The sequence below is a fragment of the Nocardia sp. NBC_00511 genome (genome assembly GCF_045161165.1).
Taxonomy (GTDB): domain Bacteria; phylum Actinomycetota; class Actinomycetes; order Mycobacteriales; family Mycobacteriaceae; genus Nocardia.
In genome coordinates this window covers 5,511,774-5,736,076 of the sequence record NZ_CP107849.1, presented here as the reverse complement: position 1 = coordinate 5,736,076, position 224,303 = coordinate 5,511,774, and the positions used below count along the sequence as shown (strand labels likewise).

At 67.7% G+C, this 224,303-nt stretch carries 220 protein-coding genes, 4 tRNA genes, 3 pseudogenes and 1 riboswitch (1 of these 228 only partly in view); of the genes and pseudogenes, 108 read left to right on the top strand and 119 right to left on the bottom strand.

Going from position 1 to position 224,303, the window contains the following annotated elements; genetic code table 11:
- The 4 genes and pseudogenes from OG300_RS26975 to OG300_RS26960 all read right to left on the bottom strand — a co-directional run.
- Positions 1-752 (bottom strand): annotated as a pseudogene (locus OG300_RS26975) (PLP-dependent cysteine synthase family protein) (its annotated part extends 286 nt beyond the left edge of the window); the annotation flags it as partial.
- 59 nt (positions 753-811) lie between these two features.
- Positions 812-2,170, bottom strand: a complete 1,359-nt coding sequence (locus tag OG300_RS26970; RefSeq protein WP_405485831.1) for a Y4yA family PLP-dependent enzyme — start codon at positions 2,168-2,170, stop codon at positions 812-814.
- A 46-nt stretch (positions 2,171-2,216) separates the two neighbouring features.
- On the bottom strand, positions 2,217-3,179 hold the full coding sequence (locus OG300_RS26965) for an ornithine cyclodeaminase family protein (protein WP_405498691.1): 963 nt from the start codon (positions 3,177-3,179) through the stop codon (positions 2,217-2,219).
- 23 nt (positions 3,180-3,202) lie between these two features.
- Positions 3,203-4,189 carry a TauD/TfdA family dioxygenase gene (locus OG300_RS26960; protein ID WP_405485830.1) on the bottom strand — a complete coding sequence of 329 codons (987 nt, stop codon included), beginning with the start codon at positions 4,187-4,189 and terminating at the stop codon, positions 3,203-3,205.
- Between the two features lie 336 nt (positions 4,190-4,525).
- Between OG300_RS26960 and OG300_RS26955 the strand changes: the two genes are divergently transcribed.
- From OG300_RS26955 to OG300_RS26920, 8 genes are all read left to right on the top strand, one after another.
- The gene (locus OG300_RS26955; protein ID WP_405485829.1) at positions 4,526-5,314 is read left to right on the top strand and encodes a lytic transglycosylase domain-containing protein; all 789 of its coding nucleotides are present in this window, start codon (positions 4,526-4,528) and stop codon (positions 5,312-5,314) included.
- A gap of 175 nt (positions 5,315-5,489) precedes the next feature.
- Positions 5,490-6,776, top strand: a complete 1,287-nt coding sequence (gene eno, locus OG300_RS26950; protein ID WP_405485828.1) for a phosphopyruvate hydratase — start codon at positions 5,490-5,492, stop codon at positions 6,774-6,776.
- 53 nt (positions 6,777-6,829) lie between these two features.
- Positions 6,830-7,495 (top strand): septum formation initiator family protein, encoded by a 666-nt coding sequence (locus OG300_RS26945; RefSeq protein WP_405485827.1) that lies wholly within the window; start codon positions 6,830-6,832, stop codon positions 7,493-7,495.
- Entirely contained in the window at positions 7,492-8,031 is a 540-nt protein-coding gene (locus OG300_RS26940; protein ID WP_405485826.1) for a DUF501 domain-containing protein, read from the top strand. Before OG300_RS26945 ends, OG300_RS26940 begins: the two co-directional genes overlap by 4 nt.
- A 58-nt stretch (positions 8,032-8,089) precedes the next feature.
- Positions 8,090-9,100, top strand: a complete 1,011-nt coding sequence (locus OG300_RS26935) for an exopolyphosphatase (RefSeq protein ID WP_405485825.1) — start codon at positions 8,090-8,092, stop codon at positions 9,098-9,100.
- 177 nt (positions 9,101-9,277) lie between these two features.
- Positions 9,278-10,744: a peptide MFS transporter gene (locus OG300_RS26930; RefSeq protein ID WP_405485824.1), complete on the top strand. Its 1,467-nt coding sequence runs from the start codon at positions 9,278-9,280 to the stop codon at positions 10,742-10,744.
- A gap of 81 nt (positions 10,745-10,825) precedes the next feature.
- On the top strand, positions 10,826-11,227 hold the full coding sequence (locus OG300_RS26925; protein WP_405485823.1) for an SRPBCC family protein: 402 nt from the start codon (positions 10,826-10,828) through the stop codon (positions 11,225-11,227).
- A gap of 272 nt (positions 11,228-11,499) precedes the next feature.
- Positions 11,500-12,993, top strand: a complete 1,494-nt coding sequence (locus tag OG300_RS26920) for an MDR family MFS transporter (RefSeq protein ID WP_405485822.1) — start codon at positions 11,500-11,502, stop codon at positions 12,991-12,993.
- Between the two features lie 22 nt (positions 12,994-13,015).
- Here the strand turns inward: OG300_RS26920 and cynR are convergent, their stop codons facing one another.
- Complete coding sequence (gene cynR / locus OG300_RS26915) at positions 13,016-13,939, bottom strand: transcriptional regulator CynR (protein WP_405485821.1); 924 nt, start codon at positions 13,937-13,939, stop codon at positions 13,016-13,018.
- A gap of 106 nt (positions 13,940-14,045) precedes the next feature.
- Between cynR and OG300_RS26910 the strand changes: the two genes are divergently transcribed.
- Together OG300_RS26910 and cynS are read left to right on the top strand one after the other, a co-directional pair.
- Complete coding sequence (locus OG300_RS26910) at positions 14,046-14,621, top strand: carbonic anhydrase (RefSeq protein WP_405485820.1); 576 nt, start codon at positions 14,046-14,048, stop codon at positions 14,619-14,621.
- Between the two features lie 28 nt (positions 14,622-14,649).
- A complete protein-coding gene (cynS, locus tag OG300_RS26905; protein ID WP_405485819.1) occupies positions 14,650-15,120 on the top strand; it encodes a cyanase in 471 nt (156 codons plus the stop codon).
- 8 nt (positions 15,121-15,128) lie between these two features.
- Here the strand turns inward: cynS and OG300_RS26900 are convergent, their stop codons facing one another.
- The 9 genes from OG300_RS26900 to OG300_RS26860 all read right to left on the bottom strand — a co-directional run bounded on the left by OG300_RS26900 (position 15,129) and on the right by OG300_RS26860 (position 22,689).
- The gene (locus OG300_RS26900; protein ID WP_405485818.1) at positions 15,129-15,884 is read right to left on the bottom strand and encodes a sulfite exporter TauE/SafE family protein; all 756 of its coding nucleotides are present in this window, start codon (positions 15,882-15,884) and stop codon (positions 15,129-15,131) included.
- Between the two features lie 43 nt (positions 15,885-15,927).
- Complete coding sequence (locus tag OG300_RS26895; protein ID WP_405485817.1) at positions 15,928-16,578, bottom strand: hypothetical protein; 651 nt, start codon at positions 16,576-16,578, stop codon at positions 15,928-15,930.
- Positions 16,579-16,587: 9 nt separating this feature from the next.
- On the bottom strand, positions 16,588-17,637 hold the full coding sequence (locus tag OG300_RS26890) for an AsnC family transcriptional regulator (protein WP_405485816.1): 1,050 nt from the start codon (positions 17,635-17,637) through the stop codon (positions 16,588-16,590).
- 20 nt (positions 17,638-17,657) lie between these two features.
- On the bottom strand, positions 17,658-18,530 hold the full coding sequence (locus tag OG300_RS26885; protein ID WP_405485815.1) for an alpha/beta hydrolase: 873 nt from the start codon (positions 18,528-18,530) through the stop codon (positions 17,658-17,660).
- A gap of 113 nt (positions 18,531-18,643) precedes the next feature.
- Positions 18,644-18,982, bottom strand: coding sequence for a winged helix-turn-helix transcriptional regulator (locus tag OG300_RS26880; protein WP_405485814.1), 339 nt, complete (start codon positions 18,980-18,982; stop codon positions 18,644-18,646).
- Positions 18,983-19,306: 324 nt separating this feature from the next.
- Positions 19,307-21,043, bottom strand: a complete 1,737-nt coding sequence (locus OG300_RS26875) for a DUF222 domain-containing protein (protein ID WP_405485813.1) — start codon at positions 21,041-21,043, stop codon at positions 19,307-19,309.
- Positions 21,044-21,343: 300 nt separating this feature from the next.
- Entirely contained in the window at positions 21,344-21,535 is a 192-nt protein-coding gene (locus OG300_RS26870) for a DUF397 domain-containing protein (RefSeq protein ID WP_405485812.1), read from the bottom strand.
- Between the two features lie 69 nt (positions 21,536-21,604).
- Positions 21,605-21,796 (bottom strand): DUF397 domain-containing protein, encoded by a 192-nt coding sequence (locus OG300_RS26865; RefSeq protein WP_405485811.1) that lies wholly within the window; start codon positions 21,794-21,796, stop codon positions 21,605-21,607.
- Positions 21,793-22,689 (bottom strand): helix-turn-helix domain-containing protein, encoded by an 897-nt coding sequence (locus OG300_RS26860; RefSeq protein ID WP_405485810.1) that lies wholly within the window; start codon positions 22,687-22,689, stop codon positions 21,793-21,795. Before OG300_RS26860 ends, OG300_RS26865 begins: the two co-directional genes overlap by 4 nt.
- 471 nt (positions 22,690-23,160) lie before the next feature.
- Between OG300_RS26860 and OG300_RS26855 the strand changes: the two genes are divergently transcribed.
- Positions 23,161-23,391 carry a hypothetical protein gene (locus OG300_RS26855; protein ID WP_405485809.1) on the top strand — a complete coding sequence of 77 codons (231 nt, stop codon included), beginning with the start codon at positions 23,161-23,163 and terminating at the stop codon, positions 23,389-23,391.
- A gap of 95 nt (positions 23,392-23,486) precedes the next feature.
- On the opposite strand, the gene OG300_RS26850 is transcribed toward OG300_RS26855, so the two are convergent.
- Positions 23,487-25,034 (bottom strand): flavin-containing monooxygenase, encoded by a 1,548-nt coding sequence (locus tag OG300_RS26850; protein WP_405485808.1) that lies wholly within the window; start codon positions 25,032-25,034, stop codon positions 23,487-23,489.
- Positions 25,035-25,172: 138 nt separating this feature from the next.
- On the opposite strand from OG300_RS26850, the gene OG300_RS26845 reads away from it, so the two are divergent.
- The gene (locus OG300_RS26845) at positions 25,173-25,922 is read left to right on the top strand and encodes an enoyl-CoA hydratase-related protein (RefSeq protein WP_405485807.1); all 750 of its coding nucleotides are present in this window, start codon (positions 25,173-25,175) and stop codon (positions 25,920-25,922) included.
- An 80-nt stretch (positions 25,923-26,002) separates the two neighbouring features.
- Here OG300_RS26845 and OG300_RS26840 read toward each other — a convergent pair whose 3' ends face one another.
- A complete protein-coding gene (locus tag OG300_RS26840) occupies positions 26,003-26,848 on the bottom strand; it encodes a 3-hydroxybutyryl-CoA dehydrogenase (protein WP_405498690.1) in 846 nt (281 codons plus the stop codon).
- Between the two features lie 153 nt (positions 26,849-27,001).
- Between OG300_RS26840 and OG300_RS26835 the strand changes: the two genes are divergently transcribed.
- Positions 27,002-27,427 carry an AraC family transcriptional regulator ligand-binding domain-containing protein gene (locus tag OG300_RS26835; protein ID WP_405485806.1) on the top strand — a complete coding sequence of 142 codons (426 nt, stop codon included), beginning with the start codon at positions 27,002-27,004 and terminating at the stop codon, positions 27,425-27,427.
- On the top strand, positions 27,418-28,005 hold the full coding sequence (locus tag OG300_RS26830) for an AraC family transcriptional regulator ligand-binding domain-containing protein (protein WP_405485805.1): 588 nt from the start codon (positions 27,418-27,420) through the stop codon (positions 28,003-28,005). The genes OG300_RS26835 and OG300_RS26830 overlap by 10 nt, the downstream gene beginning before the upstream one ends.
- On the opposite strand, the gene OG300_RS26825 is transcribed toward OG300_RS26830, so the two are convergent.
- A complete protein-coding gene (locus OG300_RS26825; RefSeq protein WP_405485804.1) occupies positions 28,002-28,160 on the bottom strand; it encodes a hypothetical protein in 159 nt (52 codons plus the stop codon). The genes OG300_RS26830 and OG300_RS26825 overlap by 4 nt on opposite strands.
- 477 nt (positions 28,161-28,637) lie before the next feature.
- On the opposite strand from OG300_RS26825, the gene OG300_RS26820 reads away from it, so the two are divergent.
- The 3 genes from OG300_RS26820 to OG300_RS26810 are packed head-to-tail and all read left to right on the top strand — an operon-like array spanning position 28,638 to position 29,956.
- Positions 28,638-29,300 (top strand): type IV toxin-antitoxin system AbiEi family antitoxin, encoded by a 663-nt coding sequence (locus OG300_RS26820; protein ID WP_405498689.1) that lies wholly within the window; start codon positions 28,638-28,640, stop codon positions 29,298-29,300.
- Entirely contained in the window at positions 29,281-29,499 is a 219-nt protein-coding gene (locus OG300_RS26815; RefSeq protein ID WP_405485803.1) for a hypothetical protein, read from the top strand. The genes OG300_RS26820 and OG300_RS26815 overlap by 20 nt, the downstream gene beginning before the upstream one ends.
- A gap of 43 nt (positions 29,500-29,542) precedes the next feature.
- Positions 29,543-29,956, top strand: coding sequence for a nucleotidyl transferase AbiEii/AbiGii toxin family protein (locus OG300_RS26810; protein WP_405485802.1), 414 nt, complete (start codon positions 29,543-29,545; stop codon positions 29,954-29,956).
- Positions 29,957-30,147: 191 nt separating this feature from the next.
- Here the strand turns inward: OG300_RS26810 and OG300_RS26805 are convergent.
- The 3 genes from OG300_RS26805 to OG300_RS26795 form a co-directional block, all read right to left on the bottom strand.
- Positions 30,148-30,221: transfer RNA gene (locus tag OG300_RS26805), tRNA-Gln, on the bottom strand.
- Positions 30,222-30,232: 11 nt separating this feature from the next.
- Positions 30,233-30,305 (bottom strand) — tRNA-Arg (locus tag OG300_RS26800).
- A gap of 1,180 nt (positions 30,306-31,485) precedes the next feature.
- The gene (locus OG300_RS26795) at positions 31,486-32,100 is read right to left on the bottom strand and encodes a TetR/AcrR family transcriptional regulator (RefSeq protein ID WP_405485801.1); all 615 of its coding nucleotides are present in this window, start codon (positions 32,098-32,100) and stop codon (positions 31,486-31,488) included.
- A 67-nt stretch (positions 32,101-32,167) separates the two neighbouring features.
- Here OG300_RS26795 and OG300_RS26790 point away from each other — a divergent pair, with 67 nt between their 5' ends.
- Positions 32,168-33,499, top strand: a complete 1,332-nt coding sequence (locus OG300_RS26790) for an alpha/beta hydrolase (RefSeq protein ID WP_405485800.1) — start codon at positions 32,168-32,170, stop codon at positions 33,497-33,499.
- An 80-nt stretch (positions 33,500-33,579) separates the two neighbouring features.
- Here OG300_RS26790 and OG300_RS26785 read toward each other — a convergent pair.
- Positions 33,580-33,652: transfer RNA gene (locus OG300_RS26785), tRNA-Leu, on the bottom strand.
- Between the two features lie 272 nt (positions 33,653-33,924).
- On the opposite strand from OG300_RS26785, the gene OG300_RS26780 reads away from it, so the two are divergent.
- Positions 33,925-34,323 (top strand): NUDIX domain-containing protein, encoded by a 399-nt coding sequence (locus OG300_RS26780; protein WP_405485799.1) that lies wholly within the window; start codon positions 33,925-33,927, stop codon positions 34,321-34,323.
- Between the two features lie 43 nt (positions 34,324-34,366).
- On the opposite strand, the gene OG300_RS26775 is transcribed toward OG300_RS26780, so the two are convergent.
- The gene (locus tag OG300_RS26775; RefSeq protein WP_405485798.1) at positions 34,367-34,972 is read right to left on the bottom strand and encodes a TetR/AcrR family transcriptional regulator; all 606 of its coding nucleotides are present in this window, start codon (positions 34,970-34,972) and stop codon (positions 34,367-34,369) included.
- 186 nt (positions 34,973-35,158) lie between these two features.
- Between OG300_RS26775 and OG300_RS26770 the strand changes: the two genes are divergently transcribed.
- The gene (locus tag OG300_RS26770; protein ID WP_405485797.1) at positions 35,159-36,631 is read left to right on the top strand and encodes a DHA2 family efflux MFS transporter permease subunit; all 1,473 of its coding nucleotides are present in this window, start codon (positions 35,159-35,161) and stop codon (positions 36,629-36,631) included.
- 38 nt (positions 36,632-36,669) lie between these two features.
- Here the strand turns inward: OG300_RS26770 and OG300_RS26765 are convergent, their stop codons facing one another.
- From OG300_RS26765 to OG300_RS26755, 3 genes are read right to left on the bottom strand one after another with little or no spacing between them, the layout of a single operon-like run.
- The gene (locus tag OG300_RS26765) at positions 36,670-38,316 is read right to left on the bottom strand and encodes an AMP-binding protein (protein ID WP_405485796.1); all 1,647 of its coding nucleotides are present in this window, start codon (positions 38,314-38,316) and stop codon (positions 36,670-36,672) included.
- Positions 38,306-39,250 carry an SDR family NAD(P)-dependent oxidoreductase gene (locus OG300_RS26760; protein WP_405485795.1) on the bottom strand — a complete coding sequence of 315 codons (945 nt, stop codon included), beginning with the start codon at positions 39,248-39,250 and terminating at the stop codon, positions 38,306-38,308. The genes OG300_RS26765 and OG300_RS26760 overlap by 11 nt, the downstream gene beginning before the upstream one ends.
- Positions 39,247-40,542 carry a TetR/AcrR family transcriptional regulator gene (locus OG300_RS26755; RefSeq protein ID WP_405485794.1) on the bottom strand — a complete coding sequence of 432 codons (1,296 nt, stop codon included), beginning with the start codon at positions 40,540-40,542 and terminating at the stop codon, positions 39,247-39,249. Before OG300_RS26755 ends, OG300_RS26760 begins: the two co-directional genes overlap by 4 nt.
- A gap of 363 nt (positions 40,543-40,905) precedes the next feature.
- Here OG300_RS26755 and OG300_RS26750 point away from each other — a divergent pair, with 363 nt between their 5' ends.
- Entirely contained in the window at positions 40,906-41,826 is a 921-nt protein-coding gene (locus OG300_RS26750) for a methylenetetrahydrofolate reductase (protein ID WP_405485793.1), read from the top strand.
- A 17-nt stretch (positions 41,827-41,843) separates the two neighbouring features.
- Here the strand turns inward: OG300_RS26750 and OG300_RS26745 are convergent, their stop codons facing one another.
- On the bottom strand, positions 41,844-42,611 hold the full coding sequence (locus OG300_RS26745) for an FAD-dependent oxidoreductase (RefSeq protein WP_405498688.1): 768 nt from the start codon (positions 42,609-42,611) through the stop codon (positions 41,844-41,846).
- Positions 42,612-42,693: 82 nt separating this feature from the next.
- Here OG300_RS26745 and OG300_RS26740 point away from each other — a divergent pair, with 82 nt between their 5' ends.
- Both OG300_RS26740 and OG300_RS26735 read left to right on the top strand, forming a co-directional pair.
- The gene (locus tag OG300_RS26740; RefSeq protein ID WP_405485792.1) at positions 42,694-42,870 is read left to right on the top strand and encodes a helix-turn-helix domain-containing protein; all 177 of its coding nucleotides are present in this window, start codon (positions 42,694-42,696) and stop codon (positions 42,868-42,870) included.
- Between the two features lie 111 nt (positions 42,871-42,981).
- Positions 42,982-43,518, top strand: a complete 537-nt coding sequence (locus tag OG300_RS26735; protein ID WP_405485791.1) for a GtrA family protein — start codon at positions 42,982-42,984, stop codon at positions 43,516-43,518.
- Positions 43,519-43,577: 59 nt separating this feature from the next.
- Here OG300_RS26735 and OG300_RS26730 read toward each other — a convergent pair whose 3' ends face one another.
- Together OG300_RS26730 and OG300_RS26725 are read right to left on the bottom strand one after the other, a co-directional pair.
- Positions 43,578-44,693, bottom strand: a complete 1,116-nt coding sequence (locus OG300_RS26730) for an alpha/beta hydrolase family protein (protein ID WP_405485790.1) — start codon at positions 44,691-44,693, stop codon at positions 43,578-43,580.
- 356 nt (positions 44,694-45,049) lie between these two features.
- A complete protein-coding gene (locus OG300_RS26725) occupies positions 45,050-45,967 on the bottom strand; it encodes a LysR family transcriptional regulator (protein ID WP_405485789.1) in 918 nt (305 codons plus the stop codon).
- 86 nt (positions 45,968-46,053) lie between these two features.
- On the opposite strand from OG300_RS26725, the gene OG300_RS26720 reads away from it, so the two are divergent.
- Together OG300_RS26720 and OG300_RS26715 are read left to right on the top strand one after the other, a co-directional pair.
- Positions 46,054-46,899 (top strand): class I SAM-dependent methyltransferase, encoded by an 846-nt coding sequence (locus OG300_RS26720; RefSeq protein ID WP_405485788.1) that lies wholly within the window; start codon positions 46,054-46,056, stop codon positions 46,897-46,899.
- Between the two features lie 28 nt (positions 46,900-46,927).
- The gene (locus tag OG300_RS26715; protein WP_405485787.1) at positions 46,928-47,290 is read left to right on the top strand and encodes a nuclear transport factor 2 family protein; all 363 of its coding nucleotides are present in this window, start codon (positions 46,928-46,930) and stop codon (positions 47,288-47,290) included.
- Here OG300_RS26715 and OG300_RS26710 read toward each other — a convergent pair.
- Together OG300_RS26710 and OG300_RS26705 are read right to left on the bottom strand one after the other, a co-directional pair.
- Complete coding sequence (locus OG300_RS26710) at positions 47,269-48,408, bottom strand: fatty acid desaturase family protein (RefSeq protein WP_405485786.1); 1,140 nt, start codon at positions 48,406-48,408, stop codon at positions 47,269-47,271. The two genes, OG300_RS26715 and OG300_RS26710, sit on opposite strands and share 22 nt — an antisense overlap.
- Before the next feature lie 125 nt (positions 48,409-48,533).
- Positions 48,534-48,773, bottom strand: a complete 240-nt coding sequence (locus OG300_RS26705; protein ID WP_405485785.1) for a hypothetical protein — start codon at positions 48,771-48,773, stop codon at positions 48,534-48,536.
- 152 nt (positions 48,774-48,925) lie between these two features.
- Between OG300_RS26705 and OG300_RS26700 the strand changes: the two genes are divergently transcribed.
- The 4 genes from OG300_RS26700 to OG300_RS26685 all read left to right on the top strand — a co-directional run bounded on the left by OG300_RS26700 (position 48,926) and on the right by OG300_RS26685 (position 51,210).
- On the top strand, positions 48,926-49,066 hold the full coding sequence (locus OG300_RS26700; protein ID WP_405485784.1) for a DUF6307 family protein: 141 nt from the start codon (positions 48,926-48,928) through the stop codon (positions 49,064-49,066).
- A gap of 104 nt (positions 49,067-49,170) precedes the next feature.
- Positions 49,171-49,986 (top strand): SPFH domain-containing protein, encoded by an 816-nt coding sequence (locus OG300_RS26695; protein ID WP_405485783.1) that lies wholly within the window; start codon positions 49,171-49,173, stop codon positions 49,984-49,986.
- Entirely contained in the window at positions 49,983-50,390 is a 408-nt protein-coding gene (locus OG300_RS26690; RefSeq protein ID WP_405485782.1) for a DUF5994 family protein, read from the top strand. Before OG300_RS26695 ends, OG300_RS26690 begins: the two co-directional genes overlap by 4 nt.
- 85 nt (positions 50,391-50,475) lie before the next feature.
- The gene (locus OG300_RS26685; RefSeq protein WP_405485781.1) at positions 50,476-51,210 is read left to right on the top strand and encodes a TetR/AcrR family transcriptional regulator C-terminal domain-containing protein; all 735 of its coding nucleotides are present in this window, start codon (positions 50,476-50,478) and stop codon (positions 51,208-51,210) included.
- On the opposite strand, the gene OG300_RS26680 is transcribed toward OG300_RS26685, so the two are convergent.
- Together OG300_RS26680 and OG300_RS26675 are read right to left on the bottom strand one after the other, a co-directional pair.
- Complete coding sequence (locus OG300_RS26680; RefSeq protein WP_405485780.1) at positions 51,179-51,631, bottom strand: DUF5994 family protein; 453 nt, start codon at positions 51,629-51,631, stop codon at positions 51,179-51,181. The two genes, OG300_RS26685 and OG300_RS26680, sit on opposite strands and share 32 nt — an antisense overlap.
- Complete coding sequence (locus tag OG300_RS26675; protein WP_405485779.1) at positions 51,628-52,368, bottom strand: TetR/AcrR family transcriptional regulator; 741 nt, start codon at positions 52,366-52,368, stop codon at positions 51,628-51,630. Before OG300_RS26675 ends, OG300_RS26680 begins: the two co-directional genes overlap by 4 nt.
- A gap of 160 nt (positions 52,369-52,528) precedes the next feature.
- Here OG300_RS26675 and OG300_RS26670 point away from each other — a divergent pair, with 160 nt between their 5' ends.
- Both OG300_RS26670 and OG300_RS26665 read left to right on the top strand, forming a co-directional pair.
- The gene (locus OG300_RS26670; RefSeq protein ID WP_405485778.1) at positions 52,529-53,725 is read left to right on the top strand and encodes a fatty acid desaturase family protein; all 1,197 of its coding nucleotides are present in this window, start codon (positions 52,529-52,531) and stop codon (positions 53,723-53,725) included.
- 485 nt (positions 53,726-54,210) lie between these two features.
- Positions 54,211-55,704 carry a serine/threonine-protein kinase gene (locus OG300_RS26665; protein WP_405485777.1) on the top strand — a complete coding sequence of 498 codons (1,494 nt, stop codon included), beginning with the start codon at positions 54,211-54,213 and terminating at the stop codon, positions 55,702-55,704.
- Positions 55,705-55,756: 52 nt separating this feature from the next.
- On the opposite strand, the gene OG300_RS26660 is transcribed toward OG300_RS26665, so the two are convergent.
- Complete coding sequence (locus OG300_RS26660) at positions 55,757-56,104, bottom strand: YbaB/EbfC family nucleoid-associated protein (protein ID WP_405485776.1); 348 nt, start codon at positions 56,102-56,104, stop codon at positions 55,757-55,759.
- Positions 56,105-56,253: 149 nt separating this feature from the next.
- Here OG300_RS26660 and OG300_RS26655 point away from each other — a divergent pair, with 149 nt between their 5' ends.
- Genes OG300_RS26655 through OG300_RS26645 form a run of 3 tightly spaced genes read left to right on the top strand, consistent with a single transcriptional unit; the run spans position 56,254 to position 58,291 of the window.
- The gene (locus OG300_RS26655) at positions 56,254-56,547 is read left to right on the top strand and encodes a hypothetical protein (RefSeq protein ID WP_405485775.1); all 294 of its coding nucleotides are present in this window, start codon (positions 56,254-56,256) and stop codon (positions 56,545-56,547) included.
- Positions 56,544-57,776, top strand: coding sequence for a DUF6973 domain-containing protein (locus OG300_RS26650; RefSeq protein WP_405485774.1), 1,233 nt, complete (start codon positions 56,544-56,546; stop codon positions 57,774-57,776). The genes OG300_RS26655 and OG300_RS26650 overlap by 4 nt, the downstream gene beginning before the upstream one ends.
- Before the next feature lie 23 nt (positions 57,777-57,799).
- The gene (locus tag OG300_RS26645; RefSeq protein ID WP_405485773.1) at positions 57,800-58,291 is read left to right on the top strand and encodes a hypothetical protein; all 492 of its coding nucleotides are present in this window, start codon (positions 57,800-57,802) and stop codon (positions 58,289-58,291) included.
- A gap of 28 nt (positions 58,292-58,319) precedes the next feature.
- On the opposite strand, the gene OG300_RS26640 is transcribed toward OG300_RS26645, so the two are convergent.
- From OG300_RS26640 to OG300_RS26620, 5 genes are read right to left on the bottom strand one after another with little or no spacing between them, the layout of a single operon-like run.
- Positions 58,320-58,526: a helix-turn-helix domain-containing protein gene (locus OG300_RS26640; protein WP_405485772.1), complete on the bottom strand. Its 207-nt coding sequence runs from the start codon at positions 58,524-58,526 to the stop codon at positions 58,320-58,322.
- 30 nt (positions 58,527-58,556) lie between these two features.
- Complete coding sequence (locus tag OG300_RS26635; protein WP_405485771.1) at positions 58,557-59,279, bottom strand: class I SAM-dependent methyltransferase; 723 nt, start codon at positions 59,277-59,279, stop codon at positions 58,557-58,559.
- Positions 59,280-59,331: 52 nt separating this feature from the next.
- Complete coding sequence (locus tag OG300_RS26630) at positions 59,332-60,231, bottom strand: SAM-dependent methyltransferase (RefSeq protein ID WP_405485770.1); 900 nt, start codon at positions 60,229-60,231, stop codon at positions 59,332-59,334.
- 28 nt (positions 60,232-60,259) lie between these two features.
- Positions 60,260-60,610, bottom strand: a complete 351-nt coding sequence (locus tag OG300_RS26625; protein WP_405485769.1) for a hypothetical protein — start codon at positions 60,608-60,610, stop codon at positions 60,260-60,262.
- Positions 60,607-62,085 (bottom strand): MDR family MFS transporter, encoded by a 1,479-nt coding sequence (locus OG300_RS26620; RefSeq protein WP_405485768.1) that lies wholly within the window; start codon positions 62,083-62,085, stop codon positions 60,607-60,609. The genes OG300_RS26625 and OG300_RS26620 overlap by 4 nt, the downstream gene beginning before the upstream one ends.
- Positions 62,086-62,239: 154 nt before the next feature.
- Between OG300_RS26620 and OG300_RS26615 the strand changes: the two genes are divergently transcribed.
- Positions 62,240-62,836 (top strand): TetR/AcrR family transcriptional regulator, encoded by a 597-nt coding sequence (locus OG300_RS26615; protein WP_405485767.1) that lies wholly within the window; start codon positions 62,240-62,242, stop codon positions 62,834-62,836.
- A gap of 162 nt (positions 62,837-62,998) precedes the next feature.
- Here OG300_RS26615 and OG300_RS26610 read toward each other — a convergent pair.
- The 3 genes from OG300_RS26610 to OG300_RS26600 form a co-directional block, all read right to left on the bottom strand.
- A tRNA-Leu gene (locus OG300_RS26610) sits at positions 62,999-63,072 on the bottom strand.
- 61 nt (positions 63,073-63,133) lie between these two features.
- Positions 63,134-63,979, bottom strand: coding sequence for a universal stress protein (locus OG300_RS26605; protein ID WP_405485766.1), 846 nt, complete (start codon positions 63,977-63,979; stop codon positions 63,134-63,136).
- 111 nt (positions 63,980-64,090) lie between these two features.
- The gene (locus tag OG300_RS26600; RefSeq protein ID WP_405485765.1) at positions 64,091-65,107 is read right to left on the bottom strand and encodes a hypothetical protein; all 1,017 of its coding nucleotides are present in this window, start codon (positions 65,105-65,107) and stop codon (positions 64,091-64,093) included.
- 461 nt (positions 65,108-65,568) lie between these two features.
- Here OG300_RS26600 and OG300_RS26595 point away from each other — a divergent pair, with 461 nt between their 5' ends.
- Entirely contained in the window at positions 65,569-65,859 is a 291-nt protein-coding gene (locus tag OG300_RS26595; protein WP_405485764.1) for a hypothetical protein, read from the top strand.
- Between the two features lie 49 nt (positions 65,860-65,908).
- Here OG300_RS26595 and OG300_RS26590 read toward each other — a convergent pair whose 3' ends face one another.
- Positions 65,909-67,228 (bottom strand): NtaA/DmoA family FMN-dependent monooxygenase, encoded by a 1,320-nt coding sequence (locus tag OG300_RS26590; RefSeq protein ID WP_405485763.1) that lies wholly within the window; start codon positions 67,226-67,228, stop codon positions 65,909-65,911.
- Entirely contained in the window at positions 67,225-68,325 is a 1,101-nt protein-coding gene (locus tag OG300_RS26585; RefSeq protein ID WP_405485762.1) for an LLM class flavin-dependent oxidoreductase, read from the bottom strand. The genes OG300_RS26590 and OG300_RS26585 overlap by 4 nt, the downstream gene beginning before the upstream one ends.
- Positions 68,326-68,488: 163 nt before the next feature.
- Here OG300_RS26585 and OG300_RS26580 point away from each other — a divergent pair, with 163 nt between their 5' ends.
- From OG300_RS26580 to OG300_RS26555, 6 genes are all read left to right on the top strand, one after another.
- The gene (locus OG300_RS26580) at positions 68,489-69,418 is read left to right on the top strand and encodes a hypothetical protein (RefSeq protein ID WP_405485761.1); all 930 of its coding nucleotides are present in this window, start codon (positions 68,489-68,491) and stop codon (positions 69,416-69,418) included.
- A 344-nt stretch (positions 69,419-69,762) separates the two neighbouring features.
- Complete coding sequence (locus tag OG300_RS26575; RefSeq protein ID WP_405485760.1) at positions 69,763-71,772, top strand: ArnT family glycosyltransferase; 2,010 nt, start codon at positions 69,763-69,765, stop codon at positions 71,770-71,772.
- A 113-nt stretch (positions 71,773-71,885) separates the two neighbouring features.
- Positions 71,886-73,022 (top strand): BTAD domain-containing putative transcriptional regulator, encoded by a 1,137-nt coding sequence (locus OG300_RS26570; RefSeq protein WP_405485759.1) that lies wholly within the window; start codon positions 71,886-71,888, stop codon positions 73,020-73,022.
- A 150-nt stretch (positions 73,023-73,172) separates the two neighbouring features.
- Positions 73,173-75,863: an alkaline phosphatase family protein gene (locus tag OG300_RS26565; RefSeq protein WP_405485758.1), complete on the top strand. Its 2,691-nt coding sequence runs from the start codon at positions 73,173-73,175 to the stop codon at positions 75,861-75,863.
- Positions 75,864-75,931: 68 nt separating this feature from the next.
- Positions 75,932-77,167: a cytochrome P450 gene (locus tag OG300_RS26560; protein ID WP_405485757.1), complete on the top strand. Its 1,236-nt coding sequence runs from the start codon at positions 75,932-75,934 to the stop codon at positions 77,165-77,167.
- Positions 77,168-77,372: 205 nt separating this feature from the next.
- The gene (locus tag OG300_RS26555; protein WP_405485756.1) at positions 77,373-77,942 is read left to right on the top strand and encodes a TetR/AcrR family transcriptional regulator; all 570 of its coding nucleotides are present in this window, start codon (positions 77,373-77,375) and stop codon (positions 77,940-77,942) included.
- A gap of 6 nt (positions 77,943-77,948) precedes the next feature.
- Here the strand turns inward: OG300_RS26555 and OG300_RS26550 are convergent, their stop codons facing one another.
- On the bottom strand, positions 77,949-78,878 hold the full coding sequence (locus OG300_RS26550; RefSeq protein ID WP_405485755.1) for an alpha/beta hydrolase: 930 nt from the start codon (positions 78,876-78,878) through the stop codon (positions 77,949-77,951).
- A complete protein-coding gene (locus tag OG300_RS26545) occupies positions 78,875-80,338 on the bottom strand; it encodes a flavin-containing monooxygenase (protein WP_405485754.1) in 1,464 nt (487 codons plus the stop codon). Before OG300_RS26545 ends, OG300_RS26550 begins: the two co-directional genes overlap by 4 nt.
- Positions 80,339-80,477: 139 nt before the next feature.
- Here OG300_RS26545 and OG300_RS26540 point away from each other — a divergent pair, with 139 nt between their 5' ends.
- Positions 80,478-81,518 carry an NAD(P)-dependent alcohol dehydrogenase gene (locus tag OG300_RS26540; protein WP_405485753.1) on the top strand — a complete coding sequence of 347 codons (1,041 nt, stop codon included), beginning with the start codon at positions 80,478-80,480 and terminating at the stop codon, positions 81,516-81,518.
- A gap of 14 nt (positions 81,519-81,532) precedes the next feature.
- Here OG300_RS26540 and OG300_RS26535 read toward each other — a convergent pair whose 3' ends face one another.
- The gene (locus OG300_RS26535; protein WP_405485752.1) at positions 81,533-82,465 is read right to left on the bottom strand and encodes an alpha/beta fold hydrolase; all 933 of its coding nucleotides are present in this window, start codon (positions 82,463-82,465) and stop codon (positions 81,533-81,535) included.
- A gap of 107 nt (positions 82,466-82,572) precedes the next feature.
- Here OG300_RS26535 and OG300_RS26530 point away from each other — a divergent pair, with 107 nt between their 5' ends.
- Positions 82,573-83,415: a hypothetical protein gene (locus OG300_RS26530; protein WP_405485751.1), complete on the top strand. Its 843-nt coding sequence runs from the start codon at positions 82,573-82,575 to the stop codon at positions 83,413-83,415.
- Positions 83,416-83,427: 12 nt separating this feature from the next.
- Here OG300_RS26530 and OG300_RS26525 read toward each other — a convergent pair whose 3' ends face one another.
- A complete protein-coding gene (locus tag OG300_RS26525; protein WP_405485750.1) occupies positions 83,428-84,300 on the bottom strand; it encodes a hypothetical protein in 873 nt (290 codons plus the stop codon).
- A gap of 297 nt (positions 84,301-84,597) precedes the next feature.
- Here OG300_RS26525 and OG300_RS26520 point away from each other — a divergent pair, with 297 nt between their 5' ends.
- Together OG300_RS26520 and OG300_RS26515 are read left to right on the top strand one after the other, a co-directional pair.
- A complete protein-coding gene (locus OG300_RS26520; protein WP_405485749.1) occupies positions 84,598-86,076 on the top strand; it encodes an APC family permease in 1,479 nt (492 codons plus the stop codon).
- A 145-nt stretch (positions 86,077-86,221) separates the two neighbouring features.
- Complete coding sequence (locus OG300_RS26515; protein WP_405498687.1) at positions 86,222-86,509, top strand: hypothetical protein; 288 nt, start codon at positions 86,222-86,224, stop codon at positions 86,507-86,509.
- Between the two features lie 92 nt (positions 86,510-86,601).
- On the opposite strand, the gene OG300_RS26510 is transcribed toward OG300_RS26515, so the two are convergent.
- Positions 86,602-87,237 carry a DUF305 domain-containing protein gene (locus OG300_RS26510; protein WP_405485748.1) on the bottom strand — a complete coding sequence of 212 codons (636 nt, stop codon included), beginning with the start codon at positions 87,235-87,237 and terminating at the stop codon, positions 86,602-86,604.
- 90 nt (positions 87,238-87,327) lie between these two features.
- On the bottom strand, positions 87,328-87,819 hold the full coding sequence (locus OG300_RS26505) for a DUF6153 family protein (RefSeq protein WP_405485747.1): 492 nt from the start codon (positions 87,817-87,819) through the stop codon (positions 87,328-87,330).
- Between the two features lie 119 nt (positions 87,820-87,938).
- Between OG300_RS26505 and OG300_RS26500 the strand changes: the two genes are divergently transcribed.
- On the top strand, positions 87,939-88,856 hold the full coding sequence (locus OG300_RS26500) for a ribonuclease Z (protein WP_405485746.1): 918 nt from the start codon (positions 87,939-87,941) through the stop codon (positions 88,854-88,856).
- 257 nt (positions 88,857-89,113) lie between these two features.
- Here the strand turns inward: OG300_RS26500 and OG300_RS26495 are convergent, their stop codons facing one another.
- Complete coding sequence (locus OG300_RS26495) at positions 89,114-89,974, bottom strand: hypothetical protein (RefSeq protein WP_405485745.1); 861 nt, start codon at positions 89,972-89,974, stop codon at positions 89,114-89,116.
- Between the two features lie 211 nt (positions 89,975-90,185).
- On the opposite strand from OG300_RS26495, the gene OG300_RS26490 reads away from it, so the two are divergent.
- From OG300_RS26490 to OG300_RS26470, 5 genes are all read left to right on the top strand, one after another.
- The gene (locus OG300_RS26490) at positions 90,186-91,862 is read left to right on the top strand and encodes a DUF885 domain-containing protein (protein WP_405485744.1); all 1,677 of its coding nucleotides are present in this window, start codon (positions 90,186-90,188) and stop codon (positions 91,860-91,862) included.
- Positions 91,863-91,957: 95 nt separating this feature from the next.
- Entirely contained in the window at positions 91,958-93,352 is a 1,395-nt protein-coding gene (locus OG300_RS26485) for an MDR family MFS transporter (RefSeq protein WP_405485743.1), read from the top strand.
- Between the two features lie 182 nt (positions 93,353-93,534).
- Positions 93,535-94,707: a class I SAM-dependent methyltransferase gene (locus tag OG300_RS26480; RefSeq protein WP_405485742.1), complete on the top strand. Its 1,173-nt coding sequence runs from the start codon at positions 93,535-93,537 to the stop codon at positions 94,705-94,707.
- A gap of 35 nt (positions 94,708-94,742) precedes the next feature.
- Positions 94,743-95,669, top strand: coding sequence for an LLM class F420-dependent oxidoreductase (locus tag OG300_RS26475; protein WP_405498686.1), 927 nt, complete (start codon positions 94,743-94,745; stop codon positions 95,667-95,669).
- Positions 95,670-95,858: 189 nt separating this feature from the next.
- Entirely contained in the window at positions 95,859-96,719 is an 861-nt protein-coding gene (locus OG300_RS26470) for a Bax inhibitor-1/YccA family protein (RefSeq protein ID WP_405485741.1), read from the top strand.
- A gap of 85 nt (positions 96,720-96,804) precedes the next feature.
- Here OG300_RS26470 and OG300_RS26465 read toward each other — a convergent pair whose 3' ends face one another.
- The 6 genes and pseudogenes from OG300_RS26465 to OG300_RS26440 form a co-directional block, all read right to left on the bottom strand.
- Entirely contained in the window at positions 96,805-97,143 is a 339-nt protein-coding gene (locus OG300_RS26465) for a DUF1330 domain-containing protein (protein ID WP_405485740.1), read from the bottom strand.
- A 66-nt stretch (positions 97,144-97,209) separates the two neighbouring features.
- Positions 97,210-98,004 carry a succinate dehydrogenase/fumarate reductase iron-sulfur subunit gene (locus OG300_RS26460; RefSeq protein ID WP_405485739.1) on the bottom strand — a complete coding sequence of 265 codons (795 nt, stop codon included), beginning with the start codon at positions 98,002-98,004 and terminating at the stop codon, positions 97,210-97,212.
- Positions 98,001-99,932, bottom strand: coding sequence for a fumarate reductase/succinate dehydrogenase flavoprotein subunit (locus OG300_RS26455; RefSeq protein WP_405485738.1), 1,932 nt, complete (start codon positions 99,930-99,932; stop codon positions 98,001-98,003). Before OG300_RS26455 ends, OG300_RS26460 begins: the two co-directional genes overlap by 4 nt.
- A complete protein-coding gene (locus OG300_RS26450; RefSeq protein WP_405485737.1) occupies positions 99,913-100,698 on the bottom strand; it encodes a hypothetical protein in 786 nt (261 codons plus the stop codon). The genes OG300_RS26455 and OG300_RS26450 overlap by 20 nt, the downstream gene beginning before the upstream one ends.
- A complete protein-coding gene (locus tag OG300_RS26445; RefSeq protein WP_405498685.1) occupies positions 100,695-102,101 on the bottom strand; it encodes an aspartate ammonia-lyase in 1,407 nt (468 codons plus the stop codon). Before OG300_RS26445 ends, OG300_RS26450 begins: the two co-directional genes overlap by 4 nt.
- Positions 102,102-102,224: 123 nt before the next feature.
- A pseudogene (locus OG300_RS26440) lies at positions 102,225-102,473 on the bottom strand (cyclic nucleotide-binding domain-containing protein); the annotation flags it as partial.
- Between the two features lie 256 nt (positions 102,474-102,729).
- Between OG300_RS26440 and OG300_RS26435 the strand changes: the two are divergent.
- The gene (locus OG300_RS26435; RefSeq protein WP_405485736.1) at positions 102,730-104,037 is read left to right on the top strand and encodes an anaerobic C4-dicarboxylate transporter family protein; all 1,308 of its coding nucleotides are present in this window, start codon (positions 102,730-102,732) and stop codon (positions 104,035-104,037) included.
- A gap of 131 nt (positions 104,038-104,168) precedes the next feature.
- On the opposite strand, the gene OG300_RS26430 is transcribed toward OG300_RS26435, so the two are convergent.
- On the bottom strand, positions 104,169-105,386 hold the full coding sequence (locus tag OG300_RS26430; RefSeq protein WP_405485735.1) for an acetyl-CoA C-acetyltransferase: 1,218 nt from the start codon (positions 105,384-105,386) through the stop codon (positions 104,169-104,171).
- 211 nt (positions 105,387-105,597) lie between these two features.
- Entirely contained in the window at positions 105,598-106,062 is a 465-nt protein-coding gene (locus tag OG300_RS26425) for a hypothetical protein (RefSeq protein WP_405485734.1), read from the bottom strand.
- A gap of 81 nt (positions 106,063-106,143) precedes the next feature.
- Between OG300_RS26425 and OG300_RS26420 the strand changes: the two genes are divergently transcribed.
- Entirely contained in the window at positions 106,144-107,532 is a 1,389-nt protein-coding gene (locus OG300_RS26420) for a cystathionine beta-synthase (protein WP_405485733.1), read from the top strand.
- A gap of 189 nt (positions 107,533-107,721) precedes the next feature.
- On the top strand, positions 107,722-108,855 hold the full coding sequence (locus OG300_RS26415; RefSeq protein WP_405485732.1) for an AbrB family transcriptional regulator: 1,134 nt from the start codon (positions 107,722-107,724) through the stop codon (positions 108,853-108,855).
- Here the strand turns inward: OG300_RS26415 and OG300_RS26410 are convergent.
- Positions 108,785-109,345: a DUF6529 family protein gene (locus OG300_RS26410; protein ID WP_405485731.1), complete on the bottom strand. Its 561-nt coding sequence runs from the start codon at positions 109,343-109,345 to the stop codon at positions 108,785-108,787. The two genes, OG300_RS26415 and OG300_RS26410, sit on opposite strands and share 71 nt — an antisense overlap.
- A 725-nt stretch (positions 109,346-110,070) precedes the next feature.
- Here OG300_RS26410 and OG300_RS26405 point away from each other — a divergent pair.
- Positions 110,071-110,697 carry a transglycosylase SLT domain-containing protein gene (locus tag OG300_RS26405; protein ID WP_405485730.1) on the top strand — a complete coding sequence of 209 codons (627 nt, stop codon included), beginning with the start codon at positions 110,071-110,073 and terminating at the stop codon, positions 110,695-110,697.
- 217 nt (positions 110,698-110,914) lie between these two features.
- On the top strand, positions 110,915-111,490 hold the full coding sequence (locus OG300_RS26400; protein ID WP_405485729.1) for a hypothetical protein: 576 nt from the start codon (positions 110,915-110,917) through the stop codon (positions 111,488-111,490).
- 18 nt (positions 111,491-111,508) lie between these two features.
- Here OG300_RS26400 and OG300_RS26395 read toward each other — a convergent pair whose 3' ends face one another.
- Together OG300_RS26395 and OG300_RS26390 are read right to left on the bottom strand one after the other, a co-directional pair.
- Complete coding sequence (locus OG300_RS26395) at positions 111,509-111,853, bottom strand: DUF6401 family natural product biosynthesis protein (RefSeq protein WP_405485728.1); 345 nt, start codon at positions 111,851-111,853, stop codon at positions 111,509-111,511.
- A gap of 81 nt (positions 111,854-111,934) precedes the next feature.
- A complete protein-coding gene (locus tag OG300_RS26390; protein WP_405485727.1) occupies positions 111,935-113,110 on the bottom strand; it encodes an acyl-CoA dehydrogenase family protein in 1,176 nt (391 codons plus the stop codon).
- Positions 113,111-113,269: 159 nt separating this feature from the next.
- On the opposite strand from OG300_RS26390, the gene OG300_RS26385 reads away from it, so the two are divergent.
- Positions 113,270-114,415 (top strand): cystathionine gamma-synthase, encoded by a 1,146-nt coding sequence (locus OG300_RS26385; protein WP_405485726.1) that lies wholly within the window; start codon positions 113,270-113,272, stop codon positions 114,413-114,415.
- 95 nt (positions 114,416-114,510) lie between these two features.
- On the opposite strand, the gene greA is transcribed toward OG300_RS26385, so the two are convergent.
- On the bottom strand, positions 114,511-115,002 hold the full coding sequence (gene greA, locus OG300_RS26380; protein WP_405485725.1) for a transcription elongation factor GreA: 492 nt from the start codon (positions 115,000-115,002) through the stop codon (positions 114,511-114,513).
- Between the two features lie 244 nt (positions 115,003-115,246).
- The gene (locus tag OG300_RS26375; protein WP_405485724.1) at positions 115,247-115,663 is read right to left on the bottom strand and encodes a DUF4307 domain-containing protein; all 417 of its coding nucleotides are present in this window, start codon (positions 115,661-115,663) and stop codon (positions 115,247-115,249) included.
- Positions 115,664-115,818: 155 nt separating this feature from the next.
- Here OG300_RS26375 and mca point away from each other — a divergent pair, with 155 nt between their 5' ends.
- Together mca and OG300_RS26365 are read left to right on the top strand one after the other, a co-directional pair.
- Positions 115,819-116,715 (top strand): mycothiol conjugate amidase Mca, encoded by an 897-nt coding sequence (gene mca, locus OG300_RS26370; RefSeq protein ID WP_405498684.1) that lies wholly within the window; start codon positions 115,819-115,821, stop codon positions 116,713-116,715.
- Positions 116,715-117,005 (top strand): hypothetical protein, encoded by a 291-nt coding sequence (locus tag OG300_RS26365; protein ID WP_405498683.1) that lies wholly within the window; start codon positions 116,715-116,717, stop codon positions 117,003-117,005. Before mca ends, OG300_RS26365 begins: the two co-directional genes overlap by 1 nt.
- A gap of 60 nt (positions 117,006-117,065) precedes the next feature.
- On the opposite strand, the gene OG300_RS26360 is transcribed toward OG300_RS26365, so the two are convergent.
- Positions 117,066-117,776, bottom strand: coding sequence for a hypothetical protein (locus OG300_RS26360; RefSeq protein ID WP_405485723.1), 711 nt, complete (start codon positions 117,774-117,776; stop codon positions 117,066-117,068).
- Positions 117,777-117,923: 147 nt separating this feature from the next.
- Here OG300_RS26360 and OG300_RS26355 point away from each other — a divergent pair, with 147 nt between their 5' ends.
- On the top strand, positions 117,924-118,745 hold the full coding sequence (locus OG300_RS26355; protein ID WP_405498682.1) for an aldo/keto reductase: 822 nt from the start codon (positions 117,924-117,926) through the stop codon (positions 118,743-118,745).
- A gap of 4 nt (positions 118,746-118,749) precedes the next feature.
- Here the strand turns inward: OG300_RS26355 and OG300_RS26350 are convergent, their stop codons facing one another.
- Positions 118,750-120,354 (bottom strand): FAD-binding protein, encoded by a 1,605-nt coding sequence (locus OG300_RS26350; protein ID WP_405485722.1) that lies wholly within the window; start codon positions 120,352-120,354, stop codon positions 118,750-118,752.
- A 99-nt stretch (positions 120,355-120,453) separates the two neighbouring features.
- On the opposite strand from OG300_RS26350, the gene OG300_RS26345 reads away from it, so the two are divergent.
- Positions 120,454-121,071, top strand: a complete 618-nt coding sequence (locus tag OG300_RS26345; protein ID WP_405485721.1) for a TetR/AcrR family transcriptional regulator — start codon at positions 120,454-120,456, stop codon at positions 121,069-121,071.
- Positions 121,072-121,087: 16 nt separating this feature from the next.
- Here the strand turns inward: OG300_RS26345 and OG300_RS26340 are convergent, their stop codons facing one another.
- Positions 121,088-121,897, bottom strand: coding sequence for an alpha/beta fold hydrolase (locus OG300_RS26340; protein ID WP_405485720.1), 810 nt, complete (start codon positions 121,895-121,897; stop codon positions 121,088-121,090).
- Positions 121,894-123,684, bottom strand: coding sequence for an AMP-dependent synthetase/ligase (locus OG300_RS26335; protein WP_405485719.1), 1,791 nt, complete (start codon positions 123,682-123,684; stop codon positions 121,894-121,896). The genes OG300_RS26340 and OG300_RS26335 overlap by 4 nt, the downstream gene beginning before the upstream one ends.
- 165 nt (positions 123,685-123,849) lie before the next feature.
- Here OG300_RS26335 and OG300_RS26330 point away from each other — a divergent pair, with 165 nt between their 5' ends.
- The gene (locus OG300_RS26330; RefSeq protein ID WP_405485718.1) at positions 123,850-125,019 is read left to right on the top strand and encodes a PucR family transcriptional regulator; all 1,170 of its coding nucleotides are present in this window, start codon (positions 123,850-123,852) and stop codon (positions 125,017-125,019) included.
- Between the two features lie 3 nt (positions 125,020-125,022).
- Here OG300_RS26330 and OG300_RS26325 read toward each other — a convergent pair whose 3' ends face one another.
- Positions 125,023-125,622 (bottom strand): NADPH-dependent FMN reductase, encoded by a 600-nt coding sequence (locus OG300_RS26325; protein ID WP_405485717.1) that lies wholly within the window; start codon positions 125,620-125,622, stop codon positions 125,023-125,025.
- Between the two features lie 116 nt (positions 125,623-125,738).
- Here OG300_RS26325 and OG300_RS26320 point away from each other — a divergent pair, with 116 nt between their 5' ends.
- From OG300_RS26320 to OG300_RS26305, 4 genes are all read left to right on the top strand, one after another.
- On the top strand, positions 125,739-126,776 hold the full coding sequence (locus OG300_RS26320; protein WP_405485716.1) for a helix-turn-helix domain-containing protein: 1,038 nt from the start codon (positions 125,739-125,741) through the stop codon (positions 126,774-126,776).
- Positions 126,777-126,836: 60 nt separating this feature from the next.
- A complete protein-coding gene (locus OG300_RS26315) occupies positions 126,837-127,949 on the top strand; it encodes an AraC family transcriptional regulator ligand-binding domain-containing protein (protein WP_405485715.1) in 1,113 nt (370 codons plus the stop codon).
- A 113-nt stretch (positions 127,950-128,062) separates the two neighbouring features.
- Positions 128,063-129,277, top strand: coding sequence for an FAD-dependent monooxygenase (locus OG300_RS26310; RefSeq protein WP_405485714.1), 1,215 nt, complete (start codon positions 128,063-128,065; stop codon positions 129,275-129,277).
- Between the two features lie 113 nt (positions 129,278-129,390).
- Positions 129,391-129,882, top strand: coding sequence for an FAD-binding protein (locus OG300_RS26305; RefSeq protein ID WP_405485713.1), 492 nt, complete (start codon positions 129,391-129,393; stop codon positions 129,880-129,882).
- Here the strand turns inward: OG300_RS26305 and OG300_RS26300 are convergent.
- Positions 129,851-130,474: a TetR/AcrR family transcriptional regulator gene (locus OG300_RS26300; RefSeq protein ID WP_405485712.1), complete on the bottom strand. Its 624-nt coding sequence runs from the start codon at positions 130,472-130,474 to the stop codon at positions 129,851-129,853. The two genes, OG300_RS26305 and OG300_RS26300, sit on opposite strands and share 32 nt — an antisense overlap.
- Before the next feature lie 180 nt (positions 130,475-130,654).
- Here OG300_RS26300 and OG300_RS26295 point away from each other — a divergent pair, with 180 nt between their 5' ends.
- Both OG300_RS26295 and OG300_RS26290 read left to right on the top strand, forming a co-directional pair.
- Complete coding sequence (locus OG300_RS26295) at positions 130,655-131,671, top strand: DUF6670 family protein (RefSeq protein ID WP_405485711.1); 1,017 nt, start codon at positions 130,655-130,657, stop codon at positions 131,669-131,671.
- Between the two features lie 80 nt (positions 131,672-131,751).
- Positions 131,752-132,987, top strand: a complete 1,236-nt coding sequence (locus OG300_RS26290) for an amidohydrolase (RefSeq protein ID WP_405485710.1) — start codon at positions 131,752-131,754, stop codon at positions 132,985-132,987.
- Here the strand turns inward: OG300_RS26290 and OG300_RS26285 are convergent.
- From OG300_RS26285 to OG300_RS26255, 7 genes are all read right to left on the bottom strand, one after another.
- Positions 132,980-133,951, bottom strand: coding sequence for a glycine betaine ABC transporter substrate-binding protein (locus OG300_RS26285; protein ID WP_405485709.1), 972 nt, complete (start codon positions 133,949-133,951; stop codon positions 132,980-132,982). The genes OG300_RS26290 and OG300_RS26285 overlap by 8 nt on opposite strands.
- Positions 133,948-134,685, bottom strand: a complete 738-nt coding sequence (locus OG300_RS26280; protein WP_405485708.1) for an ABC transporter permease — start codon at positions 134,683-134,685, stop codon at positions 133,948-133,950. The genes OG300_RS26285 and OG300_RS26280 overlap by 4 nt, the downstream gene beginning before the upstream one ends.
- Positions 134,682-136,007 (bottom strand): ATP-binding cassette domain-containing protein, encoded by a 1,326-nt coding sequence (locus tag OG300_RS26275; protein WP_405485707.1) that lies wholly within the window; start codon positions 136,005-136,007, stop codon positions 134,682-134,684. Before OG300_RS26275 ends, OG300_RS26280 begins: the two co-directional genes overlap by 4 nt.
- Entirely contained in the window at positions 136,004-136,648 is a 645-nt protein-coding gene (locus OG300_RS26270) for an ABC transporter permease (protein WP_405485706.1), read from the bottom strand. Before OG300_RS26270 ends, OG300_RS26275 begins: the two co-directional genes overlap by 4 nt.
- A 137-nt stretch (positions 136,649-136,785) precedes the next feature.
- Positions 136,786-137,718, bottom strand: coding sequence for a TauD/TfdA dioxygenase family protein (locus OG300_RS26265; RefSeq protein ID WP_405485705.1), 933 nt, complete (start codon positions 137,716-137,718; stop codon positions 136,786-136,788).
- Between the two features lie 147 nt (positions 137,719-137,865).
- Positions 137,866-138,060, bottom strand: a complete 195-nt coding sequence (locus OG300_RS26260; RefSeq protein ID WP_405485704.1) for a hypothetical protein — start codon at positions 138,058-138,060, stop codon at positions 137,866-137,868.
- A 288-nt stretch (positions 138,061-138,348) separates the two neighbouring features.
- Positions 138,349-139,194, bottom strand: coding sequence for an acyl-CoA thioesterase (locus OG300_RS26255; protein WP_405485703.1), 846 nt, complete (start codon positions 139,192-139,194; stop codon positions 138,349-138,351).
- Positions 139,195-139,249: 55 nt separating this feature from the next.
- Here OG300_RS26255 and OG300_RS26250 point away from each other — a divergent pair, with 55 nt between their 5' ends.
- Positions 139,250-139,519, top strand: a complete 270-nt coding sequence (locus tag OG300_RS26250; RefSeq protein WP_405485702.1) for a hypothetical protein — start codon at positions 139,250-139,252, stop codon at positions 139,517-139,519.
- A 126-nt stretch (positions 139,520-139,645) separates the two neighbouring features.
- Positions 139,646-140,632 carry a hypothetical protein gene (locus OG300_RS26245; RefSeq protein WP_405485701.1) on the top strand — a complete coding sequence of 329 codons (987 nt, stop codon included), beginning with the start codon at positions 139,646-139,648 and terminating at the stop codon, positions 140,630-140,632.
- 38 nt (positions 140,633-140,670) lie between these two features.
- On the opposite strand, the gene OG300_RS26240 is transcribed toward OG300_RS26245, so the two are convergent.
- Positions 140,671-141,981: a class I SAM-dependent methyltransferase gene (locus tag OG300_RS26240; RefSeq protein WP_405485700.1), complete on the bottom strand. Its 1,311-nt coding sequence runs from the start codon at positions 141,979-141,981 to the stop codon at positions 140,671-140,673.
- Between the two features lie 95 nt (positions 141,982-142,076).
- Entirely contained in the window at positions 142,077-142,505 is a 429-nt protein-coding gene (locus tag OG300_RS26235; RefSeq protein ID WP_405485699.1) for an ester cyclase, read from the bottom strand.
- Positions 142,506-142,592: 87 nt separating this feature from the next.
- Here OG300_RS26235 and OG300_RS26230 point away from each other — a divergent pair, with 87 nt between their 5' ends.
- The 4 genes from OG300_RS26230 (at position 142,593) to OG300_RS26215 (ending at position 147,462) form a co-directional block, all read left to right on the top strand.
- A complete protein-coding gene (locus OG300_RS26230; protein ID WP_405485698.1) occupies positions 142,593-143,672 on the top strand; it encodes a LuxR C-terminal-related transcriptional regulator in 1,080 nt (359 codons plus the stop codon).
- A gap of 95 nt (positions 143,673-143,767) precedes the next feature.
- Positions 143,768-144,229, top strand: coding sequence for a phage tail protein (locus OG300_RS26225; RefSeq protein ID WP_405485697.1), 462 nt, complete (start codon positions 143,768-143,770; stop codon positions 144,227-144,229).
- 31 nt (positions 144,230-144,260) lie between these two features.
- The gene (locus tag OG300_RS26220) at positions 144,261-144,881 is read left to right on the top strand and encodes an alpha/beta fold hydrolase (RefSeq protein ID WP_405485696.1); all 621 of its coding nucleotides are present in this window, start codon (positions 144,261-144,263) and stop codon (positions 144,879-144,881) included.
- Between the two features lie 502 nt (positions 144,882-145,383).
- Positions 145,384-147,462 carry a thioredoxin domain-containing protein gene (locus tag OG300_RS26215; RefSeq protein ID WP_405485695.1) on the top strand — a complete coding sequence of 693 codons (2,079 nt, stop codon included), beginning with the start codon at positions 145,384-145,386 and terminating at the stop codon, positions 147,460-147,462.
- On the opposite strand, the gene OG300_RS26210 is transcribed toward OG300_RS26215, so the two are convergent.
- The 3 genes from OG300_RS26210 to OG300_RS26200 all read right to left on the bottom strand — a co-directional run bounded on the left by OG300_RS26210 (position 147,375) and on the right by OG300_RS26200 (position 150,419).
- Positions 147,375-147,938, bottom strand: a complete 564-nt coding sequence (locus OG300_RS26210) for a hypothetical protein (RefSeq protein ID WP_405485694.1) — start codon at positions 147,936-147,938, stop codon at positions 147,375-147,377. The two genes, OG300_RS26215 and OG300_RS26210, sit on opposite strands and share 88 nt — an antisense overlap.
- A gap of 221 nt (positions 147,939-148,159) precedes the next feature.
- The gene (locus OG300_RS26205; RefSeq protein WP_405485693.1) at positions 148,160-149,737 is read right to left on the bottom strand and encodes an adenylate/guanylate cyclase domain-containing protein; all 1,578 of its coding nucleotides are present in this window, start codon (positions 149,735-149,737) and stop codon (positions 148,160-148,162) included.
- Between the two features lie 58 nt (positions 149,738-149,795).
- Positions 149,796-150,419 carry a hemolysin III family protein gene (locus tag OG300_RS26200; protein WP_405498681.1) on the bottom strand — a complete coding sequence of 208 codons (624 nt, stop codon included), beginning with the start codon at positions 150,417-150,419 and terminating at the stop codon, positions 149,796-149,798.
- 225 nt (positions 150,420-150,644) lie between these two features.
- On the opposite strand from OG300_RS26200, the gene OG300_RS26195 reads away from it, so the two are divergent.
- On the top strand, positions 150,645-151,424 hold the full coding sequence (locus OG300_RS26195; protein WP_405485692.1) for an isoprenyl transferase: 780 nt from the start codon (positions 150,645-150,647) through the stop codon (positions 151,422-151,424).
- A gap of 116 nt (positions 151,425-151,540) precedes the next feature.
- A complete protein-coding gene (locus tag OG300_RS26190; RefSeq protein ID WP_405485691.1) occupies positions 151,541-152,146 on the top strand; it encodes a hypothetical protein in 606 nt (201 codons plus the stop codon).
- Between the two features lie 3 nt (positions 152,147-152,149).
- Here the strand turns inward: OG300_RS26190 and coaA are convergent, their stop codons facing one another.
- On the bottom strand, positions 152,150-153,082 hold the full coding sequence (coaA, locus tag OG300_RS26185) for a type I pantothenate kinase (RefSeq protein WP_405485690.1): 933 nt from the start codon (positions 153,080-153,082) through the stop codon (positions 152,150-152,152).
- A 267-nt stretch (positions 153,083-153,349) separates the two neighbouring features.
- Between coaA and OG300_RS26180 the strand changes: the two genes are divergently transcribed.
- From OG300_RS26180 to OG300_RS26170, 3 genes are all read left to right on the top strand, one after another.
- The gene (locus OG300_RS26180; protein ID WP_405485689.1) at positions 153,350-154,546 is read left to right on the top strand and encodes a DUF885 domain-containing protein; all 1,197 of its coding nucleotides are present in this window, start codon (positions 153,350-153,352) and stop codon (positions 154,544-154,546) included.
- 60 nt (positions 154,547-154,606) lie between these two features.
- Positions 154,607-154,691: riboswitch (ZMP/ZTP riboswitch) on the top strand.
- A gap of 147 nt (positions 154,692-154,838) precedes the next feature.
- Entirely contained in the window at positions 154,839-156,134 is a 1,296-nt protein-coding gene (gene glyA, locus OG300_RS26175) for a serine hydroxymethyltransferase (protein WP_405485688.1), read from the top strand.
- Between the two features lie 132 nt (positions 156,135-156,266).
- The gene (locus OG300_RS26170; protein WP_405485687.1) at positions 156,267-157,187 is read left to right on the top strand and encodes an NADP-dependent oxidoreductase; all 921 of its coding nucleotides are present in this window, start codon (positions 156,267-156,269) and stop codon (positions 157,185-157,187) included.
- A gap of 88 nt (positions 157,188-157,275) precedes the next feature.
- Here the strand turns inward: OG300_RS26170 and OG300_RS26165 are convergent, their stop codons facing one another.
- Positions 157,276-157,584 carry a glutaredoxin family protein gene (locus tag OG300_RS26165; protein ID WP_405485686.1) on the bottom strand — a complete coding sequence of 103 codons (309 nt, stop codon included), beginning with the start codon at positions 157,582-157,584 and terminating at the stop codon, positions 157,276-157,278.
- A gap of 97 nt (positions 157,585-157,681) precedes the next feature.
- Positions 157,682-157,960 carry a hypothetical protein gene (locus OG300_RS26160; protein ID WP_405485685.1) on the bottom strand — a complete coding sequence of 93 codons (279 nt, stop codon included), beginning with the start codon at positions 157,958-157,960 and terminating at the stop codon, positions 157,682-157,684.
- Between the two features lie 22 nt (positions 157,961-157,982).
- On the opposite strand from OG300_RS26160, the gene OG300_RS26155 reads away from it, so the two are divergent.
- The 4 genes from OG300_RS26155 (at position 157,983) to OG300_RS26140 (ending at position 161,748) form a co-directional block, all read left to right on the top strand.
- Positions 157,983-158,369, top strand: a complete 387-nt coding sequence (locus OG300_RS26155; RefSeq protein WP_405485684.1) for a DUF488 domain-containing protein — start codon at positions 157,983-157,985, stop codon at positions 158,367-158,369.
- A gap of 228 nt (positions 158,370-158,597) precedes the next feature.
- Positions 158,598-159,998 (top strand): PhoH family protein, encoded by a 1,401-nt coding sequence (locus tag OG300_RS26150; protein WP_405485683.1) that lies wholly within the window; start codon positions 158,598-158,600, stop codon positions 159,996-159,998.
- Between the two features lie 192 nt (positions 159,999-160,190).
- Positions 160,191-160,718, top strand: coding sequence for an LGFP repeat-containing protein (locus OG300_RS26145; protein WP_405485682.1), 528 nt, complete (start codon positions 160,191-160,193; stop codon positions 160,716-160,718).
- Positions 160,719-160,890: 172 nt separating this feature from the next.
- On the top strand, positions 160,891-161,748 hold the full coding sequence (locus OG300_RS26140) for an acyl-ACP desaturase (protein ID WP_405485681.1): 858 nt from the start codon (positions 160,891-160,893) through the stop codon (positions 161,746-161,748).
- A gap of 273 nt (positions 161,749-162,021) precedes the next feature.
- Here the strand turns inward: OG300_RS26140 and OG300_RS26135 are convergent, their stop codons facing one another.
- The gene (locus OG300_RS26135) at positions 162,022-162,447 is read right to left on the bottom strand and encodes a limonene-1,2-epoxide hydrolase family protein (protein ID WP_405485680.1); all 426 of its coding nucleotides are present in this window, start codon (positions 162,445-162,447) and stop codon (positions 162,022-162,024) included.
- 86 nt (positions 162,448-162,533) lie between these two features.
- Positions 162,534-163,259: a TetR/AcrR family transcriptional regulator gene (locus OG300_RS26130; protein WP_405485679.1), complete on the bottom strand. Its 726-nt coding sequence runs from the start codon at positions 163,257-163,259 to the stop codon at positions 162,534-162,536.
- A gap of 104 nt (positions 163,260-163,363) precedes the next feature.
- Between OG300_RS26130 and OG300_RS26125 the strand changes: the two genes are divergently transcribed.
- Positions 163,364-164,551, top strand: coding sequence for an FAD-dependent monooxygenase (locus OG300_RS26125; protein WP_405485678.1), 1,188 nt, complete (start codon positions 163,364-163,366; stop codon positions 164,549-164,551).
- A 306-nt stretch (positions 164,552-164,857) separates the two neighbouring features.
- On the opposite strand, the gene OG300_RS26120 is transcribed toward OG300_RS26125, so the two are convergent.
- The 3 genes from OG300_RS26120 to glpX all read right to left on the bottom strand — a co-directional run bounded on the left by OG300_RS26120 (position 164,858) and on the right by glpX (position 168,359).
- On the bottom strand, positions 164,858-165,694 hold the full coding sequence (locus OG300_RS26120; RefSeq protein WP_405485677.1) for a PASTA domain-containing protein: 837 nt from the start codon (positions 165,692-165,694) through the stop codon (positions 164,858-164,860).
- A gap of 79 nt (positions 165,695-165,773) precedes the next feature.
- Positions 165,774-167,174: a class II fumarate hydratase gene (locus OG300_RS26115; protein WP_405485676.1), complete on the bottom strand. Its 1,401-nt coding sequence runs from the start codon at positions 167,172-167,174 to the stop codon at positions 165,774-165,776.
- A gap of 141 nt (positions 167,175-167,315) precedes the next feature.
- Positions 167,316-168,359 (bottom strand): class II fructose-bisphosphatase, encoded by a 1,044-nt coding sequence (glpX, locus tag OG300_RS26110; RefSeq protein WP_405485675.1) that lies wholly within the window; start codon positions 168,357-168,359, stop codon positions 167,316-167,318.
- A 196-nt stretch (positions 168,360-168,555) separates the two neighbouring features.
- On the opposite strand from glpX, the gene OG300_RS26105 reads away from it, so the two are divergent.
- Positions 168,556-169,137, top strand: a complete 582-nt coding sequence (locus tag OG300_RS26105) for a DUF4245 domain-containing protein (protein ID WP_405485674.1) — start codon at positions 168,556-168,558, stop codon at positions 169,135-169,137.
- 111 nt (positions 169,138-169,248) lie between these two features.
- Here the strand turns inward: OG300_RS26105 and OG300_RS26100 are convergent, their stop codons facing one another.
- From OG300_RS26100 to OG300_RS26090, 3 genes are all read right to left on the bottom strand, one after another.
- Positions 169,249-169,473 carry an exodeoxyribonuclease VII small subunit gene (locus OG300_RS26100; protein ID WP_405485673.1) on the bottom strand — a complete coding sequence of 75 codons (225 nt, stop codon included), beginning with the start codon at positions 169,471-169,473 and terminating at the stop codon, positions 169,249-169,251.
- Positions 169,470-170,699 carry an exodeoxyribonuclease VII large subunit gene (gene xseA / locus OG300_RS26095; RefSeq protein ID WP_405498680.1) on the bottom strand — a complete coding sequence of 410 codons (1,230 nt, stop codon included), beginning with the start codon at positions 170,697-170,699 and terminating at the stop codon, positions 169,470-169,472. The genes OG300_RS26100 and xseA overlap by 4 nt, the downstream gene beginning before the upstream one ends.
- Before the next feature lie 200 nt (positions 170,700-170,899).
- On the bottom strand, positions 170,900-171,649 hold the full coding sequence (locus OG300_RS26090) for a lipid droplet-associated protein (protein ID WP_405485672.1): 750 nt from the start codon (positions 171,647-171,649) through the stop codon (positions 170,900-170,902).
- A gap of 114 nt (positions 171,650-171,763) precedes the next feature.
- On the opposite strand from OG300_RS26090, the gene OG300_RS26085 reads away from it, so the two are divergent.
- Complete coding sequence (locus tag OG300_RS26085) at positions 171,764-172,777, top strand: 4-hydroxy-3-methylbut-2-enyl diphosphate reductase (protein WP_405485671.1); 1,014 nt, start codon at positions 171,764-171,766, stop codon at positions 172,775-172,777.
- A 78-nt stretch (positions 172,778-172,855) separates the two neighbouring features.
- Here the strand turns inward: OG300_RS26085 and OG300_RS26080 are convergent, their stop codons facing one another.
- Entirely contained in the window at positions 172,856-174,025 is a 1,170-nt protein-coding gene (locus OG300_RS26080) for a DUF6542 domain-containing protein (RefSeq protein WP_405485670.1), read from the bottom strand.
- A 138-nt stretch (positions 174,026-174,163) separates the two neighbouring features.
- The gene (locus OG300_RS26075; protein ID WP_405485669.1) at positions 174,164-175,375 is read right to left on the bottom strand and encodes a DNA recombination protein RmuC; all 1,212 of its coding nucleotides are present in this window, start codon (positions 175,373-175,375) and stop codon (positions 174,164-174,166) included.
- 166 nt (positions 175,376-175,541) lie between these two features.
- Between OG300_RS26075 and OG300_RS26070 the strand changes: the two are divergent.
- Positions 175,542-176,675, top strand: a pseudogene (locus tag OG300_RS26070) (exonuclease SbcCD subunit D); the annotation flags it as partial.
- Positions 176,676-177,367: 692 nt separating this feature from the next.
- The gene (locus OG300_RS26065) at positions 177,368-180,826 is read left to right on the top strand and encodes an AAA family ATPase (protein ID WP_405485668.1); all 3,459 of its coding nucleotides are present in this window, start codon (positions 177,368-177,370) and stop codon (positions 180,824-180,826) included.
- A 55-nt stretch (positions 180,827-180,881) separates the two neighbouring features.
- On the opposite strand, the gene OG300_RS26060 is transcribed toward OG300_RS26065, so the two are convergent.
- The 5 genes from OG300_RS26060 to OG300_RS26040 all read right to left on the bottom strand — a co-directional run bounded on the left by OG300_RS26060 (position 180,882) and on the right by OG300_RS26040 (position 185,951).
- Positions 180,882-181,151, bottom strand: a complete 270-nt coding sequence (locus OG300_RS26060; RefSeq protein WP_405485667.1) for a DUF2277 domain-containing protein — start codon at positions 181,149-181,151, stop codon at positions 180,882-180,884.
- A gap of 60 nt (positions 181,152-181,211) precedes the next feature.
- Positions 181,212-181,724: a methylated-DNA--[protein]-cysteine S-methyltransferase gene (locus tag OG300_RS26055; protein ID WP_405498679.1), complete on the bottom strand. Its 513-nt coding sequence runs from the start codon at positions 181,722-181,724 to the stop codon at positions 181,212-181,214.
- A gap of 2 nt (positions 181,725-181,726) precedes the next feature.
- Entirely contained in the window at positions 181,727-183,259 is a 1,533-nt protein-coding gene (locus OG300_RS26050; protein WP_405485666.1) for an Ada metal-binding domain-containing protein, read from the bottom strand.
- Between the two features lie 77 nt (positions 183,260-183,336).
- On the bottom strand, positions 183,337-183,576 hold the full coding sequence (locus OG300_RS26045) for a YbdD/YjiX family protein (RefSeq protein WP_405485665.1): 240 nt from the start codon (positions 183,574-183,576) through the stop codon (positions 183,337-183,339).
- A gap of 5 nt (positions 183,577-183,581) precedes the next feature.
- Positions 183,582-185,951: a carbon starvation CstA family protein gene (locus tag OG300_RS26040; RefSeq protein WP_405485664.1), complete on the bottom strand. Its 2,370-nt coding sequence runs from the start codon at positions 185,949-185,951 to the stop codon at positions 183,582-183,584.
- Positions 185,952-186,266: 315 nt separating this feature from the next.
- Between OG300_RS26040 and OG300_RS26035 the strand changes: the two genes are divergently transcribed.
- From OG300_RS26035 to OG300_RS26025, 3 genes are all read left to right on the top strand, one after another.
- A complete protein-coding gene (locus OG300_RS26035; protein WP_405485663.1) occupies positions 186,267-187,571 on the top strand; it encodes an ABC transporter substrate-binding protein in 1,305 nt (434 codons plus the stop codon).
- A gap of 205 nt (positions 187,572-187,776) precedes the next feature.
- Complete coding sequence (locus OG300_RS26030; protein WP_405498678.1) at positions 187,777-188,655, top strand: carbohydrate ABC transporter permease; 879 nt, start codon at positions 187,777-187,779, stop codon at positions 188,653-188,655.
- On the top strand, positions 188,652-189,482 hold the full coding sequence (locus OG300_RS26025) for a carbohydrate ABC transporter permease (RefSeq protein ID WP_405485662.1): 831 nt from the start codon (positions 188,652-188,654) through the stop codon (positions 189,480-189,482). The genes OG300_RS26030 and OG300_RS26025 overlap by 4 nt, the downstream gene beginning before the upstream one ends.
- Before the next feature lie 30 nt (positions 189,483-189,512).
- Here the strand turns inward: OG300_RS26025 and OG300_RS26020 are convergent, their stop codons facing one another.
- On the bottom strand, positions 189,513-190,469 hold the full coding sequence (locus OG300_RS26020; protein WP_405485661.1) for a helix-turn-helix transcriptional regulator: 957 nt from the start codon (positions 190,467-190,469) through the stop codon (positions 189,513-189,515).
- A 100-nt stretch (positions 190,470-190,569) separates the two neighbouring features.
- Between OG300_RS26020 and OG300_RS26015 the strand changes: the two genes are divergently transcribed.
- The 3 genes from OG300_RS26015 (at position 190,570) to OG300_RS26005 (ending at position 193,720) form a co-directional block, all read left to right on the top strand.
- Positions 190,570-191,190 carry a TIGR03086 family metal-binding protein gene (locus tag OG300_RS26015; protein ID WP_405485660.1) on the top strand — a complete coding sequence of 207 codons (621 nt, stop codon included), beginning with the start codon at positions 190,570-190,572 and terminating at the stop codon, positions 191,188-191,190.
- A 100-nt stretch (positions 191,191-191,290) separates the two neighbouring features.
- Positions 191,291-192,370 carry a redox-regulated ATPase YchF gene (gene ychF, locus OG300_RS26010; protein WP_405485659.1) on the top strand — a complete coding sequence of 360 codons (1,080 nt, stop codon included), beginning with the start codon at positions 191,291-191,293 and terminating at the stop codon, positions 192,368-192,370.
- 204 nt (positions 192,371-192,574) lie between these two features.
- Complete coding sequence (locus OG300_RS26005; RefSeq protein ID WP_405485658.1) at positions 192,575-193,720, top strand: DegT/DnrJ/EryC1/StrS family aminotransferase; 1,146 nt, start codon at positions 192,575-192,577, stop codon at positions 193,718-193,720.
- On the opposite strand, the gene OG300_RS26000 is transcribed toward OG300_RS26005, so the two are convergent.
- Positions 193,717-194,694, bottom strand: a complete 978-nt coding sequence (locus OG300_RS26000) for an Lrp/AsnC family transcriptional regulator (protein ID WP_405485657.1) — start codon at positions 194,692-194,694, stop codon at positions 193,717-193,719. The genes OG300_RS26005 and OG300_RS26000 overlap by 4 nt on opposite strands.
- Positions 194,695-194,826: 132 nt before the next feature.
- On the opposite strand from OG300_RS26000, the gene OG300_RS25995 reads away from it, so the two are divergent.
- Complete coding sequence (locus tag OG300_RS25995; protein WP_405485656.1) at positions 194,827-196,254, top strand: MFS transporter; 1,428 nt, start codon at positions 194,827-194,829, stop codon at positions 196,252-196,254.
- A 6-nt stretch (positions 196,255-196,260) separates the two neighbouring features.
- Here the strand turns inward: OG300_RS25995 and OG300_RS25990 are convergent, their stop codons facing one another.
- Positions 196,261-196,770: a hypothetical protein gene (locus OG300_RS25990; protein WP_405485655.1), complete on the bottom strand. Its 510-nt coding sequence runs from the start codon at positions 196,768-196,770 to the stop codon at positions 196,261-196,263.
- 123 nt (positions 196,771-196,893) lie between these two features.
- Entirely contained in the window at positions 196,894-198,363 is a 1,470-nt protein-coding gene (locus OG300_RS25985) for an MFS transporter (RefSeq protein WP_405485654.1), read from the bottom strand.
- A gap of 95 nt (positions 198,364-198,458) precedes the next feature.
- Between OG300_RS25985 and OG300_RS25980 the strand changes: the two genes are divergently transcribed.
- Positions 198,459-198,980 (top strand): MarR family winged helix-turn-helix transcriptional regulator, encoded by a 522-nt coding sequence (locus tag OG300_RS25980; RefSeq protein WP_405485653.1) that lies wholly within the window; start codon positions 198,459-198,461, stop codon positions 198,978-198,980.
- 25 nt (positions 198,981-199,005) lie between these two features.
- Positions 199,006-199,920 (top strand): NADP-dependent oxidoreductase, encoded by a 915-nt coding sequence (locus OG300_RS25975; RefSeq protein ID WP_405485652.1) that lies wholly within the window; start codon positions 199,006-199,008, stop codon positions 199,918-199,920.
- Between the two features lie 6 nt (positions 199,921-199,926).
- Here OG300_RS25975 and OG300_RS25970 read toward each other — a convergent pair whose 3' ends face one another.
- On the bottom strand, positions 199,927-201,123 hold the full coding sequence (locus OG300_RS25970; RefSeq protein ID WP_405485651.1) for an erythromycin esterase family protein: 1,197 nt from the start codon (positions 201,121-201,123) through the stop codon (positions 199,927-199,929).
- A 113-nt stretch (positions 201,124-201,236) separates the two neighbouring features.
- On the opposite strand from OG300_RS25970, the gene OG300_RS25965 reads away from it, so the two are divergent.
- The 3 genes from OG300_RS25965 (at position 201,237) to OG300_RS25955 (ending at position 203,746) form a co-directional block, all read left to right on the top strand.
- Positions 201,237-201,932 (top strand): MerR family transcriptional regulator, encoded by a 696-nt coding sequence (locus OG300_RS25965; RefSeq protein ID WP_405485650.1) that lies wholly within the window; start codon positions 201,237-201,239, stop codon positions 201,930-201,932.
- 93 nt (positions 201,933-202,025) lie between these two features.
- The gene (locus OG300_RS25960; protein ID WP_405485649.1) at positions 202,026-202,970 is read left to right on the top strand and encodes an ATP-binding cassette domain-containing protein; all 945 of its coding nucleotides are present in this window, start codon (positions 202,026-202,028) and stop codon (positions 202,968-202,970) included.
- The gene (locus OG300_RS25955; RefSeq protein ID WP_405485648.1) at positions 202,967-203,746 is read left to right on the top strand and encodes an ABC transporter permease; all 780 of its coding nucleotides are present in this window, start codon (positions 202,967-202,969) and stop codon (positions 203,744-203,746) included. The genes OG300_RS25960 and OG300_RS25955 overlap by 4 nt, the downstream gene beginning before the upstream one ends.
- On the opposite strand, the gene OG300_RS25950 is transcribed toward OG300_RS25955, so the two are convergent.
- Positions 203,730-206,858 carry a BTAD domain-containing putative transcriptional regulator gene (locus OG300_RS25950; RefSeq protein ID WP_405485647.1) on the bottom strand — a complete coding sequence of 1,043 codons (3,129 nt, stop codon included), beginning with the start codon at positions 206,856-206,858 and terminating at the stop codon, positions 203,730-203,732. The genes OG300_RS25955 and OG300_RS25950 overlap by 17 nt on opposite strands.
- Positions 206,859-207,108: 250 nt before the next feature.
- On the opposite strand from OG300_RS25950, the gene OG300_RS25945 reads away from it, so the two are divergent.
- Positions 207,109-207,744 carry a hypothetical protein gene (locus tag OG300_RS25945; protein WP_405485646.1) on the top strand — a complete coding sequence of 212 codons (636 nt, stop codon included), beginning with the start codon at positions 207,109-207,111 and terminating at the stop codon, positions 207,742-207,744.
- 86 nt (positions 207,745-207,830) lie between these two features.
- On the opposite strand, the gene OG300_RS25940 is transcribed toward OG300_RS25945, so the two are convergent.
- The 3 genes from OG300_RS25940 to OG300_RS25930 all read right to left on the bottom strand — a co-directional run bounded on the left by OG300_RS25940 (position 207,831) and on the right by OG300_RS25930 (position 208,807).
- Complete coding sequence (locus OG300_RS25940; RefSeq protein ID WP_405485645.1) at positions 207,831-208,322, bottom strand: DUF1214 domain-containing protein; 492 nt, start codon at positions 208,320-208,322, stop codon at positions 207,831-207,833.
- Complete coding sequence (locus OG300_RS25935) at positions 208,241-208,444, bottom strand: DUF1254 domain-containing protein (protein ID WP_405485644.1); 204 nt, start codon at positions 208,442-208,444, stop codon at positions 208,241-208,243. The genes OG300_RS25940 and OG300_RS25935 overlap by 82 nt, the downstream gene beginning before the upstream one ends.
- Before the next feature lie 78 nt (positions 208,445-208,522).
- Positions 208,523-208,807, bottom strand: coding sequence for a hypothetical protein (locus OG300_RS25930; protein WP_405485643.1), 285 nt, complete (start codon positions 208,805-208,807; stop codon positions 208,523-208,525).
- Between the two features lie 290 nt (positions 208,808-209,097).
- On the opposite strand from OG300_RS25930, the gene OG300_RS25925 reads away from it, so the two are divergent.
- On the top strand, positions 209,098-209,352 hold the full coding sequence (locus OG300_RS25925) for a hexameric tyrosine-coordinated heme protein (RefSeq protein WP_405485642.1): 255 nt from the start codon (positions 209,098-209,100) through the stop codon (positions 209,350-209,352).
- On the opposite strand, the gene OG300_RS25920 is transcribed toward OG300_RS25925, so the two are convergent.
- The 4 genes from OG300_RS25920 to OG300_RS25905 form a co-directional block, all read right to left on the bottom strand.
- Entirely contained in the window at positions 209,337-209,594 is a 258-nt protein-coding gene (locus OG300_RS25920; protein ID WP_405485641.1) for a hypothetical protein, read from the bottom strand. The genes OG300_RS25925 and OG300_RS25920 overlap by 16 nt on opposite strands.
- Positions 209,595-209,604: 10 nt before the next feature.
- Positions 209,605-210,942: a S8 family peptidase gene (locus OG300_RS25915; protein ID WP_405485640.1), complete on the bottom strand. Its 1,338-nt coding sequence runs from the start codon at positions 210,940-210,942 to the stop codon at positions 209,605-209,607.
- 111 nt (positions 210,943-211,053) lie between these two features.
- Positions 211,054-212,364 (bottom strand): DUF6882 domain-containing protein, encoded by a 1,311-nt coding sequence (locus tag OG300_RS25910; RefSeq protein WP_405485639.1) that lies wholly within the window; start codon positions 212,362-212,364, stop codon positions 211,054-211,056.
- A gap of 89 nt (positions 212,365-212,453) precedes the next feature.
- A complete protein-coding gene (locus OG300_RS25905) occupies positions 212,454-212,858 on the bottom strand; it encodes a MerR family transcriptional regulator (protein ID WP_405485638.1) in 405 nt (134 codons plus the stop codon).
- A 32-nt stretch (positions 212,859-212,890) separates the two neighbouring features.
- Here OG300_RS25905 and OG300_RS25900 point away from each other — a divergent pair, with 32 nt between their 5' ends.
- Positions 212,891-213,676, top strand: a complete 786-nt coding sequence (locus OG300_RS25900) for an amidohydrolase family protein (RefSeq protein WP_405485637.1) — start codon at positions 212,891-212,893, stop codon at positions 213,674-213,676.
- Between the two features lies 1 nt (position 213,677).
- Here OG300_RS25900 and OG300_RS25895 read toward each other — a convergent pair whose 3' ends face one another.
- From OG300_RS25895 to OG300_RS25870, 6 genes are all read right to left on the bottom strand, one after another.
- Positions 213,678-214,055, bottom strand: a complete 378-nt coding sequence (locus tag OG300_RS25895; protein WP_405485636.1) for a YybH family protein — start codon at positions 214,053-214,055, stop codon at positions 213,678-213,680.
- An 80-nt stretch (positions 214,056-214,135) separates the two neighbouring features.
- Positions 214,136-214,912, bottom strand: a complete 777-nt coding sequence (locus OG300_RS25890; protein WP_405485635.1) for a siderophore-interacting protein — start codon at positions 214,910-214,912, stop codon at positions 214,136-214,138.
- Positions 214,913-214,939: 27 nt separating this feature from the next.
- A complete protein-coding gene (locus OG300_RS25885) occupies positions 214,940-215,500 on the bottom strand; it encodes a PadR family transcriptional regulator (RefSeq protein WP_405485634.1) in 561 nt (186 codons plus the stop codon).
- Positions 215,501-215,564: 64 nt separating this feature from the next.
- On the bottom strand, positions 215,565-216,302 hold the full coding sequence (locus OG300_RS25880; protein ID WP_405485633.1) for an esterase/lipase family protein: 738 nt from the start codon (positions 216,300-216,302) through the stop codon (positions 215,565-215,567).
- 16 nt (positions 216,303-216,318) lie between these two features.
- Positions 216,319-216,729, bottom strand: coding sequence for a VOC family protein (locus tag OG300_RS25875; RefSeq protein WP_405485632.1), 411 nt, complete (start codon positions 216,727-216,729; stop codon positions 216,319-216,321).
- Between the two features lie 31 nt (positions 216,730-216,760).
- Positions 216,761-217,180, bottom strand: a complete 420-nt coding sequence (locus tag OG300_RS25870) for a helix-turn-helix transcriptional regulator (RefSeq protein ID WP_405485631.1) — start codon at positions 217,178-217,180, stop codon at positions 216,761-216,763.
- A gap of 438 nt (positions 217,181-217,618) precedes the next feature.
- Here OG300_RS25870 and OG300_RS25865 point away from each other — a divergent pair, with 438 nt between their 5' ends.
- Together OG300_RS25865 and OG300_RS25860 are read left to right on the top strand one after the other, a co-directional pair.
- The gene (locus OG300_RS25865; protein ID WP_405485630.1) at positions 217,619-218,299 is read left to right on the top strand and encodes a GNAT family N-acetyltransferase; all 681 of its coding nucleotides are present in this window, start codon (positions 217,619-217,621) and stop codon (positions 218,297-218,299) included.
- 133 nt (positions 218,300-218,432) lie between these two features.
- On the top strand, positions 218,433-218,957 hold the full coding sequence (locus tag OG300_RS25860) for a hypothetical protein (RefSeq protein WP_405485629.1): 525 nt from the start codon (positions 218,433-218,435) through the stop codon (positions 218,955-218,957).
- Between the two features lie 4 nt (positions 218,958-218,961).
- Here the strand turns inward: OG300_RS25860 and OG300_RS25855 are convergent, their stop codons facing one another.
- Positions 218,962-219,438 (bottom strand): hypothetical protein, encoded by a 477-nt coding sequence (locus tag OG300_RS25855; RefSeq protein ID WP_405485628.1) that lies wholly within the window; start codon positions 219,436-219,438, stop codon positions 218,962-218,964.
- A 147-nt stretch (positions 219,439-219,585) separates the two neighbouring features.
- Here OG300_RS25855 and OG300_RS25850 point away from each other — a divergent pair, with 147 nt between their 5' ends.
- Together OG300_RS25850 and OG300_RS25845 are read left to right on the top strand one after the other, a co-directional pair.
- Positions 219,586-223,449 (top strand): BTAD domain-containing putative transcriptional regulator, encoded by a 3,864-nt coding sequence (locus OG300_RS25850; RefSeq protein WP_405485627.1) that lies wholly within the window; start codon positions 219,586-219,588, stop codon positions 223,447-223,449.
- A gap of 133 nt (positions 223,450-223,582) precedes the next feature.
- A complete protein-coding gene (locus OG300_RS25845; protein ID WP_405485626.1) occupies positions 223,583-224,194 on the top strand; it encodes a CHAP domain-containing protein in 612 nt (203 codons plus the stop codon).
- Positions 224,195-224,303: the final 109 nt, after the last annotated feature.

The following is a 224,303-nucleotide window of genomic DNA, read 5'->3' as shown; positions in this document are numbered from 1 at the left end:
TTCAGCCGGTCGTTCTCCTCGATCAGATGCAGGTCCTGATCGACGTGCGCGCCCGGTTCCGCGCCCAGCGGGGTGCCGGTGCCGGACTGCCAATAGTCGTGGGCGGGACCGCCGAACGCGATCGACCCCTCGGGTTCGACGCCGACCAGGCGCGGGTCGCAGCCGTGGTCGCGCAGCCCGCGCGCGGTGCCGAACAGCGAACCACCGGTCCCCACCGCCCCGAGAAGAATGTCTATTTTGTCGAGATCCTCGAGCAGTTCTTCGGCCAGTGCGTAATAGCCGACGCCATTGGCCAGATTGTCGTGCTGCGCAGGGAAATACGCGCCCGGCCCCTCCTGACTCGCCAGCTCCGCCGCACGTTCCTCGCGCGCCGAGGTGGCCAGCCCGTCCTCGCCCTCATCGGAGACGAATTCCAGCCGCGCGCCCATCGCCTTCATGGCATTGAGTTTCGCCGCGCAGGCGTGGTGATCGACGACGGCGGTGAATCGATATCCGCGTTCGCGCGCCACCACCGCCAGCCCCAAACCGGTGTTCCCCGAAGTCGATTCGATAATGTGCCCGCCCGGCGCCAGCAGCTGCCGCCGTTCGGCGTCGAGCACCATGGCGCGCGCCATCCGAATCTTGGCCGCCCCGGTGGGGTTCATGGTCTCGAGCTTGAGGAATAGCCGCGTTCCGGTCGTTGGGCTGACGGCCAGTTCGAACAGTGGAGTCTGTCCGATCAGCTCCGACACACGCCTGGCGATAACCGGCATCGAGGTGCTTCTCCTTGAAAAGTGATGGAGCTCGGGTGAGGGCGATGAAACGCGGATGTTCAGATTTCGGGGTCCTCGGACGCCCACTGGAATTGTCGTCCGTCCGCCGAATTTCGCAACACGACTTTGGGCGGTATGGGCAACTCGTGAAATTTCGATTCGTTGCTGTCCATCTGATACCCCGCCGTGTTCGGGTAAATCAGCAGATCGTCGGTTGTCGCGGCACGCGGCAGCGGAATGCGACGCCACGAGAGCATATCCTCTTCCAGGCACGTCGAACCGCCCACACAGGTCGGCGTGACGGCGCCCGGATACTCCGGCCACAATGCCGGGTCGGGCAGGAATTCACTGTCGAACCACTGCTCCGAGAGGCTCAGGCTGCTCCCGTTCACGGTCAGGATCGCGTACGGAATCCCGTGCGCGCGGCGGACTTTCACGCCCTGCACCCGGAACACGCTGCATCCGGCCTGATCCAGCAGCGCGCGCCCGGGCTCGATGGCCAGCCGAATCCCGGCCTCCCGCAGGCGATATCCCAGATTCTCGTGCGACAGCACCGCGGCCAGCATGGCCGGACCGGGCACGGGGCAGTGATAGGGGTAGTACCGCTCCGGATGGGGCGCGCGATCGCCGTGGAACCAGCGCGGGTTCACGCCGTCGAGGAAGGTCTCCCAGGCGTCGGCGGGCAGATAGTCGACCCCGAACCCGCCGCCGATCGAGATGGTGGTGATCGGATGCCCGAGCCCGCGCGCCTCCCGGCACCGGTCGATGAGCGCGCCCGCCAGCTCCGCGCGCGGCTCCGCGGCATAGCCGGAGAGGTGGAAGCTGAAGCCCTCCAGGCGAATCGCGTCCGGATCCGCGAGGGTCAGGGCCAGATCCAGCTCGTCGACGGTCATGCCGAAGCGGCTCGGCGACTCCGGCGGCAGCACCCGCAGCAGCACGCGCGAGCGGATCCCCAGCCCGGTCAGTCGCGCCAGCTCGTCGAGATCGTCGACGGCGATCAGCGCGCCGTAGGTGGTCGAGAGTTCCAGCAGCCGATCGTCTTTGGCCGGGCCGGTCACCACCAGATCGGTGCCGCACACCCCGCCGCGCAGCGCGGACAGCAGTTCCCCGCTGCTGGAGACGTCGACGCCCGCACCGGCTTTCGCGCAGGCGCGCACCACGCTGGGGGACTTGTTGGCCTTCTTGCCGTAGTAGATCGCGCCCACCACGCCGCTGCGATCGAACACGCGCTGGAAGGCGCGGATATTGTGCTCGACCCGTTCGGGATACATCAGGTGGAAGGGGCCGCCGATCCGATCGGCGATGTCGCGCAACAGGTTCGGGTCTCGCAGCAGTCGCCGCTCCCAGTCGTCGCGGTGCGCGGGCATCGGCGTGGCCGTGATGTCGGAGATGCCGGGCGGCACGGTCAGGGTCTTCACGGTGTCGGTCAGCGTGCTCTCCCGTCGCCGAATGGCCGAATTCGCCTCAGTCCCACAGCGAAACCTCGGTTCCGCGGCCCTCGGCGATGGCCCGGTTGGCGAGCGCGTGCGCGACGGCGATATCGGTCAGGACCAGGCCGGAGTTGTAGACGAAGATGCGCTCGTCGTCGGTGAGGCGGCCGACGGCGCGATGATCGAGGATCTGGGGTAGCTCGGCGTCGACCCGGCGTAGTCGGCCGTCGGGTCCGGCCATATCGGTGCCGGTCAGCGTCATCTGCTCGGCGCTGGTGGCGACCACCCGGTCGGCCTCGACCAGGGTGGAGGGGGCCAGCCCGTAGCCGACCAGCACCACGGTCGAGCCGGGCGCGAGATCCTTGGCCTCGAGGGCCACCCGGGTGCCGGGACCGGCCGCGGCCAGCACCACGTCCGCACTCCGCGCCGCCTCGATCGGATCACTGACGATCTCCAGCTCGGCCTGCGGATTGTGTTGCAGCAGTTGCCGATACACCGCTTCCAGGCCCTCGGGGTGGGTGCCGTAGAGCATCAGCCGGTTCAGGTGCGGGTTGGCGGCCAGCAGGTGCGGCAGCGCGTTGCGGCCCTGGGTGCCGGTGCCGATCAGCAGCACGCTGCGCGCCCCGGGCCGGGCGGTCTCGCGCACCAGCAGCGCCGACACCGCGGGGGTGCGCAGCGCGCCGACCCGCGCGCAGTCCATCATCGCGATCGGCATGCCGGTGGCGTCGTCGTAGAGCGTGATGGTGGTGTAGTACCGCTTGGTGGAGCGGTCGTGGTGCGGGTCGAACTTGTAGCTGGTCTTCATCGCCACCACCCGGCGGCGGCCGTCGCGGCCGAGCATGGCGTAGGCGACCGACCAGCCGTCGGGATGGGCGACGCTGAGCTTGCGCGGATTGTCCGACGCGCCACCGGCGAAGGCGACGTACGCGTCCTCGACGGCGCGCACCACCTCCGCCGGGCTGATCGGGACGTCGGCTAGGTCGCTGCGGCTGAGTATCCGCAGCGGAGTTGGTCTGGCATTCACGGATTCGGTCCTCGGCTCGTCTGGAACGGTGCCACCACGTGCTGGCCGTACCCGTCCTCGGCGGCTTCGGCCGCGGCCCGGCGTCGCTGGGGCAGCCGGATGTTCACTCGCTTGAGCCAGCGATCGGTGCCGTCGTAGCGGGGGGTGAACGGCACCCGCCCGTGCACCACCACGTCATTGTCCACCAGCAGCAGTTCTCCGGGGGTCAAAGCGGTGGTGATGCACACCCTTTCGAGCTCGTCCGCCAAATGCCGGTAGGCGGAGCGGAATTCGGGGTCGGCGTCGTCGAGGGGGGTGTACGCCGGATCGAAACGCAGTGTCGGCCCGCCCTCGTCGCTGCCGAGGGTGGTCACCGGCGGTGCGGGCGCGTCGGTGAAGGCGCTGCCGTAGGAGACGTCCGGGTGGATCGGCAACTGCGCCCGGCTCAGCGTGTCGCGTTGTGCCGCACTGAGTTCCACCCGCCGCACCGAGGACACCGTGGTGCCGACCAGGTCCGGGTTGCGCAGACAGCCCAGCATCAGCAGGTTGGCGCGGCGCGGGTGGAAGGCGTCCTCGGTGTGCGGGCTCAGCAGCGTGGTGCTGCTCGCGCCGGACTGCTCGTGCTCGTGGCCGGGGGTCGGCACGATGTTGTTGACCAGGCGTCCGCCCTGCTGACCCTCCCAGCCGAACGGCTCACCGGCGCAACGGGCCAGCAACAGCATGGCCACGTCCAGCTCGAACGAGGACGCGCACCGCGCGCGGTCCCCGGCCCAGGCGCAGGCCTGGCCCCAATCGTGCGGCGTCGGACCGAGTTCGGCGTCGCCGACCGGAAACTTGCTGATCACGGTGACGCCGGACGCGGTGGCGGGCGGCCGCATGGCCTCGTGCAGCGCGTCGGGAAGCCGTCCGTACTTGGCGTCGATGTGACGCAGCAGGACCGGGTGCGAGAGCGTGGTGGCTATCTCCGGGCTGGCACCGACTGTGACGGCGATCTCAGCTGCCATGTGCCGCAGCGCCCGGGCCGCGGATTCGGGGAGGTCGCGTCGTTCGATGTCCGAGGGGTGAAGCGTCTGACGTTCGGAGAGAACGCTTTTCACCAAGTGGAAGGCCTTCCTGGCTCGGGCGGGGACAGGGCTCGGGCAACCGTATGCGCCCCAAATTAATTTGGCAAGGCTTACCTAAGGGCGTGTTAAAAAGATAGCTGATAGGTATCAAATGCTAGCCGGGAGGGTAACCGAACTCGTTCAGGGTTCGCGACTCTCGCGAACTGGGCAGCCGTCCGGCGCGCGTCGGAGCAACGTCGCTGGTCGGGGACCCGATGAATCTGGATGATGAGTGGAGTGCGTACCCAGCCTGTGCCGCTGCGCGAACGAGCAGCCGTGCACCTACGAAAACGACCGACCCGCGCCCGCGTCCGGACGACCCGGGCCGGGCTGCTGGGTGCCGCGGTTGCCCTCGCGGTGCTGACCGCTTGCGGCACAGAGCATCTCGTGCCGGTGCCCGACGACATGCCGCCCGGGGCGGGCGCGCCGCTGCCCGCCATCGATCTGGATGCGCCGGGGCGCAGCGCGATTCAGCTGCACGACTGGGCGGCCGAGCAGTCGTCCTCGACCGGTATTCAGATCACCGCGCTCGAGGCGTACGGGTACGCGGCGGCGGTGATGGGCCGGTCCAAGCCCGAATGTGGCATCCGCTGGACCACTCTCGCCGGGATCGCCAGCGTGGAGAGCCAGCACGGTTCGCACGGTGGTTCGCATCTGGCCGACGACGGCACCGTGTCGCCGCCGATTCGTGGTCTGGCACTGGACGGTTCGCCCGGGCGCGCCCGCATCCTCGATGCCGGGTCCACCGACGCCGATCCGATCTACGTGCGGGCGATGGGCCCGTTCCAGTTCATCCCGGAGACCTGGCAGCGCTGGGGCGTCGACGCCAACGGCGACGGCAAGAGCGATCCCGACAATATCGACGACGCCTCGCTGACCGCCGCCCGCTACCTGTGCGCGATGGGTGGCGACCTCACCGCCGCTCCCGGATGGCAGCAGGCGCTGATGACCTACAACCAATCCACCAGCTACATGAACACCGTCCGCTATCGCGCCGCCGCGTACAGCGTGGGCCGCCGAGTCTGACGCTTCACGTGCCGGTTACGGCCGCTTCACCGGCGTCACGACCCATTGCCGGGTGCGTATATCTTGCGGGCTCGCCGATGGGGGGATGTGTCCGCGTGAGATCGGCACGTTAGGCTTTTGGCGCACGGGATCCCCGTGCGACCTGCCGAGTCAGCAGCCGAAGGAGTGTCGTTTCGTGGCCATCATCGAACAGGTCGGAGCTCGCGAGATCCTGGATTCTCGGGGCAATCCCACTGTCGAGGTCGAGATCGCTCTCGACGACGGCACCCTCACTCGTGCGGCCGTGCCCTCCGGTGCGTCCACCGGTGAGCACGAGGCCGTCGAGCTGCGTGACGGTGGCGATCGCTACCAGGGCAAGGGTGTGCAGAAGGCCGTCGAGGGTGTCCTCGACGAGATCGCCCCGGCCGTGATCGGTCTCGACGCCGTCGAGCAGCGCACCGTCGACCAGACCCTGCTGGACCTGGACGGCACGCCGGACAAGTCGCGCCTGGGCGCCAACGCCCTGCTGGGTGTGTCGCTGGCCGTGGCCCGCGCCGCCGCCGAATCCTCGGGCCTGGAACTGTTCCGCTACGTCGGCGGCCCGAACGCCCACGTGCTGCCCGTCCCCATGATGAACATCCTCAACGGTGGCGCACACGCCGACACCGGTGTGGACGTGCAGGAATTCATGATCGCCCCGATCGGCGCGCCCACCTTCAAGGAGGCGCTGCGCTGGGGTGCCGAGGTCTACCACACGCTGAAGTCGGTGCTGAAGGCTCAGGGCCTGGCCACCGGTCTGGGTGACGAGGGCGGCTTCGCGCCGGACGTCGCCGGGACCAAGGCCGCGCTGGACCTGATCTCCTCCGCGATCGAGAAGGCCGGCTACAAGCTGGGCACCGATATCGCGCTGGCTCTGGACGTCGCGGCCACCGAGTTCTACACCACCGGACAGGGTTACAAGTTCGAGGGCGCGGTGCGTTCCGCCGAGGAGATGAGCCAGTTCTACGCCGAGCTGCTCGGCCAGTACCCGCTGGTCTCCATCGAGGACCCGCTGTCGGAGGACGACTGGGACGGCTGGGTCTCGCTCACCGACCTGGTCGGCGAGAAGGTGCAGCTGGTCGGCGACGACCTGTTCGTCACCAACCCGGACCGCCTGGAGGAGGGCATCGCCAAGGGCGCGGCCAACGCACTCCTGGTGAAGGTCAACCAGATCGGCACCCTGACCGAGACCCTGGACGCGGTCGACCTGGCCCACCGCAACGGCTACAAGACGATGATGAGCCACCGGTCCGGCGAGACCGAGGACACCACCATCGCCGACCTGGCCGTGGCCGTCGGCTCCGGTCAGATCAAGACCGGCGCGCCCGCTCGCTCCGAGCGCGTGGCCAAGTACAACCAGCTGCTGCGTATCGAGGACGCCCTCGGCGACTCGGCGCGCTACGCCGGTGACGCCGCCTTCCAGCGATTCACGTTCGAAGGCTGAATAATCGGTGCCTCGCGGAGTTGAGAACCATCGGCTGAATTTCGGGGTGTGAGATGACGGAGCGACGGGCACGCGGCACCAGTCCGGCCGGACGCGGTGACCGCCGCCCGTCGCGCTCGACTCGCGCGCGCGGCGGCAAGAGCACTGCCGCCTCGAAATCCACCAGGGCCGAGCAGTCGACTCGCTCCGCGAGTACCGGTGTCGGCGCGGTCAAACGGCGCATCAGCGCCAGGTCCGCGCCGAAATCCGAACGGCACGAACGCAAGATCCTCGGCCTGTCCACCGGCCGCGCGATCCTGCTGGCCGCGGTGCTGTGCGGGCTCGCGCTCACCCTGGCCGTCCCGCTGCGCACCTATTTCACGCAGCGCGCCGAGGCCGCCTCGCTGGCCGCCCAGCATCGCCAGCTCGAGGACGAGGTGTCGGGTCTGCGCGATCGCCGTGCCCAGCAACAGGATCCGAACTACATCAAGTCCGAGGCCAAGGACCGGCTGCGCCTGGTGATGCCGGGCGAGACGCCCTATATCGTGCAGATCCCCGAGATCGAGCAGCCCGCCATCCCGACCCCGGCCGCCAAGCCGCGGGCCCCGGATCCCTGGTACACGCAGCTGTGGCACAGCATTTCGGCCCCGCAGCCGGTGGCAGCGCCCACCACCGCGGCACCCGCCCCGCCGCCGCCTCCGCCGCCCCCCGCCCCCACTGACGAAGGACAACCCAGGTGACCGCACCCGAACCCAGCGAGCGCGATCTCGCGATCGTCGCCGACCAACTGGGCCGGTTGCCGCGCGGCGTGCTCGCCATCGCCTATCACACCCCCGACGGCCTGCCCGCGGTCGTGAAGACCGCCCCCAAGCTGCCCGACGGCACCCCCTTTCCGACCCTGTTCTATCTCACCGACCCGCGCCTGACCGCCGAGGCCAGTCGGCTGGAGACCACGGGCCTGATGCGTGACATGAGCGAACGCCTCACCCACGACACCGAATTGGCGGCCGCCTACCGCGCCGCCTACGACGGCTACCTCGCCGAGCGCAATGCCATCGAGGACCTCGGCACCGACTTCGCCGGCGGCGGCATGCCGGACCGCGTCAAATGCCTGCACGTGCTGATCGCCCACTCCCTGGCCAAGGGTCCCGGCGTGAACCCGCTCGGCGACGAAGCGGTGGCCCTGGCCGCCGACCACGGCCTGCGCGGCAAGGCCATCCCCGCCGACTGGCCCAAGAGCTCCGAATACCCGGCGCTGGGAGTCGATTCCGAATGACCCGGCGCTCTCGCTGTGCCGATATGTATTCAGTGCCAATGGAATTCAGAGGTCAGTGATGGGTAGTGCAGAGTTCGCGCAGAGTTCGGCAGTACGTGCCCCGGGTAGTGGGCAGGAGCGGATCGCGGGGATCGACTGCGGTACCAACTCGATTCGCCTGCTGATCGCCGATGTGTCGCGGGACGAGCAGGGTGCGGTGCGGCTCACCGATGTGCATCGGGAGATGCGGATCGTGCGGCTCGGGCAGGGGGTGGACGCGACCGGTGCGTTCAATCCCGAGGCGATCGAGCGGACCCGGATCGCGTTGCACGACTACGTGGATCTGATGATCGAGCACAAGGTCGAGCGGGTGCGGATGGTCGCCACCTCGGCTACCCGGGATGCGTCCAATCGCGAGGACTTCTTCGCCATGACCGCCGACGAGTTGGGCCGCGCGGTCGCGGGTGCGCAGGCCGAGGTGATCACCGGTGACGAGGAGGCGCGGCTCTCGTTCGCCGGTGCCGTCGGTGAATTGTCCAGTGCGGCGGGGCCTTTCGTGGTGGTCGATCTCGGTGGCGGGTCCACCGAGGTGGTGCTGGGTGACAGCGATGGTGTGACCGCGGCGTATTCGGCCGATATCGGATGCGTGCGCATCACCGAGCGTTGCCTGCGCGGCAATCCGCCGACCCGCGAGGAGGTGGCGTCGGCGCGGTTCTTCGCGTCCGAGCGGCTGGCGCAGGCCTTCGGCGTGGTGCCGGTGGAGCGGGCGCACACCTGGGTGGGTGTGGCCGGGACCATGACCACGATCGCCGCCGTCGCCCTGGATCTGCCCGAATACGATTCGGAGAAGGTGCATCTCACCCGTTTGCCGCTCTCGGAGTTGCGGGCGGTCTGCGATCGGCTGATCGGCATGAGCCACGACGAGCGGGCGGCGCTGGGCCCCATGCATCCGGGTCGGGTCGACGTCATCGGCGGTGGCGCGGTGATTGCCGAGGTGCTGGCCGACGAGCTGGCTCGGCGGGCCGGTATCGACGGGTTGATCGTCAGCGAACACGACATCCTGGATGGGATCGCGCTCTCCATCGCCTGAGTGGACGGTGGAATGCGCTGTTCAAGCGCGCTTTACGGCGGGTAGGTCAGAGCTGCCGTCGTGAACTGGGGACATACGTCCCACACCCAGCTCATCCTGAGCTTTCCTCACTGGAATGTGACGTAGGTTAATACCTCAGGTTGCTGTCAGATTGCCCAATATGGGAGGGTCTGATCCATGTCAGGAGTAGCACACCAGGCGAAACCGGGCACCGAACGAACCCTGTTCGGGCACCCCATCGGTATCGCGAATCTGTTCGGCGTCGAGTTGTGGGAACGGTTCTCGTTCTACGGCATGCTCACGATTCTCGGCTACTACCTGTACTACTCGGCCACCGACGGCGGCCTCGGCCTCTCGAAGGCCACCGGCACCGGCATCGTCGGCGCGTACGGCGGTCTGGTCTATCTGTCCACCGTGCTCGGCGCGTGGGTCGCCGACCGGATCCTGGGCTCCGAGCGCACCGTGTTCTTCGGCGGCGTGATCGTGATGGCCGGGCATATCGCGCTGGCCGTGCTGCCGGGTCTGACCGGTGTCGGCGCGGGTCTGGTGCTGGTCGCGCTGGGCTCGGGCGGGTTGAAGGCGAACGCCTCCTCGCTGCTGGGCACCCTCTACGACAAGGACGATCCGCGCGCGGACGGCGGCTTCACCCTCTTCTATCTGGGCATCAACCTGGGCGCGTTCGCCGGTCCGCTGATCACCGGTCTGCTGCAGTCGCACGTCGGCTTCCACTACGGTTTCGGCGCGGCCGCGATCGGTATGGCGGTCGGCCTGGCCCAGTACGTGATCTTCCGCCGCAATCTGGGCGAGCACGGTCGCGATGTGCCGAATCCGCTGCCGCGCACCGCGATTCCCAAGGTGATCGCCGCGTTCGTCGCGATTCTGGCGGTGATCGCCATCGCGTGGGCGACCGGTCTGGTGACCCTGTCGAATCTGCCCGACGCCACCACCGTGGTGATCGTGGCGGCCTCGATCGCCTACTTCGCGATCATGCTGACCAGCGCCAAGGTCGACGCCGTCGAACGCACCCGAGTGCGCGCCTACATTCCGCTGTTCATCGCGAACGCGGTGTTCTGGTCGCTGTTCCAGCAGATCTTCACCGTGCTCGCGGTGTACTCCGACGAGCGGATGAACTGGTCCATCTTCGGCTGGACCGCGCCCTCGAACTGGATCGGTTCGATGGAGCCGGTCTGGGTCATCACCCTGTCATCGGTGTTCGCGATCATGTGGACCCGGCTGGGTCGGCGCGCCCCGAGCACCCCGCGCAAGTTCGCGCTGGGCGTGGTCGGCATGGGTGCGGCCTTCCTGCTGTTCACCCTGTTCTCCGGGACCAGCGGCAAGTCGGTGTCGTTCGTGGCGGTGTTCTTCATCCTGGGCGCGTTCGCGGTGTCGGAGCTGATGCTCTCGCCGATCGGACTGTCGGTCACCACGAAGCTGGCGCCCAACGCTTTCCGCGCGCAGATGATGGCGCTGTACTTCTTCTCCGTCGGTATCGGCACCTCGATGTCGGGCGTACTGTCGAAGTTCTACGACCCGTCGCACGAGCTCGCCTACTTCGGCATCACCGGTCTGGTGGCGATCGTGGTCGGCATCGTGGTCTGGGGTGTGTCCCCGTGGATCAGCCGTCATATGGAGGGCGTGCACTGATCGAAGTTTCCGATGGCGCGGGTCTTGCGGTGGATCCCTTGACATGATCGGGTCGGGATTCCACCACGGAAAGGTAGTGCCATGGCTTCGATCGTGACCGAGATCGTCATAGATGTTGCGCCGGAACAGGTTTGGGCGGTGGTCTCGGATTTCGCGGGCGGTCCGCTGCGGATGGCCCCCGGCCTGGTCACCGCGAGCGCCTCGACCGGCGAGGGCACCCGCGAGGTGACCTTCACCGGCGGCACCGTGGTGCGCGAGCGGCTGGTCACCCTCGACCACGAGATCCGGCGCTTCGTCTACTCGGTCTACGACGGCAGCACGCCGCCGGTGCACGACAACGCGGTCATCGAGGTGTCCGCGCACGGGGACGGCGCGGCACGGGTGGTCTGGTCGCGGGATCTGCTGCCGGAGCAGCTGGCCGGGCCCTACACCGCCACCATGCAGCAGGGGCTCAGCCTGTTCAAGAAGACCCTGGAAGGCTGAGTCCCGGCGTCCGGGACCCGGGGTGACCTGGCTCACGTAGCGAATTTTCCGCTACGAAAACCGCTGGTGGACGCGATGTTTCGGGCTGTCCGCGGCGTTCCGCACGGCGTAATCGGCGTGATTTCTGTCGGTGTCAGCGGGAATACTGACGCGCGACCGATGAGTTGTGGGCCCTGTACCCGTCTGTTCCTGTGTGGCCCCAGCGCCGCTGCGGGAGCCGATCCGCCATCGGACCGCAGACCAGCTAGTGACGAACACCCGGAGGTAAACCGATGTCCGCCGATCTATCCGATATCAAGAAGGGGCAGCGGACACCTACCGTCATCCGATTATTGGTGCTCGCCACCTTCGTGGTGATTCTGAACGAGACCATCATGATCAACGCGATTCCGCGGCTGATGGTCGATCTGCACGTCTCCGATCGCAGCGCGCAGTGGGTGTCCACCGCGTTCATGCTGACCATGGCGGCGACCATCCCGGTGACGGGTTGGTTCCTGCAGCGGGTCACCACTCGTCGCGCCTACACGATCGCCATGTGCGTGTTCCTGCTCGGCACCGCCATCGCGGCGGTCGCGCCGTCGTTCGCGGTGCTGCTGGTCGGGCGTGTGGTGCAGGCGGGCGGCACCGCGGTGATGATGCCGCTGCTGATGACCACCCTGATGACCGTGGTGCCGGAGCAGGACCGCGGCCGGGTGATGGGCAATGTCACGCTGGCCATCTCGGTGGCCCCGGCCATGGGCCCGGTCATTTCGGGTCTGGTGCTGCAGATCGGTTCCTGGCGTTGGCTTTTCGCGCTGGTGCTGCCGATCGCCGCTGCGGTCACCGCGTTCGGCCTGCGTCATCTCGAGGACATCGGGGAACCTCAGACCGGTGCCATCGACTGGTTCAGCGTGGTGTTCGCGGGCTTCGGTTTCGGCAGCCTGGTGTACGGCCTGAGCAAGTTCGGTTCCGGCAATGCGGCGGTTCCGGCCGTGATCGTGGCCGCCGGTGTCGCGCTGATCGCCATCTTCGTGTTCCGTCAGCTGAACTTGCAGCGCTCCGGTACGCCGCTGCTGGATCTGCGAATCCTGTTGGCGCCCACCTACACCAAGGCGCTGGTGCTGATGGCCGTGGCCTTCCTGGCCATGATGGGTTCGATGATCCTGCTGCCGCTGTACCTGCAGAACCTGCGCGGTCTGAGCCCGCTGCAGACCGGTCTGCTGGTGATGCCCGGTGGTCTGGCCATGGGTCTGCTGGGCCCGACGGTCGGCAAGGTGTTCGACCGTCTCGGCGGCCGAATCCTGGTGATTCCCGGCGCGATCGGCATCACCGCGGCGCTGGCCGGTTTCACCCAGATCTCGCTGAGCATTCCCTACTGGGTGCTGATCGCCCTGCACGTGCTGCTGATGGTGTCGCTGGCCGCGACCTTCACGCCGGTCTTCACCCTCGGCCTGGGCGCGCTGCCGCCGCACCTGTACTCGCACGGCAGCTCCATGCTGGGCACGCTGCAGCAGGTGGCCGCGGCGTTCGGCACCGCCCTGGTGGTGACGATCATGTCCTCGCGGGCGACCACGCTGACCGGCCGCGGTGAGAACCCGCTCAACGCGCATCTCGACGGTATGCGGCTGGCGTTCGGCGTCTCCGCGGCCCTCGCGGTGGTTCTCATCGTGATGGCGGTGCTGCTGCCCAACCGGGATTCCTCCCCGCACGGTCACGGTGGTGGCGCGGAGTCCCCGCTGGATGCCGAGGCCGCCGACCTGGCCGCCGTGGAGCTGGTCAAGGACTGACCCGAGGCTGATCGAACACCGATCAGCGCCCAGTCTCGAATTCGAATGGCCCCGCGATTGCCGCGGGGCCATTCGCGTTCAGCCGCCGGGTGAGTTCGGCGAAGGCGGTGGCGGCGGCGGAGCGGTAGGCGCCCGCGCGACTCAGCAGTACGACGGCGCGGGTGGGGATCGGCGGCGTGAGCGCGACGGCCGTGAGTCCGGGATGTTCGCGGGCCACGGCCCCGGGCAGGATCGTGACGAGCGTGGTGCGGGTGACGGCTTCGACGACGGCCTGAACGGAGTTGGCGTCCAGCATGATTCGTGGTGTCACGCCCTGTTCGACGAGGTACGCGTCGATGTGGCCCCGGGTGGCGAAGTCCGCGTTGAGCAGTGCGAGATCGAGCCGGGCCAATTCGTGAACGGGCAAGGGGGAGTGCGGTTCCCGGTCGACCGCGGTGACCAGGCTCAGTGTCTCGGTGAACAGGGGAGCGGCTTCGATCCCGGGCGAATGCGGCCCGGCGAAGGCGATGCCGAGGTCGAATTCATCGTCCAGCAGCCCGGATTCGATGGTGTCCTGACTGCTCTCCCGCACGTCCACGCTGATGCCCGGATAGCGCTCGCGCATGGCGGTGAGCAGTGGGCCGAGCAGGTACGCGGTGAAACTCGGCGTCAGCGCGATGCGGAGGTGACCGCGCGAGAGGTCCTCCACATCGTGGACGGCGCGTTCGGCCGCCGCGAGTTCGGCGAGCGCGGCGCGGGCGTGGCGGGCGTAGACCGTCCCCGCGTCGGTCAGCCGCACCGTGCGCCCGGTGCGATCGAGCAGCGGCATCCCGGCCATCCGTTCGAGTTGCCGAATCTGCTGCGAGAGCGTGGGCTGGGACAGGTGCAGATCCGCCGCCGCGCGGGTGAAGTTGCCGTGCTCGGCCACGGCGAGCAGGTACCGCAGGTGCCGCAGTTCGGGGGCCATCCCAGAACTATAGACACCGACGATCGAACCTATCGATAGCAAGTCTTGGACTCTATACACAGTGCTCAGGCAGGGTGGAGTTACAGCACAGCAGGAAAGGAAAACCATGCGGAACCTCACCGACGGTGTCCAGCACTTCCAGCGTGACGTCTTCCCGGGCAAGGCCGAGTTGTTCACCCGCCTCGCGGGCGACCACCGTCCCGGGGCGCTGTTCATCGGCTGTTCGGACGCGCGGGTCGTGCCCGAACTCATCACCTCGGCGGAGGCGGGTGAGCTGTTCGTCATCCGGACCGCGGGCAATCTCGTCCCGGCCTATTCGCCCGCGTCGGTCGGGGGAGTGACCGCGAGCATCGAGTACGCGGTCGCGGTGCTGGGCGTGACCGACATCGTGGTGTGCGGTCATTCCGCGTGCGGTGCGATGACCGCCCTGGCCGACGGACACGACCTGAGCGGCGTGCCCGCCGTCGCCGAGTGGCTGCGGCACGCGGACGCGGCGGTCGCGCTGGCCACCGCCCGCGGGCCGATGACGGTGCCGGAGCTGGTGCGGCACAACGTCTCCGCGCAGCTCGCGAATCTGGCCACCCATCCGTCAGTGGCCGCGGCGCGTGCCGAGCGCGGACTCACCCTGCACGGCTGGGTGTTCGACATTCCCACCGGCGCGGTCGCCTCGATCGCCGCCTGATCCCTCATCCCCGAAAGGAACCCATCTGATGATCCACGCGCACTTCGACCCCACCGCCCGCCTCGCCCTGGCGGAGACCGCCGTCGCCGCCAAGATCACCAAAGACCTGTCATGGCAGCAGATCGCGGATGTCTCCGGCCTGTCGGTCGCCTTCACCACCGCCGCACTGCTCGGCCAGCACGCCCTGCCCAAGCCCGCCGCCGAGGCGGTGGCGGAGCTGCTCGGCCTCGGCGCCGAGGCCGCCGCGCTGTTGCAGGTGATTCCCAGCCGCGGCTCGATTCCCGGCGGCATCCCCACTGACCCGACCATCTACCGCTTCTACGAAATGCTCCAGGTGTACGGCACGACGTTGAAGGCGTTGGTACACGAGCAGTTCGGTGACGGCATCATCAGCGCGATCAATTTCCGGCTGAAGGTGGAGAAGGTCGACGACCCGGAGGGTGGCGAGCGCGCCGTGATCACCCTGGACGGCAAGTATCTGCCGACCAAGCCCTTCTGATCCGGTTCTCACACAGCGAATTTCACGGCCAGTGCCAGCCCGCAACTCGCGGCGATCACCCGCAGCGTGTTGTCGGGCAGCCGCCGCGCCAGCTGCGGGCCCACCCGCCCGCCGAGCAGGAATCCGAGCGCCAGCGGGAACACGAACCCCCAGTGCACGGGCCCGTAGAACGCGAATCCGATGGCGGCGGAACCGTTCGCGCACATGGACGTCACGCTCTTGACCGCGTTCGCCCGCTGCGGCGTCCACTCCGGGAACATGGCCGACACGATGGCGAAGATCAGAATCCCGCCTGCCGCACCGAAATACCCCGCGTAGACGGCCGCCACGAACAGCAGCACCCCCAAAACCCTGGCCCGCCGCACCGAGTGCGCGTTCCCCGCCCGCTCCCACCGCCGCGCCAGATACGGCTGCGCCAGCAGGAACACCGACGCCCCACCGATCAGGAACGGCACCACCACCTGAAACGTGGCCGCCGGAGCGATCAACAGCAGCACCGCCCCGATGGCCCCGCCCACCGCCGCGATCGCCCCCAACCGCAGCAGCACCGACCGCGTCCCCCGCAATTCGGGCCGCGACCCCGCCGCCGCCCCCACCCCCGTGAAGATCAACGCCACCGTATTGGTCACATTGGCCGCCACCGGCCCCAACCCGAGCTCGAGCAATGCCGGATACGAAACCAGCGAAGCCAAGCTCACCAGCACACTGACCACGCCCGCGAGAAACCCGGCCGCCACCAGCTCGACCACAGTCTCCACACTCACGCAGACATCCTACGAATTGGAATTCGCGGTGCCCGCCCGGGTCTCAGCAGAAGGTGATGAGGGTGTTGTTGGCGACCGAGACGCGGGCGGCTTCGTGTAGGAGCAGCCAGGTTACGAGTTCTCGGTACAGGGGGTGCTCGTCGTCGGCGGTCTCGGCGTGGATGCGGGCGATCTCGGTGTCGGGGAGTTCGCCGTCGGTGAGGGTGATGCCGAGGAAGGGGGCGAGGTAGTGGAGTTCGCGTAGGAGGGCCTGGCTGGAGCCGACCATGCCGCCCGGCAGGCCGAGGTCGTCTTCGGGGAAGAGGATGTCGGGGAAGTCGACGGGGACGTAGTAGCCCTCGCAGTCCGAGTGGCACAGCAGGTGGGATTCGAACATGTAGGTGAGGGTGTCGACGGCCTTGTCGGCGGCGGGGTCCTCGCCCGGTTCGGTGGGAGTCACCGGCTCCGTGGGGTTTTCGTGCGCGTGGGCGTAGGCGCGGCGCAGGTAGTGCACGAAGCTGTAGGGGACGCTGCCGAGGTGGTTGCGGGCTGTCGCCGGACCACGGGTGGTCGCTTCCTGGTGGGGCGGAAAGTTTTCCGCGATCAGTAGTTCGTTGAGGGCGCGCAGTTGGCTCCGATGATCCTCGAGTTCGTCCGGATATTCACCACTTTCGAGCGCATCCGCGTACACGTGCGTCGCAACCGCCAGCCCCATGGGGTGAGGCTAGCGCGGGTCCGGCCCGGCTTCCACCGGGGCGGATGATTCCCACACCGACATGGGGACGAATCCGATGCTGCGGCCGTCGGGGTCCAGCAGTCGCCCGGCGCGTTTGATCCAGCGCAGGGTGACCGCGCGCTCGCGGACCCGCAGGGTGGGTTCCGCTGTGGCCAAACGGCTCTCGTATTCGGCGACGCCGTCGAGGCCGCGGAACAGGGCGACGCTGATCAGGTCGGCGTCGGAGACGGTGGTGGCGCACATGCGGGTCTCGCGCTGTCTGCCGATCGCGGACGCGGCCGCGGCGCGGGTGTGCGGTGGCGCGGTGAGCCAGAGCGTCGCGGTGGTGCGCCAGCCGGTGTAGGGGAGCGCGGCCTCGCAGCGCAGCGCCGCGCGGCCGCTGTGCAGCAGTGCCGAAAGCTGGCGTCGCACAGAGGATTCCGGCCGATCCAGCTGCTGGGCCAGCTCGATCACCGGGCGTCGTCCGTCCGGTCCCAGTGCCAGCATGAGTTGTTGTTCCTCGGGGCCTAGTGGCCCGGTGCGGAATACGCCGCCCGGTGCTGCCGCGGCCACCTCGCGGTGCTGCTCGGGTGAGAGCGAGTCGGCCCGCCAGTTGCTGCCCTCCTGGTAAAGGTGTTGCACCAGATGGGTTTTCATCGAGCGAATGGCGGGGATGCGTCCGAGTCGCAGCACGTACTCGGTCAGCGCGTCCAGGCCGGTCGCGATCACCGTGAGCAACAGATTGTGTGAGCCCGCGACCAGTTCGACGGCCGAAGCGTGCGGGTGCGTCGCGATGGCCGCCGCGGTCTCCTCCAGATCCATTGGCGTGCAGTCGATCTGAACGAATGCCATGATCCCGTGCTCGGCAAGCGCCTGCCCGGGGTAGCAGCTGACCCAGGCCACCCCGGCGTCCTGCATGCGTCGCCAGCGCCGTGACAGGGTGGCGGCGTCGACACCCAGCGGCCCCGCGAGCGCGGACCAGGGCGCTCGCGGCGAGAGTTGGAGCGCGTTGATCAACGCCAGATCGAGCTCGTCGAGCCGAGTATCGATCACTGCCATCGCCGCGCTCCTTCCTTCGTTCAGCCCGCTACGCCCCGGAACAGTTCGGCCGCGGCGTCGGCGGCTTGCCCGATGAGGCGCGGATCGTCGTAGAAGTCGATCTGCCCCACCGATTCCAGCCACAGTTCGGACTTCGGCGAGGTCACGGTGGCGTAGAACTTGCGGGCCCACGGCGGGACCAGCGCGTTCTCGGAATGCACCAGCAGGAACGGCACGGCCAGCCGGGCCGCGGCCTCCTGCGCGTCGAAAACCGGTGTGTGCTCGTAGGATTCGACCGCGAACCCATTGGTGTAGTTGGGCACCGCGCCGCGCGAGGTGCCGTAGTACTCGAAGGCCTCGGTCAACGGCATGGCGACGTCACCGTTGTCGGCGGCCACCGCCGGGATGGTCTCCACCACTCCGGTCTCTAGCCGGCGCTCGCGGGCCAGGCGACCACGCTCGAGGACGGCCGGATCCGCCGGGTTGGCGGCGGCATCGGGGTAGACCCCGGCGACGCCGGCGAAGGCCCGGACGCGCGGATCGTCGGCGACTGCGCGCGACATGTACCCGCCGCCCGCGCACACGCCCAGCGCGACGACCGGCTTGTCGATGAAGCGCGGGTCCGCGAGCAGCGCGGTGATCGCCGCGCCGATGTCGGCGGCCTTGCCGACCGGATCCTCCAGCTGCCTGGGCACGCCTTCGCTCTCACCGAAGGTGCGGTGGTCGAAGGCCAGCGCCGCGAAACCGCGCTCGGCCAGCGCCGCCGCGTACACGCCTGCGGCCTGCTCCTTGACGGAGGTCAGCGGCCCGGTCGTGACCGCCACGGCCGTCGGGTCGCCCGACGGCAGGTAGAGGGTGCCCACCAGCTGGTCATCGGCTCGGGCGAAGGTGAACGGAACTGTGCTGACTGTCATCTCGTTCTCTCGTCGATCTCTGGTAGTGCCAGGTTATCGGCACGGAATCGACGATAGATCCGGCCCTGCGCCGCCGACAGAAGGCACTTCGAAGTGCCCTTCCGTACGATCGCTCAGCCCTCCTGCGCGGCGTTCGCCACCGCCCAGTCGCAGATCGCCGCGAGCGGCTGCTGCAACGATTTGCCCAGCTCGGTCAGCCCGTATTCGACGTGCTGCGGCGCGGTCTGTTTGTACACGTGCCGCTCCACCAGCCCGTCGTCGATCATCCCGCGCAGCGTCTCGGTCAGCATCTTCTGAGTGATCCCGGGCAGCCGCCGCCGCAGATCGGCGGGCCGATGCGGCCCGTCCAGCAACGCGTAAATCAGCAGAATCCGCCATTTCGCGGCCAGCCGCTCCAACACCTGCCGGGTCGTACACGATTCAGTGAGCACATCGGGGATCACCAGTGCCATCGCTCCTCCAAGAACTCGGTTCCACCGTAGTGCAGGAGGCCGCGACCGTGGTCCCGACGGCCGTCTAACCGCTGGTCGGGTGCCTGCCGGTGGCCGTGTACCGGCAGTCGTCGAGTGGGAAGCGCTTGTTGCCCCGCCACATTCCGAGGTAGGTGGCGGGACGGATGGGGCGAAGCCGTGGTGGGCGTCGATGTAGTAGGTGCGTCGGAGGATTCGCAGGTGTTGTTGAGCCAGAGCGGGTTGCGGTGGCGCTCCCGGCTCTTGTGCCACAAGCGGTCGTGCGGCTGTCCCGGATCTCGACGGAGATTCATCGGGAGACAAGACCTAGAACGGTGGCGGGTCGGCGTATTGCGGTGTGAGCGTGCCGATAGCCGTCGCGTGTTCCGCCGCCCCGGATTCCCGCGCGATGCGGGATTCTCGTGCGGCCCAGGATTCCCGCGCGGCCCGAGATTCCGGTGCGACCGGAGATACTCGTGCGGCCCGGGACTCTCGTGCGATGCGGGATTCTCGTGTGGTGCGGGCGGTCCGTGCGTGTCGGCGTTGTGCGGGTGGGTGGTAGACGTGGAGGAGTTCGGTGAGTTCGTTGACCGCCCCACCCGGATTCAACAGCGGCTCAACCTGTTCCGGCTCCGGAAGGCCCGCGCCGGTGACCGGCGGTACGGGTGTGTTGGGGAACAGGAATTTCGCTCCCTCGGGTGTGGTGGTGATCGATCCGCCCGAGGGGCTGCGCCATTCGACGCGTCGGTCCGGGTGGTGGATGACTTTCCATCCGTTGAGTCCGTTGTCGGCGAGGGTTTTGGTGCGGTGGTGTCGTCGGCAGCGGCAGCCGAGGTTGGATTCGATTGTGCGGCCACCGGATTCGGGCGAGCGGTGGTCGAATCGGTCTTGGTGGTCGATGTCGGTGGCCGCGGCGGGGATCGCGCAGCCGGGCGCGCGGCAGCCACCATCGAGGGCGCGGATCCGGTTGGCGAGGCGGGTGCTTGGCCGGTAGCGCGTCTCGCACGCGGCAGCCGGGTTTGCGGGGTCGTCGGTGCTGGTCGGTGCGGCAACCACTGGGAGCACCCGGTGCTCGGGTGTGGCCTGCGTGGCGTGGCTGATACATGTCCGACGCGCCCGGCCGTCGACGGCGGCCTGCTCGGTGTGGTCGATGCCGACGGGGTGTTCGGGGATGATCTCGAAGCGGGCGTGGCGGGCCAACTGGCGTGCCAGGTCGGCGTCGATCGCACCGAAACCGGCCAGCAGAGCGGGATTGTCAGCCAAACCCGCCAAGGTCTCAGCCGAAACACCCACCTGCACAAGCGCTTTACGTCCCGGTGCGACCATGGCCCCGGCACGTGGGCAGTCGGGCTGCCCACAGCCGCAGCTCAATCGACCGGCCCTGGTGGTGAGAGCGATGAGAGCGTCGGCGCGGCGCTGGTTGCTGGTGCGGGGATCGGCAGCACAGCAGTGGGTTTGCGCCATCTCGCGCAAGCGTTCGTAGAGAGCGACACCGTCGGCAGCGGGCAGCACGGCATCGAGGACGGCGGTGCCGTTGTCGGCGGCCGTGACGTTGACATACCGGTCGGCCTCGGCGCTCTTGCGGCGTTCGGCTTGTCCGGCGGGGTCGGTTTCCAGCAACCAACGTCGCAGGGTGCGCTTGACCCGTGACGGGTCGGCGTTCTCGGCGTAGGCGACGATGCGTGGTTCGAGCGCCGCGACGAGCTCGGTGTCGATGTTACGGAACACCTCGTGCAAGGCCCGCACTCGCGGCAGGTCGATACGCCCGTCATCGAATGCTTCACGCGTGCAGGGCAACTGGTGCTCGAGGCTCAGTCCGAGGGCGATGAGGTTGTCGGCTGTTCGTTGCGGAACATGCAGGGCAACACCGATTTCGGTGGCCGCGTCCTCGCCTGCGTAGACGGCACGAACGCCCCGCTCGAGCTGCTGTCCGCGGCGCATCCGGTAGAGGGCGGTCATCAACGCGACCTCTTCGGCTTGGGCGACAGCGATCGTCGAGTGCACCGCGCGCAGCCGCGCCACCAGCTCGGTGGCGGTAGGGCTGTCAGCAGCGGTTTCGTTCACGCGTTCGATTCTATTCGGGTGTGATCAGACACGCCAGAAGGCTTTCAGTGACACGCTGAGCGAATTCCCAGCTGTCACAACAAATGTCGTGCTCGCCGCGATACTTCACGGAGGCAGCGAGCCGAGCTGTCTACCGAAGCGGCAGTGACCGTCCGGCGGGATCCTGCACCCGAAGTTGGAAGGCGACATGGTGCCGCTGTCGTACGCCGAACTCCAGAAGCTCTTGTGCGAGTAGGTGTCTGGCGCGGGATCGCCACCCTCGAAACCGCCACGGGCGTGGGGTCCCCGCCTTCGGGGGTGTCAGCACTCCCAGGCGCGGCTCTCGACGAACTTCGCCCAGTCGCTCGCGGGGAACGTCAGGATCGGTCCCCGGCCACCGTCTTTGGTGTCCCGCACCAACGTCGTATCGTCAGCGTGGAAGATCTCAACGCATTGATTGCCAGTGTTGGACCGGCTCGATTTGTACCACTCGCCCTTGACCGGCTTGCTCACGCCGCGTACTCCTTCGCGATCGTCAGCACCATGTCCCTGGTGTCTTGTGTCAGCCGATGTGCAGACGGGCTAGCGCTTCCAGATCCCGCTGTCCAGGAAGCTATCCCACTGCTCACCGGTGAAGGACAGCTCCGGTCCGCCGGGCGCCTTCGAATCGCGCACGCCGACCACCTCATCGTCCAGGCAGACCTCGACGCACGCCCTCGAACCTTCGGACCGACTGGACTTGAACCACGTTCCTTTGGGCCGCTGGTTGATCACGTCGCATACTCCTTAGCCGTCCGCAAAACCATGTCTAGCGTGTCCTCTTCGGTCAACGCTACCGCTTCAAGAGCCGAGATCGCGTGCCGATATCCGTCGATCACGTCGTCGCGCTCGTGGTATCCCGCGCCGTACGCGCCCTCGAAGTACACCACTGGTGGTTCAACCAGGCCACGGCTCAGCTGGGGGAATTCCAGCAGGGTGAACGACTGGATGGTCAGCCCTCTGTGCGCCTTGGCAGAGAACGGGACGACTCGGATGCTCACATTCTCGCGCTGGCCAATGCTCGCCAGCCATTGCATCTGATCGAACATCACTGGGCCATCGGCGGGTTGGTGTCGGAGCGCTGCCTCGGAGATGAAGGCGTCCATCCTGAACCCGGCGTCATGCAAACGGGTTTGGCGACGCTCGACGAGTTCAACCCGTCGTTCGAGGTTCACTGCGGACAGGTCAGGTTCGTCGATTCTCACGATCGCTCGCTTGTAATCCGGCGTCTGGAGCAGTCCAGGGATGAGGACGAGCTGGTGAGTCGTCAGGTGGTGGGTGTCTCCCTCGAGCCGGAGGTAGTGCGGAAAGTGTGAATCGAACTGGTCTGCATACTCTTTCCACGACCCCGAATTGCCTTGCAGACGCGCAGCTTTCGCCTGCTCTTGCACTTCCCTCCACAGGGTGAGGGCCTCGGCCCTGGTCTCGCTGGACACCTCGTAGAACTCCAGTAGGCGTTCCAGGCTGGGTGTCGTGATCCTCGTTGGCACGCCGTTCTCGAGGCGGTGCAAGGTCATCTTGGACACTTCGATCGATAGCGCGGAAGCAAGCGGTGCCTTGCCCGCGTTGCTTCGCAGTTCGGCGAGGAACTTTCCGAATGCCCTTCTGGAGACAGTGCTTCCAGCCATTGTTGCTTAGCCTCGCTAATCCGGAGTGGCTCAAACAGTGACGGTTCGGACTGTGACGCATCAATCTGTTGCAGCTCAGACTGTGATCCCAGTGTATTTACTGAGCGTCACAGTGTGGTGATAACAATCCAAATGTTTTGGGTGTGTACTTATCTCACAGCACCTGGCGACGACAACGGGGAAGGTCGGCGCTCGGGTATTCATCCGAAAATCGCTAGGAGTCGTAATGACCTGGGATGTTTGGGTTTTGACAATTTTGATCTTGGTCTCGACTGTCATCGTCGTGGGTGCCCTCATTGAGGACATCAGGGCGAACGCGAGTTACGACCGGGAGCTGCGCGCCAATCGCGAAGCGGGGCGGCTGGTCTCTGGCCACGGGCGGCATCGGAGGGCCTCGTGACCAATTGTCCGAATCACACCCATTAGTACGGAGGACTAGGAGACGGGGCGATGGAAATCTATGGCCCTCGATTGGACAGACTGGAAGACTGCCACATTCGTGACAATGACATCGAGATGACCCCGGCCGAGGCGTTGGAAGCCATGGTGATTCACCGGGACTGCTTCCCGGACCAGTGCGCCAGGCAGGCCGAGGCGTCACGCATCATCACCGTCGAGGAAGACAAGTACGAGCCACGGCAGCGCTCGAACGTCATCCGGTTCCCGATGCGGCCCCCGCGGGATGTCGCGTGCGACCCGTGACCGGCATTCGGTGCACACGCCGAAGGGCGACGCATAAGACTAGGAGTACCGCGACAACCACGGCCAAGTCTCGCGTCGCCCCAGGCGGCAGTCGTCTAACCGCGGGTCGCGTGCACTCCGGTGTACCGGTAGTCATCAAGTGGGAAGTGCTTGTTGCCCCACCACATTCCGAAGTGCGTGCTCGGGCGGATGGCGGCGACGTCGTGGTGGGTGTTGATGTAGTAGGTGTTCGAGGATTCGCAGTCGTTGTTCAGCCAGAGGGCTTGGCGGTGGCGTTCCAGGCTTTTGCGCCAGTAGCGGTCGTGGGGCTGCTGCCGGATTTCGACGGCGGTGGCTCCGCGATCGTGGGCGGCGGTGATGGCGCGGCGGGCATGCCGGGCCGTGCATTCGATCATGGCGAGGTAGGAGGCGGCGGCGAAGCCGTATGGGCCGGTGATCAGGAAGAAGTTGGGGAAGCCGGGGACCGAGACGCCCTGGTAGGCCTGGAAGCGATGCTGCTGCCAGAACTCTCCGAGCTCGATTCCGTCGCGGCCGTGGATCGGGAAGGGCGGGGTCGCGCCGGACTCCATCACCTTGAAACCGGTGGCGCACACCAGGACGTCGATCTCGTGTTCGGTGCCGTCGCCGGTGACGACGGCGCTCGCGGTGATCTTCTCGATGGGATCGGTGACCAGGTCGACGTGTGACCGGGTGAAGGCCCGCAGGTACCGGTTGGACACCGACGGACGCTTGCAACCCAGCGCGTAATCGGGTGTCAGCTTCGCGCGCAACTCCGGATCGCGGACCTGGGTTCCATACCAGCGCTTGATCATTCGGCCGCTCAGCCCGATCACCGGACTGGTGGTTCGGTAGAACACGCCCGCGGTCGATACTCCGGCGTCGAAGGTCGCCATCACGCCGAGCCGGACCAGTCGGCGCAGTCCGGGCACCAGGTCGAGTGCCTGCTTCACCCCACGATCGATGCGGAAGTCGGGCTTCGGCATGACCCAGATCGGCGTGCGCTGGAACACCGTCAGCCACGCCGCCTGCTCGGCAAGTTCCGGAATCAGTTGCAGCGCAGTGGCTCCGGTGCCGATCACGGCGATGCGCTTGCCGTGGTAGTCGTAGTCATGATCCCAGCGGGCGGTGTGCACGACCTTGCCCGCGAACTCGTCCACGCCGGGAATATCGGGCATGCGCGGCACTTCGAGCCCGCCGACCGCCCCGATCACGAATCGCGCGGTGAACGAGTCGTGTTCGGTGTCGATCCGCCACCGGTGGCTGTGCTGATCCCAGCTCGCGCCGTTGACCCGGGTATTCAGGCGCAGATGTGACCGCAGCCGGTAGGTGTCGGCGAGCTGATCGGCGTAGGACTTGACCTCGCCGCCGGGCGCGAACAGCCGCGACCAGGTGCGCGGGGCCGCGTAGGAGAAGCTGTAGTACACCGACGGAATGTCCACGGCCACACCGGGATAGGTGTTGGCGTGCCAGGTCCCGCCGATATCGCTGTTCTTGTCCAGAATGACGAAGGAGTCGATCCCGGCGCGCCGCAGTTCGATGGCCGCGCCGAGCCCGCCGAATCCCGCGCCGATGATGGCGACCTCGAAATCGGGCTCGGAGGATTCGGGTTCGGATGCTGAGGGGGTGGTGGAAGGCGACGTCATCGCGGCCGTGGTCCTTTCGACGGTCTCGTTATGGAACCTATGTCGCACCCGTCCCGAACGGACTCTCCGAGCAGGCCAATTGATTGACCGCCGCCGCCACCCGGCCGCGAACGCCGTCCGCTGCGCCATGATCGACGGATGACCGTGGAACGAGAACGCGACGGCCGGACCCTGGTGATCCGGATGAACCGCCCGCACAAGCGCAATGCCATCGACGCGGAGATGACCGCGGGCCTGGACGCGGCGCTCAACGAGTTCGAGGACGACCCGGAACTGTGGGTCGCGGTGCTGACCGGCACCGAGGCGCTGTTCTCGGCGGGCACCGACCTGGCGGCGGGCTCGGGTGGAAAGACCGAGCGCGGCGGCGAATACGGTGTCATTCGCCGTCGGGCGGGCAAACCGCTGATCGCCGCGGTCGAGGGTCACGCCCTCGGCGGTGGCATGGAGCTGGTGCTGGCCTGCGATCTGGTGGTGGCCGGGCGGACCGCGACCTTCGGGCTGCCCGAATCCCGGCGCGGGGTGATCGCCACCTGCGGCGGCCTGTTCCGGGCCCGGCGGGCGCTGCCGTTGAACGTGGCCAAGGAGCTGCTGCTGACCGGCGACCCGCTGCCCGCCGAACGCGCGTACCAGCTCGGCTTCGTCAATGCCCTGGCGGAGGCGGGTGCTGCGGAGAAGTCCGCTCGTGAACTGGCGCAACGCATCTCACGCAATGCGCCGGTCTCGGTGCGCGAGAGCCTGACCGCGCTGGAGCGGATCAACTCCGCCGACGATGAGGAGGCCTGGCGGATCACCGAGGCCGCCATGGCCGCGACGCTGTCCTCGGCGGACACCGCCGAGGGTGTCGCGGCCTTCCTGGAGCGTCGCGAACCACGCTGGCAGGGAAAGTGATTCGCGGCTCGGATAATTCGGATCCCGCACGGTGGTCAGCACCGGACACCCGGTGCGCCGCAGCGCCCGGGTGTCAGCGATCAGTAGGTGTAGAAGCCGCGACCGGTCTTGCGGCCCAGGTACCCGGCATCGACCATGCGGCGCAACAGCACCGGGGGCGCGTACTGGGGTTCGCCGAATTCGGCGTAGAGGGATTCGGCGACGGCGAGGGTGACGTCGAGGCCTACGGTGTCGGTCAGGCGCAGCGGGCCCATCGGGTGGGCGCAGCCGCTGACCATGCCCTCGTCGATGTCCTCGGCGCTGGCGAAGCCGGTCTCGAACATGCGAATCGCGTTGCACAGGTAGGGGATCAGCAGCGCGTTGACGATGAACCCGGCCTGGTCCTTGGATTCGATGGTGCGCTTGCCCAGCACGTCGCGGGCGTAGGCGGTCACCTTGTCGACGACCTCGCGGTCGGTCTTGAGCGTCACCACGACCTCGACCAGCGGCAGCACCGGCACCGGGTTGAAGAAGTGCACGCCGACCACGCGGCCCGGGTTGGCGGTGGCGTTGGCCAGCCGGATCACCGGGATCGAGGAGGTGTTGGTGGCCAGGATGGCATCGGCGGCGACGATGCCGTCGAGCTTGGTGAAGAAGTCGGTCTTGAGCGACTCGATCTCGGGAGCCGCCTCGATCACCAGCTCGCGATCGGCGAAGTCGTCGATCGAGGTGGTCACGGTGATCCGCGCCAGCGCCGCGTCGGCGGCGTCCTGCTCGACCCGGCCCGACTTCACCGCGCGCGCCAGCGACTTCTCGATCCGGGTGACGGCGGCCGCGGCCGCCTCGCTGTCGCGTTCCAGCACCAGCACCGAACCGCCGGCCCGAGCCGCCACTTCGGCGATACCGGCACCCATGGTGCCTCCACCGATCACACCGATACGTTCCACAGCCATCTTCTCCTCGCGTCTACGACCCGTATGTCCGGTCGTGCACATTACTGTGCGCGGATTACCGCAGCCCTCGTCGATGACCGTTCCCAGGTGGCGACCGCGGTATAGCCTTTTGCCCATCGGGGTGGACGGCGAGGCGCAGGAGGGACGTTGGGCACCGATCAGACTCTGCTGCACCGGTTCGTGATCTCCCAGCTGACGGCGATGGGTTTGGATCGCGCCGCGCTGGTTCGTGAATGCCGGGTGCCCGACTGGGCGTTGACCGGCAATGGCGTGCACGTGGCCAGCGAGACCTTCTCGCGGCTGTGGGAGGTCGGGGCGCGCTGGCTCGACGATCCGGATGTGGCGCTGCATGTCGCGAGCCGGTACCAGCTCAAGGCGACCGGGCTCTACGACTACCTGTTCTGCAGCGCTCCCACCCTCGGCGCCGGATTGGCGACGTGTGGTCCGTACGTCAGCGCGGTGACCACCAACCATCGCTTCGATCTGGTCGACGGTGGCAGCGGGCCGATGCTGCGGCTCGACATGGTCGACGGCGGCGACGTGACCCGCGACTACACCCAGCTGTGGGGTTGATCGCGGTGCTGACGCGGGCGCGGCGCGTGGTCGCCGCACCGCTGTCACCGGTCCGGGTCTCGCTGCGCCGGTCCGCACCGCGTCGGCTCGACACCTACCGGGAAGTGTTCGGGGACGCCCCGATCGAATTCGGCGCCGACCTCGACGCGATGACCTTCCTCCCGTCGGATCTGGACCGCCCGCTCATCACCGCCGACCCGGTGCTCGCCGCGGTGCTGCGCCCGCTGGCCGACGCGCTGCCGCCGCCCCCGCCGCTGGAGGCCGCGTGGCCGGAGCGGGTCGCGGTGGCGATCGCCGAGGCGCTCGACGACGGTGAGGTGTCACTGGATCGGGTGGCGCGCAGATTCGCCACCAGCCCCCGCACCCTGCAGCGCCGCCTCGCGGAGGCGGGCACGACCTGGCGTCGCGAACTCGACCGGGCGCGTTCGGCACGCCTCATGGCGGCGGCCACCGGTGGCCCGGTCAGCCGCAGCCGTCAGGCTCAACTACTCGGCTACGCGGACGCCGCGTCCATGCGTCGGGCCGCCTTCCGCTGGGCCGTGGTGGCCCACACCCATCCGCCCGCGCCCCCGCACTAGACCCGCAGGTGGCTGGCCGCGATACCCCAGAACATGGACTGCTCCATCTTGGCGAAGTCCCAATCCTCGGTTATCGCATGGGAAGTGGCGACGATTCCGTGCACGTCGAAGTCATCCCGGGTGGCCGCGCCCTTGGCTTCCACTGCAGCGATCACATAGGCAACAGCTCGTTCTCGGGAATGTTGCACGTGATCTCCTCGCAAACAACTCGTCTCGAATGCCCGTCCAACACAAGATCAGCCGACCCTCGCCAACCGATGCCGACGGCCCACACCACGCAGCGCGGTGCGGACATTCAGTGTTGCCTCGCAGTCGCTACCAGGCCAGTACGGAATGCGTCAGCGTGGGGCAAACACGTCAACCACCCCGGAACCGAGGATCTCTCACGATCAGCGTACGAGCCCTGGTCGGCCGCATCGGAGCGGTGGCGCTGCGCGCGGTCTCCCCGTTCACGCATCCGGAAGCACGGGAGTACCTGCTGGTTCGCGATGACGAGTGGTAGTCGACCGGTGCGGCGTGCGTCACCGATCCCGTTGCCGTGGATCGCCGATTGGCAGGGTTCACGGCCAGAGATCCATTAGTATGCATTTCGTTGGCTGTGAGCCAACTATTTGCATAGTCGCTGAGAGGTGATGCTGGTGGATAGACGTCTCAAGACCTTGCTGCCCACTGAGCTATGGCGGGCACCGCTCCGGACAGTGCGGCCGCAGGACTTGGCCGGCATCTACGCTCAACCGCGGCCCGAGGTCGCGCGGCTTGTCGATCAAGGTGTGCTGCACCGTGTTGCTCACGGTTACTACATCATCGTCCCGCCGGATCACGTAGGCCGGACCTGGCTGCCTGGGCTCGAAGCAGCCGCTGCGGGCATCGCATCGTCGATCTACGGGCCAGATCAGGTGATTGTTATGGGCGTCAGCGCAGCACGGGTTCTGGGAGCCGTACCTCGCGCGCTGGCGACGGCGGTGGTCGCGGTTCCAAGCCAACACCGGCCGATCACGCTGACAGACCGCTCGGCGCAGGTTCGTTTCGTCCGTCGTGATACCGACACGCTCGATGCTGAGCGCGTCGAAACGCCATTGGGCCCAGCGCTGGTCACTACCCCTGAACAGACCGTGCTCGATCTTGCCCGTCGCCCGGGGCTGGGAAATGCCGAGGCGGAGGTTCGTTCGGCGATCGCAACGCTCTACCGCAGAAGCGATTCGTCGAGACTTGCACAGCTCGCAGCGGATCAAGGTTCGGCTGCGGCACTTCGACGTGTGGAAGGTTGGGTCGGGCATGAGTTTCGACGAACATGACAGTGTCGCAGTGCAATTCGGCGTTGCCTCGGAGCAGGTCGAACGTGACCACCTGATCTCCCATCTGCTGGCGGCAATCAGTCGCGGGTTTGGTGATCGGGTGTACTTCATCGGTGGAACTGCCCTACTGGACGCTGCCTTGCCGCGATCGGTCGCCCGTAGCTACCGGCCGGTTGGAATGGGCACCGCGGCTGAGTGACGTCCCGGATACCGGGGCCGCCAATCTTCGCTCCGCATCCGGTGTGTTCGTCAAGATCCAGTTGCTGTCGGCCCAGGGGAGATCGGTGTGGCCGACCGAACTCCGTGGTCTCGAGCAGCGATACAGCGACGTGCCACCAGCCGAGCTGCTGGTGCCAACTTTGCCGGCCTTCGCGGCGGGCAAGACCGCGACCTGGCACGATCGGCGGGCATCACGCGACCTCTGGGATCTTTGGGCGCTGAGCGATATCGGGGCGATCGACGGCGCTGCGGGAGCGCTGTACCGCAGGTACGGTCCGACCAACCGGCTCCCCGCCCCGCAATTGTTCGATCATGCGCCGGATGAAGATGACTGGAACGCGCAACTGGCCGGGCAGACAAGGTTGGTGATCAGTGCCGAGAAAGCGCGGACCACAGTTCGGGATGCTTGGGAGCGCGTTGTGCGGGGACTGGCCTAGCTCGCAGCGGGCCGAGGACGTTGAGACCGGGCTCACGTTGGGCCGCAACATGATTCGGTGCCAGGACGGTGCCTTCACGGGTTATGAGCACCGGGCACATGGCCCTGACGGGCCGCCGTGGTGAGAGGCCAGCTCAACTCAGGATGCTTGTCCGTGGTCGCCCTTGCCCCGTCCGCCGCTGAAGAAGCCTGTGGCTGAAGCGCCAGGATTCGAACCTGAACTGACAGAATCAGAATCTGCCGTGCTGCCGTTACACCACGCTTCATCGAAAGTACGTGTGCCCGAGAGGATTCGAACCTCCGACCTCCTGCTTCGTAGGCAGGCGCTCTCTCCGCTGAGCTACGGGCACTCGACCCCGCGCTGATGTCTTCGTCGACATCGCCTCGTCATCGAGGTGCGCGGGGTGTGGGTGGGTTGGTTCTCTCGGGGTGGGGCGTACAGCGCCCACAACAGCGCGTACCCGTGTTGAACTGCGAATTTCCGCTGATCTCAACGTGGTTCGGCGGACAGTTCGCAGGTCCGGTAGTAGTTCGCGATGAAAGGTGCGGCCTGCGCGTGCGTGCGTCGACGGTGACGCCTACTCGTCGTTGAGGTGCGCGATACCTGCCGTGCTGTATCAGGAATGCGAGAGGGCCGCTTCTGCGAATGCGGGGGAGCGGCCCTGGTTGGTCTGCGGTAGTCGAGACCTCAGCGACAGCTCCGCGCACCGGCGCGTGCTCGGAGGCGGCGCTGGCCGCGGGTGATCTGGTGCTGGTTCAGCATTGTCGTGGGGCCGCCTTCCGGTTGTCGTGGCCGTGGTGTTGGAGTCAAGATAGCAACGGGTTCTGAAGTGGTAAAGCGATTTTCAGACGGCGACGAAGACCTTCACACCTCGGGCGATCGTCAGACGCAGCGATTCATTCACTACAGGTTCGACATTTCCGAGAGTGGGCTATAGGACAGACAGTTCCCCGAACGCTTTTTGCCGCCGCAGATCGTGCTGGCACGGACGCGCTGACGCGTAGCCAGCGGAACGTCCGCACATGCCGAGTTCCGTGCGACTGGCAGAATCCCGCAATATCCACTGGCCAAGTGTCCTATTTCGCGAATTTCAAAGCAGGAGTGCGGGATTCTGCCAGTCGGCGCGTGAACGCGACGTATCGCGGGACTGCACGCCATTGCCGCGACCCGGGCGGGCATCGGCTTTGACTGACCTGCAAACCCGCGCAACCACCTTCGACTCCAGCCCTCCACCCTGAACCGACCGACCGACTGCGCGCTCTTGCATCCTCCGAGTTCGAACTGTCGAGTTCGGGGTGGCTTTCAGCATCTCGGGCTCACACTGAACTGCGATCTTGTGGAATGTCGAAAAACACCCCCACTCGCGCAACTGATGAGGGGGAGCTTTGCAGGTTGTTCCATCGGGGTGGCGCGGACAGCATCCACAACAATGCGAACCCGCCGTGAACTGCGGATTTCTGCCGATATGGCGGTAGTTCGGCGGGTTTATCGACGACCGCCGTGGTGATCCGGCCGCGCGGTTCCGGGAGCTATCGGCCCAACTCACCGGACTCGATACGGCTGGAAGCTGGTGCGTGCCAGCCGATGACCAATGACTTCACGGCCGCCGACATCACCCCGTCGATGTACGCGGAGGGCAGGGTCCCGTCGAGTTCCAATGTGACGAATCCGTGCAGGGTCGCCCAGACCGCGACCGCTATGCGGTTGACCTCTGTGGTCGGGTACCGGGAAGCGTGTACGCGGCTGATCGCATCGACGAGCGGTGCTGCCGGGTCTTGATCGCTCGGGGTGCCACTGGGCGTGTAGGTCGTGCCGCCGCCGAAGATCACCGCGTAGAAGTGCCGCTCGTCGAGGGCCCACCGCCGATAGGCCGATGCGATCGCGAGCAGGTCGGCGAGTGGGTCGTCACCCGCGGGGACCGCGGCCAGAACCTCGAACAGCTGCGCCGACACGTGTCCGCGCACGGCGGCGAGCAGACCGTCTCGGCTTCCGAACAACGTGTAGATCGAAGTAGTCGAAGCTGCTGCGGCAGTGGCGACTTCGCGCATCGACAAGCGACCCGGCGAGCGGTCGCGCAGCTGATCGGTCGCAGCGCTGATCAGGCGGTCGCGCGTCGCGTCATCGTTGGTTGGCGGACGTCCCATGGAGACGCAGCCTACCTCGACATGTAACACTGTTTCAGAACACTGTTCTGAAATCGAGGAGATCATCGTGACGTTCGTTCGACGCAGCTTGCGAGCGGTACGGACCAGCGCCATATACGTCATGGCCGTACTGGCATTGGTTGTGGTGTTCCTGGCTGTCGTCGTGCTGACGGGAGGGGTCGGGCGCGGATGGGCGGCATGGACCGTCACCGCCGTGATCGGCACGGCCGCTGCCGGACTGCTGGCGACCCGTCACCGTCGACGCTCCGCCGTGCACGCGCTGATTCAGACGAGTCTGGCCTGCGCGGTCACCGCCAGCGCCTGCGTACCAACCGTTCCGACGAGCTGGCACTACCCTCCGGACCTCCCCGGGGTTTCGAGCGAGCGCTGGACACTGGCGACGGGCAGCCGTGTCGCCGTGTATCACTACGCACCGTCGGCGGGCGTCGTGCATCGTGGTGTTCCGCTGCTCTATCTCAACGGCGGTCCCGTCCGCAGCATCGCCCTGATCGATCACACGTTTCTGCGGCGGCTGGCGGATGAGGGTTTCGATGTTTACGCCTATGAGCAGGCCGGCGGCGGGCGAAGCGATCCAATGCTCATGCACGACTACACCATCGACCGCTCGGTGCGCGACCTCATGGCAGTGCTGGAGCACGTCCCCGGCCGACGCTCGGACGTGATCGGGTTCTCTTCCGGGGCGGTGACTCTCACGCGGGCTCTGGCCGACGCCGCGAGCGCGGCCTTCATCCATCGGGCAGTGATCGTAGAGCCGGGACCGATGGACGGACCCACAACGCAGCTGGACGGCTGGACAGGAAGCGCTACAGCCGCCGGGATTGCTCCCCTACCCGGCGGCCCGCGCTCAATCTCCCTGCCGCGCTACGCGGTTGCGTTCGGGCTGCTGCGGCTGGGGCTACTGTCCCCGCAAGACGAGATGGTCGGCCAGGCCGAAGCGGTCAATGCCTTCCGGGCCGCCGATCTCGGCAGCGACACGGCGAACAGCTACTGCGCCAAGGACGCCCAGCGCATCCCGGTCGAGGACAGTGCCGCGAACTTCTCGTTCAACCCGGCCGCCAGCCTCCGCGTCCAGGACACGATCACCCACTCGCCCTCGATCGCTCCGCAACTGCGCGCATCCGAGGTACCGGCGATGCTGGTGATGGCCCAATGCTCGCACCAATTGCGGCAATGGGCGACAGCCATCCTGGCGTCCGATCCCGCGATCACCCGTACCCAATTCCTCACCGGTGTCGGCCATCACATCTGGAACGGCCTCGACGACAACAACGACCGCGCAGCATCGGTGATCACCGCGTTCCTCGACGACGAGCCGGCGCCGCTTCCCGACTACCCCACGGCCGCAGACATTCCAAGCTTCCTCGGCGAACACCGGTAGGACCGGCCCGGTGCCAACGCACTGGCCGAACTCCTTCGGCGACCCGGGGATCCGCTCACTGCTGGGAGCGTTGTCGGTTGTTCCCCCGGTGAGATTCGAACTCACACTGGACGGCATCTGAGACCGTTGCCTCTCCCGTTGGGCTACGAGGGAATGGATACGAAAAAGGGCCGTTCCGTGGCGTATTGCCCGGGACGGCCCTGAGGTCGAGGGGGGACCTCAGGGGCCGCTGCGGATCTGGCGAAGATCCGCCGCGGGAAGGATGCACAGGGCGCGGACGAGTCGGCGGTTACGCTGGTTCGTCAGCTGCTGCCCGGTCATGGTGCTTCCTTCCTTCGATGGTTCCGGTGGTCGTTGCAACGACGGTAGCACCGGGTATTCGGTTGGGAAACCGAATAATTCGCCGCATGGCGGATGATCGTCGGATGGATGAGAAGCACCTGGCGTACTGCCGAATCGAACGTGACGGCGCGATCTTGCTGATCCGCCGCGCACCCGGCGTCTTCCTGACCGGTCGCTGGGAGTTGCCGGGCGGCGGGGTGGAACCGGGTGAGCAACCCGAGCAGGCCGCGGTCCGCGAGGCCGCGGAGGAGACCGGCCTGGCCGTCACGATCACCGCCGAACGCGCCGTGCACTCCTGGATGGATGTCGCCGGTCGCGCCCTGCGGATCCACGCTCGCATCTACGACACCTCCGAAAACGACCGTCGCACCGTGACTCTCGACCCCGCCGAACACGACGACCACGTGTGGGCCACCCCGGACCAGGCGGCAGCGCTGGACCTGGCCGAGCACTTCCGGCGGGCATTCGTTGTCCAGCAATAGAATTGGTGCGACAGCCGGAGCGGTGTGAGCCACTCCGAGCCGGCTAGCTCGACCCGGCCAGCGCATCCCATGCGGACATGGCGGCTGTCGCGATGGCATCCAGTGCGGCGTGCGATGCGCCGTCGTGGGCTTGGATCGACATGCCCTGGTGCACGGTGATGTAGAACGCGGCGATGGTGGCGAGGTTCGCCGTGGCGGGGAGGTCGCCTTCGTCGACCGCCCGTCGCAGTCTGGTGCGGAGGGCAGCGAGGGTGTCGGCGCGGCGTTCGGTCAGGAAAGCTTTGATGTCAGCGCTTTTGATGTTCCCGGCGGCGGCGAGGGTGATCATGCAGCCGGGTGGTGTCGCGGAGTCGGTGAACCATTCGGCGCTGGTGGCGAGCATGTCGTGCACGGCCGCGCGGGCGGTGGGGGCCGCTTCGAGCGCGCGCCGGAAGGGTGCGCCCGCGAACAGGTCGTAGAGGTCGACCGCCTGGCGGAACAGCTGCTCCTTGGAGCCGAAGCAGGCGTAGATGCTGGGGGAGGCGATCCCCATCTCGGTGGTGAGATCGGACATCGAGGTGCCCTCGTATCCGTTGCGCCAGAACGTGATCATCGCCTGCCGCAGCACCGCATCGCGGTCGAAGCCGCGGGGGCGGCCGCGCTCACCCATGCCTCACCTGCCTTCCGGCTCAAATCTGTGCTGTCCGTCAAAGATATCCCTTGACGCTGTCGCCGACGCCCTGATACCTATTTATGTGTCGATCGGCACAGAAATCGAGGGGAGTGTGTCGGTCGGCGAAAACTGCACTCGCGCAAGATATCTCCCGTCTCAGGTCTTCGAAAGACAAGGACGCCAGTGTCCGCTGTACGTAATCCCTGGGCCGTGCTCGGCGCGCTGTGCGTCGGCTTCTTCATGATCCTGCTGGACATGACCATCGTCGCGGTCGCCAACCCGGCGATCATGATCGGCCTGCACACCGATCTGTCGAAGGTCATCTGGGTGACCAGCGCCTACCTGCTCACCTACGCGGTACCGCTGCTCATCACCGGACGCCTGGGTGACCGCTTCGGACCCAAGCGCCTGTACCTGGCCGGTCTGGTGGTCTTCACCCTCGCCTCACTGTGGTGCGGCCTGGCGGGCGGCATCGGCGCATTGATCGCCGCCCGCGCCGTGCAGGGCCTGGGCGCGGCGTTGATCGCACCGCAGACGATGGCGGTGATCGGCCGAATCTTCCCGGCCGACAGGCGCGGAGCGGCCATGGGCGCGTGGGGCGCGATCGCGGGCGTCGCCACCCTGGTCGGCCCGATCCTGGGTGGCGTCCTGATCGACAACGGCGGCTGGCAGTGGATCTTCTACGTCAATCTGCCGATCGGCGTGATCGCCTTCGCGCTCGGTGTCTGGTTGATCCCGTCGCTGCCGACCAGCACCCACCGCTTCGACATCCCGGGTGTACTGCTGGTGGCAATCGGTATGTCGGCGTTGGTATTCGGCCTGCAGCAGGGCAACACCTACCACTGGGCGGGCTGGGTGTGGGCATCGATCATCGGCGGTCTACTGGTCCTCGTGGCGTTCGTCGCGTACCAGGCCCGCACCGCAATCGAACCGCTGATGCCGCTGTCGCTGTTCAAGAACCGCAACTTCGCGCTCGGCAATGTGGCGACGGCTGCGCTGGGCGCGGCCATGACCGCGCAGATGGTGCCGTCGTACTTCTATCTGCAAGCGGTGCGCGAGCTTTCACCCACGCGAGCGGCCCTGGTCTTCGCGCCGATGGCGGTCGTCACCATGGTCGCGTCCCCGCTGGTCGGCAAGCTTTCCGACCGCTGGCCCCCGCGCTACCTGCCGACCTTCGGCTTCGCCCTGTTCACCGCCGCCATCCTGTGGTTCTCCCGCTTGGCCACCCCGCACGGATCCCTGGCGCTGATCGGCGTGATGGCGGCGGTCTGCGGCGTTGCCAGCTCCTGCATCTGGGCCCCGCTGACCGCCACCTCCCTGCGCACACTGCCCTGGCAGCAGCTGGGCGCGGCCTCGGGCGTCTACAACAACAACCGTCAGCTCGGCGCGGTACTCGGCAGCGCGAGCATCGGCGCGCTGCTGGCCGCCCGGTTCGCTGCGCATCAGCTGCCCGCCGGAGCATCCGAAGGCATTGCGGCGGGCCACCTTCCGGACTCGATGAAAGCCCCGTACGCGGCGGCACTCACCGACTCGCTCTACTTCACGGTGATCTGCCTGGCGGTCTGCGCGGTCGCGTCGGCCTTCTTCATCGCGCGAAAACCGGCCGAATCCGTCGCCCCGACCGTGCCTGTCGAGTCGGTTGACTCGTACCGGTAGTCGTTGCGCGATTCGGTGCGCGAGACGCTCCCGGTCGGCTAGCCCATGGTGCGGTGAGGTTGATCGATCAGTTTGGCGCGCAGGATCTTTCCGCTCGGATTGCGGGGGAGTTGGTCGAGAACGATGAACTCCTTGGGGACCTTGTAGCGTTCGAGGTGTCCTCGGATATGGGCCTTGAGATCTTCGGGCGCCGGGTCGGGGGAGCCGGGTGTGGGGACGAGATAGGCGCGCAGGGACTGACCGAATTCCTCACTGGGGACGCCGATTACGACCACTTCGCTGATGGCGGGGTGGTCGGCGAGGACGTCTTCGACTTCCTTGGGATAGATGTTCTCGCCGCCGGAGACGATCATGTCGTCGTCGCGGCCGTCCACGTAGAGCCGGCCGGTGGCGTCCAAGTGGCCCATGTCGCCGGTGTTGACGTAGCCGTCGACCACCTCTTTCCGGGGGGTCGGTGAATTCGCCTCGGCCACATAGCCGTTGTAGCCGAGACCGCCGCGGACGAAGATGGTTCCGGTCTCACCGGCCGGGGCCGGGGCGCGATCGGGGCGCAGGATGCGGACCGAAACGCCGATCGCGGGACGGCCCGCGGTCTTCGGCGAGAACGCCAGATCCTCCGGGGTGGCGATGGAGATGACGCCCGCCTCGGTGGAGCCGTAGCCGTTGAGCAGGATCGGGCCGAAGACGCTCAGGAAGCGGCTGATCGTCGCGGGAGTGATCGGGGCAGCGCCGGTGACCGCCAAACGCAGTGAGCCGGTGTGGAATTCGCGACGCTGGTGCTCGGGGACGGCCAGTAGACGTTGCAGCATGATGGGGACCCCGACGAACACGGTGGCGCGATGGCGCTGGATGTCGGCGAGCGCGTCGAGTGGGTCGAAGCGCTTACGGGTGATCACCGTCGCGCCGAGGGCCAGCCCGCCGGTGAGTACGGCCAGGCCGAAGCCGTGGAAGAACGGCGGGGACAGCACCAGCACGTCGCGAGAGGTGAAGCGGGTCGCCGACATCGAGGTGGCGACCATCTCGAGCAGTACCCGCTGGCTGATCGGGCGGGAGACGCCCTTGGCCAGGCCGGTGGTGCCGGAGGTCAGCAGGGTGATCTTGACCGACTTGCGTACGCGCGGCGGTGTCGGATTGGATTGCTGTGCAAGCGAATCCAGTGACGGTGTGCCGGGTGTGGCCTCGTCCGTCCAGGCGTGTACGCGGGTGCCGGAGTATCCGGACGCGATGACCGCGGCGTCATATTCCCGGTCGTGGATCAGGATGTCGGGCTCATGCCGATGCAGGATCTGGGCGAGCTGCGCGGCGGGTAGGTCGGTATTGAGAAACACCAGCTCGCAACCGAGTTGAGCCCCGGCGACCGCCGCCTCGACGAAGCCGCGATGGTTACGGCACAGCACCGCGACGGTTTCCGCGCCCGGCCGGGTGGCGTGCAGCGCCGCCGCGATCGCCTCGGTGCGGCGCTGGAGGGTCGCGTAGCTGACCGCGCCCCGTTCATCGACGAGGGCCGTTCGATCACCGTGGCGGATCGCCGAAATCGCAAGAACGGTAGCCAGTGACGGCCCGTATTGCCATAGGGCCGAGGCGATTCGGGCTGCGGACCCGATCCCGACCGGCCGCAGTACGCCCGAGGCGGCGACCGGGATCACCGAGTCGCGCCAGCGGAATCCATTGGTGCTACGCGACATCGCCGGCCCCCTTCGCGACACCGGCCAGCGACGCCCGGGTATCGCCGAGCCGCCGATAGAGGAGGCCGGCGCCGATCTCGAGCGGATTCTGTAGCAGCGCCGCCAGCACGGCCGACGGCCGACCGTAGGCGGGGGTGAGCGTGCGCGGCTTCTTCACGATCGCGCGGGCGATGATGTACCCGGCCTCGCGCGCGGAATGCCCGGGCATGGCGGAGATCCAGCCGCTGGGCGCGCTCATCCGGGTGAACATGGCCCCGGCGTAGAAGGTGGTCAGCGTGACACCGTCGGCGCGCGCCTCCATGCCGACCGCCCGCATCCAGATATCGAACGCGGCCTTCGACGACAGGTAGAAACCCCATTTCGGGGCGACCGGGAACAGCACCCCGACGGTCGAGACGTTCACGATGTGGCCGGATCCGCGCTCGCGCATGCTCGGCAGCAACGCCAGCGTCAGCCGCATCGGCCCGATGTAGTTCGCGGCGGTGGAGGCGTTGAGATCCTTGGGCCGGTCGTAGGACAGGTGGATCGAGCGCCGCAGCGACTTGCCCGCGTTGTGCACCAGGTAGTCGACCCGGCCGAACTGGGTGAGGATCTGCTCGGCGAAGGACTCGATGGAATCCTCCGAGGCCAGGTCCAGTGGGATGGCGACCGCGCTGCCGCCCGCCTGTTTGATCTCCGCGACAACGACTTCCAGCTGGTCGATCGAGCGCGCGCCCAGCACCACGGTCGCGCCCGCGTCGGCGAGCATGCGCGCGGTGGCCTCGCCGAGGCCGTAGGACGCGCCGGTCACCACCGCGACCTTGCCGTCCACCTCACGGTGCAACCGCTGCGAATCACGCAGTCCGCGTGGGCCGATCAGCCAGGTGATGCCGCGGCCGAGCGGTCCGGCCGCGAGTCTGTTGCTCGGTCCGGTATCCAGGGAGTTGGTGGTCATCGGTCGTGCTCCGTTTTCTCGTCATCGAGTGGTGGGACATGGTCGAAGAGTGCGTTGATCGCGCGGGAGGACAGTGGCGTGCCCGGATCCAGCGCCAGTACCGCCTGGGCGGCGGCGAAGAAGTTGGCCAGCAACAACTCTCGGACCTGCACGCGGCTCAGCTCCCGGGTGCGCAGCCAATCCGCCACCGCGCCTTCGGCGAAGGCCAGCCAGCCCGCCACCGAGGTGCGGATCAGCGCGGTGCTGGGTCCGCCCGAGACCTCCTGCAGCATGGCGGCGACGAGCTGGTCGAAGTGGCGTTCGTGGATGGCCTGCAGTTCCGGGTCGGTGGCGCGGGTGCTCAGTGCCAGCGGCGAACCCTGGAATCGTTCGGCGTGCGCGAAATACAGATCGAGGCCCTGGATCAGGCGGGACACCGCCGGACCGCGCAGCGCCTGCAGGCTGTCCCAGAAGTCGGTGTGCACCGCGTCGGCGGCGGCAAGATATATCCCGCGCTTGCCGCCGAAGTGGTAGTTGACCAACCCGATCGCGACGCCCGCCCGGCGTGCGATCTCGGTGGTGGACACCTCGTCGAAGCGTTTGACCGCGAAGATCGCGATCGCCGCGTCCAGCAGTGCGGTCCGCGAAGCACCGCTGCGATCGGTGCGTTTGGCCTTGGTTGAAAACCGTTCAAGATTGGGATTGTCGAGTTTGATTTGAATATCGTTCAACTTCTCCGGGGAACCGGCCGCCAGCAGCTTCGGGAGTATCGACGCCACCTGGTCGGCGGACACCCTCGGGTCGATCGTGCGCTGCGCGGCCAACCCCGTGACCATGCTGAACACCGCCGCCGCGGTCGCTGCCAGTGCGTCCCGGTCGCCGCTCGCGCCCAGTGTGCCCAGGAGCCCGGCGACCGCCGAACGTGTGGCGGCGAGCTTGGCGGCCAACTGATCTCGCAGTCGTGGGTCGTCACGCCCGGCCAGGGCGAGTTCGAAGGCGAGTCGGGTGAGCGCCACATCCGCGACCCGCGTCCGTGCCCAGTTCGCCATGGCGGTGAGGCGCTCGCCGATCGGTCCGGCGGAAGTGCGCAGACCGTCCAGCTCGGCGAGCGTCTCGGCATGGATGAGTTCGAGAACCTCCAGGCAGAGCTCGTTCTTGCTCTGGAAATTGGAGTACACCGCGCCCTTGGAGTAACCGGCCGCCTCGGCCACCCGGGCCAGCGAGGTGTTCGCCAATCCCTCGGTGACGAACAGGTCGCGCGCCGCGCGGACCAGGGCGGCGCGGGTGTGCGCCTGACTCTCGGGTCGGGTCATTCGGGCCATGAAAATCAAGATACCAACGGAATTTGAATACTGGAAGGGGGTTCGAGGCGGTGCTGGTCTGCCCGCACGACTGTGGATAAGATCGTCGGTCGCAGCTGGTTTTGCCGGGATGGGTATGAGGAGCCCCTGACCCATCCGACGGCCCGCTGTGCCGGATACGCCGTATCCGGCGGTCGTCGCCCCGTGAATCGGGCGCACGCCCAGACAGATGCTTACAGGGCTCCGTCGGCGCGTACGTCCGTGATCGAGGACGACCATCGGCTGCCGACCAGGAGTTCATCGAAGTTGAACTGTGACAGCATCTTTCCCGGCGCAGGGGCCCGGAAATCACCTATCGTCCCCGGCGTCTCGTCGGTGGTGGACAGCCTGCGCACGCACTCCGCGACGCGGGTGCCGTTCTCCGTGGAGTTCAATCCGCCGCGGGACGCCGCCGGTGAGGCGCGGCTGTGGCGCACGGTGCGCGAATTCGAGCGCATGCACCCGGCTTTCGTCTCGATGACCTACGGTGCGGGCGGTTCCACCAAGGACCGCACCGCCCGGATCACCGGGCAGCTGGCCCAGCACACCACCGTGCTGCCGGTCGCGCACCTGACGGCGGTCGGGCACAGCATCGCCGAGCTGCGGGCCTTGATCGGCTCCTACGCCGACTGCGGGATCCGCAATGTGCTCGTGCTGCGCGGAGATCCGCCGGGCGACCCGCTCGGGGAATGGACCCGGCACCCCGACGGTGTCGAATACGCGGACGAGCTGGTGCGAATCGTGCGCGATCTCGGCGACTTCCACGTCGGAGTGGCGTCGTTCCCGCAGGGGCATCATCGATCCCCGGACCTCGCCACCGACACCGCGCGGCTGGCCGCGAAACTCCGTGCCGGAGCGGATTATTCGATCACCCAGATGTTCTTCGACGTCGAACACTATCTGCGGCTGCGTGATCGGCTCGTCGCACACGACCCGATCGAGGGCGCGAAGCCGATCATTCCCGAGCTGATGCCGATCACCTCGATGCGGACCGTGCAGCGCGCGGTCGAACTCTCCGGGCGCGAACTGCCCCCCGCGGTGCTCGAGCGGCTGCGCAAGGCCGCGGGCGACGGCCCGGAGGAGGACCGCGCCGCCGTGCGCGCCGCCGGGATCGAGATCGCCACCGAGATGGCACAGCGACTCATCGACGAGGGCGCCCCCTGCCTGCACTTCATCACCCTCAATTTCGCGAAGGCGACGAGCGAGGTGCTGACCAACCTCGGCTACGCCGTCACCGCCGCGCCGCTGAGCGCCTGATCGAGGTCGGCCACGGGTCAGGCTCGTGAGGTGAGCATCGCCGTGCCCGCCGTCGAGGCGGTCACGGCATCCCTTGCGTAGCAGCGCATTCGGTTCGCGTAGGCGGCGAGGGCGACGGCGGGGGAGTGGCCGCCGGTCAGTTCCTCCGCCAGGACCGCGGCATCGCGCAGGGCGGTGTTCGCGCCGAGACCTGCCGCCGGGCTCATCGGGTGGACGGCGTCGCCGAGCAGGGTGATACGCGTCGCGGACCAGGTCGGGAGGGTGTCGGCGGTGCGAAACACGTTGGCCGCCAGGGTATTCGGGTTCGCGGCGGCGAAGGCGGCGCGCAACCCGGGATGCCAGTTCGCGGTGGATTCGTCGATCATGGCGAGTATTTCGGGGCCGGTGTGCCGGAGGGTGTCGGCGGGACCGAAGAAGGCGAAGTAGAGGTAGTCGGGAACCGGGGTCAGGTGCGCGGCGGACTCGAAAGCGCTGGGGCGGAACAGCATCGCGTCGAGGATGACGGCGTGGTCGGCGGCGAAGACCACCGAGGTTCCGGTCAACAGGGATGCGGGGAGCGCCGCTCGGGTGGCCTGGGTGAGTGTGGTTCTGCCGTAGGTGCAGATCGCGCCGGTGTCGAGCGGGTCAGGTAGCGACAATAGCTGCCGCACTGTGGAATTCACGCCATCGGCCGCGACCAGGACATCCGCCTCGGCCGTGGTGCCGTCCGCGAATTCCACGATCACGTGATCCTCGGCCTCGCTCGTGCGGACCAGTTCCCTGCCGAAATGGACTCGGTCCGCGATCCCGGTCAGGAGGATCTCGCGCAGGGTCGAACGGTTGACGCTGAGTCCGAACCGTCAGCCGCCTGTTGCTCGCCGAGACCGGATGACCTTCGCGGAGTGGCGCACCCACATCCGCATGCGCGCGGCCCTCACCCTGCTGGCCCGGGGAACATCGGTCGGGGCCACCGCTCGCGCCGTCGGATACCGCAAACCCAGCGCCTTCGCCGCGACCTTTCACCGCGTCACCGGACAGCAGCCGAGCATCTACCGATCCAGCTGAGCGACCCACTGAGCAGGGAAAATGCGCCCCTGACAGCGGTCTGTCGCCGTGTCAGTCCGATGACAGCTCCGCGACAGCCCGGTGTCAGCGGCCCCGGCGACAGTGGTTTCCATGAACAGCACAGCCTTCGCCGCCCCCGGTCTGCGGAACACGTACGGGGACGCCACCGTCCTCGACGGCATCGACCTCGGTGCCGCGCTGCCGCTGCTGCGCACCCACACCACCGCCCGCCTGACCCAGCTGAAGCGGTACCTGCGCGGCGACCACGTCGTCGCCCAGCTGATCCGCTTCGCCCTGGTGGGCGGCGCCAGCAATATCGCCTACGTCCTGCTGTTCACCACCATGACCGCAGTCGGGCCGCTGATCGCCAATATCGCGGGCTCGATCGTCAGCACCGCGATAGCGAACGAACTGCACCGCCAACTCACCTTCCGCGCCACCGACCAGGTCAGCTGGTTCGCCGCCCAGTGGGAAGGCGGCGGCCTGGCCCTGATCGGCCTGGCCATCAGCACCGCGGCCCTGGCCGCCCTCGAATTCTGGGCCCCCGGCCTGACCGAAACCGCCGAAGCCGCCGCGGTGATCGCAGTCATGGCCGCAGTCGGCGGCCTGCGCTTCCTGGCCCTGCGCGGCTTCGTCTTCGGAGGCTGACGACCGCGCTCGGTGCGATCGAGTGTGATTGTCCCGCTGGCGCTTTCGATGCTCGGGTGTCAGGCGCCGAAGGTGATCTCGGGGAACCCTGGGTCCGGGTTGTCGAGGAGTGGTTCGGGGCGCCCGCGCAGGAAGTGATCGAACATCGCTGTGAGATAGGCGTTCACCACGGCGTGGGCGCGTTCGGGAGCAATGGCGCCGACCTGGTCGGACAGCAGTGGCGCGGACATCACCGACCGGGGCAGGTAGTCGAGATCGGTGAAGTCCCAGTGCCGAGTTCCGGCGAGGACGAGTTCGCGGGTCCATCCGGTCCGGCCGGCACACATCCGGTCCAGGATCTGACGGCGGGTCGCGGGGTCGGCTGCGGGGCGGAGCAGGAACAGCAGGGGTCGCTCGGGATCGGCCGCCAATCCCGGTGTCAGCTCTCCCGGTTGCGCCGGATCGGCCCAACCATCGAGGCTGACACCGGCGCGAACCCGAGGGTCGGAGTAGAAGGTCATAATCCCGCCGAGCGAGTGGCCGTACATTCCGATCTTGCTCATATCCAGCGCGGTTCCCAGTCCGGCGGGAAGCGCCGCTCCGTCGGCATCGGGATCGCTTCCGTGGGTCAGCGCCGACAATTCGTCGAGCACGAAGTGGATATCGCCGACCCGCGCCGCTGAAGCAGTTACGAAGTCCTCTCCAGCACTGCCTTCGAACGGCTCGATGTGGCCGTCCGGGAAGGCGGTGCCGGGAAACGACCCGTGCGTATCGTCGATCGACACCACCGCGTAGCCGTGGCCCGCGAGATTCTCGGCCATCGAGGTTCCCGTCTGCACAGGCAGATTGGCCCCCGGTTGGAACAGCAGCACCGGCAACGCCCCTGCGGCACCGTCGACCGGTGCGTTGAGGTGTGACTGTGACGGCAGCACGGTATTCGGCGACCAGGGGACCACGGTGTCGGCCAACGGGTAGGAGTCGGCGTTGGCGGTGGGGTAGTGGATGGTGACGTTGAGTTCACGCCGCGCGGACGGCTTCCAGGGATCGGCCCTGTCGGAGTCCACCAGACGCAGCGTCGTGACGCCGATCTGCTCGGTGGCTGGATACGAATCCGGTTCCGCTACAGCGACACTGGCCTGACACATCATGGCGAGCGAAACAATCGCCGAGCCCAAAACCCCACCCCGGTACAGCATTCGGCAACGATACCTGTTGTGGTATTCCGGCGTCGCGCTGACCGGACCGGGTGCGTCAGCGGTTCGAGTCGTCGGTCACCAGGCGGTAGGCAACGTATCCGATGAACCATGCCGACAGGGCAATCGCGGTATAAAAGAGAATTTCGATCATGAGGACCATGCCGGGGTAGTTCCTTTCGTGTGCCGCGCTCCCGAATTCTGGAGAGTGGCAAGAGAGATCGTGAGTCGACGCTCGACTCGAAACCGGTTGAAAGTCAATCAGTTTCAGGACCCGGGGGCAATGCGCACCGGTATATGAATCGGCGATGGCGCCGATCTCGAATCCATATGGGAGAGGTCTCGTCGGAGGGGAATCCTCAGGCTAGATTGGTGACCGGCGTCCCGCTCTTGCGGCGCACCATACCGATGAACTCGTGTGCGGCGATGGTGAGCCGTTCCCTGCGATAGACCAGGCTTTCGCGAAAGCATGGCATTCCAGCTACCGGAATCCAGCGAAGGTCGTGCTGGCTGAACGTTTCCGGATCGATCATCTCGTGGGGCAGCAGCGCGATTCCGAGTCCCTGGAGGATGAATTGAACGGAATGAACAGGATTGGATACCTCGAATTGCACTCGACGGTCGATACCGGCTTGCTGGAAGACGTGGTCGGCGAGGATCCGCATACCGGATCCCGGTGCGCCCTCGATGAATTCGCCGTCGGCGAGTTGATCGATTGTCAGCGAGTGGGCATCGGCCAGCGCGTGTTGCGGCGGTACGACGAGACCCACCTGGTTCTCGGCGACGACGATATGGTCGAGCGCGGTCAGCGAAATGCCGCTGCTGAGCCCGACGACGGCGACATCGAGTTCACCCCGCTCCACCAGATGTATGAGTCCGTCCGTAAGACCGTCTCGCAGTGTGATTTCCACCGCGGGGTGGCGCGCATGGAACTCGGCGACCCAGATGGCGGGCACCGGGCTGCTGCGTTGGGGGATGACTCCAACCGTCAGCTTGCCGCTCACCAGCCGTCCATGGCTGGCGGCCGCGAGCGACGCCTGTTCGGCGGAGCGGAGCGTGTCCTCGGCCAAGGGGACGAACGCCCGCCCGGCCGCGGTCAGTGTCACACCTCGGCTGCTGCGCTCGAACAGCTTGGCGCCCAACTCTTTCTCGAGCCGACCGATCTGCTGGCTCAGCGCCGACTGCGCGATCAGGGCCTGCTCCGCAGCTGCGCTGAAGCTACCCGCCTCGGCGATCGTCAGAACATAACGCAACTGCCGTAGCTCCACGTCCGGCATGATCCCACGATTTTCCGTCCCACATCACCATGCTCTACAGATGTAGAGTCGCCTTGTTGGCGCAAGGCAGAGCGAAAGGCGAACCAATGTCGTCACAACCGTTGGTATCCAACGTTTCCGACACCGCACGCTGGGTGGCCGCGCATCGGGCCATCGAGTCCACGCGACCGGACGCGTTGTTCCGCGACCCGCTGGCCGATCGGCTGGCCGGGCAGCAGGGGCGAGTCATCGCAGAGGTCGCCGGGCAGGCGATGGCCGATGACTGGTTCCTGGTGACCCGCACCAAACTGATCGACGATCAGGTGGCCGAGGCGGTCGCTGCCGGATGTGATCTGGTGCTGAATCTCGGTGCCGGCCTTGATGCCCGGCCGTACCGGATGGACTTGCCGGCGGACCTCGCATGGATCGAAGTCGATCTGCCCGGCTTGGTCGCCGAGAAGACCGCTCTGCTCGCCGATGAGGCGCCCCGCTGCCGCCTGACGCGAACCGCAATCGATGTCACCGATTCCGTCACTGTCACCACCTATCTCGACTCGGTGCTGACGGATGTGTCTGCGGCGCTTGTGATTTCCGAAGGCTTAGTGATGTACCTGGACGAGGCCGACGTGGCGGTTTTGTCCTCGGCATTGCTGCGCCCCGAGATCGCCGGGTGGTGCCTCGATTTCAGCGCGGCCGGGGTGGCGCGCCTGATGGCCGACCGCAACGAGGGCCTACTGCGGCGTGCGCCGTGGACCTTCCTGCCCGCCAACGGAGTCGCCCACTTCGAAGACCTCGGATGGGACGTGGCATACCTCGAATCGATCGTCACCGGGGCCGGGCGCTTCGACCGGCTTTCACCGCCGATAGCACCCGAAGTCCTCGCGGCACAGCAGCCGGATCCCCGCGCGCCGGGAGATCAGCCGTACAGCGCCGTAGTCCGTTTGAGCCACTGATAAACACCGAATCGAAAGGGTCAGAAAAATGGAGAAGGACTTGCGGGAAGCGGAACTGCGACTCCAGGCTGCGCAGTTGGCCGGGGACGTCCAGGCGCTGGACGAGTTGCTCGATGATCGGCTGATCTTCACCTTCGGCCCCGGCACCTTCACCAAGGCCGATGATCTCGAGCTGCACCGCACCAAAGCTCAGGTCATGAGCAAGCTCGTGGAAGAAGAGTTGGCGATCCTGGTCGAAGGAACGACCGGGGTGACTTGGTTCCTCGGTGTTGTCGAAGGAACCGTTCACGGGTCACCGTTCGCGGCCCGGATGCGCTACACCCGCACGTGGACACACGACGCCGCACGCGGGTGGCGGGTAATCGCCGCTCACGCTTCGACGGTCGAGTAATCGGCTGGTGTGGCGGCGGACTGCGGGGTGCGCGCTGCCAGGACGGGTGGCAGGGCCAGTCGGAAGAGCTTCCACCACACCGAACCGATCTGCTTGCTCAGCGAACCGGTGTTGTAGGGCAGTCCGTATTGCTCGCACAGGGCACGTACCTCAGGTGCGATCTCCTGATATCGGTTCGCGGGCAGATCGGGGAACAGGTGATGCTCGATCTGATGGGAGAGGTTGCCGGAGAGGATGTGGAACAGCTTGCCGCCGGTGATGTTCGAGGACCCGAGCATCTGCTGCACATACCACCCGCCCCGGGTCTCGTCGGCGGTCTGTTCCTCGGTGAAAGTCTGTACCCCCGAGGGGAAGTGGCCGCAGAAGATGATCGTGTACGCCCAGACATTGCGGACGATATTGGCGGTCGCGTTGCCGGTCAGCGTGGGCAGGAACAGCGGGCCGGTCAACAGCGGGAACGCCACATAGTCCTTGACCACCTGGCTGCGGGCCTTGCGCCACTGTCCGGTGAGCAGTCGCCGAAGATCCGACCAGCTGCGCCTACCCCGCAGGATGTTCTCGAACTCCAGGTCGTGCAGCATCAGGCCCCACTCGACCAGCAGCATCAGCATGAACGCGTACGCCGGGTTGCCCAGGTAGTACGGATTCCATTGCTGCTCTTCCTCGATGCGCAGGAAGCCGTAGCCGAGGTCGCGGTCGCGCCCGCGAATATTGGTGTACGTGTGGTGCAGGTAGTTGTGCGAGTGTTTCCACTGGTCGGCCGGGCAGACCGAATCCCATTCGAATTCCCGGGAATTCAGCCCCGGTTCGCGCATCCAGTCCCACTGGCCGTGCATGACGTTGTGGCCGATCTCCATGTTGTCGAGAATCTTGGACAGGCTCAGCGCGGTCACCGCGGCCAGCCAGCAGGGCGGCAGGAAACCCAGGTACATCAGGGTGCGGCCGCCCACCTCGAAACCCCGCTGCGCCTTGATGATCGAGTAGATGTAGTCGCGATCGCGCTGGCCCAGATCGGCGGTGATACGCGCGCGCACCGCGTCCAGCCGCCGGCCGATCTCTTCGATCTCCGGGGGACTCAGTGCTATCGGACCGGACGCGGAATCGGTGGGTGCGGACATGCGGTTCCCCTGTTTCGGATATCGATATCGACAGGGCCGGCCGCGACGCTGATGCTCGGCTGAATACGGTCAGCTGCCTATTCTACGGCCGTATTCCGTTGGGATTCAGCTGCTTTCGACAAGAATCAGGCCCGGTGTGGTCCCGGTCGCGGTCGCGGTCGCTCGATCCGGTCGCGCCAGCTCGGATAGGTGCGGATATGCCGCGAGCCGCCGGCATTCTCGTCGATATCGCGGCTGGCCGCGGTGTCCTCGGGGCGTCGGCCGAGCAGACGCCGGATCGCGGTATCGGGGCCGAGGCGGTGCAGTGCCGCGACGGCGATCGCACCGCTGAGTGCTCCGGCGGCGAAGGCGATGAAGATGATCATCGAGACTCCTGACTGGGATGCCGAATCGCGCGGCGATCCTCCGAGCTTGCGCTCGAATCGTCGTCCCCCAAGTACACGCCTGGCTCCAACCGATGTCAACGGTGTAGAACTACATTAAAGGACTACATCCACGACAGGAGTGCGAAATGATCATGAATACGCCCTATGAACGGCGCGTGACCCGGGTGCGGGACGTTGTGCGAGAGCACTCCGGGCTCGACGACGTGGCCGCGACCGAACTGGCGGTATGGGTGCTGCACGCGCTGGACACGATCCCGGAAACGGTGCGCTGACCGGCAGTGGCAGCGTCGGAAAAGCCCATGCGTCTACACTGTAGATATAGGTTGTAGATACGGCCTGCGCTGGGATGCGAGACTCACGAATGTGAGGAGGAGCTATGAACGTGCTCGGGGTGGCGATCGCCGTACTCGTGGTCGTGCTGATCGTGCTGGCACTGTCGATCCGGGTGGTGACGCAGTACGAGCGGGGTGTGCTGTTTCGGCTCGGGCGGGTGATCGCGGTCCGGGAGCCGGGGCTCAACTTCATCATTCCGGTCGTCGATCGGCTGCGGCGAGTATCGCTGCGCATAGTCACCATGCCGATCCAGTCGCAGGGCATCATCACCCGCGACAACGTCAGCGTCGACATCTCGGCCGTTGCCTACTTCCGGGTGGTCGACGCCGAGAAGTCGGTCGTCGCGATCGAGAACGTCTACGCGGCAATCGATCAGATCGCGCAGACCACGTTGCGCAAGGTGGTCGGTCAGCACACGCTCGATCAGGCGCTGGCCGACACCGACAGCATCAATGTCGACATCCGCCGCATTCTCGACCTGACCACCCTGGAATGGGGTGTCGAAGTCACCCTGGTGGAACTCAAGGACATCCAGCTGCCCGACAGCATGAAGCGGGCGATGGCCCGCCAGGCCGAGGCGGAACGCGAGAAGCGCGCGAAAATCATTGCCGCCGAAGGGGAATCGCTGGCCGCCGCGGCACTGGGTGACGCCGCGGACATCATGATGGCGCATCCGATCGCGCTACAGCTGCGCAATCTGCAGACGCTGATCGAGCTGGGCGTCGACAAGAACACCACCGTGGTGTTCCCCGCGCCGCTGATGAGCGCGATCGGTGAGATCAGCGCCTTCCTGGCGCGCGAAAACGCCTCGGCGGCACCGTATGCCGCACCTACTCCGGAAGCAGGCAGCATCTCATGATCATTTTCGACGGAGCCCGCCGCAGGCGGGGGCGCGACCGGCCGGTGCGGCATCGGGATTCGCCTGTCGACCGGCCCAGCCTGTGGCTGAAGCCGCGCGAGGAGGACGACTCGTATCTCGACGGCGTGTGGTGGCCACGTTCCGATGACCTCGCCGCGGAATTGCCGGATCTGCTGGCGCTGCTGACACCTCGGCTGGGTCCCGCCCGGCGAGTGGTCTACGACCACGCCAGCTGGTCGCGTCCCCGCACCGAGTTGATCGTCGGCGATCGCGTGGTGCAGATCGACGCCTACCGCTTCGAGCTGGGCAACACCCTGTATGTCTTCGGCGTCGCCGGTGGCATGGTGGTTTTGCGCGTCGTCACCTCGGCCGACGATCGCGATGCCGCCTGCGCGTCCCTGTGATCGTCGCGCGTCCCGGCATGATGTCAACGCCGTATGTCTACGATCGGTTCGTCAGATGTTCCGATGGGAATGGAGGATCTCCCGGATGGTCGAACGCCCTGCCGGTCGCAAGCCCGCTCGATCCGCGAACCGGCGGTCCGACCCCGGTGCCGTCGCGCGCGCCGAAGGTCCGATCACCCGGGCCGTGGTACTGGACGCGGCCCTCGAGCTGATCGATCGCGACGGTGTCGACGGATTGTCGATGCGGCGGCTGGCCGAGGTGGTCGGGCGCGATCCGATGGTCATCTACCGGCATGTGGCGAACAAGGCCGCAGTGCTCGACGGTGTCGCGGAGATCGTGTTCGCGCAGCTGTCCGTCGATGTCACCGACACCGACTGGCGCGGCCAATTACGTTCGATCGCAAGGGATTTCCGCCACCTTGCCTGGGCTCATCCGCGCGTGGTGTCGCTGCTGGTGACCCGGCCGCTGGCGACGCCGCTGGGACTGCGCGCCCCGGCCGTGGTGCGCCCGCTGGAGGATATTCTCGAATTGCTCACCCGCGCCGGGTTTTCCGGTGCGGACGCGCTGCACGTCTACCGCGCGCTGTTCGGATTCCTCTACGGACATGTGCTCAACGAGCAGCAGGAACTGGTGGAACGCCCCGAGGAGACCGACGAGGTGCTGCGGCTCGGGCTCTACCGGCTACCCCTCGACGAGTTTCCGCGCGTGCGGGAACTCGCGCCGGTGCTGGCCGGCTACGATGGCGCCGCCGAGCTGGAACGCGGCCTCGACATTCTGCTGACCGGTCTCACCGCGACACTGACCGACCCCGGCCGATAACCCCCGCCCGTGCGGCCGCGCCGCCCTCGGAGTCCCAGAGCTGCCGTGCGGCAACGGTTTCGGCGTCCTCGCCCGGCGTGATGATGCGCAGCACGAGCCGGGCGCCGATGTCGACACCGTGGACCTCGAGCAGTCGGGCCGGGAGGTTTCGATAGCCGTCCAGCCGCACCCGCCGCCCGGCGAATTCCAGCTTTCGCGGTGCGGGTTCCCATTCGTCGAGGTGATAGATCACTCGCTGGATGGGGCCCAGCCTGGGCGTGAGCGAGGTGAGCAGATCCGGCAGTTCGGTGGTGAGATCTCGGCTGTGCGGCCACCAGAATCCGTCGCCGTCGCTGGTTCCCGCGGTGTCGAGCTCGAGCCGTAGCCGGTGACCCGGCGTCGTCTGTCGGTGCGCGGTGGTCGGATTGTGCTGTGGTGTCATGATCGTCGCCTCTTTCTCGGTCTGGTCGGGCTGGTGGACAGGGTGGTGGTGAGGCCGGTCAGCAGGATGTCCATGCCGTGTTCGAGCTCGATCGCGCCGTCGTAGCCGGCCAGGTCCGAGGCCAGGCCGCGCAGCAGCGGGAACTCGGCGATCGGGAGCCGATACAGGCCCAGACGCAGTAGATCGTCGATCTCCTCGGGATGTTCGACGAGTTCCTGGACCTCGTTGAGGATGTGGCCGTGCAGGAATCCGAACAGCGCGCGATAGATCTGCAGCGCGTCGGTACTGCTGAAGTCCGCTCGAGTGAGCAGTTCGAGGATGTGTTCCAGCGGGCGCAGGGTGCCCAGGGGTCGCCGTGACAGCGGGGTGGCCAGGGGCCGGGTGACCAGCAACGGCACCGTGTTCGGATGGGCGACGGCGAGTTTGCGGAAATCGCGTGCGATGCTGCGCAATTGGTGGCGCCAGTCGGCATCGGCGGGGTCGACGGTCAGCTGTGCCAACACGAGTTCGGCGACCCCGTCCAGCAGCGCCGCCTTGTTCTCGGCAAGTCGATAGAGCACCATCGGGTCGCGGTCGAGGGCCTGCCCGAGACGACGCATCGAGAGCCGGGCGACGCTGTCTCGGTCGATGATCTCCAGCGCGGCGGTCAACATCGCGACCCGAGTCAGGGGGATGTTGCGGGGTCGATTGTGTTGGGGGTCCGGGGTGCCTGCCGGTCCGGCTCGGGTGCGGTTCATCAGGTGGGACGCCCTCTCTGCGGACGGGTCGCATCTACACCGTCAGTCTACGCCGTAGACATGGCATGTAGTTGGCGTCTACGCTGGGTATACGACCGGCATTGTCGCGGGTTTTTCGGGCTTATCTGCGGCAGTTGTCCGGGAATGGGAGACGTGAGGAATGGCGATCACGCGGGTTGCGGTCTACGCGCACTTGAGTCCGGAGGATGTCGAGGCGCTCGGGCATGAGCTCGACGCGATTCGCCGCGACATCGAATCGCGACTCGGCGCGCGCGACGCCGACTACATTCGCCGGACGATCGCTTTTCAGCGGGTGCTCGACATCTCGGCGCGACTCGTCATCGCCTGCGGCCGTGGAAAACTCGGCTTGGCGCTCGGAACGGCCGCCCTGGCGACGGCGAAGAGCATCGAGAACATGGAGATCGGGCACAACGTCTGCCACGGCCAATGGGACTGGATGAACGATCCGGAAATCCATTCCAGCACTTGGGAATGGGATATGGCGGGCGTGTCGTCGCAGTGGCGGTACTCGCACAACTACCGCCATCACGTATTCACCAATGTCCTCGGTATCGACGACGACATCGGCTTCGGCGTGATGCGGGTGACGCGCGATCAGCCGTGGCGGGCGCGGCTGCTGGCGCAGCCGCTGCAGAATCTGTTCCTGGCAACGACTTTCGAGTGGGGAATCGCGCTGCACGGTCTGTACTCCGAACGTGATCGCGCGGCGACCGCTGCCGAGAAGGCCGTGCACACCAGGGCATTGATTCGTAAGATCGCCCGCCAGACCGGTAAGGACTACCTGCTGTTCCCAGCCTTGAGCGGACGGCGCTGGCGCCGCACCCTCGCCGCCAACGCGACGGCCAACGCGCTGCGTAATCTGTGGGCCTACGTGGTGATCTTCTGCGGTCACTTCCCCGACGGCGCGGAGAAATTCACCGCAGCCGCGATCGAGGGCGAGACCAAGCCGGAATGGTATCTGCGCCAGATGCTGGGCTCCGCGAACTTCGACGCCGGCCCGGTGCTGGCCTTCCTCAGCGGACATCTGTCACACCAGATCGAACACCACCTGTTCCCCGACCTCCCCAGCAACCGCTACCCGGAGATCGCCGAGCGGGTTCGCGCGCTCTGCGACAAATACGACCTGCCCTACACCACCGGCCCACTGCCCCGGCAATACCTGCTCACCCTGCGCACGATCAACAAGCTCGCCCTCCCCGACAGCATGCTGATCGCCACCTCGGACGACGCGCCGGAGACGGCCTCGGAAGAGAAGTTCGGACCCCGATCCCCGGTCGACCCGGATGCGCCCTCCGGCCGCCGCGGCCTGCGCACCGCACTGCGGAAACGGCGATGAGTGACGGAAAGGGCCGGTGCGGCAGTGAGTTTCGTGTGGTGGCGGACTTGATGAAAATAGTTGTGGGGCTCGGTTGATTACCGCGTGCTGGTCCAGAGTCTGATGGGCTCTACACCGATGCGCGGACTCACTCCGATGCGATCGGCAAGTTGAAGCGGATCGGCGAGCACAATCGTGACGCTGCTCTCGGCGCGATGCCGTTCTCCGCCTTCGCGAAAGATGTCCACGACGTACTCCAGGACATGGGATGATCTCGAGCTGCACCGCACCGGAGCTCAGGTCATGAGCAAGCTCGTGGAAGAAGAGTTGGCGATCCTGGTCGAAGGAGCGACCGGGGTCATTGCCGCTCACGCTTCGACGGTCGAGTAGTCGGTAGTCCCGAGATGCTCTCGCGTGGTCGGCGCGAGACGTAGAGTTCTCGTATTCGCGGGTCTTCAGCGCGATGACCTGAGCTTTGCTGGCGGAGAAGAGGTTCGGGGGACGGTGTGGAGTTGCGAGCAGGGACGTACTTCGCCGGATACGTCATCGAGCGGCTACTCGGGACCGGCGGAATGGGCGCGGTGTACCTCGCGAGCCATCCACGTCTCGAGCGGCGCGTCGCCCTGAAGGTCATCAACGATGTCTTCGCCGGGGATCGCGCGGCCCGTGCGGCGTTCGAGCGGGAGGCCACGCTCGCCGCACGCCTCGAGCATCCGAATATCGTTGCGGTGTATGACCGTAACGATCCGGCGGATCAAGCGTTGTGGTTGTCGATGCGCTACATCGCCGGTGGTGACGCCACCTCCCTGCTGGCTGCTCGTCCCCACGGACTCGAACCTCAACGGGCGATTCAACTGATCACCGATGCGGCGGAGGCGCTCGATTACGCGCACAGTCGAAATGTTCTGCACCGGGACGTGAAACCCGCGAACCTGCTGATCGAGCACGACCCGCGTCGCGGTGAGCGCGCGATACTCACCGATTTCGGAATCGCCCGGACGCTCGACGGCACCGCGACCGCCTCCCGCCTGACGGCGACGTTCGCCTACGCCGCGCCGGAGCGGTTCGCGGGCGGGCCCACCGATCATCGTGCCGACATCTACTCTCTCGGTTGCACTTTCTACCAACTGCTCACCGGACAGCCACCCTTCCCCCGGAAGGATCAGGCTGCCGTCATGGCCGCGCATCTGTTCGAGCCGCCACCGAGCCTGCGGTCGGTGCGGCCGCAGCTGCCCGAAGCGCTCGATCGGGTGATCGTGACCGCGATGGCCAAACAACCCGGCGATCGGTATCAGAGCTGCGCCGATCTCGCCGGTGCGGCAGTGGCCGCCATGTCGGCGACCGGTGGGGCTGCGTCGTTCGTGCCGCCGGGGCCGCCCTCACCAGTGGCCGTCATTCCACCAGCGCGCCAGCAGGACACACGATCGACAGCTCGTATCGTGAGCTGGATCCTGGCCATGGCAGTGGTGGCCGTGATCATCGCCGTTGTCGCTTGGGCGCCGTGGAATCACCGGCCCACCACGACGTCCACCCCGCCTACCTCGGCGAATGCTCCAAGCGACCTGAGTTCGACTACCACACAAGCTGTTTCGTCCGCTGCGACATCCACGTCCACGTCCACTTCCACTTCGACAGCCGTCGATGTGCCCGGCCTGACCCCGTTCGTGGGATCGTGGCACGCTCATGCCTCGGGCCTCGAGATCGAACCGAGCGGATCCGGAAGCCTCACCTACGCCGACCTCTCGGCGTGCCCGACCGCATGTTCGTACGGCAGTGCGCCCGCGGCGACAGTGCGTTTCATCTTGACGTCGGTATCGAACGGAGGCGCCGCCGGAACCGTCATCGCCAGTACGGATATCGAGAACGACAAGGTGGGCGAGCAAGTGCTGATCGACCTCGAGTCGGTACCGGGCACCGGATCCGTCCTGCATGTGAACATGGGCAAAATGAAGGACTTCCCCTTCTGCACCCCGGCGTCGACCAATTACTGCGGCAGCTGATTACCGAATACCGAGTCGCGCACGCCAGTGGCGGAAGGGGAGAACCGGCTCGCTACCGCGTGTTGGTCCAGAGCCTGACCGGTTGCATGTCGTCCGGATCTGCCCATTCGGATTGCGCGATTGCCGGGGGAGCGGCGATCTTCTCGTTTCGAAGGAACTGTTCATATACCTTGTGCGCCTGCGTTTCCGCGTCGGCGCGTGCTGCTCGGTACTGCTCGATGATGGTTTGCTCGAGTTGCTGGGTGCTCTCGGCGGCGGCGTGGGGAGCCAGCCGGAGCTGGGTGATCTGGCCGTAGGCGTCCACCTCGATCGCCATGCTCCGGTCCGCGGCGCGAGCCTGGGCTCGAACCACGCCGATGGCTTCGTCGATCTTGTCGGCCCGCGCGCGCCGCTGGTCCACGTACCTCGTCCCCCTCATCCGGCTCGCTGGGACGACCCCTCCCGGATCCCCCAGCTTGTTCACAGCACATTCTAAGCTATACCATTCGGAAGCGCTGGGGCCGATGACGGGGGATTCATGAAGCGAAAGCTGTTGGCGGGGCGGTAGATATGGTGGCCTTCGACCCTGACAAGCTGCGCGCGCTCGCGACCGATGCGCGGACTCACTCCGATGCGATCGGCAAGTTGAAGCCGATCGGCGAGCACAATCGTGACGCTGCTCTCGGCGCGATGCCGTTCTCCGCCTTCGCGAAAGATGTCCACGACGTACTCCAGGCCATGGATCGAGTGGTGGTCCTCCATCAGGGCAGGCTCACGCAATTCGCGACGCTGACCGATAACGCCGCGACCACGGTCGATGCGATGGAGGACGCGAACGTGGCCGCGTTCAAAGGGATCAAGTGAGCGACAAGATCACCATCTCCACGGTGCTCGGGTGGAAGCTCGACTCGGCGCGCTTCGCGGGCGCGGACGCGATGAACGCCGGTATCACCTTGGAGGCCGAATCCCTCAATGCGGACAAGGCGATTCAAGGTTCCGACACCTACTTCGGCGATGCCGCCGGTAGTGCCGCCCGCACGATGTCGACCAAGTTGAAGAACGAAGCGGTCACCAGCGGTGACGTCCTCGATGCCATCCACAGGCAGATCGACGCCACCGCTACCGCACTGCAATCGGATATCAAGAATTTGCAGTCGGTCGTCGACGACGTCAAAGACTCGGAGTGGAATCTCTTCTACGACGACGAGACCGGTGACGTGAAGTCGCATGACTCGAACTGGGAAACCGCCATGAAGCACGCGGGCAATCCGGTGTGCATCGCGTGGAAGACGGCCGACTGCCTGCGGCTGGGTGCGAGTCTCAAGCAGGCGTACTGGGATGTGCAAGCCACCGACAAGATCGGCGCGCGAGACCTGGCAACGCAACTCGAACATGTCTCCGATGACGTCAAATTGGCGCTCGCCGGTATACCCGCCGACGCCGCACTGGCGGACATACTCCAGAAGTACCAGGTGGATGCCACCAAGTCCGAGATCGTGGTCTGGCCCGACTCGACCCTGCTGAACCTGATCAGGATGTACAAGCCGGACATGCAGCCGGTGGAGATGACGGTCGAGGAAAAGGCCGCGATGGACGAGCTCTGCAACCCGCTGCATGGCGGTAATCCGCTGAACTACAAGAAGTTCAACGATATCAAGGACGAAGCGGAAGAGTTCGGAGCGAACAACAAGTACACCGAGGCGAATGCTGAATCATCGCAGGACGGTCACGGGGATGCGGCCCGGCATGCTTACTGGAATGCGCGCATGACCCAAGAGTTCGGCGCTGACTGGGCGAAACAGTACGCCACCGCCCATGAGGGCGTCGGCGGAAACGGTCCGCAGCGAGAGGCGATGGACCTCAAGAACAATGATGTTGGCCGTCAGATCGGTCTGGCGAACATGAACGCATCGAAGGACGATCTGAAAACGGCGGTCATCGCGGCAGTCGACAAGGGTGAGACCGTCGTCATCTACCGTCCCGACCCCAACCCTGACGCGCCGGCCCAGATCGGCTTCAGCAATAACGTTCCGTGGACGGAGACGAAGAGTCCCCCGCAAGTGGATATCCCACTCCCGGGCAAGGGAAAGTGAGTGCGAGGCGAGTGAAAACAGCCATGATCGTGGTCGGCATCGTGATCCTTCCACTGCTGGCCGGATGCGCCGAACGGGCAAAGCCCGCTGGGAAGGCGTGTGGGTCCGAAATTCGTCTCGACCCCGCGCCGGAGCCGCTCGGGTCGAGCAAGGCGCTGACGGCTGAGTTCACCACCGCTGGGAACATGGAGCAGCCCATCAGTTTCGGTGAGGTCACTCGTGCGGCCGGTTGGTCCGACCAGTGGGACACGATGATCAATGTGTCTTCGGCGATGGACGACGACTGGTTGAACAAGATGGCGGAGACCTCGCCTGATACCTGTTGGAAGGGACTGCCGCCTCGGAGTGGTTCGGATCCGGCCTCTTTCGGGTATTACGTCTTCCTGAACGAGCGGCAGGTGGTGCAGTCCGTGCGATGGTTTACCGGGCACCGGGTGCTGGATTTCCGGGCAGGTGAGCGGCTGACCCACGACACCGCGTTGATCGCGAAAAGCGGTGGGCTCAGAACCTACTGATCAAGTTTCCGCTGCGGAGGCCGGGCGCTCAGCGCTCGCCGCGGAAATGGCTCGGCGGCAGCCCCTTCCAGCGGATGAATGCGCGGCGCAGGGTTCTGGCGTCGCTGTATCCGAGTCGCGCGGCCACCGTGCTGATCGGCAGGTCGGTGTTGCGCAGCAGATTCACCGCATGTTCGTATCGGACTGTCTCGAGCTCGTTTTGCCAGGTGGTGCCCGCGACCCGGAATGACGACATGAGCATCTCGGCGTAGTGGCGATGTGAGGTTCAGGAGTCGAGGTGTGCGGACAGTAGGCGGCCCGGGAGGCGCAGTAGCCCGTTGTCTCCGGTGTCGAAGGTCTGCATCATGGCCGCCGCGTGTGGTGGGATGCCGCGGTTCTCGATTTCGATGTAGGACTCGACCAGGGAGTCGATGATCCAGTGTTCGGAGACGGTGTCGCGGATCTCGGCGTCGGTGAGGGCGTCGAACATGCGGCCGGTGAATTCCCGGTCGAATTCTTCCTGGCTGAAGCAGAGTATGTGCAGTCCGGCACCTGGTGCGGCCGCGCGTGCCAGCGACGCGATGTAGTCCGAACGCCCCTCGCGGGGAAAGGAATTGAAGGATGCGTTGTCGATGATGGTGTCGAACTCACCGTCGTGACAGGTCAGGGCGCACAGGTCGCCGGTTTCGAAGCGCGCCAGGTCCGAGACCTCGAGTGCGGCGGCAGCCGCCGTGGCCTTGGCGATCGCCGATGCCGCGATATCGATGCCGACTGTCCGATAACCCTGTTGGGCCAACCAGATCGCGGCCGCGCCGACCCCGCACGCGCTGTCCAGGACGGACCCGGAGATCGCGCCGCGCGCTTCCAGGTCGATGATCGCCTGCTGCGGCCTGCCGATGTTCCACGGGGGCGGCTGATCGCCGTTGATCGGCGAGTCGCCGCGATACACCGCCTCCCAGTCCAGCCCGCCCATTGTCGGACCACTCTGATTGCCGATCGGGTGCGTCATGATGATCTCCTCGAGGTATCGAAAGATGGAATGTGGCAGGAGGATTGGCGGTTCAGGCGCGTTTTGCAGCGGTCACGCAGAGCAGATCCCGGAACGATTGGACATCCTGCTCGGACATGGCGAGTTCGCGTCCGTAGCGGTTCATCAGGTCGGCGGCGTCGATCGCGGTGGCGGTCCAGCCGTGCCCGTTGAGCCAGCCGACCGCATCGATCTGCTCGTTCTCCAGGAAAATCATCTCGGCCATACTGGGACCCTCCCGTTCCCCGGTGATGTCCTTGGTGTGCTCCTGGCTGGCCGCGAGGAATTTCTGCATATCGACGCTCGGTGAGGTGACGCCGACCGCGAAATGACTTCCGGCAGTGGAAAGTTCATCGATCTTCTCGAACAGTCGGTACTGGGCGTCGGTCGGCAGGTACGGCACCAGGCCCTCGGCCGACCACGCGGTCGGGATTGTCGGGTCGAACCCGGCGGCGATCAGATCGGTGGTCCAGTCCCCGGTCAGATCGGTTGCGACGTCGGTCCATTGCGTCTTGGGCACCGCACCGGTGTCGGCGTAGACCTGCTTCTTGAAGGCGAAGACCTCGGTGAGGTCGATCTCGTAGACCGCCATATCCGCGGGCCAGTCCAGTCGATACGGCCGCGCGTCGAGGCCGGAGGCGAGGATCACCGCCTGACGTGTTCCCGCGGCGACGGCGTTGAGGAAGAAGTCGTCATAGCTCTTGGTTCGTACTCCGGCCATGCTCGAGAACGCAGGCCAGTGCGCTTTCGCGGTGGGGTTCTCGATGATGGCGATCAGATGTTCCACACCGGAGGCGTAGACGAACTTTCCCGCGAACTCGTCGCTGATCAGGGCATCCTCAGTGGTGGATTCCACTGCCCGGAAGGCTGCCGAGCCGAGGGCGGTGAGCCCGACGGTGTTGGCGATATCGGTGTGTGCGCCATTGGTTGTCATTGTTTGCTCCTTCGGTTGGGTGTGCGGATCAGAGGGCTTTCACGACCATCGAGACGACGAACAGCATGGAAAGAACGGTCACCAGCGGTAGCGCCGTTCGCAGCCACTTGGGTTGGCGGGCAAACCATTTCCGCAGCGGCTGCAGTTGCACCCGGAATCTGGCCACCGACCGGTGCACCACCGCGAATTCCGAGGCCAGTAGCCCCAGCCCCAGTAGCGCCACCGGGGGCGCGATCAAGGACCCCACCGTCACCATCACCGTGCCCGCGAGCAAGACGAGTGTCTTGATCGTCAGGTCGATTCCGCGGTGCGTGCGCAATGCCCGGACTCGCCGCCGCAGCCTGGAATCGGCGCGGGTGGCCGGCCGGCCGGGATTCATCGGACCGCACCGGCGTCGATGACCGCGGCTGCCGAGGCGGTCGGGTCGGGATCGGGCTCGGGTGCGTTGGCCGGAACCTTGCGCACGAAGATGGCGAACACGATGCCCAACAAGGCCATCGCGGCGGTGACCAGGAACGCGTCGTGGTACGCGGAGAGGGCTGCGGTGTGCCGGGCTGCCGCATCGGCGGTATCGCTCAGTGCGCCGAGGCGGGTGCTCAACCGGATACTGAGCAGGCTCGCAAGCACGGCGACTCCGACCGCTGAAGCGATCTGGCGGGTAGTGCTGAAAACCGACGAGGCCCGTGCGGTCGCCTCGCTGGTGATCGTGGCGAAAGTGACCGCCTGCATCGGAACCATCACCAAACCCATGGCCGCACCAGAGACGAGCATGATGCCGCGGATGTACCACAGCGAGGTATCGGCTTGCACCGCAAGGAAACCCAAATTCGCCAGCGCGGACACCAGCAGTCCGGTCACGAGCATGATCCGGGGCCCGACGACGGTGTAGAGCTTGCTCGCCAGCGGCATCGCCAACACCATGCCGACCGCCTGACACGCGGTGATCAGACCCGACTGTGTGGCGGTCAACCCGAGTTCCTGTTGCAGCAGCAACGGCGTCATGAACAGCAGCCCCATCATGGCCCCGACCGAGGCCAACGTAATGAGGTTGCCGAGCCCGAACAGGCGATCACGCAGTAGCCGCAGATCCAACAGCGGTGCCTGTTTGCGGAGTTCCACCACGACGAGCACTGCGGCGAGTGCGGCGCCGCCGAGCACTGCGACCAGGGTGACCGGATCAGTCCAGCCCGCGGTCGGTCCACGGTCGAGGCCGAACAACAGCCCGGTCAACGCGCTGCCGGCGAGCACGAATCCAGCGATGTCGAAGGGGCCGGGCCGCACGTCCTGACCGTCATCACGCAGGGCGAACACGACGAACGCCAGCGCGATGATCCCCACGGGCAAATTCAGGAAGAAGATCCACCGCCACGACACGGTATCGACCAGCCAACCACCGAGCACCGGGCCCAGCGCCGGGGCCACCGCCGCCGGAACCACCAGCACCGCAGAGGCTTTCGCGCGTTCACCGGCGGGGAACGCCCGAAACAGCATGGCGGTGCCGACCGGGGTGAGCATGCCGCCGCCGACACCCTGTAGGAATCGCGCCGCGGTGAGCATCTCCAGCGAGGTCGACAGACCCGCGATCACCGAGGCCACCGTGAACACCGCCAGCGCGAACCCGAAGGTACGGCGGGCACCGAACCGATCGGCCACCCAGCCCGAGGCCGGAATGAAGATCGCCAGGCTCACCAGATACCCGGTCACCGGCCACTGCAACATTCCGGCATCCGCATCGAACTCCCGCCCGAGGGTCGGCAGTGCCGCGTTCAGCACCGTCATATCGAGCAGCTCCATGAACAACCCGAACACGAAAGCGGTGGCCACCAGCCACTTGTACGGAATGCGCTTCGTCATGGTTCCTCGGCTTCAGTCTGAGGCGGTAGTTGTTGTACGAGACGATATCGTACAGTTAGTTCCTCCGCTACCCCCTGGCAAGAAGCATTCGAGAATTCCGCCGGTCGTGCTTGGATGAGTACGCAACCGTCTCGTACGAAAGGACCGCCGGTACATGTCCGCACCGAAGCCCGCCGCTCTGCCGCGCAGTCGGATGACACCCGAGCGCATCGGGGAGTTGTACGACGCCGTGCTGGAACTACTCGCGGACGTCGGTTACGAGGCTCTGACGATCGACGCGGTCGCCGCCCGCGCTCGCACCAGCAAGATGACCCTGTACCGCCAATGGGGCGGAAAGACCGAACTGGTCGCGAGCGCGCTGCGCCACATCGGTCCGATCCCCGGCGACGAGTTCGACACCGGAACCCTGCGCGGTGACCTGGTCGCGCTGGCCACCCGCGGCGCGGGCGAACAGCGCGACGTAGGCGTCTTCCGCGCGATGAACGAGGCCGCCAGCCGAGAACCCGTGCTACACCAAGTATTACGCGAACTCATTTTCGAACCCACCCAGCGTGCCTTCCAGGCCGCCGTCGCGCGGGCAGTCGCCCGTGGAGAACTGGTCGCGGACGCACCCGCCATCGAATTCACCACATACATGGTGATGGGTGCGATCACTACCTTCGCGACCATCGAGGACCGGCAACCGGACCAGGAGTTCATCGTGCGCTATATCGACGCGGCGGTACTGCCCGCATTGGGTGCATGCCGATAGTCAGCGCATGCCGTGGACGAGTTCGCTTCCCTCGGCGGGGAGTCGGAAGGCTATGTGCCGCAGATGATTTGAGATCAGCGCAGTGCAGTCGGCTTGCGGGTCTCGGCGTTCCAGCCGAAAACACTGCACGGGGTGCGGCTGCTGGCGGGGCTCTAGCTGTCGTGCCCCCGGTCGGGTTCGAACCGACACTTGGTGGATTTTAAGTCCACTGCCTCTGCCAGTTGGGCTACGGGGGCGTCTGGGTCAGACTACCGAGCCGTACGGTCGTGCTGGTATCAGCCTCGAGGGTGATGTTGGTCAGGGGGTGGGGGCGATCATGATGGGGGTTTCGACCGAGAGCAGCAGGGATTGGCTGGTGGAGCCGAAGACCTTGGCGGCGAAGCCACCTCGGCCGCGCGTGCCCACTACCAGGAGCTGGGCGGAGCCGGACCATTCGAGCAGGGCGCGGTCGGGTTGGTCGTGGGAGGTCTCGCGGTCGATGCGGAGGTTGGGGTAGCGCTCCTGCCAGCCGGCCATGCTCTCGCCCAGGACGTAGTCGTCGAGGGCGTCCATTTCCGGGTCGTCGGAGGGGGCTTCGGCGTGCAGGGCGATGACGGCGACATTGCGGGCCGAGGCCTCGGCCAGAGCGGCCTGGATGGCGGGTTCGCTCACGCGGGTGCCGTCGACGCCCACCAGGATCGGGCGGGTCGCCATATCGGGCGGGAGGGTGACGCCGTCGCGGACCACCACGAACGGGCAGTGCGCGCGCCGGGCCAGGACCGCGCTGACCGAACCGAGCAGGGCGCGGCGCAGGGTGCCGCCGCCGCGCGCGCCGCCGACCATGATGCGGGCCGCGCGGGTGCGCTCGAGCAGTGTGGGGACGACCGCGCCGGTGGCCAGTTCGGTGGTGACGGTGACATCGGGGGCGGCCTTGGCGGCCTCCTGCGCGGCGGTGTCCAACAGCCACTGACCGTGTTCCTCGAGCCGGGTGTAGTCCTCGTTGGTGAGTGTGGTGCCCAGGCCCAGCCCCTGATCGGGGGTGATCTCGAGGATGCGCAGCAGGTGCAGGGGTGCGTGGTGCACCGACGCGGCGTGGGCGGCCCAGGCGACGGCGGAACCCGCCGACTCGTCCACCGCGACGATGACGGAATCCCCGTTCGACATGCTGTGTCCTCTCCTGCCGGGAACGACGGCCGATAACTGAGCAGTCGCCTCCGACCCTACGCGCTCACCTGCCGGGACCCGCTGAACGCAACCGCAGCGCGGCGACCACGGTCAGGATTCGTCTCGTCCGTACAGGGTCGCGAGCGCGTCGTCGAGCGCCCTCGCCTCGACCGTTCGCGGCGGCAGTTCGGCCCGAAATGCTCTGGCCAGCCGCGTGATTCGCTCGCTGTGATAGGTGATGCCGACCCCCAGCGCCGCCGCGGCCAGCGCGCACCCGCCCTCGATGTCGCCGCAGCGAGCCAGCACCTGCGCGTGCTCGACCTTGGCCAGCGCGCGTGGCTTCTCGGCGGTGAGCGCGGAATCGGCGCTCTCGAAGGCGACGCGCGCGGCCCGGTAGTCGCCCAGCCGGGTCAGCGCACTGGCCTGATAGCGGGCCGCTTTCGCGGCGTCGAAGGCGAATACCCACGGCCACTGCGGTTCTCCGCGCTGGCGATCCACCAGCCGCTCGGCGCGACGCAGTGCGCCCATGGCATTGGCGCGATCACCCCCGGCCGCGTAGGCGACGGCCAGCAGCGACGACATCCACGCGCCCGCACTGTCCGGCGCGTCCGCGCTCAGCTGCGAGGCGGCGGTCCGCAACAGGGTCAAACCCGCTCGGGCATCACCCATTTCGACCGCGTAGTGCCCGAGACTGGCCGTCATGTACGACACCAGCAGCGGGTGATGCGTGCGCTCGGCGTGCCGGATGGCCTCGACGTAGCGCCGTCGCGCGGCCGCGTCGTCACCGCGGTCGGCCGCCAGCCACGCCGACAGCCCCGCGATCTCCGACAGGGCGCGGAAACCACTCGAGGTCCGCAGCCGGTCCCGCACCACTCCGGCAACCAGATTCAGGTGCGCGTCCACCACCGGAGCCAGCCGATCCGACGGCATCGACGACTCCAGCCGCCGATAGTTCGCGGTCGACCCGGCCATCACCTCGGCGAGTTCGGACTCCGTCGGCGCGGCATTGGCCAGTATCACGCCCGTGGTGACCATCAGGGCGCTGGAAAGAAACTGCTTGCGGTTCACACTCTCGTCATCCGGTGCGCGATGCGGTGTGCTGAAGCCCAATTCGGCGTCGGTCGCCACGTTCAGCACCGCTCTCAGGGCGGCTCGGTAATGCTTTCTCGGCCACGTCGTTTCGCCTCGCTCCCACTTGCCGACGTGTCGTTCGTCGACGGCCCCACGCTTGCCCGTGGCTCGGAAGACGTGGTCGTTGACGGCATCCGCCAATTCCCGGCGAGTCATCGATTGCCCCGGCGCCCCGGGCGATTCCGTGCGTGCTCGAGCCTCGGCGAGCAGCTCGTTCCGTCCGGTCACGGCATGCGGCCTCTCCTACTGGACCTACCCCGAGAATAGGTCTTCCAGGGATTTGCCGCGCCGTCATGACCCTGATTTGCCCCGTACTTTCCCCATCGCACGCCATCGAACATTCGCGGCGCGCGGACCAACGTTGAAGTCGGCACAGTCGCCGGTGACGAAAACCCTGAGGGATAGCCATGATTACCGAACCCCGTGCGATCGGATGGTTGCGGAGCGACATATCCGGTGTGAAGCGCGAGTGGGATGAGGCTCGAATACGCGGGCTGGCGCATCGACTCGGCTACGACCTGCGCCGGACGGTGGCTTTCGGGCCGTGGACGGATCGGCCGGTGCATCGGCTGCGGGTGCTCATCTCGCGGCTGGAACTCGACGCGGTGATCGTGCCGAGCGTCGAGCACTTCGACAACGGTTGCGTGCCCTCGGAATTGGTGGCGCTCGCCGACATCATCACGGTGTGGCCGGAGCACACCTATGCCCGCTACGCCACCGGTGAGCTCCCGGCCCGATTCGAGGCGTAGCCGACCGATTTCGAGGCCCAGCCAACCGCTTTCGCGGTATAGCGGCTGGTTAGCGGTGAGTGAAGGGCGGGCGCAGGCCGAGGTGGTCGCGGAGGGTGGTGCCGGTGTATTCGGTGCGGTAGGCGCCTCGGGTCTGGAGTTCGGGGATGAGGCGGTCGACGATGTCGTCGAGGCCGGTGGGGACTCGCCACGGGGTGATGTTGAAGCCGTTGCTGGCGCCGTGGCGGACCCAGCGGGTGAGCTCGTCGGCCACCTGGGAGGGGGTGCCCGCGAAGCCGAAACGGGCGGTGGTCGCGATGGCGACCTGGCGCAGGGACAGGTGCTCGGTGTCGGCCAGGGCGCGCCACTGGTGGACGATGGCGAGGCGGTCCTGGCCGTCGCGTTGCGCGCCACGAGTCGCCGAAATCGCCGAGGGCTCAGGGTCTTCGGCGGGGAGCGGGCCCTCGGGGTCGAGGTGGGTGAGGTCGCGGCCCCAGACCTGACCGGCCAGGGACAGGGCGGTCGCGCCGGTGATCTGCTGTTCGAGCAGCCAGCGGCGCTTGTCCTCCACCTCGGATTCCTTGTCGGCCAGCACGATCTGGGTGCCGGGCAGGATGCGGATGTCGTCGGCTGGACGGCCCGCGGCGACCAGTCGGGCACTGATGTCGTCGGCGAAATCCAGGGCGGCGTCGAAATGGGTTCCGAAGGGGGAGAAGATCACCTCGGCGTGCGCGGCCGCGAAATCCCGGCCCGCGGGGGAGACACCCGCCTGGAAGACGACGGGGTGACCCTGCGTGCTGCGGGGGACGGTCGGGGTGACAGATACCCGGAAGTGGTCGCTGTCGCGTTCGATGGTGCGCACCGCCCCCGACTCCGACCAGGAATCCCAGATTTCCCTTGCCAGCGAAAGGAATTCGGCCGCCCGATCGTAGCGGTCCGCGTGGTCGAGGAAGCCGCCACGCCGGAAGTTCTCGCCCGTCCAGGCATTGTCGGTGGTCACCGCGTTCCAGCCCGCGCGCCCACCGGAGAGCAGATCCAGGCTCGCCAGGCGGCGGGCCAGATCGGCGGGCTCGTTGTAGGTGGTGTTCTGGGTGGCGACCAGCCCGATGCGGCTGGTGATGCCCGCCAGCGCGGCCAGTTGCGTGATGGCGTCGGGCCGTCCGGCGATATCGGTGTCCAGCAGCAGGCCGTCCTGTTCGCGCAGGCGCAGGCCCTCGCCGAGGAAGAAGGCGTCGAACAGGCCGCGCTCGGCGGTGGTGGCGACGCGGCGGAAGGTCTCGAAGTCGATCTGCGAGCCGCTGCTCGGATCCGACCAGATGGTGTGGTGATTGACGCCCTGGAAGAAGACCCCGAAATGCACCTGGGCGTCGGGGAAACGGACCTCGGTCATCGGGCGAGCTCCTTGGCGTAGCGATTGGCGGGACGGGCGAGGGCGAGATTCGCGCGCAGTGTGGAACCGGGGACCGGGCGGTGCGCGAGACCGGTGCGCAGCAGCGCGGGGATGACGTAGCGGGCCAGGATCGGGAGGTCCGCGTCGAGGACGGCCGGATGCACGCGCACGCCGTCGGCCGTGGCGGCCAGCTCGGTGAGGAGGGCGGTCAGCTCTGCGGCGGAGCCCGAGAAGCGGAGTCGCCCAGTAGATTTCGTGGGCGCGAGGGCATCCAGGTCGGCCAGGCGTTCGATCGCGGTCGCATCCGGTGTGTCCAGCGCGATTTCGAGGTCGACCAGTACCCGGGGAATCCCGGCGGCACGGGCCTGCCGGACGGCTTCCCCCGCCTCCGCCACCGACGCACCGGTCACGAGTGCGACATCCGGCCGCTCGGATCCGATTGCGCCGTAACCGAACACGACCACCTGCCCCTGCGGCGGCCGCGGCACGATCGACGGCCCCTTCACCGCGAAGGTCTCGCCGATGAAGTCGGCGTAGTGCAGCTTGTCGCGATCCAGGAATCGCCCGGTGGCGTAGTCGCGGACGACCGCGTCGTCCTCCCACGAATCCCACAGTCGCCGCGCGACTTCCACGGAGTCGACCCGCTCCCGCCGAATCTCCTCGGCGGTGATCCGAGGCGTGGCACCCCAGGTTCGCGCGGTATCCGGGTCATCGGTGACCAGCCACCCGGCCCGCCCTCGCGAGGCGTAGTCGAGGCTGGCCAGTTGCGAGGAGAGATGGAACGGTTCGGCGTAGGTCGCCGCCGCCACCGGGACCAGTCCGATGGTGCTGGTGGTCGCGGCGGTGAAGGCGGCCCGGGTGACCGCGTCCAAGCGCCCCGGCGGCCCGTCGGAATCCGGGGCCAGGGAATCGTCGAAGCTCGCGAAGGTGAAGCCCGCGTTCTCCGCCGCCCGCACCCGCGCCGTCAGCGTCGCCGGGTTCAGGAGGTCTGCGGGTTCACGTCCGGCCCGATGCGCCGCGGCGGGGTGGAAACCCTCGCCGTCGAGTTCGATTCCCAACGCGAACAGGCCCGTTCGGTATGCGCTGTCACTCGCCATAAGTTTGACGATCGTCGAACCCGGGCGCGGCGACCAGCGTTGCCGTCACGCTGATCCGAAAGCATTGCGGTGAGCCAGTTCACAGGCCTCGATGTTGCGTATACCCCTGGGGGGTATTAACTTCTGAACTGCAAGATATGAGAGCGGTTGAGAGGAAAGCGAAATGACCACCGAAGCGCACACCGGACACGGCAACCACGCGGCGCACACAGACCACACCGCTCACGCCCAGCATGCCGACCACGCGGCGCACGCTGACCACGCAGTGCATGGCGAGCACGCGGCGCACGCCGAGCATGCTCAGGTCGCCCAGCACGCTGCTCATGGGACGCACGTGGATAGCGGTCACGATGCCCATGCTGAGCACGCGGCCGGTCTGCCCGGTGGATTGCAGGTCACCCAGGACGGCTACACCCTCGAGCTCGCCGAAAAGATCGTCGCCGCAGGCGAACACGAGTTCCGGTTCCGCATCGTCGGCCCGGACGGCAACGCCGTCAACGACTTCGACCCCATCCATGACAAGGAACTGCACCTGATCGTGGTGCGGCGGGAGCTGACCGGGTTCTGGCACGTACACCCCGTGCGCGCCGCCGATGGCACCTGGTCGGTACGCCTGAACCTCCCCGAGGCGGGCGCGTACCGGGCCTTCACCGACATCGCGCCGACCGCGCTGGGGCAAACCATCACGCTGGGAGCCGATTTCGCGATCGCGGGCGAGTATCTGCCGCGCCCGGTCCCGGCAGCCGAGCGGACCTTCGCGGTGGACGGCTACGAGGTGACCCTCGACGGCGACCTGGTGCCCGGCGAAGGACGCCTGCTGACTCTCACCGTGCGCAAGGACGGCGAGCCGGTCACCGACCTCCAGCCGTACCTGGCCGCCTACGGCCACCTGGTGATCGTGCGCGAAGGCGATCTGGCCTACGTCCACGTGCACCCGAACGGCGAGCCCGGCGACGGCGTGACCGCCCCCGGCCCGGACGTCGCCTTCCACACGGCGGTCCCCGGTCGCGGCACCTACCGTCTGTTCCTGGACTTCAAGCACGGCGACACCGTCCGCACCGCCGCCTTCACCCTCGCCACCGGCGGGCATTGAGCCGTCGAACCGTCGGGCGTTGAGGCGCCGAACCTTCACCACCGTGGGACCGCTGAACCGCCGAGCCCCTCCCCGCGGTGGGGCAGTCGAGCCGCCGACCGCCACCACCCCGGGGGTGCTGAGCCGCCGACAGTCTCCGCATGGCTCAACTGGCACCGAGCGGTCGATTGCTCAACTGTCAGGCATTGCGCCGCTGGTCAGAGAGCCTGCGAATTCGAGTCGGCCGCAACCCTTTTCTCACAGGGAACTCCCAGCCTCCTGGCAGCTCCGCTCAAATGGTGACCCCTAGGCTCCGCATCGTCCGAAGTGGGAATTCGTTGGGGACGACAGGAAAGGGCGGTGGCATGACGACCATCACCGGCGTCGAGGGCGATGCGGTGCAGTCGGGTGAGAGCGGGGGTAAGCAGGCGCCGAGATGGTCGGCGCTGCTGCTGGGTCCGCCCGGCCGACCGCGCTGGGAGCGACCCGGCACCCTGGCGCTACTGGTCGTCACCGCCTTCGTCTACCTGTGGGGACTCGGCGGAGCGGGCTGGGGCAACGGCTATTACGGGGCCGCCGTGCAGTCGGGCACCCAGAGCTGGAAGGCCCTGCTGTTCGCCTCGCTGGACCCGCAGAACTCCATCACCGTCGACAAGCCACCCGCCTCCATGTGGGTGATGGGCCTGTCGGGACGCATCTTCGGCTTCAGTTCGTGGTCCATGTTCGCGCCGCAGGCCGTGATGGGTGTGGCCGCGGTGGCGCTGCTGATCGCGGCGGTGCGGCGCTGGGCCGGGCCCGCCGCCGGGCTGCTCGCCGGTGTCGCCTTGGCCGTGACTCCGGTGGCGGCCATGATGTTCCGCTTCAACAACCCGGACGCGCTCATGGTGCTGTTGCTGGTCGCGGCCGCCTACTGCACCGTCCGTTCGGTCGATGCGCCCGGTGACCGCTGGTGGTCGGGCAGCACGGTGTGGCTGGCGGGTGCGGGCGTCCTGATCGGTTTCGGCTTCCTGGCCAAGATGATGCAGGCCTTCCTGGTGCTGCCCGGTCTGGCACTGGTGGTGCTGGTGGCCGGTGCGGGCGGATGGCTCACGCGCATAAGCCGATTGGCGACCGCCGGCCTGGCCGTGGTGGTCTCGGCGGGCTGGTATGTGGCGCTGGTTCAGGTGTGGCCCGCTGGATCGCGGCCCTACATCGGCGGTTCCACCGACAACAGCCTGTGGGACCTGGCCATGGACTACAACGGCCTGGGCCGCATCCTCGGCAATCACAAGGGCGGCGGCGGACCCAAGCCCACCCCGGTCCCGACGCCCACCCCGAGCGCGGTGCCCGATCCCACCCAGCAGGCGCCCCAGATGGGCCACGGCTGGGGCGGTTTCGGCTCGCAGCCCGGCCTCACCCGCCTGTTCCACGACGAGCTGGCCACCGAATTCTCCTGGCTGATGCCCGCCGCGCTGATCGCGTTGATCGCCGGACTCTGGCTGACCCGCCGCGGTCCGCGCACCGATCGCGGTCGCGCCGGACTGCTGCTGTGGGGCGGCTGGCTGCTGTCCACCGCCGCGGTGCTGAGCACCATGAGCCGCGGCTTCCACTCCTACTACGTGATGGAGCTCGCGCCCGCCGTGGCCGCGGTGGCCGCCATCGGAGCGACCCAATTGTGGGCGGTGCGTACGCATCTCGCGGCCCGCGCCACCCTCGCCCTGATGTCGCTCGGCACCGGCGTCTGGGCGTTCGTGCTGCTGCATCGCACACCGGACTGGCTGCCGTGGCTGCGCTGGACCCTGGTGGCACTGGCCGTGATCGCGGCCGCCGTACTGCTGCTGGTGTCGGCGTTGCAGCGGTTCGCCGTCGTAATCGGGCTGTTCGCACTGGTTTCCGCGCTGATCGGCCCGACCGTCTACACCCTCGAGACCGTCGCCCAGGTGCACGAGGGCGGCAGCCCGCAGGCCGGTCCGCCGGACCGCGACGACGACACGCCGTCGCAGTTCCAGCAGGCCATGCGGGGTGTCTCCGATCCGCAGGTGCAGGCGCTGATCAGCGGTAGCGATACCCGCTGGGCCGCGGCCGCGTCCGGCGCGCAGGACGTCAGCAGCCTCGAATTGTCCACCGGCAAGGCGCTGATGGCGGTCGGCGGCTTCAGCGGCCGCGACGATTCGCCGAGCCTGGCCACATTCCAGCAGTACGTGAACGACCATCAGATCGGGTACTTCCTGATCCGGGAACGTCAGCGCGACCAGCAGGGTCCGCAGGGCGGTGGACAGCAGTCCGGTCACGGTGGTTCCGACGACTCCGCCTCCGCGCAGATCACCGCGTGGGTGAAGGCCAACTTCCAGGCCACCCGGATCGGCAATATCGAGGTCTACACGCTGACCTCCTGACCGCGCCCCGGTGCGACAATGCCTGGACAGCCGCCGCTACGGTGGCTGTCCAGGCATTTGTCACGAATGCGGGTGGGGGAGCGACGGTCCCACCGAGCGGGAGGATTTCGGCTATGTCCGAGGAGCGGGCGCAGGTGGGGGTGCTGGGACCGGTCCAGCTCACCATCGACGGGGTGCCACAGCAGCTGGGCGGGCCGAAACAGCGTGCCGTACTGGCCTATCTGACCATCAACGCCAACCGACCGGTCTCCGTCGATGCCCTGGCCGACGCGGTCTGGGAGGAGACGCCGCCGCCGGATATCCGGGTCAGCCTGCACGCCATCGTGTCGAACCTGCGGAAACCCTTGCGCGACGGCGGCATCGACGCGCGCACCGTGCTGCAGCACATGGGCACCGGCTATCGGATCGTGGTCGCCGACGTCGCCTGCGATGTCTTCCGCTTCCGCGCCCGCCGCGAGAACGGCCTGCGCGCCTTGGCCGCCGGGCGCTTCTCGGCCGCCAGCGCCGCCCTCTCGGATTCGCTCGCGCAGTGGCGCGGGCCGGTGCTCTCGGATCTGCGCGGCCTCGGTTTCGCCGACGCCTACGCCGTCGCGCTGGACGACGAGCGGATCGGCGTCATCGAATCCCGGGCCGAGGCCGATATCGCGCAGGGCCGCGCCGACGCCGTGGTCAGCGAGCTGACCCTGCTGGTGCGTGAGCATCCGCTGCGGGAATCGCTGTGGGAGCAGCTGATCACCGCGCTGTACGTGACCGGCCGTCAGTCCGACGCGCTGGAGGCGGCGCGGCGGCTGCGCGCGCTGCTGGCCGAGGAACTGGGCATCGATCCGAGTCCGCAGATCCGGGACCTGGAAGCCCGCATCCTGCGCCAGGATCCGCCGAGTCTGCGCGCGGTCGGCGCGGCCTCGGCCACCCGGGCCACCACCATCGTGGATCGCAGCTGGCACGAACCGCACGCCCTGCTGCGCGACCGCGACGGCAATGTCTATCCGATCGCCGGGATCGCCACCCGCATCGGGCGCCTGTCCGACAACGACATCGCGCTGCAGGACGGTCGCGTCAGCCGCCACCACGCCCTTGTCATCGACAACGGGATCACCTATGTGCTCAAGGACCTGAACTCCTCCAACGGCGTGTTCATCGACGGCCAGCGGGTGCTGGACAGCGGTTTGCTGCACGACGGCACGGTCGTGCGCATCGGCGACACCGAACTGGTCTTCGTGCTCATCCGCGCTCACGAAAACAACGGTTGAAACCAAAGTTGATGGCGTGTGACCAGTCCGCGACCTGCGAAGACAATGGTTAACTGAGCTTTCATCGGTGATCCACGACACCGCCACGCTCTCCCCGACTCGCTCGGAGATGCTGCATAGCAGCCGCTCCTATGCTTCGAGGGGAATGCCATGGATCGGAGGCGCTTTCTGAAGCGTGCCGCAATGCTGGGCGGCGCGGCCGGAGCCATGTCGATGCTCCCGCCGAGCCTGGTGCAAGCCTGGGCCGAACCGGCTCCGCCGGGTGGCTGGGATCGCATCGAACACGTCGTGGTGCTGATGCAGGAGAACCGGTCCTTCGACCACTACTACGGTGCGATGCCGGGCGTGCGCGGCTACTCCGACCTCAACGCGCTGCAATTGTCCAACGGCCGCTCGGTGTTCCATCAACCCGACGGCGGGCGGCACGTGCTGCCCTACACCACCTCGCTGCAGAACATCGACGGCTGCGACCACGGCACCGGGACCGGGCACCAGGCCTTCGCCTCCGGTCGGCACGACGCCTGGATCGCGGCCAAGGGCGAGGGCACCATGGTCGGCTACGACCGCGACAGCCTCGGCTTCTACTACCAGCTCGCCGAGGCGTTCACGCTCTGCGACGGCTACCACTGCTCGGTCAACGGGCCCACCGACCCGAACCGGATGTACCTGTTCACCGGGACCGTGCGAAATCCCTTGGCGCTGGACAACTTCGCCGAATCGCTACAGACCTCGCTGTACTCCGACGACCGCAAACTCGAATGGATGCGCAGCCTGCCGGTGTCGACCATCGTCGACACCGTGCTGGGCATGGTGCACGGGGTGACGAACGTACTGCCGCAACCGTTCCCGCAGGCACTGGCCGGAATGATCATGCCGCCCACCGGCAATCTGTTCCTGCTCGACGCACTGCTGGGCCCGGACGCCGGACGCTACGTCAACGAGGTGATCTCGGGGCTGCCGTGGACCACCTACGCCGAACGGCTACAGGAGCGCGGCGTCGGCTGGCGGGTGTATCAGGAGTGGGACAACTACACCGACAACACCCTCGACTTCTTCCTGCCGTTCCGCGATGCGGCCCGCTCGGCGCTGAAGCACACCAACGGCGGCGGACGGCTCGCCTTCGAGAACTTCTTCCGCTATTACGATGACCTGCAACGGAATCCGAGCCTGGAACCGGCGTACGACGCGCAACTGCGGCGCGGCATCGCCGAACTGTCGCCCTCGGATCGGGCGCTGGTGGAGCGGGGGCTGCTGCGGTCGCGCTCGGGCACCCTGGTCGACGCCTTCCGCGCCGACGTGGCCGCGGGCACGCTGCCCACGGTGTCCTGGATCGTCGCCCCGTACGTCGACTGCGAGCATCCGGTGATGGGGCCGCGCAACGGGCAGGCCCTGGTGCACGGGCTGCTGGCGGCACTCGGCGATCACCCCGAGGTGTGGAACAAGACCGTCTTCATCCTCAACTACGACGAGAACGACGGCTACTTCGACCACGTGCCCGCGCCGATACCGCCGCCCGGGACCACCGACGAGTACTTCGGCGACCATGCGGTGGGGCTGGGTGCGCGGACGCCCGCGATCATCGTGTCCCCGTGGAGCAAACAGGGTGTGTGCTCCGAATTGTTCGACCACACTTCGGTTCTCCGCTTCCTGGAGCGGGTCACCGGGGTTGCCGAACCGAATATCAGCCCGTGGCGTCGCAGCATGTGCGGCGATCTGTCCTCGCTGTTCGACTTCGAGTCCAAGCGCACGCTGGTGCTGCCCAACACTGCGCCGCGCGCGGTGCAATCGACAACCGGTGCGTCGCAACCACTTCCATTCGTGCCGCGACTGCCGGCACAGCCCGTGGGCACGAAACCCCGGGTGCCGCTGCCCTATCGGCTGGATGCCCGATGCCGAACGAACGGCGGTGTCGTGACGCTGTCGCTGGCCAACGCCGGGACCGGGGCCGCGCACTGTCCGGTGTATCCGAACGCCTTCACCGACGACTTCACGCCGCGTCGTTTCGATGTGCTCGGCGGTGATCGGGTGCAGCGGGACCTGCCCGCGGTGAACGGGCTCTACGACTACACGGTGTACGGGCCGGACGGGTATCAGCGGCGATTCGCGGGGGATCTCGGCGGGCCGTGTGCCGGGCTGCGGGTGACCGCCGTACCCTCCGATTCCGCTGGGCGAGGGCTGGTTTGGGAGTTCGAGAACCTCGGCTCGGAACCCGTGACCGTGCGCGTGGTGGCCAATGCCTATCGGCACGACGGTCCGTGGACCATCTCGGTCGGCGCGGGACGCACCGAGCGCCGGGACATGCCCTGCGACAGCGACGCCCAGGGCGCGGGCTGGTACGACCTCACCGTGACGGCGGACGCGGACGCCGGATTCCTCTGCCGGGTCAGGGGATTCGTGGAGAACGGGCAACCGGGGCGGACCGCGGACGACGCCGCGCCGTTCGACCGGCTGCTGCTGGACCGTTCGATGTACGAGTCCGGGCGCGATCTCGTTGTCAGCTACAGCCTTTCGAATGCCGTGTCCGGCCACCGGCTGGCCGTCTTCGATGATCCGGGTGACCCGGCGGCGTCGGTGCCCTCGACGCCGGTCCTGCGGAGCCTGCGGTTGGACGGTGCGGTGACCCGGGATCAGGTCGTGCTCCAGGTCGGGGCGGGCGCGGACGTGGTGCCCACGCATCGCACCGGAATGGTGGCGAGCGTGCTGGCGGCGGCGCGGGCCGCCGCCGCGCCGGTCGCCTCGATCGAGGAGTCCGGGCCGTTGCCGAGCGGCGTGTACGTGCTGCACCACCTCGATGATTCGGATCGCCCGCTGGCGCAGCCGGTGCGGTTTCGGGTGCTCTGACGCGGTACAGGTCGCTGCCACTGAAACAAGTTCTAGACAAACGGTCGTATTTGTCTTACCTTCGATTCATGAGTTCAACGGCGTCTCATGCGGTGAGATTCGACCTTCGCTCGGGTGAGTCCTGGCGTGACCCCTGGCCCATGTATTCCGCACTGCGCGAGCATGATCCGGTACATCGAGTGGTCCCCGAGGGCCGCGAATCCGACGACTTCTACGTGCTGACCCGGCACGCCGACGTGTACGCGGCCTCCCGCGACCCCGAGGTCTACTCGTCCGCCTCCGGGCTCACCGTCGACTACATCGACCTGGTGGCCGCCGGGTTCGGGGCGGCCAAGCCGTTCGTGTTCATGGACCCGCCCGACCACACCGATTTCCGGCGCCGGGTGTCACCGGGATTCACTCCGCGCCAAGTGAATTCGGTCGAGCCCGAGGTGCGGGCGTTCGTCGTCGAACGGCTCGAAGCGTTACGTGCCGCGGGCTCGGGCGACATCGTCAAGGAGCTGTTCAAGCCGCTGCCCACCATGGTGGTGGCGCACTATCTCGGTGTGCCGGAGGCGGATCGGGGCAAGTTCGACGCCTGGACCGAGAACATCGTCGGCGGCGCGGTCGAGGGCGCCGGATTGGCGGCGGGCGATCAGAACGCCTTCACCGCGGTCGGCGAGATGGTCGGCTACTTCAGCGAGCTCATCGACCGGCGACGCAAAGAACCGGGCGACGACACCATCTCGCATCTGCTGGCCTCCGGGCTGGGTGCGGAGGGTGACAACGAGGGCCTGCTGGCCATGCTCGGCTTCGCCTTCACCATGATCACCGGCGGCAACGACACCACCACCGGAAACCTCGGCGGCGCGGTGCAATTGCTCACCGCCTACCCCGAACAGCGCCGACTGCTGATCGAGGATCCGGCGCTCATCTCCGACGCGGTCGAGGAATTCCTGCGCATGACCTCCCCGGTGCAGGGCCTGGCCCGCACCGCCACCCGCGATGTCGAACTGCACGGCGTCACCATCCCCGCGGGCCGCCGGGTGCTGCTGTGCTACGGGTCCGCCAACCGCGACGAACGCGAATTCGGGCCCACCGCAGGCGAACTCGACGTGCGGCGCAACCCCAAGCGGATCATGACCTTCAGCCACGGCCACCACCACTGCCTGGGTGCGGCCGCCGCCCGCATGGTGGCGCGGGTCGCCCTGGAAGAACTGCTGGCGCGCTGCCCCGAGTTCACCGTCGACCTCGACAGCGTGCAGTGGGCGCACGGCAACTACGTGCGCTGGCCGATCTCCGTTCCGTTCCGGGCGACGGCCTAGGACGTGACGGCGGGGGCCACACCGGGATCCGTGCGCTGGAACCCGGTGTGCCCCTGAACTCCGGGCCGACCGCCGCGCAGGGTCGGCCCGGTCGCACGGCTCGCGCAGCACCCGGGCAGAGTGTGAGTACCGAAGGAACGGTCCGGTTCGAACCGGGAGCCGATGGGCTGCCGACGAGCCTCGACCGCGTGTGAAAGGACGCCGCATGAGCCGAGACTGGCTGGCCGACGACCGTGCCGGACTGGCTGCCGAACGCATTCTGGACGCCGCCGCGCAGCTGTTCGCGGATCGCGGCGTCACCGCGGTCGGCATGGGCGATATCGCCGAGGCCGCGGGCTGTTCGCGCGCGACCCTCTACCGCTACTTCGACAATCGGCAGTCCGTGCGGGTCGCCTTCGTGCACCGCGAGACCCGCCGCATCGGGGCCCGCGTGCTCGACCAGGTCGCCACGGTCGCCGATCCGGCGGAGCGGGTCGTCGCCGCCATGCTCGGCGCGGTTCGCGAGGTGCGGGCCGAACCGATGCTCATCGCCTGGTTCCGGGCCGGTGAGTCGGGTCCGGCCGGACGCATCAGCCAGGACTCCGAGGTCATCGAAGCCATTGCGGCGGGCCTGTTCACCTCACCCGAGCTCACCGACGACGAACGCGGCCGACTGGCCCGCTGGCTGACCCGAATCATCGTCTCGCTGCTCTCCTCGCCCGGCCGTGACGATGACGACGAACGTGCCATGCTCGAGGAATTCGTGGTCCCCGTGGTGTTGGGCGCGCTGGTCTGACGCGAGTCACGGGACGGCGCGGTAGCCGGTGTGGTGGCCGTAGAGGCGGTCGGACAGGGCGGCCGCGAGGTCGGTGACGGCTTCGTGGGCCGGTTTCATGGGCATGGCGTGAAAGACGTGCCACAGGTTGCGGTATTCGCGATGACGCAGGGGCGCAGCGAATTTCGCCGCGTGGGTGGCGAAGCGGCGGGCATCGCCCGCCAGCAGATCGTCGGACGCGGAGTGCAGGACCATGGGCGGGTAGCCGGTGAGGTCGCGGTGAACGGGGGAGAGGGCGCGGCGGGTTTCCTCGGGGACTCCGGGCAGGTAGGCGTCCATGAACTGCGCCATCAGGGGCGGGGTCAGCAGGGGTTCGCGGCTCGGATCGCAGTGGAAGGCAGAGGAATCCGCCGAAAGGTCCAGGACCGGGCAGATCAGGCCGACGATGGCGGGGACGGGTAGTCGTGCCTCGCACACCCGCTCGATCAGATCCAGGGCCAGGGTGCCGCCCGCCGAATCACCCACGACGGCAATGCGTTCGGCGGGAATTCCCTGGCCGAGCAGGGCGCGGTAGGCGGTGACGGTGTCGTCCACCGCGGCCGGATGCGGATGTTCCGGGGCCAGGCGGTAGTCGACCGCGTAGACGGTGGTGCGGGTCGCGGCCGCGAGCGCGCCGGTGAGGGTGCGGACCATCTGCGGTGCGCCGATCACGAAGCCACTGCCGTGCAGGTACAGGATGGCGGCCTGCTCGGAAGCAGCGGTGGGCGTGAGGATTTCGGCGGGGATGCCGCCGGTGTCACCGGTCTCGACTCGAACTCCCCGCGGAGCCCGGGAATTCGAGGTGGAGAGGGTGACGCGGTGCCGTACCCGGTCCCAGTCCGGCGCGGGAGCGAACCACCAGCGGCCCAGCATCCGGGACAGGAACCGCTGCGGCGGAATCGGCAGGGCGGCAGTCACTTCCGGGTCACCGCCCGCTGGGAGAGTCGGTAGTCGGCGGCGGTGGGAGTGCTGCGGATCAGCTTCTCGTAGGCGCTCGGCGTCCACGGCCATAGTTCCGGCAGGCCGTCCTTGCCCAGATACCAGCTCTGGCAGCCGGTGGTCCACACCGTGCTCGGGGCGGCGGCGCGCATGCGGGCGTTGTAGCGGTCGGTGGCGGCGCGGGTGGGGGCCACCGTCTCGAATTCACCTGCCCGCCAGCGTGTCAGCCAGCCGACGATGCGGGCCGACTGGGCCTCGGCGACCGCCGTCAGCGGGTGGTTGGCGAACGGGCTGTGCGGGCCGACCAGCATGAAGAGGTTCGGGAAGTCCGGCATCATGACGCCCTCGAAGGCGCGCGGTCCCGCGGCCCACGCCTCGTCGAGGGTGCGGCCGTCGGTGCCGGTGATCGCCATCGGGCGCATGAACGCGTGCGAGTCGAAACCGGTTGCCAGCAGCAGGATGTCGAGGTCGTGGTGCACGCCGTCGGCGGTCACCACGCCGTGCTCGTCGATATGGTCGATGCCCTCGGTCACCAGTTCCACGTCCGGCCGTTGGATCGCCCGGTAGAAGCGATCCGACACCACCAGCCGCTTGCACATCGCCTGATAATCGGGGGTCAGCTTGCGGCGCAGTACGGGATCCTCGACCGAACGCAGATTCCGGGCCACCACCCACTGGATGAAGGTGCGTACCCGGCCCGGATGCACCAGGCCCTGGGAGAACGCGGCGAAGAAGCCGCGATTGAGATGGTAGGAAGCCTTGCCCAGCAGTGGAATTCGGCGGTACAGCTGCTTGGAGACGCCGGTGTAGGCGCGGTTGACGGTGGGCAGGATCCACTGCGGAGTGCGCTGGAACATCACCACCTTCGGCACCTGCCCGGCCAGCGCGCCCACCAGCTGGGTGCCGGTCGAGCCGGTGCCGATCACGCCGACCCGCTTGCCGGTCAGCTCCACATCGTCGCGCCAGCGCGCGGAATGCATGACGGTGCCGCGGAATTCGTCCAGGCCGGGAATGTCGGGCAGGTTCGGGCGGTGCAGGAATCCGGTGGCGCACAGGACGAAATCGAAGCGCTCCACCCGGCCGTCGGAACCGCTCACCCGCCAGCCGTCGCCGGTGAACTCCGCGGCGGTCACCTCGACGCCGAACCGGGTGTGCTCCCGCAGGCCGTGGTCGTGGGCCACGCCGACCAGATAGTCCTTGATCTCCGGACCGGTCGAATACAGCCGGGACCATTCGGGATTCATCGCGAAGGTGAACTGGTAGTACCTGGAGGGCACATCGCAGACCAGGCCCGGATAGACATTGTCGCGCCAGGTGCCGCCGTAGTCCGCGCCCTTCTCGAACAGCGTGAAATCGGTGAATCCGGCGCGCCGCAGTGCGACGCCCATGCAGATCCCGGAGATCCCGGCGCCCACGATGGCGATCCGCGGTGTGTTCATGGGGGGCGAGCCTAGACACCTGTCTTGCGCGCGGGAGGGGTTTTCGGGAATTCGATAGACGTTCCGTCATTCGCTAGACGGTGTGTAAAGCGAGTGTTACGGTGTGCGGCAGATCACAAGCTCTAGGCAAGGAAGCACGATGCGCGCACTCCAGTGGACCGGCCCGGAAAAGGTGCAGATCAACGACATCCCGGTCCCCGAGATCGGACCCACCGACCTGCTGGTGAAGGTCGGCGCGGCGGGCGTCTGCCACTCCGACCTGACCCTGGTGAACTTCCCGTTCCAGCTGCGCGAGGACCCGCTCACCCTCGGCCACGAGATCGCCGGAACCATCGAGGCCATCGGCTCCGACGTCAGCGGGCGCGAAATCGGCGAGCGCGGCGTGGTCTACCTGTTCTGGACCTGCGGCACCTGCCGGGAATGCGTGAGCGGCAACGAGAACGTCTGCCTCGCCGCCGGGCGGCTCGCCATGCCGCCGTGCCCCGGGCTCAGCATCGAGGGCGGCATGTCCGAGTACGTGCGCATCCCGGCCGGGGCCTTCGTGCCGATCGGCGACCTCGACTTCCTACAGGCCGCGCCGGTCGCCGACGCCGCCCTCACCGCCTACCACGCCATCCGTGGCGCGCGAGAAGCGTTGCGGCCCGGCGGAACCGCACTCGCCATCGGCATCGGCGGGCTCGGGCATGTCGGGGTGCAGATCCTCAACGCCATCTCCGGCGTGCGGGTGATCGCGGTCGATCAGGCGCAGGAGAAGCTGGATCTGGCACGGGACTGCGGGGCGGACATCGGCCTGCTCTCCGGCGACGACACCGCCAAGCAGATCCTCGACCTCACCGACGGCCGCGGCGTGGACGCCGTCTTCGACTTCGCCGGGGTCGACTCCACCGCGAAGCTCGCGTGCGAGTCGGTCGCACCCAACGGGGCCTATCGCATGGTCGGATTGGGCGGCGGCGCACCGGAAATCACCGCCGGACCCGCCGGTGGACCCGGCCTGCCGTGGGGCGCCACGGTCCGGAAATCACTCGGTGGCACGCGCAGTGACCTGCACGCCTGCGTCGCGCTCGCGCAGGCGGGCAAGCTGCACATGGAGGTCGAACGCTTCGACCTCGCGGACGGACCCGAGGCGCTGCGCCGCCTGGACGCCGGGCAGATTCGCGGCCGCGCCGTCCTGGTTCCGTAATCGGTTGGGGCGGATCAGTTCCCGGCGGGTTCGATGCCGTCGAGGAACTGCGCCACCCGATCCGCGATCTCCTTCGGGAACTCCCCGTTGATCGCGTGCGATGCCTCCGGCCATACCTCGAACTGCCCGCCGGGCAACAACTTTCGCGCCTTCGCGGCCAGCCTGCGCGACCGGTGCACGATGCTGCGCCCCGCGAACACGCCCAGGAACGGGACGGTCAACGCCGTCAGCTGCTGCTTGGACGGCTGCTGCGTCACCGGCAGGTAGGCGGCGAAATCCTTCATGCCCGAGGCGATCAACTGCCCCTCGGGTAGCTCCTGCGGGGCGCGTACCCCGCCGGAAATCCAGCCCAGCAACCGATTTCGTGCCTTGTCTGGCATGCCGGGAAGCACCGCACCCAGCGACACCAGGATCATCTTCCAGGTCACGCCGCCGAATACGAACGGGGCGTCGAAGGTGATCAGCGAGGCCACCTGCTCCGGATGGTGCACCGCGAGATTCACCGCCGCCCACCCGCCGATCGACACCCCCAGCACGTGCACCGGCCGAGACTCCAACGCCTGCAACGCCTCCGACAGCCACGCCGCCTGATCCGCCTCATCGGTCAACGCCTTCGACTGCACACTCAGCCCCGGCTCGCCGAGCAGATCCAGCGTGATCACCGGCCGCACCGCCATCAACCCCGGTAGATTCGCCGCCCACAGCGGCGTGGCCGCCTGCCGCCCCGGCAGCAACACCAGCGGCGTCCCCGCGCCCGTCCCGAATCGATAGGCCCGCACCGTCCCGAAACTGGTTGGCACATCGACCGTCTCGTGCACGGAGGGCAACTCGGCGAACCCATCCCGATAGGCCGCGGCATACCGCCGATACCCCGCCGTCTCACGGAAGTACCCGACCCGCTTCCCCTTGAAGTTGGGACCGACGTTGCACTCGGGAAACTCGACCATGTCCAACAGGCTAATCGCCACCCACCAGGCCGGACCGCCGCGGTACCGGTCCCGGTCGGGAAGATATCCGGTGGGCCGCGGCCGGGCCTGAAGCTAGGGTGACGCGCATGGGGAGGATCCGGCCGAAAGTGGCCATCGCACTACTTGTTCTATCGACTGTGGCCTGCGGGCCCGCCGACGAACCCGCGACCGTTTCCGGGGCGACGACGAGTCCGGTCGCCGCGCCGATGACCACGACGACGTCGTCGACCGCGCGGCCGTCATCGAGCGTCGCACCGTCGACGACTGCCGGACCACCTGCGGATCCGGCGGCCCTGCCGCTGTGCGGCGATATCAGATGGGCGGATTCCGGCGCGCTGAACGACTGTCGGCTCGTATCGCACGACCGCGCGGGACTCACGTTCGTGACCTGGTATCGAAAGAGCGCCCCGGACTCGGCGAAGCCCGCGATGACCGTGCAGGTGATCGGGCGAGACGGGAAGGTGCGGCAGACGATCGTCGAGACCGGGACCGACCAGCTCGGCATTGCGCCGAGTTCTGCGCCCGAGCTGTTGGACCTGGCCGGTGACGGCCGAGACCAGTTGGTGATCCCGGTGTACCGGGGCATCGTCAACGGTGTCTTCGCGGTGTACCGGGCCACGGATGCCGCGCCGGACTTCGTCAGATCCGGAGTGGTGTCCGGGATCAGCGTCGACCGCAGTGAAGACGGCGCGTACATCATCGGTGACTCTCGCGAAGGGCCGGGGAAATACTGGTACGGCGACTTCTGGCAGTTCGCGGGTTCGCAACTGAAGTTGGTCGGTGCGACCAAGACCGAGCTCAACGAAGACCATCGGTCCACCTGCGGCGTCAACGACGAGTATGCGCAGCAGCATCCGGAACTGATGGATGTCTCATCGGCGCAACGCTTCTGCGCGGTGAAGCGGGTGCGCACGAAGGCTGTTCAGTAGCGGATATCCGTGTCACTCCAGCCGGGAGATGCGGCGCTGCAACCAGATTCGGGATCGGGGGTCCCGGGTGTGGATCAGCAAGGTGTGGCGGGTGGTGGGGGAGAGGGCGGTGAGGAGGGTCGCCACGCGGTTGCGGGTGGGCCAGCTCAGCAGGTAGCGGATCAGGCCGGTGGTGGCGGTGTGGTCGGCCAACTCGAGGGCGGTGGCGATGTCGGCGGCGTGTTCGAGGTCCAGGAATTGGGCCGGGATGCGTTCGTGCGCGGGGTGGGCGGAGTGCGCGCCGGAGCCGGCGGCATGCCAGCGGCACAGTCGCAGTATTCGATCGGATGAATTCGGGTATGCGGCCAGCAGTAGGGCGCGCACCTCCGTCAGGCGGGGCGGGGTCAGGCCGTCGGCGGTCGCGGCGGTGTCGAGGAACAGGTGGGAGAACGGCATGAGCGGTTCGGGGATCTGCGAAACCCACAGTCGGGCAGTGCGATCGGCGTCGATGCGGCGCTGCTCGGCGGCTCGGTACTCGTGCAACGGGGCGGGGACGCCGCGGACCGCGAGCCATTCCAGGGCGCGCAGGCCGTCGGCCAGCAGGGCGTGCTGGGGCCAGCCGTCCCAGCGGATCGAATAGCCGTGATGCAGGGTCACCGTGGTCAGCGGGCGGTCGCCGGTGGTGAAGAAGTCCAGCGCGACATCACCCCAGCACATGCAGGTCAGGCCTGGAGAGTCGGCGATGTGCAGCGCCTCGCGCAGGGCCGCCAGCGCGAGCGGGTTGCGCTCCTCGAACAGGGCCGGGGACTCGCCCGGCATCTCCCGGACCCGGACCAGGTGGGCGGCGGCCAGGACGCGGTCCAGCGCCCGGCTGTCGCCGCCCGCGGACTCTCCCCCGAACGGCATAGCGAAACCCTAGACCGGCGTGCCGGTCCTCGGCGTGGCGTCACCGCGGCGCGCCGGAGGGTCGCGAAACGCACCTCGTTGTCCAGCCAGTTGCTGAACTGGTACGTACCAGCTGGTGATACGGTTCCGTGTGACGCCGATAACTCCGGCCCCGATCCGGGCCTGAGCGCAGCAACCGGGCTGGAACCAGCGAGTCTGTCTGCAAGGCACCAGTGAAGGCGCACCGACCGGGAGCCGGACGGTGACCCACCGGCGCTGAACTGCATTGTTGCCGAGAAGCCAAATATAGGAGAGACAGTGGCGCTATCGGACCGCACCACCGGACTGTTCCGCACCAAGAGCATCGAACAGTCGATCAAGGACACCGATGACCCGGACGCCAAACTTCGCAAAGAGCTGACCTCGTGGGATCTCACGATCTTCGGCGTCGCGGTGGTGGTCGGCGCGGGCATCTTCACCCTCACCGCGCGCACCGCCGGGCAGACCGCGGGCCCCGCGGTATCGCTGGCCTTCGTCTTCGCCGCCGTCGCCTGCGGGCTGGCCGCGCTCTGCTACGCCGAATTCGCCTCCACCGTCCCGGTCGCCGGTAGCGCGTACACCTTCTCGTACGCCACCTTCGGTGAACTGATCGCCTGGATCATCGGTTGGGACCTGATCCTGGAGTTCGCGCTCGGCACCTCGGTGGTCGCCAAGGGCTGGTCACAGTACCTGGGCACCGTGATGGGCCGGCATCAGCCGATCTGGCATCTCGGATCGATCAAATTCGATTGGGGCGCAGTACTTCTCATCGCCATCCTGACCGTGCTGCTGGTGCTCGGCACCAAGCTGTCCTCGCGGGTGTCGGCGGTCGCGGTGGCCATCAAACTGGCCGTGATCGTGGTGGTGCTGGTGGTCGGCGCGACCTACTTCAAGGCCTCGAACCTGAAGCCGTTCATCCCGGAGTCGGTGCCCAATGCCGACACCGGCGCCTCGAGCACCCTGCGGCAGACGCTGTTCTCGCTGGTCACCGGTGGCGGCAACAGCCACTACGGCTGGTACGGCCTGCTGGCCGCGGCCTCCATCGTGTTCTTCGCCTTCATCGGCTTCGACGTGGTCGCCACCGCCGCCGAGGAGACCAAGGATCCGCAGCGCAATGTGCCGCGCGGCATCCTCGGCTCGCTGGCCATCGTCACCGTGCTGTACGTGGCGGTCTCGCTGGTGCTCACCGGCATGGTCTCCTACAAGGACCTGCAGGGCGACGACGCAACGCTGGCAACGGCTTTCGCCATCCACGGCGTCACCTGGGCCAAGAACGTCATCTCCATCGGCGCGCTCGCCGGTCTCACCACCGTCGTCATGGTGCTGTTCCTGGGCCAGACCCGGGTGCTGTTCGCCATGGCCCGCGACGGGCTGATGCCGCGCGCGCTGGCGCACACCGGTTCCCGGGGCACGCCGGTACGGATCACCGTCATCGTCGGCGTGATCTGCGCCGTGCTGGCCGGATTCGTGGACTTCGGCACGCTCGAGGAAATGGTCAATATCGGCACGCTGTTCGCGTTCGTGCTGGTGTCGCTCGGCGTGATCGTGCTGCGCCGCACTCGGCCCGACCTGAAGCGCGGCTTCCGGGTCCCGCTGGTGCCGTACGTGCCGATCCTCGCCGTGCTGGCCTGCGCGTGGCTGATGTTCAACCTGTCGGTGGAGACCTGGCTGCGGTTCATCATCTGGATGGCGATCGGCATGGTCGTGTACTTCGCGTACGGCCGACGGCATTCGATTCTGGGAAAATCCGGTAGCTGAACGGGTGCTCGAGTTCGGTGCTGGTGGTGTGTCGTCACGACGCCACCTCGCGGAATGCGGTTCAATTGCTCTGAATAGTGAGAGTTGTGCCACAAGTTCCGCCCATCAGCACTGTTTCAGCATCCGAGAGGAACCGCCCGTGAGCATGCTCCTCGCCGTGCATGACGCCTACACCACGGTTGTCGCGCAGATCGGCAACCCGACGCCGGAGACTCCGCCGGTGGCCGACAAGCTCATGAAACTGGTCCGCTACTTCACCTGGTTCACGATGCTTTCCGGCGTCACCGCCATCACCTACGGTGGCGGTCGCTTCGCCTGGGAGAAGTGGAGCGGCGGTGGGCTCGAGTCGCCGAAGATGGTGGCCGGAGCCATGATCGGCGGCGCCACCGTCACGAGCGCCGGGACGATCATGAACGCCGTAATCGGCAGTTAGAGCTGGGCTGTTCGCAGTGCCCGCGGTCCGCTTTCGGCGGATCGCGGGCACTGCGCGTTTCAAAGACGCTCAGTCGGTGAGATTTCCGGCGCTCAGCTCTGGGCGAGCATGGTGTTCATCTGGTCGATCTCGGTCTGCTGGGCGGTCACGATGGACTGGGCCAGGGCCTTGGCGTCGGGGTTGGTGCCTTGTGCCAGTTCGGTATTCGCCATAGTGATCGCGCCCTGATGGTGCTCGATCATCATCTGCATCCACATCTTGTCGAAGTCCGCGCCGGAGCTCGCTTCCAGCTTCGACATCTGATCCTTCGACATCATGCCGGTCATGTCATGGTTCATCTCGGCGCTCGGGGCGGACTTGCCGAACGCCGCCAGCAGCGTGCTGAACTGCTGCATCTCCGGAGCCTGCGCCTGCTCCACGCTGTTTGCCAGGGTGATGAGCTGCTGATTCTGCGAGCGGGACGGCACCAGCCGCGCCATCTCCACCGCCTGCGCGTGATGCGGATACATCATCTGCAGGAAGGTGACATCCGCGGCGTTGAAATCACTGCGGGAGGCGGCCGGAGCCGAGGTCATGCCGCCGCTGTGATCCATGCCGGGCATCGACTGCGTGCTGGAAGTGGTTGCGGCCTTCGAGGTGTCGCTGTCACTGCTGCTACATCCGGCGGAGATCAATGCCACCGCCGAGGTACCGGCGATCAGGGCGAGCTTCATTCGAGTGCTGAACATGGTTGAACTCCTTGGGGATTGCTGAACGATCGGGAAATGGGCAGGCGAAAACCCGCGTCCGCGTGGGGAATACGCGGCAGCGGCGGCCCATCAGATCCGCAATATCGACAGTTCGGCCAGGGAGGGCACCGTCCACGGTGGGGGACGGGCCTGCGCGGCGCGCGGCATGCGCACCTTCGGGTTCGCGGTATTGCCGCGGGCGAGTCCGATCCACGCCAGCAGCGCGAGCCCGAGTCCGAGCAGCAGCGCCGCCAGCACGAACACGCAGGCGTGCATGCCGCTGTGGTCACCGCCGCAGCCACCGTCGGCGCAATGGTCGGCGACCATGGCCGCCGGTGCCGGACCGGTGACCGCCATCAGGACAGCCGGTGTGGAGATCTCGGGAAGCATGGCCTCGCGTTCGGCCATCCCGTGCTCGGGAGAGTGCTGCGCCATGGCGGGAGAACCGCCGGTGGCGGGCTCGTCGTGGGTCATGCCGGACATGCCGATCACGAGCGCGTGCATGGCCACGATCCCGGCCAGCAGTGCGAACAGGCCGAAGGCCCGGGCGTACCGGGTGCTCCCTGCCTGCTGTTTCACCACGGCGGCCATTCTACGGAGGCGGCATCCACCCGGAACGGATACCCCCTGTCGGTATTGTCACCGAACGCGCCCGGCTCGCCACCGCGAGGAACCGGGAACCGGGCGGTAGCCTGACGGCCGTGTCACAGCGCGAACTGGTCATTCTGGGGACAGCCAGCCAAGTACCGACCAAGCAGCGCAATCACAATGGCTACCTGCTGCGCTGGGATCGGGAGGGGTTGCTGTTCGATCCAGGGGAGGGCACCCAGCGGCAGATGAGCTTCGCCGGGGTGGCCGCCAGCGGTATCACCCGCATCTGCATCACCCACTTCCACGGCGACCACTGCTTCGGCTTGCCCGGCGTCCTGGGCCGCATCAGCCTCGACGGCGCACTGCACCCCGTCGACGTCTACTTCCCCGCCTCCGGCGAGGTCTACTACGAACGCCTCTGCGACTCCTCGGCGCACAACCGCAGGGTCGAACTCCAGCCGCACCCCATCACCGAGGCGGGCGAACTCCCGCCCCCCGGAGCCGGTTTCACCCTGCGCGCCGCCCGCCTCTCGCATCCCGTCGAAGCCTTCGGCTACCGCCTCGACGAACCCGACAGCCGCCGCTTCATCCCCGAACGACTCCGCGAACTCGGTCTGTCCGGCCCGGTGGTCGGCGAACTACAGCGGCGCGGCCAGGTCGAAGTGAACGGCCGCACCATCACCCTCGACGAAGTCAGCGAAGACCGCCCCGGCCAGAGCTTCGCCTTCGTCATGGATACGCGACTGTGTGACGGCGTCTACGACCTCGCCCGCAATGTGGACATGCTCGTCATCGAAGCCACCTTCGTCGACGCCGACGAACACCTCGCCGTCGAATACGGCCACCTCACCGCGGGCCAAGCCGCCCGGGTCGCCGCCGAATCCGGCGCCCGCACACTGGTTCTCACCCACTACTCCCAGCGCTACCGCACCCTCGACCAGCACCTCGCCGACGCCCGAGCCCACTTCGACGGCGAAATAGTGATAGCCGAAGACCTCATGCGCATCCCCGTCCCACCCCGCCGCTGAATTTCGCCGCACCGAAATTGTTGTGTCGCAGCAGTTTCGGCTCCCACCAGGAAGCTTCAGCTGCTTCGTCGATTCGGTGTGGGGCAACAGCTTTCGCTCGATGTCGTCCCGGGTATTCCCCTCGGCTGGCCGGTCTCGACTTGGCGCGGCAGCGCTCGCTCGTGCGGGTTGTCGAGCGCGAAGAAGTGGTCGGTGGCGTCCGTCATCGACGCGTCAGAGCTGGTCCGGAGTCTCGGGACGCTGGCTTGCACGTGGGATCACCAGCTGCCGTTGAAGAGGGCCAGTAGGCCTGGGGCCGAATGGGCGGCGGTGGTGGTATTCGCCACCGCCACAACGACTGCGGCTGCCGCGATCAGCAGCGACAGTGTTCCGAAGGCGGCCTGTATGCGACGTTCGGGGCGGTCGGTGGAGGCGGTTCGGGCGAATCGTCGCCACAGGATCACTGATGCGGTGAGGAAGCAGAGCGCCAGGGTGGCGGTGATGACGGCCATCGCCACGTGGTAGCGGGTGAAGTCGTCGATCATCACGCCGGCGGCGGGTGGGGTTCGGCCGCCTGGGCCTGGTGATTCGGCGAGGCTGTCTCTGACCTGGCCGAGGGTAGCGGTCAGTGGGGCATCCGGTGGGGTGTCCATCAGTAGGGGCATGAGGGAGGAGAAGGGGGCGATGGCTCCCTGGATGTTGGCCATCACCATCAGTAGTGAGATCAGGGCGAGCAAGGTGGTGAGGGTGCTGCCTGCGAGTAGGGAGCCGGCACGCAGGATGCCGGGGGCGGTGCTGCGGAAGGCTTTCCAAAGGACCGTGCTCAAGGTGATCAACACGGTCAGCAGTAGTGCGGCCACGACTGCCTTGACCACGTGGAATCGGAACCAGTAGTCCACAATTCGCGCCAGGCTCGGCGAATAGCCGGGGCCGCCTGTGGTCCAGTACTCCTGAAATGCGGTGCGGAATCCGGTGCGCAAGCCGCTCTCGTGCGCGAAACCGGACTCCGATCGACCGGCGGCCAGCAGGTGCGGCGCGAATACGACGGCAGCGATCAGGGCCGCTGTAAGGGTGGTCAGCACGGCGATGGGGCGAGTCGGGAGCTTCGGCGGTGCCGGTGGAATCACGTGTATGGACAAGCGAATTCCTCCAGGTCGGGCGGGCCGCGGGAATGCGGCGCGTCTGGTGGGGTGGATCCGGCGAATCCCCACCAGCTTGTGCCCGTCGCCGTGGGTCGCGCAATCGGGTATTGCCGGGAAATTCGCTGACCTGCGCGGCTTCCACGCCGACGGGGGTGCGAACTTTCGCCGGGGCTCCGAAACGGGGTGCGGCGCGGGCATGATGGGTCGCATGGACGCGCACGAGGAACTCATCGCACTGGCCGACCGGTACTGGGACGCCCTGATGGAGTCCACGCCGAGTGCGGCGACGCTGCTGGGGGACAGGCGGTTCGACGATCGGATCGAGGATCTGTCGATCGAGGCGGAACAGCGGCAGCTGGCGGTGTGGCGGCGGCTGCTCGGCGAGGTCGACCGGTTGGACGCGGCAGGTCTGAGCGCCGAGGACCGGACCACGCGCAGCCTGCTGCGCACCGAATTGGCCGGTGCCGTCTCGCATCTGGAATGGCGGCCCGCCGAGCTGGCCTCCGATCAGATGACGGGGGTGCACGCGGAACTGCTCACCCTGGCCTCGCAGACCAACGCGCCGCAGCCGGAGCAGGCGCGGCAGCTGGTGCAGCGCTACCGGCAGTTCGGAGTCCTGCTGGCGCAAGCGGTGCAGCGCTTCCGGGACGGGTTGGCCGCCGGGCGCACGCCCGCGCACATCGCCATCGAACGTTCCATCAACCAGCTCGACGGCTACCTGGCCTCCGATCTCGCCACCGACCCTTTCGTCACCTTCGCCGGACCACCGGACTGGGAAGGCGAAACCGCTTGGCGCGCAGAGCTGTCCGAGGTGGCACGCGATGTCGTCCGCCCCGGCTTCCAGGCCTACCGGGACGCATTGGCGGGGGAACTGCTGCCCGCCTCCCGCCCGGACGACCAGGCCGGACTGTGCTGGCTCGGTGACGACGGCGAAGACATCTACCGCCGTCTGCTGCAACGCCACACCACCCTGCCCGATCTCGGCGCGGACGAGATTCACCGGCTCGGCCTCGACGAACTAGCCGGTTTGCGCGCCGAATACGCGGACGTCGCCGGTCGCCTGTTCGGTCTCACCGACCAGGCCGCGATCTTCGCCCGGCTGCGCGAGGACACCGCCCTGCGCTACGGCGACGGCGAGGAGATCATGACCGACGCGCGCGCGTATCTCGCTGCCGCGCAGGCGGAAATGGGCTCGTGGTTCGGCCGCCTGCCCCGTCAGTCCTGCGATATCGTCCCGGTCCCCGACTTCCTGGCCGCCGACGCGCCCGCCGCCTACTACTTCCCGCCCGCCGCCGACGGCTCCCGCCCCGGCGCCTACTTCGTCAACCAGCACGAACCCAAGGGCCGCAACCGCTACGAGACCGCCGCCGTGGCCTACCACGAGGCCATCCCCGGCCACCACCTGCAGCTCACCATCGCCAACGAACTCGACCACCTGCCGCGCTTCCAGCGAATGTCGTTCTCCAACACCGCCTTCGTCGAAGGCTGGGCCCTCTACACCGAACGCCTCGCCGACGAAATGGGCCTCTACCCCGACGATCTCGCCCGCATCGGCATGCTCGCCGCCGACTCCTGGCGCTCCTGCCGCCTGGTCGTCGACACCGGCCTGCACGCCAAAGGCTGGTCGCGCCAACAGGCCATCGACTTCATGACCGCCCACGCCCCCGTCGGCCTGGACGAGATCCGCGTCGAGGTCGACCGCTACATCGCCATGCCCGGCCAAGCCGTCGCCTACAAGGTCGGCCAACTGGAAATCCGCCGCCAACGCGCCGCCGTCACCACCCGCCTCGGAAACGCCTTCGACATCAAGACCTTCCACGACACCGTCCTCGGCTCCGGCTCGGTGAGCCTCCCGGTCCTCCGAGACCTGGCCGCCACCCTCTGACCGGCGTCGTTCCCACCCCGCGCCCCCGGATGGAATAGGGACGAAAGGGGTGTGTTCGACTCGGTGGCGGGTCGGATGAGGTGGAGGTGTCGGTGGTGGCTACCGAATTGGGTTCGGCTGTCGGGTTGCGGTCGGAGCGGGGGCCGATTCTCGGGGCGTTGATGTTGTCGACTTCGCTGGTGGCGTTGGATTCGACGATCATCGCCACGGCGGTGTTGACCATCACCGATCAGTTGGGTGGGTTCGCGCAGTTTCCTTGGCTGTTCAGCATCTATCTGCTGGCGCAGGCGGTGACGGTGCCGATCTACGGGAAGCTCGCGGACATGCTGGGGCGGAAGCCGTTGATGCTGTTCGGGATCGCGGTGTTCGCGCTCGGGTCGCTGCTGTGCGGGGTGGCGACGAGCATGCCCGCGCTGATCGCGTTCCGGGGGGTACAGGGGATCGGGGCGGGGGCGGTGAGCCCGATCGCCATGACCATCGCGGGGGATATCTACACCGTGCAGGAGCGGGCCAAGGTGCAGGCGTACCTGGCCAGTGTGTGGGCCGCCTCCTCGGTGCTGGGCCCGCTGCTGGGCGGCGTCTTCTCCGAGTACGTGAGCTGGCGCTGGATCTTCCTGATCAACCTGCCCCTGGCGGCACTCGCGGCCTGGATGATCCTGCGCAAATTCACCGAAAGCGCACCGCGGCAAAGCCATCGGATCGACTACCTGGGCGCGGGACTGCTCACCCTCGGCGCGGGCGCACTGCTGCTCGGCCTCCTGGAGGGCGGTCAGGCGTGGGCCTGGGACGCGCCCGCCAGCATCGGCCTGTTCGCGGGTGGCCTGCTGGTGCTGGCGACGTTCGTGGTGGTCGAACGCCGGGCGGCGAATCCGATTCTGCCGCTGTGGGTTTTCACCCGCCGCGTGGTGATCGCCAGCAGCCTGGCATCGCTGCTGGTCGGCGCGGTGCTGCTGGGCCTCACCTCGTACGTGCCGACCTTCGCGCAGGGCGTGCTCGGCAGTGGCGCACTGCTGGCCGGACTCACCGCGGGCGCACTCACCCTGGGCTGGCCGGTCACTGCTTCACAGGCGGGAAAGGTGTACCTGCGCATCGGATTCCGCGCCACCGGCTTGATCGGCAGTGTGCTCGCCGTCCTCGGTGCGGCGTCATTGTTGCTGGTGGACAAGGACTCCGGCCTGCTACAGGTGGCCGCCGGATGCTTCGTGGTCGGCATGGGTATGGGCCTGGTCGCGACCCCGACCCTGATCGCCGCCCAGACCAGTGCCGAATGGTCCGAGCGCGGTGTGGTGACCGCCACCAATATGTTCGCCCGGTCGCTGGGCAGCGCGGTGGGGGTGGCGGTCTTCGGCGCGCTGGTCAACGCCCGCATCGGCGGCGTCGACCATCCGTCCGCGGCGCAGCTGGCTCCGGCCGTCCATCTGGTGTTCGTGGGTGTGGCCGCGATGGCGGTGGTCCTGATCGCCGCGACGGCGTGCATGCCGCGTCGCTGAACCGATTCCCGCCGAACCGGATTCCGGCGAAGCGGTGGCAATCGGCAAATCCATTCGGCTCTAACAAGATCGACAAGGGTTTTGCGTTGTCGCAGATTAGTACCGGCCGCCATAAATTACGACAAATGCCCAATGGTCGAGCCGAATGGATCAGCGCGGCAATGATCTAGCACACTGTAGGAGTGGTTGAGGTCGAGGACGTATTGAGCCGCTTGCGGCGATACCCGGATGTCGAAGCGGTGAACCTGTTCGCGGTGGACGCCGCCGACAGGCTGATGCTGGATGTCGCCGCCGATTCGCTGGTGGCCGCCGGTGACGGTCGGGTGGCGGTGATCGACGACGGTTACGGCGCGCTGACGCTGGGCGCGATCGCCGCGCACGAGCTACGCGGGGTGCGCGTGCATCAGGATTTACTCACCGGCGAATTGGCCCTGACCAACAATGCCCGAATTGTCGGCCTTTCCGATCGTTTCGCCACCCACGAATTGGGCGCGTCCCTGCTCACCGATGTCCGCACGGTGCTGTGGCGATTGCCGCGCGCCCTGTCCGGCCTCGCCGAAACCGCCGACGCCATCGCCCGCTACGCCGCACCCGACGTCGAGGTCTTCGCGGGCGGCCGGGACAAGTACCTGACCCCGGCCATGAACGAGATCCTGGCCGAATTCTTCGGCTCGGTGCGCGCCAGCCGCGGCCGCCAGAAGTCCCGCATCCTGCTCGCCTCGGAGCCCAAACCCGTTGGCGAACCCCGCTTTCCGATGCACAACCGGATCGAGGAGAAGGATCTGGAGGTGGTCGCGCACGGCGCCGCCTTCTCCGGCCCGCGCCTGGACATCGGCACCCGCTTCCTGCTCGACCAGTTGCAGCGGATGAAGCCCGACGCCCGCGAGGCCATCGATCTGGGTTGCGGCACCGGCATTCTCGCGGTGGCGCTGGCCAAGGCGCGCCCCGGCATCCGGGTCACCGCGACCGACCAATCCGCGGCCGCCGTGGCCTCCTCCCGGGCGACCGCCGAGATCAACGGCGTCACCGACCGCGTCACGGTGCTGCAGGACGACGCCATGTCCACCGTCCCCGACAACAGCGCCGATCTGGTGGTGTGCAATCCGCCCTTCCATGTCGGGGCGGCCGTGCACACCGGTTCGGCGATCAAGATGTTCCAGCAGACCGGCCGGGTGCTGCGCCCCGGCGGCGAGCTCTGGACCGTCTACAACTCGCACCTCAACTACCGCGGGGTGATGGAGCGCATGGTCGGCAAGACCGACGTGATGGGCCGCAATCGCAAGTTCACGGTGACCCGGTCGGTGCGCGGACTGCACGATGCGCGCAGCGTGGAGGACGGCTCGGACGGACACTGAGGAGACCGGTCGGCACAATAAGAGGCATGGGACGAATCGACCTTCGAATCTTCACCGAACCGCAGCAGGGCGCGTCCTACGACACCCTGCGCACCGTCGCCAAGACCGCCGAGGACCTCGGCTACGACGCCTTCTTCCGCTCCGACCACTACCTCAAGATGGGCGACGCCGACGGCCTGCCCGGTCCGACCGACGCCTGGATCACCCTCGCGGGCCTGGCCCGCGAGACCCGTCGCATCCGGCTGGGCACCCTGGTCACCTCGGCCACCTTCCGGCACCCGGGCGTGCTGGCCATCGAGGTCGCCCAGGTCGACGCCATGTCCGAGGGCCGGGTCGAATTCGGTTTCGGCGCAGGCTGGTTCGAGGCCGAGCACGCCGCCTACGGCATCCCGTTCCCCGCACAGAAGTTCCCGCGCTTCGAGGAGCAGCTGGCCATCGTCACCGGCCTCTGGTCGACCCCGGCGGGGGAGACCTTCTCGTTCGCCGGTGAGCACTACACGCTTACCAATTCCCCGGCGCTGCCCAAGCCGGTGCAGCCGCGGATCCCGGTCATCATCGGCGGCATGGGCGCCAAGCGCACGCCGCGCCTGGCCGCGACCTACGCCACCGAGTTCAATGTGCCGTTCCAGTCGCCGGAGTCGAGCGCAGAGCAGTTCGAGCGAGTGCGCCGCGCCGCCAAGGAGTCCGGTCGTGATCCGCACGACATCACCTTCTCCAATGCTCTGGTCGCCTGCGTGGGCGCGTCCGACGCGGAAATCGCCCGGCGCGCCGCGGTCATCGGCCGCGAGGTCGACGAGCTGAAGGCCAACGGCCTGGCGGGCAGTCCCGACGAGGTGGTGGACAAGATCGGCCGGTACGCGGAAGTGGCTGGTACCAGCCGGGTCTACCTCCAGATCCTGGATCTGGGCGACCTGGACCACCTGGAGTTGATCGCCCACCGGGTGATGAGCCAGCTCGGTTGAGACGGGTGTCGGTCGGGCTGACCGGGCGTCGAGGCCCGTAAAGCCACCGGCACGTTCGGTAAAGCTGAGGTAAAGTCCGTTTGGTCCGCTCTGCGGGGATTCGGGAACTACGCATCCTCGCGACACGTTGGACGAGTAGCTTCACAGGCCACGACCTACGTGAGCCGCGACTCCAGAAAGGGACGCACAGTGCGCTCCACATCCAACCCGGTTTTCCGGAATTTGCAGCCGCAGCAGGGCGGCTACGCCGGCTTCGGCTCGGCGCCTGGAGCCGGACAGCCCAACACCCAGTACGGCCAGCAGCCGCCGCAGTACCCGGGCGGGTACCAGCAGCCCTATCAGCCGGCCGTGCCGACCACCCGCCCGATGACCATCGACGACGTGGTGCAGAAGACCGGCATCACCCTGGCCGTGGTCACCCTGGGCGCGATCCTGTCCTACGCGCTCACTGCGGCCAACCATTCGCTGGCTCCGCTGTTCGTCATCGTCGGCGGTCTCGGTGGCTTCGTGCTCGCCATGATCATGACCTTCGGCCGCAAGCAGGACAATCCGGCCCTGGTGCTCAGCTACGCGGCCCTCGAAGGCCTACTGCTGGGCGCGTTCTCGTTCATCTTCACCAACGTGAAGTTCGGTGGCGTGGGCGGTTCGGCGCTGATCGCGCAGGCGGTGCTCGGCACCTTCGGCGTGTTCTTCGGCATGCTCGTGGTCTACAAGACCGGCGCGATCCGTGTCACCCCGCGCCTGACCCGCATGGTCGTCGGCGCGCTGATCGGCGTCATGGTGCTGATGCTGGGCAACCTGGTCGCGTCCTTCTTCACCGCGGGCGGCCTCGGCCTGCGTGACGGCGGCCCCGTCGCGATCATCTTCAGCCTCGTGGTGATCGGTGTCGCGGCCTTCAGCTTCCTGCTCGACTTCGACGCCGCCGACCAGCTCATCCGGGCGCAGGCTCCGGAGAAGGCGGCCTGGGGCGTGGCCTTCGGCCTGACCGTCACCCTGGTCTGGCTGTACCTCGAGATCCTGCGGCTGCTGAGCTACTTCCAGAACCGGTAAAGCGGCTGTCGCACAGCTGAATACCTGACGTGGGCGGGCACCGGAATCCGGTGCCCGCCCACTGCTGTGTAGCCAGCCTGAGAGCTCAACTGTCGATAGCCACCCCCTTCAATACGTCGGTTGCCACGTGGTTCTCGCCGCAGTGCGGGGCGAGAATGCCGATGCTGGCGCAGTTGTCGGTGCGCAGCCGCACGATCGCCTGGTAGTCGGCGGAGTCGTGCCAGCCCTGTGCCGCCTCGAAGTCCGGGAACTCGATCACGATGAGGTTCGCGTCGGCCGGGCCCTCGAAGACCTGCTGCGCCGCACCGTGCACGATGAACTTTCCGCCGAAGGGCGCGAGGGTGCCGTCGATGCGTTCGAGGTATTCCACGATCTCGTTGTTCAGGTCGACGTTCCACAGGATGGCGGTGGCGTAAGCAGGCATTTCGGGCTCCAGGTTTCGAGTTCTTCCGGTGCACTTCATATTTCCCGCACCAGGGAACGGAGTCGATTACCTGTCGGGTAACGCGGTGCCCGGAATGTGCTTGGCCTCCAGGTGATCCCGGCGCAGCAGCTTGCTGCCCAGCCAGACCAGCGGGTCGTACTTGCGGGAGATGACCTGCTCCTTGAGCGGGATCAGGGCGTTGTCGGTGATCTTGATGTGCTCGGGGCAGACCTCGGTGCAGCACTTGGTGATGTTGCAGTAGCCCAGCCCGAGTTCTTCCTGCGCGAGCTTGCGACGGTCGAGGATGTCGGCCGGATGCATCTGCAACTCCGCCACCCGCATGAGAAAGCGCGGTCCGGCGAAGGCGTGCAGGTTCTCCTCGTGATCACGGATGGCGTGACAGGTGTTCTGGCACAGGAAGCATTCGATGCACTTGCGGAACTCCTGGCTGCGCCGCACATCCTCCTGCATCATCCGGTACTCGCCGGGTTTCACCGCCGGATCGGGATGGAACGGCGGCACCTCGCGCGCCTTGATGTAGTTGAACGAGACATCCGAAACCAGATCGCGGACAACCGGAAACGCCCGCAGCGGCGTGATGGTGATGGCATCGCCGACCACCGCTTGCGCGGCCTGGCTCATGCACATCAGCTTCGGGAACCCGTTGATCTCGGCCGAACACGAGCCGCACTTGCCCGCCTTGCAGTTCCAGCGCACCGACAGATCCGGACACTGGGTGGCCTGCAGCCGGTGCACCACGTCGAGGACGACCTCGCCCTCGCTGACCTCGACCTGATAGTCCTCGAGCGCGCCGCGCCCGCCTTCGCCGCGCCAGACGCGTACGGTCACAGTCTTTTTCATCGGGCCGCTCCTACTCCCAATTCGGCCAGTTCGGATTCGGTGAAGTACTTGCGCAGTTCCTCGGGGTCGAACAGTTCGACCAGATCGGCGCGCATGGCCGGCATGATGCGCCGCGACAGCTGCACCCGGCCGCTCTGATCACGGCAGGTCAGCACCACACCGCGCCAGGACGAATCCATGCCGGGATGGTCGGCGCGGGTGTGGCCGCCACGAGATTCGGTGCGCTCCAGGGCCGATCGCGCCACGCACTCGGCGATGAGCGACATATTGCGCAGGTCGAAGGTGAGGTGCCAGCCGGTGTGATACAGCCGATCACCGCGCACCCGGAGGTTTTCCGCACGTTCGCGCAGGGCCTCCAGTTCCGTCAGCGCGGCGGTGAGCTCACTGCCGTCCCGCACGATCCCGACCAGTTCGGTCATCACGCGCTGCAATGCCTGATGCACCTCGTAGGGGTTCTCGCCGTCGGCGCTCTCGTACGGTGCGAGGGCTTCCCGCAGCGCGTCGGTCACCGCCCGCTCGTGCACCACCGGTCTGGAACCGGCCAGGGCGTCGAGGTATTCGCTCGCACCGGCTCCGGCCCGCGCCCCGAAGATGAACAGGTCCGAGAGCGAATTGCCGCCGAGGCGGTTGGAGCCGTGCATGCCGCTGGCGCACTCCCCGGCCGCGAACAGGCCGGGCAGCGTGGTGGCGGTGGTGTCGGCGTCGACGCGCATCCCGCCCATGACGTAGTGCGCGGTCGGGCCCACCTCCATCGGCTCGGCGGTGATGTCCACCCCCGCGAGCTCCGCGAACTGGTGATGCATCGCGGGCAGCCGCCGCTTGATCTCCTCGGGCGTCATGCGGGTGGAGACGTCCAGGAACACGCCGCCGTGCGGTGAGCCGCGACCCGCCTTCACCTCCGCGTTGATGGCCCGGGCGACCTCGTCGCGGGGCAGCAGTTCCGGTGGGCGGCGGTTGTGCTCGGGATCGGTGTACCAGCGGTCGGCCTCCGCCTCGGAATCGGCGTAGATGTCGCGGAAGACCTCGGGGATGTAGTCGAACATGAAGCGACGGTCTTCGCTGTTGCGCAGCACGCCACCGTCACCGCGCACGCCCTCGGTGACGAGCACGCCGCGTACGGACGGCGGCCACACCATGCCGGTCGGATGGAACTGGATGAACTCCATGTTCACCAACTCGGCTCCGGCACGCAGCGCCAGCGCGTGACCGTCGGCGGTGTAGTCCCAGGAATTGCTGGTGACCGTGTACATCTTGCCCAGACCACCGGTCGCCAGGATCACCGCCGGGGCGGACAGCACGACGAATTCGCCTGTCTGCCTGACATATCCGAACGCACCGGAGATGCGGCCGCCATCGGTGAGCAGGCGGGTGATGGTGGTCTCGTCGAACACCTTCAACATCGCCTCGGGATCACCGAATTCAGCGGAGTCGTTGCGCTGCAACGAAACCAGACGCTGCTGCAAGGTGCGAATGACTTCCAGGCCGGTGCGGTCGCCGACATGTGCCAGCCGCGGATACTCGTGGCCGCCGAAGTTGCGCTGCGAGATCAGGCCGCCCTCGGTCCGATCGAAGAGCGCACCCCAGTGCTCCAGCTCCCAGATGCGGGTGGGCGCTTCCTTGGCGTGCAACTCGGCCATGCGCCAGTCGTTGAGGAACTTGCCGCCGCGCATGGTGTCGCGGAAGTGCACCTGCCAGTTGTCTTTCGCATTGCCGTTGCCCATGGCCGCGGCCGCCCCGCCCTCGGCCATCACCGTATGTGCCTTGCCCAGCAGGGTTTTGGTGATGACGGCGGTGCGCAGTCCACGCGAGCGGGCCTCGATCGCGGCGCGCAGGCCCGCGCCGCCCGCACCGATCACGATCACGTCGTACTCGTATCGAACAGGGTTGTCGCTGCGCGTGTTTCCCTGATCAGAAGAATCGGAGGTCATTGATCACTCCCATCGAGAGCATCCGGATGTAGAAGTCGGTGAACGCCACCCAGAACAGCGAGATCCAGGCCATCCGCTGGTGATGCGGGTTGATGCGGCTGATCCAGGTCCAGAGCCGGTATCGAATCGGGTTGCGGGAGAAGTGCTTCAGGCGCCCGCCGATGGCGTGACGACAGGCCTGGCAGGACAGCGTGTACATCCACAGCAGTGCCGCGTTGACGATCAACACCACGGTGCCCAGGCCCATGTGCCCCCAGTTGCCGTCGTAGTCGCGGAAGGCGATCACGGCGTCGTAGGTGAGGACCACATTGAGAACCGCTGCGAGCCAGAAGAAGTACCGGTGCATGTTCTGCACGAAGACCAGCGGGAAACGCGATTCACCGGTGTACTTCCTGTGCGGTTCGCTGACCGCGCACGCCGTCGGCGACTGCCAGAAGGCCCGGTAGTAGGCCTTGCGGTAGTAGTAGCAGGTGAACCGGAATCCCATGGGAATCCAGATGATCAGCAGCGACGGGGTGATCCAGGCGGGCCAGGACACCCAGCCCCAGCCGTGCGCGCCCACATCGGTCAGGTTCGGTGAATAGAACGGGGAGATGTAGGGGCCGGAGGAATAGTGGCCGTTGGCCAGGATCACCCAGACGGCGTAGACGATGAACGCGCTCAGAATGCTCGCGGTCACGATCGGCTGCGCCAGCCAATTGTCCACCTGCAGTGTGCGTTGCGGGATCTGCGCGCGGGTCCGCTCCCGCTCGGGTGCCCCGGTCACAGCGAACGGGCCCGCGGGGCGGTCATCTTCTCGGGGCTGAGCAGATCGTCGAGCGCCGCCTGCGTCAGTAGACCTCGCTCGAGGACCAGGTCGTAGACGCTGCCGCCGGTCCGCAATGCCTCCTTGGCTATGTTCGCGGAGGTCTCGTAGCCCAGGGTCGGCACCAGCGCGGTGATCAGGCCGATGCTGTTGTTGACCAGTTCGCGGCAGCGTTCGCGGTTGGCGGTGATGCCGGTGATGCAGCGGTTGGTGAGCGTGATCGCGGCATTGCGCAGCATGAGCGTGCCCATGAGCAGGTCGTAGGCCATGATCGGCTCGGCCATGTTGAGTTCGAGCTGGCTGGCTTCGGCGGCCATGGTGACGGTCATGTCGTAGCCGATGAGCTGGAAGCAGACCTGGCTCACGACCTCCGGGATGACCGGGTTGACCTTGCCGGGCATGATCGACGAACCCGGTTGCATGGCAGGCAGATTGATCTCGCCCAGACCGGTGCGCGGGCCCATCGACAGCAGGCGCAGGTCATTGCAGATCTTCGAAAGCTGCACGGCGGCACGCTTCATCGTCGCCGAGACGGCCACGAAGTCACCCGAATCCTGGGTGGCCTCCACCAGATTCTCGGCCGATCGGATCGGCAGTCCGGTGACCTCGGCCAGTTTGGCCGCGCACAGTTCCGCGTAGCCGGGCGGGCTGGTGATGCCGGTGCCGATGGCGGTCGCGCCCATGTTCACCACCAGCAGGTCCTCGGCGATGCGCTGCAGGTGCGCGATGGCCTCGCCGACCATCACGCCGTACGCGCCGAACTCCTGACCCAGGGTCATCGGCACCGCGTCCTGTAGCTGGGTGCGGCCCATCTTGATGACATCGCTGAACTCGGCGGCCTTGGCTTGCAGTGCCTGCTGCAGCTCGCCCAGTGCGGCGGCGACATCCAGGATCGACAGGTACACACCGAGTTTCACGGCGGTCGGGTAGACGTCGTTGGTCGACTGCGAGCAGTTGACGTCGTCGTTGGGGTGCAGGAACCGGTACTCGCCCTTGGCGTGCCCCATCAGTTCCAGACCGCGGTTGGCGATCACCTCGTTGGCATTCATGTTCGTGGAGGTGCCCGCGCCGCCCTGCACCATATCGACGATGAAATCGCCGTGCAGCTTGCCGGAGAGCAGGTCGTCGCAGGCCATCGAGATGGCCTCGGTCTTCTCCACGTCCAGCGCGCCCAGCTCGTAATTGGCAAGGGCCGCAGCCTTTTTCACGTAGGCGAGGGCGTTCACCAGATGACCGAACTTGCGCAGCTCGATGCCCGAGATCTGGAAGTTCTCGATGGCGCGCAGCGTCTGCACGCCGTAGTAGGCCTCGGCCGGAATCTCACGTTCACCGAGCGAATCATGTTCGCGCCGAATGCCTCCCACCGGCTGCTGCGCGCTGACCGCCGCGGCGAGCTGCCCGGAGATGCTGCGCAGCCGATGGCCGACCAGCCCGGCCACCCGGGCCACGATCCGGTAGTAGCGTTCCGGCTGCGCGGCCGCGAGATCCTCGATCGACTCCCGCGACACCGTGAGCACCTCCGCCCCCAGTGAAGTACGGGCGGACGCCATGTGCGGGCGCGCGTCCAACAGCGTCATCTCCGAGATCAGGCCGCCCGCACCGACTTTGCCGATCACGGTCTCCTGGCCGATCAGCCCGGTCACCATCTCCACCTCGCCGTGGATGACGATGCCGACCCAGTCCCGGGGCGTGGACTCGTGGAAAAGCACTGCGCCCGCAGGGTATTCGCGGTACATGGCGATGGACGTCAGGGCCTGAAGGTCCGCGGCGTCGATCCCGGTGGCGACCGATGTGGTGTCGATCATGTTCTGCATGGTGTCCACGTTGACTCCTACCTCATTTGGTCTACTCTGCTCAACGGGAGCTAACCGTCAGCAAAATTATTAATCAATCAGATCTGTCTTTTCGAATCGAAGCTGATAGTCAGGGCATTTGTCCCAGGACTCATGACAGATCAAGATAAGTTGTGAGGCGGTTCTTCCGATGATTCAGATGCTTCTCGAGTTAGCGGTCGTCCTGGCCGCGATCCTGATCGGGTCGCGGGTGGGCGGTATCGGGCTCGGCGTGTGGGGCGCGGTCGGTGTCGTCGCGCTGGCCTCGATCTTCCGGGTCGCGCCAACTTCCCCGCCCGTCGATGTGCTGCTGATCATCCTGGCGGTGGTGGTCGCGGCCGCCACCATGGAGGCCGCCGGCGGCGTCGACTACATGGTCCGCATCGCCGAACGGATGATCCGCAAGAACCCGAAGCGGATCACCTTCGTCGCCCCGATCGTGGTGTTCGCGTTCACTATCGGCGCGGGCACCGGCCACCTGCTCTACCCGCTGCTGCCGGTCATCCACGAGGTGTCGCGCGAGGGCGGGGTGCGCCCGGAACGGCCGATCTCCATGGCCGCCATCGCGAGTCAGTCCGCGATCGTCGCCAGCCCGGTGTCCGCGGCCATGGCCGCCGCTGTCGTCGTGCTCGGCCCCGACGGCTGGAGCATGGTCAAGATCCTGCTGGTCACCGTGCCCGCCGTGCTGATCGGACTGGTCGCGGGCGCACTGTCGGTGTGCCGTCGCGGCAAGGACCTCGCCGACGATCCGGAGTACCAGCGTCGGCTGGCGAGCGGAGAACTGCAGCCGGTCGACACGAATCCGGCCGACCGCCCCGAACTACCGCGCGAGGCAAAGCTTTCCGCGCTCATCTTCCTGATCGGCGTGGTGGCAGTGGTGGTTTCGGGCGCCTTCCCGGGGCTGCGTCCGCCCGGCGCCGACGGCAAGTCGCTGAGCATGCCCGAGACCATCGAGGTGCTGATGCTCTCGACCGCCGCGGTCATCATGCTGGTGTGCAAGGTCTCGGCCCCGAAGATCCCGGGCACCCCGGTCGCCAAGGCGGGTCTGGTCGCGCTCGTCGGCGTCTTCGGATTGGCTTGGCTGGGAGACAGTTTCATCAAATCCAACCAGGACCTGATCGTCGGCAATCTGGGCGACCTGGCCAAACAGCACACCTGGCTGTTCGTGGTGGTCCTCGCCCTGGTCTCGGCCCTCGTCCTGAGTCAGGCCTCCGCCACCAAGATCATGCTCCCGCTCGGCCTGGCCCTCGGCATCTCCGCCCCGCACCTGGTCGCCATGCTCCCCGCCCTGTGCGCCCTGTTCATCCTGCCCGTCTACCCGACCAGCATCGCCGCGGTGAACTTCGACCACTCGGGCACAACGAGATTCGGCAAACTGGTCCTCAATCACAGCTTCATGCTGCCCGGGCTGGTGACGACCGCCGTCGCGGTAGCCGTCGGCTACCCTTTGGCCGCGTTGGTGGGCTGACGGCCCACCCGCCCCTCGGGGGTTTGGGGGCGAAGCCCCCAAAATCCTGCCCTCCCAAAAACTTCGGGCCGCCCGACCGTAAGGTCGGGCGGCCCAAGCCTATTCCCGCTGAGCAGCGGGTATCTCGCGACTCAGCTGAGGCGCTCGATGATCATCGCCATGCCCTGGCCGCCGCCGACGCACATGGTCTCCAGACCGAACTGCTTGTCGTGGGTCTGCAGGTTGTTGATCAGGGTCGCGGTGATGCGGGCACCGGTCATGCCGAACGGGTGGCCCAGCGCGATCGCGCCACCGGACACGTTCAGCTTGTCCTCGTCCATCTTCAGCTCACGGGCCGAGCCGACGACCTGCACCGCGAACGCCTCGTTGATCTCGTACAGGTCGAGGTCGTCGATGGTCATGTTCGCGGTCTTCAGGGTGTTGCGCACGGCTTGGATCGGGCCGAGGCCCATGACCTCCGGCGACAGTCCCGAGACGCCGGTGGCGACGATGCGCGCCAGCGGGGTCAGGCCCAGCTCGCGAGCCTTGGTGTCGCTCATGACGACCAGCGCGGCCGCACCGTCGTTCAGCGGACAGGCGTTGCCCGCGGTGATGGTGCCGTCCGGGCGGAAGACCGGCTTCAGCTGCGAGATCTTGTCGTAGGTGGTGCCGGCGCGCGGGCCGTCGTCGGTGCTGACGACGGTGCCGTCGGGCAGGGTGACCGGGGTGATCTCGCGGGCGAAGAAGCCGGACTTGATGGCCTCCTCCGCGCGGTTCTGCGAACGCACGGCCCAGTGGTCCTGGTCCTCACGCGAGACGCCGGTGAAGGTGGCGACGTTCTCCGCGGTCTGGCCCATCGCGATGTACACGTCGGGCAGGATGCCCTCGGCGCGCGGGTCGACCCAGGTGGCGTTGGACTCGGCGGTCGCCTTGGTGCGGGCCTCCGCGTCGGCGAACAGCGGGTTGTGCGAGTCCGGCCAGCCGTCGGCGGTGCCCTTCGGGAAGCGCGAGACGGTCTCCACACCGGCGGAGATGAACACGTCACCCTCACCGGCCTTGATGGCGTGGAAGGCCATCCGGGTGGTCTGCAGCGAGGACGAGCAGTAGCGGTTGACGGTGACGCCCGGCAGGGTGTCGTAGCCGAGCTGCACGGCGACCGCGCGGGCCATGTTGAAACCGGCCTCACCGGCGGGCTGGCCGCTGCCGAGGTGCAGGTCGGTGATGTCGGCGGGCGACAGCGACGGCACCTTGGCGAGCGCGGCGCGCACCATCTGTGCGGCGAGGTCGTCCGGGCGCATGCTCACCAGAGAACCCTTGCCTGCGCGGCCGATGGGCGAGCGGGCGTACGAAACGATGACGGCCTCAGCCATGAGGACTCCTTTTTTGCTGGGGTGATCCGCTTCGAATTTACGACGGGTGTGTCGAGCCTCAAACATCCGGTATGCCGGTATCCCACCCAATGAACTGTGGGATATACCGCACTCCTGTTGTTCTCGTGCCCCGCTGCCGGTCGGCAGCGGGGCACGATGGGAGATCGAATTGGGTTGGGCCGCATGCCGATCGGGCCCGGAGCTGCGAGTCCTAGCCCGGGACGTCGAAGGCGGATTGGGCCGGGACGTTGGGCATGTCGGTGAAGACGGTGACGACGATGTGGCCGGGGCCGGTGTCCTGGAAGAGGGCGTAGTGCTCGCTGCCGTAGAAACCGGCCAGCACCGGGACGCGGTACTCGCCGGTCGCGCCGGTGTTCATATTGCGCCAGGCGAGGGTGGTGAGGGTTTCGCACTGCGGGGCGAAGCTGTACTCGCCCGGATCGAAGCCGACCACCGGATCCGCCTGCAGGTTGAGAATCGCGCGCCCGGGCCACTGTGAGCCGGTTTCGGCCCAGCTCCGCAGCGTGCCACCGCAGATCGTCGCATCTCGATAAAGGCTCGTCACCTGAGGAAATGGGGACGACTGTGCCTGTACGGCAGGCGTGCCGACGAGCGTCGCCGCGGCGGGCAGACAGGTGAGCAGCAGGGCGGCGGACAAGCGTGTCGGCGTCCTCATGGCCCCGATGGTAGTTGCCAGGATCGTGATATCCCCGACGTGCGCGAAGGCGCGGATCTCCTTTCTGCAACGATGAGAGGCATGCGCATTGCTGACCATGTCGTCGATCTGATCGGAAACACCCCGCTCGTCCGGTTGAACTCCGTGGTGGGGCCGAACTCGGGACTGGTGGCGGCGAAGGTGGAGTACCTGAACCCGGGTGGCAGCTCCAAGGACCGCATCGCCGTCAAGATGATCGATGCCGCCGAGAAGGCCGGACTGCTGAAGCCCGGCGGCACCATCGTCGAACCGACCTCCGGCAATACCGGTGTTGGCCTGGCCCTGGTCGCGCAGCAGCGCGGCTACAAGTGCGTATTCGTCTGCCCGGACAAGGTCAGCGAGGACAAGCGCAACGTGCTGCGGGCCTACGGCGCCGAGGTGGTGGTCTGCCCGACCGCCGTCGCGCCCGAGGACCCGGACAGCTACTACAACGTCTCCGACCGCCTGGTCCGGGAGATCCCGGGCGCCTGGAAGCCGAACCAGTACTCCAACCCGGGCGGCCCCGAATCCCATTACGAGACCACGGGTCCCGAGATCTGGCGCGACACCGAAGGCAAGATCACCCACTTCGTGGCGGGCGTCGGCACCGGCGGCACCATCACCGGCACCGGTCGCTACCTCAAGGAGATCTCCGGCGGCAAGGTCAAGGTCATCGGCGCGGACCCGGAGGGCTCGGTCTACTCCGGCGGCACCGGTCGTCCGTACCTGGTCGAGGGCGTCGGCGAGGACTTCTGGCCCACCGCCTACGACCCGGCCATCCCGGACGAGATCATCGCCGTCTCCGACGCCGACTCCTTCGAGATGACCCGTCGCCTGGCCCGCGAAGAGGGCCTGCTGGTCGGCGGCTCCTGCGGTATGGCCGTGGTCGCCGCGCTGCGTGTCGCCGAGCGTGATCCCGACGCGGTGGTGGTCGTGCTGCTGCCCGACGGTGGTCGCGGCTACCTCTCGAAGATCTTCAACGATCAGTGGATGAGCTCCTATGGCTTCCTGCGCAACCGCCTCGACGGCAGCACCGCCGAGGTCCACGTGGGAGATGTGTTGCGCGGCAAGTCCGGTGAACTGCCGGACCTGGTGCACACCCACCCGCAGGAGACGCTGCGTGACGCCATCGAGATCCTGCGTGAGTACAGCGTCTCGCAGATGCCGGTCGTCGGCGCCGAACCGCCGGTGATGGCGGGCGAGGTCGCCGGTTCGGTCACCGAACGCGATCTGCTCTCGGCCGTCTTCGAGGGCCGGGCCAAGCTCACCGATTCCGTGGCGCAGCACATGAGCCCGGCGTTCCCGCTCATCGGCGCGGGCGAGCCGGTCTCGGCGGCCACCAAGCTGCTGGAGTCCACCGACGCGCTCATGGTCGTCGAGGACGGCAAGCCGGTCGGCGTCATCACCCGCCACGACCTGCTCGGCTTCCTGAGCACCGGCGTGCTGGTGTAACCCACTGCCACAGAGTTGCCGCCCGTCGAATCCGGATCCCGGATTCGACGGGCGGTCTGCTTTCACCGATCTGATTTATGGCCTGGGACAAGCGGGTACGGGTTTGCATCCCAGATCACAGTGCGAAAGCCAGGCGCGATAACTGCACCGTTACCGAAGGTTCATGCGGGCCGGGCAGGATCGGTACGTATGAACCCGAGACAGGTGGTCGCCTGGATCGCGCTGCTCGGCGCGGTCCTCGGCGGCGCGGCGCTGCTGGACCGGATCGGGTTTCCCGCGCCGCAGATGATTCTTGCCATCATGGTCGGCGCGGCCCTGGCCCTCGCCGGGCGACTGCCCGCGCCGCTGCCCCGCCGGGTGAACCTCGGCGTGCAGGCCATGCTCGGCGTGCTGATGGGCAGCTATCTGCAAGTGTCACTGCTGGTTTCGATCGGGTGGGGACTGCTGCCGGTGCTGGCGGTCACCGCCGCCACGGTGGTGGTGAGCGTGCTGGTGGCCATCGTGTTCGCGCGAATCACCAAGGTGGACTTGCCGACCGCGACCCTCGGCATGCTGGCGGGCGGCTCGGCGGCGGTGGTCGCGGCCGCGGACGAACTCGACGCGGATCCCCGCCGGGTGGCGTTCATGCAGTACCTGCGGGTGGCACTGGTGGCGTTGAGCGCACCGGCGATCGCGGCCGTGCTCGATGACAAGGAGGGGCTCGCCTACGGTCCGGTGAGCCTCGGCGGTTCGGTCACCGATCCGTCGCTGCCGTACTGGATGGTCGTCGGTCGCGGGGATCAGCTCGCCGGACTGTCCATCGCGATCATCCTGTGCCTCATCGGCATTCGAGTGGGTGGCTGGCTGCGGCTGCCGAACGCGGCACTGCTGGGACCGATGCTCGTCACCGCCGTGGTGACGGGACTGGGCATCAGTCACGGCTACGCGCCCACCCATATATTCAAGGATCTGCTGTTCGTGCTCATCGGATTCGAGGTGGGCACCCGCTTCACCCGCGAGGTGGTGCGCGAGATGGCCCGGATGATCCCGGCCATGACGGTCGCGGTGCTGGCGCTGTCCGGGATCGTGGCGGGTCTGGCACTGGGGCTGGCCACCCTGGTCGATCTGGAGATGTCGGATCTCTACCTGGCGACCACGCCCGGCGGCATCAACGCGGTGCTGGCCACCGCCGACAAGATGAATGCCGACCTGCCGCTCATCACCGGCGTGCAGACGATTCGGCTGCTGGTTATGATGATGCTGTTGCCGCTGCTCATCTCTCGAATCCGTAGGTACGAAACCACCAGAACGCGGCCAGCGTCCACACCAGCACGAAGCTTGTGAGCACCAGCCCGCCGAGCACGGGCAGCAGCCAGCGGGGTGCGCCGCTGATCCGCAGCGACAGCATTTTCGATGCGAAAGCGCCGTAGAAGACGACGCCCGAGATCGAATGCGCGACGACCCGCGGCGGCATGCCGTGGCCGAATTGGAAGCCGAAGGTATAGAGGCAGTAGAAGGCCACCGGCAGGCTGAGCAGGAACGCCAGCGCGCCCGACAACCGGTGATAGATGTGCACAGATCTGGGCGCGTGAAAACAGTAAATCCATACGGCAGTGAGCAATTGGCCGATCACCAGCAGCAGTACGAGGCTGCCCAGGTAGGCCTTGAAGGTCTGCGGTTCCGAGAAGCCCCAGACGGGTAGTTGTTCGGTGCCGGGGAAGTAGTGGGTGCCCGCGACACCGAGGACGACCGCGACCGCGGCGCCGGTGAGCAGGATGGGGAGGGCTATCAGATTGCGTCGGGTCGCGGTGAGAACGCTTGTCTGCTGGGACATTTCACGATCTCCCGAATGAGGTTGCCGGGCAAGCGATTACGAGGCGGGGTTTCAGGGCCACAGCTGTAGATACGGTGCGGGGTTACAGCGGCCGGATTTCGAATTGCCACGTAATTGCCAGAGTGCCGACCTGTCAAGGTCGGATTGGGGCTCGATTCGAGCAAGATCAAAGACTTTCCAGATCACAGCTTCGCATCGGGCGTTACTCGTGTGACTAATGTGATTATTGAATACGAAAGTGATTGCTTGATTGGTTGCTGAAGAGATGCGAAACGCCGATGAAACGCCGAGAAATAGGGCAAATCACGGTATATCGCGATTCAGGGACTAAATTTCTCTGTGATCTGAAACACTTTGTGTTTCGAATTGAATTGCCAGGTCAGCGCTTGTATTGATGCAGGTCCAAAGGGTACCGCACGAGCTGGTTCACTTTCTGTTCACTTTTGGTTCAGGCTGTGTTAACTAAGCGCAATCAAGCTGTGACCTTGTAGGAAACAGACCGAGAGTCTGTATGGCGCAAGGAGACGTGAACACACATGCGATACGTGATCACCACATCTGCATAGCTCCACGGAGCGCCAATTCCATTGGCCCGTAACGGGTCTCACAACAGCAACTGACAACAGCCCGCAGCGTGCAGGTGAGCGTCGAACGACGTCCACATGGTACCGCGCTGCCTTCTTCAGGCCTGCGAGCCCGAAACCGAACAGGAATCCGAATTCGCCATGCCCACGAATGCCAAGACTGCTCTCAGTGACCCTGCCAGACGCGGCAAGGTGATCTCCGCCGTTCGCACGGCCGGGACCGCCGCCCTCGCGCTCGGCGTCTTCGGCTCGATCATCACCGCCGCCGGTTCCGCCAGCGGCGACGTCGAGCCGGCCGCACTGAAGGCCACCATCGCCGCAGCCGCGCCCGCAGCCCCCGCTGTGGCCCCGGCCGCCGAGAAGCCCGTCCAGGCGCCCGCTCCGGCCCCCATGCCGGCCCCCGCGCCCGTCCCGGCCGTCGTCGTGGCGCCCCCCGCGCCCGTGTACCCGGACAACCTGGATGGCTGGATCCGTCAGGCGCTGGACATCATGTCCTCGCGCGGCATCCCCGGCAGCTACGACGGCATCCTGCGCAACGTGCTGCGTGAGTCCAGTGGCAACCCCCAGGCGATCAACCTCTACGACTCCAATGCCGCCATGGGCATCCCGTCCAAGGGCCTGCTGCAGGTGATCGACCCCACGTTCAACGCCTACCACGTCGACGGCACCTCCACGAACATCTGGGATCCGGTCGCCAACATCGTTGCTGCCTGCAACTACGCCGCCCAGCGGTACGGCTCGATGGACAACGTCAACAGCGCGTACTGACCCGTCTTCGCCCGGTCGCCCGGGCGCTGTGGAGACTCACCGATGGCCCGTCCGATGAGGGACGGGCCATCGGCGTATCCGCAGCTGACGGCAACCTCCAAGCATCCGATTTGGCAACTATTTCGCAAACGGTCTTGATCGAAGATCGCCGAGGCGTATAAACCACCCGTGTAGCGGTTTCGGCATCCGGCCGGAACGGATAGCGAAGGGACGGGTGATGTACACCTCGAGCGCTGTCTTTCTGGCCGTGCTGCTGGCGGGTTTCGTGCTGGCGCGACTGACCACGGAACTGGTGAGCAGGAGGGCGCGCCGCAGCGGCTTCGACGCCACCGGTCTGGTCGCCGGAACCGTCTACTCCGTGATCCTGCTGATCGCCCTGCGGCTCGGTCTCGCCGTGTTCGGCCCGAATCCGGTCAGCGACTTCTTCGACTCGGTGGTCGCCTGGCTGCCTCGGCTGGCGCTGGGTTTCGCGCTCGCCGTCGTCACCGCTGTACTTGCGCGCCTGGTGCAGCACCAGGTCGCGAACCTGCTCAGCGGTCTCGAACACGGTGCGATGCTGAGCCGCTTCGCCGCCGTATTCGTCTGGGGCGCAGGACTTGTCGCCGCACTCGGGCTGATCGGCGTCGACACCTCGATCACGCTGCCGATTCTCGTCACGGTGCTCGTCGTCATCGGCGCTGTCCTGATCACCGGCTTCGGCCGCGACCTCGTTCGTTCGGTGCGGCGCACCCGCTCCGGAGCCGTTGCGCGACCGATCACGCAGGCGGGCAAGCCGATTGCCCCTGCGGTCTGACCCGCTGCTCGTGCGAGATCAGTGCGGGCGGGCCAGGGAGCAGACGGCCGCGAGGCGCAGGTGCAGCCAGTCGGTGTGCTGCCAATCCTCGGTGGTGTACGGGTTCTCGGGTGCGGCCTCGCGCAGATCCTCGAGGATGCCGCGCGCGTAACCGGCCAGCAGCACGCTGGCGGGGACCAGGCTGGAGTTCTCCACCCCGAGGTCGAGGATGTCGCGGACGGCCGCGGCATGCTGATCGATCGCCGCGGCGACACCCGGGAAAGCGTTGGCGGCCAAGGTGGCCGGAGCTCCGTGGGTGCGCTGCAGACGATTCAGGGTCTTGCGGGCCGAGACGACGAGCAGCGCGGAGCCGGGCAGAAACACGCTGGTGATGCTAGCAATTCAGCGGCTCCAGCAGTCGCCGCTGTGAGATATAGCGCACGTCGCCCCGGCACTGTGTCCGATTCAGCGGAAGGCCTTGGACCCCGTCAGTGCCTCGCCGAGGACCAGTTGATGGACCTCCGCGGTGCCCTCGTAGGTGAGAACCGATTCCAGATTGTTGGCGTGCCGCAATACCGGGTACTCAAGGGTGATGCCGTTGGCGCCGAGGATGGTCCGGCATTCGCGGGCGATGGCGATGGCCTCGCGGGTGCTGTTGAGTTTCCCGGCGCTGATCTGTTCGGGCCGGATCTCGTGGCGGTCCTTGAGTCGGCCCAGGTGGATGGCGAGCAGTTGGCCCTTGCCGAGTTCGACTGCCATATCGGCGAGTTTGGCCTGGGTGAGCTGGTAGGCGGCCAGTGGTTTGTCGAATACCTCGCGGGTACGGGTGTATTCGATGGTGGCGGTGAGGCAGTCGCGGGCGGCGCCGAGCGCACCGAAGACGATGCCGAAGCGCGCCTCGGAAAGGCAGCCCAGCGGTGCGGCCAGGCCGCGCGCCTCGGGCAGCATGGCGTCGGCGGGCAGCCGGACGCCGTCGAGGGAGAGTTCCGCGGTGATCGAGGCGCGCAGCGAGAGCTTGTGATGCATCTCCCGGGCGCTGAATCCCGTTGTGTCCGTAGGGACCAGGAAGCCGCGGATGACATCGCGCTCGCCCTCGCGGGACTGCGCCCACACCACCGCCACGTCGGCCACCGATCCGTTGGTGATCCACATCTTGGAGCCGTCGAGCACCCAGTCGTCGCCGTCGCGGCGGGCCCGGGTTCGCATGCCGCTCGGGTTGGAACCGAAATCCGGTTCGGTGAGCCCGAAGCAGCCGATCGCGCGCCCGGCCGCCATCTCCGGCAGCCACCGCAGCTTCTGTTCCTCCGAGCCGTACTTGTGGACGGCGGTCATGGCCAGTGACCCCTGCACCGAAACCATGCTTCGCACACCGGAATCCACGGCTTCCAGCTCCAGGCAGGCCAGCCCGTAGGCGGTCGCGGAGGTCCCCGCGCAGCCGTACCCATCCAGGTGCATGCCCAGCAGTCCGAGCTTGCCGAGCTCCGGCGCGAGTTCACGCGCCGGGAAGGTCCCCGCCTCGAACCACTCCGCCACGTGCGGTCGCAATCGATCCGCCGCGAACGCGCGCACGGTATCCCGAATATCGCGCTCTTCGTCGTTCAGCAGGGAATCGATGGCGAACAGCTCATCCACGGTGACCATGCGCCCCACGATATGACCGCGCCGGGCGCGCCGACAACGCCGCGCCGCAGCCGGACGGTTTCGGGTCCAGAGTTTCGCGCAGTGCGTTTCGACACGCTGACCGGGTGCGATCCGGCCCCGGGGCGGGGGCGAATTCGTGGCGTCCCTAGGCTGTGGGGTATGAGCGATCAGCTGGGTTTCTCCACACGGGCGGTGCACGCCGGGTTCGATCCGGACCCTCAGACCGGTGCGGTGAACGTGCCGATCTATGCCAGTTCGACCTTCGCCCAGGATGGCGTCGGCGGGATGCGCGGCGGCTACGAGTACGCGCGCACCGGTAACCCGACCCGCACCGCCCTGGAAGCGAACCTGGCGGCGCTGGAATCGGGCACCTACGGACGGGCTTTCGCCTCGGGCATGGCGGCGACCGACTGTGCGCTGCGCTCGCTGCTGCGTCCCGGCGATCACCTGGTGATCCCGAACGACGCCTACGGCGGCACCTTCCGGCTGATCGACAAGGTCTTCACCCAGTGGGGGATCGAGTACTCGGTGGCCCCGGTCTCGGATGTGGACGCGGTCGCCGCGGCCATGCGGCCCAACACCAAGCTGGTGTGGGTCGAGACGCCGACCAATCCGCTGCTGAACATCGGCGATATCGCCGGGATCGCGGATGTGGCGCACGCGGGTGGCGCGAAGCTGGTCGTGGACAACACCTTCGCCTCCCCGTACCTGCAGCAGCCGCTGCTGCTGGGCGCGGACATCGTGCTGCACTCGACCACCAAGTACCTGGGCGGGCACTCCGACGTGGTCGGTGGCGCGCTGATCACCAACGATCAGGAGCTGGACGTCAAGTTCGCGTTCCTGCAGAACGGCGCGGGCGCGGTCCCCGGTCCGACCGACGCGTTCCTGACGCTGCGCGGCATCAAGACCCTCGCGCTGCGGATGGATCGGCACTGCGACAACGCCGAGACCATCGCCGAGTTCCTGTCCAACCACCCGAAGATCGCGCAGGTCATCTACCCGGGCCTGCCCGAGCACCCGGGCCACACCACCGCGCAGAAGCAGATGCGTCGTTTCGGCGGCATGATCTCGGTGCGCGTGCACGGCGGTAAGGAAGCGGCGCTGGACTTCTGCGCCAAGACCAAGATCTTCACCCTGGCCGAGTCGCTGGGCGGCGTCGAGTCGCTCATCGAGCACCCGGGCGCGATGACGCACGCCTCCACCGCCGGTTCGGCGCTGGAGGTGCCCGCCGACCTGGTCCGCCTGTCGGTCGGCATCGAGGACATCAGCGACCTGCTCGCCGATATCGAGCGCGCCCTCGCCTGATCAGTGAAACACGAAGCGCCGCACCAGAATCTGGTGCGGCGCTTGGTGTATTCGCAGTCGAATTCGGGGTCCCCGGTCCGGGCGGTCCCGGCGCATCAGCTGTGGTACGGCTCCGCGGAGACGAGAGTCACCTTCATGACGTTGCCGTTGGGCAGCGTGTATTCGCGGGTCTCGCCGACCTTGGAGTCGATGAGCGCGCGACCCAGCGGCGAGCTGGGCGAGTAGGTTTCGAGGTTGTCGCTGCTGAGGCCCTCTTCGCGGGTGGCGATGAGGAAGGTCTCGGTGTCGGACTCGTCGCCGTCGTAGTAGACCTTGACGACGGAGCCGGGCAGCGCCACTCCGGACTTGGTCGGGGCGACGCCCACCTTGGCGTTGTTCAGCAGTTCCTGCAGCTGGCGGATCCGCGCCTCCTGCTGGCCCTGCTCCTCGCGCGCCGCGTGATAGCCGCCGTTCTCCTTGAGGTCGCCTTCTTCACGGCGTTCGTTGATTTCGGCCGCGATGACGGGACGGTTGGCGATGAGTACGCCGAGCTCACTCGTGAGCCTCTCGTGCGCCTCCGGGGTCAGCCAAGTCACGGTCTCGGTCATCTCGATCACTCCCTAGTAGTTGTCCCCGGCAAGCCGGGATTCCCTGAACCTGCTGCGAGTACCCATCCGGAGATGGACACAACAACAGGGGACAGCCAGAGCGATCCCTGGGGAGAGTCCCGACAGCGCCGGCCGTCAATGCAGCAAACACGGCTCCGAACTCCGGAACCGTGTATCGCGCCATTTTAGCACGATTCAGAAAGGCGCAGGTAGAAGCGTCAAAGCGGGTCGCTTAACGGACTTTTCACCCTGCTCGGAGGTAGGCCGGCACCTTGTCGGAGCAGCCGTAGACATTGCCCGCACCGGCCCGGCGACTGGTCTTGATCGTGGTCGTCACGAGGACGGTGCCGCTGTCGGATCCGGGGACGAGGACCTCGCGGCGGCCGACCTCGTCGGTGTCGCCGTCCATGGCGCGCACGAAGCAGACGACCGGGGTGCCCGGATTTTTGCGTGTCACTTTGAAATCCACGCTGGTGTTGGAGTCGTCGACGATGGTGTATCCGACGCGATCGGGTTCGATGGCCTGCGGTCCGTAGGTCTTGTAGCCCAGGTACGCGACGCCGAGACCGGCCAGAACGACGACCAGGCCCAGTGCGTACGGGAGCCAGCGGCGATTCTGCCGCGGCTTGTCTCCGTAGCGGTCGGCCGGTCTTTCACTCATGGCGGAGACGCTCCCGGGGGGTAGGTCGGAACAAACATCGATCGGATGGAACTATAGGGAATGCATATCTGACGCCAGTGCCTGGACTCGGCTTAGAGCTACGAGGTGAAAAACGTGATCGTTGAGGTGAACGAGAAGTGAGTGGTCTTCGCCTCATGGCGGTGCACGCCCATCCCGATGACGAATCCAGCAAGGGCGCGGCGACGACCGCCCGCTATGCCGCCGAAGGCGACGACGTGCTGGTCGTCACGCTGACCGGCGGGGAACGCGGCGACATCCTGAATCCCGCCATGGACACCCCCGGGGTCAAGGACCGCATCACCGAGGTCCGCCGCGAGGAGATGGCTGCCGCCGCCGATGCGCTGGGTGTGCGTCAGACCTGGCTCGGTTTCATGGATTCCGGTCTGCCGGAAGGGGATCCGCTGCCGCCGCTGCCCGAGGGCAGCTTTGCGCTGGTGCCCCTGGAGGAGGCCACCGAGGCGCTGGTGCGCGTGGTCCGCGAGTTCCGGCCGCACGTCATCACCACCTATGACGAGATGGGCGGGTACCCGCATCCCGACCACATCATGTGCCACAAGGTGTCGGTCGCGGCCTACGAGGCCGCCGGTGATCCGGAGCGGTTCCCGGATGCGGGCGAGCCGTGGACACCGCTGAAGCTGTACTACAACCACGGTTTCAGCCTCACCCGCCTGGAAGCCTTCGCCGGCGAATACGAGCGCAACGGTGAGCCGTTCCCCATGCAGGAGTGGATGGACCGGATGCGCAAGTACGCCGCTGAGCGCGGCGACATCATGGGCCGGGTCACCACCCAGGTGGAGTGCGCCAAGTATTTCCCGCAGCGTGATGACGCCCTGCGCGCGCACGCCACCCAGATCGATCCCAATGGCGCTTTCTTCGCGATCCCGATCGAATTGCAGCAGCGGCTGTGGCCCACCGAGGAATTCGAGCTCGCCAAGACCCGGGTCAAGACCGCTATCCCGGAAACCGATCTGTTCGCGGGCATCGATGACACCGACACCGAGGCTGCTGACACCAAGGACGCCGACCGATGATGCTGACGCTGCTGGCGCAGTCCACCAATTCGCCCACCGGCCCCGAATTCGGTAAGGCCTCGCCGCTGGGCCTGGTCATCATCCTGGTGCTGCTGGCCGGGACCGTGCTGCTGGTGCGGAGCATGAACAAGCACATCAAGGGTCTGCCCGCGAATTTCTCCCCGGAGCATCCGGAGCCGGATCAGGAGGCCGATGACGGCACCGAGCCGGGCATCACCACCCGCGAGGAAGACGCCGCTCGCGAGGAAGACGCCACTCGCAAGCCGGAAGCCAGCAACGGCAACACCTGAGTTGTTGTCCCGCTTCATCTTCGAGCGCACACCATGCGAAACGGTGTGCGCTCGAATGCTTTACGCCTGCTTACCGGGCGGGCTGTAGGTGAGGTGGTGGTAGGCGGTGTCGAGGGGGATGTCGACGGCGAACCAGGCGGCGGGGCGGTCCTCGTCCTGGGGGCACCAGGCGGTGGCGATGCACAGGCGGGCCACCTCGTTGGTGGCCAGGGCCGGTAGGTGCCAGGCGATGTGGGCCGGATCCTCGTAGTGCACACCGTATTCGGAGTCGGCGTCGTTTTCGAAGGTGGGCAGCTGGTGTGCCCAGCCGGGCGGCATCAGGCGGCCGTCGGCGGCCTGCATGGCGAGCAGTTCGTCGTCCGCGCCGCCGACGGACACCATGAAGCGGTCGTTCTCGATGCTCAGGGCGGCGAGGCATTCACCGGGGTCCGGGCCCGCGTGCGCGTCGGCGGGCAGATCGGTGACGTCGGCCGCGATGGTGAGCCGGGGGACCGCCGTCTGTGCCTCGACCTGCCAGATGGCCGCCCACATCGGCACGGGCGCGCCGCCGTCCCAGGCGGGTACGTCGATGCTGCCGATCAGCAGGTTCACGGTGGCGCTCGGGTGCCGCCAGCGCAGTAGCCGCGACCCATTGGGCAAGAGCCACACGGTATTCGGTCCGGCCGGTAGCGTCTCGGTGCCGATCGTCACGGCGAACCCGACGATGCCGAGCGGGGTGTCGATCACGGCGGGGCGGCGATCCGCCTGAGCCAGTTGGTCGGTGGGAAGCACCTGCCCATCATGCCGGTGTCCCGCGCGCGGCTCGCGGGGTTCCCGCCTATCCGGGGTCGGGCGGAATACCGTCGGGTTGGTCGTTGCTGACGATTCGAGTACGAAACGTCGGTTTCATCTACCCCGAGAGGCAGGGCCTTGCAGGAGATCACCCTCAACAACGGCAGCGTCATTCCCCAGCTCGGCTTCGGTGTCTGGCAGGTCGAGGACGAGCAGGCGTACAGCGCGGTGAGCACCGCCCTGCAGACCGGTTACCGGCATATCGACACCGCGCGCATCTACGGCAACGAGAGCGGCGTGGGCCGTGCCGTCCGGGACTCGGGGCTGCCGCGTGACGAGGTGTTCATCACCACCAAGCTGTGGAACTCCGATCAGGGCTACGACGCGACCCTGCGCGCCTTCGACGAGAGCCTCGAGCGGCTCGGCACCGACTTCGTGGATCTGTATCTGATCCACTGGCCGACGCCCGCGCTGGATCGCTACCTCGACACCTACCGCGCGTTCGAGAAGATCTACGCCGACGGCCGCGCCAAGGCGATCGGCGTCTCCAACTTCACTCCCGAAACGCTGCGGCGGCTGGTCGCCGAGAGCGATATCGTGCCGGTGCTCAACCAGATCGAGCTGCACCCGTATTTCTCGCAGCGGGAGATGCGTGAGCTCGCGACCTCCCTCGGTGTCGCGGTCGAGGCGTGGAGTCCGCTCGGCCAGGGCGGAAGCCTGCTCGCCGAACCGGTTTTGGTGCAGCTGGCCGAGAAGTACGGCAAGACGCCCGCGCAAATCGTGCTGCGCTGGCATCTTCAGCTGGGCAATATCGTCATCCCGAAGTCGGTGACGCCGTCCCGGATCGCCGAGAACATCGACGTTTTCGATTTCGAGCTGACCGATGGTGACGTCGCGTCGATCACCGCGTTGGACGGTCCCGGCGGCCGCATCGGACCGGACCCGGAGACCTTCAACTTCGTCGGCTGACCGCTCAGGCGGTGTGGGCGCGCTGGATGCTGTGCGTGCCCGCGCGCCTGCCGGAGTGCACGCAGTCGGCCAGCGACAGGCCGCTCACGTACGAGTTCGAGCAGATGCCCACCGCGGCCCGGCCCGCGGCGAACAGGCCGGGGATGGTGCCGCCGTCGGTGGTGCGCACCGCCCCGGTGTCCTCGTCGACCAGCAGGCCGCCGAGGGTGAGCATCGGGGTCGGGTAGGTGAGGTGCGCCTTGAACGAGATGTCCAGCAGCGCAAAGGGTCCCGTGCGGATCGGGCGGCGGATATCGGCCGGTTTGCCCATCGGGTCGGGGAGGTCGGCGTCGATGGCGTCATTGTGGGCGTCCACCGTTCGGCGCAGTGCGACCGGGTCGATGCCCGCGCGCCTGGCCACCTCTTCCACCGAGCCGCCGGAGGTGCGGCCGAGCCGCAGCAGTCGTTCGGCCTGCATGCGCTGGAACCACACCGACTGCGGCCCGAGCTGGCGTCGCGCCTCGCGTTCGAGCTCGATGTCGATCAGCAGCCAGGCGCGGTTGCCGGGGGTTTCGGCGATGGCCGCGCCCAGCGTCGCACCGTAGCGGGATTCGTCGATCATGCGCTGCCCCTGGGCATTCACGGCGAGGCTGCCGAAGAAGGCGCTGGGCGGTGCGATGAACCGCCAGGTGGAGATGGCGTCCATCTTGCCGGTGTCCGCGCCCGCCGCGACGGCCATGGTGATGCCGCTGCCGTCGTCTCCGGCGGTGCCCAGCGGCAGGCCTTCGCGCCAGGGGTAGGTGGGGGCGTGCCGGGCGACCATCTCGCCGTTGGCGATGAATCCACCGGTGGTGAGGATGACACCGGAGCGAGCCTCGATGCGGATCGGGGTGCCGTGTCGTCGCTCGATGCGATCGAGCAGCGCCTGCACCGCGCGGCGCAGACCCTGGTGGTACACACCGGGTTTCGCGGAGATCCGGGCGAGCGCGGCGAAGCGCCGCCGGACCGCCGCCGGGGCGTCCCGCAGGGTGATCGCCTCGATGCCGACGACCCGGCCGTCCTCGATGACGAGCTTCGTTGCCCTGGTGCCGGTTTCGACTCGCACACCGTGCTTCGCGGCGGACGCGGCGAGCGGACCGAACAGCTTCTTGCCGGAGACGCCGCGCCCGTGCGCCCGGTGCCCGCGCTGCCGCGGTGTCGCCAATTCCCGGTAGCCGCCGGAGTTTTCGCTGCCGGAGTAGTACAGGTAGTAGTCGTCGGTGGGGTAGGACGTCTTGTACGGGCACAGTGACGGCTGGAACGGGACGCCGTGCGAGGTGAGCCAGTCGATCATGCTCGCGGATTCCTCGCAGAACTGCCGCAGGGTGCGTTCGCTGACGGCATCGCCGACCTCGGCGCGCAGGTAGGCGAGCATGTTCTCGGTGTCGTCCTCGACGCCCGCCGCGCGCTGCACCCAGGTGCCGCCGCCCGCGTACACGATGCCGCCGGACAGCGCGGTCGCCCCGCCGCCGAGGTAGCGGTCGATGGCCAGTACGTCGGCGCCGCCCGCGCGGGCGGTGAGGGCCGCGGCCACGCCCGCCCCGCCGTATCCGGCCACCACGACGTCGGCCGAAGCATCCCAGGTCTGCATGCGCAGACCATACATCAGTAGATATGTGTATGGTCAAGCCCCTGTGGGGTGGCCCGGTATCGTGTGCGGCGCGACGAGCGGAAGGGCGGAAGGCGACCGATGCGCACACACGGATGGTCCGGAGCGGCTCCGGCCGACGACGCCGAAGCCGTGCAGCGGATTCTGGCCGCGGCCCGCCGCGCCCTCGACCGATCCGGCACCGACATCGGAATCGCCGAGGTGGCAAGGGATCTCGGCGTCACCCGGCAGACCGTCTACCGCTATTTCCCCAGTGCCGAAGCGCTGCTCATCGCCACCTCTCTGGAACGCGCCGGACACTTCCTGGACGTGCTGGCCGAACACCTGACCGCGATCCGCGACCCGGCCGAAGCCGTGGTCGAGGGCATCGCCTACACCCTCGAACAACTCCCGAACGAGAAGTACATCAGCCTGCTGCTCACCCCCGGCCGCACCAATGTGTACTCGGCGGGCGTCACCTCCGACCCGGCCCGCGCCCTGGGCCGCTCCATTCTCGAACGCTTCGACATCGACTGGGCCCGAGCGGGATTCGACGACAACCGGCTCGACGAACTTGTCGAGCACATCCTGCGCATCGCCCAGTCCTTCGTCATCGATCCGGGCCGCCCACCCCGCACCGGCGCGGAACTGCGCGCCTACCTGGAGACCTGGGTCGCCCCGGCGGTGGACCGATTGCGGCGTTCCGGGGACCCTCGGTAGTAGGTCTCGGTCCGACTCAGGCGGTGGCCTCGGTCGCGTGTTCGGCGGTGCCTTCGAGGATGGTTCGGGCGATCAGCTCCGGGTTGTCCCACATCGGCACGTGGCCGCAGTCGGGCAGGGTCAACCAGCGGGTCTGTGCGGGCAGTTCGTCGCGGACCTGGCTGGTGGAGTGGGGGAGCATCCGGTCCAGATCGCCGAAGGCGACGGTGACCGGGACCGAGATCGACTGTCCGCCGGTGAATCTCGTGTGCTCGGCGGTGCGCAACAACCGGCGCAGGGTGGGACCCGAGCGGTGCAGGTCACGGCCCATCGCGATGGCGTCCGCGGCGGTCATGCGCTCGGGGTGGCCGACGACGACATCCAGCAGCGTGCGGCGGATCGCCGTGACGGCGAGTGCGTGCCGCGCGGGCGTGCGGGTGAGTGCGGAGGCGGCCAGTCCGGTCAGGAAGATTCGGCGCAGGGGTTTCGGCATTCCGTTGTGCCACAGTGCCGCCGGGGCCAGCGCGACGACGGATCGGGCCAGCCCCCGCCTGGCCGCCTCGAGCGCGATGAAGCCGCCGAGCGAATTCCCCACCAGGTCGACGGGACCGTCCAGGCCGAGCCTGCGCAGTTCGGCGGCGAGCTCGGTCACCAGCCATTCGGCGTCGATCTCCATGCCGCCCGGCGGCGGGGTGTCACCGAAACCCGGCAGGTCCAAAGCGATCACGCGGCGATGTGTGGCCAGCCGATCCAGTACCGGCAGCCAGCAGCGGGCGGACGCGCCCGCTCCGTGCAGCAGCACCAGGGGTTGACCCGCGCCTCGTTCGATGCGGTGCCAAGCGGTCATTGCAATGCTCCTTCCTCGGCCCGGTCGTAGAGCGACTCGATCGTTTCGGCGTACTTGGCGGCGATCGGCTTGCGTTTGAGTTTCATGGTGGGAGTGAGTTCTTCGCCGCCGGGCAGCCATTCGTCGCCGAGCAGGGCGAAGCGTTTGATCTGTTCGACCCGGGCCAGCCCGGTGTTGGCCGCATCCACGGCGCCGGCGACGGTCGCGCGCACCCGCGGATCCATGGCCAGCGTGCCGATGTCGGACGAGAGGCCGTGCCGCTGGGCGAATCCGGAGGCGGCTTCGGGATCCAGCACGATCAACGCGACGTTGTAGGGTCTGCCGTCGCCGATCGCCACCGCCTGACCGATCAGCCCGTGCGAACTCTTCAGGGCCGCTTCGATATTCGCCGGGGACATGTTCTTTCCCGAGGCGTTGATGATGAGTTCCTTCTTGCGGTCGACGATCCGCACATACCCGTCGGTGTTGACGGCGGCGATATCGCCGGTGTGCAGCCAGCCGTCGGAATCGACGGTCTCGGCGGTCTTCTCGGGTTCGCCACGATAGCCGCGCATCACCACCGCGCCGCGGATCAGCAGTTCACCGTCGTCGGCGAGCCGCAGCTCCACTCCGGGCACCGCCGTGCCGACGGTGCCGATGCGGGCGCGGTGGGGATGGTTGATGGTGGCCAGGCCGGAGGACTCGGTCATGCCGAACGCTTCGATGAGTGGGATGCCCAGTGCCGCAAAGAATTCCAGTACTCCCACGGGGGTGGGGGCGGCGCCGATCATGATGAACCGGCAGCGGTCCAGGCCCATCGTCGTGCGCAGCGGCGCGAAGACAGCGGCATCCGCCAGCCGGTGCGCGGCGATCAGCGCCGGGTGCAGATCGCTTCCGGCCTGCCGTGCGCGTACCCGGCGCAGCGACAGGTGCAGAGCTTGCTGGAAGAGCAGCCGCCGCACCGGCGAGCTCGCGGCGACGCGGGCCTCGATACCCGACTTGGCCTTCTCCCACAGGCGCGGCACGCTGCCCCAATAGGTCGGCCGCACCCGAGACAGCACGTCCATGACCTCACCGAGGACCGGCGCGCTGGTGACGGTGGTGCCGGTCAGCATGGGGAAATAGTGGAATCCGAAGCGTTCGGCCAGGTGCGCGGTGGGCAGGAACGAGACCGAACATGCGGTGGAGTCCGGGAATTCGCGAGCCAGTTCGGTGAGCGCGCGCAGCATGGCGAGCTGCGAGGTATGGGTGATCTCGACGCCCTTGGGTGGGCCGGTGGTGCCGGAGGTGTAGACCAGGGTGAGCAGGTCGGTGCCGGTGACGGTCTGCCAGGCCGCGTCGAAATCGAAGGCGGGATCCGCGTCGGCTTCCAGTCGCGCGAGGGTGATGGTGTCGGCCGCCTCGGCATCGACGAGCACGATCTGCTCGATCATGGTGTGCGGCAGGGCGATCCGGATCTGCGGCAGGAAACGTTGCTCGGTCACCATGATGCGTGCGCCGGAGTTGGCGCAGACTCCGGCGATCTGTTCGGGTGTGAAGGTGTTGTACACCGAGTACGGGGCCGCGCCGAGATGGACGGCGGCGGTGTCGACGAGATGGAACTCCGGTCGATTCGTCAGCATCAGCGCGACGGTGTCTCCCCTCCGGACACCGTGGGCGGCCAGACCGGCGGTGAGGGATCGCACCCGGGCGGCGTAGTCACCCCAGGTGTATTCGACGGAGCCGTCCGCGGTGCGCAGGGCGACGCGGTCGCGGTGGACGGTCGCCGTGCGCTGGAATGCCTCGCACAGCGTCGTTGCCGTCGTCACTTGTTCCTCCCACGTGTTTGTCATCGAGTCCAAGCGCGTGGGCAGGCCACGTTGCCATTGACCCAGGATGGCCGAGAACACAAGGCCGCGGCTATGGCGCGAGTGTCGAAGTTCCACTGGGCATATTTGTCAACGGCGACAAATCGACGCTAGTGTCCAACCATCATGGCCCGTGTCCCGACGCCCCGAGACGAGCTGCTCGAACTGGTGCTGACCGAGCACACCGAGCTGCTTCCGGCCGTGCTCGAACGGATGCGTGGCGAGATCCCGAGCTATGGCCGCCTGGATCGGGCGCAGCTGGTACCGGAGGCCGAGAGCACCTTCCAGCGGCTGTTGCGGGCGATCGTCGAACGCCGTGAACTGGGTGCCGCCGAACTCGCCATGCTCACCGCGCACGGTGAGGCGCGCGGGCGGCAGGGAGTTCCGGTCACCGATATGTTCCGCGGCTGGCGCATGGCGGTTCGGCTGATCCTGGAGGAAACGGTTGCCGTCGGCCAGCGTTCGGGCGTTCCGGATCGGGAACTGCTCGCACTGAGCCAGGATCTGCTGGCGATCACCGACGCGGCGATTGTCGCCATGGCGCACGGTCATCGCATCGCCGAGGCCGAGCAGACCCGCCACGACCAGCATCGGCGCGCGGACCTGGTGCGCGGCATCCTGTTCGGCACCCTCGGCCCGGCCGAGATCCGGATCCAGGTCGAGCGCTACGGCCTCGCCGCCGATGTGCCGTACCGGGCGGTGCGCGGCCGGCCGACCGCCGCGCTGCCCGCCGCCACCCTGGCGCGGCTGCTCGAAGCGGCGCCGGACGGCGCGCGCCCGCGCGGCCTGCTGGCCGTGATCGACGGCGACATCGCCGGTTTCATCGAGATGGCGCCCACCGGTGACATTCCGGCGGCCGTGGGCCTGGGCTCACCCGCCCCGCTGGAGCGCATCGAGCCTTCCTTCCGCCGTGCCACGCGCGCCATGATCACCGCGGATGCGTTCGGCCGCAACGGTGTTCACGAGCTGTCCGATCTGGGCCTGCTGCCGGCGGTCTTGGCCGATACCGAGGTCGGCGACGAGATCATGCGTCGCTATGTCACCCCGCTGGGTGAAAGTGACAGTGCCGCAGCGCTACTCGATACCGTCGAACACTATCTGAGCAATGGCATGCGCGCGGATCTCACCGCCGCGGAACTGCGATTGCACGCCAACAGTGTTCGCTACCGCTTGCGTCGCTTCGAGCAGTTGACCGGTGTCGAGCTGAGCGACCCCGGCCGCACCCTGGAGGTCTGGTGGGCGCTGCAACGCCGCCGCGTCCGTCGATCCCGGACGGCATCGACGGACGCGGACTAGCGGTCAGCGGTTCGCCAGCGCCGCTTCGGGTTCGGTGCGGGCGGCGCGGTCGATCTTGGCGCTGAGGGCGGCGAGCAGGCCGGTCAGCAGGCTGATGGTGGTCTCGTCGGCGAGGTTGCCCGCGTCGTCGAAGCGTTCGTGTGAGCGGAAGGTGATCACCTCGGGCTTGACGACGACGTCGCTCTCGGTCCAGAGGAAGACCTGGCGCAGGGCGAGTTGTGCTCGGACCGAACCGAATTGGGTGGGGGCCGCGCCCATGATGGCGATCGGCTTGTGGGCGAGCGGGACGCCCTCGGTCCTGGTCCAGTCGGTGCTCGCCCAGTCGAGGGCGTTCTTGAGCACGCCGGGGACCGAGTAGTTGAATTCGGGGGTGGCGATGAGCAGGCCGTCGGCGGCGGTGATGCGGTCGCGCAGGTCGGTCACGATGGCGGGGCGGCGCTGCGGGCTGTCGAAGTCGAAATCGTAGGGCGGGATGGAGCGCAGCCGGTCGTAGATCTCGATGTCGAGGCCGGTGTCGAGCTGCTGGGCCGCGCGCAGCAGGGCGGTGTTGTGGGATTCGGCGCGCAGGCTGCCGGAGATCGCGAGAATCTTGTAGCTGGTCACTGCCAGGAATCTAGGTGCGACGGGTTGGCGGGTCGGGGGTCGTGCCCGCCGTTTTCGGGACATTTCACGCCAAACCGACTGGTAGAGCGGGGGTGCCGGGGTCGTAGGCTTCGGCGGTGATCGAAGGCACCATCCCCACCCGCATCGCGGCGCTGATTCGCGCCACCGCACTGCGTGCCGGTGTCGACCCCGCCGAGCTGGCGGCCATCGATCCGGCGGTCGGGCCGGCGGTGCTGGGGGACGATCTGCTTCGCGTCTCCACCGGATGGGCTTGGCGCGCTTGGGAATTGATCGACGCGGCGGCCGGGCCGGGGTCGGGTCTGCTGGCGACGGCGGCGGCCGATCGCGGCGGTCTGCACGTGTGGGACTACCTGTTCACCAGCGCCCCGACACTGGTCGAGAGCCTGCGCACGGTCGTCGAATTGCGAGGCATCGTCACCGATCCGGCGGTCGGCTGGGAGGTGGTGCACAGCGGTGGACTGCTGACCGTGCGCGAGGCCGCGCCCATCGAGCCCGCGGTGGTGCTCGCGCCGATCGAGGAGTTCATGCTCTCGATGATGCTGCGGCGGGCGCGGGAGGCCACCCGCTCGCAGCTGGTGCCGGTGCGGGTCGCGTTCACCCATCAGCGATCGGAGCGCTATCGGCTGCTGGTCGACGAATTCGGCACCGGCCGCATCGATTTCGGGGCCGAGCACGCCGAGATCATCTTCCTCGACGCGGCCGCGCTGCCGACCGGCGCGGACGCGCACCTGGGCGCGATGCTGCGCCACTACGCCGAACTGGTGCTGGCCACCTCCCGGACCGTGCCCAGTGGGCAGGACCTGATGCGGGTGGCCATCGCCGCCGCGCTCGACGCGGGCGAACTCACCCTGGACGGCGTGGCCCGGCGGCTGGCGATGAGTTCCCGTACGCTGCAACGCCGATTGAGCGAGCTGGACACCAGTTGGCGATCGGAGGTCGAGGCGGTCCGGCACGAGCGAGCCGTCGCGCTGATCCGGGATACCGGCCTGCCCGTGCAGTCGATCGCGGTCCGGTTGGGCTACACCGACGCCCGTACGCTGCGGCGGGCCTTCCATCGCTGGACGGGTCGGGGACCGGACGAATTCCGCCGTAATCCGGACCCGGTGACCGCCGCGGTGGCGACCGGGGAATAGGTTTCATCGACACGGAGTTAACGGGAGTCTGAGATATGTTCCGTTAGAAGGTGATACGAGATGGCCGTTTCCGATACCGATCGGATGATCGACGAGGCCGTCACGCGGGATCGGGCGCGTGACCGGCGTGAAGTCTCGGTGAGCACCGTCTCCTCGCATCTGGTGAGTGTGGTCGCGGAGGCCGCGATGGCCGCGGGCGCCGACCGGCAGCAGATCACCCGCATCCTCGGCGGTGACCCGGCGCTGCTGGCGGACAGCGGCACCCGGATCCCCACGGTGACCATCGCGCGGCTGTGGGATCTGCTGCGCGAGTTCGCCGGTCCGGAAGCCGGTGTGCTGGCGGCCGAGCACGCCGAGCGGGGCCGCCTCTACGTCTGGGACTACCTCATCGCGCTCGCGCCGACCCTCGCCGAGGGCCTGCGCGACGCCGCGCGGTTCAACTCCACCATGTGTGATCCGCGGGTCGCGCTGACCGTGGTCGAGGACGGATCCCTGCTCACCGCAAGCTATTTCGATCTGCCGCACCGGGAACCGGTCGATGCGCTCAGCCGGGAGTTCGCGGTCGCGGTGACGCTGCGGCGGGCCCGGGAGGGCTTCGGCGCGGCCGCTGTTCCGGTGCGGGTGGACTTCTCGCATCGGGCGCCGGTGGATCGCGGCTACCTGACCCGCGCGCTCGGTACCGCGAATGTGCACTTCGGTCAGGGCCGGGACGCGATCACGTTCATCGGGACCGGGTCCGCGACCACGGCGCAGGCGAACGACCCGGTGCTACAGCAGATTCTGCGCGCGCACGCCCGGCATCTGCAGGAGTCGATCGGTCCGGAGCCCGCCTGGCCCGCCGCGTTCCGGGCGGTGCTGCGCGCCTCGATGCCGGAGCACGGCGGGGACGGTATCCGGCTGGACGAGGTGGCGCGGCGACTGCGGCTCAGTGAGCGCACCGTGCAGCGCCGCCTGGCCGAGTACGGGACGACCTGGAGCGCCGAAGTCGAACTGGTGCGGCGGGATACGGCGATCGGCCTGCTGCGCGAACGGGACCGGTCGATCCAATCGATCGCCCTGCAACTCGGCTACCGGGACCGCCGCGTGCTCGCCCGTGCCTTCCGGCGCTGGACCGGGCAGTCTCCGGCCGCCTTCCGCCGGGCGCTCGCGAACACGGACGGTGAGGGCGAATAGGGGCAGGTGGTGACGGTCAGCACGAGTGGTGCGGGACCGGTTGCGGGAGCGCCGGTGAGCGGCGGTGAGTCGACGGTGAGGGTTCGGTGAGGGCTCCGGCCGAAGCTTTGGTCATGAGCAACGCACAGCAGTTCACCAGCAAGACCGTCCTGATCTCCGGCGCCAGCATCGCCGGTCCCGCCCTCGCCTACTGGCTGCACCGGTACGGGTTCACCGTCACCGTCGTCGAGCAGGCCCCGAGTCTGCGCGAAGGCGGCTACAAGGTCGACATCCGCGGCGCGGCAATGGATGTCATCGAGCGCATGGGCCTGACCGGGGAGATTCGCAAGGCCTCCACCGATATGCGTGGCGGCGCGTGGGTCGACGCCAACGGCAAGACCCTCACCACCCTGGGCCCGGACCTGATCGGCATGCGGGCTCCCGGCGACGACGAGGTGCTGCGCGGCGATCTGGCCCGAATCCTGTTCGACGCCACCAAGAGTGGGGTGGAGTACCTCTTCGGTGACTCCATCACCGGCATGGTGGAGCACGCCGAGGGTGTCGAGGTGCGCTTCGGGCACGCGGCGGCTCGCATGTTCGACCTGGTGATCGGCGCGGACGGCATGCATTCGGCCACTCGCCGTACCGTTTTCGGCCCCGAGGAGCAGTTCGTCCGCTCCACCGGAATGGCCGTCTGCGCCTACACGGTGCCCAACGATCTGGGTCTGGATCGCTGGGAGCTGGTGCACCCCACCCCGGGTCACGTGGTGCAGGCGTACAGCACGGCGGGGGCCGCGGCCAAGGCGCAGTTCATCTTCCCGGCTCCCGAGCAGTTGCCGGATCGCCGCGATGTGGCCGGTCAGCAGCGCCTGGTGTCCGACGTGTTCGCCGATTCCGGTTGGGAGACCCCGGGTCTGCTCGCCGCCATGCCGAATTCACCCGACTTCTACTTCGATTCGGTCGATCAGATCCACCTCGACACCTGGTCGCGGGGCCGGATCGCGCTGATCGGCGATGCCGCCTGGTGCCCGTCACCGCTCTCGGGTCAGGGCACCAGCATGGCCCTGGTCGGCGCGTACGTGCTGGCCGGTGAGCTGAAGGCCGCCCACGGCGACCACCGCGCCGCCTTCCTCGCCTACCGGGAAGCCCTGCGCCCCTACGTCACCGAGAACCTCGCGCTCGGCTGGAAGAACGCCACCGACATGGTCGCCACCACCCCGGGCACGCTGAAGGTCCACATCACCGCCATCAAGGTCATGCGCTACCTGCCCTGGAAGGGCATGGCCCTGCGCTCGATCATGAAGCCGCTGAACCACGCCGCCAACGCGATCGAACTCGCGGATTACTGAATCCCGCCCCGGCCCGCGAGGCGGATTGCTTCCGGCTGGCCCGCGAATCGGCGCGCGTGATCGACCATATGACCTGGAGCGGATGTACCCGTCCTACGGCAATCTCTCGCCGCGTGACGTCTCCTCCCGCGCTGCAACGGCTGGGCCGCGACACCATCGCCGAGCGCTACGGCAATCTGTTCTCGATGTACCAGGACGCCACCGGCGAGGACCCCTACCGCACGCCCATGCGGATCGCCCCCGGCGCGCACTTCTCGATGGGTGGCCTGTGGAGCGATTTCGACCAGATGACCTCCATCCCAGGGCTTTTCGTGGCCGGTGACGCGAGCTGGAGCTATCACGGTGCGAACCGGCTGGGCGCGAACTCGCTGCTCTCGGCGTGTGTCGACGGCTGGTTCACGCTGCCCTACTCGGTGCCGAACTATCTGGCCGGTCAATTGGGCACCGCGCCAACGGGTCCCGACCATCCCGCCGTGACCGCGACGCTGGCCGATGTCTCGAAGCGGGTCGAGGGGTTGCTGTCGATCTTTGGCAGTCAGGGCCCGGATTCGCGGCCCCGAGAACTGAATTCGATCATCGGTCGAGGCTCGGCGCGGCCGGGGTGAGAGTGGACAGGACGCGGTGGGCGCGGGCGCTCATCTCGGCAGCGGTCTGGTCCGGGTTGTCCAGCCACCAGGAGACGATGGCGGTGACACTGTTCATCCAGACCCGGGTCAGGACGGCCAGATCGTGGGGGTCGGAGAGGGCGGCGGTGGTGAAGGCCGAACCGACTCCGGCGGCGGCCTGTTCGGCGATGAGGGCGCGGAAGCGGCGGGCTACGGCGGCGGTGTCGGTGCCGGGGGGTGCGCTGCGGTCGTAGAGGACGGCCCAGTCGTGGGGGCGGGGTTCGAGGGCGGTGAAGATGGCGTCGAGGACGGCCGTTGCGGCGGTGACGAAGGTCGGGCCGGGGGATCGCATGGCCTCGGCGATGCCGGTGGACAGGGTGGTGCCCGCGCGTTCCACGCAGGCGGCGCACAGGCCGTCCTTCGACGAGAAGTACTGGTATACCAGCGGTTTGGAGACGCCCGCGCGGGTGGCGACCTCGGTGACCAGGACCGACGCGTAGCCGCGGGTGCCGAATTCGATCGCCGCGGCATCCAGGATCTGCGTCTCGCGTTCCTCACGTGGCATGCCCTTGCTGCCGGATCTCCGCGCCATCGTCTCGCACCTCGCTCTCGTCGCTGTCGCAGATCTCGACGATATCTGTCCCGGCAGGACCGGCCGTACGGGCAGTCTGAACAGCGAATTCATGAAACATGACAAATCAAGTAACCTCGGGGTCAATTATGTCTGCTACCGTCGGTTACGCATACATAGGGGTTTGCGAAAGGACCGTCAGTGAGCTTGAAAGATGTCGTTCTCCACGCCGTGCAGCGCAGTGCCTCGGGCTCATACGCGTTGCGCGGCACGCCATTCGATCCCGACACCGCGTTCCACCCGCCGCAAGGCCGGTATCGGACCGCGCATTACGGGCTGATGCTGCCGAATCTGCCCGCGCCACTGAACTTCCTCGATGTGATCACCGTGATCGGGCAGCCGCGAATCACGCTGTGGCGCAACGATCATCTGGTCGAGACCATCGATGCCGACAGCGCCGCCCTGCTGATCGGGACAGGAATCGAGTTCCCCGGGCAGTTCCGGGGCTATCAGGTCGCGCGGGATCTGGAACTGGCTCCGGATTCGAGCCTGCTGCGCTTCGGTGACGACCTTCGCTTCGAGGGCTCGTATCCCGAGTTCACCGTCACCTACCGGAACCCGGCGTTCGACCTGGATCTGCGAGTTCACGCCTCCGACAAGGTTTCTCACTTCGCGAAGTTCCGCGGCGGCCTCTACGACCACTGGTCGCTGCTGTGCAGCTACGAGGGCACCGTCACCTGGAACGGCGAGACCGTCGAGCTCTCCGGCCTCAACACCCTCGAATACGCCCGCGGCGTGGCCGTCCCACTCCCGTTCACCTTCTTCACCTATCAGATCATCAATATCGACGACACCACCCAGGTGCTGATGGTCGAAGTGCTCGGCCCCCTCGGTGTTCCGGTGCAGCGTGCGGTCTACCTGCGTTCGCTCACCGACCACGGCGGCACCTACGAGAACAATTTCGCCTTCGAAGTCCAACGCCTGGAAGCGATTTCCCGCCGCACCCCCAACGGCCTGTCCATGCGCCTGGCCACCGATTTCAGCTGGCGCGTCGACGACGACCACGGCGACGAACTCATCGAGATCCACGGCGTCACCAACAACGACTACGTCTACGGCATGGCGGGCGGGTACGCGGGCAGCTACCGCTACACCGGCCGATTCCGGGGCGAGCCGATCACGGGCACGGGCTATATCGAATACATCGGCAACCGCTGATCTTTCGATTGCCACCGGTTCGCTGAGCCGACTGAGCGGTACTGTGGGGTGGACAGTCCGGTACAGCGAAGGGGCGTCAGATGACTCGGCAGCCGGATACCTCCGCGGCCTCGGACGCAGATCTCGATCTCGGAGCGCTGTATCGGCGGCTGCATCAATTTCCCGAGCTGTCCAACCAGGAATTCCGGACCGCGGAATTGCTGGCCGACGCGATTCACGGGTGCGGATACGAGACGACGACCGCGGTGGGCGGCACCGGCGTGGTCGGGGTGCTGCGCAATGGCGACGGTCCCGTGGTGATGCTGCGGGCCGATATCGACGCGCTGCCGGTGGCGGAGAAGACCGGGCTGGCGTACGCGAGCACGGAGCGGGCCACCGACCACACCGGCGCGGAAGTCCCCGTCATGCACGCGTGCGGGCACGATATGCACGCGGCGTGCCTGGTGGGAGCGGCCCGGCGGCTCGCGCGCACGGCCCGCGAATGGTCCGGCACGTTGCTGCTGGTGTTCCAGCCGGCCGAGGAACTCGCGTGCGGTGCGCGGAACATGGTCGAGGACGGGCTGTTCGAGCGCTTTCCGGTACCGGGCATCGTGCTCGGTCAGCATGTCGGCCCGCTGCCCGCCGGAATGATCGGGTACGGCAGCGGGCCCCTCATGGCGAGCGCGGATTCGGTGCAGATCGTGCTGCACGGGCGTGGTTCGCACGGGTCGCGGCCGGAGGCGTCGATCGATCCGGTGCTGATGGCCGCCCATGTCGTCACCCGGTTGCAGGGCATCGTGTCGCGGGAGATCGCCGCGAGTGAGACCGCGGTCGTCACCGTCGGGCGGCTACAGGCCGGTGCGAAGGACAACATCATTCCCGACACCGCGGAGCTCGGCGTCAATATCCGCACCTACAGCGAGGAGAACCGCGCCCACGTGAAGGCGGCGGTCGAACGCATCGTGCGCGCCGAGGCGGTGGCCTCCGGGGCGGAGCGCGAACCCGAATTCGATTGGGACATCAGCGCTCCCGTCCTGATCAGTGATCCCGACGCGACCGCGGCGACGATCGCCGCGTTCACCGCGTATTTCGGTGCGGGCCGACTGTTCCCGATCCCGGTCGTCACCGCGAGCGAGGACGTCGGCGTATTCGGCGCGGCAGCGGGGATTCCGACCGTCTTCTGGTTCTTCGGCGGCATGAATTTGGCGGGCAGGCGCATGGAAGACCTGCCCGCCAACCACTCTCCGTTCTTCGCCCCCGAGATCGAACCGACGCTGAGCACCGGTGTGGACGCCCTGGTGGTGGCGGCCCGGACCTGGCTCGCCCCGGCTAGTTGATCAGCTTCTCGCTCTTCAGCCAGTCGTAGGCGACGTCGGAGGGGTCGGCCCCGTCGATGTCGACGCGACCGTTGAGATCCTGCATGAGCTGGTCGGTGAGCCGCTCGGAAATGGTGCCGAGCAACGTGCGGATCTGGGGATACCTGTCGACGACCACGCCGCGCACCACCGCGGTGCCGCTGTAGGGCAGGAAGAACTTCTTGTCGTCTTCCAGCACAGTCAGATTCAGGTTCTTGACGCGGCCGTCGGTGGTGTACACCATGCCGAAGTTGCACGGCGAGCTCTTGGCGGTCGCCGGGTAGACGACGCCCGCGTCCATCCGGGTGACGTTGCCGGCGGGCACGCCTTTCGAATCGTTGTAGGGGATACCGTATTTCGCCAGCATCGGGATGAAACCGTCGGAGCGGCTGAAGAATTCGTCGTCGACGCAGAACGTGCGGTCGCCGACGGGCAGTGCGGCGACATCCGAGAGCGACTTGACCTTCAACCGTTGCGCGGTCGGGGTGGAGGCGGCGAAAGCGTAGGTGTCGTTGAAGTTCGACGGCGGCAACCACTCCAGATCGTGGTCGGCCTTCTCGATGTCGTGCACCCGCTGCCACAGCTCGTGCGGGTCGGCGATGGTCTCGGTCTCGTTGTGGTAGTTGACCCAGCCGGTGCCGGTGTACTCCCAGAGGATGTCGGCGTTCCCGTTGAGCTGCGCCTGCCGCGAGGACGCCGAACCGGGCGCGCCGGTCAGATCCGTGACGTCGGCTCCGGCCGCGGCCAGATAGGTCGCGGTGATCTTGCCGAGCAGCACGCCCTCGGTGAAGCTCTTGGAGGTGACGACCAGCTTCGCGCCGTCGAGCGGCTTGTCCCCGCCGGGCAGCGTCGCGGAGTGGAAGGTGCCCGAAGAGCTCACCAGCCCGCATCCGGCCAGCAGCGAAACCACCAGCAGCGCAATCGATCCGAACCGTACCGGACTCATGACACACCTCGCGGGGTCGCGGCCCATTCGACCAGCCGCCCGAGCCAGTCGATGACCAGCGCCAGCAGGCCGACCAGAATCGCGCCGGAGATGAGCAGTCGGGGCAGGAACAGGGTGACACCGGTGGTGATCAGGGTGCCGAGGCTGGTCGCGCCGATGAAGGTGCTCAGCGTCGCGGTGCCGACCAGGATCACCAGCGCGGTGCGCACGCCGTTGAGGATCACCGGCACCGCCAGCGGCAGCTCCACCTGCACGAGGGTGCGCGCGGCCGAGAACCCGATCCCGCGCGACGCCTCGATGGTGCGCTGATCCACCTGCCGCAGTCCGACGATGGTGTTCTGCAGGATCGGCAGGATGGCGTACACGACGAGACCGATTACGGCAGTGCGGAATCCGGTGCCCAGCCAGAACGTGAACAGCACCAGCAGTCCCACCGCCGGTGCGGCCTGGCCGATGTTGGCGATGTTCACGGCGACCGGTTCGAAGCGCTTCAACGCCGGTCGGGTGAGCGCGATGCCCAGCGGTATCGCCACCACGACGACGATCAGCGTCGCCACCACGGTCAGCTTGATGTGCGCGAGGATCGTGGTCTGCAGATTGGCCCAGCCCAGCGACGCCTGCTCGGTCGCGGTGAAGGTGGTGGACCGGTACCACAGGAAGTAGCCGATCCCGATCGCGAGAATGATGATCGGCTCGAACCAGACGTCGATCGGTATGCGCCGCAACCGATTCATGACGGCCCACCCGATTCGAGGTCCTCATCGGCCGCCGGTTTCCCGGGTGCGGGGGCGAGCGAGCCGGGCTCGTCCGCGGCGGCGATCACCGGTGTCGGCGCGGGATCGGTGCCGTCGACATAGGTTTCGTAGGACAGGTCGGGCTGCTCGGACTGCCCCTCCGCCAGCTTGTTCCGGATCAGCTCCGTCACCGCCACGATGCTCAATGCGCCGACGACCGCGCCGCGCCCGTCGGTGACGAGCGTGGCCCCCTGGCTGGCCGCGAGCATGGCGTCGAGGGCGTCGTTGAGGGTCGAGGACCGCGAGACCACGGGCAGCCGCCGGTCCAGGAAGTCCGAAACCTCCGGTTTGGACGCCACTTCCGTGAGCGTGGGCCACGAGCGCGGCCGCCCGGCCCGGTCGACCACCACGATCCAGTCCTGCCCCGCCGCCTTCGCCCGCGCGATCACCTGCCCCGACGGTTCGCCGATGCGCGCGGTGATCACCTTGTCGTACTCCACATCTCGCACCCGCGACACCGTCAGATACGCGAGTTTCGCGCCGGACCCGACGAACTCCTCCACGAACGGTGTCGCCGGATCGGTGAGGATCTCCTCCGGTGTCGCGTACTGCTCGATGTGCCCGCCCTCGGACAGGATCAGCACCTTGTCGCCGAGCTTGGTGGCCTCCTCGAAATCGTGGGTCACGATCACGATGGTCTTGCCGAGCTCGTGCTGGATCGCGATCAGGCTGTCCTGCAACCGAACTCGGGTGATCGGGTCGACCGCGCCGAACGGTTCGTCCATCAGCAGCACCGGCGGATCCGCGGCCAGCGCCCGCGCCACACCGACCCGCTGCTGCTGGCCGCCGGACATGTCCTTGGGCAGCCGGTCGGCGAACGCGGCGGGATCGAGCCCGACCAGATCGAGCAGGTAGTCGGTGCGCTCGGCGATGCGCTTCTTGTCCCAGCCCAGCACGCGCGGAATCGCGCCGACGTTCTTGGCCACCGACCAGTGCGGGAACAGGCCACCGGACTGGATGACGTAGCCGATCGACTGCCGCAGCTTGTCGGGATCCTCCTTGGTGACGTCGCGCCCGTCGATGAGGATGCGGCCCTCGGTCGGCTCGATCAGCCGGTTGATCATCTTGAGGGTGGTGGTCTTGCCGCAGCCGGACGGTCCGACGAAGGCGACGATGTGGCCCGCCTCGATATCCAGGTCCAGGCGTTCGACCGCCGGATTCTCCTGTCCCCGATAGCGTTTGACGACGCCGTCGAGGGTGATGGACGCGCCGGTCACATTGCGTTCCGCCGGTACGGTCCGGCGGGTCACCGCATCGGTCATGACAGTCCCTTCGCGATGGTGAGGCGTCCGAGCAGGACGAGGAGCGCGTCGAACACCAACGCGATCAAGACGATGAGAATGGTTCCGGTCAAAGCCATTTCGAGGGCGTTCGCGCCGCCGAGCCGGGACAGGCCGTTGAAGATGAGCGATCCGAGGCCGGGGCCCAGCACGTAGGCGACGATGGCGGCGACGCCGACCACCATCTGGGTGGAGACCCGGATGCCGGTGAGGATGACCGGCCAGGCGATCGGCAGTTCGACGGTCAGCAGGATGCGCGAGCGCGACAGCCCGATCCCGCGCGCGGATTCGATCACCGACTCCGGCACCGACCGCAGGCCCACGATCGCGTTGCCGATCACCGGCAGCGCCGCGAAGAACGCCAGCATGACGAACGACGGCACCACCCCGAGCCCGAACGGCACCAGCAGCAGTGCCAGCAGCGCCAGGGAGGGGATGGTCAGCGCCACCCGGCTGGAAGTCAGGGTGAGGGCCGACACCAGCGGCAGGCGGTAGACCGCGACCGCGATGAGGACCGCGATCACCGTCCCGACCAGAACCGTCTGGAATGCCAGGGACGCGTGCTGATAGGTGAGGAATGCCAGCACCTCGCCACGCCCTCGGATATAGCTCCACAAGTGCACGGGATTCCCCTCGTCGGTCGATGACCGGGTGGTTCCTGTCGGCGGGTTCGCGTGAGCCGTTCGACGCTAGCCGAAAGCGCGGGTCGGTCTCCGTCTCGGCGCGCGGTGGGCCGATCGCCGTTATGCCGTTGTGCCCTTCAGGCCGCGCGGGCGATGTCGGCGGGCGCGTAGGCCGCGGCGTCGCCCGCGATCACCGTGCTGGAGCGGCCGTCGACGCCGACCGGGACTTCACCGGCGAGGGTGATGCGGGTCAGTTTGCGGTGTTCGCTGCCGTCGTAGTCGTCGATGGCGTAGTGCTGGGTGGCGCGGTTGTCCCAGATCGCGACGTCGCCGAGCGACCAGTTCCAGCGGGTGGTGTGTTCCAGCCGGGTGATCCGCTGCTGGAAGAGCTGGAACAAGGCCTTGGACTCGCTGCCGGAGAGACCGACGAGTTCCTTCACGAAGCAGCCCAGCAGCAGGGCGCGTTCGCCGGTCTCGGGGTGCACCTCGACCACGGGATGCTCGGTCTCGAAGTAGGTCGACTCGAACTCCCGCCGATACGCGTCGGAATTCGATTGCGCCGCACGGCCTTCGCCCGCGTAGTCGTAGGTATTGGTGTGCCGGGCGCGCAGGCTCTCGGCCAGTACCTTCAACGGCTGCGGCAGCGCCCGGTAGGCGGCGACGGTGGAGGCCCAGGTGGTCGAACCGCCGTAGCTGGGCAGCGTGACCGCGCGCAGGATCGAGGCCTGCGGAACCCGGTCCACGAAGGTGACGTCGGTGTGCCAGACGTTGGAGCGCCCGTGCTGTGAGTCGATGGCCAGGCTCTTGGATCCGGCCGAGGACAGCGTCGGATGCGGCGTGGTCGGCGTGCCGAGCAGCTCGGCGAACTCGTACTGCCCGTCCTCGGTCAGCTGCTGCTGGCCCTGGAAGAAGATCACCTTGTGCTCGTGCAGCGCGGCGCGAATGGCCGCGATGGTCCGCGTGTCCAGCCCGCCACCGAGCTGGACTCCCTCGATGCGGGCACCGATGTGCGCGCCGAGCTTCACCACTCGGACCGCGCCACCGAAATCGGACAGGTTATCGACGGGCATGCGAGGGCCTTTCGCTCGAACCGGACAACAAGCCAGATGAAACCAGCTGTTGAACAGGCTGAACACCTTTACGGTCACCCGGATCGAATTAGGGCAACTGCTCGGCGAACTGAACTCGGTCGAGTGAGGCCTCGCGGGAGTGCGGGCTTATTCCTCTTCGGTGTTGCCGGTGAGGCCCAGCATCTGCAGCAGGTAGGCGCAGTCGGCGGCGTCGACCGCGTGGCTGGCGACGGTCAGGGAAGCCATGGCGTTCTGCTTCTCGCAGGCGGCCTTTTCGGCGGCGCGCGCCAAGCTGAACTCGCTCTGCTCGTGACGAAGGGTGGTCTGTCGTGCAGAGGTCATGTGAATACTTCCCGCCAATGGCGCCGGGTCAGCGAATCCGAATGACTCGCGCCGACTGAACCTCACCCTACGGGGCGCACTTCGATCACAGAACAGGTCGGTGTTCTTGGTGTGATACCCGCCGGTCAGCGCGGGGTCAGGGCGACGGCCCCGATCTCGATCAGCCGGTCGGGCTGTGGCAGCGCGGTGACCTCGAGCAGGGCGACGCTGGACAGCGCTGCCGGCTGGCGGGCCCCGGCCGCCGAAACCGCCGGCTAGCGGGTGGATACCGTACGCGCGGTCGCTGAGCTAGCGGCCCGCGCTCCGCATCAGGCCCTGCGAGGCCACGGAGGCCACCAATTCGCCGGTGTGGGTGAAGATCTGGATTCGCTCGTACATGCGGCCGCTGCCCGCGAACGGGCTCTCGCAGCGGAGCAGTAGCCATTCGTGCAGTGTGAAAGGGCGGTGGAAGGTGATGGTCTGGGCCAGCATGGCCGCCGCTCCGCGGCCGCCGCGGCGGGCGATCTCGGACTGCGGGTACGGGCGCATGGCGACCGGGCCGAGGAAGCCCTCGCTGCCGTGGGCCAGCAGGGCCCGGGAGATGCCGGGCAGGTCGGGGGCCTTGGTGCAGCGCATCCACACATCCAGTGACGGCGATGCAGACAGATCGAGGGCTACCGCGTCGGCCCCGCCGACTGTGCGGACCTCCCACGGCAGCAGGGCGCACGGGAGGTCCGCGCACTCGTCCGGGCCGGGTACGTCGTCGGGCAACGTCGCTGTGTGCGAGAGGAAGTCGGGTTCGTCGACGCTGAGCATGGCCAATATCCGGGCGTGCTCACGTCCGTCCTGCCGGAAGGACACCTGCACGGTGGCCAGCGCCCGACCCGACTGCACCACTTCCACATCCACATCGACCTCACGGTCCGCGTACCCGCCGCGCGGGAAGACGCCGTGCAGCGACTGCACCGCCATCTCCGGCACCGTCCGCTCGGCCGCGATCACCGCCTGCGCCAGCGTCTGGCTCCCCAGTGTCGTCGGCAGCGTCGAGGTCACGTTCCTGGCCCGGAATCGCCCCGGCCCGACCTCCCCGAGATCGAGCACGCTCAGCAGATCGTCCAGGTCGACGACCGGCCACAAATGAGTTCCACCGGCCACCGGAAAATGCTCGCACACCCCGGTGAAATCGGAATGTCCGAGGATCGGTGAGTGGATGCGTTCAGTCGTCCTGGAACGCCGCCCGCACGAAGCGTGGGCCGAGGTGGCCCCGCTCGTCCTGTGTGGAGCGCGCAGCGGTGTCCGGGTCTGCGCCGACGACGGCAAGGTCATGGAGCTGCTGGTGACCGCCGAATTCGTCTGCACCCCGGATGAATTGGCAGCCGGAGCGCATTTCGCGGTGACGAGAAGGAGTGCGGGCGCACCCGTCGGTGAGGTGGGCCGGGCGGTCGGCGACCAGCGGAGTGGGGTGACAACGGTGGAGTGACGGAACACGCTGTGCCCGACGCCGATTCGCTGCCTATCGTTCGACGAGCCAATTGTCTGAGAAGGTGGAAGGCTCTCTGAGGGGTCGAGCATCAGCTCGTTCCGCTCTGCCTCGTCATGTCAGGAAGTGTTCACAGTGGACCTGCGGAATTCGTTGCACCGCTACCCATCCCGTGCTCGGCGACTGTCGTGCTACTCCGTCTGGGCCGGGCTGTTGCTCGCCGTACCCGCTGTCGTCGGCATCGGACCGGTGTCGCCGCAGGCGCAGGCCGCGAGCTGCGCGGCGGCATCGGCCACCGTGCTGGTCGCGGCCGAGACGCCGGTGCTGGACTGGTCGGAGAACCTCGGTTACGACGGCGCGGGCAATCTGTGGGTATCGCGCTCGTGGCAGAGCGAGGTGCTGCGCTACGACAATTCGGGGCGGGTGACCGCCCGGGTCTCGATCGCGTTTCCCGCCGCGATTCGGCTCGGGCCGGACGGGCTCATGTACGTGAACTCGGGTGATCTCGCCGCGAACCTGAAGTCGGGCCTGCACGGCGGCGCGATCGTGCGCTTCGATCCGGCGGCCGTGTCCCCGATGCCAGAGGTCTTCGCCACCGGTCTGTCGCTGCCCAATGGGGCGGCGTTCGATGCCGACGGCAATCTCTATGTGGCGGACAGTGCTTCCGGTGTGCTGCGCATCGGGCGCGACGGGACCGTCGACACCGAGTGGAGCGCGCGGGCGCCGAAGAATCTCGACGTGCTCGCTGGAGTGGACGGCACCATGATCAACGGTCTGACCGTCGCCGGTGACGCGCTCTACGTCACGGTCACCGCCAGCCCGACCGGACGGGTGCTGCGGATCCCGATCGACGACCCGCAACACACCACCGTCGCCCTCGATCTACTGACCTCGGCGGGCACGATATCTCCCGACGATCTGATCGTCGGCAACGACGGCGATCTCTACATCGCCACCAGCACAGGCGCTTTGGTGCGCTCCGATCCGTCCGGCAACGCCTGCACGATCGCCGTCACCCACCCACTGACCTCGCTCGCCGTCGTCCCCGGGACGGACCACGAACTGGTCGCGGGCACTATGACCGGCGAGGTGCTGCGCATAGACCTGCCGTAAGTCTCGAAGAACCGTCCGCTGCCGCGCGGCCACCGAACTCAGCCCCAGGCGCGGCGAGTAGCGGGCAGCCCCGAGCGGCCCTGATCGTCCGGGACCACGCCCAGGACCTGGTGCAGGCCGAGGCCTCCGTCCTCGAAGCCGAGGGCGGAGGCGGCCATGTAGATGCGCCAGACACGGGCTCGGCCCTCGCCGGCCAATGCGACCGCGCGGTCCCAGTCGGCTTCCAGGTTCGCGACCCAGGCGCGCAGGGTGAGGGCGTAGTGCTCGCGCAGCGATTCGACGTCGCGGACCTCGAAACCGGCTCGCTCCATTGCCAATACGGTCTCACCGACATCGAGGAGTTCGCCGTCGGGGAAGACGTAGCGGCCGATGAAGGATCGGGGGCGGATCTTGGAGCCCCCGATCGAGGAGATGGCGTGGTTGAGCAGGCGGCCCTCCGGGCGGAGCAGGGCGCGCAGGGTGTCGAAGTATTCGGCCGCACGGTTCGCGCCGACGTGTTCGAACATGCCGATCGAGGAGATCGCGTCGAACTGCTCGCCGCGCAGATCGCGGTAATCGGCTAGCCGGATCTCGATATTCGCGGACAATCCGGCCTCGGCGACGCGCTTGCGGGCGAACTCGGCCTGCGTACCGCTGATCGTGACGCCCACGACCTGCGTGCCGTACACGGAGGCCGCGTGCATGGCCATCGAACCCCACCCGCACCCGACATCCAGCAGGCGCATGCCGGGGCGGTCGGCCAGGCCGAGCTTGCGGCAGATCAGATCGTGTTTGGCGCGCTGGGCATCCGCGAGCGGGACGGCGGCGTTCGCGCCTGCCCGGCCGTCGTCGTCCGGGGCGGCGAACCGTGCGCACGAATAGGTCATGCTCGGCCCGAGCACCAGCCGGTAGAAGTCGTCGCCGACGTCGTAGTGATGGCTGATCACCGCCGCGTCGCGGTTCCTGGTGTGCCGGGGTCCGCGCGGCGGCTGCGCCTCCTCGGGTGGCGGCTTCGGGCGCCGGCCGAGCGCACCCAGTTGCCGGGCCGCAGCGGTGGCCTGCAATGCACCGGCGATCCCGAGGCGGGCAGCGTCGGGCACCGCGGACTGCAGGGCGCGCAGGATCTTGAAAATATCGCCGTCGAGATCCACCGCCCCGGAGACGAATGCGCGCCCCAGCCCGAGTTCCCCCGGGGCCCAGACCATATGGCTCAGCGCGTCCTTCGACCGGAACCGCATGATGCCGGGCTGGTCTCCGGCGGGCTGTACCGAACTCCCGTCCCAGAACTCGAAACGCAATGGCGGCTCGGCCCCGAACGCGAGCCGCAGCAGAGGTGTGAACGCGGCCGCGACCGTCGCAGGTTTGCCCATGCCACCACTATCGTCCCGAAAACCGAGTGTGGGTGGGAGGTTGGCGGCGCGCGAACCGACGGTTCGCCGACCGTGACGCGCCGCCATCCGTCGAATCAACCGGGGATCAGGCCGAGTTGGCGGAGCAGGCTGATGTCGTCGAGGCGACCCCAGCGCTCGACGATCCGGTCACCGCTGATGCGGAAAACCTGAATCCCGGTGAGCACGAGGGTCTTTCCGGTGGGCGCGACGCCCATCAGCTCGCTGCGGTGGGTGCCGCGGGCGGTGAACCGTTCGACGACCAGATCACCCTCGGCGATGAGCGCATCGACGTCGCTGTGCCAGTCCGGCAGCGCTTCGCGGAACATCGCGGCCGCCAGTCGCAGCCCCTCCGCTCCGGCCGGAGCGCCCGGGAACGGATCGTCGTGATTGACGAAATCCGGGCCGAGGAAGCGGTCGACGGCATCGAGGTTGCCCTTGGTGAACAGTTCCTGGATGAAGGTGTCGACGAGTTGCTTGTTCTGGGTGGTGTCGTTGTTTGTCATGGTTCGATCGTCGAACCGGCCCGGGTGTCGCACCATCCCAGTTAGTTGGGGGTTCCGAACCGGAATCAGCCGAGGATACTGAGATGCGTGTCGAGAACATCCGACACGGCACGCGCCGTGCACGACCTGATCCGCCATTGCCATGACGGGACGGATGTACCCGCGCTGCACGCGCAACTACTGCGATCGGTGCGGCGAATTCTCCCCGTTGACGCGGCGTTCTTCGCCACCGCCGACCCCGAGACCCTGCTGTTCACCGGAGCCTATGCCGACGAGCCACTGAACGCGGCGACACCACTGTTCATGGACAACGAGTTCAGTGGTTTGGACGTGAATACGTTTGCGGCACTGGCTCTCTCGAACGAGCACGTCGCTTCTCTGGACTCCGCGACACACGCCGACCGCTGGGTCAGTGGACGGTATCGCGAGATCATGCGGCCGCTCGGCCTCGGCGACGAGCTGCGGGCCGCGCTGGTCGTCGGCTCGCAGTGCTGGGGTTATCTGTGCCTGCATCGCGAGGATCATCCGCTCGGCTTCACCGACGCCGAGGCCGCGCTGATCGCGAGCATCGGCCCGCACCTCGCCCACGCCCTGCGGCAAGCCGTGCTGCTGCACGGTTCCCCGGCCGGGGGCGGCGGAGAACCGGGTGTCGTGCTGCTCGCCGAAGACCTCGGCGTCGTGGCGGTCACGCCGGAGGCCGCGCATCTGCTGTCGCTGGTCGAGCAGAGCCGGTCGATCGAACTGCCGCTGCCACTGGCCGTGTACACCGTGGCCATGGCATTGCGGGCGATCGAGCAGGGCACGGCGTCGGCACGGACGTTGCCCACCAGTCGAATTCGCACCATCGACGGGCACTGGCTCACGCTGTACGCCTCGCGGCTGCAAGGGCCACCCAGCGAACAGCGCATCAGTGTCGTGGTCAAGGCCGCCGAAACCGCGTCCACTGTTCCGCTGCTGCTGTCGGCCTACGGGCTCAGTCCGCGCGAAGCCGAGGTCGCCCGGCTGGTGTTGCGCGGCAACTCCACCCGAGTCATCTCCGATACCTTGCACATCTCCCCGCATACGGTCCAGGACCACCTCAAGGTCGTCTTCGACAAGGTCGGTGTGCGCAGCCGCCGCGATCTCATCGGCCGGTTGCTCCAGCCGCCCGGGAGCAACGAGGGCTGAACGGTCCGGGTGTCGATCGTGCCGCGAGCTCGGTGAGAGTGCGATGCTGGCATGGTTTCCGGTTACGGACGGACCTATACGCCGAGGAGCTGGCCATGCCCTATGCCGTGAACTTCGAAACCGTGTCCACCGTCGGCCTCGAATCGTCGCCGGTCGCGGACGCACTCGCGGGCCTGCGAGCGAACGAGGCCCGGTACTTCAAGAACAAGTACAACCACGTCTTCACAGTGGTACCGGCGAGCGAAGCGGTCTCGACCATCGACTGGGTGAGCCGAATCCTCTCCGAAGAACGGGGAATCGTGATCGCGTCCCCGCCGCTCGAGGCAACAGAGTTCCAGGTCGAGGGCATCCGAATGGCCTACATCTTCTATAAGAGCGGCCTGTCGATCAACGTCATGTACACCCTCGAAGACTCCGGGAAGCGAGCAGTCGGCTTCAAACTCTCCGACGGCATGGAGGTCCCCGCCGAACTCGACGCGTTCAAGTTCGCGCGGCAGAAGTCCAAGCTGGCCGGAACAATTCGCGGCTCGTACTTCGTCATCAAGAACGAGTACTGACCTCGTCGGTGGGCCTTGGTATCAAAGGTCCATGAGCACGTTCATTTTGATTCCGGGGGCGGGATGCGATGCGGGCTACTGGGGGCAGGTCGCGGACGAGTTGCGCGGGCTCGGGCACGAAGCCGTACCTGTGCGGTTGCCCAACGAGGACGATGGCGCCGGGCTGGCCGAGTACGCCGACGCGGTGGTGGAGGCCATCGGGTCACGGCGCGACGTGGTCGTAGTGGCGCACTCGTTCGGAGGGTTCACCGCGCCGTTGGTGTGCGACCGGGCATCGGTCGAGCGAATAGTGTTGGTATCCGCCATGATTCCGGCCGCGGGGGAGGCGCCGGGGGATTGGTGGACGAATACCGCACACGCCACGTCGGGAGATGAGGACGTCTTCTACAACGGGCTGACGGCCGAAGAGCGAGTCGAAGCGGAGCTTTACGAACGCGGGCAATCGAGCACTCCGATGGCGCGCCCCTGGCCGTTGGCGGCGTGGCCGGACGTGCCCACCCGGTTCGTATTGTTTCGCGATGACCGGTTCTTCCCGGCCGAGTTCATGCGCAGGGTAGTGCGCGAACGGCTGGGGATCGAACCGGTGGAGATGGGCGGCGGGCATATGGCCATGCTGTCGCGACCCGCTGAACTGGCTCGACTCCTGGTCTGAACCGGGGCAATGAGCCTCAGCCGGGTATCGGCGGCTGGTCTTCCTCGTGATCCTCATGGAACCGGCCGCCGGCGCACCAACTCCAAAGCGGTGGTCGCGATCGGTGCGATGCGGGCGGGCCAGCCCGCGGCGATGAACTGCTCGGAGGTGAGGTTCGCGGTGGCGTCGCAGGCTTCGAGGAGTATTCGTTGAACCCTCCAGCGCCTCCATCGCGCGATTGCGTAGTCGCTGCTCGACAACCCGCTCGCTCGGCCGATTCCGATCGTCGATCTGTTCGGTGTAGGTTTCGGCGGCTCTGCTCTCGGTTGGGTCGTAGCCCGGGAGCATCAGAACCCTGCGATCGCTGCGAGTGGCACCACGATCGTCAGAAGAAGTCCCATGTCAGCAACCCTATCGGCAGGGGTCGCCGACGCTGTGGAGTCCGCGCGGGCGCTCGGAACCGCCGCGTAGTCCGCAACCGTTCGCAGCGTGAGGGCGCGGCTGGGTGTGGCAGGGTGGAGGTGTGAATCGATTGGGCAGTGCCACATCGCCTTACCTGCGTCAACATGCCGACAATCCGGTTGATTGGCGGGAGTGGGATGCGGAGGCGCTGGCTGAGGCGGCGGAGCGGGATGTGCCGATTCTGCTGTCCATCGGATACGCGTCTTGCCACTGGTGCCATGTGATGGCGCACGAGTCGTTCGAGGACGAGGCGACCGCGGCGATCATGAACGCGAACTTTGTGTGTATCAAGGTGGATCGGGAAGAGCGGCCTGATCTGGATGCGGTGTACATGAATGCGACCGTGGCCATGACGGGGCAGGGTGGGTGGCCGATGACGTGCTTCCTGACGCCCGCGGGGGAACCGTTCTATTGCGGGACTTACTACCCGAAGACGGCGCGGCAGGAGATGCCGTCGTTCACGCAGTTGCTCACCGCTGTCAACGAGACGTGGACGCAGCGGCGGGACGAGGTGGATACGGCGGCGGCTCGGGTGGCGGACGCACTGCGGCAGCAGACGGGGGGACTGCCGGAGGGGCAGATGTCGGTGGGGGCCGAACTGGTGGGGCATGCGGTGAAGGCCGTGTTGCAGGATCTCGACGCGACGAACGGTGGGTTCGGGGGTGCGCCGAAGTTTCCGCCTTCGGCGCTGTTGGAAGGGCTGCTGCGGCATTACGAGTTGAGTGGTGATCCCGGTGTGCTGCAGGCTGTTTCGTTCAGCTGTGCGGCCATGGCGCGGGGTGGGATCTATGACCAGTTGCGGGGTGGGTTCGCGCGGTACTCGGTGGATGCGGCGTGGGTGGTGCCGCACTTCGAGAAGATGCTGTACGACAACGCGCAGTTGCTGAGGGTGTACGCGCACCTCGCGCGGCGGGAATTCGATGGCGAAGCGGCGTGGAGCGCGCCGGAATCGTTGGCGCTGAGGGTAACTCGCGAGACGGTGGAATTCCTGCTGGCGGACCTCGGGACGGAGCAGGGGGCGTTCGCTTCCGCGCTCGATGCCGACACGCACCTGGAACCGGATGGTCCGGGTGTGGAGGGTGCCACCTATGTGTGGACGCCCGCCGAACTCAACGGTGTACTCGGGGCAATCGACGGGGCTTGGGCGGCAGCGCTTTTCGGTGTCACCACCGCTGGAACCTTCGAGCACGGCACCTCGGTGCTGACCCGCTACACCGATCCGGCAGCGGCCGAATCCGAACGCCTCGAACGGATTCGGGCAGAGCTGTCCGCCGCGCGGGAACGCCGCCCGCAGCCGGAGCGCGACGACAAGGTGGTGACCGCCTGGAACGGCATGGCCGTGGTGGCGCTCGCCGAAGCCGGTGCCGCACACCATCATCCGGAATGGATCGACACCGCTGTCCGCTGCGCCCGCTTCCTGCTCGACACGCACGTGACCGACGGCCGGGTCTGCCGCGCCTCTCTCGGCGGCAGTGCGGGCACCGCGCCCGGCGTGCTCGAGGACTACGCCTGGCTCGCGCTGGGCCTGCTCACGCTGCATCAGACCGCAGAAGGGGAATGGCTGACCGAAGCCCACCGCATCCTCGACGCCGCACTCGCGCACTTCGCCGACCCGGAAACCCCCGGCAGCTGGTTCGATACCGCCGACGACGCCGAAACCCTGGTGACCCGCCCGCGTGACCCGATGGACGGCGCAACCCCTTCCGGCGCAGCCGTTCTCGCCGACGCCCTGCTCACCGCGGCCGCCCTGAGCGACCCGGAACGAGCCGGTCGCTACCGGGCGCTGGCCGACAGCACCCTGGCCCGCTCGGCCGTGCTGCTGGCGCGTGCACCGCGCTCGGCCGGACACTGGCTCGCGGTCACCGAGGCGGCCCTGCGCGGCCCCATCCAGATCGCTATCTCCATCACTCCGGATGCCGAGAAGTCCACGGCCGCAACGCTACTCGACGCGGCCCGGGTCGGCGCGCCCGGCGGATCCGTCATCGTGGTGGGCTCCCGGGATTCCCAGACCCTGCTGGCGGACCGCCCGCCGGTCGGTGACGCTCCGGCCGCCTACATCTGCCGCGGCTCGGTCTGCGACCTCCCGGTCACCACACCCGAGGATGTCCGTACCGGGCTCGTACCGCCGCTGTGGGCATGACCTGAAGGCTCGCCGCGCACCCTTCCGGCCGCCATCGAGGCGGGCACGGCGACCAGCACCGCGATCACATGCCCGGCACGGAACGCGCCCAGCGCCGCGGACTGCCACGTCCACCCGGCGAACAGGTCGCCTGGATGCTCGGCGTCCAGCACCGCGCGCAGCGGCTCGATGACCAGCGACGCGAGCCCGACCGTGCCCAGGCCGATCACGAGAACCCAGCGCGCCCAACGACTTCCGGTGAGCATCCGCGCCGCCACCGCGAACACCGCCACGTAGATCGCGACCCGGATCAGCAGTGCGGGACCGATGCTCGCCACGGTCTCGCCCGGCCGATCGAGCAGGATGGACGCGCGCATCAGGGTCTCGGCGATCCCGAATATCAACGCCGCCACGACCGCCCGGAAAGCCAGCACCGCCTGCTGCGGCCGCTCCCAGACCGCCGAAGCACTGCGTTCGAAAGCCCCGATTTCCTTCATGCCACTACGGTCCCGCCGCGGCACACTCGCGCGGATCACCCGCGAGTATCGGTTTTCCTCCGATCACATAGTACGACAGGCGTATAGGCGAGCCCCGGCGATATTCCGTTGCCGCGCGATGCGCGCGGCCCTACAGTCCGGCTGTGTCCAGATCGAATATTCCGACAGCGTATTTCCACTGCTCACACCGCCTGCGGGCGGAAGTCGCGGCGGCTCGATGATCAGCGATCGGCGCCCTGATCGGCGGCCGGTTCCGGGACCGGGGGTGGGGCCACGGCAGGGGCGGCCGCAGGGACGGTGCCGTTGCGGAGGGCTGGCGCGGGGGAGCCGAGGTCGGTCCAGCCTGGAGTGGGCGCTTTGCGGCCGCGGAGGTGGAGGGTGTCGTGATGGATCCACTTCGTGCGCTCGAAGTCGGAGGCGGCGGTGATCACTTCCTGACTCGCCAGCACCCGGCGCGGCACCTGCTTGGCCTCGGTGGTGAGCCGGGCCGCCTCGTTGACGGCGTCACCGATCACGGTGAACTCCAACCGGGTGTCGGTGCCGACGTCACCGGCGAAGACCAGGCCGCGCGCGATCCCGATGCCGATCTCGAGTTCACCCAGCGCGGCCACCTCGTCACGAATGCGACGGGCCGCGCGCAACGCGGGGGTGGCATTGTCGTCCAGTGCGATGGGCGCACCGAAAATGCACAGTGCCGCATCGCCTTCGAACTTGTTGACCAGGCCGTGATTGTCCTCGGTGGCGGCCACCACGATGGTCAGCAGCCGGTTCAGCTTGGCGACGAAGTCGTGCGGCGCGAGCTCCGTGGCCATCGCCACCGAACCCGTCACATCCACGAAAAGCGCTGTCACGACCCGCATATCGCCGGTCAGATTGGTGCTGCCCGACAGCGCGCGCTCGGCCACCTCGGCGCCGACGTGCCGGCCGAACACATCCCGCATGCGTTCGCGCTCACTGAGATTGGCGGCCAGCTCGTTCACCGAATGCTCGAGCCGGCCGATCTCGCTGGTGCTGCCGATCGGCACCCGCACCTCGAGATCACCGGCCGCGATCCGGTCGAGGGCGTCACGCAGGCTGTGCATGGGACTGGCGACCGCGCGGGCGAGCGCCGCCGTCGCCACCGAACCCGCCGACAGTCCGACGAGGGCGAGATAGATGGCGGTGCGAATCCGACTGTGCGGGTCCGAAGTCGGATCCGCCAGCACCGTGATCAACATGAACAGCGGCACCGCACCCGTCACCGCGAAGGTCACCAGCACCCGGGCCAGCACGGTGTTGCTCCAATGTGCCGTGCCCTCCAGCACTTCCGCCACCACCGGGATGGTCGGGCGGATGAGCCGATCCACGATCAGGAAGGTGAGCGCCGCCGACTCCAGCCCACCGAGCGTGAACATCGACAGCACCACCGGGAAACTGCGCTCCTCGGTGGCGTGCGCGAAGACGATCGCCGCCACGATCACACCGGGCAGCCAGATCGCCAGCGCCCGGAAGGTGATCGAGATCGGCAGCGACAGCAGCCGCTGCGCCTCGGTCTCACTCGGCGGCCGATGTTGATCCAGCCAGCCGAAATAGTGCTCCCGATCCCGCACCGCCAGCACGATGCCGACCGTCGCGCCGATCGCCGGATAGATCGACACCCACCCGAAGGTCTGCAGCCAGTGCGGCCCGATCCGGCCCAGGAACCCCGACAGCCACAGCTCGATGCTGATCACCGCGAGACCACTCAGATTGCACGCCATGACGACAGCAGACAGACCCCACCGCGCACGCAGCGCCCACAGGATCATTCTGCTGGTCACGTGGGTGACTTTAGAGACCTTTGGGTCGACATTGCACCTTTGTGAGCAAATGTTCCGGTCAGCTGAGCAGCACCAGCCAGATGGCTACGTAGTGGCACAGGGCCGCGACAACGGTTGCCGCGTGGAAGAACTCGTGGTGGCCGAAGACCTCCGGCCACGGGTCGGGCCAGCGCGCGGCGTAGAGGATGCCGCCGACGCTGTAGGCGATACCGCCCGCGAGCAGCAGTAGTACGGGGGCCCAGCCCACATGGTGGATCAGGGTGCCCGCGACCGGCACGATCGCCCAGCCCAGCACCAGGTACAGGGGGACGCCGACCCAGCGAGGAGCGGTGGGCCACAGCATCTTCAGCGCAACCCCGGCCAGCGCACCCGCCCACACGATCGACAGCAGGATGGTTCCGGCCCGCCCGCGCACGCCGAGAAGTGCGAACGGCGTATAGCTGCCCGCGATGAAAAGAAAGATCATCGAATGGTCGGCGCGTTTCATCCACATTCGCGCGCGAGTGGTCTGCCAATTCACCCGGTGATAGGTCGCGCTGACACCGAACACTCCGCACACGGTGATCCCGTACACGAGCGTCGACCAGGTCGCGGTCGCCGATTTCGTGGCCGCCACCGACACCAGCACGACGACCGCGATGGCCGCCACACCCACCGCCCAGGCGTGAATCCACCCGCGCATGCGGGGTTTGATCGCGGCCGCCTCCTGGCGCACGGCGTCGAGCACTTCCGCCACCTTCGTGACGGGCTGCACAGCGTCGGACATAAGTTCCTCCTCGGTAACCTACGGTACCGTAGGTTGCGTCGAACCAGCCCGTCCAGTGGGTGTAGTCACGTGCCATCCCGGGCGTTTCGGTCGAAAGTCCCGGGCGCTCCGGTATTCGTTGCGGGGGCGTAGGGTTGCGGCGTGAAAGTTGCGAGTCAGGTCCGTGGACTCCCGTATCGCATATATGAAGCCAGACTGTCGCAGCAGTTGGCGGGCAAACAACATCCCCGGCATGTGGCGGTGATGTGTGACGGCAATCGGCGCTGGGCCCGGGAGAACGGGTTCAGTGATATCAGCCACGGCCATCGGGTCGGTGCGCTGAAGATCGCGGAGCTGGTCGGCTGGTGCGGCGAGGCCGGGATCGAGATGGTCACCCTCTACCTGCTGTCCACCGAGAACCTGCGCCGCGACAGCGACGAGCTGAGCACCCTGTTCGAGGTGATCACCGACGTCGTTGACGAACTGTCCGCGCCCGAACAGCATTGGAGCGTGCGCATCGTCGGCGCGCTCGACCAGCTGCCCGGCGATATGGCCCGCCACCTCAGCGAGGCCGCCAAGAGCACCGAGGGCCGCACCGGCGTCCACGTCAACGTCGCCATCGGTTACGGCGGCCGCCAGGAGATCGCCGATGCCGTGCGCTCCCTGGTCCGCCAGGAGATGGACGCCGGGGAGACCGGCGAGGACCTGGTGCAGTCGATCACCGTCGACGCCATCGGGCAGCACCTCTACACCTCCGGACAGCCGGACCCGGACCTGGTCATCCGCACCTCGGGCGAACAGCGGCTCTCGGGATTCCTGTTGTGGCAGAGCGCCTATTCGGAGATCTGGTTCACGGAGGCGTACTGGCCGGAGTTCCGGCGCGTGGATTTCCTGCGCGCGCTGCGTGATTACGCCGCCCGGCACCGCCGCTTCGGCGCCTGAAGCCGAGCCGCTTCGGCGCTTGAAACCTGACCCTAGGCCACGGTTACTCAACGGTTGCGTTGCAGTGCAACGGCTTCCGCGTGCGTGCCCGGAATGCTCCCGTACCGTCGGAGTGCATGAGCGAGCTGAGCGCGGGCACCGACGCCCCCATCGAACCCCAGGTCGCGGCGGTGCCGTACATCAGCTACGAGGAATTCGGCCGCCGTTTTCTCGAATACGCGGCCTCGCCCGAGCGGATAGCCGGGGCGTTCGAGAAGCTCACCGGTGAGGCGTTCGCCTTCGGCCCGATCGGGGCCGGTCCGGGCAAGATCGCGAAACTCTCGGCCACGGTCCGGCTGGGGCAGCCCAGGTTGAAACGTGAAGTGGACGAGACCATTTCGTTCGACCTGGTGATTCCGCTGCAGGTGGATCTGCTCATCGACCTCGCCGTGGACCGCTACCCGTTCCGGGTGGACGGCACCATTCACCTGCACCTGACGGTCCGCACCGCCGAACCGCTGTGCGTGCTGATCGAGATCGCCGAACCGCAGCCCAGCAATGTGCGCATCAATGTGGCCAGCGCGACTCGGCGCGGTGAACTGCTGCGCATCCTGGCCAGCGTCGACCACGAGATCCGCCGCTTCGTCTCGCGCTATATCGCCACCGAGATCGCGAAACCGAATATCCAGGCCGCGACCGTCATCGACGTCGCCGCGCGCCTGGACGCCGCCTGGAAACTCTGAACCTCAGAGCTTGCGCAGCCGCAACCGGTTGATGGTGTGGTCGGAATCCTTGCGCAGCACCAGGGTTGCGCGCGGACGCGTCGGCAGGATGTTCTCCACCAGGTTCGGGCGATTGGTGTTGTGCCAGATTTCCTTGGCCTGGTTGGTGGCTTCCTGATCGTTGAAGTTCGCGTAGTGATGGAACGCGGAATTCGGGTCGGAGAACGCGGTTTCGCGCAGCGACAGGAAGCGCTGTACGTACCACTTCTCGATGTCCTCGATGCGGGCGTCCACATAGACGGAGAAGTCGAACAGGTCCGAGACCATCAGGCGGGGACCGGTCTGCAGCACATTGAGGCCCTCGACGATGAGGATGTCGGGCTGGCGCACGCAGTGGTGCTCGCCGGGCACGATGTCGTAGGCGATGTGCGAGTAGACGGGTGCGCACACCTCGTGCGCACCGGATTTCACCTCGGTGACGAAACGCAGCAGCTTGCGGCGGTCGTAGGACTCCGGGAAGCCCTTGCGATGCATGATGCCGCGGCGGGTGAGTTCGGCTGTCGGGTAGAGGAATCCGTCGGTGGTGACCAGATCCACCCGCGGATGGTGATCCCAGCGGGCCAACAGCGCCTGCAGCACACGCGCGGTGGTCGACTTGCCGACCGCCACCGAGCCCGCCACGCCGATCACGAACGGCACCTGACGGTCCGGATGGGATTCACCGAGGAAGGTGGCGGTGGCGGCGAACAGGCGCTGCCTGGCCGCGACCTGCAGGTGGATGAGTCGAGCCAGTGGCAGGTAGACCTCGGCGACTTCCTCGAGATCGATCTGCTCGCCCAGACCACGCAGTCCGACGAGCTCTTCCTCGGTGAGGATCAGCGGCGTCGATTTACGCAGTGTGCGCCACTGTTTGCGATCGAACTCCACGTAGGGGCTGGGCTCACTCATCCGTGCCATTACTCGTGTCCCCGCTCCGGCGAACAACAGCATCCTGGTGTCTGCGAACAACAGCACTCGGGAAGCCGCATCGTCGCCGTGCCCGGCGATCCGGCCCACACTCCACGCATAGGCGAATTGTGCTCGGCCTCAACATCGCGGTGAACACCAGGTGTACCTACTCGCCGGTAACCGGAGTGAGATAGGCCACGCGGCCGAGGGGTGGCGCGGGGGTGCGGACCCTGGTTCTCCATCCCGGAAACGACGGTCATCCCATAGGGTCTGGGGATGGCTGCGCATCCACTCGTCACCGAATACCTGCGGCTGGGACTGGCTTTCGACCGGCTCGAGGAGGGCTTCGTCGACGCCTTCACCGGCGATCCGGCACTACGCCGCGAGATCCAGAACGCGCCCGCGCCCGAGCCCCGGGATCTCGCGCATCGGGCCGCCGCGCTGCGCAAGGAACTGCCCGACGCCGGACTCGCGGCGGAGCGCACCGAGTTCCTCGACGCGCACCTGCGCGCGCTGGAATGCTCGGGACGCAAATTCGCGGGCGAGGCCATCGGTTTCGTGGACGAGGTCAGCGCCTACTTCGATGTCGACATCGCCCCGGGCGACGAGGCCGACTACCGCGAGGCGCACCGGCAGCTGGACGAGGTGCTGGCGGGCGACGGTGAACTGTTCGACCGCATCACCGCCCACCGCCACGCCGACGAGATCCCGCCGGAACGCCTGCACGAGTGCGTCGCCGCGTTCTCCGGCGCACTGCGCGAACTGGTTCGCGACCGGTATCCGCTGCCGGACAACGAGCATGTCGAATACGAGGTGGTCGGCGACAAACCGTGGTCGGGGTTCAACTACTACCTGGGCAACTTCCAGTCCAAGGTGGCCATCAATTCCGATCTGAAGCAGCACATGTCGCAGCTGCCGCATCTGATCGCGCACGAGTCGTACCCGGGGCATCACACCGAGCACTGCCGCAAGGAAGCCGGGCTGGTGGCGGGTGGTCAGGACGAGCAGACGCTGTTCGTGGTCAACACCCCGCAGTGCCTGATGGCGGAGGGGTTGGCGGATCTGGCCCTGAAGTCGATCGTGGGTCCGGGCTGGGGTCGCTGGGCGCAGGAGATCTACGCGGATCTGGGTCTGCGCTTCGATGGTGAACGCGCCGAACGCATTTCGACCGCGTCGGCGAATCTGCTGGGCGTCCGGCAGGATGCCGCGCTACTGCTGCACGATCGGGGTCGCGACGCCGACGAGGTGGCGGCATTCCTGCAGCGCTGGAGCCTGTCCACGCCGGAGCGGGCGCGGCAGTCGCTGCGGTTCCTGTCTTCGTCGCTGTGGCGGGCCTATATCTCCACGTATGTGGAGGGCTATCGACTATTGGGCGGCTGGCTCGACGAGGCCGCCGATGCGGGGGATCGGTCCGAGCGGTTCCGTCGGCTGCTCGACGAACCGCTGACACCGGGCGCGATTCGCCGCATCTGAGGTGTGGCCCGGACCTGGTCCGGGGTGCTCGGGATTTCGCGTGCGATTCCCGCGATAGGATCGCCTCACCGCGACTGGCGCACTCGAGGTGGAAGCAACCACCGGGAAGCACCGAAGTCCCGCACCGCGCGCCTGGGTGCTGGGCAGCCCCGATTCCGGCTCTTGTTTTCGAGAGCCGGATACGAGGCACCCGAGCCCGGAGGATGCCATGACTTCCGCCAGCCCGAACGCTGCCGCCGACACTCAGAACCCCCCGACCGGCGCTGCGGCGACGGACAATACACTCGCCGGTGTGACCCAGACGAGTGCTTCTGTCAACAGCCAGTCCCTCGCCGAACTCGATCCCGAGGTCGCTGCCGCGATGGGCGGAGAGCTCGCTCGCCAGCGCGACACCCTCGAGATGATCGCGTCGGAGAACTTCGTGCCGCGCGCGGTGCTGCAGGCGCAGGGCAGCGTGCTGACCAACAAGTACGCCGAGGGCTACCCGGGCCGTCGCTACTACGGCGGCTGCGAGAACGTCGACATCGTCGAGGATCTCGCCCGCGCCCGCGTCACCGAGCTGTTCGGCGCGGAATACGCCAACGTGCAGCCGCATTCGGGTGCGCAGGCCAATGCCGCGGTGCTGCACGCGCTGATGAGCCCGGGCGAGAAGCTGCTCGGCCTCGACCTCGCGCACGGCGGGCACCTCACCCACGGCATGCGCCTGAACTTCTCAGGCAAGCTGTACGACGTGCACGCCTACGGCGTGTCCAAGGAAGACCACCGCGTCGACATGGACGAGGTCCGCAAGATCGCCCGCGACACCCGCCCGAAGGTGATCGTCGCCGGTTGGTCGGCGTACCCGCGGCACCTCGACTTCGCGGCCTTCCGCGAGATCGCCGACGAGGTCGGCGCGTACCTGTGGGTCGATATGGCGCACTTCGCGGGACTCGTCGCCGCGGGCCTGCACCCGTCGCCGGTGCCGCACGCGCACGTGGTGTCCTCGACCGTGCACAAGACCCTCGGCGGCCCGCGCTCCGGCGTGATCCTGGCCAAGGAGGAGTTCGCCAAGAAGCTGAACTCGGCGGTGTTCCCGGGCCAGCAGGGCGGACCGCTCATGCACGCCATCGCCGCCAAGGCCGTCGCCTTCAAGATCGCCGCGGGTGCGGAGTTCGCGGAACGCCAGGCGCGCACCATCTCCGGCGCGCAGATCATCGCCGAGCGCCTGACCCAGGCCGACGCCCAGTCCAAGGGTGTCACCGTGCTGACCGGCGGCACCGATGTGCACCTGGTGCTGGTCGACCTGCGCAACTCGCAGCTCGACGGCCAGCAGGGTGAGGATCTGCTGCACGAGATCGGAATCACGGTCAACCGCAACGCCGTCCCCTTCGACCCGCGCCCCCCGATGGTCACCTCCGGCCTGCGCATCGGCACCCCCGCGCTGGCCACCCGTGGCTTCGGCGACACCGAATTCACCGAGGTCGCCGAGATCATCGCCGCCGCCCTCACCGGCTCCGCCGACTTGGACTCCCTGCGCCAGCGCGTCGCCAAACTGGCCCAGCAGTTCCCCCTCTACGACGGCCTGGAGGACTGGAAGCTGCTCGGCTGAGCCGCTTTCCACGCACCGAGACCACGAGCCCGCCACGATCACCAGATCGTGGCGGGCTCGCTCATTTCGGAAATACTCGGAGGTGTTCACGGGTTGCGCAGGCAGGACGACTTCTGACGGAAGAGGCGGAGCATGGCGCAGGCGGTCAGGTTCGACGAGTACGGCGATGTCGATGTCTTGCAGGTCGTGGAGGTGGCTGAACCGGAGCCCGGGGCGGGTGAGGTCGTGGTGCGGGTGGTCGCGGCGGGGATCAATCCGGGGGAGGCCAAGATTCGGTCGGGGGCGTTGCACGATCGGTGGCCCGCGAGTTTCCCCTCCGGGGAGGGGAGTGATTTCGCTGGGCGAGTGAGTGCGCTCGGGGCGGGTGTGGGCGGGGTCGCGGTCGGGGACGAGGTGCTCGGGTTCACAAACGAGCGGGCCAGTCAGGCCACCTTCGTCGTGGTGCCGGTGGATCAGGTCACGCCCAAGCCCGCGGCCGTGTCGTTCCCGGTGGCCGGGGCGCTGTTCGTCGCGGGCTCAACGGCTTTCGCGGCGGTACGGGCCGTGGACGCCGGCGAAGGGGATGTAGTCGCGGTTTCGGGTGCTGCCGGTGGCGTGGGATCGCTTGTGGTGCAGCTGCTGCTGGCGCGCAAGGCGACGGTGATCGGGATCGCCGGTCCGGCCAACCATGACTGGTTGCGCGAAAAAGGTGTAACCCCTGTGGAATACGGCGACGGGCTTGCCGATCGTCTTCGTGCGCTTGCGCCCGGTGGCATCGACGCCTTCATCGATACCCATGGGGTCGGGTATGTGGCGCTGGCTGTCGAGCTCGGGGTGAAGCCCGATCGCATCGACACCATCGCGGACTTCGAGGCGGTGGGCAAGTACGGCGTGAAGGCCGAGGGCAGCGGGGCCGCCGACACCATCGATGTGCTGGCCGAGCTCGCGGACCTGGTCGCGGCGGGCACCCTCGAGGTCCCGATCGCCGCCACGTATCCGCTGGCCGAGGTACGCGAGGCCTATCGGGAGCTCGACCGGGGTCATACCCGTGGCAAGATCGTCCTCGAACCCTAGTCGGAAACGTTTGCCCCGCAACGCCATTCGACTAGTCGACGGGGCGGGGCCGAATTGAACCCGGTCGCGGGTCTCGCGGCCTACCGCGTCAGAGCGTGAAGAAGCGCCGGGGGCCGCCGGTCAGCGACGGGGCGTCCGCGGTGGTAGTGGCGATGAGCTGCTTGGGATTCGGGTTCACCCAGCTGCGCTCGCCGGACCCGGTGCGCAGCACCACGGTCGGCACGGTCTCGTTGCCGTCGGCCACCGAACGCACGAAGGCCGCCGCCTCGGGGTCCTCCCAGATGTTCACCTCGCGGTGGATGATGCCGTGCCGGTTCAGGACCCGCCGCATCCGTGAACAGTAGGGGCAGCCCGGTCGCCGATAGACGATCAGTTCGGGGACGGTATCGGCGCTCATGTCCGGAGTGTATGCCGGTTGCGGGCAACCGACCATCGCCGGCCGCCCCGCCCTCGGACGGTCCGATTCACCTATCCGGCAGGAGGATTGAAGGCCGTCATGGCTGTATGTGCTTGGCCAGGTAGTCGACGTACATGGGGCGGAGGACCTCGCCGATCTCGCCCTCGCCCGCGTGCACGTAGTCGTCGAGCATGGGCAGCACGTACTTGATGTCGGCCTCGCTCTCGCCGATATCGCCGGCGGCGGCCTCGGCGGCCGGGATCGACTTCAACAGTTCCCACAGGAACTTGACGTCACCGCGGCGGGCGGCCAGCTTCACGGCGCGGTCGTGCAATTCCTTGGTGGACAGCGTCTGCAGATCCGGAGTTTCGGCCATGGCATCGACTGTAATGGAGGGTATGGCACAGCGACCGAGGTACCTGGTCAAGCGCGTGTACGACGACCCCGAGCCGGGCGACGGCCGCCGGGTGCTGGTGGACCGGCTGTGGCCGCGCGGCGTCAGCAAACAGCAAGCGGCGATAGACGAATGGGCCAGGGACGTGACGCCGTCGGGTGATCTTCGGAAGTGGTATCACGCCTCGCCGGAGACACGCCGCACGGAATTCGAGCGCAAGTATCGAATCGAACTCGGCGCGGACCTGGCACAGGAGGCGCTGTCGCACTTGCGAAAACAGGCCGCGCTAGGGCCGTTGACACTGGTCACGGCCACGAAAGACCCGGAGCACAGCCACCTCCCGGTACTCCTCGATGAATTGGACGAAACGCCCACAGCGGACTCGCGTTAACGCGATCTTCACCAATGCGCCCGACAGTCCGGGAGCCGGATCGCGATTTCGGCGGTAGCGTCGGTTGTGCGGGCCGCGTAGGTGTGGTTCGTACGGGAGGTCCTGATCGTGACTGAGCAACTCAGTGCGAGGGGGCCGGCACTCGGCTCTCGGGTCGCAAGACTCCAAGGCTGACCGGCCCAGCGAGAACGCTCGCGCGGTGTCGCGCGAGTGGCAAAGGAGCCCACCGTGACTGATGCACGCTCCGTCATTGCTCCCACCGGGAACGCCCGCTCCAACCGGAGCCCGCAATCCACGGCTCCGGGAGATCGCGCCTCGCAGTCGTCCGAATCCGGACTCAAAACCTTCGTAGTCGATACGTCGGTGCTGCTCTCGGATCCCTGGGCGCTGACCCGCTTCGGCGAGCACCGTGTGGTGTTGCCGCTCGTGGTGATCAGTGAACTCGAGGCAAAACGTCATCACCACGAACTCGGCTGGTTCGCTCGCGAGGCGCTGCGCATGCTCGACGACATGCGCCTCGCACACGGTCGGCTCGATCAGCAGGTGCCCGTCGGCACCGGCGGCGGCACGCTGCAGGTGGAGTTGAATCACACCGATCCCAGTGTGCTGCCCGTCGGATTCCGCACGGATTCGAACGATTCCCGCATCCTCGCCTGCGCGCTCAACTTCGCGGCCGAGGGCGAGCAGGTGGTCCTGGTTTCCAAGGACATCCCGCTGCGCGTCAAGGCGAGCGCGGTCGGCCTGGCCGCGGACGAGTATCACGCCCAGGACGTCGTCACCTCCGGGTGGACGGGCATGGCCGAACTCGAGGTCGCCGCGACCGTCGTGGACAAGCTGTACACCGAGTCCATCGTCGATCTCGACGAGGCCCGGGACATGCCGTGCCACACCGGGATTCGGCTGCTCAGCCCGCGCGGCAGCGCGCTGGCCCGGGTGACCCCGGACAAGCGGGTGCAGCTGGTGCGCGGCGACCGGGAGGCCTTCGGGCTGCACGGGCGTTCCGCCGAGCAGCGGGTCGCGCTGGATCTGCTGCTCGACGAGAGCATCGGCATCATCTCCCTCGGCGGGCGGGCCGGTACCGGAAAGTCCGCACTGGCCTTGACCGCCGGGCTCGAGGCGGTGCTCGAACGCCGCACGCATCGCAAGGTGGTGGTGTTCCGTCCGCTGTACGCGGTGGGTGGTCAGGAGCTCGGTTACCTGCCGGGTTCCGAGGCCGACAAGATGGGGCCGTGGGCGCAGGCCGTCTTCGACACCCTCGAAGGGCTCGCCAGCCCCGAGGTGATGGAGGAGGTGCAGGCGCGCGGAATGCTGGAAGTGCTTCCGCTCACCCACATTCGCGGCCGTTCGCTGCACGACTCGTTCGTGATCGTGGACGAGGCGCAATCGCTGGAACGCAATGTGCTGCTCACGGTGCTGAGCCGGTTGGGCAGCGGGTCGCGGGTGGTGCTCACCCACGATGTGGCGCAGCGCGACAACCTGCGGGTCGGACGACACGACGGCGTGGCCGCCGTGATCGAAAAGCTCAAGGGGCACCCGCTGTTCGCGCACGTGACGCTCACCCGCAGTGAGCGCTCGCCGATCGCGGCGCTGGTCACGGAAATGCTGGAGGAGTTCGGGCCCAACTCCTGAGCTGACTCCCTGAAGTAGATCTCTGGTCGGGCGGCGGTGCCGCCCGACCAGGCAACTTTCCAGCATTGGTTTCGCTTTCTTTCTCCCGGGGTATATTGCGCTGAAACATGTGCTCGGCAAGCAATTTTGGCGGCCGATGTCCGTTCGCTGAAGATTTGCCGAGTGTCGGCCAGGATTCGCGGGAGGATGGAAATGCACCACTTCGCACGACGTACGGCTGGCATCATCGCGGCGATCGCGGTAGTCACCGCAATGGGCGCGGGTTGCACCAAGGACAAGAACGACAGCTCGAGCTCCAGTTCGACCACCACGGCGGCCACCACCACGGCTGCGGCCGAAACGACCACGGCCGCCGCCGAAACCAAGATCGCGGGCAAGGACGGCACGGAAATCACCGTCGCCGGAGGCATTCTCGACAAGTACACCCAGATGGGTGGCGCCACCGGCACCCTCGGCCTGCCCACCGGACCCGCCACCGAGGCGCCCGACGGCGGCAGCGTCCAGGAATTCGACGGCGGCGCAATCTACTCCAGCTCGACCCACGGCACCCACGTGGTGTGGGGCGAGATCCGCAAGGCCTGGGACACCGACGGCGGCGCCACCGGCAAGCTCGGCTACCCGACCAGCGACGAGTACGACATCGCGGGCGGCAAGCAGAGCGATTTCAGTGGCGGCTCCATCACCTGGGTGAACGGACAGACGACCGTCACCGAGAAGTAGCCCGCGCGGTCCGGGGCGGTGCGACCGCCCGCCCCGCACCCGCTCGGACCGCCCCGGGCGCACTCCGCTGATTCCCAGCGCCAGCACAGGTTCGGGACACGCCGGGACGATAGCCGATTCGAATACCGGGTGAAGGTCCCCACATTTGCCCGAATGCCGCTAGGTTGTCTGCGTGCAGAACGCTTTGTCAGACCGGGAACTGCTGGAATCACTGGCCCCGGTGGTGGAAACCAACCTCGCGCGGCATATCGCCGCCGCCGCCGAATGGCAGCCCCACGACTATGTGCCGTGGAGCGACGCCCGCAACTTCGAGTTCCTCGGCGGAACCGATTGGGATCCCTCGCAATCCGAGCTGAGTGAGGTAGCCAAGACCGCGCTCACGGTGAGCGTGCTGATCGCCGACAACCTCCCCGCCTACCACCGGGAACTCGGCAAATACCTGCGCACCGGGCACTGGTGGCGCTGGGTCGGTCGCTGGACCGCCGAGGAGAACCGGCACGAGATCCTGATCCGCAACTACCTCACGGTGACCCGGGCCGTCGACCCGATCGCGCTCGAGCGCATGCGGATGCAGCACATGACCGACGGCTTCCGCCGCCCGCCCATGCACCTGCCCGACGTGCTCGCCGCCTGGGCCTTCGAGGAGTCCGCCGCCGCGATCCGGCACCGCACCACCGCGACCCTCGCGGGCGACGTCATCGTGGCCACCATCGCCGACCGCCTCGCGGCCGACGACGAACTGCAGGCCGTCTTCTTCGCCAACCTGGTCGCCGCCGCCCTGGACCTGATCCCCGACCAGACCGTGCGCGCCATCGCCGACCGCATCGCCGACTTCCACACCCCGGTCGTGCAGCTCTCCGACGGCCGCACCAGCGACGAGGTCCTCGCCGAGGCCGGCATCTACGACCGCGCCAACGAGGCCGAACTGGTCTTCCGCCCCCTGCTCGAGCAGTGGAACATCTTCACCCGCACCGACTTCGGCGAGGAAGGCGAGAAGGCCCGCGCCGAACTCGCCCACCTGCGCGGCTGACCCCGCAGTCGGCGGCCTGAGCCGCCGAACTCGAAACCCTGTGCCTCGCATGAAATCTCATGCGAGGCACAGTCGTATCCGCCACCGCTGTCCCGCCCGGTCCGATGAGCTCCCGCGGGAGTCTGCGCGTGCGCTCGGCTCCGGAGTTATCGGACGTCGCCCAGGATGCCGTGCTGACGCGCGCATTCGCATATTCAATGCGCAGTTGATTTCTCGCGTGGAGTGCTCAGCGTCGGTACCGCTGTGCACTCACCGGCAGGGCTTCGGCGGCGGTCAGCGGCCGGGGATCAGGGCGCGGAAGATGCCGACGGCGGTGCCGCGTAGGAAGTTCTCCCAGCTGAAGTGGTCGTGCCAGAGGGTGATTCGGCCGTCGCGGAGTTCGAAGGTGCCGCAGACCCAGAAGGAGATCTCGACCGGGCCGGCGCGCAGGTAGTCGGTGCGTTCGGTGAGGACGGTGCCGTCCTCGGTGGCGGCGATGTGGTGCATGTCGGCGCGGAAGCCGAAGCGGGGGTTGCTCAGGCCGTTGAGTACCCAGCGGACGCGATCGAGGCCGCGGATGTCCGGCAGGGAGGTGTTCTTCCAGACGATGTTCGGATCGGCCAGATCCAGGGCCTCGTTCACGATGTTCATCTCGAGCGCGGCGAAGAACTCCCGCACGGTGGTGACCGGATCCTGCTTCAGTTCGGGTAGCTCGGACATGTAGTGAGCGTAGGTCGAAACCGGCCCGCAGCACAGGGTTCGGCGGGGTTCGCACCCCGGGGCGGCGGTCGGCTTCGCCTGTCCGGTTATCGCTTTCGCGTGCTCATGTACATGGCCAGCCCGTCGAGAATGCGGTCGATGCCGAAGCCCAGGGCATTGTCGCGGCCGGTCTCCTCGGCGGATCCGCCCAGGGTCTCGGCGAAGGCGCCGACCGCGTGCGGGAACCGGGCGGCCTGCGCGGCCATCACCTGACCGAGCTCCCGGGCGATACCGCTCTCGAAGTCCTCCTGCCCGGGGATCGATGCCGTCTGCTGTGCGATGCCGCGCGCGTGGCCCAGCAGCAGGGCGATGGTGTCGAAGCATTCGGCGGCGGTGAGCCCGGTGCCCGCCAGCGCGGCCACGGCCGAATCCAGCCAGGCCAGCTCATTGGGACCCATCGGGCGGATGCCGAGGGCGACCTCGTTGGCCCACGGATGCACCCGGACTCGCTCGAAGAAGGTCTCGGCCCAGGGCCGCAGATAGGCGCGCCAGGGTTCGGCGACGGTCGGCGCGACATCGTTGTCCGGGGGGACGCCGAGCGCGGCGTCGAGCATGAGCGCGGTGAGTTCGGCCTTGCCCGGCACATACCGGTAGAGCGCCATCTTGGCGCAGCCCAGACGCTCGGCCAGGCGGGCCATCGACAGGTTGCCCAGGCCGTCGGTGTCGGCCAGATCGATGGCCTCGGTGACGATGCGCTCGAGCGTGAGGGAGGGCTTCGGCCCGCGCCGAGGCCGGTCGGCGGAGCCCCAGAGCAGTTCGAGGGTGGTGGGCATGGGGACATCTTTCCGGTTCACGGCTTGACACAAAACTGCGTCCACCATACGCTGATCTACATCAAAAGCGTCCATGGGACGCAGTTATTCGAGGAGTAGCCGAAATGCGCACCACCACCGTCCTCATCTCCGGAGCCAGCGTCGCCGGACCGGCCCTCGCCTTCTGGTTGCAGCGCTACGGATTCGACGTCACCGTCGTCGAGAAGTCACCCGGACTGCGGGCCGGCGGCCAGGCCATCGACTTCACCGGCGAGACCCATATGACCGTCCTCGAGCGCATGGGCATCCTGGACGACATCGCCCGCCGCCAGACCGGCAAGACCGACATGGTGATGGTGAACGAGGCCGGAGTGCGGCAGGCCGTCATCTCCGGCGACTTCACCGGCGGCGATATCGAGATCCTGCGCGGCGACCTGGCCGACGTCATGTACCAGCGGACCGCGGGCAGCTGCGAATACCTCTTCGGCGACACGATCACCGCGTTGACCGAACTGAACGACGGCATGTACGTCGAATTCGCGAAGGCCCCCGCCCGCCGCTTCGATCTGGTCTTCGGCTGCGACGGCATCCACTCCCGGGTCCGCAGGCTCGCTTTCGGACCGGAAAGCGAATTCGTCACCCACAGCGGCTACTACTACGCGCTGGCGGGCGCGTCGCACTGGGAGGAGAACAACACCGGCGAGTACAGCGAACGGGTGGTCTCCTACGCCTGCGGCACCCCGGGGCGGCTCGCGGTGACCGGCGGCTCGAAGGCCAACCAGTGGTACATCTTCGCTTCACCCGAACTCGAGTACTCCCGAGACGATTTCGATCAGCAGCGCCGCATCGTGGCGGAGAAGTTCGCCGGGATCGGCGGACAGGTGCCGGGGATGCTGGCCGAACTGCCGCTGCTGGACGGCTTCTACCTGGACTCGCTCAGCAAGGTGTCGATGAAGAATTTCGTCTCGGGTCGCGTCGCGCTGGTCGGCGACGCCGGATACGGGATCACGCTGGGCGGCTTCGGCACCGGGCTCGCGGTGGTCGGCGCGTACGTGCTGGCCGGTGAATTGGCCGCTGCCGGTGGCGATTACGAGGTCGCGTTCCCGCGCTACCAGGAGATCATGAAGCAGTACCTGCGCAAGGCCGACGACTCCCGCCCGGGGCCGTTCCTGGCTCCGAAGACCGCGCTGGGCTTGCGATTCCGCAATTGGTTCGTCGGGTCGCGGGCATTCGGCCTGATGCTGAAGTACACCGACTCGGCGAAGAACGATATCGATCTGGTCGACTATCCGGCAATGATCGCCGCGCGGTAATGCGCGACGATCCGATGGAACCTCCGTCATGGATATGGCGGCCGGGGGCCGCCATATCCATGCACGAAATTCAGAGGATTCCGAGGATTGTGAAGATGGTTCCGGCAGCGCCGGCGAGACCGAGGGTGGCGAGGAATCCCGCGAGTGCTAGCAACATTTTGTTCTTTCCTTTCCTGGAACATCCGCGTTGTGCGGACACTCAGCTAATCGGCGGCTAAGAGTGGCCCGTTTCACAAAAAATCCAGAATCAGAAAAATAGGTCTTTGACCGGGGCTGCTTTCAGAAAGATTCTCCGGACCCTGCCAATCAGCAGGTACCGCCGCCCGCCTCGCCGGTCTGCATCGTGATTTCGGCACCCTTGTCGGCCTTGGAACCCGCTTCCGGCTGCTGCGAAACCACCACGCACTGGCCGCCCGCAGGCCCCCGATCAGTGCCTCCGACCGTCTTGCCGGTCAGCCCGGCATCGCCCAGCAACTGGGTGGCCTTGGCCGGACGCTCACCGCGCACATCGGGCACCACGATTTTTCCGGAGCCCTGATTCCCGCCGCTCGAATTCACCACTCGACTCGACTGCGCCGAAACAAAGAAATACGCACCGGTGGTGTCGAGCGTGCAGGTGATACCCGCTTCCTGTGACAGGCACGAATAATTACCGACCGTCAGTTTCGAACCATAGGGAAGTGCGGGCGCATCGGCGTGACCGTAGAACACCGCATCGGCCGTGCACGCGAATTGTGCTCCGGAAGGCCCTACTCCGAACGCGGGCATCGGCGGCTGTGTGTTCCCCGAAGAGACGCAATCCTTTTCACCACTGGGAATCGCGGCCGCCGTGCCCTGGCAGCCCGCGGCCACCGGACCGTCGAGAGAAATGTGCGTCGGCTGGTCCAGGATTCCGCACTGGAATTTACCGCTGGGCGTCTTGAAGAAATAACCGGGAACGCCCAGCACCGTATCGGTTTGGCGATAGGTCGCCGAATCGGCGGGCTTGGGCGGCGCGCTGGTGGTGGTCTTCGCGGCGGCCGAGGTGGTCGCCGCGGGTGTGGTGGAGGGCGCGGCCTGATCGTGGTGGCCGCTGCCCGTGGAACATCCCGAGAGCAGCGCCACCAGTGTCACGGCCGCGGCGGCGGCAACCCGTCGTTTCACGAAAACCCCTTTGGAAGACTGTAATTCGATGACTCCTACCGGGGGAACGCTAGTCGACGACCGGCCGCCGCGATCGACCTCAGTCCTTCCCGGGCGTCTTCGACATGGACAGCACGTCGAGTCGGCGATCGAGCTCCTCGACCGACAGGTTGTCGCCGATCAGGCCGCGGTCGATGACCGTCTGGCGAATCGTCTTGTGCTCCTTGAGAGCCTGCTTGGCGACCGCCGCCGCCTCCTCGTAGCCGATGGCCGAGTTCAGCGGGGTCACGATGGACGGCGACGACTCGGCCAGGTGCCGCAGCCGGTCCACGTCGGCGACCAGGCCGCGCACGCACTTGTCGGCGAACAGGCGGGACACATTGGCCAGCAGCCGAATCGACTCCAGCACATTGCGCGCCATCACCGGGATGTAGACGTTCAACTCGAACGCGCCGTTGCCGCCGCCCCACGCGATGGCCGCGTCATTGCCGATGACCTGCGCCGCCACCTGCGTAACCGCCTCCGGCAGTACCGGATTCACCTTGCCGGGCATGATCGAGGATCCGGGCTGCAGATCGGGCAGCTGGAGTTCGGCCAGTCCGGTGAGCGGGCCCGAACCCATCCAGCGGATATCGTTGGCGATCTTGGTGAGGCTGATGGCGACGGTGCGCAGCGCACCTGACAGCTCGACCAGCGCGTCCCGGGCGGCCTGCGCCTCGAAGTGATTGCGCGCCTCGCTCAATGCGTCGAGGTCGGTCGCCTTCTTCAGCTCCACAACGACTTTCGCGCCGAAACCGGCGGGCGCGTTGAGCCCGGTGCCGACCGCGGTACCGCCGATGGCCAGCTCACCGACCCGCGGCAGCGTCGCCAGCAGGCGTTCGATACCCGCGCTGACCTGCCGGGTGTACCCGCTGAACTCCTGGCCCAGGGTGACCGGCACCGCGTCCATCAGGTGGGTGCGACCGGACTTGACCACGTGCTCCCACTCGGCGGACTTGTCCAGCAGCGCCAGCCGCAGGTGATCCAGCGCCGGAACCAGCTCCTTGACCACGCCCTCGGTCGCCGCGACATGCGTTGCGGTGGGGAAGGTGTCGTTGGACGACTGCGACATGTTCACGTCGTCGTTGGGGTGCACGGTGACGCCGTCGCGCGCCGCGATGCCCGCGATCACCTCGTTGGCGTTCATGTTCGAGCTGGTGCCTGATCCCGTCTGGAACACATCGATCGGGAACTGGTCGTCGTGCCTGCCGTCCGCGATCTCCTGCGCCGCGGCGACGATGGCGTCCGCCTTCGCCTTGTCCAGCAGACCCAGATCCCGATTGACGACCGCACAGGCCGCCTTCAGCAGCCCCAGCGCCCGAATCTGCGCCCGCTCCAGCCCGCGTCCGCTGATGGGGAAGTTCTCCACCGCGCGCTGGGTCTGCGCCCGCCACAGCGCGTCGACGGGAACGCGGACCTCGCCCATGGTGTCGTGCTCGATGCGGTACTCGGTATCGGTCATGAATTCGACCCTATGCCCGCTCCGCGGCCCGTGGGGGTGCCACGCCTGAGGCGATCCGCACACCGGCCGCGCGGAATATCCGACCCGTGAACGCAGGCCGCCCCGGAGCGGATACTCCGGGGCGGCAGCGTGATTCGCAGGTCAGGGCATCGGGGGCGTGGCGTGCTCGTCACCGATGAAGTCGACCGAGGCGTACTCGCGCAGCTTCGAGAGACGGTGGTACGCATCGACCATGCGCACGGTGCCGGACTTGGCGCGCATCACGATCGACTGGGTGGACGCGCCGCCGCCGTAGTAGCGAACGCCCTTGAGCAGGTCGCCGTCGGTGACGCCGGTGGCGCAGAAGAAGACGTCCTCACCGGAGACCAGGTCCTCGGTGGACAGGATGCGATCCAGGTCGTGGCCAGCGTCGATTGCCTTCTGTCGCTCGGCCGGGTCCTTGGGGGCCAGCTTGCCCTGCAGCGCACCGCCCATACAGCGCATGGCGGCCGCGGCGATGATGCCCTCGGGAGTGCCGCCGATGCCGATCAGCATGTCGACGCCGGAATCGGGTCGGGCGCAGGCGATCGCGCCCGCGACGTCGCCGTCGGAGATGAGGCGGATGCGGGCGCCCGCGTCGCGGACCTCGCGCATGTGCGGCTCGTGGCGGGGACGATCCAGGATGCAGACCGTGAGGTCGGAGATCGAGGAGTTCTTGGCCTTGGCGACGCGGCGCAGGTTCTCCGCGATCGGCGCGCCCAGGTCGATGACGTCGGCGGCGTCGGGGCCGACGGCGATCTTCTCCATGTAGAACACGGCGGAGGGATCGAACATGGCGCCGCGCTCGGCGACCGCGAGCACGGAGATCGCGCCCTGGGAACCCTTGGCCATCAGGGTGGTCCCGTCGATCGGGTCGACCGCGAAGTCCAGTTCCGCACCGGTGCCGTCGCCGACGAGTTCACCGTTGTAGAGCATGGGCGCTTCGTCCTTCTCGCCCTCGCCGATCACCACGATGCCGCGCATCGACACGGTCGCAACCAGCTGCCGCATCGCATCCACGGCCGCACCGTCGCCGCCCTCCTTGTCGCCGCGGCCGACCCAGCGGCCCGCGGCCATGGCGCCGGCCTCGGTGACCCGGACCAACTCCAGCGCGAGGTTACGGTCGGGAGCCTCGCGGCGGCTGGACGCGGGTGTGGGTGCCGTCATTACGGTGCCTCCTTGGTTGTCTACTGCTGCGTGAATTGTCTCATTGCGGTTTTGAGCCTCACGCAAGTACTGACGTTTCACTTCCGGCCTGGTGGCGCGTCTTTACACCGGAAAGCGCCGTCTCCGGCGGGCCACCGGCACGCGCGAGACAGGCATGTGAGACGGGTCGCACTATGGCGGCGTGGATACTGTGTGCGTGTCGTACCAAAAGCCGCGTACCCAGCACGATTACAAGGACCTCATCTGGTCGTTGCTCCCGCTGGTGCTGATCTGCCTGGTCATCGCGGGCATCGCCAGTCAATGCTCGCTCACGGCGAGCGGTCCGACGCAGGGCAAGATCCCCGACTTCGACGCGAAGGCCGCGCTCACCGACGACGCGCACCTGATGCCGTTCTCCATCCGGCTCCCGGCGCTACCCGACGCGGATCCGAACAAGTGGGAAGCCAACTCCGGCAGCCACGACACCATCACCGGTGCGGGCGGCGGTGACGTGAGCACCGTCGGGTTCATCACGCCCGAGGGCACCTACATGCAACTCTCCCAGACCAACGCCACCCAGGACGCGCTGGTCAGGAAATACGCGAACACCCGCACCCCCAGCGGCACCGAACAGCGCGGCGGCCACCAGTGGACGGTCTACGCCGAGCAGGGTTCGGAGACCGCGTGGGTGTCCGACTTCGGCGATGTACGCATCCTGGTGAAGGGGGCCGGAAACGCGGCCGCCTACAACACCATCACCACGTCGGTGTCGCAGGCCCAGCCGCTGCCCAAGAACTGACCCGGAATACCCGAACGCCACCCGGCTTCGAACGGGTGGCGTTTTTCGTGACCGGGTCGGGCGGGCGCGGGCCTCGATGGAAGTCGTTGCGCGCCTGCCCTTCTTGTCGGCCTAGTCCGAGTCCGGACGATTGGCCAGCGCATCCTCGACGCGCTTGCGGGCTCCCGCCAGATGCTGTTCGCAACGGGCGGCGAGGGTTTCGCCGCGCTCCCACAGGGCCAGCGAGTCATCCAGATCCATGCCGCCCTGCTCGAGCATCTTGACGACGTTCACCAGTTCGTCGCGGGCGCGTTCATAGCCGAAGGTGGCGATCTCGGCGCGTTCGTCGTCGGTCATTCGGTGTCCTTTCGGGTCGGGCGGGGGACCAGTGACTGGGAGCCGAGCGCGGCGGCCGAGATCGCGCCGTCGGCCACCCGGATGCGCAGCTGGGTGCCGGGCGGGGAATCGTCGATCTCGCGCACCACATGGCGTTCCTTGCCGGTGACGCGCTGCACCACCGCGTATCCGCGCGACAGGGTCGCGGCCGGGCCGACCGCGGTGAGCTGCTCGCGCAGGTGCCGGGTGGTGGTGGACTCGCCGGTGAGCAGGTGGTCGACGGCGCGGCGGGCGGAGGTGCGCAGCCGTTCCACCTCGTCGTGCCGCTGATCGAGGACCCGCAGCGGATCGGCGAGTACCGGGCGCGAACGCAATTGGGTCAGGGCGCGCGACTCGCGGTCGACCCAGCCGCGCAGCGCGGCCGCGGCCCGCGACCGGAGTTCCCGCAGCAGTGCGGTTTCGGCGGCGGCGTCGGGGACGATGCGCTTGGCGGCGTCGGTCGGGGTGGCGGCGCGCAGGTCGGCGACATAGTCGGAGAGCGGATTGTCCGGCTCGTGGCCGATGGCGCTGACGATCGGCGTGGTCGCGGACACGATTGCGCGGCACAGGGTTTCGTCGGAGAACGCGAGTAGATCCTCGACGCTGCCGCCGCCGCGGGCCAGCACGATCACGTCCACCTGAGGATCGTTGTCCAGGGCGGTGATCGCCTCCAGGATCTGCGGGACGGCGGTCGGGCCCTGCACGGCGGTGTTGCGGATCTCGAAGCGCACCGCGGGCCAGCGGTCGGTGGCGACGGTGACGACATCATGCTCGGCGGCGCTGGCGCGGCCGGTGATCAGGCCGATCTTGTTGGGCAGGAAGGGAATCGGGCGTTTCAGGCGCGGATCGAACAGGCCCTCCGCGGCCAGCAGCGCCTTCAACCGCTCGATGCGGGCCAGCAGCTCACCGATGCCGACCGGGCGAATCTCGGTGATCCGCAACGACACCGTGCCACGGCCGGTGAAGAAGGTCAGCTTGCCGTAGACGACGACCCGGCTGCCCTCCTGCAGCGGCACCGCCGACTTGCGCAGCAGTTCCGGATCGCAGGTCACCGACAGCGACATGTCGGCGGCGGTGTCGCGCAACACCAGAAACGCCGTCCGGGTGCCCGGGCGCAGGTTGATCTGGGTGATCTGCCCCTCCACCCAGACCGCGCCGAGCCGCTCGATCCACTGCGCCACCTTCACCGCGATGGTGCGCACCGGCATCGGATTCTCGGCGGACGAGCTCGGCGGCCGCGGTGTCGTATCGGTGCTCACCCGCACGATTCTGTCAGTGCGCACCGACTGGTATTCGCCCGATGCCCATCCGCGCGAATACCGTGTGTCCGGCAATGCGCGCCCGCCCGAACGAAATACGCCGGCCGCCGGGCAGTTACCCGGTCGACCGGCGTTGGTCGAGAGTCGTGCTACTTCGCGGCGGTGACGGTCGCGATCCGGTTGGTCAGCATGGTGACGTACGGGGCGCGGTCGAGGGTGCCCTGCTCGAAGGCGAGCAGCGCGGCCAGATCGTCCACCGTCAGCTGACGCAGCCGGGCGCGCAGCTGGGCGATGGTCATGTTGGCGTAGTCGAAGCGGGTGGCCACCTCGGGCTCGATGACCGCCACGTGGCCGTTGTGGCCGTTGGTGGCGGCCTTGGAAGCCGTTGCGGGGGCCGGGGTCTCGGCGGCGGGCTCGGCGGTCTCCGGCTCGGCTGCCTCCTGCGCGGCCGATTCGGTGACCGGTTCGGGCTCGGCCGCAACGGGTTCGGCGGCGACCGGCTCCGGCGTGGCGGAAATCGGCTCCGGCGTGGCGGAAACCGGTTCGGTGACCGTCGCGACCGGCTCGTCGGCGACCGGTTCGGGGTCGTCGAAGAGGTCGAAACGGCTCTGCCGTACCGATTCGGCAGTGAAGCCAGGAGTTTGCTCGTCGGCTTCGTCTTCATCGAAGGTGGCCCAGGCCGGCTGTTCTTCCGGCTGGTTGACCAAACGGTCGAAAACGGCGTCGCCCTTGAGAGCGAGGCTGGTCACGAACTGCTGGAGATGCATGGTGGTCTGCAGCATCTGGCTGATCGCGGTGATCGGGAAATTGATGGCGGTGGTCGGTAGCCGACGAGTTTCCTCGAGGGCATAGACAGCAGCCCCGGCGGCGACCCGGGCCAGGAACGGAGGTCGGAACATGCCCCTAGCCTGCCCGAAACGTCCTGTGATGCAAAGGTGGGAGAGCACGGAATGTGATTGTGATGCCAACCTCCGCGCGAATGCGCACCACCCCGCACCCGTATTCTGAGTGGCATGTCCTCGGCTATCCCCTTGAACGTCGGAATCGTCCGGTCGGCGGCGGGTGATGCCGGCACGCCGCAACTGCACGACAAGCGCGTGCTGCTCGCCGAACCGCGCGGCTACTGCGCCGGTGTCGATCGCGCGGTCGAAACCGTGGAGAAGGCGCTCGAAAAGCACGGCGCCCCCATCTATGTGCGCAAGGAAATCGTGCACAACCGCCACGTGGTGGAAACGCTGCGAGAGCGCGGTGTGATCTTCGTGAACGAGACCGACGAGGTGCCCGAGGGCAAGCTCGTGGTGTTCTCCGCGCACGGTATCTCCCCGGCTGTGCACGAGTCCGCCGCCGCACGCAACCTGCACACCATCGACGCCACCTGTCCGCTGGTGACCAAGGTGCATCAGGAGGCCAAGCGGTTCGCCCGCGACGACTTCGACATCCTGCTCATCGGCCACGAGGGCCACGAGGAAGTCGAGGGCACCGCCGGTGAGGCCCCCGACCACGTGCAGCTGGTGGACGGCCCCGAGTCCGTCGACGCGGTAACCGTGCGCGACGAGAACAAGGTGATCTGGCTGTCGCAGACCACGCTGTCGGTGGACGAGACCATGGAGACGGTCAACCGGCTGCGGGAGCGCTTCCCCAAGCTGCAGGATCCGCCCAGCGACGACATCTGCTACGCCACCTCCAACCGGCAGACCGCGGTGAAAGCGATGGCCCCCGAATGCGATCTGGTGATCGTGGTGGGTTCGCGCAACTCCTCCAACTCGGTGCGGCTGGTCGAGGTCGCGCTCGGCGCGGGCGCCCGGGCCGCGTACCTGGTCGACTACGCCCGTGAGATCGACCCGGCCTGGCTGGAGGGCGTCGGCACGGTCGGGCTCACCTCCGGTGCGTCGGTGCCGGAGATCCTCGTCGAGGGTGTGCTGGAACTGCTGGCGGAGCACGGCTTCGGCGAGGTGCAGCCCGTCACCACCGCGAACGAGACCCTGGTCTTCTCGCTGCCGCGCGAATTGCGCACCGCGCGGTCGTAACCGCCCCGAACGGAATCGTGCCCCCTGCGTCCAACGCAGGGGGCACGAATGTTTCTCCGGACCAGGGTGTTTCGGCCCTCAGCGTTCGATGCGGCCCGAATCACGCTCGCGGTAGCGGACATTCGGGCGCGGGTGCGGCGGAATGTCGCCGGGCTGGGCGCGGCGACGGCGGCCACCGGCCTCGCCGGGCACCGGGTTGGTGCCGGGCTGACGTTCGGGTGCGGCATGCCGTTCGCTGCCGCGGGCGGGCGGCGGCTCGGGAGTCTGAGCGCGGCGGCGGCGACCCTCGGTCGGCTCGGCGGCGGGCTGCGGGGCGCGGGTGCGGTCGGCCGGAGCGGCACGGCGTTCGCCGGTGCGGGTGCGGTCCTGTGGCGGGACGGCACGGCGCTCTGCGGTACGGGTGCGGTCCGCTGGTGAGTCGGCGGGCACCGCGCGGCGTTCGCCGGTGCGGGTGCGTTCGGCGGCCTGCTCCGGGCTCTGGGCGCGACGGCGACGACCTTCCCCGGCGGCCGGGGCGCGTTCGGCGGCTCCGGCGCGGGCGGCGGGCTGAGCGCCGGTGCGGGGCTGCCGGGTCGAGCCCACCCGCGGTGGGTCGGCGGCGACCCGGGTGGCGGCCGCACGGCGGCCGGTGCGGGCCGCGGTGTCGGTGCCGACGCTGTCGGCGGTGGTCGAGGCATCCGCGGTGCCACGGGAGAATCGTCTGGCGGGATCCTTGGCATCGGCGGAGCGGGTGCGCTGACCGCGGGCGCTGTTCGGGCGGGTGGCGCGCGCCCGGGTGCCGGTCGGTTCGCCGTCGGTCCCGGCCTTGGCCTCGCGGCGGTGCAGTGCGATCCGGATCGCGCCGATGATCAGGACCACCACCGTGGCCAGGGCCATGGTCGGGAACCGATTCACCAGTGGGACGGCCAGATTCAGCAGCAGGTCCTTGATCTTGAAGCTGGCCGAGGACCCTAGTAGGACCTGATACGAGATCGGCACCGCCACGAACATCAGCAGCGGCGGCAACACCATGGCGGTGAACAGGCCCCGGTATCGGACGGCGAGCACCGCCAGCACACAACCCACCACGTACGCGGTCGCGAAGGAACCGGTGAGGTCGTCACCACCCTGAGCGTCGATCAGGAAACCGATGAAGGTGCACGTCACGGCGATCAGTACGGCGGCGCCGGCCGGCACGCCGGGAACCGACGGCAGGATCGAACGGTGCGACGGGGGCACCTCGGTTCGCTCGCGTTGGGTAACTGCCACGTCAAGCACACTAAGGCATATCGGTGTTTCGCGAGGCAGGCGACATCACGCGGGTACGCCGAATCGCATATTCGCGGGATTGCTATTGCGCTGCCGCGGCCGAACCGAGCGGTTGCTGGGGAGGCTGGACTCGGTGGCCTACGGGCTCACCTCCCGCCGCTCGGAGTCGGTGAACCGGTGCCGATCCTCGGTGATCCGCTGTCGATCTTCGGTGAACCGGTGTCGATCTTCGGCGAAGCCGACCGCGCGTGGCCATGATTCGACGCGACCGATCTCCGTGACCGGAATCTCGGAGACCTCGAGGTCGTGCAGCTTGCGCGCGGTCACCATGACGCGCGCCTCGACCGAGGCGACGGTCTGGTTGAACGAGTCCACCGCCTTGCCCAGCTGGCGACCCAGCCGGTCCAGATGATCGCCGGTGGTGCCGAGCCGGGTGTAGAGCTCGCGACCCAGCTGCTGGATCACCGCGACGTCCTGCGAGATGGCCTCCTGCCGCCAGCCCAGCGAGATGGTGCGCAGCAGGGCGATGAGCGTGGTGGGCGTCGCCAGCACCACATTGCGGCCGAAGGCGTATTCGAGCAGTCCGGAATCGGTGGTGAGGGCCGCGTCCAGGAACGGGTCGCCGGGCACGAAGAGCACCACGAATTCCGGTGAGGGTTCGAAGGCCGCCCAGTACTCCTTGGCCGCCAGCTGATCGACGTGACTGCGCAGCGCGCGGGCGTGCCGGCCGAGGTGGCCGTCGCGGGCGGAGGGGTCCTCGGTGGCGGCGGCGTCCAGGTAGGCGGTGCACGGCACCTTGGCGTCCACCACGATCGACCGGCCGCCGGCCAAGCGCACCACCAGGTCCGGGCGAACCACGGTGTCGCCGCGGCGGGTGACCTGGGTGTCGAAATCGCAGTGCCGGGTCATGCCCGCGAGTTCCACCACCCGCTCCAGCTGGATCTCGCCCCAGCGGCCGCGCACCTGGGGCGCGCGCAGGGCGGCCACCAATTGGCTGGTCTGCGTGGTCAACTGGTGCGAGGTGCGCTGCATGCCCGCAACCTGTTCGCGCAGACCGGAATACGCGTTGATGCGGTTGTGCTCGACCTCCTGGATGTGGCGGTTGAGGTTGCCCACCGCCTCGCGTAGCGGGTCGACCAGCGCCCCGATGGCGTGCGATTGCCGCCGTGCCGCATCCTCACTGGCCGCGCCCAGCGAATGCCGCAGCATCCGCTCGTTGTCGTGCATGGCGGCCAGTCTGGCCTCCGCCGTCGCCGCCCGCTGTCCCGCGCGGGCGGCATGGCCCAGCCAGCCGAGGGCCAGCCCTGAAACGAACACCAAAAGCAGCGCGAACAGCATCGGTGCGGTCATGGCAGCAGATGTTGCCCGACCCCACCGACAAGTTTGTGAATTCCGCGACGGTCTGGCGCGTTCGGACTGCCGAATTATCGGCGATTCCAGGCATTTCGCGGGTGGGGCGGGGAGATGTCCGGATCGGCATGTGATTTTGTCGGGGCGATCGCCTAGCGTTTTCGTCATGCGCATCCTGCACACCTCCGACTGGCATATCGGCCGTACCTTTCACGGTGTCGATCTGCTGGCTGATCAGGAGTGCTCGCTGCTGGCGATCGCCGAATTGGTTTCGGCGGAGGCGGTGGATGTGGTGGTGCTGCCGGGGGACGTGTACGACCGTTCCATTCCGGGAGCCGACGCGATTGCGGTGTGCAATCGGGGATTCGAGGCAATTCGGGCAGCGGGGGCGACCATTGTCGCGACCTCCGGCAATCACGACTCGCCGACGCGGTTGGGTGCGCTCGGGAGTTTCGCGGCCGCGGGCGGATTGCATTTGCGCTGCCGCATCGCCGATGTCGATCGCCCGGTGTTGCTCGATGACGAATTCGGCACGGTCGCTTTCTACGGCATCCCGTATCTCGAACCGGAGATAACCCGGGTGGAACTGGGTGTGCCGCAGGCGCGTTCGCACGCCGAGATCCTGGACGCGGCCATGGGTCGGGTGCGGGCCGAGCTCGCCGGGCGGCCCGGGACGCGCACGGTGGTGCTGGCGCACGCGTTCGTGGTGGGCGGTGAAGCGACCGGTTCGGAGCGCTCGATCTCGGTCGGCGGCGTGGAGACGGTGCCGATGTCGGCCTTCGACGGCATCGACTATGTAGCGCTCGGCCATCTGCATTCGCCGCAGACGCTGTCGGATTCGGTGCGCTATTCGGGTTCGCCGCTGCCGTATTCGTTCGGTGAGCGCTCGCATCGCAAGGCCGTCTGGATCATCGACCTGGACGCGACCGGCCTGGCCGATGTCCGTCGCCACGACCTGCCCGTCGTGCGCGGCCTCTCCCAGCTCACCGGCGCCCTCGACGACCTCCTCGCCGCCCCGGAACACGCCGACGCCGAAAACCATTACGTCTCCGCCACCCTCACCGACCACGCCCGCCCCATCGACTCCCTGCGCCGCCTGCGTGACCGCTTCCCGCATGCCGTCCACGTCGAATGGCAACGCCCCGAAGGCAATCCGGAACTCCGCTACCGCGAACGCGTCCGAGGCCGCCGCGACACCGAGATCGCCGAGAGCTTCCTCACCGACGTCCGCGGCACGCCCACGCCCGGTGAGATGACCTGGCTCGAACGCGCCCTCGGCGTAGCCGCCCGCGAACAGGACGGCCCGCGCCGCGCGGTCGCGAAGCCGGAACCTGTGGTCACCGCGGCCCGGGCCGGGAATGGCGCCTCGACGCCTGCCGCAGGTCACCACACGCAGCCCGAATTCGCTTCCGCGACTGGTGAATACGATGTAGCGACAGGCCGTCCCGCGATCGATCTGGATCCGGATGCCCCGGCCGACGAACATGTCGGCGCGGTTGTCGCCGACAGCGCTTTGGATGAAGTTGCGGAGGAGGCCGCGAGCAGTCCTGTGGGTGAAGTCGACGTGGTGACTGCGGACAGTGCTGTGGATGAATCGGAACTTGGTGTGGCTGGGGCGGATGCCGATGCGGGCCGGGTGGCTTCCGAGGCGGTCGTCGATGAGGACGCTCTCTTCTCCGCGGACGCCGTGGCGAGCGTGGATCCTGTCGTGAGTCCGGAGCCTGTCGGCGGCGGATCGGACGAGGCGGTGCGGGTGGTTCGGGCGGCCGGGTTCGACGGGGCGGCGCGCGGGGCCGATGCGGCGGAGGCGGATGAGGCGCTGGGGTTGTTCGATCTCGGGGAGTTCGGGACGGGGCGGGACGAGGATTCGGGTGGGGATGCCGCCGGGGTGAGCGCGTGAGCGTTGGCGGGCAGGGGTTTTCGGCGTGTCACGTGGTGTCGGCGGGTGCGGGGTTGTTGGATGGGTGAGGCGTTGAGGGAAGGGGGCACGGGGTGCGGCTGCATCGACTGGAGCTGACCGCGTTCGGGCCGTTCGCCGAGACCGCGGTGGTGGACTTCGACGAGCTCGGAGCCGACGGGCTGTTCCTGCTGCACGGGCAGACCGGTGCGGGCAAGACCACTGTGCTCGACGGGATCGCGTTCGCGCTGTACGGGAGTGTGCCCGGGGCGCGCGGGGAGAAGCGGCTGCGCTCCGACCATGCCGACGATCAGGTTTCGGCGCAGGTGGCGCTGGAGGCCACCATCAACGGCAGACGGCTGCGACTGACCCGTTCCCCCGAATACCTGCGCCCGAGCAAGCGTGACCCGAACAAGCTGACCAAGAAGCAGGCGGCCGCCACCCTGGAGTGGCTGGACGGTCGCGGCCAGAACCTGGCGCGCATCAGCGATGTCGGCGACGAGGTACTGCGACTCATGGGAATGAGCGCCGAACAGTTCTTCCAGGTGGTGCTGCTGCCACAGGGAGACTTCGCCCGCTTCCTGCGCGCCAAGAACGAGGACCGTGAGCTGCTGCTCGAAAAGCTCTTCGAGACAGGACGATTCGGCACCGCCGAGCAATGGCTCATCGACCAGCGCCGCCAGAGCGCGACCCGCGTCGACGCCGGTGAGCAGAATATCCAGCGGATCATCGACCGTGTCGCCGACGCGGCGGCCAGCACCGGCGACAACACCGTGGGCATCCTCGACTCGGTCGACTGGTCCCGACGCCTGCTGGACGCCGCGCGTATTCACGCCACCGAGTCGACATCGAATCTCACCCAACGCCAAGCGGATTCGTCCGGAGCCCGCACCGCCGCCGAGTCCGAGCGCCAACTGCACGACCGCCGACGCCGCCTGACCGCCGCCCGCACCCGCCTCGAGGCTCTCGACGCGACCGCCGACCACCGCGCCATCCGCCGCCGCGAACTGGACCAGGCTCGCCGGGCCGAGCCGGCCGCTGAGGCCGTCGCCGACGCCCGCTCCGCCGCGGTCGCCCTCCGTCACCGCACCTCGGCGGCAACGAAGGCCGCCACCGCTCTCGCCGCACGTCTGCTGCAACCGCCGAGCGCCGAGCTGGCCGGAACCGCCTGGGCCGCAGCGGATCTGATGCGCACCGAGCTGGCCGACACCGACCTCGCCGCCGACCTCGACGACTTGGCGGCATCGGCCGCCGAACTCCAGCTCGCCGCAGTCGAGTCGGAGGATCGGCGACTCGCCGACACCGACGGATCGCGACCGCCGGTCGTGGACGAACTCCAACCGCTTCTCGACTTGTCGGACGAGGAGATGAGCGCTGGTTCGCGGGGCGGATCGGCAGACGTTCGAGACCCGGGAGGTTCGTCCGCGCGGCGGGTCGGATCACGTCCCGGCGAGGTGGGAACTCCCGCCGAAGTTGTAGCCGGGCAGTCGGATATGCGATCGGCTCTCACTTCGGAGCCGGACGCCGGAATTGTTGCCGAGCAATGCGATACCCGCGCCGCTGACGCCTCGCCGTCGAGTGTCACCCCGCCGCGTCGGGGCGTGGAAGCGGCCGTGCAACGGTGGAGTGCGCAGGCCGGTGCCTTGGAGGCGGTGGGCGGGGATGTGGCGTCGGCGCGACAGCTGGCCGATGACCTGAAGCGCTGGCGCGTCGAGCACGAGGAATTGTCGAAGCGGTCGGCGCGGATCGCGGGAGAGCGTGCCAAGCTGCCGGAAACCATTGCGGCGGTGGAGGTTCAGGTGCGGGCGGCAACCGATGCGGCTGCCGGGCTGCCGGTGCTGGTTGCCGAGCACGAGCGATTGCAGGCGGCTGCCACGGCGGCGGTCGAATTGGACCGGCGGCGCGCTGAACTCGATCGCGCGCGCACCGCGTTCGAGCGAGCGCGTACCGCGCACACCGAAGCGTGGCAGCGCACGCAGGCGCTGCGCGCACAGCGCATGGCCGGGATGGCCGGAGAGCTGGCCGGTGCGCTGGTCGACGGCGAGCCCTGTACGGTGTGCGGTTCTCTCGAACATCCGGATCCGGCGCGGCTCGCGGCTCACGCGGTGTCCAAGGATGACGAGGACGCGGCCCTGGCCGCCGAGCGCGCGGCCGAAGCGGCGCGGGAGCGGGCCGGGCAGCAGGTGGCCGAGCTGGAGCAGTCGGTCGGTGTACTGGTCGAACGTGGCGGCGACGTCGACAAGGCCGAACTCGCTGCCGCGCTGAATGATTCGACGGCGAAGTGTGCCGAGGCGCGCGGTCTGGCGGGCAGGGCAGACCGGCTGGCCGCCGAGCTGACCCGGCTGCGGGCCGACGAGACGCGACTCCAGGACGAACTGCGCGACTGCGAGACTCGCGCGGGCACCACCGCCGAACGTCTTGCGACGGCCGATCGCCGTCTCGCCGAGCTGAGCGAACGGCTGCGCACCGCCGCCGGTGCGGACGGCACGGTGGATCGCCGTCGCGCCCGCCTGGACGCGCTGGTGGCCGAGGCGAGTGCGTTGGCGGAGGCGCGCAGCGAGGTCGCCGCCGCTCGCGAGCAGGTGGCCGCGGCCGCTGTGCGCGTCGAAAAGCTCTGCTACGAAGCGGGTTTGGTGGAGTCCGTGCCACCGGTGATGGGTGAGTCCGGCCCGGACTACGGTGTTCTCGCCGAGTACGCGGGCGCGGTCGACGCGGCCTCGCGTACCGCCGCTCAGCAGGCCGGGATCGAGCAGGAGCTGGAGTCGGCGATCAAGGATCGCGCCGCCGCCGAGTCGACGCTGGCCGAGCCGGATATCCAGGCTGCCGCGGATATCGAGCCCCGCGATCTCGACCAGCTGGAAATAGCTGTCGCACAGGCGGATTCGTCCTTGAAACAAGCCATCGCGACCGAGGCCGAGTCCAAGCGCCGGGTGGAGCTGCTGGAATCCCTGTGCGCGAAGCTGGCTGTCGCCGTCGCGGACATCGCACCCCTGTGGAGTTCCCACGAAGAGCTGTCCCGCCTGGCGGACGTGGTCGCGGGTCGCGGCGAGAACAACCGCCACATGTCCCTGCGCTCCTACGTGCTGGCCGCCCGCCTGGAGGAAGTCGCACTGGCCGCGTCGGTGCGCCTGCGCCTCATGTCGGGCAGCCGCTACGAGTTCATCCACACCGATGCGAAAGGCACGCACGGCCGCCGCGGTGGCCTCGGCCTGGACATCCGCGACGACTACACCGGCGAGATCCGCCCGGCCAGCTCCCTGTCCGGCGGCGAAACCTTCATGGCGTCCCTGTCCCTCGCGCTGGGCCTGGCGGATGTCGTCTCCGCCGAAGCGGGCGGCCGCGTCATGGACACCCTGTTCATCGACGAGGGCTTCGGCAGCCTCGACGCCGACACCCTGGACGCCGTCATGGGCGTCCTCGACGACCTCCGCGACAACGGCCGCGTGGTGGGCGTGGTCAGCCACGTCGACGAGATGCGCCAGCGCATCCCCAGCCGCCTGCACGTGATCCGCGGCCGCACCGGCTCCCGCCTCGAAACCATCCTCAGCGCATAGGGATTCACTCGGCCGCACCGCGCGGCTCAGCGGTGGCGGCTGAACGAGTTCTGCGTCAGCGGGTGTAGCGGACCGCGGCGCGGGCCTTGGCTTTCGCGGCCTCGGCCTCGCGGTCCTTGGGCGGGGCGTTGGTGGTGAGTCCGGCCAGCAGCCGGCTGGTGGCGGCGGTGATCTCGGCTACCGCCTGGTCGAAGGCGGGCTGGTTGGCCTGGGAGGGTTTGGCGGTTCCGCTGATCTTGCGGACGTATTGCAGGGCCGCCGCCCGTACCTCGTCCTCGGTGGCCGGGGGCGCGAAGTTGTGGAGGGTGTGGATGTTGCGGCACATGCTGGCGAGCCTACGCCGGGGGTCCGACGGTGGCAGCCGACAGAATCACGTAACGCCAGGTCAGGCGGTTTCGTGGGTGATGAGCCAGCGTTTGATGGGCAGTCCGTAGCGGAAGCCGCCGAGGCTGCCGTCGGTGCGGATGATGCGGTGGCAGGGCACGAACAGGGCGGCGGCATTGCGGGCGCAGGCGTTGGCGGCGGCGCGGGTGGCGGCGGGGCGGCCGGAGACGGTGGCGAAGTCGGTGTAGGTGACGGGGTCTCCGGCGGGGATCTTGCGCAGGATTTCCCAGGCGTGCATGAGGAAGGGCCCGGAGACCTGCCGGACGGTGATGGCGTCGATGGCCGTCAGGTCGCCGTCGTGATAGTCGCGGATGGCCTCGGAGACCGGGCCCAGGGAGTCGCGGGCGCGCAGGTCGTCGGGCCGGATGCTGGGGTGGATGAGGGCGCGCAGCTCTTCGGGATCGGCGGTCCAGCCGGAGGCCAGCACCGTGCCGTCGGTGTCGACGAGCGCGGTGAACGGTCCTGCGGCGGTGGTGAGGGTGGCGAAATCTGCTGTGCCGGTGGCGGTTCGGATGCTCACGGGGCGATGCTCGCTTTCCGGGCGGTGGGCGCGTTCTCGGCGGCGGGGTTGGCGAGGGCGTGCTTCCACAGGTGCATGGTCAGGTAGGAGCGCCAGGGGGACCAGCGCGCGGTGTCGGTGAGGTCGATGCCGAGCAGGTTCGCGCCGCGCCGCACCACCAGGTCGGAGGCGAGCATGGTGTCCGGGTCGGCGAGCAGTCGCATGGTGACGTAGTCGGCGGTCCACGGGCCGATGCCGTCGAGGGCCAGCAGATCGCGGCGCAGTTCGCCCGCGGTGCGTCCGGCGTGCAGCACCAGGTCGCCGTTGGCGAGCGCCTTGGCGACGCCGATGATGGCTTCGACGCGCCGCGCCGGTCCGGTGAGTACTTCGGACCCGCGTTCGGCGATCACCTCGGGGGTGGGGAAAAGGTGCGGGATGGGCCCGGGGATGGCTTCGCCGAGGCTCTGCACCAGCCGGGCGGTGTGGGTGGCCGCCGCGGCGACGGAGATCTGCTGCCCGATCATGGTGCGCAGCAACAGTTCCGGCCCGTCGAGGCTGCCGGGCACCCGGATGCCCGCGGGCAGCACGACGCCGCGCGGGGTCGGCACCCCGGTGCCCGCCACTCCCGCACCGGACATTCCGGCGGCGAGGGCTTCGTCGATGCCGACCGGGTCGGCGTCGAGGTCGAGGAAGTGCCGCAGCCGTGCCACGGTCGGCGCCAGGTCGCGCATGTCCTGCAGCGACAGCGACGCGCGCACATGCCCGGGTTGTACCGACAGTCGGATGATGGTGTGCCCGTGCGGGGTTCGCAGGCTGCGGGTGTAGACGTCGTGCTCCCACAGTTCCAGTCCGGGCACGGCGTGCGCGGCCAGGAACCATTCCAGCCACGACTTGTCGAGCGGTTCCCGATAGGGCAGGCGCAGGGTGAGCAGGCCGTTGCTGCTGGGCAGGGTGTCGCCGTTGCGGCGGCGGGATTCCTCGCGCAGCGTGGTCGGGCTGACCGCGAAGACCTCGCGCACGGTGTCGTTGAACTGCCGGATGCTGGCGAATCCGGCCGCGAACGCGATGTCGGACATGGGCAGCCGGGTGGTCTGGATGAGCAGCCGGGCGGTGTGCGCCCGGTGCGCGCGGGCCAGCGCGAGCGGTCCGGCCCCGAGTTCGCTGGTGAGGACCCGGGTCAGTTGGCGCTGCGAGTAGCCCAGCGCCCCGGCCAGGGCGGGGACGCCGCCGCGTTCGATGACGCCGTCGCCGATCAGTCGCATGGCCCGGGAGGCCAGGTCGGCGCGGGTGTTCCAGAGTGGTGAGCCGGGTGCGGCGTCGGGCAGGCAGCGGCGGCAGGCCCGGAAGCCGTGCTGCTGGGCGGCGGCCGCGGTGGGTAGGAAGGTGACGTTGGCCCGTTTCGGCGTGATGGCCGGACAGGAAGGGCGGCAATAGATTCCGGTCGTGCGCACCGCGGTGAAGAATTGCCCGTCGAACCGGGCATCCCGGGTCGCCACGGCGCGGTAGCAACGCTCGAATTCCAGATCGTTCGCACTCACGCAATCCACCATGTCAGCCCCCGCCCACCCTCGCTAGCGGATATCGGACACCACCGTAGCGGAAATCCGTCACCGCTGGTCAAGGGCTGTCAGCAGCAGCGATTGGCGGGATTCTTTGCGGCTGCCGCGTGCCGTTCGCGCCAGTAGTCGCGCTCGGTGGGGACCTCGGCGTCGGGGTGATGGAGGGTCAGGTGCTGGACGTAGCGGTGGTAGTCGTTGCCGCCGAGGATCGAGTTGAACCACCAGGCAACGGCTTTCACGGCCTGTAAGAGGGTGCGCCCCGTCTGCCGCAGGGGGCCTGCGGCAGACGGGGTGTCGGTGGTGCTCATGGTGGCTAGTGGCTGCCGACCGTGGCCGCGCCGGGTGCGCGGATCTTGCCCTCGGCGACCAGGGCGTCCCATTCCTGCTGGACTTCCTTCTCCGCCTTGCTGGCCAGGAAACCGCTGGGCCCGAAGATCTTCGACGGCTGCTCCGGCGATTCGGTGGTCTCGCCGCCGCCCGCGCGCAGCGCCTTGAGGCAGACCCAGAGTCCGACCAGCGCGACGATCAACACCATCACCGCGAACGCGATCGACAGGGTGCCCTGCACGAAGGTATTGAAGATGATCTTGTTGGTATTGCTGATGGTGGTGTTCAACGCGGCGATCTGAGTGTCGAGCGCCTTCACGTCCGGCACCCCCGCGGGCAGCGTATGCGCCTGCTGCGCCGCCACATACGCGTCGTGCTTGGTGACGGCCGCGTCGTGCTGCTTGATGGTGTTGTAGTGCAGCGTCCAGTAGCCGATCTTCGGATCACCGGAGAAGATCTTCTGGAACGAGGCGGTCATGGTGACGATGAGATCCCAGACCAGCGGAATCGCCGGAATCCAAGCCCATTTCGTCAGGCCCTTCTTCACCACGATGACCAGCACCACGGTCAGTGCGATGGCGGCCAGCAGCTGGTTGGAGATGCCGAAGAGCGGATACAGGGTGTTGATGCCGCCCAGCGGATCGGTGACGCCCATCAGCAGCACCGAACCCCAGGCCGCGACCACGATGCCCGAGCAGATGAACACGCCCGGCCACCACGACGGGTCGCGGAACTTCTTGGCCGCCCCGCCCAGATTGCCCAGTGCGTCCGAGAGCATGAATCGCGCGACGCGGGTGCCCGCGTCGATGGTGGTGAGGATGAACAGCGCCTCGAACATGATCGCGAAGTGGTACCAGAACGCCTTGAGCGCGGTGCCGCCGATGAACTTGTGCATCACCTCGGTCATGCCGATGGCCAGCGTGGGCGCGCCACCGGTGCGCGAGTAGACGCGTTGCTCGCCGACCTCGTGCGCGACCTGGTTCAGATAGTCCGCGTTGGTCGGGGTGCCGCCCAGATTCAACTTGTTGACGCTGTCGGCCGCGGCCTGCGCGCTGGTCAGGTTGGGGCTGTTGATGGCGAAGTACAGGTGCTGATCCAGGATCGACGCCGCGATGATCGCCATCACCGCCACGAACGATTCCATCAGCATGCCGCCGTAGCCGATCATCCGCGCCTGCGACTGCTTCTCCAGCAGTTTCGGTGTGGTGCCCGAGGACACCAGCGCGTGGAATCCGGACAGCGCGCCGCACGCGATGGTGATGAACAGGAACGGGAACAGGCTGCCCGCGAAGGACGGACCGTTGGAGTTGCTCGCGAACTGGGAGACCGCGGGGGCGTGCAGCACCGGCATGGTGACGACCACGCCGAGCGCGAGCAGGGTGATGGTGCCGATCTTCATGAAGGTGGAGAGGTAGTCGCGCGGAGCGAGCAGCAGCCACACCGGCAGCACCGAGGCGATGAAGCCGTAGATGATCAGCATCCAGGAGATCCAGGTGCCCGACAGCGTGAACATGTCACGGCCCCAACCGGATCCGGCGACCCAGTTGCCGGAGATGATGGCCAGCAGCAGCAGCGCGAAGCCCACGATGGAGATCTCGCCGACCTTGCCGGGTCGTACGAAGCGCAGGTACAGGCCCATGAACAGGGCGATCGGGATGGTCATCGAAATCGAGAACACACCCCAGGGGCTGCCGCCCTCCAGTGCGCCGGTGACCGGATTCTTGGTCGCCGCAAGGGCATTCACGACGACGATGCCGAGCACCGCGAGCAGGATCATCATGATCACCAGCACCGCGACGATGGCGGCGACGCCGCCGACCACGCCCAGTTCGTCGCGCGCCATCTGGCCCAGCGACCGGCCGCGGCGTTTCGTCGACGCCCACAGCACCAGGTAGTCCTGCACCGCACCGGCGAGCACCACGCCGACGATGATCCAGATGGTGCCGGGCAGGTATCCCATCTGCGCGGCGAGCACCGGGCCGACCAGTGGGCCCGCGCCCGCGATGGCGGCGAAGTGGTGGCCGAAGAGGACCCGGCGGTCCATCGGCATGTAGTCCTTGCCGTTCTCCAGCTCTTCGGCGGGAGTGGCGACGTCGTCGCGTGGCTTGGTGATCTTCCATTCGATCAGCCGCGAATAGAACTGGTAGGCGAGCACATACGTGCAGACCGCGGCGATCACGATCCAGACCGCGTTGACGTTCTCCCCGCGGACGAAGGCGAGGACGGCCCACGCGATCGCGCCGAGGACGGCGATCGCGAGGAAAATGCCCTTCTTGGCGGGCGTCAGCGGCGTCCGGTCCACGACGCCTACCGGAGGTAGGTCGGGATCCGTCCGGAGGTATTCGATGGTCGCCATGCGACAACTCTCCCGTGCGGTACAGCGGCTTCTAACAGAATTGGTGACAACGTAGCCCAACCGACACGGCGTTGAACCGGCTTCGACCAGCCGTTCATCTCATGTCGTACCGCCGGGTACGGATGGCCCGGGGGACGCTGTGCGGGCGGGGCAGGGGTGTCGCGAACCGTCCGTGGTTCCCGCGAGTTCGCGTGTTGTCCGCGTGTCGCAGGTAGCTCCCCGTATGCTGCCATGCTGGTTCGAGATCTGCGTCACTGTGGTCGTTTAGTTCGTTTAGTTCACGGAGATATATCTTCCGGGCTGAGGGAGATCGCGATGGGGTTCGACCGGCGCACCCTGTTGCGCGGGAGCGCGGCCGCCGCCCTGCTGGCCGCCGGCGGTTGTTCCGGTGGCGACGACGACGCGGTGACCTTCTTCTTCCAGGCGCGACCGGAGGAGGCACGGGCCCGGCTGCGCATCATCGACGAATTCCACCGGCGGCGACCGGATATCAAGATCCGCACCATCATGTCCGGGCCGGATCCATTGCAGCAGATGCTCACCTACTGTGCGGGCGGGAAATGCCCGGACGTGATGATGGCGTGGGAACTCCTCTACGCCGGGCTCGCGGATCGCGGTGTGCTGGTGGATCTGCGCGAGTTCCTCGACCGCGACCCCGAATACGCGGCCCGGCTGCGTGACGACGGGTATCCGGCGCTGCGCGACACCTTCGTCTGGAACGGCGGGCAGTACGCGCTGCCGGAGCAGTGGTCGGGTGTGTTCCTCTACTACAACCGGAAGCTGTTCGCCGAGGCCGGGATTCAACCGCCCACCAGCTGGGGATCAGCCTGGAACTACGACGAGTTCCTCACCGCCGCAAAGGCTCTCACCCAGCGGGATGCGAACGGCCGCACCAACCGATGGGGATTCGCCGACGCCTGGGTGCCGTTCTATTCGGCCGCGCTGTTCGGCATGAACAACGGGGTGGAATGGTTCAGCCCGCCGGTCCGCCCCACCCGCACGAACCTGGGTGATCCACGCTTCGCCGACGGCCTCCAGTTCTACGCCGACCTGGCCGTCCGGCACCGGGTCGCCCCGACCGTCGGTGACAGCCAGTCGATTTCGGCGCAGGACCTGTTCCGCAGCGGCCGCGCGGCCATGCTGATGGGTGGCCACTGGCTGTACTCGGAATTCATCGACCACGACGGCCTCGACTTCGACGTGACCGTGCTCCCGGTCGGCCCGCACGGTGGCCCGGGCGCGATCACCGATGTCGGCAGCACCGGTCTTGCCATCGCCGCGGCCAGCCCGCGCCGCGAACAGGCCTGGGAATTCGTCAAATTCGCCACCGGACCGGAAGGTCAAGCCATCATCGCCGCGTCCGGCCTGTTCGTCCCGGTTCTCCAATCCGCGATGCACTCACCGGGTTTCGCCACTGCCCACCGGGCCGTCCGCAACCTCGAGGTCTTCACCGAGGGCCCCGCCAACTCCCGCTCCCTCGCGGTAACCCCGTTGTGGGGCAAGGTCGAATCCCTCCTGGACCGAGGCTGCAACCGCGTCCTACGCGGCGCGGCGCAGGCCGATTCCCTCTCCGGCCAGACCACCACCGACATCGACCAACTCCTCCGGGCCGCCGTATGACCCGTACGAAAATTGGCACGGCCACAGGTATTTCGGGTACGCGGTTCACCGTCGGACGGCAGAGGTCCGTGGCTCGCTCACCGGGAGGTCAACCAAGTCAGGGGTGCTCATGACTGAACTGACGAAGCTCGACACCGTGGTGAGCATCCCCGATGCCGAGGAGCGGCCGGTCGAAGGGGAGCGGGCTGTTCGGCGGCCGGGGGCGCTGGCGCGGCGGCAGGCTCGGGCGGGGGTGGGGTTCGTGGCGCCGAATCTGGCTGCGGTGGTGGTGTTTCTGCTGTTTCCGCTGGGGTTTTCGCTGTATTTGAGTTTTCACTCGTGGGATCTGTTCAGTCCGCCGCGGTTCGTGGGGTTGGCGAATTATCGGCGGTTGGTGTCGCAGGATCCGCTGTTCTATATCGCGTTGCGGAATACGGCGGTGTTCACGGTGCTGACGCTGGTGCCGACGGTGGCGATCAGTCTCGGGGTGGCGGCGCTGCTGAATCGGAAACTGGCCGGGGTGGGGATCTTTCGGACGCTGGCGTTCCTGCCGCTGGTGGCGTCGACGGTGGCGATGGCGGTGGTGTTCCGGTTCATGTTCGCCAGTGACGACGGGCTGGTGAACGTGTTGCTCGGGTGGGTGGGGCTTGGGCCGGTGCCGTGGCTTACCGATCCGCAGTGGGCGCTGGTGTCGTTGAGTCTGGTGACGGTGTGGAAGAGCGTGCCGTTCGCGACCGTGATTCTGCTGGCGGCCATGCAGGGGGTGCCCGAAAACCTTTACGAGGCAGCGCGTATCGACGGGGCGGGGGCGTGGCGGCGGTTCCGGTCCATCACGGTGCCGTTGATTCGGGGCGCGTTGTCGTTCGTGTTCGTGATCACCGTGATCAACACGGTGCAGGCGTTCGATCAGGCGTACGCGTTGACCGGCAGCAACGGGGGACCGGAGACGGGGACGTACGTGCTGGGGATCATGCTGTTCCAGAACGCTTTCCGGTTCTACGAGGTCGGGTATGCCTCGGCGCTGGCCTGGGTGGTGTTCGCGATCCTGCTGACGCTCACCCTGATTCAGCAGTGGCTGTCGCGGCGGGCGGAGGCGGAGCTGTGAAGACGCGTCGCCGGTTGCTGTCGGGACTGTTCGGCTATCTCGCGTTGATCGTGGTGGCCTGGTGTGCGCTGGTCCCGATCCTGTGGTCGGTGTCGGCGTCGCTGAAGGCCGACGGTGAACTCATGTCCGCAGCACCACTGCCCGCGCATCCGCAGTGGTCCAACTACCGGCAGGCCTTCGACCTGATCCCGCTGGGCCGGATGCTGGTGAACACGGTCGTCTACGCGGCCTGCGTGACAGCGGGTCAGGTGTTCTTCTGCTCGCTGGCCGGATACGCGTTCGCGCGCTTGCGTTTTCCCGGCCGCGAGGCACTGTTCGTCGGCTACCTGGCCACGCTGATGGTGCCGCTGACGGTCACGGTGATTCCCCAGTTCCTGCTGATGCGCGCCTTCGGCTGGATGGACACCCCCTGGGCGATGATCGTGCCCGGACTGTTCGGCAGCGCCTTCGGAACCTATCTGATGCGCCAGTTCTTCCTCACCCTCCCAATGGAACTGGAGGAGGCAGCGATCCTCGACGGCTGCACCACCTGGCAGATCTATTGGCGAATCCTGTTGCCGCACACCAGGCCCGCCATCATGGTGCTGGCCGTGCTCACCTGGATCACGGTGTGGAACGACTTCCTGTGGCCGCTGATCATGATTCAACGCAACGAGTACGCCACCGTGACCCTCGGCCTGGTGCGTTTGCAGGGCCAGTACGCCACGAACTGGCCGCTGCTGATGGCCGCCGCGACCTTGACCCTGGTGCCGCTGCTGCTCATCTACGCGTTCGCGCAGCGTGCCTTCGTGCGCGGCATCGCCATGTCGGGTCTGGGCGGTCGCTGACCCGAGATCCGGCCTCGGCGTGCACATCGGTCAGGCCTCGGGTGGAGTGGCCTCCGTGTAGCGCCTGGCGAGGGTGCGGAGATGGGCGACCAATTCCGGTGGCTGGTCCACGCGGAAGTCCATCATCAGCATGCTGAGGTAGATGGCGATGGTCTCGAGCCGGTCCGCGCCGGTGATCAGGACGCAGGAGTGCTCGTCGAGGGGTTCCACGACGCCGACGGTGGGGTTGATGCGGGCGATGACCGTCTCGGCGGATTCCAGGACGGTGACGCGGGCGTGGACTTCCCAACCGGTGGAGGCGATCTCGCGCAGCACGAACGCCACCAGGTCGTCGTCGGGCAGGGTGCGGGCGGCGAAATATCTTTGAGCGGAACGGATTCCATTCACCTTCGCGACCGGTAGTGCCCGCCACTCGTGTGTCCACAGCGTGTACGCCACCAGATACCACCGCCGCTGCCAGCTGATCAGCCGGTACGGCTCGAGTTCGCCGTCGTCGGTGTCGATCGTGGTGGTCGCCCGGATCGCGGTGGCCAGCGTGGCGAGGGTGTCGGCGGCGACCGGCACATCGGGTTCTCGCGACCCGGTGACCGCCGGGCCGATTTCGGTGACGGTGCGCAGTGCGCCGACCTTGCGCTGCAATCGTTTCGGCAGGATGCGATCCATTTTCGCCTGTGCCCGTTCGAGATTGGCGTGGATGTCGGCGATGCCGGTGGAGCCGTCGGCGGCGATGTTCATGGCGGCGGCGACCGCCACGGCTTCGTCGTCGTCGAGCAGCAGCGGCGGCATGGTGGCCCCCTGGCCGAGCCGGTAGCCGCCGATGGGCCCACGGTCCGCGTGCACCGGATAGCCGAGTTCGCGCAGCCGGGCGATGTCCTGGCGCAGTGTCCGATCGGTGACGGCGAGGCGTTCGGCCAGGTCACGGCCGGTATGGGAGCCGTTCTGGAGCATCGACAGCAGTCGCAGCAGCCGGGTTGTGGTGGAGGTCACAGCGAAGCCCGTCGGTCGGTCGAATGATTAGGAAGAAATCCAGCCTAATCAACTCATACCTTTGTCTCAACGGAAACGAAAAGCTCTGAAAGGCAAGACGATGACCAGCAGCCAGCAGACCCCCGCCGCCGCCCTCGCCCCCGTCTGGCGCGAGGTGCTCGCCTCATCCCACAAGGCCCTGATCGACGTGGTCTCCGGTGTCGCGGCTGATCAGTGGGACAACGCCACCCCCTGCTCGCAGTGGACGGTCACCCAGGTGGTGCAGCACGCCGCTGGTGACCAGCTGGCCTACGCCAAGTTCCTCGGCATCGGCGACGGCCCGTCCTACAACCCGTTCGAGCCGTCCGGCAACATTGAGGGCCGCGCCACCGAATTGGTCACCGCCGCAATCGAACCCACCGCCGCCGCCTGGGCCACCGTCGCCGACGACACCGAGGCCGTCCCCACCCCGCTCCCGTTCGGTGAACTGCCGACCCCCGTGGCTGGCGTGCTGTGCGCCCTCGACGCCGCGGTGCACGCCTGGGATATCGCCATCGGCACCGGCCAGCCGTCCCCGCTCACCGACGAGCTGGCCGGGCACCTGCTGACCGCCGCCGACGGCCTCATCGAACCGCTGCGCGACTACGGCGTCGTCGCCGCGATCGTGGAGGGCGCTCCTGCGAGCGACACTCCGGTGGTCGATGAGCTGCTCGCGTACCTGGGCCGCGATCCGCGGGCCTGAACCTGCTCGGGCGGCGCGGGGCTTTCACGAGTCCGCGCCACCGGCGCGCCCGGCACCGAGGTGCGGACCCGTGCTGGCCTGCCGGTAGACTCCTGCTCTCGTGAGTCTCACCCTCGGAATCGTCGGCCTGCCCAACGTCGGAAAGTCGACGCTCTTCAACGCGTTGACCCGCAATGACGTGCTGGCAGCGAACTACCCGTTCGCCACCATCGAGCCGAACACGGGTGTGGTGTCGCTGCCCGACCCGCGCCTGGCCAAGCTCGCCGAGATCTTCGGTTCGGAGCGCCAGCTGCCCGCCGTCGTCACCTTCGTCGACATTGCGGGAATCGTGAAGGGCGCCTCGGAGGGTGAGGGCCTGGGCAACAAGTTCCTCGCCAATATCCGTGAGGCCGATGCCATCTGCCAGGTGGTGCGCGTCTTCGCCGACAGCGATGTGGTGCACGTCGACGGCAAGGTCGACCCGCTGGCCGATATCGAGGTCATCGAGACCGAGCTGATCCTCGCCGACATGCAGACCTTGGAGAAGGCGGTCGTCCGCCTCGAGAAGGAAGCGCGCATCAAGAAGGACCGCAAGCCGGTCGCCGATGCCGCCAAAAAGGCGCAGGAGATCCTCGACAGCGGCCGCACCCTGTTCGCCGCGCAGAAGGAGCTCGATGTCGAGCTGCTCAAGGAACTCTCGCTGCTCACCATCAAGCCGTTCCTCTACGTCTTCAACGCCGACGAGGGCGTCCTCACCGACGACGCCAAGAAGGCCGAGCTGAAGGCCGCCGTGGCCCCCGCCGACGCCGTCTTCCTGGACGCCAAGATCGAATCCGAGCTCATCGAACTCGACGACGAGTCCGCCCTCGAACTGCTGGAATCCATCGGCCAGTCCGAGCCCGGGCTGCACGCCCTGGCTCGCGCCGGTTTCCACACCCTCGGCCTCCAGACCTACCTGACGGCAGGCCCCAAGGAATCCCGAGCCTGGACCATCCACCAGGGCGACACCGCCCCCAAGGCCGCGGGCGTCATCCACACCGACTTCGAACGCGGCTTCATCAAGGCCGAGATCGTCGCCTACAACGACCTCGTCGAGGCCGGTTCCATGGCCGCCGCCAAGGCCGCGGGCAAGGTCCGCATCGAAGGCAAGGACTACGTCATGGCCGACGGCGACGTGGTGGAGTTCCGCTTCAACGTCTGACGATTTCGTAAGTCCCGCAAGCTTTCCGAGCCCCGTCCGGTAGATCCGGGCGGGGCTCGCGCGCGCCGCAGGGGATTTCGGGTCCGCTTCCGATTACGGTGGCTCCGGTCAAGTTCATGCTGGTCGACTCGGAAAGAGGAACGGTTGGTGGTGAGCGGGTTGGGCGTGATTTCCGCGGCAGGTCATGCGCGGCGGATCAGGTTGTTGCGCAACGATATTCACGTCATTCTCGACGAGGTGATCGACTCCGGCGTGTATCACGACGGGCCGAGGACCGAGCGGCTGGCGGCGATCGCCGGGGAGCGGTGGGGTGGGTTCCCGATCCCGGTCAGCTCCGGGACGATGGCATTGACCGCGGCGTTTCGCGGGTTGGCGGGCGAGCCGGGTGACGAGGTCGTCGTCCCCGCGATGACGTTCCCGTCGACGCTGTTCGCGGCGATCGCCTGCGATCTGGTGCCGGTCGTCGTGGACATCGATCCGATGACCCGCAACCTCGATCCCACCGCGGTGGAGGCGGCGATCACGCCGCGGACCCGGGCGATCGTCGCCGTGCACCTGCACGGGCTGGCCGCGGACATGCATCGGCTCGGGAGTATCGCGCGTCGGCACGGACTCGCGGTGATCGAGGATTGCGCGCAGGCGGCGGGCGCGACCCAGAGCGGCCGGTTCGTCGGCACCTTCGGCGATTTCGGCTGTTTCTCGCTGTGGGTGGGGAAGAACCTCGGGGGACTGGGTGACGCCGGGCTCCTCATCGCCCGTGACCGGGATCGGGTGGCGATGCTGCGGCGCTGGGTCGACCTGGGCCGCGACGATGACCGCAATCGCCATGACCTGGTGGGCGATCTCGGCCGTATCGATGAGCTGGACGCGGCGGTCGTCGCCCACCAGCTCGAGCTGCTGCCGCAGTGGATCGAGCGCAGACGGGGGATCGCCGCGGGGTACTCGGCGGCGTTCACCGCGCTACCGCTCCGGCTCCCGTCCGACGAATTCGACCGTCCGCACACCTATTACAAGTACGCGATCCAGACGGCGAGCCCGCACCAGGCGAACGCTCTGATGGCGCATCTCGCCGACTCCGGTATCGCAGCAGAGCAGGTGTACCCGGTGCCCGTCGCGTCGCAACCCGCGTTCACGAGTCCCGTCACGGGCCGGACACCCGGCCATCGGCGCACTCCGGTCCCGGTGGCGGAACGATTCGCTCGCACCCACGTCTGCCTTCCGATCTACCCGGAGCTCACCGATTCCGAGGTCGAGCGGATCATCGACGCGGTCACCGGCTACTACCGGGGTGAAGGTGCGTCGAGCGGCAAGGTGCTGGCCACGGCCGGTCGCGTCGAGCACGGCTCCTAGGTTCGGCCGCGCTTCAGCATGCGGAGGTCGGCGCGTAGGTCCACGGGGTGCAGGTCTTCGATGCGGGCGATGTCGTTGGTCAGTACCTGGTAGAGGTGGTCGGGGTTGCGGGCGCCGATGGTGGCGAAGAGGCCGGTGGGTCCCGTTGTGGCGCAGACGTATTGGACTTCGCTGATCGCGCCGAGGGCGTGACCGGCGGGTTCGAGGCGGTGTAGCGGGACTCCGGCCCAGATCGCGGCGGAGGTGGTGAGGCCGATCTTGCGTTCGTCGACTTCGAGGTCGAAGCGCAGGACTCCGGAGTGGGTCAGGTCGGTGATGCGGGCCGCGATGCGGGCGGGAGTGAGGTTGGTGGCGCGAGCGAGGGTGCTGTAAGGGGCGCGAGGGTCGCGGGTGAGGAGGGCGATCAGGCGTTTGTCGTCTGTGGTCAGCTCGTCGGGGTGGCGAGTGGGCTTGTCGCCGCGGCGGTCGATGGCGAAGGTGGGGTCGGCCAGGGCGTCGAGGCGGGATCGGGCGGCGGCGTCGAGGGTCGCGGTGAGGTCCGGCCAGGGCGTGCGTAAGGGGAAGCGGCGCAGGACTTGTCGGGCATCCAGCGAGTCGACCAGTGAGATGGAGCGGATGCGGTCGGTGAGCATCAGGTCGTTGTCGGCGGTGGATTGCGGCTGGTACAGGCAGACCACCTCGGCCGCGGTGATGCTCACCCAGCTCATATCCGGATGGCGGGCAAGGGTTTCGGCGAGTTTGGTGCCCGCTGAGGACGGGGTGATGCGCAGGATCCATTCGGGCTGCCCGAGAGTCCGGTGGTCGAGTGTCGCGGTGCAGCGCAGCACGCTGTCGCGGATCAGCGATTGGTAGCGGCGGGCCGCGGTCTGCTCGGAGACGCCGATGACGGCCGCCATGGTGGCGTAGGAGGCCCGCACGTCCTGGCAGAGCACCTGGATGATCTGCAATCGATCGGTCATCGGATTGGAGGACATCTCGGAAATCTACCCTGCGGATGGATGTTCCGATCGATTTCAGGCTCACGCGGCGGTCACCGCGGGGACGGGATCCGAAAGAATGATCTTCGGGCGATCAACCCGTCTACCTGCAGAAAGAGGACCTCCACCATGCAGAAATGGAAGCCGCTGCTCGCTGTCAGCCTCGGCACCCTGATGCTATTGATAGACATCACCATCGTGATCGTCGCGCTACCCGACATCCAGCGGAACCTGAACGCCGGATTCGATGCGCTGCAATGGGTTCTGGACGCCTACGCGCTCGCGCTGGCGGCACTGGTGATCGGGGCGGGCACCCTCGCGGATCGTTTCGGACACCAGCGCGTCTACCTCATCGGAACCGTATTGTTCGCGGCCGCATCGCTTTTCGCAGGCCTTGCGCCGAATATCGACGTGCTGATCACGGCGCGGGCGGTGCAGGGTGTGGCGGCGGCCGCGATGTTCGCGACCACGGTCAGCCTGCTGCACATCACCTATTCCGGCCGTGACCGAGGGACGGCGTTCGCGGTGTGGGGTGCGGTGGCCGGCGCCTCGGCCGGGCTCGGCATGGTCGCGGGCGGCATGCTGACCCAGTGGCTGAGCTGGCGCTGGATCTTCTTCGTCAATATCCCGGTATCGGTGGTGACGGTGGCGCTGTCGCTGACGGCCTTCGTCAACACGCGTCGTGACGGCGTTCGCCTCGATGTCCTGGGTGTGGTTGCGGCCTGCGGGGCCGCCGCGTCCTTGACCTTCGCCATCATTCGCGGGGGTGAGAGTGGCTGGACCGACGCGATCACCCTGGTGTCCTTCGCCGCGTCCGCGGTGTTCCTGACACTGTTCCTGGTGACGGAAACTGTTGTCGCCCAGCCGATGCTGCCGCTGAGCCTGTTCAAGATACGTCCCTTCACCGGCAGCGTCGTCGGTGCGACCGGGCAGAGCTTCGCGGCTTTCGGGGTGACACCGCTGATTTCGATCTGGGCGCAGAACATCCTGGGTCTCGACGCGCTGCAAACCGGCCTGGCGATGCTGCCGATGGCGGCGGTGTCGTTCGTCGTCACGGGCTCCATGGGCAAGCATCTCGACCGGCTGCACCCGGCGTTGACCATCGGCGCGAGCCTGGTCGGTGTCGGTGTGGGCGCACTGCTACTGCTGCTGATCGGGCCCGGATCCGGTTGGACGGCAATACTTCCCGCGATGCTCGTGATCGGCGTCGGGGTCGGCGTGGCCTCGCCCCCGCTGGCGGCGGTCGCGCTCGCGTCGGTGCGGCCCGAACAGGCGGGTGTCGCGTCGGGCACCGTGAACATGGGACGCGAATTCGGTTACGCCCTGGGCATTGCCGTGCTCGGCTCGGTGTTCGCGACCACCGCGGGCAGCTCGCACCCGCGCGAGGTCGGTGACCACCTGCGCGGTCTCGATGCCGCCTGGATCACCGCGGGCACCGTCGGCATCGTCGTCGGCCTCGTCACCATCGCCATCCTGTGGACGGGGCACGCCCCCGCCGACCCGGATGACACTGTCGATCGGGCCGAAGAGGGCGCTGTGGCAACGGTTTCGACGTAGTTCGGCTCAGAGGCCGGAGCTGCCGGGGAGCAGGTTCACGCTGCCGAGGTCGAGGCTGCCGCCGCCACCGCAGCCGGGCTGCTTGGGCTGCTGTGCGGGCGTGGATCCGGCGGAGGCGGCCGTCACGGTCACCGTGGTGGTGGCCGTGCGGCCGTTCTGGGCCGCGGTGAGGGTGTGGGTTCCGGCGGTCGGGACCCAGTAGACGAAGCTGAAGTTGCGGATACCCGTGTGGCCGACTGTCGGGGGTTCGGGTGCGCTCGCGATGCACTGACCGTTGTCGTAGAAGGTCACGGTCCCGCTGGTGATCAGGTTGATATCGGCGTCCGCGGTGACCCGGTACAGCTGGCCCGCGACGGGAGCCGAGTCCGGGGTGCCGTAGCCCGCGGGATCCTCGACATCGACGGGACCCACGGTCGCGAACGCGGGGGGTGCGGATAGTGCGGTGATGGCGGCGGCCACGGCGAAAGTGGTTGCGCTCCAGCCGATGCGGCGAAGTGAGGGGGTTCGATCGGGCATGCGTGGAACTCCTGTTCGGACCCCTTCGTCCGGGGTCGACAGACCCTAGCTTTCCTCAGTTGTGAAATGGATTTACTTCGGAAAACCGGTGTGCCCCGACTTCCTTGGGCGAGACATCCGGGGTCACACCGTGGTCGCTTCGTCGGCGTGATTGCCGACTGCCTTGCGGGGCAGGGCAAAACACAGCACCGCGCACAGGGCGTACGCCCCGACTGCCCAGGGAGCCGCGTGGACCAGGGCGGTGGTGAGGCCTCGGTCGGCGTGCGAGAAGAAGACGTTGCCGATCACAGCCACCCCGAGGGCTCCACCGAATTGCTGTGCGGTGGAGAGGATTCCGGACGCACCTCCGGCCAGCTCGGCGGGCACGGCGCTGAGGATGGTGTTGACCAGGGGGATGATCAGGAAGATCAGGCCGACACCCGCCACCAGCAGACCGGGAACCAACGGCCATGCGCCGGTGTGGAATTGGTCCGATGCCTGGATCGCGTGACGGACCCACAGCAACCCGCCGCCCATGATGAGCGCGCCGAGGATCATGACGTTGCGCCCGATCTTCTCGACCAGCGGGTCGACCGCGGGCGCCGCGACGATGGATCCGGTGCTGAAGGCGACCATGAGCAGTCCGGCCTGGGTGGGGGTATAGCCCTGACCGGATTGCAGCCAGATGGTGAAGGCCAGCATGAAGCCGGACATGCCGCCGTAGAACAGCAATTGGATGAGCAGCCCGGCACTGAAGGCGGGCTTGGTGAACAGGCTCGCGGGCAGCAGTGGGTGTTCGATCCTGCGTAGGCGCTCGGTGAAGGTGAGGGCGGCGACGGCCAGGACTCCGGCGGCCAGGCACAGCCATCCCCACAGTGGCCAGCCGTTGGAACGCCCCTGGACCAGCGGCAGCACGATCGCGACCAGTCCGGCGGCCAGGATCAGGTTGCCGAGCAGGTCGATGCGTCCGGTGAAGGCGTTGTCGCGGGAGCTGGGGATCCACAGCGCGCCCAGGATCAGCACCAGCGCGGCGAGCGGCAGGTTGATGATGAAGATGGTGCGCCAGCCCCAGCCGAAGAGGTTCCAGTCGGTGAGCACGCCGCCGAGCAGCACGCCCACGGCCGTGGACAATCCGGCGATAGCGCCGTAGAGGGCGAAGGCCTTGCCGCGTTCGTGCTCGTCGAACATGGTGCGGAAGGAGGCGAGCACCTGCGGCATCAGGATGGCCGCGGCGACGCCCTGGATCCCGCGCGAGACGACGAGCATGGTCGCGTCCTGGGCGAGGGCGCTGGCGAGGCTGGCCGCCGCGAAGGCGATGACGCCGGTCATGAACAGTGTCTTGCGTCCGTAGCGGTCGCCGAGGTGCCCGGCGATGATCAGTGTCGCGGCGAAGCCCAGCATGTACGCCGACACGGTCCACTGCAGCTCGGCCGGTGTGGCGTGCAGGTTCGTGCCGATCGAGGGCAGGGCGGTGTTCACGATCGAGCCGTCGATCATGTCCAGCAGCGCGGCCAGGATCATCACGAAGGCCGCGGCCCAGCGGCGGGGGTAGGGGGTGGCCTGGTCGAGGTCGCCGGATGCGGTATCGGTGGCGTCGGTTGTACTGAACGACATGACCCGTCACTCCTTCCAAATATCTCAGATATCAAGTACCTTGAATATCAAGCTAATTGTCAGCATGAAGGGTAGTATCTTGAATGTCAAGTGAAATGGGGTCCATCGAGGAGCGACTGGGCGCGGCCGTCCAGCACTACCAGTCCACGGTCGACGATTTCGATCGCGAACTGGCCCGCCTGCTCGGCGTCAACGAGACCGACCTGCGCTGCCTGGAGATCCTGCTGACCGGTGACGGGGTGGCCCCCGGCGAACTCGGCGACCGGCTCGGCCTGACCACCGGCAGCGTCACCGCGATGCTCGACCGCCTGGAGAAGCTCCAATTCCTCACCCGCGCACCGCATCCCACCGATCGCCGCAAGGTGGTCGTGCACATCACCCCCGACGCCACCGTGCGCGCCTACGGGCTGATGACCCCCTTCCTCGACGAAGCCGGGCGCCGCGTCCTCGATCGCTACACGCCCGAGCAGCTCGAGTTGATCGTCGATTTCCTCACCTTCAATCGCGATATTCAGGACCAGCACGTCCAGCGCCTGCGCGAGCTCCCCACCCCCACCTCCCGTCGTGCGAAGTCGGCCCGCGGCGCTGCGAAACAACTCGAAAATCAAGCAGACTGACAATCCCGCGAGATCGGAGCGAATCATGAAGGCTGTCCGGTTCAGTCGGTTCGGTGGCCCGGAGGTGCTCGAGATCGTGGAGCTGCCCGAGCCGCATCCGGGACCCGGTGAGGTGCGGATCGCGGTGCGGGCGGCCGGGGTCAATGCGAGCGATTGGAAGAAGCGGGAGGGGCTGATGGACCCGGAGCTGCCGCAGACCCTCGGCTACGAGGCGGCGGGCATCGTGGACGAGGTGGGGGCGGGGGTGACGGATGTGGTTGTGGGAGAACGGATTTTCGGGGTCGGCGGAGCCGGGGCGGCGCAGGCCGAATCAGCCGTGCTCAGCCACTACGCGCCGATTCCGGCGGAACTCGACTTCGCCGAGGCGGCCGCGCTGCCCGCCGCCCTCGAGACGGCCGCGCGCGGGCTCGATCAGCTCGGGCTCGCCGCGGGCGGCACGGTGCTGATCAACGGGGCCTCCGGCAGCGTCGGCGGTGCCGCCGTGCAGCTCGCGCGGGCGCGTGGCCTGCGGGTGATCGGCACCGCGAGCCCGGCGAATCACGACTATCTGCGCACCCTGGGGGCCGAACCGGTCGCCTACGGGGACGGGCTGATCGAGCGGGTGCTCGCGGTCGCGCCCGGCGGTGTCGACGGCGCGCTCGATGTGGCGGGCAGCGGCGTGCTGCCGGAACTCATCGAACTCGCCGGTGGCGCAGCGCAGGTGGTGACGCTCGCCGACTTCGCCGGTGCGCAGGAGCACGGAGTGCGTTTCAGCCGCGGGGATTCCGGCCGTGCGACCTATGTGCTCGGCGAGATCGGCGATTTGATCGCGTCCGGGAAGTTCGTCCTCCCGGAGGTCCGGACCTTTCCGCTCGCCGAGGTCGCCGAGGCGCACCGGGCCAGCGAGCACGGCCGGGTGCGCGGCAAGCTCGTGCTGGTCGTCGAGCCCGCCGCGGGCTGAACCGGGTTACCAGTACTGGTGCTGGGTGCCGTCCACACCGGTGAGGAAGATGACCGCCTCGGTCCCGTCCAGATCCCCGGGATTGAGCGGGATATGCCCGGGGACAATCGGTTTCGCAGTACCCGTCGATGCAGGCAGGGCGGATCGGACGGCGGCGGCCGGGAACAGCGCGCGCTGATCGGTCGCCTCGGCCAGGGCGTGCTGGAGGGTCCCCGGTGTGCAGTCGAGGGTCGCGTCGGTCGCCACGAACAGGTAGCGCTCGGCGAGGGCGAGACCGACGAGCGCCCCGGCATTCGCCCAGCTCGCTTCGTCGGATCCGTGCCGCAGATGCGAGTTGTGCGCGAAGACCAGGCCGGGTCCGCGCTCCTGCTCACGGGCCGTGATCGCGGACAGGTTGTCGGCCATCATCTCGGCACGCAGGCTGAGCAGCAACGAGATTCGATCGGGACCGGGTTCGGCCATGGCCGCGTGATAGCGCAGCAGGGCCAGCGCGGTGCGCGCGTGGGCGAGGGCGGTGTCGTAGCCGTCCGGGTCGGCGGGACGCAGGACGGGTGCGGCACGCCGCACGGCACTGACCAGATCGTCGGCCGTAATACGCAGGGCGCGAGCGGATTCGGAGCCTCCGATGGACGCGGCCGGATCGTACATGGCCGCCGGGTTGGTCCAGTCGGCGTCCGGGCCGAGCAGGTCGTCGATATCGTGCGCCGAAGCGGGCCGGAATCCGGCGGGCAGATAGTCGATGACCCGGGCGAGCGCCGCACGCGGGCTCGGCGCGCCCGCGTACTCCACCGGACCGTCGAATCCGTAGAAGCGCACGCGATCTCGCGGCGCTCGGCCGTCGTTGTAGGCGCGCAGCCACTCGACGAGTTCGCGATTGCCGGGCGCCGACCCGAAACCGTGACTGAACCCGGTCGCGAGGACGGTGTCGAGTTCCGCTGTGCCCCCGGCGATGTAGTCGTCGACGATGGACGCGGCGAAGAAGTCCGTCTCCAGAATGACGGACCGATACCCGTTTTCGACGAGATGGCCGAGAATTTCGTTGCGCAGCAATGGAAATGCCTCGATCCCGTGGGTGGGCTCGCCGAGCCCGAGCAGGATCGGCGCCGCGGTGCGGGTACCGAGCAGTGTGCCGAAGGCATCGCCGAGGCTCGCTGAATCCGCGATCTGCAGGCCGACCTCGCGCAGCGTGGTGGTTGTGGACATGAGTACCCCTTCCCGAATGGCTCTGCCTTCGACAGTATCGTTGAACAATCATGTGAATCTTTCGCGGAGAAGTCAGGGAAAACCCTGGCTGAACCCTCAAAGGGAGGTAGCACTTGCGTCCCATCGACCTCGCCCGCGAGCACGGTTTGTCCGCGCAGGCGATCCGCAACTACGACGAGGCGGGCATCCTCCCGCCGGCCGATCGCAGCGACTCGGGCTATCGGCAGTACACCGCCGTGCACGCCCAGGCCGTGCGCGCGTTCCTCGCCCTGCGCGCCGGTCACGGACATCAGCAGGCGGCGGAGATCATGCGTGCCGTCAATACCGGCGACACCGATCTCGCGTACCGGCTCATCGACGCCACCCATGTCGCGCTGCTCACCGAACGCGGCACCCGCGCCGAGGTGGCGACCGCACTGAACAGCCTGTCCACCACCGATCCGGCGCCGATTCCCGGTCGCCCCTTGACGATCGGTGAACTGGCCCGCCGCCTAGGCGTGCACCCGGCGACCCTGCGCACCTGGGAGACCCACGGCATCCTGCGGCCGCGGCGTGGACGTGGCACCGGCTATCGCGAGTACGACCCGGCCGGCGTGCGTGATGCCGAGATCGCCGCCCAGCTGCGCCGCGGCGGCTACCCGCTGCACCGGGCCGCCCAATTCCTCGAGGTGCTCCGGGAGGCGGGCGGTGCGACCGCGTTGACCGCCTTCCTCGATGCCTGGCAGCAGCGCCTCACCGCCCGCAGCCGCCACCTGGTGTCCGGCGCGGCCCAGCTCGACGCCTACCTCACCCTGCTCGATCGCCCCTGAGCGATCTCCCCTGATCGGGTCGAAAGGACCATGTCAGGGCATGCGTCAGGTGCGTGTCAGGTCCGTATCAGCCGCTCCCGCGACGGTATTGGCATGAACAACGCAGCGATCGCAGCCTCGGGGCTGCGGAAGGCATACGGGGACAAGACGATCCTCGACGGAATCGACCTGGAGGTCGAGGCGGGCACCATCTTCTCGCTGCTCGGCCCGAACGGGGCGGGCAAGACGACCACGGTGAACCTGCTGACCACACTGTTGAACGCCGACGGTGGCACGGCCCGGGTGGCCGGACACGATGTCGCGACCGAACAGCGGGCGGTGCGGGCCTCGATCGGGGTGACCGGTCAGTTCGCGGCGGTCGACGATCTGCTGACCGGCGTGGAGAACCTGCAGCTGATGGCGGATCTGCACCACCTGCGCGGTGCGGAACGCAAGCGGGTGGTCACCGGCCTGCTGGAGCGCTTCGAGCTGACCGCGTCGGCGGGCAGCCTGGCCTCGACCTACTCCGGCGGCATGCGCCGCAAGCTGGATCTGGCGATGACCCTGGTCACCAAGCCGCAGATCGTCTTCCTGGACGAGCCGACCACCGGCCTGGATCCGCGCAGCCGCCGCACCATGTGGGAGATCGTGCGGGAGTTGACCTCCGACGGCGTCACCATCTTCCTCACCACGCAGTACCTGGAGGAGGCCGACCAGTTGGCCGACCGCATCGCGGTACTCGACCAGGGCCGCATCGTCGCCGAGGGCACCTCCGCCGAACTCAAGCGGCGCCTGCCCGGCAGTCACATCCTGCTGCGCTTCACCGACAGCACGGATCTGGAAGCGGCACAGCGGATTCTGGCCGGCTCCACCCGCGACGACGAGGCACTGACCCTGCAGGTCCCCGGCAGTGGCGGCAGCAAGTTCCTGCGCGGACTGCTCGACCGGCTCGCCGAACACTCGATCGAGGCCGACGAGGTCTCCATCCACACCCCTGATCTCGATGACGTTTTCCTCGCCCTGACCGGGCACGCCACCACGGAGGCCGAAGCACAATGAGCACCCTGACCGCACCCGCCACCCTGTCCGCCTCGCTGGCCGATTCGTCGATCATGTTGCGGCGCAACTTCAAACACATCGCCCGCACCCCGGTCGCGATCTTCAACGCGGCGCTGATGCCCGTGGTGATGATGCTGATCTTCGTGTACGTCTTCGGCAATGCCTTCAATGTCGGCGAGCACTACATCAACTACGCGACACCGGGCATGATCCTGCTGGCCGTCAGCTACGGGCTCTCCGGCACCGCGGTATCGGTGAGTTCCGATATGGCCAAGGGCATCATCAACCGCTTCAAGGTCATGGACGTTTCTCGCGGCGCGGTGCTCACCGGGCACGTGATCGCCACCATCGTGACCAATGTGATCGCCATCGCGGCCGTCATCGGAGTGGCCTTCGCACTGGGTTTCCGGCCCGCGGCCTCCGCGCTGGACTGGCTGGGCGCGATCGGCATCATGCTGGCCACGTCGTTCGGCGCCGCCTGGCTGACCGTCGCACTGGGTATGGCCGCCAAGACGCCGGAGTCGGCGGGCATGTCGGTGGTGCCGCTGATCATGCTGCCCTTCGTGAGCAGCGCGATCGTCCCCGCCGCCCAAATGGGCCAGGGCATCCGGCAATTCGCGCAGTACCAGCCCTTCACGCCGATCATCGAGTCGCTGCGCGGCTTCCTGAACGGGCACCCCTCGGGCGGGGACACCGCGGCCGCGCTGGCCTGGTGCGCCGGGTTCGCCATCGCCGGATACCTGTGGTCGCGTTCGACTTTCAACAAGCGAGCGTGATCGCCACCAGTTCCTGCCAGTTGTCAGCCCCCATCGCCTCGGTGACCTTCGTGTCACCGAGGCGATTTCGTGCGTCCCGCTCGATGCGCGCGGCGTCGGGCTGGGAGCGATCGGTCTGCCCGCGGACCGCGCTGCTGGCCGCGAGGAGACCGAGGGCGCGCTCGTAGTGCCCGTCCCGCAGCGCCAGATCCGCGATTCCGATCAGCGCCAGCGCGATGAGCGGAGCGTGCCCCGCCGCGGTGGCGGCGCGGTAGGCGGCGGCGTGATGGGTGCGGGCGGCGGCGAGATCATCGGTGAGGTAACCGAGCTGATCGCTCACCAGCGCACTGATATTCGGCTGTTCGGCCTCCTCGCCCAGCAGGCCGGTCGCGATCTCGATCTGCCGGTAGGCCTCGACGTTGTCCCCGTTCCACCGGGCCAGATCGGCCTTGGCCAGCGCCACCTCGGCCAGCGCGTTGGGCCAGGCGGATTGGTCCGCGCTGCGCTGCGCCTCGGCCATCGCCGTGGTGCTCGCCTCGAAATCGCCCAGCAGCCAATACAACTGGGCCTGTCGAGACCGGATCCGCACCGCGTCCTCGAGCGCCCCGACCTCGGTGACGACCACGATCGCCTCGTCGAGAAGCGCACAGGCGCGGGCGAATTCGCCGTGCATGGCGATCTGCCCCGCCAGCTCGCTGAGCGCGAACGAGATGCCCCAGCGTTCACCGACGGCCCGGAATTCGGCGAGCGCGGTCTCCAGATGGGCGTCCGCCTCCGCGACTTCGAAGCCGAGCACGATCCGCAGCTTGCCCAGTTGCAGCCGGGCCAGTGCCCGCACCCACGGATCCTCGTCGGCGAGTAGCGCTTCGAAGGCGGGCAGGTGTTCCTCCGGCCCCCGCAGCATGCGTTCCAGGGCGCTGACGAACGCGGTCGCCGGATGGACGGCGCGGCCGCCGTGCGCCGCCGCGTAGGCCTTCTGGATCCACTCCACCAGCTGGTACTGGTCGTTGCGGCCGGAGCTCAGGAAGTGCACAACCATCCCGTACACGGTGGCCCGGACCTCGCCGTCCACCTCGCCGGGCAGTTCGGCGGCCGCGACCACGAACTCCAGGCCCTCGGCCTTGCGCCCGCTGAGCCACCAGTACCAGCCACCGGCCGCCGCGAGCGGCATGGCCTCGGCGGCGTCGCCGGTCGCGAGCGCGCCGCGCATGGCGGCGGCGATATTGTCGTGCTCGGCATCGAGGGTGGCGAGCCACGTCAGCTGTTCGGCGCGGCGCAGGTGCGGTTCCGCGGTTTCGACGAGTCCGGTGAAGTAGGCGAGATGCGCGTGCCGCGCCGAATCCTCTTCTCCCGCTTCGACGAGCCGGTTGCGGGAGTACTGCTTGATGGTCTCGAGCATCCGGTAGCGGGGTCCGCCGTCCGCGGCGAACAGCAGCAGCGACTTCTCGGTCAGTGCCGTCAGCAGTTCGAGGACCTCCCACTGCTCGACGGTGTCGCCCACGCAAACCTGTTCGGCCGCTTCGAGACTCGCGCCACCGGCGAAGACCGAGAGCTTGCGCAGCACGGTGCGTTCGGCGTCGGTGAGCAGCTCCCAGCTCCAGTCGACCACCGCGCGCAGCGTCCGATGCTGCGGCAGTGCGGTGCGGCTGCCGCCGGTGAGCAGCCGGAAGCGGTCGTCGAGCCGGGTGGCGAGCTGTTCGAGGGACATGGTGCGCAGCCGTGCGGCGGCGAGTTCGATGGCCAGCGGGATGCCGTCCAGCGCCCGGCAGACCCGGGCCATGGTGGCCAGGGCGGGCGCGTCGACGGTGAGATCCTGACGCACCGCCGAGGCGCGATCGAGGAGAAGCTGTACGGCGGGCGAGGATTCGATCTCGCCGGGGTTCGCGGTGGCGGCGGGCAGGGTCAGCGGTTGCACCTGCCACAGCGCTTCGCCGGTGATGCCGAGTGGTTCCCGGCTGGTCGCGAGGATGCGCAGTCGACGGCATTCGCCGAGCAGCCGGTGCGCGAACGCGGCCGCGGATTCGATCACGTGCTCGCAGTTGTCGAGGATGAGCAGCGTCTCGCGGTCGCGGATGGCGGCGATGAGTCGTTCCATCGGTTCCGCGTTCGGGGCGCTGCCGAGCAGGGCGTCGCGCAATCCGAGCGCGGTCAGTGCCGGTTGCGCCAGATCGCCGTCGGCGTCGGCGGGCGCGAGTTCGACCAGCCAGGCCCCGTCCGGGAGATCGTCGAGCAGGGTGCGCGCGGTCTCGACGGCGAGCCGGGTCTTGCCGGAGCCACCGGGACCGGTCAACGTCGTGAGCCGGTGTGCCGCAATGAGTTCCCGCACCACCGCGATATCGGTCTGCTTGCCGACGAATCTGGTCAGCTCGGCCCGCAGGTTGGTGCGCCGGTCCTCCTCCCGCGCGCCGACCTCGCCGCGCAGCAGCGCGACATGCAGTGCGGCCAGTTCCGGGGAGGGGTCCACGCCCAGTTCGTCGGCGAGGTTCTCCCGGGTCCGCTGGTAGACGCCGAGCGCCTCGGTGCCCCGGCCCGCCGTGCCCAGCGCCCGCATGAGAGCGGCGGCCAGGCGTTCCCGCAGCGGATGCAGCGCCACGAGTTCGGTCAGCTCGGTGACCAATTCGGGTCCCTGACCGAGCCGCAGCTCGGCCTCGAAGCGGTCCTCCAGGGCGGCCAGGTGCAGTCCCTCGAAGCGGGTGACGACCGCGTCGAGGACCTCACTGTCCTGCACCGCGATGTCCTGCATGAGTGGACCGCGCCACAGCTCGAGGGCTTCGCGCAGCAGCTCTGCCTGCTGCGCGTCGCCGCTGGTGCGCGCCCGGTCGAGGAGCTGTTCGAAGCGGACGGCGTCGACATCGTCGGGCCGCACGGTGAGCTGATAGCCCCCGGACTGCACATCGATGGACCCGGGCGGCAGCACCCGGCGCAGTCGAGAGACCAGGGCCTGCAAGGCATTCGCGACATCGGCGGGCGGCTGCTCGCCCCAGATCCAGTCCACCAGTTTGGCTTTCGACACCGCCCGGCCGGGCTCCAGGGCCAGCGCGATCAGCAGGGTCCGCAGCCTGACGCCGGGCACCTCGATCGATTCACCGTCGTCTGCCCGGATATCGAGCGGTCCAAGCATCGCGATCTGCACCCGCCCATTCTGCCGTGCACTCCCGGGCGGCGGGGCGTGGCCCGGTTTGCGAGGTTCACCCGGCTCGATCTGCCGCAGTCGCATGCCTCTGAACAGGGCGAATGTCGCATCAGCCGGGCTGTCAGCGCGACGTCAGGTCGGTATCAGGCGGACTCGCGACAGTAGTCACATGAACGAGCCCCGGCCGAATGAATTGGCCGGAAGCGACATTCACACCCCAACCGAAGTCACGCAGTCGAGGAGTTCCATCATGTCCGTCTTCCAGACCCCCGCGCCCATCACCGTCAACGCCGATGCCCTGAGCGGCAATGTCACCGTCATCGCCTCCGACCGCACCGACACCGTGGTCGCCGTCCGCCCCGCCGACCCGGCCAAGAAGGCCGATGTCCGCGCCGCCGAACAGACCCGCGTCGAATTCGCCGACGGCACCCTGACCGTGAAGACCCCCAAGAGCTGGCGCACCCACACCCCGTTCGGCGGCAACCCCACCATCGAGGTGACCATCGAGGTGCCGACCGGCTCCCGAGTCGCCGCGGTCACCGGGGTCGGCACCATCACCGGCAATGGTGAACTGGGCGAATGCAATATGGAGGTGGCCATGGGCGACATCGTCGTCTCGCAGCCGCAGGGCTCGGTGACCGCCAAGACCTCGAAGGGCGCCATCCGCATCGGCGAAGCGGTACGCGGTGTCATGCGGCTGGAGACCTCGATGGGCGACCTGGAGATCGGCATCCGTCCCGGCAGCGCGGCGCGGGTGGAGACCAGCACCCAGACCGGCAACGTGTCCAACCGGCTGGCCCCGGTCGCGGAGGACGGCGACACCGTGCACGTGATCGCCCGAACCTCGATGGGCAACATCATCGTTCAGCACACCGCCGCGGCGTGACTGCCGGGGATGGACGCCGGGTGTGGTCCTCGATCGCAGCCCGGCGTCGTCATCCACGGCCGCCGAGTCGGAGTCTCTCGGCCGAATCAGCTCTGCTTGTCGACCTTGGGGGCCTGCCAGGTGTGTTGCAGCAGCGGCTCTTCGGGGCCGTAGGTGCGCAGCACCACGTAGAAGGGGCTCTCGGGGGCGGGCAGCCAGTTGCTTTCCTGTTCTGCGCCAGGGGATTTGGCGGAGGTGTGGATGGTGAGCGAGCCGTCGGGACCGGGTTTCATCCCGGGCGTGGCACTGCCGATCGAATAGCGGTTGATGGGGTTGGCCGCCAGGTGTCCAGTCCGGCGCGATTGTCGAAGATCTTCGCCGAGTCGATATCGCCCTCGGTCAGCTTCTGCAACTGCTGCTGCCCGTCGGTGACACCGGCGGCGAGCGCATCGCGGACCTTCGAATCCAGCTTGCTCTGGTCGAACGGCTGCCCGCGGGTGATGCCGAGGGTGGCGAGCTAGTCGGGCGCGGCCAACATCACCGTGACGCCGTTGTTGCCGTCCACCACCGAGCCGGGATTGTCGAGGACGAAACCCCACAGGTCGTCCCACTGGCTGGTGGAGTACCGATTCGGCTCGATCGCGGGCAGCGTCAGCACCCACGGCTCGGCCCGCAGATCCACCCACGCGTACGAGTACGGGGTGTCGTTGTTGGGCGTCACGATGTCCTTGTCGTCCGGCGTGGACTGCCCCAGATGCAGCCACTTGCCGAACGCGTGATCGCCGTCGATGGCCTGCCTTTACATGGTCCGGTAGTTCATCACCACCGGATACGCGAAAATGTAGGCGTCCTTCGCGGCTGCCCGCAGCGCATCCGACGCGGCCCCCGACGATGACGACGACCCGCTGGAGGAGCCGGAGTTACCGGAATTGCAGGCCGCCATGGACACTCCCAGCACAGCGGCCAGCAGCAAGGCGCCGCCGATGACCCAGCGCTTGGTTCGAACCACCGGAATCGCCGACCGCCGCCCCGCGGGCCGATGCGCGCGATAGCTGTCCGGGTGCCGATAAGAATGTTTGCCCACAGCTGTCACCTGTCCCGATTCGTTCGATGGAAAGTGCCGTGAACTGCTACGGCAGCCACGCTAACACCGAAAAATCAGATAGCTGGGAGTTTACTGAATCCTCACCGGTACCCACACCGGTCAGTGCCGACACGGGCGTGCCTTCGTCGACCGCGCCACGCCACGACCCGACTCCCGCCCGGCGCGCCGCTGTCGTTCGTGGTGGGCGGCGACGACCAGACTGTTGCGGAGGTCAGCACCACTGCCATCCGGCCGACCACAGTTCGCCATCCGACATCGAAGGAGTCGTCATGACCGACCTGCCCGCCGCCGAACTCGTTCTCGTCCCCGGTGGCACCCTGCTGACGGCCACCCCGGAGGAAGGCCGTGCGCTGGCAATGACCTTGGCCCGGCACACCATTCACAACATTCAGCCCGACCTCGACAAGCTGATGGAGGGTCGCCCGGTCTACTCTTCCGACCCCGACAGCCTGATCGCCGCGAGCCACGTGGTCGCCGTGGAGTTCCAGACCATCGCCGCCGCCAACGACTACTGGCGCGGCTGATCCTGCTCGTCCTCGCCGCTGGTTTCGATGCGAGGGTCGGCGAAGACCGTGATATCCGGCTCGGCCGCCGCGGTGAGGCGGGTGGCGGCCGAGTCGGTTACGCGTAGTGCGTACAGGCCCTGCTCGGGGTCGAGGGCTATCAGGCCGTATGCCGTGTCGACGTCGCTCGCCGGTAGTCCCAGGGTGCGCAACGCGACCTCGAGGGTCGCGTCGCGCGGGAGCCGAACGGTCAGCAGCGGCATACGGTCCACGCTACGCGCGGGGGGCGGCGCTCCGCAGCGCGGTGAGCAGGGCGGCGGAGTCGAGGACGCCGTAGCCGTAGTCGTTGTCGAAGCCGGGAGTTCCGGCGTCGGTCGCGGTGCTGCGCAACAGGGCTCGCAGCTGGGCGGGGGGCAGCGCGGTCGCCGACCACTGGGTGCGGATGGCCGCGACCACGCCCGCGGCGACCGGGGTGGCGGCGGAGGTGCCGGTGTCGGGTTCGGTGGCGCCGAAGGCCGTCGAGCCGAGAAAGTGTGTGTAGGAGCAGATGTCGGGTTTGCGGGCGCTCAAGCGGCCCGGTCCCTGCGAGGAGTAGCCGACGCGGGTGCCGGTGTCGTCGACGCCGCCGATGCTCAGCACGCTGGGATGCGAATTCGCGCCGCCGATCGGCTGATTGGTGTACGCGCAGCGCGCGTCCGGGCAGTCCCGGCCGCAGTTTCCGGCCGCGAAAATGATGTCGGCTCCGGCGGATTCGAGCGATCCGACGATCACATTGAACGGATGCGAAGGATTGTCGGAGTAGTTCCCCGGATTGCCGACCGGGAAGTCCCACTGCGGCGAGAACGCACCCCAGCTGTTGCTGATCACCAGTGCGCGTGAGGATTCCGGCTGTGCGGCCAGCACGGTGCGCAGCTGCGCGTACGCGGCCACGGCATCGGAGAGCAGCCCGTCCATCACGGTGCTGCCCTTGCGTGTGCTCTGCAACACCGGGATATCCAGCAGCGAGGCGTGCGGCGCGGCGATGAGCGTGTCGAACGCGCACATCGACCCGTGCGCCACCGGGAACTCACCGGCGGTCCCTGTCACCCCCGCCGGATTCCAGCTGCGCGCCTTGTCGATGTTCGGCGCGGTGCCGCGCACCTTCGCCACGAACGCGGCATTGATCCCGGTGTCGACGATGGCCAGTGCCACCCCCGAACCGTCGAGGCCCGCGGCCGCCAGCTGATCGACATGCAGCCGCGCCTCGATATCGTGCCAGGTCCCCACCGCCGGATCGCCACCGCAGGTGAGGCAGGTCTCGATCACCGGATCCGCGAATACCCCTGCGACAGTGGCGGATCGGTTCAACACCCGAATCCCCGCGGCGAGGTCGGCGTCCGGTATCTCGCCGCGCACCACCACCGTCGCGTCCTCGGGCGCCGCGGAATAGGCGGGCCGCTCGGATTCGGTGGCCACCGGCGCCACCCCCGGCACCAGCACCGGTGCGTACGAATCGTCGAGCACCAGCCCACTCGACTCGCCGAGCAATTCGGACGATCGGACCACAACCCCGGGATCTGCCACCGCCGCAACCAGTTCGGCCGCCGGGCGAAGCTGAATCAGAAGACGCATGCCGCCATCCTGCCGCCATTCCCCGCCGCGCGCCTCCGCTCGGCAGGATCCGCACCCCACCGGCGGCGAATTCATCCACTGTTCGCCGAGCGCAGGGTCTCGCCGGAGGGGCTAGGGCATCGCCGAGGAGAGTGTGCCCATGAGGTCGTAGTGCATGCGGATCAGTCCGCCTTCGGAGCCGAATTCGGCGCGCAGTTCGTAGAGGCCGAACAGGGCGCCGGTGAAGTACGGCTCGCCGATGTAGAGCATTGCTACGCCGTGGTGTTCGAGGAAGCCGGTGACCAGGGCGCGCATGGCGGGGTAGCGGTTGCTGGGGCGGGTCAGGGGGTGCAGGAGGTTGGCGGCGTGGTCGAGCAGGGAGCACGCGTGGTCCGGGTCGGTGCCGGTGAGGGGGATGCGGGGGTCGGTGAGGGCCAGACTGGTGTAGCCGGTGGGGGTGGGCACCTGGAGCCAGCAGCGGGCGTTGCCACGATGGGCGGCCGCGGCGGACAAGGTGTGGGCGGCATTCATCTCGCGCGGGGCGGACGCCAGTGAGACCTGTTGGGCAGCAAGGTGATCTGCCCCGTGCTCGACGGCTGCGGCGCGGACGGCGGTGCTGCCCTCGAATCCGGAATCCGACCATTCCCACTGCTGGCTGCGGGCATCGTAGTGGCCGATTTCCATTGCGGTGAAAGTCAGTTCAGGCTGCTCGGCGTAGTGGAACAGCCTGGAGGCGCTGTCCCACACGGGGGTTCGCCGCGGAAGTTCGGCCAGCTCGGGAACTGCGTCGAGCAGATTTCCGGTCGTCCCGATGGCGACCGCCAGACCGGAGGCGAGTACCGGCAGCAACGCGTCCGGGAAGAAGCCCTGCGGCGATCCGGGCGCAACCGTCCATCCCGTATTCACCACGCGCGGTGCGGTTCCGGCGAGGATCTCCGCGGCGGGCCCGTCGTACTTCCGGGCGCCCTCGCCACCGGTGGCCTCCGGCACCGACGCGTCGTCGACGATCAGATAGGTATAGGCCCGGCCGCCGTGGTTGAACCTGGTCAGCCCCCGGGCCTTCAGCGCGGCCACGGCCATCAGGGCGAGTTGGTCGGCGGCCAGCCACGGATCCTCGAAATGATTCAAATCCACTATCGATTCGGTGAACTCGGGCACCTGGTGCCGAATCCCGATGTCCCGCAGCCGGGCCGAGATCTCCACCCCCGGCAGCCCTCGCATATCGCTCTTCGCCCAGGCCCACATGAAGGTGGCGTCCTCGGCGAACGAGCCCAGCTGCCCCGACCGCTCGAACGCGCGCTCACCGACCCACACCCTGGCCGCCTCCGCATCGGCCCGGGTGTGTCCCGGCGCGATGACGCGGCCGAACACCTCGTACTGTTCCATCGCCTTCGGCAAGTCTTCGCGCACAAGAGATGTCAATGCCGTACTGAATGTCCCCACGCCCCGGACGCTACCAGCCGGGCGCGGGGCCGCTCGGATTCCCGGGCGGTAGGCGGCCAGGAACGCGGTGGCGCGTCCTGAATCGACCGCTACACCGACGGCGTCAAGGTTTCCGCGATGCGAGAGCGCACGCTCGACAATGCGTCGATTTGCGCGTCGATGCTGTGCAGGCGCTGCTCGAACGCGCGGCGGGCCGCGGGGCAGGACGGGGTTTCGCGAGCGTCGCTGAGGCAGGGCAGCAGGTCCGAGATCTGGGCGACGGTCAACCCGAGGCCCAGCAGCGCCTGAATCTGCCGCACCCGGACCACTTGATCGTCGCCGAAATCCCGGTAGCCGTTGCTGTTCCGATCGTTCGCCAGCAGCCCGGCATTCGCGTAGTGGCGCACCATGCGCGTCGTCACCCCGGCCTGCTCGGCCAGTTCCCCGATCAGCATCGGCGCACCCTCGCAGTAGATCGACTTGACCTTGACACTGACGTCAAGCCATACCGTCACGGCGAAATTCCAGGCAACCCCGGGAGACCGCCGTGACCATCGACATCCACGCCCACGTGACCGCAGACCTCGAAGCCCGGCTGATCGTCGACCAGCGAGCCGGAATCGACCTGACAGTGCTGCTGTCCACTCGCGTCCACCCCGAACGCGCCCGCACCCTCGCCGAGGTCCGCACCGAATTCGCCGCCCTCCAGCAGGTCGTGTCCGGCACCGCCGTCGACCCCGCCGCCTTCCGCGGGCCTGCCGAAGAACTCCGCGCCGCACTCGACGCCCACCCCGGCCGAGTACTCGGAATGGCCGCGGCCCCACTGAGTCTGGACGAACCCACCCTCATCGAATTCGTCGACGAACAACTGCGTCACCCCGCGATGGTCGGCATCGGCGAACTCACCCCCGCCCCGGACGCCGGTCACACCATCGAACCGATGGTCCGGCTGGCCGACGACCACGGCGGAATCCCCGTCCTCGCGCACGGGTTCGCCCCCAACACCGCCGACGACCTGCGCGCCTACGCAGTGCTCGCCCGTCGCCACCCCCGCGTCCCGATCATCATCGGAGCCTTCGGCGGCCTGAATTCCCTACTCGCGGTGGACCTGGCCAAGGCCCACCCCAACCTTCACCTGGACGTGTCCAGCGCCCTCCAGGCCTTCGTGCTCAGAGCGGCCGCCGCGGAAATCCCCGCCCAACTCCTGTTCGGCTCCAACACCCCCTATGGTGTCCCGGCCGCCGCCCTGGCCACTCTTTGCGCGACCATCGAGGATGAGCCGGTGCTCACCGCCATCCTCCAGGACAACCCCGCTCGCCTCCTCGGGCGCTGATTCAGGAGATGCCGAGGGGGTTGAGGAGGGTGAAGCGCCATTCGCCGGCGGTGCGGACGGCGATGTTGGCGGTGGTGCCGGTGGGGGAGATGCGGGTGCCGTCGGGGGTGGTGAGGTGGAGGGTCCAGTCGGTGACCAGGAGGGCGGTGTCGGCGGAGAGTAGGGTGTGGCGGCTGCGATTTACGAGTTCGGCTGCGGCGGAGACAGTTTCGGTGAATTCCTGGTGCAGGGCGGCGTGGCCGGTGATCATCGCGCCGGTGGTGGTGCGCATGGTCGCGTCGGGAGTGAACAGGGCGAGGAGGCCCTCGACGTCGCCGGAGTTCAGGCGCTGCTGGAACAGGACGGGGAGTTGAGCGGCTTCGGTGATTCGGATTTCCATGCGTTCATCGTGTGCGAACCAGGGCGCCTTCAGCCAGGTTGAAACTGGACACGTCATGGTGAGAAATGGACAACCGTCGGTTAGTCCATGCCGCGCTTGCCGGGGGTCCAGAAGGGCTTGGTGCGGACGGCGCGGCGGGGCCAGTTACGTTCGTGCACAAGATGTTTGGAGATCCTCTGGATGGTGCGCGCCTCGCCCGCCAGGTAGGCGATGCCGGGGGTGTCGGGCAGTGTGAGGGCGCGGACCGCTTCGAGGAGCACCTCGGAACTCGCTGCCGAGGCGGATCCGCGCAGGGGGTGCGTCAGTTCGTCGCGGCGGGGGAGGGGGAGGCGGTCGGCCTCGGTCGCCGTCTCGATCGCGCCGTGCACGGGGGTGGCGTCGGGGATGACGCGCAGCATGGGGCCGAAGGCGGGGGCGGCGGTCTCGTCGCCGGCGAAGAGGTGGTAGGGAGCGTCGGGGTAGAGGACGAAAGAGCCTTCGGGGCCACGGAATCGGACCTGCTGACCCACCTCGGCGGTGCGGGCCCAGCGCGCGCCGGGGCCGTCGCCGTGGTCGAGGACGCACAGGTGCAGTTCGCCCTGATCCTTGTCGAAATGCCAGACGGAGTAGGTGCGCAGATCGCCGACCCGCGACAGCAGCCCGTCGCCGTCGACGAGCACCCGGACATGCTGTCCGGGAAGGCAACTCAGTGATTTCAGGGCGGGGCCGCCGATGCGCAGGCGGATGGTGCGGGCCGCGATCCGCTCGGTCTCGAGCACCTGGCCGGTGGTGAAGAAGCGGTCCAGCAGGATATCGCCGAGACCGCGGGAAGGGCGGTGGCCGATGCCGGTCTGTACGGGATTGTCGGTGTGCGCCATGGGATTACCTTCGATTCATGGTGTCGTTCACTCGGAGTGCCGACTGCGCCGTCGGCGATGCTGACGCTTGGCGTCCATCTTCAGCTGCTGCAGTTTGTGCGTGGTGGCGGTGAGAATCGCGCGCACCTCGTCGATCACGGCCGGATCGCCGTGGGAATGGGCGATCGCCGAGATCGCGGCCTTGAACAAACGCATTGCGGGCGCGATGATCTCGGTGGCGTCGGGGTCGCGGAACATCCCCCACTCGCCGCGCTGATCGGCGCGCGCCCAGATGGCGGCGATCTCCGTGCCGTGCTCGTCCACCTCGGTGCGACCGGCCGGGCTGATGTGGAAAACCTTTCGCCCACCCTCGATTTCGAGAATGGCCAGGCCCTCGTCGTCGAGCTGCTGCAACGTCGGATAGACCGCGCCCGCGCTGGGCCGATACGACCCACCGCAGCGCTGCTCCAGCCGCGACATCAACTCGTATCCGTGACCGGGCGACTCGGCGATCAATGCCATTAGCGCCCAACGTAACTCGCCGGGCCCGAAGAACCGTCCCGACCCGGGGCCGAAGCCGCCGAGCTCGGCGAAGCGACGTGGATTCACTCGCTCAAGATATATCGCAAGATATAGCTCGCGCAATACTCTCCGGGTGCGGGAGACCCGGCGTTCACTCGGTGATCGGCTCGTCCACCAGCTGCCCGGGGCAGTGCCCGCGCAGGGCCTCGAGGATCAGGGCGATCACGGTGGGATTCTTCGGCTCATCGGCGTGCGGTCCGCCATCGATGCCGGTCAGCATGCACGAATGTCCTTGCAGCGGAAGGTCGTCGGCCGTGGTGTGGAAGCTGTCGCCGTCGTCGGCGCTGGTGCGCAGGGTGGTGTAGGAGACGTCGCCGGGAGTGTCGTCACCGTGGTCGAGCTGCCGGATGAACGTGCCCGCGGGGCACATCTCCCCGCCGACGTTCGACGGCAGCAGACATGTCGGATACCAGCCGTACTGCCCGGTGCCGATCGAGACGTAATGCGCGGTCAGATGCCCGGTATCCAGGAACTTCGCGAAGTAGCGCGCCGACAGCCCGCCCATGCTGTGCCCGACCAGATCGATCCGCGCGCCCCCGTGCTCGGCCGACGCCTGCTGCGCGACCCGGGAGATGGCCTCCGCGTTGGGAATGTTCAGCTCGCCCGGCAAATCCACGACATAGACGGGATGCCCGTCCGCGGTCAGGGCGGCGCGCATGGCATCCGACCAGTCGGCGGCCAGCGGCAGCGCGCCGTGTGCGGTCCAGCCGTGCACGATGAGGACCGGATTTTCGGCGGGAAGCGCCTGTGCCCGAGTCGGGACGACGAGCAGGGTCGCGGCCAGGGCGACCGGAATGCCCCAGGCCCGCAACCTCTTTCGGATTCTCATCCATCGACCCTACGGGTCAGGCGAGCTGCTGCACACGGATCAGGTTGCCGGCGGGGTCGCGGATGGCGTAGTCGCGCACGCCGTAGGGCTGGTCGGTGGGTTCCTGGATGATCTCGGTGTCGGAGGCGCGGATGCGTTCGAAGCTGCCCTCGAGGTCCTCGGTGGCGAAGAGGATGGCGGCGAAGGTGCCCTTGGCCATCATCTCGGCGACAGTGCGGCGCTCCTCGTCGGTGATGCCCGGATCGGCGGCCGGGGGATGCAGCACGATCGAGGTCTGCGGCTGGCCGACGGGCCCGACCGTGATCCACCGCAAGCCGTTGTACCCCACGTCGTTGCGGACCTCGAAGCCGAGCAGATCGCGGTAGAAGGCGAGGGATTGCTCGGGGTCGTTGTGCGGGAGAAAGCTCGAATGAATCGTGATGTTCATGGTTTCCAGGCTAGTTGCCCGGCGCGGGAGTTCAGCGATTACGCAGCGGCCGGGTCACCTGTTTGACCACGAAGGTCGGCAGGCCCACGGTCTCGGTCTCCGCCTCGCGTTTGTAGGCGCTCGGTGACATGCCGACCAGCTCGGTGAACCGGGTGCTGAAGGTGCCCAGCGACGAACAGCCGACCTCGAAGCACACGTCGGTGACGCTGAGATCGCCGCGCCGCAGCAGTGACATCGCGCGCTCGATGCGCCGGGTCATCAGATACCCGTAGGGCGCTTCGCCGTAGGCCAGTTTGAACTGCCGACTCAGATGCCCGGCGGACATGTGCACATCGCGGGCGAGCGCCTCCACATCCAGCGGCTGCGCGTACTCCCGATCGATCCGATCGCGAACCTTCCGCAACCGTTTCAGATCGCTCAGATACTGCTCCTCGGTGGGCTTGCTGGTCACATCGGAAATCGTGCCACTTCACCGCCGAGTTGCCTACCGGACGGTCGTCATTCACTGCCGGATAGGCCCGGATCCGAACCCTGTGAACGTCGTCCCTATGATGAGGTCACGGTCGAACGTTCTCAGTGTAGAAATACGTTCTTACGCATAGTCATTCAAGATGGTCGGGTTCCGAATACCGGTCGCCCGAACGGGCGCCGGGAGCCCCGAAAGCAGCCTGTGGATGACACAGCAGAAATGCCGGTGCGACGCGCGGTGTGGAGTGGGAAATTAACACGCCGCCTGCGGCGCGGTGCGCTGCTGTTCCGCTATCGTTCATCCCACTATCCGATGCTGCTACTTGGCGCGCCAGGACTGGTTTCGTCGATTCCGGAGTGTGTGGCCGGGGCGGCCATTGCCTGTTGCGAGCCCCCGACCGACTTGAAAGATCGAGGGAACGTGCCCGTACCCGTAACTCTGACTGGCCGTCTGGTACGGCTGGAACCCCTTGCGCCGCAGCATGCCTCGGGTCTCGCAGAGGCTGCGGCGGGGAACCGCGACGATTACGCGTTCACACCTGTCCCACACGGTGTGGACGAGGCGCTGGACTACATCGCCCAGGCGCTCGCCGGGCATGCCGCCGGAACCTCCCTTGCCTTCGCGATCGTCGCCGTCGCCAGCGGCCGGTTGCTGGGCTCTACCCGGTTCTCCCGCTTCGACTATTGGCAAGGTCCGGTGGTGTGGCCACTGGTACACGGCTCGCCCAGCGGGGACCCGCTGCTCGCCGTCCCGGACGCCGCCGAGATAGGCAATACCTGGCTGTCCCGGGAGGCCCGCGGGACAGGCATCAACCTGGAGTCCAAGCTGCTGCTGTTGCAGCATGCCTTCGACGTCTGGCGGGTGCGCCGCATCGCCATGCGGGCGGATGTCCGAAACCTGCGCTCCCGCATGGCGATCGAGCGGCTCGGCGCCACCAGCGACGGGGTCCGGCGGGCGCATTCGCGCGGCTTCGACGGCGAGGTGCGCAGCACCGCCTTCTACTCCATCCTCGACGAGGAGTGGCAGAGTGTCCGGGCCACCATCGGCGAACAGCTGGCCTCGCAGCCCGCGCGGCACCACAGCCGGTTGGTCGGAGCCTGATCCCGGCTCCCCGGTCGGGGAGCGAACTCGCGAACTACGGATCGGATCGGCCGGTAGACCGGTCGGTCCGATCCATGTTCAGCGACTATAATTCCGGGTGCCCCAGCAACCCGGTCTTCGAAGGGAGCGGCGCATGCCCGACCCCACGCACACCCAGGTCTGCCTCGCCGAAGGTGTCTCCGGCACCCCTGTACTGACCCTGTTCCTCGTCCCCGAACCTCGCGTTCCCGGCGGCAGCGTGCTGCACCTGCTCGAACAGACGCCCTTGTCGCCCAGCTCGATTCCCCGGCCCAACCCGCACCTCATCGACTGGCTGCATGCGCACAGCGCGCCGACCATTCGCACCCGGTTCCGCGAGTTCGACACCACCCGGCGGGATCCGCGCACCCTGCACGCGGTGCTGCACGACCACTTCATCGCCGACCCGGGACCCATTGGACTCGACAGCGACGATCCGGCCGAGATGACCCGCCTGGCCCTGCTGCCCGAACACTGGCTGGGCGCACGGCGCATCGACGACTTCCACGACCACGCGGTCCGGACCGCCATGCTCGCGGTCTACCGGCACTTCGGCGTCGACCGGCGCATCCCGCTGATGTATCACGGCTATGCCGAACCCGAGGACGGCTGGTTCGAAGTGCCTGCGGCGCAGGCCTGAACGACTATTCGAACGGGACCACGGTCAGCAGCCGCCACGGCCGCTGCGGGGCCTGGAAACCGAAGGTCTGCACATACATCCGGCGTTCCCGCTTGCCCTCGGGCTCCCGCATGAGCACGGTGCGCTCGCCGGGTTCCGGGGCGGGGGCCTCGTTGCGCCACAGTCGATCCCAATCCGGCGACCGGCGGCAGAGATTGACGATCTCCTCCACCCGCTCCGGCCGCAGCCCGGGCGCGGAATCGCGGAACACCGACACCATCTCCTGCGCCTCCGCCTCCCAATCGCCGAGGCGGTAGCGGGCCATCGGCTCGAGCAGGATGGCGGTCATCAGATTCGCGCCGGGACCGGAGCCCGGGAACAGATGCCGGAAGGCCGTGTTCACGGCCACCACGTCATAGCCACCGTCGTGCAGGCAGGCCGGATGCGGAAGGCTGTGCAGCAGCGCCAGATCGGCTTCCGGCGGCTCGGAGGGGTCGAACACCCTAGGCAGTGTGGGGGATGACTCTTCAGATCGACTTTGCATCGAGTTAAGCCCGGTCACAAGACTGGGTACTGCCGCAGAATTTCTGCCATATTGAGAGGATCCTGTTTGGTTTTATTCGTAGTGGGTAAGGGGTCGGGCGACAGCATGGCGGTCATACGGCTCGGGGTGCTCGGCCCACTGCACATCGGTTTCGACGGACAGCGGGTGCCGCCGGGCGCGCCCATGCAGTGCGCGGTACTGGGACGACTCGTCGCCGCGGGCGGCCGCGTGGTCCCCACCGACCGGCTCATCGACGACCTCTGGCACGGCGACCCGCCCGCCAAAGCCGTTGCCGCGCTCCAGGTGTACATCCACAACCTGCGCCGCGTCTTCGAACCCGACCGGCCGCGGCGCGCGCACTCGCGCATCATCGTCTCGGAATCGCACGGCTACGCGCTGAATCTGGAACCGGCGCAGGTCGATTCGTGGCACTTCGAACAGCTGCTGCACGGACACGAGGCCGCCATGCGCGACCCGGCCGGGCGGCCCGACCCGCTCGAGCAGTGCCGGGTACTCGACGCGGCCCTGGCCTGCTGGCACGGTGGAGCCTTCGAATCCTTCCCCGGAATGCCCTGGGCGGCACAGGAAGCCGCCCGGCTGCACGCCCTGCGACTGACCGCCGCCGAACTGCGCGCCCAGGCCGCCCTGGAATTGAACCGGCCCGCCGAGGTGGTGCTCGCACTGCGGCCCATCCTGGAGGAACATCCGGGACGTGAGGAATGCGCGCGGCTGCTGGCCCTCGCGCAGTACCGACTGGGACAGTCGCTGGACGCGCTCGCCACCGTGCGCCGCCTCCGCGAATTCCTCACCCTCGAATTCGGGGTGGATCCCGGGCCCGGACTGCGGGAACTGGAAACCGCCATCCTCACCCACTCGGTGGACGCCGAGACCGTCACCGCGCCCATCGTGCTGCGGCCCGTCGAACCCGCCCCCGCTCCCGCCCCGGAACCCTTGCCGGACAGCGGATATGCCACCCAGCGCGCGGCCGTGCTGGCCGCCGCCGACAGCGCCGCCGCCGGACACGTGCGGCTGGTGTGGCTCTCCGGTGAGGCCGGGGCGGGCAAGACCACCCTCACCGCCGCCATCGCCACCCAGCTCGCCGAACGCGGCTGGACCACCGTCTTCGGCCGCTGCCCCGAGGTGGAGAGCGCGCCGCCCGCCTGGGCCTGGGCCGAGGTCCTCACCGGACTCGACGCCGCCGACCCCGAAACCTTCACCGCCGCCGACGCTTTCACGCTGGCCCGGCGGGTGGTGCGGTCCTGCCGGGAACGCGCCACCGTCACCCCCGTGGTGATCGTCCTCGAGGATGTGCACGGCGCGGACACCGCCACCCTGCAGGTGCTGCGCCAGGTGGTGAACTGGCTGCGCGACCGGCCCATCCTCATCGTCGCCACGTTGCGCGGCACCGAGGCCGGGGCCGGAGTCCGCGATACCGCCGCCGCCCTGGCGCTTTTCACCGCCGACCGCATCGAACTCGACGGCCTCGACATGGCGGGCACCCGTCGCGCCGCCGCGGCCGCCGGACTCACCACCCTCGACGACCGCACCGTCGAACTGCTGCGCCGTCGCACCGGCGGCAACCCGCTGTTCGTGCGCGAACTCGCCAAACTGGTCGCCGCCGAGGGCAGCACCGACGCCCTGCCCGACAGCGTGCGAGACCTGCTGGGCCGCCGCATCTCCCAGCTCTCCGCCGAGGTCGTCGACCTGCTGCGCCAGCTCTCGGTCTGGGGCGAGGACAGCGACATCACCACCCTCGCGGCGTCCGTCGCGCACTCCGCCGACACCGTCATCGATCTGGTCGACACCGCCGAAACCGCCCGCCTGCTGCGCACCGACCGCAGCGGCCGCGTCACCTTCGACCACGCCCTCGTACGCGAGACCGTCTACTACGACATCCCCGCCCTGCGCCGCGCCCGCATGCACTGGTCCGCCTTCGAATACCTGCGCGGCACCGGACAATCCGACGACGCCGCCGAATCCGGCTCGCCCGCCGGGACCGCGGCCGGGTTCGACGGCACTCGATCCGCACCGCGCGAAGGGACTCGGGCGCTGTCCGCCCTGCGCGGTGCCGACCAGGTGGTAGCGGCCCTGCTCGGTGCACAACAGCCCGCCGCGATCACCTACGACGACCGGGCGCTGTCGGCTCTGCACGGCGCGGACCGGGTGGCGGCCACGTTCGGGGAACCCCGGAGAACTGCGGGCAGCCAGGCGAATTCGCGCCCGGCCATCCCGAACAAGGAGACCGGGACCCGACCCGCCGGCTCACCCGAGCGCACCGCCGACAGTATCGACAGCGGAACATCGGGCAGCGCGCATGACGCGGCCTCGGGCATCGAACCCCGGCGCAGCCCGGACAGCGGCGAGCTGCTCCGATCCGGGGCGCAGGAACGTGACCAGGCCTGGTCCGGGGCGTCGGTTCCACTGTCGTCATGGGAAACGGTCTCGGTGCCGCCGGGCGTCGACATCGACGCGCTGGCGCATCACGGGGCACTGGGTGCGGACGGTGAAACCGCCTCGGTGGCACTGCCGTACGTGCGCGCCGCCGCGCGCCGGTGCGTGGAGCGGCGGATGCGGGCCGACGCGGTGCGGCGGTGGCGGTCGGCGCTGTCGCTGCACGACCTGGCCGGGCACGCGGAAGCCGGTGCGCCACGGGCGGATCGCCTCGCGCTGCTGGAGGCGCGGTGCGAGCTCGTGGTCGCGCTGGCCTACGACGGGCAGCACATCGCGGCGCGGACGGCCCGCGAGCAGGCCCTGGATCTGGCCGAATCCATCGGCGGCACAGACCTGATCGCGCACGCCGCCACCTGCTGGCCGACCCCGCTGATCTGGTCGGTGCACGACTGGCACACGCCCGACCCGCGACTACGCGAACCGCTGCGCGACGCGCTCTCCGACCCGGAACTACCCCTGGAGACGCGGGTCTGGTTGCAGGTCACCAATGCCTTCGACCGTGCCATCGAGGACCCCTCGGCGGCGCGCATCGCCGCGGCCACCGCCATGACCATCGCCGAAACCCTCGACGATCCCGACCTGCTGTGCACCGTCATCAACGCGCAGGCGTTCGCGGCGTTCGCCGCCGGCGGGTTCCTGCGCGCCCACGACCTGCGCCGCCACGCCACCCGGCTGCTCGACGAAGCCACCGCCGCCGAACTCACCGAATTCCGCGCGCTCGCACACTATCTGCTGTTCCGGGCCACCCTCGCCGACGCCGACCTGGTGGCCGCCGCCGACCACGCCCGCGACGCCAGCGCCTACGCCACCGACGGCCAGCTGCGGCACCTGCTCGACGCCATCGCACCCTTCGGCATGGTGCTGGAACTGTTGCGCGGCAACACCGACGAGGTGCTGAAGCTGCTCGCCGAGGGCTACGCGGACCTCGACGACCTCGTCGCGCACTCCGGGGAGGGCGCGGCCGAACCCACCCGCGACCCCAACGCCCTGCACGTCGGCATCGCCATCTCGCTCGGCTGGCTGCGCAACGACTTCTCCGACTACCTGACCGATCTGCGCGAGCGCACCGCGATCAAGCCCGAACTGTTCATCCACGGCTACGCACTGGCCCTGGTGCACGCCGGGCAGCCCGAGGAGGCACGCCGGGTGCTGGCCACCGCGCCCCCGCTGGCGCCGCAGTTCTGGTCCACCTTCACCGCCGTCAAGGCGCGGCTGGCCATCGCCCTCGACGAACCCGCCGAAGCCCTCGACCTCTACCGGCAACTGCTGCACTACTCCGGCACCGTGTGCGGATTGGAAACCGGCGCTTCGGTATTGGGACCCATGGATTACGTGCTCGCCGAACTCGCGGCCTTCCTCGGTGATCACGAGCGCGCGGCCGCTTTCCGCGCCGAGGCCGAAATGCTGCAGGCGCGGCTGCAATCCGAACTCGTCGAACTCGCGCCCCCGGGAGTGGGGCTCATGCAGGCCAGTCGACTGGGACCCGCCGGACGGGGTCGGTTGGTGCACCGGAACTGAACTGCCGAGGGAACTCGGACGTCGCGCCGCGCGTCTTACCTTCAGGCCGGAAAACGGCCGAAAGGGGAGGACGAGCATGGCATTTCGACAGGAAGATCCGGTGCGATCACGCCGCCCGGCGCGGCGGTGGCGGGTGATCGGCACGGTGGCGCTGGTACTGGTGGCGGTGCTGGCGGTCGGCGGGGTGACCGGCGTGCGCTGGCTGCAGCAGCACCAGCGGCAGCCACAGCCCTTCGGGCCCAGGGAAATGGCGGGCAATCTCGTGCACGACTTCCCGGACGCGGACCGCGGCGGGCTCGACGCCGGGCAGACGCGGGTTCTCGAAGTGCTGCGACAGCAATTCGACGAGCAGAGTGGGCGGGACAAATACTCCGGGGGCATCGACGAACCATGGTGCGCGGACTTCGTCAGCTGGGTGATGCGCGAGGCCGGACAACCATTCAGCAATCCCAATTCCGGGTCGTGGCGGATTCCCGGCGTCAACACCTTGGAGGAGTACTTCCGGGGACAGCATCGTTTCCAGGAAGCGAACTCGAGTTATCTGCCGCATGTCGGTGACGTGGTGATGTACAGCGATCACAGCGTCTTCCATCAGCACACGAATATCATTGTCGCCGTGGATGGGGATACCATCACTACCGTAGGCGGCAATGAGGCCGGAGAAAGTGGGGGCATTGCCATCCACGAATTCCGTGCATCGGGTACAACTGGCCTGGTCGGATTCGGTTCATTGGGAACACGCTGATTCCACATTCTGGAAACACGCGGGGCGGGGTGTACAACTCGACACATCTTCCGCCTACGATGGGTTTCGGTGGCGCCCGGCAGCGCTGCCGATCGGTCCCTGTCCTGCT

What these genes read in the sequence shown, in the direction of transcription:
- OG300_RS26630 (WP_405485770.1), bottom strand. Translation starts at nt 60,231, where the DNA reads ATGACAACCAATGGCGCACACACCGATATCGCCAACACCGTCGGGCTC.
- glpX (WP_405485675.1), bottom strand. Translation starts at nt 168,359, where the DNA reads ATGACGGCACCCACACCCGCGTCCAGCCGCCGCGAGGCTCCCGACCGT.
- xseA (WP_405498680.1), bottom strand. Translation starts at nt 170,699, where the DNA reads ATGCCGGTGCGCACCATCGCGGTGAAGGTGGCGCAGTGGATCGAGCGG.
- OG300_RS25880 (WP_405485633.1), bottom strand. Translation starts at nt 216,302, where the DNA reads ATGAGAATCCGAAAGAGGTTGCGGGCCTGGGGCATTCCGGTCGCCCTG.
- OG300_RS26390 (WP_405485727.1), bottom strand. Translation starts at nt 113,110, where the DNA reads ATGGTCACCGTGGATGAGCTGTTCGCCATCGATTCCCTGCTGAACGAC.
- OG300_RS25925 (WP_405485642.1), top strand. Translation starts at nt 209,098, where the DNA reads ATGACCGACCTGCCCGCCGCCGAACTCGTTCTCGTCCCCGGTGGCACC.
- OG300_RS26090 (WP_405485672.1), bottom strand. Translation starts at nt 171,649, where the DNA reads ATGTTCCGACCTCCGTTCCTGGCCCGGGTCGCCGCCGGGGCTGCTGTC.
- OG300_RS26815 (WP_405485803.1), top strand. Translation starts at nt 29,281, where the DNA reads ATGAGTTTCGACGAACATGACAGTGTCGCAGTGCAATTCGGCGTTGCC.
- OG300_RS25850 (WP_405485627.1), top strand. Translation starts at nt 219,586, where the DNA reads ATGGCGGTCATACGGCTCGGGGTGCTCGGCCCACTGCACATCGGTTTC.
- OG300_RS26435 (WP_405485736.1), top strand. Translation starts at nt 102,730, where the DNA reads ATGCTTCTCGAGTTAGCGGTCGTCCTGGCCGCGATCCTGATCGGGTCG.
- OG300_RS26275 (WP_405485707.1), bottom strand. Translation starts at nt 136,007, where the DNA reads ATGACCGATGCGGTGACCCGCCGGACCGTACCGGCGGAACGCAATGTG.
- OG300_RS26045 (WP_405485665.1), bottom strand. Translation starts at nt 183,576, where the DNA reads ATGAGCACCACCGACACCCCGTCTGCCGCAGGCCCCCTGCGGCAGACG.
- OG300_RS25920 (WP_405485641.1), bottom strand. Translation starts at nt 209,594, where the DNA reads ATGCCGCTGCTGACCGTTCGGCTCCCGCGCGACGCGACCCTCGAGGTC.
- OG300_RS26225 (WP_405485697.1), top strand. Translation starts at nt 143,768, where the DNA reads ATGCCCTATGCCGTGAACTTCGAAACCGTGTCCACCGTCGGCCTCGAA.
- OG300_RS26330 (WP_405485718.1), top strand. Translation starts at nt 123,850, where the DNA reads ATGGCCCGTGTCCCGACGCCCCGAGACGAGCTGCTCGAACTGGTGCTG.
- OG300_RS26910 (WP_405485820.1), top strand. Translation starts at nt 14,046, where the DNA reads ATGCGGAACCTCACCGACGGTGTCCAGCACTTCCAGCGTGACGTCTTC.
- OG300_RS26490 (WP_405485744.1), top strand. Translation starts at nt 90,186, where the DNA reads ATGGACGCGCACGAGGAACTCATCGCACTGGCCGACCGGTACTGGGAC.
- OG300_RS26620 (WP_405485768.1), bottom strand. Translation starts at nt 62,085, where the DNA reads ATGACGAAGCGCATTCCGTACAAGTGGCTGGTGGCCACCGCTTTCGTG.
- OG300_RS26180 (WP_405485689.1), top strand. Translation starts at nt 153,350, where the DNA reads ATGGCTGCGCATCCACTCGTCACCGAATACCTGCGGCTGGGACTGGCT.
- OG300_RS25995 (WP_405485656.1), top strand. Translation starts at nt 194,827, where the DNA reads ATGCAGAAATGGAAGCCGCTGCTCGCTGTCAGCCTCGGCACCCTGATG.
- OG300_RS26405 (WP_405485730.1), top strand. Translation starts at nt 110,071, where the DNA reads ATGCCCACGAATGCCAAGACTGCTCTCAGTGACCCTGCCAGACGCGGC.
- OG300_RS26775 (WP_405485798.1), bottom strand. Translation starts at nt 34,972, where the DNA reads ATGGGTGAGCGCGGCCGCCCCCGCGGCTTCGACCGCGATGCGGTGCTG.
- OG300_RS26925 (WP_405485823.1), top strand. Translation starts at nt 10,826, where the DNA reads ATGGCTTCGATCGTGACCGAGATCGTCATAGATGTTGCGCCGGAACAG.
- OG300_RS26845 (WP_405485807.1), top strand. Translation starts at nt 25,173, where the DNA reads ATGACCGTGGAACGAGAACGCGACGGCCGGACCCTGGTGATCCGGATG.
- OG300_RS25945 (WP_405485646.1), top strand. Translation starts at nt 207,109, where the DNA reads ATGTCCGTCTTCCAGACCCCCGCGCCCATCACCGTCAACGCCGATGCC.
- OG300_RS26715 (WP_405485787.1), top strand. Translation starts at nt 46,928, where the DNA reads ATGGAGAAGGACTTGCGGGAAGCGGAACTGCGACTCCAGGCTGCGCAG.
- OG300_RS26350 (WP_405485722.1), bottom strand. Translation starts at nt 120,354, where the DNA reads ATGCAGACCTGGGATGCTTCGGCCGACGTCGTGGTGGCCGGATACGGC.
- OG300_RS26930 (WP_405485824.1), top strand. Translation starts at nt 9,278, where the DNA reads ATGTCAGGAGTAGCACACCAGGCGAAACCGGGCACCGAACGAACCCTG.
- OG300_RS26580 (WP_405485761.1), top strand. Translation starts at nt 68,489, where the DNA reads ATGACCACCGAAGCGCACACCGGACACGGCAACCACGCGGCGCACACA.
- OG300_RS26645 (WP_405485773.1), top strand. Translation starts at nt 57,800, where the DNA reads ATGATCGTGGTCGGCATCGTGATCCTTCCACTGCTGGCCGGATGCGCC.
- OG300_RS26265 (WP_405485705.1), bottom strand. Translation starts at nt 137,718, where the DNA reads ATGCCCGTCGATAACCTGTCCGATTTCGGTGGCGCGGTCCGAGTGGTG.
- OG300_RS26375 (WP_405485724.1), bottom strand. Translation starts at nt 115,663, where the DNA reads ATGAGTGAAAGACCGGCCGACCGCTACGGAGACAAGCCGCGGCAGAAT.
- OG300_RS26530 (WP_405485751.1), top strand. Translation starts at nt 82,573, where the DNA reads ATGGGGAGGATCCGGCCGAAAGTGGCCATCGCACTACTTGTTCTATCG.
- OG300_RS26655 (WP_405485775.1), top strand. Translation starts at nt 56,254, where the DNA reads ATGGTGGCCTTCGACCCTGACAAGCTGCGCGCGCTCGCGACCGATGCG.
- OG300_RS26560 (WP_405485757.1), top strand. Translation starts at nt 75,932, where the DNA reads ATGAGTTCAACGGCGTCTCATGCGGTGAGATTCGACCTTCGCTCGGGT.
- OG300_RS26300 (WP_405485712.1), bottom strand. Translation starts at nt 130,474, where the DNA reads ATGGCGCGGAGATCCGGCAGCAAGGGCATGCCACGTGAGGAACGCGAG.
- OG300_RS26540 (WP_405485753.1), top strand. Translation starts at nt 80,478, where the DNA reads ATGCGCGCACTCCAGTGGACCGGCCCGGAAAAGGTGCAGATCAACGAC.
- OG300_RS26085 (WP_405485671.1), top strand. Translation starts at nt 171,764, where the DNA reads ATGTCCTCGGCTATCCCCTTGAACGTCGGAATCGTCCGGTCGGCGGCG.
- OG300_RS26220 (WP_405485696.1), top strand. Translation starts at nt 144,261, where the DNA reads ATGAGCACGTTCATTTTGATTCCGGGGGCGGGATGCGATGCGGGCTAC.
- OG300_RS26170 (WP_405485687.1), top strand. Translation starts at nt 156,267, where the DNA reads ATGGCGCAGGCGGTCAGGTTCGACGAGTACGGCGATGTCGATGTCTTG.
- OG300_RS25955 (WP_405485648.1), top strand. Translation starts at nt 202,967, where the DNA reads ATGAGCACCCTGACCGCACCCGCCACCCTGTCCGCCTCGCTGGCCGAT.
- OG300_RS26575 (WP_405485760.1), top strand. Translation starts at nt 69,763, where the DNA reads ATGACGACCATCACCGGCGTCGAGGGCGATGCGGTGCAGTCGGGTGAG.
- OG300_RS26235 (WP_405485699.1), bottom strand. Translation starts at nt 142,505, where the DNA reads ATGACAAACAACGACACCACCCAGAACAAGCAACTCGTCGACACCTTC.
- OG300_RS26455 (WP_405485738.1), bottom strand. Translation starts at nt 99,932, where the DNA reads ATGACCTCCGATTCTTCTGATCAGGGAAACACGCGCAGCGACAACCCT.
- OG300_RS26690 (WP_405485782.1), top strand. Translation starts at nt 49,983, where the DNA reads ATGATCATTTTCGACGGAGCCCGCCGCAGGCGGGGGCGCGACCGGCCG.
- OG300_RS26880 (WP_405485814.1), bottom strand. Translation starts at nt 18,982, where the DNA reads ATGGCACTGGTGATCCCCGATGTGCTCACTGAATCGTGTACGACCCGG.
- OG300_RS26860 (WP_405485810.1), bottom strand. Translation starts at nt 22,689, where the DNA reads ATGGCTGGAAGCACTGTCTCCAGAAGGGCATTCGGAAAGTTCCTCGCC.
- OG300_RS26210 (WP_405485694.1), bottom strand. Translation starts at nt 147,938, where the DNA reads ATGAAGGAAATCGGGGCTTTCGAACGCAGTGCTTCGGCGGTCTGGGAG.
- OG300_RS26725 (WP_405485789.1), bottom strand. Translation starts at nt 45,967, where the DNA reads ATGCCGGACGTGGAGCTACGGCAGTTGCGTTATGTTCTGACGATCGCC.
- OG300_RS26050 (WP_405485666.1), bottom strand. Translation starts at nt 183,259, where the DNA reads ATGGTGGATTGCGTGAGTGCGAACGATCTGGAATTCGAGCGTTGCTAC.
- OG300_RS26100 (WP_405485673.1), bottom strand. Translation starts at nt 169,473, where the DNA reads ATGACCGACGACGAACGCGCCGAGATCGCCACCTTCGGCTATGAACGC.
- OG300_RS26400 (WP_405485729.1), top strand. Translation starts at nt 110,915, where the DNA reads ATGTACACCTCGAGCGCTGTCTTTCTGGCCGTGCTGCTGGCGGGTTTC.
- OG300_RS26765 (WP_405485796.1), bottom strand. Translation starts at nt 38,316, where the DNA reads ATGTCGCGTAGCACCAATGGATTCCGCTGGCGCGACTCGGTGATCCCG.
- OG300_RS26280 (WP_405485708.1), bottom strand. Translation starts at nt 134,685, where the DNA reads ATGAATCGGTTGCGGCGCATACCGATCGACGTCTGGTTCGAGCCGATC.
- cynS (WP_405485819.1), top strand. Translation starts at nt 14,650, where the DNA reads ATGATCCACGCGCACTTCGACCCCACCGCCCGCCTCGCCCTGGCGGAG.
- OG300_RS26465 (WP_405485740.1), bottom strand. Translation starts at nt 97,143, where the DNA reads ATGCCTGCTTACGCCACCGCCATCCTGTGGAACGTCGACCTGAACAAC.
- mca (WP_405498684.1), top strand. Translation starts at nt 115,819, where the DNA reads ATGGCGGTGCACGCCCATCCCGATGACGAATCCAGCAAGGGCGCGGCG.
- OG300_RS26755 (WP_405485794.1), bottom strand. Translation starts at nt 40,542, where the DNA reads ATGACCCGACCCGAGAGTCAGGCGCACACCCGCGCCGCCCTGGTCCGC.
- OG300_RS26625 (WP_405485769.1), bottom strand. Translation starts at nt 60,610, where the DNA reads ATGAATCCCGGCCGGCCGGCCACCCGCGCCGATTCCAGGCTGCGGCGG.
- OG300_RS26310 (WP_405485714.1), top strand. Translation starts at nt 128,063, where the DNA reads ATGAGCAACGCACAGCAGTTCACCAGCAAGACCGTCCTGATCTCCGGC.
- OG300_RS26130 (WP_405485679.1), bottom strand. Translation starts at nt 163,259, where the DNA reads ATGCCCACCACCCTCGAACTGCTCTGGGGCTCCGCCGACCGGCCTCGG.
- OG300_RS26345 (WP_405485721.1), top strand. Translation starts at nt 120,454, where the DNA reads ATGCGCACACACGGATGGTCCGGAGCGGCTCCGGCCGACGACGCCGAA.
- OG300_RS26135 (WP_405485680.1), bottom strand. Translation starts at nt 162,447, where the DNA reads ATGTCCGAGCTACCCGAACTGAAGCAGGATCCGGTCACCACCGTGCGG.
- coaA (WP_405485690.1), bottom strand. Translation starts at nt 153,082, where the DNA reads ATGGCACGGATGAGTGAGCCCAGCCCCTACGTGGAGTTCGATCGCAAA.
- OG300_RS26685 (WP_405485781.1), top strand. Translation starts at nt 50,476, where the DNA reads ATGGTCGAACGCCCTGCCGGTCGCAAGCCCGCTCGATCCGCGAACCGG.
- OG300_RS26240 (WP_405485700.1), bottom strand. Translation starts at nt 141,981, where the DNA reads ATGGGCAAACCTGCGACGGTCGCGGCCGCGTTCACACCTCTGCTGCGG.
- OG300_RS26895 (WP_405485817.1), bottom strand. Translation starts at nt 16,578, where the DNA reads ATGGGGCTGGCGGTTGCGACGCACGTGTACGCGGATGCGCTCGAAAGT.
- OG300_RS25970 (WP_405485651.1), bottom strand. Translation starts at nt 201,123, where the DNA reads ATGTCCACAACCACCACGCTGCGCGAGGTCGGCCTGCAGATCGCGGAT.
- OG300_RS25890 (WP_405485635.1), bottom strand. Translation starts at nt 214,912, where the DNA reads ATGGCGCACACCGACAATCCCGTACAGACCGGCATCGGCCACCGCCCT.
- OG300_RS26145 (WP_405485682.1), top strand. Translation starts at nt 160,191, where the DNA reads ATGCACCACTTCGCACGACGTACGGCTGGCATCATCGCGGCGATCGCG.
- OG300_RS26680 (WP_405485780.1), bottom strand. Translation starts at nt 51,631, where the DNA reads ATGACACCACAGCACAATCCGACCACCGCGCACCGACAGACGACGCCG.
- OG300_RS26670 (WP_405485778.1), top strand. Translation starts at nt 52,529, where the DNA reads ATGGCGATCACGCGGGTTGCGGTCTACGCGCACTTGAGTCCGGAGGAT.
- OG300_RS26945 (WP_405485827.1), top strand. Translation starts at nt 6,830, where the DNA reads ATGACGGAGCGACGGGCACGCGGCACCAGTCCGGCCGGACGCGGTGAC.
- cynR (WP_405485821.1), bottom strand. Translation starts at nt 13,939, where the DNA reads ATGGCCCCCGAACTGCGGCACCTGCGGTACCTGCTCGCCGTGGCCGAG.
- OG300_RS26705 (WP_405485785.1), bottom strand. Translation starts at nt 48,773, where the DNA reads ATGATCATCTTCATCGCCTTCGCCGCCGGAGCACTCAGCGGTGCGATC.
- OG300_RS26510 (WP_405485748.1), bottom strand. Translation starts at nt 87,237, where the DNA reads ATGTTCAGCACTCGAATGAAGCTCGCCCTGATCGCCGGTACCTCGGCG.
- OG300_RS26760 (WP_405485795.1), bottom strand. Translation starts at nt 39,250, where the DNA reads ATGACCACCAACTCCCTGGATACCGGACCGAGCAACAGACTCGCGGCC.
- OG300_RS25915 (WP_405485640.1), bottom strand. Translation starts at nt 210,942, where the DNA reads ATGCGTCTTCTGATTCAGCTTCGCCCGGCGGCCGAACTGGTTGCGGCG.
- OG300_RS26795 (WP_405485801.1), bottom strand. Translation starts at nt 32,100, where the DNA reads ATGGGACGTCCGCCAACCAACGATGACGCGACGCGCGACCGCCTGATC.
- OG300_RS26920 (WP_405485822.1), top strand. Translation starts at nt 11,500, where the DNA reads ATGTCCGCCGATCTATCCGATATCAAGAAGGGGCAGCGGACACCTACC.
- OG300_RS26590 (WP_405485763.1), bottom strand. Translation starts at nt 67,228, where the DNA reads ATGACCGAGGTCCGTTTCCCCGACGCCCAGGTGCATTTCGGGGTCTTC.
- OG300_RS26555 (WP_405485756.1), top strand. Translation starts at nt 77,373, where the DNA reads ATGAGCCGAGACTGGCTGGCCGACGACCGTGCCGGACTGGCTGCCGAA.
- OG300_RS26565 (WP_405485758.1), top strand. Translation starts at nt 73,173, where the DNA reads ATGGATCGGAGGCGCTTTCTGAAGCGTGCCGCAATGCTGGGCGGCGCG.
- OG300_RS26430 (WP_405485735.1), bottom strand. Translation starts at nt 105,386, where the DNA reads ATGGCTGAGGCCGTCATCGTTTCGTACGCCCGCTCGCCCATCGGCCGC.
- OG300_RS26820 (WP_405498689.1), top strand. Translation starts at nt 28,638, where the DNA reads ATGCTGGTGGATAGACGTCTCAAGACCTTGCTGCCCACTGAGCTATGG.
- OG300_RS26125 (WP_405485678.1), top strand. Translation starts at nt 163,364, where the DNA reads ATGCGCACCACCACCGTCCTCATCTCCGGAGCCAGCGTCGCCGGACCG.
- OG300_RS26285 (WP_405485709.1), bottom strand. Translation starts at nt 133,951, where the DNA reads ATGAGTCCGGTACGGTTCGGATCGATTGCGCTGCTGGTGGTTTCGCTG.
- OG300_RS26410 (WP_405485731.1), bottom strand. Translation starts at nt 109,345, where the DNA reads ATGTCCCAGCAGACAAGCGTTCTCACCGCGACCCGACGCAATCTGATA.
- OG300_RS25990 (WP_405485655.1), bottom strand. Translation starts at nt 196,770, where the DNA reads ATGCCCGATCGAACCCCCTCACTTCGCCGCATCGGCTGGAGCGCAACC.
- OG300_RS26935 (WP_405485825.1), top strand. Translation starts at nt 8,090, where the DNA reads ATGGGTAGTGCAGAGTTCGCGCAGAGTTCGGCAGTACGTGCCCCGGGT.
- OG300_RS26035 (WP_405485663.1), top strand. Translation starts at nt 186,267, where the DNA reads ATGGGGTTCGACCGGCGCACCCTGTTGCGCGGGAGCGCGGCCGCCGCC.
- OG300_RS26460 (WP_405485739.1), bottom strand. Translation starts at nt 98,004, where the DNA reads ATGAAAAAGACTGTGACCGTACGCGTCTGGCGCGGCGAAGGCGGGCGC.
- OG300_RS26115 (WP_405485676.1), bottom strand. Translation starts at nt 167,174, where the DNA reads ATGACCGATACCGAGTACCGCATCGAGCACGACACCATGGGCGAGGTC.
- OG300_RS26850 (WP_405485808.1), bottom strand. Translation starts at nt 25,034, where the DNA reads ATGACGTCGCCTTCCACCACCCCCTCAGCATCCGAACCCGAATCCTCC.
- OG300_RS26250 (WP_405485702.1), top strand. Translation starts at nt 139,250, where the DNA reads ATGCGTTCAGTCGTCCTGGAACGCCGCCCGCACGAAGCGTGGGCCGAG.
- OG300_RS26885 (WP_405485815.1), bottom strand. Translation starts at nt 18,530, where the DNA reads ATGACAGTCAGCACAGTTCCGTTCACCTTCGCCCGAGCCGATGACCAG.
- OG300_RS26635 (WP_405485771.1), bottom strand. Translation starts at nt 59,279, where the DNA reads ATGACGCACCCGATCGGCAATCAGAGTGGTCCGACAATGGGCGGGCTG.
- OG300_RS26735 (WP_405485791.1), top strand. Translation starts at nt 42,982, where the DNA reads ATGAACAGCACAGCCTTCGCCGCCCCCGGTCTGCGGAACACGTACGGG.
- OG300_RS26415 (WP_405485732.1), top strand. Translation starts at nt 107,722, where the DNA reads ATGAACCCGAGACAGGTGGTCGCCTGGATCGCGCTGCTCGGCGCGGTC.
- OG300_RS26290 (WP_405485710.1), top strand. Translation starts at nt 131,752, where the DNA reads ATGACTCGGCAGCCGGATACCTCCGCGGCCTCGGACGCAGATCTCGAT.
- OG300_RS26425 (WP_405485734.1), bottom strand. Translation starts at nt 106,062, where the DNA reads ATGAGGACGCCGACACGCTTGTCCGCCGCCCTGCTGCTCACCTGTCTG.
- OG300_RS26340 (WP_405485720.1), bottom strand. Translation starts at nt 121,897, where the DNA reads ATGACCGCTTGGCACCGCATCGAACGAGGCGCGGGTCAACCCCTGGTG.
- OG300_RS26260 (WP_405485704.1), bottom strand. Translation starts at nt 138,060, where the DNA reads ATGACCTCTGCACGACAGACCACCCTTCGTCACGAGCAGAGCGAGTTC.
- OG300_RS26200 (WP_405498681.1), bottom strand. Translation starts at nt 150,419, where the DNA reads ATGCGCGGGTGGATTCACGCCTGGGCGGTGGGTGTGGCGGCCATCGCG.
- OG300_RS26190 (WP_405485691.1), top strand. Translation starts at nt 151,541, where the DNA reads ATGAGCGAGCTGAGCGCGGGCACCGACGCCCCCATCGAACCCCAGGTC.
- OG300_RS25895 (WP_405485636.1), bottom strand. Translation starts at nt 214,055, where the DNA reads ATGGAAATCCGAATCACCGAAGCCGCTCAACTCCCCGTCCTGTTCCAG.
- OG300_RS26960 (WP_405485830.1), bottom strand. Translation starts at nt 4,189, where the DNA reads ATGGCAGCTGAGATCGCCGTCACAGTCGGTGCCAGCCCGGAGATAGCC.
- OG300_RS26570 (WP_405485759.1), top strand. Translation starts at nt 71,886, where the DNA reads ATGTCCGAGGAGCGGGCGCAGGTGGGGGTGCTGGGACCGGTCCAGCTC.
- OG300_RS26515 (WP_405498687.1), top strand. Translation starts at nt 86,222, where the DNA reads ATGCTCCTCGCCGTGCATGACGCCTACACCACGGTTGTCGCGCAGATC.
- OG300_RS26365 (WP_405498683.1), top strand. Translation starts at nt 116,715, where the DNA reads ATGCTGACGCTGCTGGCGCAGTCCACCAATTCGCCCACCGGCCCCGAA.
- OG300_RS26720 (WP_405485788.1), top strand. Translation starts at nt 46,054, where the DNA reads ATGTCGTCACAACCGTTGGTATCCAACGTTTCCGACACCGCACGCTGG.
- OG300_RS26525 (WP_405485750.1), bottom strand. Translation starts at nt 84,300, where the DNA reads ATGCCGTTCGGGGGAGAGTCCGCGGGCGGCGACAGCCGGGCGCTGGAC.
- OG300_RS26780 (WP_405485799.1), top strand. Translation starts at nt 33,925, where the DNA reads ATGGATGAGAAGCACCTGGCGTACTGCCGAATCGAACGTGACGGCGCG.
- OG300_RS26700 (WP_405485784.1), top strand. Translation starts at nt 48,926, where the DNA reads ATGAATACGCCCTATGAACGGCGCGTGACCCGGGTGCGGGACGTTGTG.
- OG300_RS25975 (WP_405485652.1), top strand. Translation starts at nt 199,006, where the DNA reads ATGAAGGCTGTCCGGTTCAGTCGGTTCGGTGGCCCGGAGGTGCTCGAG.
- OG300_RS25980 (WP_405485653.1), top strand. Translation starts at nt 198,459, where the DNA reads ATGGGGTCCATCGAGGAGCGACTGGGCGCGGCCGTCCAGCACTACCAG.
- OG300_RS26060 (WP_405485667.1), bottom strand. Translation starts at nt 181,151, where the DNA reads ATGTGCCGCAACATCCACACCCTCCACAACTTCGCGCCCCCGGCCACC.
- OG300_RS26730 (WP_405485790.1), bottom strand. Translation starts at nt 44,693, where the DNA reads ATGCTGTACCGGGGTGGGGTTTTGGGCTCGGCGATTGTTTCGCTCGCC.
- OG300_RS26675 (WP_405485779.1), bottom strand. Translation starts at nt 52,368, where the DNA reads ATGAACCGCACCCGAGCCGGACCGGCAGGCACCCCGGACCCCCAACAC.
- OG300_RS26615 (WP_405485767.1), top strand. Translation starts at nt 62,240, where the DNA reads ATGTCCGCACCGAAGCCCGCCGCTCTGCCGCGCAGTCGGATGACACCC.
- OG300_RS26165 (WP_405485686.1), bottom strand. Translation starts at nt 157,584, where the DNA reads ATGAGCGCCGATACCGTCCCCGAACTGATCGTCTATCGGCGACCGGGC.
- OG300_RS26075 (WP_405485669.1), bottom strand. Translation starts at nt 175,375, where the DNA reads ATGACCGCACCGATGCTGTTCGCGCTGCTTTTGGTGTTCGTTTCAGGG.
- OG300_RS26640 (WP_405485772.1), bottom strand. Translation starts at nt 58,526, where the DNA reads ATGTCGTCATTCCGGGTCGCGGGCACCACCTGGCAAAACGAGCTCGAG.
- OG300_RS26545 (WP_405485754.1), bottom strand. Translation starts at nt 80,338, where the DNA reads ATGAACACACCGCGGATCGCCATCGTGGGCGCCGGGATCTCCGGGATC.
- OG300_RS26890 (WP_405485816.1), bottom strand. Translation starts at nt 17,637, where the DNA reads ATGGCAGTGATCGATACTCGGCTCGACGAGCTCGATCTGGCGTTGATC.
- OG300_RS26040 (WP_405485664.1), bottom strand. Translation starts at nt 185,951, where the DNA reads ATGGCGACCATCGAATACCTCCGGACGGATCCCGACCTACCTCCGGTA.
- OG300_RS26710 (WP_405485786.1), bottom strand. Translation starts at nt 48,408, where the DNA reads ATGTCCGCACCCACCGATTCCGCGTCCGGTCCGATAGCACTGAGTCCC.
- OG300_RS26385 (WP_405485726.1), top strand. Translation starts at nt 113,270, where the DNA reads ATGAGCGATCAGCTGGGTTTCTCCACACGGGCGGTGCACGCCGGGTTC.
- OG300_RS26420 (WP_405485733.1), top strand. Translation starts at nt 106,144, where the DNA reads ATGCGCATTGCTGACCATGTCGTCGATCTGATCGGAAACACCCCGCTC.
- OG300_RS25960 (WP_405485649.1), top strand. Translation starts at nt 202,026, where the DNA reads ATGAACAACGCAGCGATCGCAGCCTCGGGGCTGCGGAAGGCATACGGG.
- OG300_RS25985 (WP_405485654.1), bottom strand. Translation starts at nt 198,363, where the DNA reads ATGTCGTTCAGTACAACCGACGCCACCGATACCGCATCCGGCGACCTC.
- OG300_RS26155 (WP_405485684.1), top strand. Translation starts at nt 157,983, where the DNA reads ATGGCACAGCGACCGAGGTACCTGGTCAAGCGCGTGTACGACGACCCC.
- OG300_RS26315 (WP_405485715.1), top strand. Translation starts at nt 126,837, where the DNA reads ATGGCCGTTTCCGATACCGATCGGATGATCGACGAGGCCGTCACGCGG.
- OG300_RS26015 (WP_405485660.1), top strand. Translation starts at nt 190,570, where the DNA reads ATGACCAGCAGCCAGCAGACCCCCGCCGCCGCCCTCGCCCCCGTCTGG.
- OG300_RS26535 (WP_405485752.1), bottom strand. Translation starts at nt 82,465, where the DNA reads ATGGTCGAGTTTCCCGAGTGCAACGTCGGTCCCAACTTCAAGGGGAAG.
- OG300_RS26160 (WP_405485685.1), bottom strand. Translation starts at nt 157,960, where the DNA reads ATGGCCGAAACTCCGGATCTGCAGACGCTGTCCACCAAGGAATTGCAC.
- greA (WP_405485725.1), bottom strand. Translation starts at nt 115,002, where the DNA reads ATGACCGAGACCGTGACTTGGCTGACCCCGGAGGCGCACGAGAGGCTC.
- OG300_RS26585 (WP_405485762.1), bottom strand. Translation starts at nt 68,325, where the DNA reads ATGGCGAGTGACAGCGCATACCGAACGGGCCTGTTCGCGTTGGGAATC.
- OG300_RS26000 (WP_405485657.1), bottom strand. Translation starts at nt 194,694, where the DNA reads ATGTCCTCCAATCCGATGACCGATCGATTGCAGATCATCCAGGTGCTC.
- OG300_RS26605 (WP_405485766.1), bottom strand. Translation starts at nt 63,979, where the DNA reads ATGTCGAACGGGGATTCCGTCATCGTCGCGGTGGACGAGTCGGCGGGT.
- OG300_RS26740 (WP_405485792.1), top strand. Translation starts at nt 42,694, where the DNA reads ATGACCTTCGCGGAGTGGCGCACCCACATCCGCATGCGCGCGGCCCTC.
- OG300_RS25860 (WP_405485629.1), top strand. Translation starts at nt 218,433, where the DNA reads ATGCCCGACCCCACGCACACCCAGGTCTGCCTCGCCGAAGGTGTCTCC.
- OG300_RS25875 (WP_405485632.1), bottom strand. Translation starts at nt 216,729, where the DNA reads ATGAACATCACGATTCATTCGAGCTTTCTCCCGCACAACGACCCCGAG.
- OG300_RS26695 (WP_405485783.1), top strand. Translation starts at nt 49,171, where the DNA reads ATGAACGTGCTCGGGGTGGCGATCGCCGTACTCGTGGTCGTGCTGATC.